This is a genomic window from Komagataeibacter rhaeticus (assembly GCF_011611525.1).
Classification (GTDB): domain Bacteria; phylum Pseudomonadota; class Alphaproteobacteria; order Acetobacterales; family Acetobacteraceae; genus Komagataeibacter; species Komagataeibacter rhaeticus.
Genome location: NZ_CP050139.1, coordinates 1,774,109 through 2,004,794, shown reverse-complemented (window position 1 = coordinate 2,004,794; position 230,686 = coordinate 1,774,109). Strand labels below are relative to the sequence as shown.

The window sequence follows — 230,686 nt, the reverse complement described above, 5'->3', positions numbered from 1 at the left end:
GGTTCGGGCGATTTTGCGCGCAACGCCTATATTTCGGTGTTCATGACGCCGTCCACCGCCAAGGGTGGCAAGATTTCCGCCATCGTGCCCATGGCGTCCCATGTCGATCACATCACACAGGATTCGCAGGTGCTGGTGACCGAGCAGGGCCTGGCCGACCTGCGGGGCCTCTCGCCCAAGCAGCGTGCGGAAGTGATCATCGCCAACTGCGCCCATCCCGACTATCGACCCATGCTGCAGGATTACTACAGGCGCGCCCGTGCGGGTTCGTTTGGCCAGCAGTCCCCGCATCTGCTGACCGAAGCCCTGTCATGGCACCAGCGCTTCATCGAGACCGGCAGCATGATGCCGTAAAGGCAGGGGTATTCCTGTCCCAAAAGGCCCGTGGGCGCGCTGTGCCCACAGGGCCTGGATTATTGAAAAAGTCTCCGGGTGCCGCCTTTTTCCAAAAAGGCGGCAGTCCGTGAAGCATTCCGGACAAGCTTTACCAGAACGTCCCCCGCCTATCGGGCGGGTTCGCTGTCCACCATTTCGGTGGCGCGTTCCAGGTCAACCGACAGCACGCGGCTTACACCGCGTTCCTGCATGGTCACGCCATACAGCCGGTCCATATGCGCCATGGTCAGCTGATGGTGGGTGACAACAAGGAAACGCGTGCCCGCTTCGGCCACCATGTCACCCAGCAGCGCACAGAACCGGCCCACATTGGCATCATCCAGCGGGGCATCCACCTCGTCCAGCACGCAGACGGGGGCGGGATTGCAACGGAACACCGCAAAGATGAGCGATAGCGCCGTCAGTGCCTGCTCCCCACCCGAAAGCAGCGACAGCGTAGCCAGCTTCTTGCCCGGCGGCTGGGCATAGATTTCCAGCCCGGCCTGAAGCGGGTCGTCACTGCCCACCATGCCCAGATGCGCGCGGCCGCCATTGAACATGCGCGCGAACAGGGCCTGGAAATGCTGGTCAATGCGCGAGAACACGGCCATGAGCCGCTCCCGGCCCTCGCGGTTGAGCTGGCCAATCATGCCGCGCAGGCGGCTTATGGCGGATTGCAGTTCATCGCGTTCGTGCAGGATGGTGTCGATCTTGCCCGATGCGTCCTGTGCCTCGATCTCGGCACGCAGGTTGACTGGGCCAAGCTCTTCGCGCTGGCGCTCAAGGCGGCTGACCTTGCGGCGCAGGCTGGTTTCCGCCCCCACGCTCAGGTCGGTGGGTACCACGCCCGGCGGCGGTTCGGATTCCGCCACAAGCTGGGCCAGCAGGACCTGTGCCTGTTCGCGCCTGCCTTCGGCGCGCAGCAGGGCCTCGCGCGCCGCCGCCAGCGTTTCCTGTGCGGTGCCGCGGGCCTGCTGCAGTTCGGCCAGACGGTCCTGCGCCGCCTGTAGCGCCCGGGCCGCCGCATCATGCTGGCTGGCATGCTGTTCCAGCTCGGTGGCAATGGCATCGCGCCGCGCGCCCACCGCCACGGGCAGGGGGGCCGCCCGGTCATGTTCGGCCTGCGCATTGGCCAGCCGGGCCTGTGCGGCTTCGGCTTCCAGCCCTGCGGCTTCCACCCGGGCGGTCCACTGGGTCATGTCCTGGGCCGAGGCTTCAAAACGCTGGCGCAGGGCTGCCTCTTCGGCCTGAAGCTGGCTCAGGGCTTCGCGCTGTTCTTCTTTGCGGGCCTGCATGTCCTGCGCCTGCGCACGCAGGGCGGCCAGCGCATTTTCCAGTGCCGCGATGTCGGGCAGGGCGGCCAGATGGGTCCGTGCCTGCTCCTCCTCCGCCGCGGCGTGTTCAAGTGCCACGGTCAGGTCGGCCATGCGGGCGCGGCGTGTTTCAAGCTGCGTGCCGGTCTCGCGCATTTTCTGTTCAAGGGCCGCGCGGGTGGCGCGCGCCTGTTCCAGCCGGGTTGTGGTGGTTTCCACCGCTTCGCGCGCCTGCCGCAGGGCCTGCTCCGCCGCCGTGGCCAGACCTGCGGCCTGCGTAGCGGCTTCCTGCGCAAGGGCGGGGGCGGGCAGGCTGGCCAGATGGGCCTGCCGGGTGGCCAGTTCCGCGCCCAACGCATCGCGGTCGGTTTCCAGCCGGGCCAGTTCGGGCTGCATGGCGTGCAGGCGGGTTTCGGCCTCGTTATGGCTACCCTGGGTGGCGTGCAGCGCCTGGCGGGCCCGTTCCACTGCCGCTTCGGCCTGCTGGCGGGCGGTACGCAGGCGGCTTTCCCCGGCCACGGCCCGGGCCGCGTGCTGCTGTGCATCCTGCTGGGCCTGCGCCAGTCCGGCGGCGTCCGGCAGGGCGGCTTCGTGCGCGCGGGCGCGCTCCAGTGCCGATTCGGCCTCGGTTTGCGCGGCCAGTGCCGTCTCATGCCGTACGGACAGGGTATGGATCTGGGCCGCGATGGTGGCATGCTGGCGTGACAGCTCTGCTTCTTCCGTGCGGGCGGCCTGAAGCGCGTTTTCGGCGCTGACGCGGGTCTCGCGCGCCGTGTCCAGCCTGCTGGCCGCCTGCTGGCGGGTGGCGGTGGCGGCCCTTGCCGCCTCTTCCAGCGCCGGGATAGCGGCGCGGACCTGTTCCAGCTCCGCCCGCAGCTCACGCAGGCGGCCCAGCTGCTTCAGCCGCAGCGCGGCCCGTCCCGGCAGATTGGGGGCCTGCACATAGCCATCCCACCGCCACAACGCCCCTTCGCGCGTGACAAGGCACTGCCCCGGCGCAAGGGCGGCCTGAAGGCTGACCCCGTCCATGCCTTCGGGCAGCAGTCCCGCCGCCGCCAGCGCGCGTGACAGGGCGGGGGGCGCATCCATCAGGGTGGAAAGCGGGCTGATCCCCGCTGCCGGGAAGGGGGCGTGGGGAGCGGGCGGCAGGTCGTGCCATTCACGCGGGGCGGGGCCTTTTACCGCGGCTTCCAGCCCGTCGGACAGCACGACGGCCAGCGCGGTTTCAAGCCCTGTGGGCACATGCAGGCTTTCCGCCAGCGTTACGCCACCGGGGGTGGCCTGTTCCGTATCGCTATGCAGTGCGCGAGCCAGCCCGTCGGCTTCCGCCTCAAGGCCGGACAGGTGGGCGCGGGCCTGCGCCAGCTGGGCGGCGTGGGCTTCGTCCGCGCGTGTTGCGGCCATCAGGGCGGATTCGGCGCTTTCCATATCGGCGCGCGCGGTTTCCAGGGCCTCTTCCGCGGCAGTGCGCCGGGCTGTCAGGGCCTGCAATGCGGAATCGGGCACGGCCTGCGCGCGCAGCGTTTCCATGCCGGTGGCAAGGGTTTCCACTTCGTTTGCCGCGCGCGTCCGTGCGGCGCTGGCCGCCCGCAGGGCGTCCTCGGCCGCCAGCCGGGTGGCGCGGGCTTCCTTCAGGCGGGCATTGGCCTGTATTTCGGCCTGCGTGGCCTGTGCGCGGGTTTCCTCCGCAGTGGCCAGTTCGGTACGGATCGTGGCAAGGGCCGCATCCGCATCGTGCAGTACCTGTGCCAGACGTGCCCGCTCGGCCTCGGGCACAAGGGCGGCGCGGGCCTGTTCCACCCGTGCGGCCAGGCCGGTCACGTCGCGTTCCAGTGCGTCCAGCCGGGTCCGGATGGCGCCGGTATCCTGCGTGGCCTGTGCGTGTACCCGCGCACTTTCGGTGGCGGCATTGCGGGCCAGCCCGGCCTGGAGCACCGCGTCGGAATGGGCGCGGGTGGCGTCCTCACGCGCGGCCAGCGCGGCGGTCGCGGCGGCCCGGGCGGCGGTTATGCGGGTATCAAGGTCCGTGATCGCGGCCCCGGTCGGCATGTCGGCCTCAAGGGCTGCGATCTCGGCCGCCAGTTCGCCATGCCGGGCGGCAAGGCGGGCATGGGTGGCCGTGGCGGCTTCCAGCACCGTGCGGGCCTGCGTGGTCTGGAGCTGGGCCTCGCGCAATGTGGTGGTGGCCTGCTCCACGCGCGCGGCCAGATCGGCCATATCCGCCGCAAGCGTCGTGCGCTGTGTGTGCAGGCTGTCGCGCAGGGCGGGCAGGGCGGCCAGCCGTTCTGCCATCTGCGTGCGCTCGGCCTCAAGCTGCGTGAGCATGCGGGCGGCGTCCTCACGCCGGGCCAGGGCGGCCTGCTGCACGCCTTCGCATTCGGTCAGGCGGGTGCGGGCCACGGCCAGTGCGGATTCGGCGCTGGCCAGTTCATCGGCAATGGTTTCGGCACGGACCTTGAAGCGTTCAAGTGCCGTGCGGCGGGTATCGAGAACCTCACGCAGGCCCGGCAGGGTCTGGCTGATCTCGAAATCGGCGATGACCGCGCTCTCCGCCAGTTCCTCCGTTGCCTTCAGTTCGGTGCGCGCATGCTCAAGGGCGGCCTGGCTTTCGGCCACGCCCTTGTGCGCGCGGGCGTGCAGCAGGGCGAGGAGTGCGGTTTCCGCCTCCCGCAGTCCCTGTGAGAGTTCACGGTAGCGCCCCGCCTGCTCGGCCTGTTCGCGCAGGTCGCCCAGCCGGGCTTCCAGTTGCAGGCGCAGGTCTTCCGCCCGGGCCAGGTTGGCCTCGGTCGCGCGCAGTTTCAGTTCCGCCTCGTGCCTGCGGCCATGCAGGCCGGTAATGCCGGCGGCTTCCTCCAGAATCGTGCGGCGCTCTTCTGGCCGGGCATTGACCAGCGCGGATACACGCCCCTGGCTGACCATGGCGGACGAGCGCGCGCCCGATGCCAGGTCGGCAAACAGGGTCTGCACGTCGCGCCCGCGCGTGGTGCGTCCGTTGATGCGGTAGCCACTGCCGGCCCCCCGCTCCGCGCGCCTGCAGACCTGAAGCTCGTCCTGCCCCTGAAACGGGGCGGGGGCGACTTCGGCGGCCCCCTCCAGTGTCAGGGTTACGTCCGCCATGTTGCGGGCCGCGCGCGTGGTGGTGCCCGCGAAGATCAGGTCATCCATCTCACCGCCACGCAGGGAGCGGGCATTGGTCTCCCCCATCACCCAGCGCAGGGCTTCGACCACATTGGACTTGCCGCAGCCATTCGGCCCGACAATGCCGGTCAGGCCGGGCAGGATGTCAACGGATACCGGGTCGGCGAAGCTCTTGAAGCCTGCGATGCGCAGCCGGACGAAACGGGCGGTCATGTCGGGCGGGTTCCGGTCAGTTGCTGGCGGCCTCGACCTTCTTGGCGAATTCCGCGTAGGTCAGTTCCTGCGCCACCTGTTCCTTGTCATTGAAGCGGAAGGTGGGGGTGCCATCGATCTTGTACTGCGCCTGCGCGCGGTCTTCCTCGTCCATTATGGCGTGGCGCAGCGTATCGTCATGGATGGTCTGCTGGAACACGTCCGACGACATGCCGGCCAGCGCCGCCATCTTGCGGATTTCTTCCTGTGATTCCTCCGGCGTCTTGCCAAAGGCCCAGTGGTCCTGGCTGGACAGCAGGGCCAGCACGAACGGCTCATAGCGCTCGGGCGGCAGGCTGCGGGCCACCATGGAGGCGGTCAGCGCCACCTGGTCCAGCGGGAAGTCACGGAAGATGTAATAGACCTTGCCGGTATCGATCAGCCTGCTGCGCACTTCGGGAAAGATCTCGGCGGCAAAGCGCGCGCAATGCGTGCAGGTGAGCGAGAACCATTCCTCCACCCGCACCCTGGCCTGCGGGTTGCCGACCGCGCGGATGGACAGGCGCGGATCGGCGGCCTCCGCCATGGCCCTGCCGGAAAGCAGGCTGCCGCCGGTAATCAGTGCCGGGGCAAGGGCAAGCAGGGTGCGGCGTTTGATGGGCATCACGGTCACTCTCCGGTAAGGGCTGGGGCGGGGCCATGCGCCCCGGTCATGGCATGAGTTTAGAGAGGCGGAGGGCGGGCGTAAATCCACCCCCCGCATTGTGGTGGCAAACCCCGTGCTACGGACGGCCGGCCTGTACCGCGGGCGGCGGCTGCGGCCCCTCGCGCGGGGGCAGGCGCACGCGCACGCGGCGGATGTGGCGGGCATCCGAATCAAGGATGCGGAAGACCATGCCGCCTTCATGCGTCACGACCTCGCCGCGCGTGGGCACGTGGCCCGCCAGGCGGAAGACAAGCCCGCCCACGGTCTCGATCTCGGCCTCGCGCTCTTCGCGTGTCAGCACGGGGCCGACCTTTTCCTCAAACGCCGCGACGGGGGTGCGGGCGTCCACATCCAGCGTGCCGTCGGGGCGGTCGCGCATCATGTTCACAGTCGGCTCGTCATGCTCGTCCGAGATGTCGCCCACGATCGTCTCGATCAGGTCCTCGATGGTGACAAGCCCGTCAATGCCGCCATATTCGTCAATCACCAGGGCAAGATGGACATGGCGCTGGCGCATCTGCAGCAGCAGGTCCAGCACCGGCAGCTGCGGCGCGACCATAAGCGGCTGGCGCAGCAGCGGCTCCATGCGGAAGGCCTCCGACGTGCCGACATAGGCGATCAGGTCCTTTACGTGGATCATGCCGACGATATCATCCAGCTGCGCGCGGTAGACGGGCATGCGGGAATGGTTTTCCCGCCGCATCATGTCCAGTGCCTCGTCCAGGCTGATGTCGACCGGCATCGCCACGATATCGGCGCGCGGGATCATCACGTCATCGGCGGTGATGCCGCGCAGGCGCAGCACGTTGGCCAGCAGGGCGCGTTCCTGCCGGTCCAGTTCGGAAGAACCGGGTTCCCCCTCGCTCCCCGCCGCATCATCGGCTTCCTTGACCAGCGCGGCAATGGAATGGCGCAGTCCCTGTTCGGCGCGCCTGCGGCTGAACAGTGACAGGAAACCCTTGCCGCGCGACCCGGACGGAGGCTCGCCCCCCCCCGCGCCATCATTGACCGGCCGGCTCATGACCGTGTCCCCCGCGTGGTGGCCATGCGGCCCGCCTTCCACGGGTTGGCAAACCCGAGGGTCGACAGGATGCGGGCCTCCTCCATCTCCATCTCCCGCGCCTCGCCGGGGTGGTGGTGGTCGTACTGCGCCAGATGCAGCACGCCGTGTACCACCAGATGCGCCAGGTGGGCCGCCATGGAGCGGCCCGCCGCACGGGCCTCGCGCGCGAGCGTTTCAAACGCGATGATGATGTCACCACCCCACAGGCCACCCGGGGCGTGCGGGGCCGCGTATTCGAATGTCAGGACATTGGTGGGCCTGTTGCGCCCGCGATGCCGCCAGTTCATGTGCCGGACCGTGCGGTCATCGGCCAGCACGACCGTGACCGGCCCGTAACGGCCCGTGGCCGCCAGCGCGGCATCGACCGCGCGGGTGACAAGGTGGCGTGGCTGGCGGACGGCGCGGTTCCAGCGCCTGTCCGCCACGGTGATGTCGGGTCCGGCCGGCATGGCCGTGGGGGCGGGCATGCCGGCCCGGCCCGGTGCATCCGCGACCCCGCCCGTACGGGCGGGGCCAGTGCTACTTCGAGGTTTCATTGTTCTCCTGCTGCGACCGGGCGCGATGGGGGCGGTTCTGTGCCCCGGCGCGCTGGTCGTATGCCTCCACTATACGCGCCACCAGCGGGTGGCGCACCACGTCACGCGATTCAAATCGCATCATGCCGATCCCGGGCAGGCCGTCGAGTGTCTCGACCGCCTCCCGCAGGCCGGATGTCACGCCACGCGGCAGGTCGACCTGGCTCAGGTCGCCGGTAATGACCATGCGCGTGCCTTCCCCCATGCGGGTCAGGAACATCTTCATCTGGGCGGGGGTGGTGTTCTGCGCCTCGTCCAGAATGACAAAACAGTGCGCCAGCGTCCGCCCGCGCATGAAGGCCAGGGGTGCGACCTCGATCTCGCCCGTGCCCATGCGGCGGATCACCTGGTCACCCGGCATCATGTCATGCAGCGCATCATAAAGCGGGCGCAGGTAGGGATCGATCTTTTCCTTCATGTCACCGGGCAGGAAGCCCAGCCGCTCGCCTGCCTCCACCGCAGGGCGCGAGAGCACGATGCGGTCCACCTGTCCCGCCTGCAGCATGGCCACCGCCTGGGCCACGGCCAGATAGGTCTTGCCCGTGCCCGCGGGGCCAAGGCCGAACACCATTTCCTGCCGGGCCAGCATGTCCATGTACTGGCCCTGGCCGACCGAGCGCGGGGCAATGGGGCCACGCCGGGTCATGATGGTGGGCAGGTCCGCAAGCGACGGGCGCGGCGGGGCGACAGGTGTGCGGATGTCCTGCATTGTGGCCATGTCCCTTGCGGCTGCGGCGGGGGGGGCGGAGAAGGCATGTGCCGCCATGCGGATGGCGGTATCGACGGCGGCGGTATCCACCGCCTGGCCCGCGCGGGCGCGGCGGTAGAGTTCGGTCAGCGTGCCCTGTGTCAGGGCCACGCGCTGGGCGGCACCCGTAATGGCGATGCGGTTGCCACGGCATGCCAGCCGGACATCAAATCCACGTTCAAGATGCAGGAGATGACGGTCGTGATCCCCCACAAGCTGCGCCAGCAGCGCATTGTCCTCGAACTGCAGGGTCACGGTGCGGTCATTTGCCGCGGCCGTGCCATGGGGGGGAAGGCGCCTGCCGCCGCCACGGCGGGGGGCGTGGAGCGTGGATTGTGTCTGTTCTCTCAAGCCCTGTCTGTCTCCTCTGTCAGGACACCACCAAGGGAATTGGTGTATCTGTGGCGGATATCCACACTGGCGATACGGCCGATCAGGCTTTCCGGGCCTTCCACGTTCACGGCCTGCAACCATGGGCTCTTGCCGGAAATCTGTCCCGGCTTGCGCCCCCGCCCGGTAAACAGCACGGGGGTGCTGCGGCCTATGGTGGCATCGTTGAATTCATCCTGCTGCACGCGCAGCAGGGCCTGGAGTTCCTGCAGGCGGGCGTCCTTCGTGCTTTCCGCCACCTGCTGGCCCGCACCGGCCGCCGGTGTGCCGGGGCGGGGGGAATACTTGAAGGAATAGGCCTGCGCAAAGCCGATATCGCGGATCAGGCGCATGGTATCGGCAAAGTCGCCGTCCGTCTCACCGGGGTGGCCCACGATGAAATCCGATGAAAGGGCAAGGTCGGGCCGGGCCGTGCGCAGGCGGTCCACCAGCACGCGGTATTCATCGGCGGTATGCCCCCGGTTCATGGCCGCCAGCACCCGGTCGGAGCCGGACTGCACCGGCAGGTGCAAAAACGGCATGAGCTGCGGCAGGTCACGATGGGCCGCGATCAGGTCATCTTCCATGTCGCGCGGGTGGGATGTGGTGTAGCGGATGCGCGCGACCCCCACTTCATCGGCCAGCACGCGCGCAAGGCGTGCAAGGCCCCATGTGGCGCCGTCCGGCCCTTCACCGTGATAGGCGTTGACGTTCTGGCCCAGCAGCGTGATCTCGCGCGCGCCGGCGGCCACAAGCCGGCGGGCCTCGGCCAGCACGGCCACTGCCGGCCGGCTGCTTTCCGCCCCGCGCGTATAGGGCACGACACAGAAGGAACAGAACTTGTCACACCCTTCCTGTATGGTCAGGAAAGCGGCGCCACCAGCCGGGGCCGCGCGGTCGGCGGGCAGGAAGTCGAATTTCTGCTCAATGGGGAAATCGGTCTCGATCACCGCGCCGGCGGCACGCGCCGCGCGCGCCACCATCTCGGGCAGGCGGTGATAGGTCTGGGGGCCAAGCACGATATCGACATAGGGCGCGCGCGCCAGGATCTCGTGCCCTTCGGCCTGCGCCACGCATCCGGCCACCGCCAGCACCGTGCCCGCGCCGCGTTCGGCGCGCGCTTCCTTGACCTTGCGCAGGCGGCCCAGTTCGGAAAACACCTTTTCCGCCGCACGGTCGCGGATATGGCAGGTATTGAGGATGATCATGTCCGCGTCATCGGGCGTGCCGACCGCCCTGTAGCCCAGCGGGCGCAGCACGTCGGTCATCCGCTCGCTGTCATAAACGTTCATCTGGCAGCCCCACGTTATGACATGCAGCCCGCGCGTGGAAACGGTGCGGGTATGTGGCTGCGCCACGCCGGTGGGGGGAGGCAGGCTGTTCACGGGTCAGGTATCCTCAGGCAGCAGGGCGGGCCGATGCCCGCATGACGGGCGCAACACATCGTGGTTCGACTGCGCGCGGTCAAGTACCTTGCGACCGATATGCCTGGGAACACAGGGTCCGGCCATCAACGCTCCCGGTAGGTCACGGTGGGCTGCCGGGCGCGGCAACCCTTCCTGTCTGCCCCGATCATGCCCGGCGGAATCGGGGTGCTGTCAAGAAAAGAACGTCACGCTCGCGGCGGTTTGCAACACGGCCGGGCTGATTCCGGGCATCGATCCGCCATATTCGAAACTTATTAAGACCCGGACGTTAATATCGGTTTGATCGTGCATGCCGGGAATGGCAGATATCACACAGTGGGACAATAACCGCACGCGAGACAGGAACAGGGGCGGCACCGTTTGACACGATTGCGTCATCCACGCCGGGCAGGCGCCACCAGCGCGCGGGCCGGGCGCAGTGCCGGTTATGCAAGCCTGTGCGTGATCCTGACGGCCTTCGTGCCATGGGCGGCGGCACGGGCGGCCGACCCGCAGGAATATGTCACCACCCTGCGGCCCACCGGCAATGCCGATCTGGATGCGGCGCTGCGGGCTTCGTCCGACCTGCTTTCGCTGCAGAAGACCCAGGCCGTCAGCCCGTTTGCCCTGACCGGGCGCATCCATAACGACTATTCCCGCCTGATCAGCGCGCTGGAAAGCTATGGCTACTATGCGGGCGGCATAACCATCACCGTCACCGATGTGGACCCGAAGGCCGGCGCGGCAAAAGGTGCGGATACGGGCCATGACGGCCGCGACCCCGACCTGCCGGAATGGTTGCAGTCCATCCCCGCGGGCCGCAGGGCGCAGATTACCATCAGTGCCGCGCCGGGCAGCGTGTTCCGCATTGGCGTCGTGACCCTGCAACCCGATAAGGGCGACCCGCCGGTCCGGCTCAATGCCGATGAGGCCAAGGCCTTCGCGCTGGGCCATGGCGCGCCCGCGCAGGCCGATAACGTGCTGGCGGCCGGGGCCGCCCTGCAGGTGGCCCTGACGGAGGAAGGCTACGCCCTGGCCCATGTCGGTACGCCGCAGGCCTGGCTGCGGCCCGATACCCATACGCTGGATCTGGCCTATACTGTGCATCGTGGCCCGGTGGTCAATCTTGGCGCGTTTGACTTTGCCGGGCTGCAGCGCACGCACCCGGCCTATGTGGCGCGGCGCATGACCATTGCGCCGGGTGAGCTGTACCAGCCTTCGCGCATTGAACGCGCGCGTCAGGACATTGCCGCCACGGGCCTGTTTTCCGACGTGCAGGTCACCCATGGCGATACGCTGGCCAGTGACGGCACCATGCCGCTGGCCTTTGGCTTCCGTGAAGGCAAGCGCCACAGCGTGGGGGCGGAAGGCGGCTATTCCACTGACCTGGGCGGCCGCGCGGGCGTGACATGGACCCATAACAACCTGTTCGGCAATGCCGAGCGGCTGCGGCTTACCGCGCTGATTACCGGGCTGGGCGGCTCGGCGGAGCAGGGGCTGGGCTATGATTTCTATGCCGACCTGATGAAGCCCGATTTCGGCTCCCGCGAACAGAACCTGAGCGCGCGGCTGGAAGGCATCAAGCAGGAACTCTATTCCTACCGGCAGACGGCCCTTCTGGCGCGCATTGGCGTGGTGCGCCATGTCAACCGGCTGTGGAACGTGTCCTTTGGCGGCGAGATCGAGCAGGAACAGATCCAGCAGATGCGCGCCACCAACAGCTATTTCATCGTCTCCCTGCCACTGACCGCCAATTACGAGGGCACCGGGGTGGACAACCCCATCACCCCCGCGACCCACGGGGTGCGCGTGGGGGCCAGCATCACGCCATCGGCCTCACTGACCGACGGGACATCGTTCTTCGCCATCATGCAGGCCACCGTCTCGACCTATTTCGACCTGACCCATCTCGGCCTGTCGCGCCCCGGGCGCAGCGTGCTGGCATGGCGCGGGACCATCGGCAATGTGGAAGGGGCCTCGACCTTCGCCATCCCGCCCGACCAGCGGCTTTACGCCGGTGGGTCGGCCACGGTGCGTGGCTTCCGCTACCAGGGCGTTGGCCCCCAGTTCGCCAATACGCGCTATGCGGTGGGGGGCACGTCCATGGATGCGGGGTCATTTGAATACCGCCAGCGAATCCTGCAGAAATTCGGGGCCGTGGGGTTCATCGATGCAGGCCAGGTCACGGGGAACCATACACCCTTCCAGGGCACGGTACGCGTGGGTGCCGGGGCCGGGGCACGCTACTATACCCCCATCGGGCCGGTGCGGCTGGATGTGGCCGTGCCGATCAACCGCCCGGCAAAGGGCGACAAGTGGGAACTGTACGTGGGGCTGGGGGAGACATTCTGATGCCTGAACACACCCCCGCCACACCCGCGCGCGGGCGGCGCATCCTGCGGGGCGTGGCCCTGGCACTGGGCATTCCGGCCGGACTGGTGGCCGTGGCACTGGGCATGGTGCTGGTGGTGGCCAATACCGGGGCGGGCCAGCGCGCGATCGAACGCCGCCTGCCGGGGCTGACGGGCGGCAGCGTGCACCTGTCGGGGCTGGGGGGGCGCTTTCCCGATGCGCTGCGTGTCGCGCATCTGGAACTGGATGACTACAGGGGGGCCTGGCTGTCGATTGACGGGCTGCAGCTGGACTGGTCGCCGCTGCGGCTGCTGGGGCGGCGCGCGGTCATTGGCAACCTGTCCATGACGCGGCTGGCCATCCCGCGCCTGAGCGAGGAGGACCCGGCCCATCCCGCAAAAAAGACGCAGGACCAGGCAACGGGCAGCATCCACATGGGCATCGACATCCGCGCGGTGCATGTCGCAAGGATCGAGGTGGGGGCGGCCCTTGCCCGCGTGCCCGCCGTCTTCCGGCTGGAGGGGCATGCCAGCCTGGCCGACATCGCGCCGGTGCTGGACCATTTTTCCGTCGCCACCCTGCCGCCCGCCAATATCGCGCTGGACCTGACGCGGCTTGACCGCCCCGGCACGCTGGCGCTGGGTACCCGGCTGGAGCGGGGTCGCGTGGCGCTGGACCTGCGGGCGCATGAAGGGGCGGACGGGTTTGTTTCCACACTGAGCCGGATGCCGGCGCTGGCCCCGCTGGACCTGTCACTCAGCCTTGCTGGCCCGCGTGATGATACGCAGCTGGTCCTTGCGCTGGTCACGGGCGCGGTGCGGGCCAGCGCGAAGGGGCGGGTAGGTCTTGTCAGTCACCACATGGCGCTGGACGTGGCGGCCAGCAGCCCGGCCATGGTACTGGATGACACGACCGGCTGGCAGGGCGCGCGGCTTGCGGCCCATGTGGGTGGCACGATGGAACGCCCCACCGGCAATGGCACGCTGGATGTGGACCGCCTGACCAGCAATGGCGCGGGCTTTGGCGCGCTGCATCTGGTGGCCGAAGGGCTGAGCGGGCAGGGGGCGGGCCAGCCGGAACATGCATCCATTCACGCCACCCTTGGCGGCCTGCGCATTCCGGGCAGCCAGCCCGCGCTGTTCGCGGCCGATCCCGTCAGTCTTGACGTGCTGTGGCATCCCGATGACCGGGGCGGGCCGGTCGATCTCTCGCTTGCCCACCCGCTGGCGCGGCTGACGGGGCAGGTCCTGACCGCAGGCCCCGTGGCCGCCACCTTCCATGCCGACCTGCCCGCCCTGGCCCCGCTTGCGGCGGCCGGGGGCACGGACCTGCATGGCCATGCGGCGCTGGATGGGAGCGCCACGCTGCCCACGGCGGGGCAGGACGGGCGATTCGGTCTGGACGGCCACATCGCGCTGGATGGCGGCCTGCCCATTGCCGTGGGGCTGATAGGGGATACGGGCCACCTGAATGTTGCGGGCACCATCACGCCGGCGGCGGCCCATGGCGCGCGCACGCTGACCTTCACCACCCTGCTGGCGGAGGGAAAGACCCTGCACCTGGAGGCCGTGCCCACCCGGGTCGTGACCGGCGCACCGCTTGTGGTGGACGCCACCGCGCATCTGGCCCTGTCGGACCTGCATGTGCTGGCCCCCACGCTGAAGGGGCACCTGCAGGCCGACCTGCATGCGGCTGGCCCGGTAAATGACCTTGCCGCCAGCCTGGTTACGCAGGCCAGCCTTGCCGCCAGCAACACGGCGGCGGGTGACGTGCAGGCCAGCCTGACCATGGCGCACCTGCCGCAGGTCAGGCAGGGCGCGCTGGCCATTTCCGGCACGGTGGACCGCGCGCCCGTTCAGGTTGCCCTCCATCTGGACAGTAACGCCGATGGCAGCCGCCATCTCACCCTTGAACACCTGAACTGGAAAACCCTCGCCGGTCAGGCGGACATGACGCTGCCCGCGGGCCATCTCGTTCCCTCGGGCACGCTGGACCTGCACATGACCCGGCTGGCCGACCTGCGTGACCTGACCGGGCAGGACATGGCGGGCCACCTGTCCGCCACCCTGCACAGCACCAGCGCAACAGCGGATTCCCCCGCGGCACTTGCGGTGAACGTGGACAGCGCGCTGGCCGCCCCCATCGCACGCATCGACCGGCTGGTGCTCAGGGGCAGGGTGCTGGACCCGGTGGGAACGACCCCCACCAGTGATCTGGACCTGGTGGTGGACAACGCCCGTTTCCGTGACATGAGCGCGCATGCCCATGTCACGGCAAAGGGGCCGACCTCGGCGCTGAACGTGGGCGCACAGGCCGGGCTTGATACGCCATGGACCGGTGCCGCCACCCTTGATACCGCGCTGCAGGCCAACATTCCCGCAGGCAGCATTGCCGTGCACCGGCTGGTGGCCGAGGCCCGGCGTGAACAGATCCGGCTGGATGCGCCGGTCAGCGTGACCTATGGCAAGGAGATCGCCCTTGACCACCTGCGCCTGAGCGTGACCCCGCCCAGCGGGCAGGCGGGCAGCGTGGAGGCGGGCGGGAAGATCCGGCCCGCGCTGGACCTGCATGCAACGCTGGCCCATCTTTCGCCCGATCTGGTGGCGCCGTTCATGCCATCGCTGCACGCGCAGGGCCAGCTTTCGGCGGAGGCCCGGCTGACCGGCACGCTTGACCGCCCTTCGGGCCGGATCAGCGTGAATGGCACGGGCCTGAAATACCATACGGATTATACGGCGGCCCTGGCCCCCGCATCGCTGGACGCAACCGCCACCCTGAATTCGGGTGTGGCGCGGGTGGATGCAAGGCTGGAGGCCGGCACGCAGATCAACCTTGGGTTGCATGGCACGGCGCCAGTCAGCAGGGCCGGGCAGATCACGCTGCAGGCGGATGGCAATGTGGACCTTGCCGTGGCCAATGCCTATCTGGGCGCGCAGGGCATGCAGGCGGGCGGCATGCTGCAGATGAACGTGGGCGTGCGGGGCACCCCCGCCCAGCCCCGGCTTGGTGGCACGCTGACGCTGGCCAACGGGTTGTTCCATGATTTTGGGGAGGGGATACAGCTTTCCGCCGTGCATGGCACGGTCAACGCGGTGGGGGACCGGCTGGTCATTGCCGACCTTGTGGCGCAGGCGGGCAAGGGCAGCATCAATGCCTCGGGCAGCTATGGCGTGCTGGAGCCGGGCCAGCCGATTGACCTGCATGTCCATGCCGACAGTGCCCGCCCGCTGGCCAGCGACCTGATCACCACCACCCTGAATGGCGATCTGGACATAAAGGGCCAGCTTGCCAGCCGCATTGACGCCACGGGGACCATCACGCTCAAGCGGGTGGACATCAACATTCCCGACTCCCTGCCCACTTCGGTCGCCCACCTGGACGTGATCCGCCCCGGTGATGAGGCCGCCATGGAAAAGGCCGCCCATGTCTCGCCGCTGGTGGTGGGGCTGGGGCTGGACGTTACCTCGCCGGGGCAGTTCTATGTGCGTGGCCATGGGCTGAATACCGAAATGCATGGCCATATCCACGCCGGCGGCACCGCCACGGCCCCCGTGGTGACGGGCGGCTTCTCGCTGGTCAAGGGCGGGTTTTCACTGGGCGGCATCTCGCTGGACTTCAGCAAGGGGCAGGTCGGCTTCAACGGCGTGGGTGTTACCCACAAGATCGACCCGACGCTGGATTTCGTGGCCGAGCGCAGCACGAATGACGGCACGGCGCGGCTGAACGTGGGCGGTTACGCCAGCGCGCCCAAGATCACCTTTTCCTCCACCCCGCCGCTGTCACAGGACCAGATCCTGGCGATCCTTCTGTTCGGCACGGATACGCAGTCGCTTTCCCCCACGCAGATGGCATCCATCGCGGCGGCGGTCGCGACATTGAGCGGCGGCTCCGCCTTCGATCCGCTGGGCATGGTGCGCAAGACGCTGCATCTGGACCGGTTGCAGATGAGCAGTTCCTCCAACGGGTCGGGGGGGAACGACACGGGTGCGATCGAGGCGGGGAAATACGTCATGCGCCGTGTGTATGTAGGCGCCAAGCAGGCTACATCCGGCTCCGGCACGCAGGCACAGGTGCAGGTGGACCTGACCAGGCGGCTCAAGCTCAACACCACCGTTGGTACAGGCGGCAACGTGACGGGCTTTACCACGCCGGAAAACGATCCGGGGAGCAGTATTGGCCTACTCTACCAGTTCAGATACTGATAGGCCCCGATTCCCGTCCTCCACTGGCCAGAGGCCCCAGGTTTCCATCATGACCGTTCATTCTACGGTGCGCACGACTCGCCTTGTCCCCATCATGCTGGCCATTGCCAGCGGCATGCTTGCCATGGGGCTGGCGCTGCCCGCGCTGCCGCTGGAACTGCAGGCGCGATTCGGCTGCGGGACCACTGTTATCGGCCTGGTGATGGGCCTGCAGTCGGCGGCCACGCTGCTTTCACGCCCCTGGGCGGGGCGGATGGCGGACAGGCGCAGCGGGCGCGATACCCTGCTGGCGGGGCTGGGATGGACCGCGTGTTCGGGGCTGGCCTATGTGGTGGCGCTCCTGCCCGTGCTGCCGCCGCCCGCGCAGCAGGCCATGATCATGCTGGGGCGTGTTGCCATGGGGCTGGGCGAAGGGCTGATGGTGACGGGGGGCGGCATATGGGCGGTTGCCATCGCGGGCCGGGAGCGGGCCGGGGCCGCCATGTCATGGGTCGGGCTTGCCATCTTTGCCGGGCTGGGCGTGGGTACGGCGGTTGGCGGCATGATCCAGGCACAGGCCGGATTCATGGTGCTCTGCCTGGTGGCCATTGCCCTGCCCGTATCGGGCATGGTGCTGACGGTGTGTCAGTCCGCGCCGCCCCGCCTGCATGATGGCAGCCATGCGGGCGTACGGTGGAAGGACCTGATCGGCCATACCTGGGCATGGGGCCTGACGCTGGGCCTGTCCGCCGTGGGGTTTGCCGCCATCTCGTCCTTCCTGGTCATCTGCTACGCCGCGCGGGGGTGGCAGGGCAGTGGCTGGGCGCTGGCCGCCTTCGGCCTTGGCCATGTGGTGGCCCGGCTGGCAGGCAGCCGCCATGTCGACCGCCATGACGTGCGGCCCATGGTGGGCGCGATCATGCTGACGGAAGCGGCGGGGCTGGCCCTGATCTGGCTGGCGCCGGGGCCGGCATGGAGCACGCTGGGCAGTTTCCTGAGCGGGCTGGGGTTCTCGCTCACCTATCCGCTGCTGGCCATGCCGGTGCTGCGGCAGGTGCCGCCTGCGGCGGCGGGTTCGGCCATCGGGCTGTTCGATGTGTTCTTTGATATCGCGGCCGGTTCCGGCGCGGTGCTGTCGGGGCTGCTGGCCGGGGTGGCGGGGCCGGGCAGTCCCTTTGCCATGGCCATGCTGGCGGCGCTGGCGGGCAGTGTGATGATGCTGGTGCTGCGCAATCCGCAGGCGGAGGGGACGACAGCACCCGGACCATAGCAGAACCGCCGGCACGGGGGCCGGCGGCGGGTATGGGGTGGGAGAAAACCGCGAAAAGGCGCCGTGTCAGGCCGCCTTCATGACTTCGGTCAGCTTTTCCAGCACTTCGGTGGGGTCCTTGCCTTCCAGCACGGCCACCTCGGCCACGAAACGTTCCTGTGCCGCCTCGAACAGCTTGCGCTCGCTGAAGCTGCCGTCAAGGCTGTCCACATTGCGGCGCAGGTCGCGCAGCACCTCGGCAATCTGCACCAGGTCGCCCGAATTGATCTTTTCCTGATAGGCCACGGCGCGGCGCGCCCACATGCCACGGCTGACATGGGGCTTGCCCTTGATGATGGCCATGGCCTTATCCACGATCTCGCGTGAGACGATCTTGCGCAGGCCCGACTTGCGCGCCTTCGACAGCGGGATGCGCAGGGTCATCTGGTTGCCGGGGAAGGAGATCTGGATCATCTCCAGCTTCGTCCCGGCGATTTCGTCAACCCCGATCCGGTCGACACGCCCGACGCCATGCGCCGCATACACGATGGCGTCGCCCTCGCGGAAGGGGTCCTCGTCCTTTACAGCCTTGCTGGACTTTGCCTCGGCTGCCGTGGTCGCTGCGGCCGTGCGCGCCATTGCATCGGTCACAGTGCCTTTCTGGGTGGTTCTGAACATGCTCATGCCACCCGTATAGCACGGATTCCCGCTGCTGTCTTGGCCCCTTGCGGCGCTGGCGGGTTCAGCCCTGTATGCCTTTTACCGGGGCCAGCGGCGGCGGGGCGGGCAGCCCGCAGGACTGGAGCAGGTCGATCTCGATCGTGCGCGAGATGGTGAGCATGGGCATGCCATGCGGCGTTGCGCCAAAGGGGTCCTGCAGGTCGCTGCCGATCTTGTCCAGCGCCACGAACAGAAGCCCCACCAGCGATGATCCCAGCGGGGTGATCCACCCCAGCGTCTGCACCATGGAAAGCGGCAGGATGATGCAGAACACGGCCGCCACCACCTTTGGCAGGACCGAGAACTGGATGGCAAGCGGCGTGTTGCGGATGCGCTCAAGCCCGCCCTGTGCGTTGCTCATGTCCGACAGGATGCGGTCGATCTGGCCCTGCAGCGCGCCGTCTATGCCCAGCCTGCGGGCTTCCGCGTCCACCCGCAGCCCGATCTGGAACAGGATGGCGGCGGGAATGTTGGCCTTGCCTGCCACGCCCGGCTTCATGGAATCGGGCAGCAGGCGGTTGATGTCGGCACTGGCGTCCAGCCGCCCCAGCGCGCCGCGCAGGGCATAAGGATAGGCCGCCATGGCACGCGCAAGGTCGGGGCAGCCACGCAGGATCGTGCCCGCCTGCCGGGCGAAGGAGCGGCTGTTGTTGGTCACCGCCCCCCACAGGGTGCGGCCTTCCCACCAGCGGTTATAGGCGGTGTTGTTGCGGAAACTCATGAACAGGACCAGCGCCGAGCCGATGAGCGAGACGGGCAGGGTGGGCTGTTCCATCCATTCCTGATGGAAGACCTGGAACATGACCACCACCACGATGTCCCACGCGCACAGCAGCACCAGCGACAGCAGGCTCTCGCGCATCAGGATCCACAAACCAATTCTGCGATTGATGACCATATGGGCTTCCCGGCATGGTTGAAGACTGCGGGGTGCTCCAGGCATCCCCACTGCCCGCGCTTAACACATACGGGGGTGCCTGCGGCACCACGGTGTGGCGCGTGGCATCTTTTGTCACTGAAATGTTCCCGAAGGGTAAAGCCGCACGCAACATTGACGCCGTGGCCGATGATGCCCTTAATCGTTTCAGATTGGATACGGGCTTCATGCCCGCAACCGGATGCAAGGAAAAGAACTGGTCATGGATGTAAGGGCAGCCGTTGCCTTCGAGGCAGGCAAACCGCTGGAAATCGAAACCGTGCAGCTTGAAGGCCCGCGTGAGGGCGAGGTGCTGGTGGAAATCAAGGCAACCGGCCTGTGTCATACGGACAAATTCACCCTGTCCGGCGCCGACCCGGAGGGACTGTTTCCCGCCATTCTGGGCCATGAGGGCGCGGGTGTGGTGGTGGAAGTGGGCGCGGGTGTCAGGCATCTCAGGCCCGGTGACCACGTGATTCCGCTCTATACGCCGGAATGCCGGGAGTGTAAGTCCTGCCTGTCACGCAAGACCAACCTGTGCACGGCCATCCGCTCGACACAGGGCAGGGGGGTGATGCCCGATGGTACGTCGCGCTTTTCGTTCAGGGGGCAGCCGATCCATCACTACATGGGCTGCTCGACATTCGCCAACTACACGGTCCTGCCCGAAATCGCGCTGGCCAAGATCCGGCCCGACGCACCGTTTGACAAGGTGTTCTACATCGGCTGCGGCGTGACCACCGGCATCGGCGCCGTGCTGTTCACCGCCAAGGTCGAGGCGGGCAGCACGGTGGCCGTGTTCGGGCTGGGGGGCATCGGGCTGAATGTCATACAGGGGGCGAAGATGGTCGGCGCCGAGCGGATCATCGGCGTGGACATCAATCCCGCGCGTGAGGGCATTGCCCGCCAGTTCGGCATGACCGATTTCGTCAACCCCAGAGACCTTGGCCCCGATGGCGACCTGGTCGGCCACCTGGTGGAGATGACCGGCGGCGGCGTTGACTATTCGTTCGAATGCGTGGGCAATCCCACCCTCATGCGTCAGGCGCTGGAATGCGCGCATCGCGGCTGGGGGGTCTCCACCATCATCGGTGTGGCAGGCGCCGGGCAGGAAATCAGCACGCGCCCGTTCCAGCTGGTAACCGGGCGACGGTGGATCGGCTCGGCCTTCGGTGGCGCGCGCGGGCGCACGGATGTGCCGCGCATCGTGGACTGGTTCATGGAAAACCGCATCGACATCGACAGCCTGATCACCCACAAGCTGCCGCTTGAGCGCATCAACGAAGGCTTCGACATGATGGCGAAAGGCGAGAGCATCCGCACGGTTGTCGAGTTCTGACCATGGGCAGGATCACGACCCTTGAGGAACATGCCTGCTGTGGCGGCCGCATAGGCTTCTACAGCCATGCTTCCGACAGTCTGGGGCTGGAAGCGCGGTTTGGCGTGTTCCTGCCCCCCCGGGCGCTGGCGGGGGAGCGCGTGCCCGTCGTGCATGTGCTGGCGGGGCTGACCTGCACGCAGGAAACCTTCCTGATCAAGTCAAATGCCGTGCGTTTTGCCGCCCGCCACGGCCTTGCGCTGGTTGCGCCCGATACCTCGCCACGCGGGGCCGGTGTGGCGGGCGAGGATGATGCCTATGACCTGGGCACGGGGGCCGGTTTCTATCTGGACGCCACGACCCCCGCATGGCGCAGGCATTACCGCATGGGCACCTATGTCAGTCAGGAACTGCCGGAGCTGACACAGGCGCATTTTGCCATTGATGGCGCGCGGCGGGGCATCATGGGGCATTCCATGGGCGGGCACGGGGCGCTGGTGCATGCCCTGCGCGCGCCGCAGGCGTGGAAGTCGGTCTCGGCCTTCGCGCCCATCTGTCACCCTGCCACCGTGCCGTGGGGGGAGAAGGCCTTTGCGGCCTATCTGGGGTCCGATCGCGCCACATGGGCGCGGCATGACGCGACCCTGCTGCTGGAAGCGGGCCATACCCACCCCACCGAAATTCTGGTGGATCAGGGGGAAAGCGACAAGTTCCTGCATGACCAGCTCAAGCCCGAACTGCTGGCGGCGGCGGCACGGCAGGCGGGGCAGGAGCTGCGCCTGCGCCTGCATGCGGGCTATGACCATTCCTACTGGTTCATCCAGTCGTTCATTGCCGATCATATCGACCATCACAGCGCCGTGCTCAACGCGCTGTAAGAAAAGCAGAAGGTTTTCCTGAAGCTTTTTGCAAAGAGCTTCAGGGAATGCCGCCTTTTTGGGAAAAGGCGGCACCCAAAAACTTTTGTTATTTTTTATCAGCCTGTCATGTGCCGATCAGATGCAGCACGATCTCGCGCCGGTGGGGGCGGCTGCGGTGTTCAAACAGGTAAAGCCCCTGCCACAGGCCCAGCACCGGGCAGCCGCCCGATACCGGGATGGAGAGCTGGGTATTGGTCAGCATGGCGCGCAGGTGGGCGGGCATGTCGTCCGGGCCTTCATCGTCATGGATGTAGCGGCCGGGCTGTTCGGGCACCAGGGTTTCAAAATAGCGTTCTATGTCCACCCGCACCGTGGGGTCGGCATTTTCCTGCACGCATAGCGATGCGGAAGTGTGGCGGCACCACAGGGTCAGCAGGCCGGTTTCAATCCCGGTGCCTGCCACCCAGTCCAGTACGGCCCGGTCGATCGGGACCAGCCCCTTGCCCCGGGTACTGACATGCAGGCTGTGCAGTTCCTGGCGCATGGGGCTGTCCTTTCGTGGTTTATTTCAGGAAGCCGATCAGCGCTTCCGCTTCCGATACAATGGGTTCGGCAATGGTGCGGGCACGGCTGGCACCCGCGCGCAGCGTGTCGCACAGGAAGCCCGGCTCGCGCAGCAGGCGCTCGGTCTCGGCGGCGATCGGGGCGACCGTGCCCACCAGTACCGCTGTCAGCGCTTCCTTGAACGGGCCAAAACCCTGCCCGCCAAACTCGGACAGCACCTGGGCCACCGTGCGCCCCGACAGCGTGGCGTATATGGTCACCAGATTGCGGGCCTCGGGCCGGTTTTCAAGCCCTGCCTCTTCAGAGGGCAGCGGTTCGGAATCGGTCTTGGCACGGCGGATCTTGCTGGCGATGGCATCGGCATCATCCGTCATCTCGATCCGGCTCTGGGCGGAGGGATCGGATTTGGACATCTTCTTGCCGCCATCGCGCAGGCTCATGATGCGCGCGCCCTGCGGCGGGATCAGGGCCTCGACCTGCGGGAAGAATTCGGTCCCGTAATCATGGTTGAATTTCTGGGCGATGTCGTTGGTCAGTTCCAGATGCTGCTTCTGGTCATCGCCCACCGGAACCACCGTGGCCTTGTAGGCCAGGATATCGGCCGCCATCAGGTCGGGATAGACGTACAGGCCCGCGGAATGCTTCTCCCGGTCCTTGCCTGCCTTGTCCTTGAACTGCGTCATGCGGTTGAGCCAGCCAAGGCGGGCGACACAGTTGAAGATCCACCCCAGCCGCGCATGCGCGCTGACGGCGGACTGGTTGAACAGGATATGCCGCTCGACATCAATGCCCGATGCCAGCAGGACGGCGGTCTGCGCCAGGGTCTGCTGGCGCAGGGTGGCGGGTTCCTGCCATGTGGTGATGGCGTGCATGTCCACCAGGCAGAAAATGCATTCATGGTCACGCTGCAGCGCGACCCAGTTGCGTATCGCACCCAGGTAATTGCCAAGCTGGGGGATACCGGTCGGCTGAATGCCGGAAAACAGGCGTTGCATGGAAGTATTTTCCGTTTTTTTACCCCGGCAGGTCAAGCTGCCGGGTGGTCGGGGCAAGGTGATCAGGGCAGGGGATGGGCCGCATCAAGGTGGCGGCGTTCCTCCGCCACCATGGAGGTGGTCAGCGGATGGGCGCGTTCGGCCGCGATTTCCCCGGCTGTAAAGACCGGGACGGGACGCGTGTCCCCCCGTGTGGCGAGATAGCTCAGGATGGAGGCGATTTCCTCATCCGACAGATGGGCGCGGAAGGGCGGCATGGAGAAGTTGTAGTGCACGCCATCGATTTCCAGCGGCCCGTTCAGCCCGTTCAGCAGCACATGCATGAGGTAGCGCTTGCCCTCGGGCGTTGCGGCAATCCGGTCCACCCGGCCCGATATGGGGGGGATCTCGCCCTTCATGCCTTCGCCGCCATGATGGCAGATGCCGCAATTGGTGCGGTAGCGCGCATAGCCATGCTGCCCGTAGCGCGTGCAGGCGGCCAGCAGGACCGCGGCACTGGCCATGCAGGTCAGGCGCAGTGCGGACGCCATGCGCCCGGTCACAATTTTCATGTCCGTTTTCGCTTCCCGTGTGCCTGAATGGTAAAAAAGCCATTCACCCGGCGGATGAATGGCTTTTTTCCAGGTCCTAGTGGCCGCTGGGGGAAACACCCAGAAGCTGTATCTTGAAAATGAGCGGGCTGTCGGGCTGGATGATGCCCATGGATTTATGCCCGTAACCCAGTTCGGGCGGCACGTACAGCATCCACGTATCGCCCACATGCATCATGGGCACGGCTTCCTGCCAGCCCTTGATCACCATTTCCAGTGGCATCTGCATATACGCGCCATGGCCGTGCTGGTCGGAGCTGTCAAAGATGCCACCATCGGGCAGGCGGCCTTCATAGATCACCATCACGCTGTCGTTGATGGTAGGCTGCGCGCCATCCTTGGGGCCGGATTTCAGCACCTTGTAGGCCAGCCCGTCGGGCAGCGTCTGGACCCCGGGCTGCTTGCGCACGTTGTCCATGAACTGGGCCGGGGTCAGTTCCGGCTGGTCATCCTTGTTTCCCCCGCATGCCACAAGCGGCAGTGCCACCGCGGTTGCGGCAAGAAGGGGAATGACACGGGAAAAGCGTTTCATGACACCTCGGCAGGTTGTTGCAAAAGTATGAAGGACCACAGCTTGAAGGTCAGAGCGCACCACCGCGGCGGCCAATCTTGGCCCCCAGCCGCAGGCGCAGTGCATTCAGGTTGATGAAGCCCTGCGCATCGGCCTGGTTGTAGGCCCCTTCGTCATCCTCGAACGTCACGACGCGGGTATCATACAGGCTGTTGGGGCTTTCACGGCCAACGCAGATCACATTGCCCTTGTACAGCTTCAGCCGCACGCGGCCGGTTACCGAATGCTGGCTCTGGTCGATCAGGGCCTGCAGCATGCGGCGCTCGGGGGAGAACCACAGGCCGTTATAGATGATCTCGGCATAGCGCGGCATCAGACTGTCCTTGAGATGCATGGCCTCGCGGTCAAGCGTGATGCTCTCGATGCTGCGGTGCGCGGTCAGCAGGATCGTGCCGCCCGGCGTTTCGTAAATACCGCGCGACTTCATGCCCACAAAGCGGTTTTCCACCAGGTCCAGACGCCCGATGCCGTTGTCGCGGCCCAGTTCGTTCAGGCGGGTAAGCAGTGTTGCGGGCGACATGGCCACGCCATTGATCGCCACCGGGTCGCCCGATACGAAATCGATGGTGATTTCGGTGGCCTTGTCCGGTGCTGCTTCGGGCGAGATGGTGCGCTGGAACACGATTTCCTCCGGCCCTACCGCCGGGTCTTCCAGCAGCTTGCCTTCGGAGGAGGAGTGCAGCAGGTTCGCATCAACCGAGAACGGGGCTTCCCCGCGCTTGTCCTTCGCGATGGGGATCTGGTGTTCCTCGGCAAAGGCCAGCAGGCGGGTGCGCGATGTCAGGTCCCATTCACGCCAGGGCGCGATGACCGTGATATCGGGCTTGAGCGCGTAATAGGCCAGCTCAAAACGCACCTGGTCATTGCCCTTGCCGGTGGCGCCGTGGGCCACGGCGTCGGCGCCGACCTGTTCGGCAATCTCGATCTGGCGCTGGGCGATCAGGGGGCGCGCGATGGACGTGCCCAGCAGGTACTGCCCCTCGTACAGCGCGTTGGCGCGGAACATGGGGAAGACGAAGTCCTTGACGAAGGTCTCGCGCAGGTCCTCGACAAAGATTTCCTTTACGCCGAACATCTCGGCCTTGCGGCGGGCGGGTTCCAGTTCCTCGCCCTGACCGAGATCGGCCGTAAACGTCACGACCTCGCAATTATAGGTGGTCTGCAACCAGCGCAGAATCACTGAAGTATCAAGACCGCCCGAATATGCGAGCACGACCTTCTTGACATCCCTGGCGGCCATGGGAGAACGCTCCTGTCGATAAAACTTTTGACGCGACTTTGCCGGGTCAACCGGCGGCCTGTCCTCCTAGCATCCCACGGCGCGGGCGACCAGAAGTGATGGGCGGAATTTTAAGCTCACTCTACGGCATCGGCCGGCGCATCGGGGCGGCTGGCGCGGCGCAGGCGCTGGCTTTCGGTGCGCAGCTGCCCGCACGCGGCCAGGATGTCGCGCCCGCGCGGCATGCGGATGGGGGAGGCAAAGCCCGCATCCATCACGATATTCGCAAACCGTTCAAGCTGTTCGCGCGTGGAGGGGCGGTAGCTGCTGCCCGGCCACGGGTTGAACGGGATCAGGTTGACCTTGGCCGGTATGCCCGAAATCAGGCGCACCAGTTCACGCGCATCGGCCTCGCTGTCATTGATGCCGCGCAGCATGATGTATTCAAACGTGATGCGGCGGGCATTGCTGGCGGCAGGGTAGCGGCGGCAGGCGGCAATGACGTCCCTGATGGGATATTTGCGGTTCAGCGGCACGATCTCGTCACGCAGGTCATCGCGCACCGCGTGCAGCGACACCGCCAGGTTGATGCCAAGCTCCGCCCCGCACTGGTCCATCATCGGCACCACGCCGGAGGTGGAGAGCGTGATGCGCCGGCGTGAAAGCCCGATGCCCTCGCCATCCATGATGATGCGCATGGCCTTGGCCACGTTGTCGTAATTGTACAGCGGCTCCCCCATGCCCATCAGCACGATGGTGGACAGAAGGCGCGGCGTGTCGCCCTTGGGGCTGGGCCATTCGCCATAGCTGTCGCGCGCGGCCATGAACTGGCCCACGATCTCGGCCGCCCCCAGATTGCGCACCAGCGCCTGCGTACCGGTATGGCAGAAGGTGCAGGACAGCGTGCACCCCACCTGCGAGGATATGCACACCGCCCCCCGGTCTTCCTGCCGGTCGGGGATGTAGACGGTCTCCGCCTCCTGCCCGTCACGGAAGCGGAAGAGGAATTTGCGCGTGGAATCCTGTGATGTCTGTTCGGTCACCACGCCGGGTCGCCCCACCACGAAACGCTCGGCCAGCTTTTCCTGCAACGGGCGCGCGATCGAACTCATGCGTGAGAAGTCGGTGGCGCCCTGATGGTAGATCCAGTGCCACAACTGCTTGGTGCGGAATGGCTTTTCGCCAATCTCGACCATGATGTCCGTCAGTTCCTCACGCGACAGGCCAACCAGGTCACGCCTGCCATCGGGCATGGCGGCCGTGGGGGGCGCGAACTGGGCCGACTTGGCCCGGATGCGCGCGCGTTCCTCATCATTAAGGAGGGTGGCCGCCGTCCCGTCACGTGAGCGGGAAGGGGAGGGGGCTGCGGAGGACATACCGGTGCTGCCTATGTTCTTCATGTCGTTCAAAGGGGGAAGGGGCGTTGCCAGCCGCTCCGTCCTGCCTGTGTATCACAGCGCGGGCAGGGGATGCGACTGCCGATCACCCGTCCCTGCGGGCGGCGATCAGGAATTCCCGGTTGCCTTCCGGCCCGGTGATGGGACTGGGGTCTATGCCCAGCACGGTCCAGCCGGGCAGCTCCGCCCACCATTGGCGGATCATCTCGCACACGGCCTCATGCACCGCCGGGTCGCGTACCACGCCCTTCGCCCCCACGGCGTCACGCCCGGCCTCGAACTGCGGCTTGATCAGCGCGATGGCCCACGCGCCCGGTACGCACAGGTCCAGCCCTGCGGGCAGGACGGTACGCAGGCCGATGAAGCTTGCGTCACAGACCAGCGCGCCGATCGGGTCGGGGATGAGGGTGGTGTCCAGCGCGCGCGCATTGCACTTTTCCAGCACTACGACCTGTTCGGTATTGCTGCGCAGCTTCCAGGCAAGCTGGCCGTGGCCCACATCCACCGCATAGACCTTCGCGGCGCCTTCATGCAGCAGCACATCGGTAAAGCCGCCGGTCGAGGCCCCGACATCAAGACAGGTCAGGCCCGCTGGCGAGAGGCCGAAATGCTCCAGCCCATGCGCCAGCTTGATCCCCCCGCGTGAGACCCACGGATGGTCCTGCCCCTTGAGCGTAAGCGGCGTGTCCTCGGCAATCTGTTCGCCCGCCTTGGCAATGCGCCGGTCCGGTGTGTGGACCAGCCCCGCCATGATAAGCGCCTGTGCCCGGGTGCGGGTTTCCACCAGCCCCCGGTCCACCAGCATCTGGTCAACGCGACGTTTTGCCATGAGCGCTACCGGCCCCGGATGTGCTCAGGCCATCTGCCGCGACTGCGGCAGGCCAAGGGCGGACAGGGCCGTCTTTACGATCGATGCCGCATCCAGCCCTGCCTCGATATACTGGGCATCCTGCGTGTTATGATCGATGAAGCGGTCGGGCAGGGTCATGGGGCGGAAGCGCACGCGGTCGAGCAGTCCGGTCCTGGCCAGATGGGTCATGACAAAGCTTGCGAACCCGCCGACCGAGCCTTCCTCGATGGTGATCAGCACCGCATGGTTGCGTGCCAGCTGCTCGACCAGCGCGGTGTCGATCGGCTTGGCGAAGCGGGCATCGGCCACGGTGGGGGACAGGCCGTGGGCGGCCAGCATGTCGGCGGCCTTCAGCGCGTGTTCCAGCCTTGGCCCGAGCGAGAGGATGGCAATGCCGCCCTGTTCCGGCCCGGACTGGCGCGCCATCTCGCGCACGATTCGCCCGCGCCCGATTTCCAGCACCTCGCCCGCCGCCGGAAGCGCCAGCCCCAGCCCCGCGCCACGCGGGTAGCGCAGGCCGATCGGGCCTTCGTCAAACGCGATGGCGGTGGCTGTCATGTGCATCAGTTCCACCTCGGTGCTGGGCGCCATCAGCGTGATGCCCGGCAGGCAGCCCAGGTAGGCGATGTCGAACGACCCGGCATGCGTCGCGCCATCGGCGCCCACCAGCCCCGCGCGGTCGATGGCGAAGCGCACCGGCAGCTTCTGCAGCACCACGTCATGCATCACCTGGTCATAGGCGCGCTGCAGGAAGGAGGAATAGATGGCGCAGAACGGGCGCAGCCCCTCGGTCGCCATGCCGGCGGCAAAGGTCACGGCATGCTGTTCGGCAATGCCTACGTCAAAGAAGCGGTCGGGATAGGCCTTGGCAAACTTGTCCAGCCCGGTGCCCGACGGCATGGCGGCGGTAATCGTGACGATCTTGTCATCCGTCGCGGCCTGGCGCACCAGTTCCTTCGCAAAGACCGAGGTGTAGCTGGGCGGGCCGGACGGGCCTTTCTTCTGCTCACCGGTCACGACATTGAACTTGGAAACGGCGTGATACTTGTCCCCCGCCGATTCGGCAGGCTTGTAGCCGTGGCCCTTCTCGGTAATCACGTGCAGCAGCACGGGGCCGACATCCTCGGCATCGCGCAGGTTGCGCAGGATGTGGACCAGCTGGTTCATGTCGTGGCCATCCACGGGGCCGACATAATAGAAGCCCAGTTCCTCGAACAGCGTGCCGCCGGTCATGATGCCGCGCGCGTATTCATCCGCCTTCTTGGCCGTGCGCTCCAGCCGGCCGGGCAGGCGCTTGGCCATCTTGGCGGCGAGTTCACGCAACGACAGGAACTTGCGCGAGGACATCAGCCGCGAGAGATAGCTCGACATCGCGCCCACCGGGGGAGCGATCGACATCTCGTTATCGTTGAGCACCACGATCAGGCGTTCCGCACCCGGCCCGCAATGGGAGGCATTGTTCATCGCCTCATACGCCATGCCGGCCGAGATCGAGCCATCGCCGATCACGGCAATCACGTTGCGCTCGCGGTAGGAGGGGTCTTCCTCCGCGCGCAGGTGATGGGCCACGGCCATGCCAAGGCCCGCCGAGATGGAGGTGGAGGAATGCGCCGCCCCAAACGGGTCGTATTCGCTCTCGCTGCGCCGGGTGAAGCCCGACAGCCCGCCCGGCTGGCGCAGGGTGCGGATGCGCTCGCGCCGCCCGGTCAGGATCTTGTGCGGGTAGGCCTGGTGGCCCACATCCCAGATCACGCGGTCATCGGGGGTGTCGAACACGGCATGCAGCGCCACGGTCAGTTCCACCACGCCCAGCGAGGCCCCGAGATGGCCGCCGGTGGTGGAGACGGCATCAATCGTCTCGGAGCGCAGTTCATCCGCCAGCTGCCTGAGCTGCTCCACCGAAAGGTTGCGCAGGTCATGGGGGGCCCGCACACGGTCAAGCTGCGGGTAGCGACCAAGGGTGGGAATCGCGTTGGGCGTGTTGCTCTCGCTCATGTCACTCAGTTCCTGCGCTCGACCACGTAGTGGACCAGATCGCGCAGGCGATCAGCCTCGGGGCCAAAGATGTCGATATGGGATAGGGCCTGTTCCGCAACACGGCGGGCTTCCTTGGCGGCACCCTCCACGCCCAGCAGGGCGACATAGGTGGACTTGCCGGCGGCTTCATCCTTGCCCGCGGTCTTGCCCAGTTCCTCGGCGCTCGCGGTGGCGTCCAGCACGTCATCGGCAATCTGGAAGGCGGCACCCAGGTCACGGCCATAGGCGGAAATACGTAGGCGGGCGTCCTCACCGGCCTGGCCCAGGATGGCCCCGGCTTCGGCCGAATAGCGGATCAGGCAGCCGGTCTTGAGCGCATGCAGGCGCGCGACCTCTTCCAGCGACAGGGCGCGGCCCTCGCCTTCCATGTCGATCATCTGGCCACCGACCATGCCGGCAGCGCCCGAGGCATCGGCCAGGGCGCGCACAAGGTTGATGCGCACCTCCGCGCCGGCATGCGTGAGCGGGTTGGCAAGGATATCGAACGCCATGGTCTGCAGCGCGTCACCGGCCAGGATGGCGGTGGCTTCATCGAACTTGCGGTGGGTGGAGGGCTGGCCACGGCGCAGGTCGTCGTCATCCATGGCGGGCAGGTCATCATGCACCAGCGAATAGGCGTGCAGCATCTCGACCGATGCCGCGACGCGGTCCGCGCCTTCGGCCGCCACATTGAACAGGCTGGCCACCTCCGCCACCAGATAGCCGCGCAGGCGCTTGCCCCCGCCCAGCGTGGCATAGCGCATGGCATCGATCAGGCGGGCCTCGCCCCCTTCAACGCGGGGCAGCAGGCGGTCGATCATGCTCTCGATCGCGGTCGCGCGCGCGGACATGGATGCACGCAGACGGACCATGCGGTCCGCACTGTCGGTTCGGGACGAGGGGGCTGTTGTTTGGCTCATCTGGCGCATCAATCCATTGGTTTTACATCCAGCGCCCCATCGGCACGCTGGACAATCGCCTGGACGCGGGCCTCGGCCTCGTCCAGTTTCTTCTGGCAGTACTGTCGCAGGACGGCGCCACGCTCATAGGACGTGATCGCGTCCTCCAGCCGGAGCTGGCCGACCTCGAGCTGGCGCACGATGGTCTCAAGCTCGGCCAGTGCGTCCTCGAACGAAAGGTTGGTCAGGTCCTGGGTCATGGGTGCGTGGCATTTCCTGAAAATGACTTGGCTGGCGCAGGGCTTACATCCATGTGGGGCATCCTGCCAAGGGTACAACTGCGTTTGCGGCGTTCTGGCACTTATGCGGGCATCGGGGTGGTGGCGGTGTCCGCCGCCACATCCGGCCTGCGCCGGATGACGAAGGACAGCGTGCCGCCTTCTTCCCCGAACGCGATCAGCGCGTGGCCGGTCTCGCGGCAGAAGGCCTGGAAGTCGGCCACCGATGCCCGGTCGGTCGCAATCACGCGCAGCCGCGCGCCGGGCGGCAGGCCACGCAGCATGCGATTGGCCCTGAGCACGGGCAGGGGGCAGTTCAGTCCGCGGGCGTCCAGCAGTATCTCGCTCATGGGAGCCATGTCTCCGTGATGGGGGCAACCATGCCCGTGCATAGTAGGGTTTGATGTTCCATACGGGTACGACCATAAAAGAAAACGTGCCGTTGATAAAACATGATGAAAGAAAGACTCTGCATGGGCTCCTATCGTATCGGAATTGATTTTGGTGGCACCAAGATCGAAATAGCCGCTCTTGCCAGGGACGGGGCAGAGCGCGTGCGTCGGCGGATTACCAATCCCGGCAACTATCCGGCCGCAATCCAGGCCATGTGTGAGCTGATTCATGGGGTGGACAGGGAACTGGGTGGAACAGGTACGGTGGGAATCGGCATTCCCGGTTCGATCAGTCCCGATACGGGCGTGATCAAGAACGCCAATGCCACATGGCTCAACAACCAGCCGCTGATCAAGGACATGACGGCAGCCCTGGGCCGGGAAGTGCGCATCGAGAACGATGCCAACTGCTTTGCCCTGTCCGAGGCGATTGACGGGGCAGGTGCCGCGCATCACAGCGTGTTTGGCGTGATCATCGGCACGGGCATGGGGGCTGGCATTGTCATCGATAGGAAACTGCTGATCGGCCATAACCACATTGCCGGTGAGTGGGGGCATGTCCCGCTGCCATGGCCGCGGATCGAGGAATTCCCCATGCCCAAATGCTTTTGTGGCAATGAGGGCTGCATGGAGCGGTTCCTCAGCGGGTCAGCTCTGGCGCAGGACTGGAAGGGGCCGGGCCACCGCAGTGCCGCCCATATCGAACAGGAAGCTGCGAACGGTGACCTGACCGCGATCGGCGCGCTGGACCGTTACATGGACCGCATGGCCCGTGCCTGCGCCATGGCCATCAACTTCATGGACCCCGATGTGATCGTGCTGGGCGGTGGCGTGTCCAACCTGGACTCGATTTACGAACGGGTGCCCCGTCTCATGCGTCGTTACGTGATCACCCCCAACTGCAGCACGCCCATCGTGCGCAACCGCCACGGTGACAGTTCGGGCGTGCGCGGGGCGGCGTGGCTGTGGAACGAACACCACATTGCGTGACCATTACAGGCCGCGCTGACCGTGCGGCCTGGATCAGCCTTCCGCTGTATCCAGCCCACGGAAGCCGGTCGCCACCACGTACAGTTCGCTTGATTCCTTGCGGCTGGCCGGTGGCTTGGCGTGGCGGACCTGCGTGAACAGGCGCTTGAGATCCGCCAGCATCTGTTTTTCCGATCCGCCCTGGAACACCTTCGCCACGAACGCGCCATCGGGGGCCAGGATACGGGTGGCGAAATGCAATGCCAGTTCCGCCAGCCCGATAATGCGCAGGTGGTCGGTTGGTGCGTGGCCGGTCGTGTTGGGTGCCATGTCCGACATGACCAGATCTGCCCGGCCGCCCAGCAGGCCGGTCAGGCGGTCGGGCATGTCGGGGTCATTGAAGTCGCCTTCTATCACCGTCGCACCCGGCACCGGGTCGACCGGCAGCAGGTCGACCCCCACCACTTCCGCGGCCCCGCGCTTGACCGCGACCTGTGTCCACCCGCCGGGGGCGGCCCCCAGGTCAACCACGCGCGTACCGGGCCGGATCAGGTGAAAGCGGTCGTCCAGTTCGATCAGCTTGAAGGCCGCGCGGGAACGCCAGCCCTGTTTCTGGGCCGCCTGCACGTAAGGGTCATTAAGCTGGCGCTGCAGCCAGCGGTGCTGGGCGGTGGTGCGCCCGCGCGCCTTCTTTACGGTTACGGTCTTGGTCCGGTTGGTCCGGGCGGCCTGTCCGTCGGTGCTGCTGTCGCCCGTGCCGGGGGTCAGACTGCTGGTACGGGCCTTGCCCGGTATGCGGGTGGGGGAACGCTGTTTCATGACTGGACGCGGTCAGGGGCTGACCCGGTGCTCCATATGGCGATGCAGGGGAAAGGAAAGGGGCGTCGGGGCCGGGCCACCGTGCCGCCCGCGGTCGCCGATCATGCGTAAAAGCAGGCCATCACGCAATCCCCTGTCCGCCACCGTCACATTCATCATGGGCCATGTGGTGACGATTGCCTCGAATATCGCGCAGCCGGGCAGCAGGTAGCGCGCGCGGTCCGGGCCGATGACCGGGTTGCGTACCAGTCCTGCCATGCCCGCGCCACGCAGGCTGTCGATCATGGCCAGCGCCTGCGGTACGGACAGGCGGCTGCCATCAATGCCCGCGCGTTCATAGCGCCCCTGTCCCTGCGCCAGGCTGGCCAGCGTGGTGACCGTGCCGCTGGTGCCCAGCAGCATGACGTTGCCGCGCGCGATTTCGCGGGTAATGCAGTGTATGTCATCAAAGCCGCGCAGGATGCTGACAATCCCGTCCACGATCCCGCGGTAGCCGGCATCGGTAAAGATGTCATTCCCGTGGCGTTCGGCCAGCGTCATGATGCCCATCGGCAGGCTGACATAGCCCGACAGGTCGTGGCGGCGGGCATCGCGGTCGATTCGTGCCCAGGCAATTTCGGTCGAGCCACCGCCAATGTCGAACAGCAGGCCGCGCCCGGTGGCGCTGCCACGGTCGTGCAGCAGGGAGGTGCAGGCCGCAAGCGCCAGTTCGGCTTCCTCCCGCGCGGAAATGACGGATATGTCCAGCCCTGTCTCATGCATGACGCGGGCAATGAAGTCCATGCCGTTGGCTGCCCTGCGGCAGGCTTCGGTCGCGATCGCGCGATGGCTGTGCAGTTCGTACAGCCCCATGCGCGCGACACAGGCGCGCAGGGCGGTGATGGTGCGTTCCATGGCGGCCTCGGCCAGCTGGCCGGAATGGTGCAGCCCTTCGCCCAGGCGCACGGCGCGGCTGAAGCTGTCGATCACGCGCAGCCCGCGCTCCCCCGCGCGGGCCACCAGCAGGCGGCAGTTATGGGTGCCCAGATCAATGGCGGCATAAAGTGGCGCGCGCGCCATGCGGCGGTTCGTGGCAGACGCAGGCGGTAGGGGCGTTGCCTGCGGGTGTGTTGCGGCACGGAGCCTGTGCTGGACCATTGTTCATCCAATACCCGTTAACGGCCAAGGTATTACCTATTGTGTTGAGTGTTCTGCATAAAACGCAAGCCAAAAGAGAAAGTTTGCAAAAAAGCCATTGTGGGGGTTGCGCCCCTTGGGGCAGGCGGCTATATGCCTGTTCACCGCAGCGCACCGCGCCGCTTTCTCCTTGCTGGGGGATAGTTTAGCGGTAGAACTACCGGCTCTGACCCGGTCAGCCCTGGTTCGAATCCAGGTCCCCCAGCCATAGAGACCTTCCCTAAAAATATCTGGTCAGCAGGCACAGGCAAATCAATATTTGTCGGTCTCTGTGTGAAGTCATGGTCATGATTTCCGGCATCACCAGCCGGGATCATATAAAGATCCTAAATTATCGGTCTGTTTCCATGTAATTCTCTGGCCGGGCGGGAAATGGCGGGTGATTCATCCTATGATCATCTTCTATAAAAGTCCGTGTCTGGTTATTTTTTATTATAGTAGTAATGAATACAATAATATTCTACCATATTATTGTAATATATATTTTAAAATTTTCCATGATAATATAAAATATCATTGTATTATTTAGCAATAATCGATCTGTTGTCATAACCAGTTTGCTGTCCCTGCGGTTTTCGTTCAAGATGGTGCATCAATATTCGGAAGGTTATGGTTTCATGCCGGTTTCCGGGTCATGACAACATGGTTTACGGCCGACCTGCATTTCGGTCACGAGAGTATAATCCGGCATTGCCACCGGCCCTTTGCCGGGGTGGCGGAAATGGATGCCGTGCTGGCTGCCAACTGGAATGCTCGCATCCAGCCTGATGATGACGTGTGGTGCCTGGGGGATTTCTGCTGGCGGGATGTGGCGCGGTATGGCGCGCGCCTCAGTGGGCGCAAGCATCTGGTCACGGGCAATCATGATGGAGACGGGGTGCGGGACTGGCTGGGCTGGGCCAGTGTGCAGCCCTACCGGGAACTGAAGCTGGCGGGCAGGCGCGTGGTCCTGTTCCATTATCCCATTGCCGAGTGGAACGGTTTTTTCCGGGGCGCGGTCCATCTGTACGGTCATGTCCATGGCAGCCGGCCCGCGACGTCCACGTCATGCGATGTGGGGGTGGACTGCTGGCATTACGCACCCGTGTCATGGCAGGAGATCGAGGGCTTCCTGGCCTGTCAGCCAGCAGCCTGAAAAAACGGGCAGGGAATGCCCGCCCTGCCGGCTATGGCGCGGGGGTTCAGCGCCGGCGCATGGACATGGGACCCGTCCGGGCAATGTGCATGGAACATCCGGCAAGGGGACGGGGGCGGCATTCATGTTCGGGCGGGGACCGGACCTGACGCCTTCCCGATGCGGCCCATGTCCCCGCAATCAGCAATGTCATCGGGTGTTGAGACACGGGCGGGCGGCAGGCCGCCCGCCCGTGGTGATGTCAGGCGGCAAGCCCCCCGTCGGTGGTCAGTGCCGAGCCGGTGATGAAGCTGGCCTGCGGGCTGGCCAGGAATGACACCACGGATGCAATGTCGCCAACCTGTCCATATTCCTTGTGGCACATGAAGCTGCGCAGCAGGTCGGCACCGGGGCCGGTGGCGGGGTTCATGTCGGTATCGATCGGGCCGGGCTGGACCACGTTGATGGTGATGCCGCGCGGGCCAAGATCGCGCGCCGCCCCGCGCGCGAAGCCGTTCAACGCCGATTTGGAAGCGGAATAGAGCGAAATGCCGGGGAAGGGCGAGCGGTCGGCAAAGGTGGACCCGATCAGGATGATCCGCCCGCCCTGCGTCATGTGGCGCGCGGCCTCGATGGTCTCGATCATCACGGCGCGCACGTTCAGCCCCAGCACCGCATCGACCTGCGCATCGGTCATCTCGGTCACGTCGCCATGGGGGTAGACGCCGGCATTGCACACCAGCGCGTCAATCCGGCCCATTTCGCTTACCACGCGCCGGATGGCGGCGCGGTTGCCGCTGCCTTCGCCATCGCAGCGGATGGCCAGGCCCCGGCGGCCCAGCGCGCGGACCGCCTCCAGCGTCTGTTCGGCCGCCTTTTCATTGCGGGCATAGGAAATGGCAATGTCAAAACCGTCTTTTGCCAGTGTCTTGGCAATCGCGGCGCCAATGCCCCGGCTGCCACCGGTTATGTAGGCCACGCGTTGGGTCATGGTCTTTTCCTCCATTCTGATTATTCCCTTTCCCCTACAGCACCTCGGGGGCAGGGGAAAGGACGCGGATGTGTACCTTGGGGGTTGATCGCGCCCGCAGGGTTGTCTATAGCCTGCCTGTTCGCGCGTCCGGGCCTGTAGGGCATGCCCGGCCGCAATGGAGTGTCCCGGCTTTACCCGCAAGGGGGGCGGGGGACACACGCACCAGACAGACAGGAGAAGCAAATGCCCAAGATGAAGACCAAGTCATCGGTCAAGAAGCGGTTCAAGATCACCGCCACCGGCAAGGTGCTGGCGGGTCCGGGCAACAAGCGCCACGGGCTGATCAACCGCTCGCAGAAGATGAAGCGCACGAACCGTGGTTCGCAGGTGCTGACGGAAATGGACGGCCGCACTGTAAAGCAGTGGGCCCCCTACGGTCTGGCATAAGGAGCACCTGAGACATGGCACGTGTGAAACGCGGCGTAACCACCCACGCCCGCCACAAGAAGGTTCTCGAACTCTCCAAGGGGTTCCGGGGCCGTTCCTCCACCAATTACCGTATTGCGCTGGAACGTCTGGAAAAGTCGCTTCAGTATGCGTACCGTGACCGCCGGAACAAGAAGCGCGAATTCCGCGCCCTGTGGATCCAGCGCATCAACGCGGCAGTGCGTGAGCATGGCCTGACCTACAGCCGTTTCATCAACGGTCTGGACAAGGCTGGCATCGAGATCGACCGCAAGGTCCTTGCCGCCATTGCCTATGACGATGCGGCGACCTTCGCTGAAATCGTGAAGAAGGCCCAGGCCGCCCTGGCCTGATCCCTGTCCCACGCCCGCGTGGCGACAGGTCCACGAAACGGGTCGTCCCATCGGGCGGCCCGTTTTGTTTTTTATGCAAGGCCCGTGCCGTATCCGCCAGCGGCCACGGGCACAATTCCATGCGCCGGGTCTGGCCCGCCGGTAGATACCCCTTTGCCAGCCCGCCCGACGTGAGCCTGTGCGAGGTGCTATGAGTGACGATCTCGAAACCCTGAGGGAACAGACAGTTCAGGCACTCGCTGCCGCGACCGACCAGCGCGCGTGGGACGCGGTGCGCGTGGCCACGCTGGGCAAATCGGGCACGCTGACCGCACTTCTCAAGCAGCTTGGCCGCATGACACCGGATGAGCGGCGCACGCGTGGCGCCGCGCTCAACCGGCTGCGTGATGAACTTTCCCGTATGATCGATGCGCGCGGGCAGGAACTGGAAGCCGCCGCCCTGAACGCCCGCCTGGCGGCCGAGCGGGTGGACGTGACACTGCCCTGCGCCCCGGCCCCCGAGGGGCTGCTGCATCCCATTACCCGCACGATCGAGGAAATGGCCGCCATTTTCGGTTCCATGGGCTTCACCATAGCCGAAGGCCCGGATATCGAGAGCGACTGGCACAACTTCTCGGCGCTGAACACGCCCGCCCACCATCCCGCCCGCACGGACCAGGATACCTTCTACCTGCCAGCCGTGGCCGAGGGCCAGCCCGAGCGCGTGCTGCGTACCCAGACATCGGGCGTGCAGATCCGCACCATGCTGGGCCATGAACCCCCCATCCGCATCATCGCCCCCGGCCGCACCTACCGCGCGGACCATGATGCCACCCATTCCCCCATGTTCCATCAGTGCGAGGGGCTGGTGATTGATCGTGGCATCACGCTGGGCCATCTCAAGGGCTGCCTGTCGGACTTCCTGCGCGCGTTCTTCCAGATGCCGGACCTGCCGGTGCGGTTCCGGGCGTCGTATTTCCCGTTTACCGAACCCTCGATGGAAATCGATATCGGCTGGTCACGCAAAACGGGGCAGATCGGCACCGGCGGTGACTGGCTGGAAGTGCTGGGGGCGGGCATGGTCCACCCCCGCGTGCTGGCCAATTGCGGGCTGGATGCCCGGCAGTGGCAGGGCTTTGCCTTCGGCATGGGCATCGAGCGGCTGACCATGCTGCGCCACGGCATTCCCGACCTGCGCTCGTTCTATGAAAGCGATGTCCGCTGGCTGCGCCATTACGGCACCAGCCCCCTGTCTCCCGCCCTGCTGCACGAAGGTCTGTGATCGATGAAGTTCTCCCTGTCCTGGCTGCGCGAACATCTTGAGACCACGGCAACGCTGGACGAGATTACCGCTACCCTGAACACCATCGGGCTTGAGGTGGAAGGGGTGGAAAACCCGGCGGCAGCACTTGCCGCCTTCCGCACCGCACGCATCATCGAAGCCGCCCAGCACCCCAATGCCGACCGGCTGCGCGTCTGCCAGGTTGATGCGGGGGAGGGGTTCGAGCGTGTGCAGGTCGTGTGCGGTGCGCCCAATGCGCGCACCGGGCTGCATGTGATCTTTGCCCCGCCCGGCACCTTCATCCCGGCCAGCGGCATCACCATCAAGGCGGGCAAGCTGCGGGGCGAGACCAGCGGCGGCATGCTGTGCTCGCTGCGTGAACTGGGCATTGGCGAGGAAGACAGCGGCATAGCCGAACTGCCCGAAGGCACCGCGACGGGGCAGTCCTACCCGCTGTTCGCCGGGCTGGATGATCCGGTCATCGACATTGCCATCACCCCCAACCGGGGCGATGCGCTGGCCGTGCGCGGCATTGCGCGTGACCTTGCGGCGGCGGGACTGGGCACGCTCCGGCCCTGGCGGCCCGGGACGGTGGAAAGCCGGTTCGAGACGCCCATCACATGGCGTATTACCTACCCCGAAGCCTGCCCATGGGTGCTGGGGCGCGCCATAAGGGGTGTCCGGAACGGTCCCAGCCCGGACTGGCTGAAGCGCCGGCTGGAATCCATCGGCCTGCGCCCGGTCTCGGCACTGGTGGATATCACCAATTTCTTCACCTTCGACCTGGGGCGTCCGCTGCATGTGTTCGATGCGGACAGGATCATGGGTGGAGAACTGACCATCTGCCGTGGCGCGGGCGAGACCTTCACGGCGCTGGATGGCAGCGAGCATGTCATGACCCCCGATGACTGCGTGATTGCCGACGGGCGCGGTGTGCAGTCGCTGGCCGGGATCATGGGCGGGGCCGGAAGCGGTGTGAGCGATACGACAACCACCGTATTCGTGGAATGCGCGCTGTTCGACCCGGTGGCGATTGCGCTGGCGGGGCGACGGCACAACCTGCATTCCGATGCCCGCCAGCGCTTCGAGCGCGGGGTGGATCAGGCCCTGCCGCCCGCGGCACTTGAGGCCGTGACGCGTATGATCCTTGACCTGTGCGGCGGTGAGGCGGGCAGCGTGGTCTCGGCCGGGGCCGAGCCTGCGTGGCAGCGCCAGGCGCATCTGGACTTTGCCCGTCTGGAGACGATTGGCGGCCTGGTGGAAGAACCCGACCATGCCGTGCATCTGCTGCAGGGGCTGGGCTTCACGGTGCGTGAATGTGATGCCCGCCATGTGGTGGTGGACGTGCCGCCGTGGCGCAATGACATCGCAACCCCCATGCTGCTGGACCAGCAGGCCGACCTGCCGCCCGCGCGCGCCCAGACTGCGGCGGAAGGGGCCATGGCCCTTGACCCGGAAGTGGACCTGATCGAGGAAGTGCTGCGCCTGCGCGGGCTGGACAGCGTACCCGCCGTGTCGCTGCCGGTGGGCAATGCCGTGCCACTGCCCGCCTTCACGCCGCGCCAGAGCCGGATTGCCAGCCTGCGCCGCCAGCTTGCGGCGGGTGGCCTGCTGGAGACGGTGGGCTTCTCGTTCGTGGCCATGGAGCAGGCCGCCGAATTTGGCGAGACCCCGCCGGAACTGCACCTGCTCAACCCGATTGCGGCCGATCTGGACCAGATGCGCCCGACACCGCTGGTCAACCTGCTGGCGGCGGTGCGGGGCAATGTCGCGCGCGGTTATCCCGATCTGGGCCTGTTCGAGGTCGGGCCGGCCTTTGGCCCGGAGGGTCAGGTGCTGGTGGCCGCGGGCATCCGCAGTGGCCATTCGCCGCGCCTTCCGGGCCAGGCGGCACGGCCGGTGGACCTGTGGCAGGTCAAGGCCGATGCGCTGTCGGCCCTTGCCGCCGCAGGTGCGGCCATGGAGGGGTTAAGCATGACCCCCGATGCGCCCGCCTTCTACCATCCGGGCCGTTCCGGCGTGATCCGGCAGGGGCCGAAGCTGGTGCTGGGGCATTTTGGCCAGCTGCATCCGGCCCTGCTGGCCACGCGCGGCATTGACGTGCCGGTCTGCGCGTTCATGCTGTATCCCGATGCGGTGCCCGAGCCCAAGCGCAAGCGCAAAGCCCCCCCGGCACTGTCCGCCTTCCAGCCGCTCCGGCGTGATTTCGCCTTTGTGGTGGCGGCGGACGTTCCGGCGGAAAAACTGCTGCGGGCCGTCAGGGGGGCGGAACGCAACCTGATTGTCGCGGCAAACCTGTTTGACGTTTATGAAGGTGACAAGATCCCGGCGGGGCACAGGTCGCTGGGTGTGGAGATAACCCTTCAGCCGATGGACGGGACCCTGACCGATGCGGAAATCGAAGCCGTTTGTGAACGGGTGCTGGCCGCCGCGCAGAAAAGCTGCAATGCGGTCCTGCGGGGCTGAACCCGCCATGCGTGCGCCATCTTCGCGGCAGGTGCGCCATGGTTTGGGGGCGGGGCTTGCGGTCTTGCTGGGGCTGCTGGGCGCGCGGGCCCATGCCACGGAAATCACGGGGGCGGGGTCCAGCTTTGGCGCGCCGATCTATGGGGCGTGGGGGGCTGCTGTCGCGCGCGCGACCGACATCCGCCTGAATTACCAGACCATTGGCTCTGGCGCCGGGCAGAACCAGGTCAAGGCCCGCACGGTCGATTTTGGCGCGTCCGATGCCCCGATGAGTGCGGCCCAGCTGGCGCAGAACGGGCTGATCCAGTTTCCCACCGTGCTGGGGGCGATTGTCGCGGTGGTGAACCTGCCCGGTGTGGATGCGGGCCATCTGCATCTGACCGGCGAATTGCTGGCGCGGCTCTATGCCGGTGACATCACGATGTGGAACGACCCTGCCATCGTGGCCGAAAATCCCGGCATGGCCCTGCCCGCCATTCCGGTGGCCCCCGTACGCCGGGCGGATGGATCGGGCACCACGTTCGTGTTCACCTCCTACCTTGCCCGTGTCTCGCCCCGCTGGGCGAAGGAGCAGGGGAGCGGCACTTCCATCGAATGGCCGGTGGGTGAGGGCGCGCGTGGCAATGACGGGATTGCCGCCGCCGTGCGCAATACCGAGGGCAGCATAGGCTATGTGGAATATGCCTATGCCGCCGGCAACCACATGCCGATTGTCGAACTGCGCAACCGGCATGGGGATATGGTCGCGGCCGATCCGGAAAGCTTCCGCCACGCCGTGGCCACCGCGCACTGGGCACAGGACGCAACCCATGCGGGGGACGTGCTGGATGGCGATGGTGTGGGCGCATGGCCGATCATGGCCGCGACCTACGCGCTGCTGCCGCAGGATAAGGCCGATACGCCCCGGGGCCGTGCCGTGCGGGCCTTCTTTGACTGGAGCATGCAAAATGGGGGCGAGGCGGCACTTGCCCTGCATTATGTGCCGCTGCCCGATGACATCCGTGCCGCCATACGCGGCCTGCTCAGATAGGAAACGGTAAAGGTTTCCGGATGCCGCCTTTTTTGCAAGAAGGCGACGTTCCTGAAGCGTTCTGAAAAAAGCGCCACCAGAAATTTTTCATGTATTTGCGCTGCCGGGGCCGACGCGATAAGCCGGTCAGGCATGACCGGACCTTCATCTTCCCCTCCGCCCGCCGCAACGGATGCGTCCCCCTCCGGCCCGACCATATGGATCATGGCGGGCGAGGCCAGTGGCGATGTGCTGGGCAGCCGCCTCATGGCGGCCCTGCGCGCGCGCTGTCCGGGCGTGCGCTTTGCCGGTATTGGCGGTGAGCGCATGCAGGGGCAGGGGCTGCACTCGCTCTTCCCGCTGCGTGATCTTGCGGTCATGGGACTGATGGAGGTACTGCCCCGCCTGCGCCACCTGTCGCGCAGGCTGGACCAGGCGGTGGCGGATGTTACGGCGCGCCGGCCCGATCTGGTCATTACCATCGACAGTCCGGGCTTTACCCTGCGCCTGCTGCGGCGGATCGCGCCGCTGTCCATCCCGCGCCTGCATTATGTAGCCCCGCAGGTCTGGGCATGGCGCGAGCACAGGGTGCGCGAATTTCCCGGCCTGTGGGAGCGCATGCTATGCCTGCTGCCGTTTGAGCCGGAATTCTTTGCCCGCCATGGGCTGGAGGCGCGTTTTGTCGGTCACCCCGTGCTCCAGTCCGGTGCGGATGCGGGGTCGGGTGAAGCCTTCCGCGCACGGTACGGCATTGCGGCGGACGCGCCGGTGCTGGTGCTCATGCCCGGTAGCCGCCGGTCCGAAGCGCCCCGCCTGCTGCCGGTCCTTGGCCGGATGCTGGCCCTCCTGCGGCGGCGCGTACCGGGTATCGTGCCGGTGGTGCCCGTCTCGCCCGTCATTGCCGGTATCGTGCACGCGGGTGTGGCGAAATGGCCGGTCCGGCCCATTATCGTGACGGACGTGGATGACAAGCACGATGCCTTTGCCGCAGCCGATGCGGCGCTGACCAAATCGGGCACGTCCACGCTGGAACTGGCCATGGCGGGCGTGCCCATGGCGGTGACCTACCGTGTCAACCCGCTTACGGCCGCCATGGCGCGGCGGCTGATCCGGGTGCCGTATGTGGCCATGGTCAACCTGCTGTGCGGGCACAGGCTGGTGCCCGAACTGCTGCAGGAGCGCTGCACGCCCGAACTGCTGGCGGCCACCGTGGAACGCCTGCTGCGCGACCCGGCCAGCCGTGCCCTGCAGCGCGCCGGGTTCGGCCATATCCGCACGATCCTGCGCGGGCCGGGGGGGGACCCTGCCGGCGCGGCGGCGGACGAAATCATGGACCTGCTGGGGGTGGTTACTGTGCGCGCCCGTTCGGTGTAGCCCGCACGGCGGGGGAAACGGGCGTGCTCTGGTCATCGCCTGGTGTGGCGGGTGCGGATGCGCCCGGCGGCAGCGGCTCGTTTTCCGATATCAGGGCATGGAGTTCCGTGCGCAGCATGAAAATGCCCATGATGACGGTGCCCAGCACGGTAATCCCGATCCAGACCAGCTTGCCGATCTGCTCATCGCGTTCTTCCCGGCTACCGGGAGCGGGTTTGTCAGGCTTTGCCATAAAGGGCCTCCGCTGAAACCAGGGGTTGCGTGATTTCCACGATTCCTTCGGGGCGCAGGGCATTGTAGAAGCAGCTGCGCCGGCCGGTGTGGCAGGCCACGCCCTTCTGGTCCACCAGCAGCAGCACAGCATCACGGTCGCAGTCCAGCCGCGCGTCGACCAGGGTCTGCACCTGCCCCGATGTCTCGCCCTTGCGCCACAGGCCGTTGCGGCTGCGGGAATAGTAGCACACGCGGCCCGTGCGCAGGGTTTCGTCCAATGCCTCGGCGTTCATCCATGCCAGCATCAGCACCTCTCCGGTGTCATGCTGCTGGGCGATGGCGGTGATCAGGCCATCGGCGTTGAAGCGGACCCTGTCCAGCATGCTGGCGCGGACGGCCGGGTCGGGCGGTGTATAGGGCATCTGTCTTGACCTTGCATAAAAACCGGGCTGGCCCATGGGCAGGCGCCTGCCTGCCGCGTTGACGAAGGGCCGGCCGTCAGTGAAGTCCCGTGCCGGAAATCATTTCTTATCCGGCAGGGTGAACCATTGCGGCACCCTTACGTGCAGCGCGTGCCCTCCCGCCACCAGATCCGTATCATGGATATGCTCGTTACGGATCATCGCCATGCCGGCGCTATCGCGTGAGGACCGCATCTCGCCCACTGCCGTATCGCCCGACATGACCGGCGTGCCCGGCGTGGGCAGTTCCCGTCCGGCCATGACGGGCAGCAGGTGACGGCGCACCAGCCCACGATAGCGGGTGCGCGCGGTCAGTTCCTGACCCATGTAGCAGCCCTTGGTCCACGATATGCCGTTCAGCTGGTCGAAATTGGCTTCCAGCAGCAGGGTCCTGTCACTTTCGCAGTCACGCGCGCCGTCCGGCAGGCCCAGGGCCAGGCGGTGGCGGTCATAATCCACGTCATCGGCCGATGCATCGGGGGCAGGGTGGCCTAGCAGGACCCGCCATCCCGCATCCGGCAGGCGCGGGTCGGGGGCGGCAGGGTAGCCTGCGGGTGGCGTGAAGCCACTGCCCCATGCGGCATGCACGGCGTAGCCGGTCTCGCCAATCTCGACCTGCGCGCGTAGGCGGTAGCGCGACAGGCGCTGGCGCAGCATGTCGGCCTGCGCGCGGTCGCAGTCCACCAGCAGGCGCACGCCTTCGGGGTCGGCAAGGACGAAGAAATCGGCCAGCCACTTGCCCTGGGCCGACAGGAAGGCGGTCCATACGGCGTGGCCGGGGGCAACGGTGGTCATGTCATTCGACACCAGCCCCTGCAGGAAGGAGACACGGTCCGCCCCCGAAACAGCGAGCACGGCGCGATCAGGAAGATGAGCAATTCTGGCCATATGCGCAATCTGGCCATGCCCGCGCCCGCAGGCAAGGGCAAAGAGAGGTTGGCACGCAGGCAAAATCTGACTAGCACCCGTGCATGCACATCCTGTTCATCACTTCCACCCGGCTGGGGGATGCCATCCTGTCCACAGGGCTGCTGGATACGCTGCTGCACCGCTACCCGCAGGCCGATTTCACCATTGCCTGCGGGCCGGTGGCCGCCGGCCTGTTCGCGCACATGCCGCGCCGCGTGCGTACCATAGAAATGGTCAAGCGCCCGCGTGACATGCACTGGGTGGACCTGTGGCGGCAGTGCCGGGGAACCAGATGGGACCTGTGCGTGGACCTGCGCGGTTCGATCGTAAGTTACTTCCTGCGCGTGGGCAGGCGTCACATCATGCGCGGTGGCCGCAGGGAAGGGCGGCGCATCACCCATATCGGCAACCTGCTGGACCTTGATCCCGCCCCCATGCCGGTGACGTGGACCAGTGCAGGGGAACGCGCCCGCGCCGCCGCCATGCTGCCCGATGACGGGTCACGCTGGATTGCCCTTGGCCCCACGGCCAACTGGGATGGCAAGATCTGGCCGGCAGACCGTTTTGTCACGGTTTTCAACACCCTGCGCGCAGCAGACCCGGCCATGCGTCCCGTCATCCTGTACGGACCCGGCGAGGCCGAGCGTGCCCGCGCGCGGACGGTGCTGGCGCAACTGCCCGATGCGCTGGATACGGGGGGGGCGCTTTCCGTCACGCAGGTGGCGGCCCTGCTGGCGCGGTGCACGCTGTTCATTGGCAATGATTCCGGGCTCATGCACCTGGCCGCCGCCACGGGCATTCCCACCGTGGGGCTGTTCGGGCGCAGCAAGGCTTCGGAATACGCGCCCGCAGGCCCGTGGGCGCGCGTGGTCATGGCGCCCGGCCCGGTGGGCAATGCCCCGATGGAGGGGCTGGATGTGGCCAATGTCGTGACCACCGCGCGCTGTCTGCTGGCGGACCGGGAAAGAGCGAAGCGGTGAAAGACCCGAACTTTTTGCATTTCCGTCCCGCTTGTGGCTGGCGGTGGAAAACGGGCCGGTCTATGTGAACGGACTGGTCCGGGTGCACAAAGGTCATGGCCACCCCAATATGGCGGTTTGCCGTGCCGGTCCGGGCCGGATATGCTGGGGCCGACAATCACGACGCGCGGGGTGTGACGCACCGCGCAAGCGAGCAGGGAACGACAGGAACGTGGCTGACGACATCTTCACGGAAGTCGATGAGGAAATCCGTGCCGAACGCATAAGGGCACTGGCGCGGCGCTATCTTGTTGTCGCCGGTGTCGTGGTGGCGGGTATCTGTATCGGGGCCGGGGGATGGCAGTATTCCCTCTCCCGCGCGCACAGGGCGGATGCGGCGGTCTCGGCGGCGTATTTCACCGCCATGGCCGATGCCGCGCGTGCGCCGGACGCGCCGGCTACCGGCGTAACCCCGCTGACCACAAGGCAGAAAACCGGCCTGGCGGAGCTGCAGGCGCTGGATGCGAAGGCCCGCCCCCCGCTGCGCATCCTGGCGCGGATGGAGCGTGCTGCCCTGCTGGCGGGCAGTGGCGACCTGCCCGGTGCCCTTGCGCTATGGGATGGCGTGGCGCAGGAAAAGGCGGTTGACCCGACCATTGCGGCCCTGGCCAGCCTGCTGTGGGTCCAGCACCAGATTGACAGCGGTGATCCCGCCACCCTGCGTTCCCGCCTTGCGGTGCTGGATGGCACGGGCCAGCCCTGGCGCGGCCAGGCGATCGAGGCCGAGGCCCTGCTTGACCTGCGCGCCGGGAAGGACGCCGATGCGCGCGCACGCTTCACGCGCCTGGCCATGGACATGGGCGTGGGTGACGGCGTGCGCAGCCGCGCCGAAGCCATGCTCCAGACGATGGGGGGCGACGCAGGTGGCTGACCCGACCCCCGGCACCCCCATGCCCACAGACAGGAAAACCATGAAACCAGTCCTGAGCCGCCGTCACGCGCTTCTTGGTGCGGGGGCGGCGCTGCTGCCGGCCCTGGCCGCCTGTTCCAGTGGCCCGAAGAAGAAGCCGCTGCTGATCGGCCACCGTTCCGACGTGCTGCATACCGTGGCCGGCCTGACGGTGGACCCGGACGAGACGCAGGCCGTAAGCGTGCCCGCGCCCACGGCGGTGAACGCATGGCCGCAATCGGGCATCACGCCCGACCACAGGGCGGTGGACATTGCCTGGCGTGGCAGCATGAACCATCTGTGGACGCATGATATTGGCGCAGGCAATTCGGAGCCGGAATTCCTGTTCTATGTTGCCTTGGGCGATAGCGGGCGTGGCGTGATCCAGGCGACACCGGTGGTGCAGAACGGCCGCATTTTCGTGGCGGATGCGCAGGGTGTGATCCGGGCCTATCGCTGGCCCGCCATGCACAAGCTGTGGGAATACAACCCCAAGCCGCGCAAGATGCTGTCCAGCAATCTTGGCGGTGGCCTGAGCGTGGACGGGGACACGCTTTACGTCGTGGACGGGATCGGGCAGGCGCTGGCGCTTGATGCCGCGACCGGCAAGCTGAAATGGCGCGTCAACATCCAGACACCCGGCCGTTCCGCCCCCACCATTGCCAATGGCCGCCTGTTCTTCGGCACGATCAACGAGCACCTGTACTGCCTGGATGCCGGGAACGGCAACATATTGTGGACCTATGCCGCGACCAGCGCCGATACGGTGATATACGGCCAGCCCGCCCCGGCCGTGGCCGATGGCGTGGTACTGGCGGGATTCGGGTCGGGTGACTTGGTGGCGCTGCGTGCCGAAGGTGGCGAGGTGGTCTGGGCCGATACGCTGGGCAGCACCAATGGCCAGCAGGCACTGATCGATTTTTCCTGTGTGCATGGCATGCCGGTCATTGTTGACGGCACGGCCTATGCCATAAGCACCGGCTCGGTCCTGGTCGCGATTGACATGCGTTCGGGCCGCAGGCTGTGGGAGCGCGGCATTTCGGGCCAGAACACGCCGCTGGTGAGCGGGGACTGGATATTCCTGCTGTCCATGGATGAACAGCTGGCCTGCATTGACCGGCTTTCGGGCCATGTGCGCTGGATCACGCAGTTGCGCCAGTACGAGAATTCCGACAAGCAGAAGCGGGGCATCGTATGGAACGGCCCCATCCTGGCGGGTGGCAAGCTGGTGTGCATCTCCAGCTTCAAGGACAACGGCGTGGTGATTGTCGATCCGGCCCAGGGGCACATAGAATCGCTGCACACATTGCCATCGGAAGTGACGACAGCACCGATCGTGGTCGATAATACGCTGTTGCTCATGGATAATAAGGGCTATCTTCTGGCCTATAGCTAAAAAGAAAGTTGCCGCAGTGAGTTCATCTTTTCCATCCGCGCCAGTGGATGCGCTGCCGGTTGTCGTGATCGCGGGCAGGCCGAATGTCGGCAAGTCGACCATTTTCAACCGGCTTGTCGGGCGCAGGCAGGCGCTTGTGGCCGATACGCCGGGTGTCACCCGCGACCGCAAGGAAGGCCAGGCCACGGTGCGTGGCCGCAATATCCGCATCATCGACACGGCGGGGCTGGAGGAAGCGGCACCCGATACGCTGTACGGGCGGATGCGGGCATCTTCCGAATCGGCGGTGGCGCATGCGGACCTTGTGCTGTTCTGCATTGACGCGCGCAGCGGCATTACGCCCGCTGACCAGCATTTCGCCAACTGGCTGCGCCGGCAGGGCCGCCCGGTCCTGCTGATCGCCAACAAGGCGGAGGGCAGGCAGGGGGCTGCGGCTGCGATGGAGGCATTCTCGCTCGGGCTGGGCGCGCCGCTGGCCATCTCCGCCGAGCATGGGGAAGGGGTGGCCGACCTGATGGCGGAAATCGTGGATCGCCTGCCGCCCACCGATGCGCCGCCGGTCCAGAAGAATACCCGCCGCCTGCGCCGTGAGCAGGCCGAGGCGGCGGAAGGCGAGGAAGAGGATGTCCGCCCCCCCGGCCCGCTGCGCCTGGCCATTGTGGGGCGGCCCAACGCGGGCAAGTCCACGCTGCTCAACCGCCTGCTGGGCGAGGAGCGGATGATTACCGGCCCCGAGCCGGGGCTTACGCGCGATTCCATTGCCGTCATGCTCAGTGATGACGAAGGCCCGATCCAGCTGGTCGATACGGCGGGGCTGCGTCGCAAGGCCCGTATTGACGAGACACTGGAGAAGATGTCCGTCTCTGCCTCCATTGAGGCGCTGAAGATGGCGGAAGTCGTCATTCTGGTGCTGGATGCAACATTGGGCGTGCATGAGCAGGACCTGCAGATCGCCCGCCTGATCGAGCGTGAGGGCCGGTGCTGCGTGCTGGCGCTGAACAAGTGGGATGCGGTGGAGGACCGGGCGGATACCCGCCAGGCCATCCGTGACCGGATCGAGATGTCACTGGCCCAGATGCGTGGCATTCCGGTCGTGGCGTTCTCGGCGCTGACGGGGGCGGGCATCAACAAGCTGCTGCCGACCGTGCGGCGGGCGTATGAGGTCTGGAACCGCCGCGTGGCCACCGGCGCGCTCAACCGCTGGTTCGAGATGATGATCGAGCGCCATCCGCCACCGCTGGTTGATGGACGCCGGCTCAAGCTGCGCTACATCACGCAGGCCAAGTCCCGGCCGCCCACCTTCATCGTGTTCGGCACCCGTACCGACCAGTTGCCCGAGGATTACCAGCGTTATCTGGTCAATGGCCTGCGCGAGACGTTCGACCTGCCCGGCACGCCCATCCGCTTGCTGCTGCGCGCGTCCAGCAACCCTTACGCAAAAAGCTGAGGCATAGCGGCCACCATGCACGATGCGCGCCCTGACCGGAATCGACCCGCCGCCCATGGCCCCGCCATGGGCAGGGATGATGCCGGCAGGGCGAAGGATGCAGGATGGCCATAACCCGCACCGATGCCCTGCTGATTATTGACATGCAGGTTGACTTCCTGCCCGGTGGCGCGCTGGCCGTGCCGGGGGCGGACGCGCTTGTGTCGCTGATAAACCGGCTAGGCCGGCTGCCGTTTGGCGCAGTGGTGGCAAGCCAGGACTGGCACCCGGCGGATCATGTTTCCTTTGCCACACGGGGCGGCCCGTGGCCCGTGCACTGCGTGGCGGGCAGCCGGGGGGCCGATCTTGCGCCCGGCCTTGAGCAGGATAAGATCGGTGTGCTGCTGCGCAAGGGGCTGGACCCCGCCATCGACAGCTATTCCGCCTTTGCCGATAATGCCGGGCAGCATCGTACCGGACTGGCGGCCCTGCTGAAGGAGCGGGGGATCACGCGCGTTTTCGTGGCAGGTGTCGCGCTGGATTACTGTGTGACCCATACCGCGCGCGATGCACGGCAGGCCGGGTTTGACACCATTGTGCTGCACGATGCCTGCCGTGCCGTGGCACAGGCCCCCCACGCCATACTGGCGGCACTGGACGCGGAGGGGATCGGCCATGTCGCCGGTGCGGAACTGCTGGCGCAGCATACGGCCTGAAAGACCGGAAAGAAGCTTTTGGTGAAGCTTCTTTCAGGAAGCCTCAGAAGGACACCTCTTTTTTGAAAAAAGGCAGCACCCGGAAACGTTCATTCCCTTTGCCTACCCGACAAACAGCGACAGCAGCAGCGCAAAACCCAGACCCAGCACGGCAATCAGCGTCTCGATAACCGACCATGTCTTGATGGTCTGGCCAACGGACAGGCCAAGATATTCCTTGATCTGCCAGAAGCCCGCATCATTGAGCGGCCCGAGTGCCACCGACCCGGCCCCCGTCACGATCACCATGAGTTCGGGCGATGCGCCATGCGTGCGCAGCAGGATCGGGCCCACAATGCCCGCCGCCGTGCTCATGGCCACCGTGGCAGACCCGGTGGCCACCCGCACTACCACCGCCAGCAGCCATGCCAGCACCAGCAGCGGCACATGCGCGCCCACCGCCAGGTCGGTAATGGCGGATGACACGCCACTATCCACCAGTTCCTGCCCAAAGCCGCCGCCCGCGCCCACCAGCAGCATGATCAGCGCGGTCGGGGCCAGGCAGTCATTGGTGAATTTGAGGATCGTCTCCCGGCTGAACCCGCGTGACAGGCCAAAGACTTGGAAGGACAGCAGGGTAGCCAGCGCGAGCGCGATATCGGTATTGCCAATGAAATGCAGCGCGTTGCTGAGCGGTGTACGGGGTGCGGCCACCATATCCGCAACCGATCCCACCAGCATCAGCACGACGGGGGAGAGGATGGTCAGCACCGTAATGACAAAACCCGGCATGTTCTGCGGCGGCTCGTGCTGGACGAACTGCGCTTCCAGCGCCGATGGCTGGACCGGCCCGATCCGGCCCGCGATGAAGCGTGCGTAAACCGGCCCGGCCAGGGCGGCCACCGGCGTGCCGATCACGATGCCCCACAGGATCGTCCGCCCGATATCGGCATGATAGGCCGACAGGGCAAGCAGGGTGGCCGGATGCGGCGGGATCATGGCATGGGTGACTGACAGCGCCGCCCCCATGGGCAGCGCCAGCAGCAAAAGCGGGGTATTGGTCCGCCGCGCCAGCGTGAAGGCCAGCGGTATGAGCAGCACGAACCCGACTTCAAAGAAAACCGGCAGCCCCACCAGCAGCCCGATCACCATCATGGCCCAGCTTACGCGCTTCCTGCCGGTCAGGTTGGTGATGGTCAGCGCGATCCGGTCGGCCCCGCCCGATTCCGCCAGCATCTTGCCCAGCATGGTGCCCAGCGCGATGACGGTCGCCACATGCCCCAGTACCCGTCCCGCCCCGGCCTCGAACGAGGCGATGGCCTTCTGCGGCGGCATGCCCGCCCCCAGCGCAAGCGCCAGCGACACCGCGAACAGCACGATGAACGGGTTGATCCGGAAGCGGGCGATCAGCACCACGACAGAGACAATGGCCAGCGTGGCAAGGGAGAGGGCAAACAGGGATGACATCACGGTTTCTGTAATAAATTCATAGCCCATACAGGCCGGTGGCAGTGGGAGATGTCAACGCATGAAGCTATTTTTTGCGTAATATCCGAACAAAATTACTTCATTTCCGGTCATGATATTACAAAAAAGCCCGGACCATCCCCTCTCGCCGGGTTCTACCCAACGCTGCTATCATGGCTTTTTTGCGCATGGGCAGGAGCCGCTTCGTGATCATCCACACGCATGAGACCGCCGATATCCCCACACCATCTGGCATGATGCGGATGCATGTTTTCCGCCCGGCGGTGGCGGGGCGTTTTCCCGGTATCGTACTCTTTTCCGAGATCTATCAGGTCACGGCCCCCATCCGCCGGCTGGCGGCCATGATGGCGGGGCAGGGCCATGTGGTGTGCGTGCCCGAGGTCTATCATGAATACGAACCGGCGGGCACGGTGCTGGCCTATGACAAGCCGGGCACGGACCGGGGCAATTTCCTGAAATTCGAGAAGCCGCTGGGGGGGTATGATGGCGATGCCCGCGCGGCGCTGGACTGGCTGGCGGCAAGCCCCCACTGCACCGGCGCGCTGGCCACGATGGGGGTGTGCCTGGGCGGGCATCTGGCATTCCGCGCGGCGCTGGACCCACGGGTGAAAGGGACGGTGTGCTTCTACGCCACCGATATCCATTCCCGCACGCTGGGGCAGGGCAGGCAGGATGACACGCTGGCCCGCGTGGGGGAATTGCAGGCCGAGGCGCTGATGGTCTGGGGCAGGCAGGACCCGCATGTGCCCTTTGCCGGGCGGCAGATGATCCGTGAGGCGCTGGAGACGGCGCAGTGCACTTATGAGTGGCACGAATTCAATGCCCAGCACGCCTTCCTGCGCGATGAAGGGCATCGGTTCGACGCGGCCCTGTTCCTTCAGTGCATGGACCTGACCCGTAATTTTCTGGGCCGGGTCCTGCACATCAGCGCGTAAGGAGACCCGCCAGCAGGGTGAGCGCTATGGCAAGCCCGGTTTCGCGGTTGAAGCGGAACAGGCGCAGGCAGCCTGCCGGGTCGCGTTCATCCAGCCTGCTGACCTGCCAGCCCAGCAGCGCGGCGGGCAGGGGCAGCAGGTACCAGAAGCCCGCGCCCGTACGGGCCAGCAGGCCCGCCACCCCCAGCCCGAGCAGGGTCAGTGCGTAGCACGCCCCCACGAACAGCCGCGCATGGCCTGCCATGAGGCGGGAGGTGGAGCGCACGCCAATGCGGGCGTCATCCTCCATGTCCTGAAAGCCGTAGATCGTATCGAACCCCAGCTGCCAGACAATGGTGGCCGCATACAGCGCGCACAGCGCCGCATCGACCCGGTCCGCCGCCGCCGCGTAACCCAGTGGGGCGCCAAAGCCGAAGGTGAACCCCATGACCAGCTGCGGCCACCACGTCACCCGCTTGGCCAGCGGATACAGCCCCACCAGGATCAGCGAGGACGCCCCCAGTATCTGCGACAGGGGATTGAGGTTCATCAGGATATTGAACCCGACCAGCAGCAGGGCGGCCAGGAACAGCGCCGCCTCCCGCATCGACAGCGCACCCGAGGCCAGCGGGCGGCCTGCCGTGCGGGCAACTTGGCGGTCGATGTCACGGTCCCACATGTCATTGACCACGCAGCCCGCGCCCCGCATCACCACGCTGCCGATGCCGAACAGCACGATCAGGAACAGGCGCTGGCGCACCGGCACATGGTCAGGCAGCAGGATGCCCCATATACCGGGCAGGAACAGCAGCCACGTGCCAATGGGCCGGTCCAGCCGCGCCAGCAGCGCATAGGGCCGCAGGCGGGGGGGCAGGCGGCCGATCCAGCCATCGGCCCGGATGTCCGTATGGGGTACAGGCTGGTCCATGCCGCAACTCCTTGGCGTGAATGCATGCCGCCCGCAGGGCCGCCTTTGCCGGTGACGGCGCGCCCCGTGGCTGCTAATGGCGAACAGATGGGCCGGAAGGCCCCGCCGGGTCAAGACCGGCCACGGCCATGCAAGACAGCGAAAGGTTACCACCAGGCATGAGGGACTGCCCGCGACTGTTCATCCCGCCCGACACCACCGCGCCCATGGTTGCGGGGGGCATGCTCGAACTGGAACCGGGGCAGGCCCATTACCTGGGCGCGGTGCTGCGCCAGCAGGCCGGGGGGGAAGTGGCGGTTTTCAATGCGCGTGACGGGCAGTGGCAGGGCGTGATCGACCACCTGCGCCGTGAGCGCTGCCAGATCCGGCTGGTGGAGCGGACTCGCGCGCCCGAGGCAACGGTGGGACTGGGCCTGCTGTTTGCTCCCCTCAAGCGCGATGCGACGGAAACGGTCATCCGCATGGGTACCGAACTGGGGGTGACGCGTTTCTGTCCCGTGGTGACCGAGCGTACGAACACCCACCGCCTTAACGCCGCCCGGCTGGAAAGCATTGCCCGTGAAGCCGCCGAACAGTGCGAACGGCTGGACGTACCCGGCATCGACCCGCTGGTGCCGCTGGTCAACCTGCTGGCGCAGTGGCCCGAAGGGATCAGCCTGTTCGCGGCCCTTGAGCGCAGCGCGCCCCGGCCCATGGCCGCTCCGGCACAGGCGGGGGACTGTGTCCTGATCGGGCCGGAAGGCGGCTTTTCCGCGCGCGAGCAGGACATGCTGCGCGCGCGCGCGTTCGTGCGCCCCGTCTCGCTGGGAAGCCTGGTGCTGCGGGCAGATACCGCCGCCGCCGCCGCCCTGGCTCTTGTCGGGGCTGGCCTCAAGGCCGTATGTGATGCAGGTTCGTAAATCATTCCGTTTTCATCCGGCATGCGCGCTCCGCCTGTCGCCGGCATCAATCTGAATTCTGACTGTCATGAGGATACTGCCCCCGCCATGTCGAATCCCGGCGCGCATAATTCAAACGTAATCGAATCTTTCGACCAGATGGTCGGCATACTGGCCGCGGGCGCACGCCCCCGGTCGGAATGGCGGATCGGCACGGAACATGAAAAATTCGGCTTCGTGAAGCCCGATGCCGCAGGCCCCGGGCGCAGGGCATGGTCATCGCCCCCCTATGCCCCGCGCGGGATCGAGGCGCTGCTGCGTGACCTGGCGGCCGAGCACGGTGGCACGCGGTGGGAGGAGATCATTGACCGTGGCGCCCTGATCGGCCTGAAGGGCCGGGCGGATGCAAAAGGCAGTTCCATATCGCTGGAACCGGGCGGGCAGTTCGAGCTTTCCGGCGCGCCGCTGGCCAGCCTGCACCAGACCGAGGCGGAAATGGCGCAGCATTTCAGCGCCATCCGCCCCGGCTGTGCCGAACTGGGGCTGGGCTTCGCCCCGCTGGGCTTCCACCCCACCGCCACGCGCGCCGATATTCCGTGGATGCCCAAAAGCCGCTACGCCATCATGCGCAACTACATGCCCAGGGTGGGCGCGCTGGGGCTGGACATGATGCTGCGCACCTGCACTGTGCAGGTGAACCTGGATTTCGGGTCGGAAGCGGACATGGCGCGCAAGATGCGCGTCTCCCTTGCGCTGCAGCCGGTGGCGACGGCGCTGTTCGCGTCCTCGCCGTTCTATGAGGGCAGGCCCAACGGCTTCCTGTCCAACCGCGCGCGTGTCTGGACCGATACCGACAATGCGCGCGCAGGCATGCCGCTGTTTTTCATGCGCGATGGCTTCAGCTTCGCCCGCTATGTGGACTGGCTGCTGGACGTGCCGATGTATTTCATCATGCACAACGGCGAGATGGTGGACGTGGCGGGCTGTTCCTTCCGCGCCTGGCTGGACGGGACGGACCTGCCCGGCCTGCCGGGCGTGCGCCCCACCATAGGGGATTTCGAGGACCATCTGACCACGGCCTTCCCTGATGTGCGTCTCAAGCAGTTCCTTGAAATGCGCGGCGCCGATGCGGGTTCACCCGCCATGATGCTGGCCCAGTCCGCACTCTGGACCGGAATCCTGTATGACGACGCGACGCTGCATGCCGCCGAGGCCCTGGTGCAGGAGCACGCATGGGAGGAATATGTCGCCCTGCGCGCCGCCGTTCCCCGCACCGGGCTGGAGACGCCATGGGCGGGCGGAACGTTGCGCGGGCTTGCCGCGCGCATGATCGAACTGGCGACCGATGGCCTGCGTGCCCGTGCCCTGCGTGACGGCGCCGGACATGACGAGACCCGTTACCTTGCCCCGCTGCATGAAATCGCCACAGGCGGCCCGACCCAGGCCGAAGCGTGGCTTGCCGCCTATCATGGCCGCTGGCAGGGTGATGTGACCCGTATCTTTGCCGAAGCTGCCGTATAACCAGCTGTTTTAAAGGAACAGAAATTTTTGGATGTCGTCTTTTTGCAAAAAGGCGACATTTTCCGGAGCTGTTTGAAAAAAGCTTGACCACGAACGTCCTGATAAATGCCCGAATGTTTTTTGGGCTGACTTTTCAGGCAGCGTTCAGGGACCAGCATGGGGCAGGGGTCATGGTTGCCGCCTGTCCTGCCCGCGGGAATGTGCGACAGGACATGTAATCGAGAAGCATAATCATTTTCGATGGAATACTTTACGAATACAATTGAGAATTATTTGTAGTTATACAATATTCTTGAGGTCATGAAAGAATTTATGCATAGACTGCGCAATGCGTAAATTCTCTTCCCTGTCCGATCAGGAAATACTCGCGCTCGCCATCTCCAACGAGGAGGAAGACGGCCGCATCTATTCCGATTTTGCCTATGCGCTGCGGGAAAACTACCCCGATACATCAAAAATATTCACGGACATGTCGGTGGAGGAAGATGGCCATCGCCGCGACCTGATTGACCTGTATGCACAGCGTTTCGGCCCGCATATCCCGCTTATCCGCAGGCAGGACATTGCCGATTTCATTGTGCGCAAACCGGCGTGGCAGGTACAGACGCTGGGGATAGAAGCCGTGCGCCAGCATGCCCGGCAGATGGAGATGGACGCCGCCCGCTTCTATCGCCAGGCCGCCCTGCGCACGACAGACGCCACGACCCGCAAACTGCTGGGCGACCTGGCCCATGCCGAGGACCAGCACGAACAGGCCGCCAACGCCATACAGGATAACCGCCTGCCCGCCAGCAAGCGCGAGGGGGAGGACGAGGACGCCCGCCGCCGCTTCGTGCTGCAGGTGATCCAGCCCGGGCTGGTGGGGCTTATGGACGGATCGGTTTCCACGCTGGCGCCGGTCTTCGCGGCCGCCTTTGCCACCCATCTGCCGTGGAACGCCTTCCTGGTGGGCATGGCGGCATCGGTCGGGGCCGGGATTTCCATGGGCTTTGCCGAGGCATTGTCCGATGATGGCAAGCTGTCGGGCCGTGGGGCGCCGCTGCTGCGCGGGGTGATATGCGGGCTCATGACCACGGCGGGGGGTATCGGGCATACGCTGCCGTTCCTGATCGATGATTTTACCGCCGCGATGGTGGCCGCCATGGTGGTGGTGGTGATCGAACTGTTCGTGATTTCATGGATACGGTGGCGGTATCAGGATACGCCGTTCGGCTCTGCCGTGGTGCAGATCGTGCTTGGCGGGCTGCTGGTGTTTGCCGCGGGCGTGCTGATTGGCAGTTCCTGAACCGCCTGCCTTGATATTGGCGGCATGATGGGGCACCAGTGGGGGCGGTACTGTCAGCAGGAAACGCCCCGTATCATGAGATTTCCCTCCCTTCTTGCCCTCTGTGGCCTGTCCTGCCTGCTGGCTGGTGGCATGATGCCGCCTGTGGCCCATGCGCAGGAGCAGATGGCTGTTGGCGCTTCCGATCAGGACCATGCGCTGCTGGAACAGGTGGAGCACCATCTTGATGCGATCAGCCAGCTCAAGGCCCGCTTCCGCCAGACCGCGCCGGATGGCAAGCAAAGCACCGGCACCGCCTGGATCGACCGGGCGAATCGTCGCATGCGCTTCCAGTATGATCCGCCCAGCCCGCTTCTGCTGGTGGCCAATCATGACCAGGTCGTGTTCAATGACAGCCAGCTTGACCAGACCACCACCATGCCCATGGAAAAGACGCCGCTTGGCCTGCTGCTGCGCCCGCATCTCCAGCTATCGGGGGATGTGACGGTAACCGGCCTGTCGCATGATGGCCATACGCTCAACATCACGCTTGTGCGCACCGATTCCCCCGGTGATGGCAGCATGACGCTGGTCTTCCATGACAGTCCGCTGCGGCTGCGCGGCTGGATCATTCAGGATGCCCAGCAGGAAACCACCCGTGTTGACCTGCTCGACATCACCACCAGCGGTGGTGTGCCGCCGGATTCGCTGTTCAATACCGACCTGCCCGAACACTAGGCGCCGGCTCTGGCGGCCTGTTCAGGATTCATCGCGCGCCAGTTCCAGTGCGCGGGCATAGACGGTGCGGCGCGGCAGGCTGGTAATGCCCGCCACCAGGGCCGCCGCGTCCTTGACCGACAGGGTGCGCAACGCTGTGCGGAGCTGGCTGTCCAGATCGGTGGCCGTGCTGTCATCTTCCAGCGGTGGGCCGACCACCACGGTAATCTCGCCGCGTGCCGGGTGTTCGCCGTAATGGGCGGCAAGGTCGGCCAGCGTGCCGCGCCGCACTTCCTCAAAGCGTTTGGTCAGTTCCCGCGCCACGGCGGCCGGGCGTGCAGGCCCCAGTACAGCAGCCAGCGTTGCCAGCATCTCGGCCAGCCGGTGCGGGGCTTCATGCCAGATCAGGGTGGCGGCAAGGCCCGCGCATTCGGCCGCGTGCAACCGCGCCAGTACTTCGCGCCGTGCTGCCTCACGCGGCGGCAGGAAGCCCGAGAACAGGAACGGATGCGGCGGCAGGCCCGACAGTGTCAGCGCCATGATGGCGGCATTCGGCCCCGGTACGGCACTGACCCGCGCCCCTTCGGCCACGACCGCGCGCACCAGCCGGTAACCGGGATCGGACATGAGTGGCGTGCCCGCATCCGATATCACGGCAATGCGCTGTCCCGCCGCCAGGGCGTGGAGCAGGGCGGGGATCTGGCGGTCCTCGTTATGGTCATGCAGCGGGCGGGTTTTCGTGTGGATGCCGTATTCACGCAGCAGGCGCGCGCTGGTGCGTGTGTCCTCGCACAGGATCAGGTCGCTTGCCTGTAGCGTTTCAATCGCGCGGCGGCTGATATCGGCCAGATTGCCGATGGGGGTTGCGACAAGGACCAGTTCCCCATCCTGATGCACAACCGCGGCGGCATCCGGCGCGTTCCCTGCATGACGGAGGGGCAATTCTCCGCTATGAACCGTATCATGGGAACTATCCGCCGGATATTCCGTGGCATGTTGAGACTTTGAAGGCGAGGAAGATGAGGCGTCAGACATTCGGAACCCAGATGCAAGGACAGGATGCTGATTCTGCCTCTCCACGCGCCGCATGCAAGCGCTTATTGCTGGCCGGGCTGGCGGTATCGGCATTGACCGCCTGCGCCAGCGGCGGCGGCCACCATGCGCCACATGCCGGGCGTAACGTGGGCGTGCTGCTGCCACTGAGCGGGAACAATGCGCGTCTGGGGCAGGAAATGCTGACCGCCACCCGCATGGCCATGAATACCCCGACCGCCCCGACGCTGGACGTACATGATACCGCGGCCCCGGGCAGCAGTGCCGGGGCTGCGGCCCAGGCCGCCATTGCGGCGGGTGACGGGCTGATCCTTGGCCCCCTGACTACCGATGACACCGCGCAGGCGGCAAAGGTCAGCGTACCCGCCAATATTCCCATGCTGGCCTTTACCAGTGATATTTCGGTAGCACAGCCCGGTGTATGGGCGCTGGGCATCGCGCCCGAACAGCAGGTGCGGCGCATGGTGCTGGCGGCGCACCAGCAGGGGCGGCAGCATTTCGCGGCCTTCCTGCCCAATAACCGGCTGGGGCAGGCGCTGGGGCAGGCCCTTCAGCGGGTGTGTGAGGAAAATGGCCTCCAGTCCCCGCAGGTCATGTTCCATGACAACACGCAGGAAGCCGTTACGGCCAGCCTGAAAACCCTGTCCGCCTATGACAGCCGCGCGGCCTCCGTGCCGCCGCCGGACCCGGCGGCGGCAACCGGGGCCGCTCCGGCCCCCGCCGCCCCGGCCCAGCCTGATGCGGCTGCGGTCGACCCCACCAATCCCGACGGTGCCGCCCCGGCGCAGCCCACGGCGCAGGAAGCGGCCACGCCTGCGGCTGCCGCCACGCCGGTCGCTTTTCCGCCACCGCCCTTTGATGCGCTGCTGCTGGGGGATACGGGGCTGCAACTGGGCCAGGTCATCAACGCACTGGCGCAGGCGCATGTTGACAGCACGCAGGTACAGATCATGGGGCCCGGCCTGTGGGGCGCGTTCGCCAGCAAGCTCGGTACGCTGTCGGGTGCATGGTACGCAGCGCCCGATCCGGCCAGCAGGCAGGCCTTCGTGCAGCAGTTCATGGCGCGCTACCACCACATGCCAACCCCGCTTGCAGACCTGACCTATGATTCGGCGGCACTGGTCAAGGCGCTGGACCAGGCGCGCCCGGCGGGCAGCCCCAATGGCTATTCCGTGCAGGCGCTGACGCGGCCGGACGGGTTTGGCGGGGTGGATGGTGCGTTCGGTTTTCTGGAAAATGGCCGGACACGGCGTGATCTGGCCGTGTTCCAGATATTGCCGGGTGGCGGCAGCAGGATTGTCATTCCCCCGGCGGGCAGGCTGCGCCGCAGCGCCAATTAGGCGATGGCCTGAAATAATTTACCGACAGGAAATAAAAAGACGTTCCGGGGTCGCCTTTTCAGATAAAGGCGACGCTCCCTGTAGCCAGCCCGGTAAAGCTTTACCGGACGTTTTCTTATGGCCGCGGGCATGGTCCATGCAGCCTTCGGGCGCGGGCGGGAAGCCGCGATCAATTGCGGGGGATTAACCGCCGCCGTTCAGGCGGCGACCGTGGCCCCGTTCGACAGCACCGGGCGGATTGCGTGCAGTGCTGCTTCAAACGTGCGATAGGTGGCGATGGGGCGCTCGCGGATCTGGTCGATCAGCACCCAGCCCATGCCTTCCGGACGGACCATGTAGGCGGGGTTGGCGTTTTCACGCACCCAGACCAGAACATGCTCGATATCGGCCTCGTCATACTCGTTGCGGTCCAGCACATCCGCGTCACACAGGCCCATGCAGGCACCCGCCTGCAGCCAGCGCATCAGGTATTCACGGTGGCGCGGCAGCAGGCCCTGCCGCAGGGAAACCACATTGGTGGAAGAAACGTAACCGGCCGTTTGAGGCCGCCTTATGATTGAGGATTGTGACTGGTAACTTACCGTCGTTAACGACGTCGTTATTGACGTCATTTGAGAGGTAAGAATGACCCAGGAAATCCTGATTGGCGTTGAACGCCGCCGCCGCTGGTCGGATGAACGGAAGCTGGCGATACTGGCTGAAGTTGGTGTGGATGGAGCAAGTGTATCGGATGTGGCACGTCGACATGACCTGACCCGCCAACATCTTTACCAATGGCGGACGTCATTCCGTCAAAGACTATCTTCCCCAGATCAGTCTGTGGCGTTTGTTCCTGTTGCTTCAGTGACGACACCTGCTGTGGCATCTGGCGGTGATCCTGACGAACTGGCCATAGTGCTGCGCAATGGCCGTAGTATCAGGGTGACGGGACATCCTGCCGAAGATCTTCTGGCCCGGGTCATCCGGATTGCGGAGACGGCATGATTGGCGTGGGCAACGGCGTGCGTGTCTATCTGGCCTGCGGGGTGACCGATATGCGCAAGGGCATATCGGGTCTGGCAGCACTGGCACAGGACGTGCTGCGTCAGAACCCGACATCAGGGGCGCTCTTTGCCTTTCGTGGTCGCCGTGGGGACAGGATCAAGCTTCTGATGTGGGACGGTCAGGGGTTCTGTCTTTATTACAAGGTGCTTGAGAAGGGACGTTTTCCATGGCCGTCTCCGGCAGAGGGCGTTGCACGCCTGACGACAGCACAGATGGCCATGCTGTGGGAAGGCATGGAGTGGAGACGCCCTTCCTGGTCTGCACCACCGTCTCGCGTGGCCTGATTTTTATGGCGTGAGAGTGCAGAACATTTTGAATTTTCTTAGGTTTTCTGCTATTTTTTCATAATGACGTCTGCACCTGCGGTCCTGCCTGATGATCCGGATACCCTGAGGGAAATGATTGTTTCCCTGCAGACCGAAGTGGCTCGGCTTTCTGCGTCAGCCCGTGCGTATGAAGCTCTTGTCCAGTCTCTCAAAATCCGGATCGCACGTCTTCAGAAACAGAAATTCGGGGCCAGTTCAGAAAAGATAGACCGTGAGATTGAACAACTCGAACTGCTCCTTGAAGATGTAAAAATCGCCATCGCGGCAGCCGATCCTTCTCCTGATATCAGGGAGCATGATGTCAGCGATGATGCACTCTCTCCCCCACGGCAGCGTGGCAAACCAAAGGTTTCTGACACGACACCACGGGAGCGTATTGTTCTCGACCCAGGTGAGGCCTGTCCTGCCTGTGGCGGTCCCCTGCGTCTTGTAGGCGAAGATGTCACCGAAATACTGGACTTTATTGCGGCAAAACTGAAAGTTGTCGAAACGGCACGGCTGAAGAAATCCTGCCGTCACTGCGAAACACTGGTGCAGCCTGAAGCACCGTCGCGCCCTGTCCCACGGGGGATGGCTGGCACCGGGCTTTTAGCCCATATCCTGGTCTCGAAATTCGATGACCACATTCCGCTTTATCGTCAGAATGAGATCTTTGCCCGTCAGGGTGTGGACATTCCCCGTTCAACCCTGATCGACTGGTGTGGTCAGGCCGTTGCCGTTCTGCGTCCTCTGACAGATCTGATCCGTCAGGATGTCGTAAAGGCAGACCTGCTACATGCTGATGATACACCCATCCAGGTTCTTGACCCCCGTCTGCGTCAGGCTGGCAAACCCCGGGGCGTGAAGGAAGGGCGGATCTGGAGCTATCTGCGCGATCCCCGCCCATGGGGAGGGAGTGATCCGCCCGCCGTGGCCTACTGGTTCTCTCCCGATCGCAAGGGGATCAATCCCCAGACCCATCTGGCACAGTTCCGGGGCATTCTGCAGGCTGACGCCTACGCCGGGTTCAGGGATCTGTATAAACCAGACGCAACAGGAACCGTGCACGTGCGCGAAGCGGCCTGCTGGGCTCATCTCCGCCGGGCCTTCCATGATGTCTGGAAGGGCAGTGATTCGACAATCGCAAGGGAAGCACTTGAACAGATCGGAGAGCTCTACGATATCGAGCGCCAGATCACCGGACACCCGGCCCCGTATCGTCTGGCTGTCCGACAGGAACAAAGCCGCCCCCGTGTCACAGCATTCCACGCATGGTGCGAAACACAGCTTGCCCGTATCCCTGGAAAGGGGGAACTGGCAAAAGCGATCCGTTATGCGCTCAACCGGTGGAAGGCCTTTACCCTGTTCCTCGAAGATGGTCGTGTCGCCATCGACAACAATCCTGCCGAACGCGCCATACGGCCCGTATGCGTGGGGCGAAAAAATTATCTCTTTGCCGGATCCGACACCGGGGGCGACAACATCGCTGATGCCATGACGCTTATCGAAAGCGCAAAACTCTCCCGGCTTAATCCGCACGATTACCTCGCCGACGTCCTGGCCCGTATCAACGAGCACAAGATCAACCGGCTCCACGAACTGTTGCCATGGAACTGGAAACCCGTGAATACACTGCACAGACAGGCCGCATAATCAAGGCGGCCCAGAGCGGCCGGTTACGAAGAAACCTGCTGATCCATCATGTGCATTTCGGTGGCCCCTCTGACTGTCTTGCTGTCGTGGCGTGACAACGTATGAACACGCTATTCATGCATGGCTGCTTTGCCAAACTGAATTTAGGCAAAAAAGCCGCAGAAACAGGCAGAAGGTTAATCCTGTGATAAAAAAGCAATAATTCGATATATAACTGACTATTTTTTAGGCTTCTTTACGTGCATTTGCATATTCCAGCGGCGATGAAGCCAGAGCCAGCAGCCCGGATGCTGCCGGATGATGCCTTCCATCCAGTCATTGACATGTTGTGTCAGATCCATCTGGTCCTGAATCCGGTCGCCACCATCGGGCAGGTCCAGCGGGGGGTGGACATGGATGCGCAGCCGCGCGGGGCCAAGGCGTTCCACATAACCGGGAATGACCGGGCAGCGCAGCCTTAGGGCCATGGCCGCCATGGCGCCTGCTGTCATGGCGGGCTGGCCGAAGAACCGGGCTTCCACGCCGTCATTCATCTTCTGGTCCACCAGCATGCCCAGATGTCCCCCTTTCAGGATATGCCCCAGCGCGCCGCGTGCGCCGCGCGCGCCCTTGGCAAACAGTGGCACGGGCTGGCCCATTGCCTCGTCACGCAGGTCGCACAGAATCCGGTCCACCAGCGGATTGTTGGGCGCGCGGTAGAAGGAGGAAAACGGCAGCCCGTAACGCGCCACCGCAGGCGGCAGCATTTCCCAGTTGCCGATATGGCCGGATACGAAAATGACCGGACCGCCGCGTGCCGCCTGCGCCACAAGGTGCTCTGCCCCCACCACGTCCCAGCCGGGGCCGGGGCCACCGTTGCGGGGCAGGGTGGCCAGATGCGGGAATTCCCCCGCGTTGCGGCCGATATTGTCCCACATGTCGCGTATGACCGCCCGGCGTGCGGGACCATCCAGTTCGGGCATGGCCATGCGCAGGTTGGTGTCGGCAATGCGGGAGACCGGCAGGCGTGGTCCCACCGTGCGGCACAGCCATCCCCCCAGGTTGGAGGCCCGGACCGGTCCGATTCGGCGGAACAGCGCCAGCAGCCCGCGTACGAACAGGGCTTCAAGGCGCATCTGCCGGGTGATGGGGCGGGTGGGGTCTGTCTGGGTCATCCGTCTTTCCTGTCCAGCCACAGGTCCAGTATCCGTTCGGGCATGGCGGCGTCGTTCCATGCCAGTGCCAGCCCGACGGTGTGGACCTGCCGCCGCCAGGAAGCGGGCAGGCGCACGGCGTCCTTCAGGGTGGTGACAAGGCAGGCATCCTGCCGCGTGGCCAGTGTGCGCAGGTGCTGCCAGTCCGCCGGGGTATAGGGATGGTGATCGGCAAAGCCCACGCAGCGTACGGGGGGAATGCCCGCGCGGGCCAGTCCGTCAAAGAACCGGGCGGGATGTGCGATTCCGGCAAAGGCAATGACCGGTCGCCCGCGTGGCACGTCGCTCACGTCCTGGCGCAGTGTTGCCGTAAAACAGGGCAGGCCGGGTTCCAGCCAGCGGGTCACGCCGTATTCATCCGGCCCGATCACCACAACGCCCTGTGCCCGTGCCAGCCCGGCGGGCACGGGTTCGCGCAGTGGCCCGGCAGGCAGTACGCGGCCATTGCCGAATCCCGTCCGCCCGTTCACCACCACCAGGGCGATATCGGGGCACAGGGTCGGGTTCTGCAATCCGTCATCCATGATCAGGCAGTCCGCCCCTTCGGCTATGGCCTGACGGGCGGCGCGCGCACGGTTGGCGCCCACATGGCAGGGGGCGATCCGGGCCAGCAGGAGCGGTTCATCACCCACATCGCGCGCGGTGTGCCGTGCGGGGTCCACCCGTATGCCCTGCGTCATCCGGCCGCCATAACCGCGTGACAGGAAAGCCGGCCTGCGCCCGCGTGCAATGGCGCGTTGTGCAAGGTCAAGTGCCAGTGGCGTCTTGCCCGCGCCACCCGCACCAATATTGCCGCAGCACAGGACCGGCACGGGTGCGGACCAGCCCGCGCCGCGCATCCGGTACGCCGTGGCCGCGCCATACAGCCACCCCAGCGGGGCAAGGAGGCGCGCGCGCGCCCCCGGCTGCGAGGGGGGACGCCACCAGAAGGCCGGGGCGCGCATTACCCGCCCCCCGGTGCCAGCAGGGCGTGGGCCACGCGGCGGGCGACTTCCGGATCGGGTGCGGCAAGGCGACTGGTCCTGGCCCCCAGTGCCCGGGCGCTGGCAGGCTGCTGGAGCAGCGGGATGACCCATGCCGCGATATCCTGTGCCGTATGGACCCTGCGCGCGCAATCGCCCAGCCGCGCATAGGCGGCGCGGAAATTGCCTGTCTGTGGCCCGGTTGCGATGGGGCAGCCCATATGGGCGGGCTCGGCCGGGTTATGGCCGCCGCCCGTGCAGCCGGGCAGGCTGTTGCCCAGCAGTACGGGTGCGCCAAGACCGTAGAACAGCCCGGTCTCGCCCAATGTATCGCCTATCCATACGCCATCATGAATGCTGGGCCACTGCTCCAGCGCGCGGCGGGGTGGCGCGGGGGTGGCCATGGTTGCGATTTCGGTCCCGCGATCGGGGTGGCGGGGAATGATGATGGCCAGTGCGTCCGGCACGGCCTGCCGCACCAATTCCGCCGCCGCGATCAGGGCTGGTTCTTCCCCCCGATGGGTCGAGGCCGCGATCCAGACCGGGCGGCCGGCAAGCCCGTGGCGCAATGCGGCCAGTTCTGCCGGGTTGCACGGCAGGGGGGGCGCTGCATCCTTCAGGTCGGCCACAAGATCAATCTGGGATGCGCCGCCCTGTTCCAAGCGGCCGGCATCTTCCATGCTGCGGGCCATCACCCAGCCGAAAGCGGACAGCATGCGGCGCAGCAGGCAGTGTGCCCGGCGCCACCCGGCCAGCGAGCGGTCGGACAGTCGCCCATTGACCAGTGCCAGTGCAATCTGCCGGTGCTGGCAGGCGGCAATCAGGTTGGGCCACAGTTCGCTTTCCACCAGCGCGGCCACATCAGGCCGCCAGGAATCCAGAAAGCGCGCGACCCAGTGCGGTACGTCAAGCGGGGCGAACTGGTGGATCACGCGCCCATGTCCTGCCATGTCGGCCACACGCGCCACCAGTACCTCGGCTCCCGTTACGGTACCGGTGGTCACAAGCACATGCACGGATGGGTCATTGATCAGTAGCTGGCCGATCACCGGTATGATCGCCACGTTTTCCCCCACGCTGGAAGCATGGAGCCATATCAGCCGGCCTGCGGGCCGCGACCGGCTGGCGATGCCCCGCCGCTGGGGCAGGCAGGCTGCGATTTCCCGGCCCCGGCGCGCCCGCCTGCGCAGGTTTGCACGCAGCACGGGGGCAAGCAGTGAGGCCACGCCCCACCAGCCAGCACCCAGTAGGGCCGCGCACAGGTCCCGCCCCGTTATGTGCATACGGGTCATGGCGTGGGCAGCGGTAAAACACGGTTGCGCATGATGGTGCGGTAACACGCCGCGCGCCGGGGGGAAAGCAGGCGGGCTTTCCCACCCCACCGGTCAGCCCAGGAAGCGGCGCAGCCCCAGCCCCTGCGGGCGCTCATGCAGGGTGGAAGGCTGGTAGGCGATGGTGATGATCTCGTGCGCCTGCCGCCACACGCTTATGTCTTCCGCGCGTTCGGTCTGCACGGTAGTCACGCCGCAGCGCAGCAGGAATTCGTACTGGTCGGGCAGCGGCTTGCCGGTGGCGCGGATCTCACCCTTAAAGCCCAGATGCTCACGCAGGGCGCGGGCCTGCGTAAACGCCCGCCCGTCACGGAATATGGGGAAGGTGACCGCCACCAGTTCCAGCCGGGGCAGGGCCGTGCGCAGCACCGCCACATCCACATCCGGTGCAATGGCCACACCCAGCGGGGCGTCACCCGTGCGGGCAAGCCCTTCCTCAAGCCGTTCGAGGGGAACGATCACCGCGCCTTCCGGCAGGGGTTCACCGTCCATCGCCACATGCCAGCGGTCCGGCGTGATCTGGCCGTTCTCAAGCAGGGGCATAGACGGCATCCTTGAAGCTGGCGGCGCCAAGGCGCCGGTAGGTGTCGAGAAACTGCTCATTGTCATGGCGCAGCACAAGATAGGTGTCGATCAGCCGGGCAATGGCGTCCACCGTTTCATCTTCCGGCAGGGCCGGGCCGATGATCTGGCCGATGGCCACATCCCCGCCTGCCGAACCGCCAAGGGTAAGCTGGAAGAATTCCTGCCCGCGCTTGTCCACGCCCAGAATGCCGATATGCCCCGCATGATGGTGCCCGCAGGCATTGATGCAGCCCGAGATGTTGATGTTGAGCGGCCCGATGCGCTCCTGCAGTTCGGGGTTGGCGAAGCGTGCGCTCAGTTTCTGTGCGATGGGGATGGAGCGCGCATTGGCCAGCGCGCAGTAATCCAGCCCCGGGCAGGCGATGATGTCGCCCACCAGCCCGATATTGGGCGTGGCCAGGTTCGCGGCCGCCAGCTTGCGCCACAGGTCGTGCAGCTGGTCCTTGCGCACATGGCCCAGCACCACGTTCTGCATGTGGGTCACGCGGATTTCGCCAAAGGAATGGCTGTCCGCCAGATCGGCCACCAGATCCATCTGGTCGGCGGTGATGTCGCCGGGAATGCCGCCATCGGGCTTGACCGAGATAACCGCGCAGATGAAGCCCTCGTGCCGGTGGGGATGGGTGTTGGTGCGCACCCAGCGGTCAAAGGCCGGGTCCGCTTTACGGCTGGCCGCCAGTGTCTGTTCCGCATCGGCCGGGGCGTTCAGCGGGGGAATGCCGAAGCGCGCGCGGATGCCATCCACAATGGCGGGGTCAAGCCGGTAGTCCGCGCGGTTCATCAGCGCGAATTCCGCGTCCACCTTTTCCCGGAATGCCTCGACACCAAGGGCCTGCACCAGAATCTTGATGCGCGCCTTGTACATGTTGTCGCGTCGGCCATAGGCATTGTACACGCGCACGATCGCCTCGAGATAGGCGACCAAGTCCTCTTCGGGCAGGGTGTCACGCAGCTTGACGCCAATGATCGGCGTACGGCCAAGCCCGCCGCCCACGAACACGTCAAATACCGGCCGCCCCTGCGGGCCGGGACGTGCCACCAGCCCGATATCATGGAAGCGGGCGGCCACCCGGTCATGCGGGCTGCCACTGATGGCAATCTTGAACTTGCGCGGCAGGAAGGTGAATTCGGGGTGCAGCGTGGACCACTGGCGCAGGATCTCGGCATGGATGCGCGGATCAAGCAGTTCGTCGGCAGCCGCCCCCGCAAACTCGTCGCATGTCACGTTGCGGATGCAGTTGCCGCTGGTCTGGATGGCATGCATGTCCACACCGGCAAGGTGCTCGAGGATATCGGGCGTATCTTCCAGCCGGATCCAGTTGAACTGCACGTTCTGGCGTGTGGTGAAATGCCCGTAATCGCGGTCATACGTACGTGCGATATGGGCCAGTGCGCGCATCTGGTCAGAGCCCATCATGCCATAGGGCACGGCCACGCGCAGCATGTAGGCGTGAAGCTGCAGGTACAGCCCGTTCATCAGGCGCAGCGGCTTGAACTCGTCCTCGCTCAGGTCGCCGGCCACGCGGCGGGCCACCTGCTCGCGGAACTGGGCCACGCGCTGCGACAGGAAGGTACGGTCCACCTGGTCATAGGCATATCGCCCGACCGGCAGGGTCGTGGTGTCAGTGGACATCGGATGTCTCCACGGGCGCGAAATCAGGATGGACACTCGGCCCGAACGCCCGGATGCGTTCACGGACCGTAAGGGGGGTGAGACCGGCGACGTCAGGATCAAGCTGCACGCCATAGATGCCGACAACCGTGCGGGCTTCCGGCATGGCCCTGGCCTGTTTTATGGCGTCCTCGATTTCCGCATTGTCGAACACGCGGGCATGGGTGATCAGTTCCGACCAGCCCTGTGCGGCAAGCCAGACAATCCGGCCATCAAGCAGGCGGTTGGCGGTAATGACGCTTGCGCCGGTGCTGTCCCGGCGATTGTTCCTGACATCCACTTGTAAACCGATCCCCTTCAGGCAACAGGTTTCATTTCTATCGACACTGGTAGGAAAAGGCGCACGCATTTACAAGCGCACGCCCTGCCTTAATTTCAGCCCGCACCTGTCTTCATGGCCCACCCGGTGCGGTACGGGTGGGCCGGTACGTTCAGGACTGCTGGCGCCGCGCGCTATCGTCCAGCCGGATCGCGTCACCGATATAGGTGGCAAGGCGGGCGGCCGTCTCGTCGCTTGTGGCGCCTGCCGTCTCCAGCCGCAGGGCCGGGTTGGCGGGGGCCTCATAAGGCGCGTCGATACCGGTGAAGCCTTCGATCCTGCCTGCGCGGGCGGCAGCATACAGCCCCTTGGGGTCACGCTGCTCACAGGTGGCCTGTGGCGTATCGATGAAGATTTCATGGAAACCCTCGCCCACGATCTGGCGGGCCAGCTCGCGGTCCGCCACGGTGGGGGAGATCAGCGCCACGATCACCACCTGACCGCTCTCGGCCAGGATGCGGGCCACGGCGGCGGCACGGCGCACGTTCTCGCGCCGGTCGGCATCCGAGAAGCCCAGGTCCGAGCACAGCCCCGCGCGCAGCGTGTCACCATCCAGCACCGATACGTCGATGCCACGGGCGAACAGGCGGTTTTCCGCCCCGCGCGCCAGCGTGCTCTTGCCCGCGCCCGGCAGCCCGGTCATCCAGAATACACCGCCACGATGCCCCTTGGCGCGTGCCCGGTCCCATGGCGAGACGGCGCTGCCCGTGGGGTGGATGGCATTGCGGCCGGCAACGCTCTCGGCCACGCCAATCAGCGGCGCGCCGCCCACGATCTGCTGGTTACGGTCCACCAGCACCCCGCGCCCATCCGCCGTGCCGGGCAGGAAGGGGTCGAACAGCATGGTTTCGGATACGGCCAGCGTAATCTCGGCAAAGCCTTCGGGCGGGACTTCGGCGGCGGGGTGTTCGGTCAGGTCTTCCAGCCGCACCACGGAATCAATGGCGGCAACGGTCACCTGATGCTCGGCGGTGGCAAGGCGCAGCCTGAAGCTTTCCCCCACGCGCAGCGGTTCCTGGCGCAGCCAGAACAGGCGGGTGCGGATGCGTGCGGCGCGTAGCGGCGCATGGTCGGCCGGGAACAGGAAGTCACCCCGGTCGGGGATCACGTCCGGCTCCAGTGTAACCGCAACCGACTGCCCTGCAATGGCCGCGACCTGCGGGGCGGTGTGCCAGCTTTCGATGGTGGCGATGCGCGCGCGTGCGCCATGCGTGCCGATCACTACTTCATCGCCCACGCGGATGCGCCCGCGTTCGATCCGGCCCACGACCACGCGCTTGGTATCAAAACGGTAGACATCCTGCACCGGCAGGCGCAGCGGCAGGTCGGCGCGTGAGGAAGGAGCAGGCACGGCGGCCAGCGCTTCGGTCAGCGTGGGGCCTTTGTACCACGGCATTTTGTCGGAGCGTGAGGCCATGTTGTCGCCTTCACGCGCGGAGGCGGGGACGAACACGGTCGGCTCGATTTCAAGCTGGTGCAGCAGGGTGGTGATGTCGCGCTCGGCGGCCTCGATCTTCTTCTGGTCGTAATCCAGGATATCGACCTTGTTCATCAGCACGATGACATGGCGGATCCCGATCAGGCGCAGCAGCATGGCGTGGCGGCGGGTCTGTTCCTGCGCGCCTTCATTTGCGTCCACCACCAGCACGGCGGCTTCGGCATCGGCGGCACCGGTAATCATGTTGCGCAGGAACTGGCGGTGGCCCGGCGCATCCACGATCACGAACTGGCGCTTGCCCAGGCGGAAGGGTATGCGGGTGGAATCCACCGTAACACCCTGGTCACGCTCGATCTGCAGGCTGTCGAGCAGGAAGCTCCATTCCACCGCGAGTCCGCGCTTCTTGCTGGATTCAATGATCTGGGCCACGCGCCCGTCGGGCAGGCTGTCGGTATCATACAGCAGGCGGCCGATCAGGGTGGACTTGCCATGGTCGACATGGCCCACGATCACGATGGGGGTTGCGGCTTCCTGCGGGGCAGGGGTCGGGACTGTATTCATTGTCATATAACTCCGTCCTGTCCGCTCAGAGATAACCGGCCACGCGCAGGCGTTCGAACGCGTCTTCGGATTCATGGTCCATGGCGCGCCCCGCACGTTCGGAAGTGCGCGAGGTTTCGAGTTCGGCAATCACCTCGGCCACGGTCGTGGCATTGCTTTCCACCGGGCTGGTGATGTCCTGATCCCCCAGGGAGCGGTAGCGCTTGCCGTCCCTGGCAAAATACAGGTCAACCAGCGGGATGCCCTCGCGCTCGATGTAGCGCCAGATGTCGATCTCACGCCATGCCAGCAGGGGGTGGACGCGCACATGCATGCCGGCCTCGTGCGGGGTGGCGTACTGGTCCCAGAATTCGGGGGGCTGGTTGCGCACATCCCATTTGTGGCCCGAGCCACGGGGGCTGAACACGCGTTCCTTGGCACGGGTGGCCTGTTCGTCACGGCGGATGCCCGCGATCACGCCCGCCAGCTTGTACTTGTCGATCATGGCGGCAAGCCCTGCTGTCTTGCGCGCGGCGGAACGGGCGGCGGGCGGCAGGGTGGGGTCGATTTCCTCTACCGGCGGGCAGTCGCCCAGCAGCAGGTCCAGGTTCCACTTCTTGGTATATTCATCGCGGAACTGGTACATCTCGGGGAATTTCTTGCCCGTGTCGACATGCATCACGGGAAAGGGCACGCGACCGAGGAAGGCCTTGCGCGCCAGCCAGACCATGACATTGGAATCCTTGCCCAGCGACCACAGCATCGCCAGCGGCTTCAGCTTCCGGTAGGCTTCACGCAGGATGAAGATGCTCTGCGCCTCGAGTTGGTCGAGATCGTCCATGGAATTAAGACCTTCCGTTACAGGAAAGAAAACAGGCGGCCGGTATGGCCGGTTAAGGGGAAACCCCCGCCATTCAGCTGGCGGTGGGAAGGTGAATGCCGCATTCGGTCTTGGCCTGACCGGCCCAGCGGCCCTGACGCGGGTCTTCGCCTTCCGCCACGGGCCGGGTGCACGGCGCGCACCCGATCGAAGGGTAGCCGCGCAGGGTAAGCGGGTGGCGCGGCAGGTTGCGGCGCGTGATTTCGGCATCAAGTTCGCGCGGGGTCCAGGCGATCAGCGGGTTGATCTTGATCCTGCCGCCCGCGGCCTCTTCCACCACCGGCAGCCCCTGCCGGGTTGCGGCCTGACTGCGCTTGCGCCCGGTAATCCACGCATCGAACGGGATCATGGCCTCATCCAGCGGCTCGACCTTGCGCAGCGCGCAGCAGGCATCGGGGTCGAACGCCCAGAGCTGGCCCTGAGGGTCACGTTTCTCGATCTGTTTTTCAGCCGGGTGGAGGTCACGCACGTCACGCAGGCCCAGCACGCGGGCCAGTTCCTGCCGGTATTCCAGCGTTTCGGGAAAATGCTGGCCGGTCTGCAGGAACAGGACCGGCACGTCGGGGTCAATTTCAGCGGCAAGGGCCAGCATGACCGCCGATTCCGCCCCGAAGGAGGAAACTAGGGCAATTCGCCCGCGCAGTCGCGTCAGGGCGGCCCGAAGGACCGCTGGCGCATCTTCGCCCGCCGCCTTCAGGGTCGCCATAATCTCCGCATTGATGCGCATAATGTCCTCCACGCCAGATTTTACACTAGGTCAGGGCGTTCTTTTCACGCCACACCTAACCCTCACGGAGCGTAAAATCAAGAGAAGCGCGACATTTATACATATTTTTTTGCAAAATTGTCCATCTCCCGCCCGGCCCTGTCGGTCGGGCGGGTTCCATCCCCGGTTCAGCGGCTCATCAGCACGGTAATGTCGCTGTTTTCCAGCATATGCCGCGTCACACCGCCCAGAATCATCTGACGCAGGCGGGAGTGGGAATAGGCCCCCATGACAAGCATGTCGGCGTTGAAGGCGTGGGCGGCGGCCAGCATGTCCTCGCCCACCGGGTGGGAATCACTACCAAATTCGTGAATATGCGCGGTTACACCGTGAAGCGAGAGAAAGGAGCTGACATGACGTGCCTCCGGTCCCGGCCGCTGGTAGGCGGGACTGTACAGGATGCACACCGCCTGCGCGCGGCGCAGCAGGGGAAGGGCATGGTGGATGGCCGATGCCGCCTCCGACGTGCCGTTCCAGCCAATGCAGATGCGCTTTCCCACCGTGGGCGGGGCGACGGGGGGGACGATGATCACGCCCTGCCCACTTTCAAACAACACGGCGTGCAGTGTGTCGGAGGAGGAGACATCCCCCTCCGGGTTGGGCTGGCGCAGCACGACAAGGTCCGACAGCCGCGCCTGGAAGGCCACGACACTGCGGGTATGGCCGCTATGGGCAATGAAACTGGCCGACAGGGCATGCATGCCCGCGGGCGAGAAAGGCGAATCAACCGCCACGACCGGGATCTTCTCGTGCACGATGAATGCATCGAACAGCGCGCGTACGCCGTGCAGGCGGGCGGCACTTTCCTTGAGCGCGGCGGTAATCATGTCCTGTACCATCGCACCCGACAGGCCTTCACCCACCAGGGGGCCGACTTCCTGCATGTCGGTGCCGACATGCAGTACGGCGAGATGGGCGTCAAACATGCGTGCGATGGCGCCGCCGACCTGCAGCGCGCTTTCCGCGTGACTCATTCCACCCAGGGGCAGCAATATCCTGCGCACACACATCCGGTTTCTCTCCTGATCCGCCGGCACCACGCCGTGGCGGCGCCTTTCAGGGGAGAGAACGGACCAGCCGCCCCTAAGTTCAGGAATCAGGGGTAAAGGCGTTCGCTGCTCCATGTCCCGTCCGTGCCCTCGCGGTCCCACACCACCCGGTCGTGCAGGCGGTAGGGGCGGTCCTGCCAGAACTCGAAATGCCGGGGCACCAGGCGAAATCCGCTCCAGTTGGCGGGGCGGGGAATGACCGCGTCCGGTTCGGGGTAGCGGGCTTCCAGTTCCGCCACGGCTGTCTCGAACACCGCGCGGTCGGCCAGCGGGTGCGACTGGTTCGATGCAATTGCCCCCAGGCGCGAGATGCGGCTGCGGCTGGCGAAATAGGCGTCGGCCTCGGCCGGCGTGACCGGCTCTACCGGGCCTTCGATGCGGATCTGGCGGCGGATGCTCTTCCAGTGGAACAGCAGGGCCGCCTGCGGGTTGGCCGCAAGCTCGCCGGCCTTGCGGCTGTTGAGGTTGGTGTAGAACACAAAGCCGCGCCGGTCGGCCCCCTTGAGCAGGATCATGCGCACCGACGGTCGCCCGTCCGGCGTTGCGGTGGCCAGCGCCATGGCATTGGGGTCGTTCGGTTCATGGGCGGTGGCATCCGCCATCCAGGTTTCGAAAAGGGTGAACGGGTCGGCATCAAGGGCAATGAGGGGAAGGGTCATGAAAGGGCTGTTCCGCGGTGCTGGCTGTCCCGCATTCCCGGTTCCGCGCGGGGCGGAACGGGTCATGCGGAAACATATGGAAACATAAGGTAAGTTACCGTGCGAGGAATATTAGCTACAATTACGCCATTCGGCATCTTGTCCGAAACGGCAGCTTGTGCAACCACGAGGCCGAAATTTCATCCGTCATTCACCATTAAGGATATACGAGCATGTCAGACGGCGCGCCCAAAATCTCCATCAAGGGAACATTGATGAAAGGGAAGCGGGGGCTTGTCATGGGGGTGGCGAATGACCGCTCCATCGCTTGGGGCATTGCGCGCGCCGTGGCGGAGCAGGGCGGGGAACTGGCCTTTACCTATCAGGGGGAAGCACTGGGCAAGCGCGTGCGCCCGCTGGCCGAAAGTGTCGGCTCGACGCTGGTGCTGCCGTGTGACGTGAGCGATGACGCGGCCATTGACGCGACCTTTGACGCGATCGAAAAGGAATGGGGCAAGATCGACTTCCTGGTCCATGCCATCGGCTGGGCGGACAAGCAGTTCCTGCGCGGGCGCTATGTCGATACCCCGCGTGACGCCTTTCTCAAGGCGCTGGACATCTCATGCTATTCCTTCACCGCAGTGGCCCGCCGTGCGGCCGCGATCATGAACCCCGGCGGCTCGCTGCTCACGCTTACCTACCTTGGTGCCGAGCGCGTCATGCCACATTACAACGTGATGGGCGTGGCCAAGGCGGCCCTTGAGGCTTCGGTGCGCTACATGGCGGTGGATCTGGGCAGCGAGGGCATTCGCGTCAACGGCATTTCGGCGGGGCCGGTCATGACGCTGGCGGCCAACGGGATCGGTGATTTCCGCTATATCCTGAAATGGAACCAGTACAATTCCCCGCTGGAGCGCAACGTGTCGCTTGAGGAAGTGGGCGGGGCGGGGCTGTACATGCTCTCCGACCTGTCGGGTGGCGTGACCGGTGAGATCCACCACGTTGATTCCGGCTACCATATTGTCGGTATGAAGAACCCTACCGCGCCGGACATCACGGTCGCGGGTAACTGATCGCGGGAAGCCTGCCTGTATGTCCTATAATACCTTCGGCCATCTGTTCCGTGTCACGACATGGGGGGAAAGCCACGGCCCCGCCATTGGCTGCGTGATCGATGGCTGCCCGCCTGGTCTGGCGCTTGACGTGGCGGATATCCAGCCCTGGCTGGACCGCCGCAGGCCCGGCCAGTCGAAATTCACCACCCAGCGGCAGGAGGCCGATCAGGTCGAGATCCTGTCCGGCGTGTTCGAAGGCAGGACGACAGGCACCCCCATTTCACTGCTGATCCGCAATACCGACCAGCGCTCGCGTGATTATGGTGATATCGCCACCCGTTACCGCCCCGGCCATGCCGATGTGGCCTATGACATGAAATACGGCATCCGCGATTATCGTGGCGGCGGCCGGTCTTCCGCGCGGGAGACGGCCATGCGCGTGGCCGCCGGTGCCGTGGCGCGCAAGGTGCTGGGGGCGGAGGTGCGCATTCGTGCAGCCCTGGTCCAGATCGGGCCGCATGCGGTTGACCGCGCGCACATGGACTGGGATCTGGTGAACGCCAATCCGCTGTTCTGCCCGGATGCGGGCATGCTGCCGGTGTGGGAAGACTATCTGGCGGATATCCGCAGGAACGGTTCCTCCATCGGCGCCGTGATCGAGGTGGTGGCCGAAGGCGTGCCGCCGGGGCTGGGCGCGCCGATCTATGGCAAGCTGGATTCCGACCTTGCCATGGCGTTGATGAGCATCAACGCCGTCAAGGGGGTCGAGATCGGGGAAGGGTTTGCATCCGCCTGCCTGACGGGGGAGGAAAATGCCGATCCGATGCGCATGGAAAACGGCAGGGTCCGGTTCGCTTCCAACCACGCGGGCGGCGTGCTGGGTGGTATTTCCACCGGCCAGCCGGTCATTGCGCGTTTTGCGGTCAAACCGACCAGTTCAATCCTGACGCCCGTTCCCTCCGTCACGCGCGAAGGGGAGAACGTGGATGTCATGACCAGGGGGCGTCATGACCCCTGTGTCGGTATCCGCGCCGTGCCGGTGGGTGAAGCGATGATGGCCTGCGTTCTGGCTGATCACCTGCTGCGCCACCGGGGGCAGGTGGGCAATCTGGAACCGGTGATCCTGTAACCTGACGGCTGGCAGATGCCCTTCACCGGGGTGCGGCAGGTCTGGCGCGGAACGCCTGTGCGTCCCGCGCCATCCGGCAGCTCAGCCCTTCAGCTTTGCATCCAGCGTGATGGTGGCGTTGAACAGCTTGGAAACGGGGCAGCCAGCCTTGGCCTTTTCCGCCAGTTCCCGGAACTGTTCCTCCGTCGCATTCGGGATTGCGGCTTCCAGGGTCAGCTTCGCGGCCGTGATGGCAAAGCCTTCGCCCTGTTTTTCCAGGACGATCTCGGATTTCGCGTCAAGCGACGTGGCCGTAAGCCCCGCGCCACCCAGAATGCCCGACAGCGCCATGGCAAAGCATGCGGCGTGGGCCGCCCCCAGCAGTTCCTCGGGGTTGGTGCCGGGGCTGCCCTCGAAACGGGTGTTGAAACCATAGGGCTGGTTCCGCAGTGAGCCACTCTGGGTCGAGATCTCGCCTCTGCCGTCCTTCAGTCCGCCTGACCAGTGTGCTGTCGCGTATTTGGTGATCGCCATGGGGGATCGGTCCTTTGTCCGTGATCGGGATATCGGGCGCGCGCGCCGATGGATGGCATGGCATCCGTGCGCAGGCTAACCCGATGATGGTAAAAAAGTTGCATCACGATTGCCCGGACGGCCCCGCGGGTCTTGCAATATGCGTCGGGAACGGCCATATCCCGCCACGGCCCCATGTGGGGGCCAATTCACACGTGAAGCCAAAACCTCTGGTGTCCTGCAAAGGGCGTGCTTCACGGAGGATAAACCAGACACAAGGATTTAGCCGACATGGCGATGCCTGAATTCACGATGCGCCAGCTGCTTGAGGCCGGTGTTCACTTCGGTCACCACACCCGCCGCTGGAACCCGCGCATGGCGCCGTACCTGTTCGGTGTGCGCAACCAGGTCCACATCATCGACCTGCAGCAGACCGTTCCCATGCTGGACCGCGCGCTCAAGGCGATCCGTGACACCGTGGCCGGTGGCGGCCGCGTGCTGTTCGTGGGCACCAAGCGCGCCGCAGCCGACCAGATTGCCGAAGCCGCCAAGCGCTGCGGCCAGTATTACGTCAACCACCGCTGGCTGGGCGGCATGCTGACGAACTGGAAGACCATCACCGGTTCGATCAAGCGCCTGCGCAGCATTGACGAAATGCTGGAAAACGGCACCCAGGGCCTGACCAAGAAGGAAGTCCTGGACATCACCCGCGACCGTGAGAAGCTGGAGCGTTCGCTCGGCGGCATCAAGGAAATGGGCGGCCTGCCGGACATCCTGTTCGTGATCGACACGAACAAGGAAAAGCTGGCGGTCGAGGAGGCCAACAAGCTGGGTATCCCGGTTGTGGCCGTGCTGGACAGCAACTCCGACCCGCGTGGCGTGACCTTCCCGATCCCGGGCAACGACGACGCCATCCGCGCCATCGCGCTGTATTGCGAACTCGTGTCTTCCGCCGTGCTGGATGGCATCTCCGCCGAGCTGGGTGCGTCGGGCGAGGATTTCGGCGCGTCCGAGGAACTGCCGGTTGACCCGGCGGTGGAAACGGCCGTGACCGAAGCCGCAGCGAGCGCCGAATAAGAAAACCGGCACCAGCGCGGCATGATGGCCGCAAGGTGCAACTGAACGGGCAGGCGCACGCTCCGCAGACAGTGCGGGGCGTGCGCCTGTCGTAAGGAGTATCAGGATAATGGCGGAAATTACTGCAGCACTCGTAAAGGAACTTCGTGAGAAGACCGGCGCGGGCATGATGGACTGCAAGAAGGCCCTCAAGGAAGCCGAAGGCGACATCGAAGGCGCGATCGACTGGCTGCGCAAGAAGGGCCTTTCGGCCGCGGCCAAGAAGTCCGGCCGTGTCACGGCGGAAGGTCTGGTGGGTGTTGCCCAGACGGACCTGAAGGCCGCCATGGTCGAGATCAATGCCGAGACCGACTTCGTGGCGCGTAACGAGCATTTCCAGAACTTCGTCTCGGAAGTGGCGCATGCCGCCCTGAGCGTTGGCGACGATCTGGAAAAGCTGAAGGCCGCCGTGCTGAAAAGCGGCCGCACCGTTGCCGATGAACTGACCCACCTGATCGCCACCATTGGCGAGAACATGTCCATCCGCCGCGCCCGCGTGCTGAGCGTGCCGTCTGGCGTGGTCGCGACCTACGTGCATGGCGCGGTCAGCCCCGGGCTTGGCAAGATTGGCGTTCTGGCCGCCGTCGAGGCCCCTTCCGCCAGCGAGGCGCTGGAAGACCTGGGCCGCCGCATCGGCATGCATGTCGCCGCCACCCGTCCGGCGGCGCTGGATGTGGACAGCGTTGACCCGCAGGCGCTGGAGCGTGAGCGCGCGGTGCTGGTGGAGCAGGCCAAGGCGTCGGGCAAGCCCGATGCGATCATCGAGAAGATGGTCGATGGCCGTATCCGCAAGTTCTACGAGGAAGTGGTGCTGCTGGAGCAGATCTGGGTGCATGATGGCGAGAGCCGCGTGCGCAAGATCGTGGAGAAGGCGGGTGCGAAGCTGACCGGTTTCGATCGCTTCCAGCTTGGTGAAGGCATCGAGAAGGAAGAAAACGACTTTGCCGCTGAAGTGGCAAAGGCCGCAGGTCAGTAAAAACTTGCCGGTTTCCGGTTCCTTACGTGCAAGGGCGGGTGTCTCCTGATGGAATGGGAGGCACCCGCCCTTGTGCTTTCGGCCACCCCCTATGGGGAAGGCAGCGCCATCGTGCATGTGCTGACCGGCGAGTACGGCCTGTATCATGGTCTGGCCCGTGGCGGCTCCGCCAGCCGGGGCCGGGCGACATGGCAGACCGGCAACCTGGTGCGTGCGCGCTGGACCGCGCGCCTGCCCGAGCAGTTGGGCAGCATTACCGCCGAGACGGTCCATGCCTCGGCCGCGCGCCTCCTTGATTATCCGCTGCCGCTGGCCATGCTGGCCTCACTGTGCGCGCTGGCCGATGACTGCCTGCCCGAGCGTGAGCCGCATCCGGCCATATTCCAGGGACTGACCAGCCTGCTGGCGCGCATCAGCCTTGACCCGCAATGGGCGGAGACCGAAGCCATGCCCGAGATCGTGCGGTGGGAGCTTATGCTGCTGTCGGATCTGGGGTTCGGGCTGGACCTGGGCGGCTGTGCCCTTGGTGGCAGCCGTGAGGATCTGCGCTGGGTCTCGCCCCGCACCGGGCGGGCGGTATCGGATGAAAAGGCGGGGGCGTGGCGCGACCGCCTGCTGCCACTGCCCGGTTTCATCCTGCATCCGCAGCAGGTTGCTACGCCACGGGACTGGCATGACGGGCTGCGGCTTTCAGGCCATTTCCTGCGGCGCGACGCCTTTGGCCAGCGCCACCGCCCGGTGCCCGAGGCCCGGGGCAGGCTTGCGGACATGATCGCCCGCAGGGCCGACATTCCCGCTGATGGTGAGCGGGAAGAAGACCCGGCCAACCCGCCGGGCTGACAGAACCATTGGACAAACCCCAAAGTTTCGCTATCTGTTCACCTGCGGGAGGAAGATCGCATGCCTGTGGATACAACAGCCGGCCATATTGAAGATACCAAGCTGGCCGATGCGCTGAGCGAGCGCTATCTGGCCTATGCCATGTCAACCATCATGTCGCGCTCGCTGCCTGATGTGCGCGACGGGCTGAAGCCGGTGCACCGGCGCATGGTCTATGCCATGCAGCAGCTCAAGCTGGACCCCACCGCAGGGTTCAAGAAATGCGCCCGCGTGGTGGGTGACGTAATCGGTAAATACCACCCGCATGGTGATGCCTCGGTCTATGAGGCGCTGGTGCGGCTGGCCCAGGATTTTGCCGTGCGCTACCCGCTGGTGGAAGGCCAGGGCAATTTCGGTTCCATCGATGGTGATAACGCCGCCGCCATGCGGTACACCGAATCCCGCCTGACAGCGGTGGCCAAGGCCCTGCTGGAAGGGATTGACGAGGACAGCGTCGATTTCCGTCCCACCTATGATGGGGAGGAACATGAGCCCGTTGTCCTGCCGGCGGCTTTTCCCAACCTGCTGGCCAATGGGGCGGCGGGTATTGCCGTGGGCATGGCGACATCGATCCCGCCCCACAACGTGGGTGAAATCTGCGCGGCCGCGCTGGCCCTGATCCGCAAGCCCGCCACCACCACGGCGGAACTGCTGGCCCATATGCCCGGTCCCGATTTTCCTACCGGCGGCAGCATTGTCGAGGACCGGGATGCCATACTCCGTGCTTACGAGACGGGGCGTGGTTCCTTCCGCATCCGCTCGAAATGGGATGTGGAGCAGGGACGTTTCGGCACATGGCAGATCGTGGTGACCGAAATCCCGTATCAGGTGCAGAAATCCCGCCTGATCGAGCAGGTAGCGGATCTTATGGAGCAGAAGAAGCTCCCGCTGCTGGCCGATATCCGTGATGAAAGCACGACCGACATAAGGCTGGTGCTGGAGCCGAAATCCCGTGGCATCGAGCCTGCGGTGCTGATGGAAACACTGTTCCGCGCGACCCAGCTTGAAAGCCGCTTCGGACTGAACATGAACGTGCTGGGGGCCGACCAGGTGCCCGGCGTGCGGAGCCTGAAGGAGGTACTGCAGGCATGGCTGGACCATCGCCATGACGTGCTGCTGCGGCGCAGCGCCAACCGCCTGCAGGCGGTTGACCGGCGGCTGGAAATCCTGAACGGCTTCCTTGCGGTCTACCTCAATCTGGATGAGGTGATCCGCATCGTGCGCGAGGAAGATGATGCGAAATCGGCCCTGATCGCGGCGTTTGATCTGACCGAACTGCAGGCGGATTCGGTGCTCAACATGCGCCTGCGCAGCCTGCGGCGGCTGGAGGAAATGGAGATCCGCAACGAGCACGCTAGGCTTAGTGCCGAGAAACAGGCGCTGCACGACCTGCTGGAGAACGAAGGCCAGCGGTGGAAGCATATCGCGGGCGAGATCAAGGATATCCAGAAGACCTTTGGCGGCGGCACATTGGGCAAGCGGCGGAGCCTGCTGGCCGATGCCCCCGTTGAAATCGATGTGGAAGCCGCCCTGCCGGTCGAACGCGACCCGCTTACGGTCATCCTGTCACAGAAGGGCTGGATCCGTACCGTGCGCGGCCATGGGCAGGACCCGCAGGCGCTCAAATTCAAGGAAGGGGACGATCTTGGCATGGCGGTCGAATGCCACAGCAATGACCGGCTGTGCGTGTTCGCAACCGACGGGCGTGCCTTTACCCTGCGGGTGGCCGACCTGCCGCGCGGGCGCGGTGATGGCCAGCCGCTGCGGCTGCTGATCGACCTGTCCAATGATGAGGACATCATCACCATGTTCCCGCTGGATGACGCGCGCAGGCGGCTGCTCGCGTCCAGCACGGGGCGCGGCATGATCGTGGCGGAATCGGCCATGACGGCGGAAAAACGCACCGGCAGGCAGGTGCTCAACCTGAAGGACCGGGAAAGTGCCCTGATCTGCGTCCCGGCGGAAGGGGATCATGTGCTGGTGCTGGGCCAGAACCGGCGCATGCTGGTCTTCCCGCTGGACCAGTTGCCTGAAATGGCGCGCGGCCTTGGTGTCATCTTGCAGAAATACAAGGATGGCGGCCTGAAGGATGCGGTGGTGTTCACGGCCGATGCGGGTGTGGCGTGGCCCGATCCCGCGCGCGTGCGCGCCTTTGCCGATCTGAAGGATTATGTAGGCAAGCGCGCGGAAATGGGCAAACCCGCGCCCGCATGGGCCACCCGCAGGCCGCGTGGCTGAATACTGACAAAAAGGAACAGAAATTGCCGGGGCGCGTGCCCCTTTTCAAAAAAGGCGGCACCCGGAAATTTTTATTGTTTTTTGTCAATAAGTTATTTTCAAGCGGTTTCTAATACAGCCTGTTATGCCGGGCGGAACATTCCGTCCGGCAGGAAGGCGCTTTCATGCGCCTGCTGGCTGGCGTAGTCAGCCAGGTCCAGATCGTGCCATACGCCGCGCGTCATGATCTGGGCCGGGCGGAAGCGGGCCTTGTAGGCCATCTTGCGGCTCTCGCTTATCCAGTAGCCAAGATACAGGTAGGGCAGGTCGAGCATGCGGGCATGGTCAATCAGGTGAAGCACCGCGAAGGTGCCCAGTGATCTGTGCTGCTGGCCGGGATCATAGAAATCATAAACGGCGGATAGCCCGTCATCCAACTGGTCCACCAGCGCCACGCAGGCCAGCGTGCCTTCCGTGTCACGGAATTCGATCATGAAGGTCTCGACCGTGGTATCCTCGATCATCGCCCGATAGTCGGGAAAGGTCATGGAGGCCATGTCCCCCCCCACATGCCGGATGGACTGGTAGGCGCTGAACAGGGTGTACTGCTCCGGCGTTGCGCGCGGGGGGACGCGGGTTGCACGCAGTCCGGCATTGCGGCGCCTTATGCGCAGCTGCGTACGGCTGGGGGCAAAGCGCGCCACCGGCACGCGTATGGGCGTGCATGCCGTGCAGCTTGCGCAGACCGGGGCATAGGCAATGGTGTGGCTGCGGCGGAAGCCCGCGCGTGACAGGCGGTTATGGAAGGCGACCGCCTCCGTCCCGCCAATTTCGGTCACGACCTTGCGCTCCATGCGCCCCGGCAGGTAGGGGCAGGGCATGGGGGCCGTGGTGTAGAACAGCTGCGGATGCCGTGGCGATGTATAGGTCATGCGCTCTCACCAGCCGGAAAACAGGAACAGGCAGTCCGGCCAACAGGAAAAATGGACTGCCGCTGTCCTATACGGTTATCATATTCTTCTGGTTGCAGGCATCAACTATCCGGTCACGGGCCTATGCTTTCACGCAGGGGGGCTAGCCCCGGAGCAGACGGGCGGCATCCAGCGCGAAATAGGTCAGCACGCCATTCGCCCCCGCGCGGCGGAAGGACATCAGGCTTTCCAGGATCACGCGGTCACGGTCCAGCCAGCCATTCTGGATCGCGGCCATGAGCATCGCGTATTCGCCCGAGACCTGATAGGCGAAGGTCGGCACGGCGAATTCCTGCCGTACGCGCTGGATTACATCCAGATACGGCATGCCGGGCTTGACCATCACCATGTCGGCGCCTTCCAGCAGGTCCTGGCCGACTTCTCGCAGGGCCTCGTCGCTGTTGGCGGGGTCCATCTGGTAGGTTTTCTTGTCGCCCGTCAGCAGCCCGCCCGAACCCAGCGCATCGCGGAACGGGCCGTAGAAGGCGCTGGCGTATTTCGCGGCGTAGGACATGATGCGGGTATTGACCAGCCCGCCTGCGTCCAGTGCGGTGCGGATGGCGCCAATGCGCCCGTCCATCATGTCCGACGGGGCAATGATGTCGATTCCGGCGGCCGCCTGGTTGACCGCCTGGGTTGTCAGGATTCTGACGGACGGATCATTGACCACGTAACCGCCTTCGATCAGGCCGTCATGGCCGTGGCTGGTATAGGGGTCCAGCGCCACGTCGCCCACAAGGCCGATTTCGGGAAATTCCTGCTTGAGCAGCCGGGCGGCACGGCACATCAGGTTATCGGGGTTGGTGGCTTCCGTCCCGGCTTCGTCACGCAGTTCGGTGGGGGTGATGGGGAACAGGGCAATGGCGGGGATATCCAGCTTCGCCGCCGGTTCCACATGGGCCGCAAGCCGGTCGAGGCTGACACGCTGCACGCCGGGCATGGACGCGACATCGGTGATCGAGCCGCTCCCCTCCGTCACGAAAATCGGCCAGATCAGGTTATCGGTCGAAAGCGTGTTTTCGGTTACCAGCCGCCGTGTGAACCGGTCGTGCCGGTTGCGCCGCAGCCTTACTTGGGGAAACTGACCGATACTCATCCAATCCAACTCCATTCAGGGAAGGGATGACTATGATCGCGCAGCCACCCCGCGCCAAATTATGATCCGGTAATCCTGCCGCCATCAGGGCGTGTGCCGCATGGCAGGCATGTCCTTGCCCCGTGTCGTCGCCAGCCGGCTGTGACGCATGCCGTATGTCCCGTACACCACCATGCCGATGGCAAGCCAGCCCACCAGCCGCAGCCAGGTCAGCCCGTCCAGCGAGACCATCATGACCAGGCAGCTTGCAATGCCGGCCAGCGGAATCACGGCCCCGCCGGGCACGCGGAATACCCGTGGCCGGTCGGGTTCACGCCTGCGCAGCACGATAACCCCCACGCATACGATGACAAAGGCCAGCAGGGTGCCGATCGATGTCATGTGCGCCAGCTGCTCGATGGGCAGGAAGGCGGCAAGCCCGCCCGTCACCACCATGAAGAACAGGTGGCAGCCCACGGGTGTGCCCCATCCGGCATGGGTGCGGCCGAACAGGGGCGGCAGCAGCCCGTCACGCGCCATGGCGAAGAACACCCGGCTCTGCCCCAGCAGCATGACCAGTATGACCGACAGGAAGCCGCATATGATGCCCAGCTTGACCGCAGCCTTCAGCCAGCCGAACGGTGTCTGGTCAATGGCGGTGGCAACGGGGGCGGCGTCGCCTGCCATGGCATGGTAATTGACCAGGCCCGTCAGCACGAAGGAAAACGCGATATAGACCGCCGTGCAGATGGCCAGGCTGGCCATGAGGCCGATGGGCATGTCCCGCCCGGGATTGCGGGTTTCCTGTGCCACGGTGGAGATCGCGTCAAACCCCAGATAGGCAAAGAACACGGTACCCGCCGCGCGCAGGATGCCCGAAAGCCCGTATTCCCCGAACGTACCCGTGTTGGGTGGGATGAAGGGGGTGTAGTTCGCCATTTTTATGTAGGGCAGGCCAAAGCCGATGACGGCGGCGATGACCGTAAGCTTGATGATGACGACAAGCATGTTCATCCGTGCCGAACCCGCGATGCCGCGCATGAGCAGCACCGATATCGCCACGATGATGAACACGGCCGGCAGGTTGGCAATGCCGTGCACGGGCTGGCCATCGGCCATGCCCACCACCTCGAAGGGCGAGGCCATGAGCCGGGGGGCAAGGTGAATGCCCCACCCATCCAGCAGGGAGCGCATGTAGCGCGCCCAGCTGACCGATACGGCCGATGCGCCCACGGTGTATTCCAGCACCAGGTCCCACCCGATCACCCAGCCAGCCAGTTCCCCCAGTGCGGCATAGGCATAGACATAGGCGCTGCCCGCCGCCGGGATCATGCCCGCCAGTTCGCCATAGCACAGCCCGGCAAAGGCGCAGGCCACCGCCGCCAGCGCGAAGGATATGACGACCGCGGGCCCCGCGTTGCTGCCCGCGGCAATGCCGGTCAGCGAAAACAGGCCCGCCCCGATCGTGCCCCCCACGCCCAGGGCGATCAGGCTACCCAGGCCCAGCACGCGTTTCAGCCCCGCACTGTCCGCCGGGGGGGCTACGGGTAGCCTGCGCAGCAGCGCCTGCGCCAGACCGGACTTCAGGCGTGTGTTCATGGCATGTCCTGGCGGGCGGCCCGGGTGGGGGTGGGAAATGCTACAACAGTCAAATCAGCCCGTCTCCATCATTTTGGCGTTGTCTAACCGCCATGATATGGCGCACATAGCAGGCCTGTTCCCCTATGTGTCATATCCGTCTCCTACCCGGAAATGACAGCCGATCCAATGAATGGAGAAACATGACGGTGCCGGATCCTATCAGCCAGACTGAACTCAAGCAGTTTTTCCGCGCCCCTCTGGCCGAAGTCGACCCCGATGTGGCCGCCATTATCGATGCGGAAAAGGTCCGCCAGCGCGACGGTATCGAACTGATCGCCAGCGAGAACATGGTGTCCGCCGCCGTTATGGCCGCCCAGGGCAGCGTGCTGACCAACAAATACGCCGAAGGCTATCCCGGTCGCCGTTATTATGGTGGCTGCGTGGAAGTGGACAAGGTCGAGACCCTGGCCATCGAACGCGTGAAGCAGATGTTTGGCGCCGAATTCGCCAATGTGCAGCCCCATTCGGGCGCCAATGCCAACCAGGCCGCCTTCATGGCCATGGTGAAGCCGGGCGATACCGTGATGGGCATGAGCCTGGCCGCCGGTGGCCACCTGACCCATGGCGCCGCCCCCAACTATTCCGGCAAGTGGTTCAACGCGGTGCAGTACGGCGTGCGCGCGCAGGACGGACTGCTTGACTATGAGGAAATGGAGCGCCTGGCCCGCGCCGAGAAGCCGAAGCTGATCGTGGCCGGTGGCTCCGCCTATCCGCGCATCATCGATTTCGCGCGCTTCCGCGCCATTGCCGATGAGGTCGGTGCCTACCTGATGGTGGACATGGCGCATTTTGCCGGACTGGTGGCGGCCGGGCTGTACCCGTCGCCGGTGCCGCATGCGCATGTCGTGACCTCCACCACCCACAAGACCCTGCGCGGGCCGCGTGGCGGGCTGATCCTGACCAATGACGCGGATCTGGCCAAGAAGATCAACTCCGCCGTGTTCCCCGGCCTGCAGGGTGGTCCGCTCATGCATGTCATCGCCGCCAAGGCCGTGGCATTTGGCGAGGCGCTGCGCCCCGATTTCCGCACCTATCAGGAAGCGGTGGCGAATAATGCCCGCGTGCTGGCCGAAACACTGGTCAAGAGCGGCTTTGACATCGTAACCGGCGGCACCGACTGCCACCTGCTGCTGGTGGACCTGCGCCCCAAGGGTGTGACGGGCCGTGCGGCCGAGCGCGCGCTGGAACGCGCGGGCATCACCGCCAACAAGAACGCCATTCCCTTTGATCCCGAAAAGCCTGCCGTGACCTCGGGCATCCGTCTGGGCAGCCCGGCGGCGACGGCGCGTGGCTTTGGTGAGGCGGAGTTCCATGAAGTGGGGCTGATGATTGACGAGGTGCTGACCGCCCTGGCCAAAAGCGAGGGGCAGGAAGGCTGTGCAAGGACGGAGCAGGCCGTGCACGCGCGCGTCAAGGCGCTGTGCGCGCGCTTCCCCATCTATGCCTGAAAGACGGCTTTAAAATAACGCTTTGACAAAAAAGACAAAAGTTTCCGGGTGCCGCCTTTTTTCAAAAAGGCGGCATTCTTTTTTGTAACGCGCGGGCGCGCCGTGGTCAGGATGCCGGGCCGTTACCATTCATGCCGGCATCCACGCGGGCCAGGCGCACGGCGGTATGGCCGCGTGCCGGGCGCAGGTTGGGCATGACCAGCATGCAGTGCGGGTAAGGGGTGCGGATGTCGTCCCCCCCGTCATGCGCTACCACCGTTCCGGCATGGGGCAGGATTTCCCCCCCATGGAAGGGGCGGACAAAACGGAACATGCCGGTCCGTGCGGTCACGACATGGGTCACCACCCTGTCATGCCGGGGCAAGGGGCCTTCATCTCCCCCCGGCAGGCCGCAGCATGGGCCGATTACGGACAGTACGGCCTGCATGGCCCGGTCCACCGTCGCCTGCTGCCAGTGCTGTCCCGCTTCCAGCAGGCAGGCCGCTGCCTTTCCCCCGGTAAAGCGGGGATGGTCGATCAGCCTGCACCCACCCCTGTGCCCCCGGTCGGCCACGCATATATCCACCCCGCGAATGCGCCGCGCCATGCGCCGCCCGGCGGTCGAGATGCCCGACAGCAGCAGCGGGTCGCCCGGCCACAGCATGGAATGCAGGTCCAGCAGCCTGTCCGCCGTCAGGATGATTGGCAGCAGTTCACGCGCGCGATCGAGTTCATGCGACGTGTGGCTGCTTTCCAGCATGTCGGGCGACCAGACGCGGTTCATGTCCTCGTCCACGCAGCGTGCCCGGACCGGCGCTTCGGGGTCGAACAGGGCCATGGCCGCGGGGTTGGCAAAAACCAGCGACAGGCGTCCCGCGCGGGGGCGGACGCGGGCACGCAGCAGGCGGTCAAGCACGATGGCGCCGGAAAACTCGTTGCCGTGGATCAGGCTGACACACACCACGTGCGGCCCCGGCCTGCGCCCTTCGTAATGCATGACACCCGGTATGCCGCAGTTCCCCCCAAGCCAGGGTGACAGGTCGGGCGGGGTGATCCCGACCGTCCATCGGGGCAGGCGGGAAGGCGGAGGGGGCAGGCGGTCAAGAAACGGGGTGGGCCGCGCAACGCGCACCGGCAGCGGCGTATCCTCCGGCCCGTATGTCATGTCATGTGCGCCCCGGCGTGGGGCATGCCGCGTCTGTCATGCCGGGGGCATGGGGGTGCAGGGCGTGGCGCGTGATCATGCGATGCAGTTTAGCCAGCCTTCACCCGACGGCAAGGCCACCTGCGGCGATGGCGCATGACAAATCCATGAACCGTGTCCCAGCGGCATCTATTCCGGCAGGCTGGCAATGCGGATGCGCTGTCCCGTCAGGCGCTCGATCTCGCGCAGCGCCTGACGTTCCTCCGGCGCGCACAGCGCCACGGCAACCCCCCTGCGCCCCGCGCGCGCGGTGCGGCCAATGCGGTGCACATAGGATTCGGGCTGGGGGGGAATGTCGTGGTTGATCACCAGGGCCACATCGTCAATATCGATTCCGCGCGCCATGACATCGGTGGCCACCAGCACGCCTACGCGGCCCTGCCGGAAGTCGCGCAGCATGCGCTCGCGCCTTGCCTGTGAATGGTCGCCATGGATGGCAATGGCGGGAACCAGCGCCGATATGGCACGCGCCACGCCATCGGCTTCCTGCCGGGTGCGCACGAACACCATCACGCGCTGCGTGCCGTATTGCCGCAGGCAGGCAAGCGTGGCCTGTGTCTTGTGCCGCATGGGCACGAAAATGGCGTATTGCGCGATGCGGGGTGCCGGCGCGTCTTCCACCGCCATGCTGACGCGCGTGGGGCGGTGCAGCAGGCGGGCGGCCAGTTCGGCCATGGCGGGTGGCAGGGTGGCGGAAAACAGCAGGGTCTGGTGCCGTGGTGGCAGGGCGGCGGCAAGGGCCAGCATTTCCTCGGCAAAGCCGGGGTCGAGCATGCGGTCCGCCTCATCAAGCACAAAGATACCGACGGCCGACAGATCCAGTTCCCCCCCGTGTACAAGATCGGTCACCCGTCCGGGCGTGCCCACCACGATGGCGGTCCCGTCCGCCAGTGTCCTGGCCTGTGCCACGCGCGCGGTGCCCCCGGTGGCCTGCATCACCCGCAATCCGCCACCGCGCGCGAGCCCCCGCAGCACGCCCGCGATCTGCCCCGCCAGTTCCCGCGTGGGGGCAAGGACAAGGCAGCGGACACGGCTGTTATCGGTCTCCCGCGCCATGAGCATGGACACGATGGGGGCGGCGAAGGCCACGGTCTTGCCACTGCCCGTGCCCGCGCGTGCCTCCACATCCCGTCCGGCCATGACGGGGGGGATGACCGCGCCCTGAATGGCGGAAGGCGCCTGCAGCCCCATCCGTGCCAGGGCGGCCACCACGCGGCCATCCAGCCCCATGCCGGAAAATGTCGGTTCTGTCTCGTTCATTGCTGTCCCTTAGCGCGGCTGGGCGCCGGACAAAAGGGGCCGGGCATTGACGCGCTCCGTCTCATCCCGCCACATGGCGCGATGACAGCAGTACCGCATCTTGCATCCGTTATCGCGGCAGACCTGGCCGGCATGCGTTCGCAGACATTCGGGCTGGCGCAGCGTGCAGGCCTGGAGCCACGCCTGCATGCGCTGGTGCCACGTGGCGTGTGGCGGCATGTACCGGCGGCGTGGTGGCCCGCCCCCCTGCGCGCCGTGCAGCCGCTGGGGCTGGCGGCGGATGACCTGGCGCATCCCGTCATCAGCATTGGCGGCAGTGGCGGTGCGGTGGGCGCTGCGCTGCGCAGGCAGGGCGCGCGGGTGATCCAGGTGCAGAACCCCCGCCTGCCGCCCGACCGCTTTGACCTGGTCATCGCCAACCGGCACGACAGGATTGCGGGGCCGAACGTGGTCCTGACCCGCACGGCGCTGCATGGCGTGACCCCGGAACGGCTGGCGCAGGCATGTGTGGAATGGGCGCCACGCCTTGCCCATCTGCCACGCCCGCTGGTTGCGGTGCTGGTGGGGGGGGGCAACGGGCGCTTCCGGCTGGGCAGGGCGGAGGGGGCGTCGCTGGCGGCGGGGCTTGCCGCCATGATGCGGCGCGACCATGTGGGGATTGCCCTGACCCCCTCACGCCGCACCGCGCCGGAGGTCTGCCTTGAACTGCGCCACGCGCTGGCGGGGCCGGATGCGTGGATCTGGGACCAGTCCGGCCCCAACCCCTATCTGGGGCTGCTGGCCTGCGCGGATGCCATTGTAGTGACGATGGACAGTGTCTCCATGATTTCGGAGGCCGTGGCAACCACGGCCCCGGTCATGGTGGCGGCCCTGCCGGGGCGCTCGCGCCGGATCGGGCACTTCCTGCAGGAACTGATGCAGGCGGGGCGTATCCGCCCCTTTGCCGGGCGGCTGGAAACATGGCCTGCCAGCCCGCTTGATGATACGGTGATGGCGGCCGAGGCGGTGCGTCATTACCTTGGCCTGCGGTTGCCTGAATAATAATCCTCCCGCTTGCGTCCAGAGTGGAATAAGAACAGGTCCATGCTCGGCATTCGTACTTTTGACCCGCATTCGGGTGGCAATATCGCCTACAAGGCCCTTACACACCCGCTGGCCGCGGAAAGGCTGGACGTGCTGGCACGCCAGCTTGCCAGTGCGGGCCCCGTGGCGCTGTATGACCCGCACGGCTTGGCCGGCACGCTGCTGGCCCTGCTGCCCCGCCCGATTACCGTGGCCGGGATCTACACACATGATTCGCTAAAGGTGGGGCAGGACCGCGCGGGCCATGCGCTGCGGCCGGTCGTGGACCTGCGCCAGACGACGGCGCGCGCGATATGGGCGCTTGATTTCAGTCAGGCGGCCATGTGCGCCCGTCTGTCCACCTCGCTGCCACCGGGCGTCGTGCTGCACACGCTGGAGCCGGTGCGCCTGCCCGTTGCCATGCTTTCGGTCGCGCATGTCTATCTGGACCGGCTGAATTTTGCCACCAACCTTGCCTTTTTCCGTGACGACGCCGAATTCTCCACCCGTCTGGTCACCGCCAATTACTGGGCACGCTATGGCGCGCGCGGCGTCAGGCTGTGGCTGCGGCTGTTCGATGGCGACGGGCAGGTACTCCATACATGGGAGCAGGACGTGCCGGGGGCAGGGCAGGCCATTGTCATTGACAGTGCCGAGATTCGCCAGCGCTTCAGTCTGCCGGCGTTTACCGGCCAGCTCTTCATCCATGCGCAGGGCATTGCGGGGCATGACGTGGTCAAATACGCGCTGGAGACGCGGGGCCGCAACGCGAATGTCAGCCTGTCCGTCACGCATGACGCCAATGCCTGGCCCGCCAGCCGTTACGCCAACCTGCCCGCCCCGGCGGCGGGGGAGGACGTGGTGCTGTGGGTCCAGAACAGCCACGCGCTGCCCATACCGGCGGGCAGCATGCACCTCAACCGCATGGGGCAGGACGCGCTGGTGCCCATTGACCGCGAACTGGCTCCTTACCAGACCATGGCCGTGCACATGGGCGATGTCCTGCCCGGACTGGCCTGGCCCGAGCAGATCGAATTCCGTGCCGGAGGGTACGTGGTGCGCCCGCGCTACGAGGTGACGCGGGGGGGGCGCACCCGCATCGCACATCTGAACGTGCAGCGCGCCGACCTGAAGCCTGACCCGCATATTGAAAAACTGGACCCGCGTTTTTTCGGGCGTGGCTACCTGCTGCCGTTCCCGGTGCCGGACCCGGCACGTTACCGCACGCTGCTGCTGCCCGCCCCCATGGCGGAAAGCCTGTCCACCCTGCCGGTCAGGGTGGACTGTTTTGATGCGGAGGGCAGGGGCACCGGGTCGCATTTTCCGGGCTGCCTCGCGCGTGATCATGCCACGATGGTGGATGTGGGCGCCCTTGCGCGGCAGGCCGGGCATGCGGAACTGCTTTATGACTTCCGCGAGGGGGGCACCGCCGATGGCTGGCTGCATGCCCTGATCCGTTATGAGGACCGGGAGAGCGGCCATGTGGCCGAAAGCAGTTTTGGCTCGCACATCTTCAACACCGTCATGACCTATCGGGGGGAGCCGCAGTCCTATGCCGGCTCCCCCCCCGGGCTGAGCACGCGGCTGTTCCTGACGGCGGCATGCGAGGAACCATACAGCTTCTGCTGGCTGATCTATCCCGCCTCGGGCATATGGCATGCGGTGTCGGACACGTCGCTGCACCTGCATGCCGCCAGTGGCGAGGTGATCGCGTGCGAGAAGATCGCCATTCCCATGTCCGGCTCCCGCCTGGTGCGGCCCGACCATATTTTTGGCGCGCAGGCCCTGCGCCGTGCGGGTGTGGGGGGGTATGTGATCATACGCGACACCACATGCCGCCTGTTTGGCTATCACGGGCGGCATGATGATGGGGCTGGCCGTTTTTCGCTCGATCACATGTTCGGTTTCTGATCCCCCTGCAAGACAGGCACCGGATGCCCATATGAAAGCTCATCCATGATGGGAAAGCTTCGGCGTGCGATCCGTGCGCGCCGGATCTGAAACGGCGCCACGGGGAAGGGGCAGAAGCCTAGAATGATTGTACAGGACACCAATTTCTTCTGTGACATGCCCGAGGACATGCAATACCTGCGTGATCGTAACCCGCCGCAGAATTTTCTTGAACAGAACATGATCTTCATCCTGCCCGAGCGCCTGCGCAGGTTTCATCGCAACCTGTTCCATGTCCGCCGCACGGATTCGGATGCCACGGTCTATGCGCCGCTGTTCCGTGTGCGCTGCATCAGCGCGCGCGACCCGCTGCCGGAGGGGTATGACGGGCCGTTCGATGTCTTTCCGTTCTATACAAACCCCACCCGCAGGCGGCGGCGGACGCTGGATTACTATGTGCTGTTCCTGTTTCGGGACAAACTGTCTTACGTGAAGTGCCGCGATGCCATTGCACGGGTGCCGTAGGGCGCATTTGAAAACTGATCACTGATAAAAACGGGAATTTCCTGGATGTTGCCTGTTTTTAAAAAGACGGCCTTCTTCAGGAGCTTTTTGGAAAAGGACCCACCAGAAACGTCCTTATGTTTCAAAGGTGGTCTTTTGGGCGCCAGAAGTGCTGGACAGCACGGCGCAGGCACTACGGCACCACACAAAAATATCTGATTTTCAGGGGGGGAGAGACCGGATGGTGGGTGCGACAGGGATTGAACCTGTGACCCCCGCCGTGTGAAGGCGATGCTCTACCGCTGAGCTACGCACCCATCCGCTTCGGTGGGGTCTTATTAATCCAGCAGCGGCAGGGGCGCAAGGGGGAAAAACAGGCCCATCATGCTATTTTCTGCCCGGGCGGCGGATACGGTAGATCAGGGCCTCGGCAATATGGGCGCGCTCCACATCCGGGCTTGCCGCAAGGTCGGCTATGGTGCGGCTGACGCGCAGCAGGCGGGTAAAGCCACGGGCGGAAAGCGGAATTTTCTCGGCGGCCTGAACCGCGAAATCACGCGCGGCCACGGTAATGCGGAAATCATCGATCGGGGCTTCGGCATTGCGGGCGTCACCCTGTCGCGCGCGCTGGCGCAGCACGGCTTCCATCACGCGGGCGGCCACGATGGCGCTGGATTCACCGCCACGGGGTGCGGCAATGCGGGCAAGGGGCATGGGTTCGACATGCACGGCCATGTCCAATCGGTCCAGCAGCGGGCCGGACAGACGGGCCTGATAGTCCTCGCCACAGCGCGGGGCCTTGCGGCATTCCTGTGCCGCATCGCCCAGATAGCCGCATTTGCACGGGTTCATGGCGGCGACAAGCTGGAAGCGGGCAGGGTAGGTGACATGGGCCGCGGCCCGGGCAATGGAGATGGACCCCGTTTCCATCGGCTGGCGCAGGATTTCCAGCGCGGAACGGGCAAATTCCGGCAGTTCATCCAGAAACAGCACGCCACGGTGGGCCAGGCTGACCTCACCGGGGCGGGCACGGGCGCCGCCACCGCTCAACGAAGCCGGGCTTGCGGAATGATGCGGGTCGCGAAAGGGCGGGCGGCAGACGGGCTGTCCGTCCTTCAGCAGCCCGCCAATGCTGTGGATACGGCTGATTTCCAGCATTTCCGCCGTGGTCAGGTCGGGCAGGATACCGGGTAGACGGGCGGCCAGCATGGATTTGCCCGCACCCGGCGGCCCGACCATAAGCAGCGAATGACGGCCGGCGGCCGCGATTTCCAGCGCGCGGCGGCCGGTTTCCATGCCGCGTATGTCCGCAAGGTCGGGCAGGGCGGTCAGGTCCGTATCCGGCCGTGCGGGAAGTTCCACCGGTTCGATCACCTGCTGGCCGCGGAAATGGTTGAGCAGTTCGGGCAGGGAGCGGATGGCCAGGATATCCATCGCGTCACTGGCCCAGCGTGCTTCTACGCCCTGGGCTGCGGGGCAGATCAGCCCCAGCGACAGGCCACATGCCGCCATGGCGGCCGGCAGCACGCCACAGACCGGGTTGACGCCGCCATCAAGCGAAAGCTCGCCCAGTGCTGCATGGCGCTGCGCCATGTCGCCCGGCAGCAGCCCCATGACCACCAGTAGCGCAAGGGCTATGGGCAGGTCGAAATGCGAGCCTTCCTTCATCAGGTTGGCTGGCACCAGATTCACCACGATGCGCTTGGCAGGCAGCGCAAGCCCCATGGCGGAGAGCGTCGCCCGTACGCGTTCGCGCGATTCATTGACGGCCTTGTCAGGCAGCCCGACGATCAGGAAGGATGGCAGGCCCACGGAAAGCTGGACCTCGACCTTGACCGGAACGGCCTCGATACCGGAAAAAGCAAAACCGCAGATGGATGCGAGCGCCGTGTCAGTCATGATGGTGATGATGCCGGATATGGACGGGATTGACCATTGGAGAACATGACGGACCAGGCCGGATTACGGGCATGGCCACCCGTCCACGGCATTTTGTTGGCATAATACTTCTTATAAAACTTATGGCGGTGCGGGGAAGAGGGCCTGATGATCCGTTCATCCGGCTGCCCTTCGCACCGCTGGCCCATTCTTTTGTGCAGGTTTGTGCACTATGCCTGTCCCATATGGGACAGGCGGCCTCTGGCACAGGCTGTGGCCGCAATGCCACAGCACGGCGCAACACCCGGTGGCCGCGCCGTGCTTACAGCTTATCCTTAAACGTCATGCACCATGTCCAGATCGGCAAAGCGTGTGAACTCGCCTTCAAAGAACAGGTGCACCGTCCCTGTCGGGCCATGACGCTGCTTTTCCAGGATCAGTTCGGCGCGGTTATGGGCCAGATCCATCTTGCGCTGCCATTCCTCCATCGCGGTCTGGTACTTGTCCTGTGAATCGTAGGAGGTTTCCTTGGGCTGGCGCTGCTGGAGGTAATACTGGTCACGATAGACGAACATCACCGCATCGGCGTCCTGCTCGATCGACCCGGATTCACGCAGGTCCGACAGCATGGGGCGCTTGTCCTCCCGGCTCTCCACCTGGCGCGACAGCTGTGAGAGTGCGATGACCGGCACCGACAGTTCCTTGGCCAGCGCCTTGAGCCCCTGTGTGATCATGGAGATTTCCAGCACGCGGTTTTCCGCCCTGCTCCCCACCGATGGCCGCATGAGCTGCAGGTAATCGACCACCACCAGGCTGAGTCCCTTGGTGCGCGCCAGCCGGCGGCAGCGCGTGCGCATGGCGGACAGCGTGATGGCGGGCGTGTCGTCAATATGCAGCGGCAGCTGGGCCAGTTCGCGGCTGACCTGCACGAAGCGGTCGAATTCCTTCTGCCCCAGGTCGCCACGGCGGATCTTCTCGCCTGACACGCTGGCCTGTTCGGACAGGATACGGGTTGCCAGCTGTTCGGCCGACATTTCAAGCGAGAAGATGGCGACCGACCCCTTGGGCCTGGCATCGGGCGGGGCATCGCGCGCTTCTTCCATGATGGCACGCGCGGCGGAAAAGGCGATCTTGGTGGCCAGCGCCGTCTTGCCCATGGCCGGACGCCCCGCCAGGATCAGCAGGTCGGAGGGATGGAGGCCGCCGGTTTTCTTGTCCAGGTCACGCAGGCCGGTGGTCAGGCCCACCACGTCACCGCTGCGGCTGAAGGCCTGCTGGGCAATGTCCAGCGCCTCGGTCAGTGCGCGGTCGAATGACATGAAGCCGCCATCCTGCCCCTTTTCGGTGGCAAGGCGGAACAGGGCTTCCTCGCTGGCGGCGATCTGGTCGGGGCCATCCAGGTCCGGGCGGGCGCCAAAGGCGTTGTTGACCACGTCCTGACCGATATCGATCAGCTGGCGGCGGATCCACGCATCATGGATCACCCGGCCATAATCGGCCGCATTGATGATGCCGACCATGGAGGTCAGCAGCTTGGCCAGATAGGCCGGGCCGCCCACGGAATCCAGCACGCCCGTATTTTCGAATTCGGCGCGCAGGGTGACGGGGTCGGCCAGTTGCCCCGCCTCGATCCGGCGCGAGATGGCGTCATAGATGCGGCCATTGACCTCCTCGGCAAAATGCGCGCCGGTCAGGAAGTCCGAAACCCGGTCATAGGCCCGGTTATTGGTCAGCAACGCGCCCAGTAGTGCCTGTTCGGCCTGCACGTTGGCCGGGGGCAGGCGTTGCGAGACGCCAAGAAGCGAGTCCTTTTGCCGGGACTCTGCGGAGGAGGGATTCTGGATCGTATTCACGCAGCCCTTCTACCCGATCTTCCATTGCCACCGGAAGGGCGATGATGGGTCATGCCCCCCCCGCCGGGCGGGGCCAGTCCCGCACCAGCCGTTCCGCACGGTGGATGACGGCACGCGCCATTGTCTCCACCCTTTCGCGGGCGTAGCGGTGAAGGATGTCGGCGCGGGCCTGCCGGCCGATGCGCGCGCACAGTTCGGGGCGGGTGTAGAGATGGAGGATCCGCTCGGCCAGGGCTTCCGGCGTGGGGGGAGCCAGCAGGAAACCGTTCTGCCCGTCGCGGATGACATCGGGAATGGCGCCTACCGGCGTTGCGATGACCGGCAGCCCGGCCAGCATGGCTTCATGCACGGCAATGCACAGCCCCTCGAAGCGGGAGGGCTGGACATAGACATGCAGCCTGCGGCAGAAGGCCAGCGGGTCGGGCTGGAAGCCCTCGAAACTTACGTTTTCCCCGCCCTGCCCGGCCGCCAGCGCCCTGAGGGCGTCCATCTGCGAACCGCTGCCGCATAGTGAAAAATGGATGCGTGCCCCCGGCATCCGCGCGCGGATGACCGCCATGGCGCGAATGGGCAGTTCCATGTTCTTTTCCGGTTCCAGCCGCCCCAGCGCACCGACATGGAAGACCGTGTTCCCGTCCTCTCCCCGCCATGGCGTGGCGGGAATGGCCGTGGCATCCGCCTCGAACAGGGGCCATGTGCAGATACGCCGTGGCGGGATGCCAAGCTGCCTGTGGGTGACGCGGGCCACGAAATCGGAATCGGCAATCCAGAACGCGCTCATGTTGCGCGTGCGGCGCAGCAGGAAGCGGTTGGCGGGCTTGAGATAGGCACTGTGCTGCCAGCTGGCCACCGGGATGCCCAGTGTCCTGCCGATCAGCTGGCCGAACAGCGTGGCGCGGGTAAGCGATGTCCACAGCATGTCGGGCCGGTTGGCGCGGACATAGGCCATGACCTGCCGCAGCGAGGCAAAGTGCCGCGGGTCACGGTCATCCACGATGTGGTAATCGATGCCCGCTTCCTCCAGCCATGCAATCGCGTTGCCCGCCTTGCGCGCCAGCGCCACCACCCGCACGCTGTGGCCGCAGGCCCGCATGAGCCCGATCACGGCGGGCAGCGGCCGTTCCGCCCCGCCGCCATTGAGGCTGTTAATGAGATAGAGGATACGCATTCACTACCAACAGCAGGTCCGGCCCGGAACCGGCCCTGCGCCCTGATTTTTCGAACCGGCGCACCGGATATGCAACGGTGGGATGGGTTAATAGGCCAGTTTTGTCCATTGGAAAACACACGGGCCATGCCGCGCGCGCCGCAACCGTGACGGGGGGCTGCCGTTTGGCGCACGCAGGGGGGTGCTGCATCCGTGCGGGTTGTCTCATCGTGCGTTTCTTATTAGGCGTCGACAATACTTTCCATGGAAAATGGTAATGACCATACTCAATACAGCGTCCCTGCCCCATCTGCCGCCCGCGATCGTGGTGCCCGCCTATGATCGTGGCAGGGTCACGCCCGGTATCGCGCATATCAGCGTGGGCAACTTCCACCGTGCCCACCAGGCGGTCTACATGGACCGTGTGCTGGCCCGCCCCGGGCAGTCCGGCTGGGGGATACTGGGCATCGGTCTCATGGAAAACCCGCATGAGGCGGCCAAGGCCCAGGACATGGCGGCGCAGGACTGCCTGTATTCCCTGACCGAATGCGCGCCTGACGCGCCCAACGTGGTCCGGGTGATCGGCTCCATCACGCAGTACATGTACGCCCCGGCCGACCGTGCCGCCACCATCGCGCGCCTGGCCGACCCGGCGATCCGCATCGTCAGCATGACCGTGACGGAAGGCGGATATTACGTGGATGAGAACGGGGTCTTCCCCATCGATCATCCCGTGATTGCCGAGGACCTGAAGCGCGATGTGCCCCATACCGTGTTCGGCCTGCTGACCGAGGCCCTGCGCCAGCGGCGCGAGAGCGGTGCCGGTCCCTTCACCATCCTTTCATGCGACAACCTGCCGCAGAACGGCCATGTGGCCCGCACTGCCTTCCTGGGCTGGGCGCGTGCGAAGGATGCGGGGCTTGCGCAGTGGATCGAGGCGAACGTCACCTTCCCCTGCACCATGGTCGACCGCATCACCCCTGCCGTCCATGCCGAGGACGTCCGCCGCCTGGATGCCGAAAGCGGGCTGGATGACCGCATTCCCGTGTTCTGCGAGGATTTCATCCAGTGGGTGGTGGAAGACCGTTTCTGTGCCGGACGCCCGGAACTGGAGGCGGTGGGCGTGCAGTTTACCGACAATGTCCAGCCTTATGAGGAGGTGAAGCTGCACATGCTCAATGCCTCCCATTCCCTGCTGGGGCTGTCGGGCGTGCTGTCGGGCTACCGGGTGGTCAGCGAGATCATGGCGGACCTGAACGAGGTCACGCTGGTCGAGCAGTATCTGGGTTATGATGCGGAACCCCTGCTCAGCGCGCCGCCGGGCATGGCGCTGAGCGAATATGGCCGCCGCCTGCTGCACCGCTTCCGCAACCGTGCCATAAGCGACCAGCTGCTGCGCATCGCGTCCGACAGTACGTCCAAGCTGCCCATGTTCATCAGGAGCACCGCAATGGGCGTGATCGCGCATCACCGGCCCGTGGCGCGCATCGCGTTTGTCGTGGCCTGTTATGCCGAATACCTGCGCGGGCATGATGACAGGGGTGAAACCTATGTCATCGTGGAGCCGCACCTGACGGAGGAGGACCGCATCCTGGCCGCGTCTTCCCGGCTGGAGGACGCGCTGGGCATGAGCGCCCTGGCCGGATGGGGCCTGGCGGAGCATCCCGCTTTCGTGCAGGCCTATGTTGCCCTGCGCCAGTCCATCCGCGCGCACGGCACGCGGGCCACGCTGGCAACGGTTATATCCGCCGGGAAATAGATCATTCCGCTCCTGGCGCACGAACCCGAAGGGCTTTCCACACGTTTTATTCATAAGTTTGGCCTTGACCTGGCTCCTGCACCTCATGCTTTTCATGGGAGAATGTTCGTGCTGCTGCATCACGGTAATCAGGAAAACTTATGAATACCCCCTTACGTTCGGCTCCCCTTCTCGCTGCGGCCATAGGTGTCTGCGCCCTGGCGGGTCTCTACCTGCTGGGTGGCGGCTTATGGCTCTGCGCCATTGGCGGCTCCTTCTATTATGTGGTGGCAGGTGCCCTGCTGCTGGTGACGGCGTTCCTGCTGTTCCGGCGGCAGGCCGTGGCGCTCACGGTCTATGCGGCCCTGCTGCTGGGCACCATGGCGTGGGCCGTCAATGAAGCGGGGCTGGATTTCTGGGCGCTGGCGCCACGTGGGGACATTCTGGTGCCCATCGGCATCGTGCTGCTGCTGCCGTGGGTGACACGGCACCTGCAGCCCGCAACCCCTGGTGCCCGACTTCCCCTGCTGGGCGCGATCGGGGCGGCGGTGGTGGTGATTGGCGCGGCCCTGATGGGCGACCCGCAGGATATTGCGGGCAGCCTGCCCCCCGTGGCGCAGAACGCGCCGGAACCCGGTGATGCCCACCAGATGCCCGACGAGGACTGGCAGGCCTATGGCCGCACCCAGTTCGGGGACCGTTTCTCCCCCCTCAGGCAGATCAATACCGGCAATGTCAGCAGGCTGAAGGTGGCCTGGACCTTCCGCACCGGTGACATGCGCGGCCCGAATGACCCGGGCGAGATTACCGATGAGGTCACGCCCATCAAGGTGCGCGACACGCTCTATCTCTGCACCCCGCACCAGATCCTGTTCGCGCTGGATGCAAGGACGGGCAAGCAGCGGTGGAAGTTCGACCCCCAGTTGCAGTACAATCCCACCTTCCAGCACCTGACCTGCCGTGGCGTGTCCTATCATGAGGACAGGGTGGAAGCGCAGGCTGATGGCGCCCCTGCCCCGGCCCCTGCCGAATGCGCGCGCCGTATTTTCCTGCCGACCAATGATGGCCAGCTTTTCGCGCTGGATGCCGAAAGCGGGGCGCGCTGCGCCTCCTTTGGCAATAATGGCGTGGTGGACCTGCGTGATGGCATGCCGGTCAGGACGCTGGGTTTCTACGAACCCACATCCCCGCCAGTGGTGACCGATACGACCGTGATCGTGTCCGGCGCGGTGACGGACAATTATTCCACGCATGAACCCTCGGGCGTGACGCGCGGGTTCGACGTGCATACCGGCGCGCTGCGGTGGGCGTTCGACCCCGGCAACCCCGATCCGAACGAGATGCCGTCCGAACACCATACCTTCGTGCCCAACTCCCCCAATTCATGGATCACGTCGTCCTATGATGCGAAGCTGGACCTGATCTACATTCCCATGGGCGTGCAGACGCCCGATATCTGGGGTGGCAACCGCGGGGCCGATGCCGAGCGCTATGCCAGTGCCATCGTGGCGCTGAACGCCACCACCGGCAGGCTGGTCTGGAGCTACCAGACCGTGCACCATGACCTGTGGGACATGGACATTCCCGCCCAGCCCAGCCTGGTCGATATCCGCAACGAACACGGTGAGGTCATTCCCACCCTGTATGCCCCGGCCAAGACCGGCAATATCTTCGTGCTGGACCGCCGTAACGGCCAGCTCGTGGTCCCCGCCCCTGAACAGCCGGTGCCGCAGGGCGCCGCCCCAGGCGATCACCTTTCGCCCACGCAGCCGTTCTCCAGGCTTACGTTCCGTCCCAGCCAGAAGCTGACGGATGCCGACATGTGGGGCGGCACGATGTTTGACCAGCTGGTCTGCCGCATCATGTTCCACCGCCTGCGCTACGAAGGCACGTTCACGCCGCCTTCACTGCAGGGTACGCTGGTCTTCCCCGGCAATCTGGGCATGTTTGAATGGGGTGGCCTGGCCGTTGATCCCGAACGCCAGATCGCCATAGCCAACCCCATTGCCATTCCGTTCGTATCGAAGCTGATCCCGCGCGGGCCGAACAACCCGGCAACGCCGGACAGGTCCCTGCCCTCGGGTAGTGAAAGTGGCGTGCAGCCGCAGTTTGGCGTGCCGTACGGCGTGGACCTGCATCCCTTCCTGTCGCCCCTTGGCCTGCCGTGCAAGCAGCCGGCATGGGGCTACATGTCGGGCATCGACCTGCGCACCAACAAGATCGTGTGGAAGCACCGCAACGGCACGATCCGTGACAGCGCCCCCCTGCCGCTGCCCATCTGGATGGGCGTGCCCAGCCTGGGTGGGCCGCTGACCACCGCGGGCGGGGTTGCGTTCCTGACCTCCACGCTGGACTACTACATCCGTGCCTATGACGTGACGACCGGCCGCGTGCTGTGGCAGGACCGCCTGCCTGCCGGTGGCCAGTCCACCCCCATGACCTATGCGGTGGATGGCAGGCAGTACATCGTGACCGCCGATGGCGGCCATGGCTCCTTTGGCACCAAGCTGGGCGATTACATCGTCGCCTACACCCTGGCTGACCAGAACTGAACCGGACGACCGGGGAAGGATTTTTCCTTCCCCGGATTGACATTCCCCATTTTGGTCTATATCCATTCAGATATAGATAGTGATCTGACAGGCCCCCACAGCCCGGTTATCCAGGGTTTTGTGGTGGTTATGCTTATTTAGTCCATAACTAAATAAGTCTTATCATCGCTTTGACCTTACGCGCGCCCGGACCGCTTGATTAGGAAACGGTAATACAAAAGTTTCCGCCGTGGCGCCGATGTTCCCGCACATCCGGCAGTTCCGGTGCTTCGGGGGTGGCGCAACGCTGCGCCATCTCATGTGTTTCGCGCCATACCGGCACTGGAACCGGGCGGATGATACGGGGTGATATGATGACTTTCACAACCGCGAGAACATCGTGATTAAACGTATTGCAGCAGCGATTGTGGGGATCGGTGTCGCCGGCGGCGTCGGGTTCCTGGCTTATGCGTGGTATCCGGCCATTGCGCCGGTTGCACCGCCTCCTCCTTCCTCCTTCACGGCCGCGCAGATCGAGCGTGGGCGCGTGCTGGCCGCCGGTGGCTACTGTGCGGAATGCCATACCCGCACCGACGGCGTGCGCGGCGTGGAACTGGCGGGCGATTACAAGATGGATACGCCCTTTGGCGCCATCTTCTCCTCCAACATCACGCCCGACCCGGAAACGGGCATCGGGCGCTGGTCGGAAGCCGCCTTCCACCGCGCCATGCGCAAGGGCATCTCGCGCGATGGCACGCAGCTTTTTCCCGCCTTCCCGTTCGACCATTTCACACACATGACGGATCAGGACATCGCCGATGTCTATGCCTTCCTCATGACGCGCCAGCCGGTGCATTCGGTCAAGCGTGACAATACGGTGGGCTTCCCCTTCAACATCCGTCTGGAACAGGCGGGCTGGAAGCTCCTGTTCCTGCACGAAGGCCCGCTCAGGAACGATCCCGCGCATGATGCCGAATGGAACCGTGGCGCCTATCTGGCCGAAGGGCTGAGCCACTGCTCGGCCTGCCATACGCCGCGTAACCTGATGGGTGCGGAAAAGAGCAGCGCGCCGTATGACGGTGCCCCGGTGGACAACTGGATCGCGCCGCCGCTCAACGAACATAACCCGACCCCGGTCGTCTGGACCGAGGACGAGTATTTCAAATACCTGCGCTTCGGTTCCGCCCCGCTGCACGGCAGTGCGGCCGGTCCCATGTCGCCCGTGGTCCATGGTGGCCTGAGCGAGATGCCGGAATCGGATGTGCATGCCATCGCGCATTACCTGGCCGATATCGACCATGCCGCCACCCGCGTCAGCCAGGACCCCAAGGCCATTGCGTGGGCCATGCAGGCTTCCATGAAGGATCTGGTCGGCCCGCAGGTGAACCCGAACGCCAAGCTCTATGCCGGTGCCTGTGCCGCGTGCCATGCCAATGCCGGCCCGCAGCCGGTTGAAGGCCGCCCCGACCTTGCGCTGAACAACGCGCTGTGGCTGGACGAGCCGACCAACCTGTTCCAGGTCATCCTGCGCGGGATTGGCACGACGGAAGGGATTTCCACCGTTTCCATGCCCAGTTTCTACCATTCCTTCTCCGATGCGGATCTGGCCCGTCTGGCGGCTTACCTGCGTGCAACCCGCACGACCCTGCCGCCATGGACCGATCTGGAAAAGAAGGCGGCCGAGGTACGCAAGACCCTGCCCGCCCCCCCTGTCGCGTCGTCCCATTGAGCTGAAAGACGGAGCTAGAACATGACGACCTTTCGCCTCAATGGACGGGATGTAACCGTTGACGTGCCGGGTGATACCCCCCTGCTGTGGGTCATCCGTGACGAAGTTGGCCTGACCGGAACGAAATTCGGTTGCGGCATCGGCATGTGCGGTGCGTGCACCGTCCATATCGGTGGCCGGGCCACCCGTTCCTGCGTGACCCCCGTCAGCGCCGCCGAAGGGGCTGACATCACCACGATCGAAGGCATCGACCCCGAGGGCAACCACCCGGTCCAGCAGGCCTGGCGTGAAATTCAGGTGCCGCAATGCGGCTACTGCCAGTCCGGGCAGATCATGCAGGCGATCAGCCTGCTCAGGGATTACCCCTCTCCCACGGATGAGGAAATCGATGCCGTCATGGCTGGCAGCCTGTGCCGGTGCATGACCTATGTTCGCATTCGTGAGGCCATCAAGAAGGCCGCGGCCAACGCACGCGGAGATGCATCAAATGGGTAGATTAGACCGCTTCCGCCTGGGCAGGGACGGCCGTCGTGAACAGGCTTCCCTGTCGCGCCGTGGCTTCCTTGTCACCTCGCTTGGCGCCGGGGTCATGTTCGGCTTCGCGCGTCAGGCCACCGCCAACCAGATTTTCCCGCTTGATAATGCCGGACCCGGCGATGGTGCGTTCGAACCCACCATCTGGTGCGCCATCGCACCCGACGGGATCATCACGGTCAACATCATCCGCGCGGAAATGGGCCAGCATATCGGCACCGCCCTTGCCCGTATCATCGCGGACGAGATGGAAGCCGACTGGAGCAAGGTCCGCATCAATTATGTGGACACCGACCCCAAATGGGGCCTGATGGTCACGGGTGGCAGCTGGTCGGTGTGGATGACATGGGATGTCTTCCGTCAGGCCGGTGCCGCAACCCGCACCGCACTGGTGGAGGAAGCGGCCCGCCTGCTGGGCACCACGCCGGACAGGTGCACGGTTGCCAACGGTATTGTCAGTGCCGGTGGCAAGCAGATCAGCTTTGGCGATATCGTGGCCAAGGGCCATCCGTCCCATTCCTTCACGCCCGAGGAAATGGCCAGGCTGCCGCTCAAGCCCGCCAGCGAGCGCAGGCTGATCGGCAATGCCGAGCTCAAGGCGCTGGATATCCCGGCCAAGACCAACGGCACTGCAATCTATGGCATCGACGCCAAGGTGGAGGGCATGCTGTATGCCCGCCCCAAGATGCCGCCCACGCGCTATGGCTCCAAGGTCCGTTCGGTTGACGATACCGATGCGAAGAAGATCAAGGGCTATGTGCGCTACCTGCTGATCGAGGACCCTTCGGAAGTTGTGCAGGGCTGGGTTGTGGTGCTGGCTGAAAGCTACAGCGCCGCCATCCGCGCGACCGATGCCCTGAAGGTGGAATGGACACCGGGCGAGACGGCCCACACGTCCGAACGCGATATTCAGGACCGTGGCCGCCAGCTGATCAGCAACAAGGAAGGTGGCGTCTACATCTTCAACGATGATGGTGTGGATCAGGCGTTCTCAGGCGCGCATCTGGTCATGGACCAGGAATATACCTGCGCATCCGTGCTGCACTACCAGCTTGAGCCGACCAATGCGCTGGCCTTCGAGAAGGACGGTGTCTACGAGATCCATGCCGGCAACCAGTGGCAGAGCCTGATCCTGCCGACGCTGGCCAAGTCGCTGCAGGTGCCGGAAAGCAAGGTCATCCTGCGCAGCTATCTGCTGGGTGGCGGGTTCGGCCGCCGCCTGAATGGTGACTACATGATCCCCGCCGCCCTTGCGTCCAAGGCGCTGGGCGGCAAGCCGGTCAAGCTGATCCTGACCCGCTCGGACGACATGCAGTTCGACTCCTTCCGCTCGCCGTCCGTCCAGCGCGTGCGCATGGCGTTTGATGGCAGTGACAAGATCACCGCCATGGACTATCAGGCCGCCGCCGGCTGGCCCACGGGTGTCATGGCCGAAGCGTTCATGGAAAAGGGCGTGGATGGCAAGCCCTATGACCAGTTCGCCATTGCCGGTGGTGACCACTGGTACGAGGTCGGGGCCTTCCGGGTGCGCGCGCTGCGTAATGACCTGGCGGAAAAGACCTTCCGCCCCGGCTGGCTGCGTTCGGTCAGCCCCGGCTGGACCAGCTGGGGGATCGAGTGCTTCCTGGATGAGGTCGCGCACCGCCAGAAGAAGGACCCTGCCCAGTTCCGCCTTGACCTGCTGACCGCGCAGGGCCGCAACAAGGGCCAGGCACCGGATTCCGTGGGGGGCGCGCTGCGTCAGGCCGCCGTCGTGCGCAGGCTTATGGAAAAGGTGAACTGGGGCAAGACCACCCTGCCCAAGGACACTGCCCTGGGCCTGGCCACCACGGCCGGGCAGGAACGCGGCATGCCGACATGGATCGGCTGTGTGGCACAGGTGCATGTTGACCGCAGCACCGGCGTGGTGACATGCCAGAAGCTGACTATCGTGGTGGATGCGGGTACCGTGGTTGATCCCGATGGCGCCAAGGCCCAGACCGAAGGTGCTGCGCTGTGGGGGCTGAGCATGGTCCTGTTCGAGAACACGGAAATCGTGAACGGCCTGCCGGTTGACCGCAACCTGAACACCTATACCCCGCTGCGCATTGCCGATACGCCGGAAATGGACATCGAGTTCCTGCCCAGCACGGAAAAGCCAATGGGTCTGGGTGAACCGGGCACGACGGTGGTGGGGCCGGCCATTGGCAACGCCATCTTCAATGCCGTGGGTGTGCGCCTGCGCCATATGCCGGTGCGCCCGGCGGATGTCCTGCGTGCCCTGCAGAACACCTGATTGCGGATAGCCTGACTACGAAAAGACCCCGGTACGTTCTGCGTGCCGGGGTTTTTTTATTATGCCGTGGAGTGGGACCGCCCGTAAAAACAGCCTGATGCGAAAACGACAGTTTTCGGGTACCGCCCTTTTTCAGAAAGGCAGCATTCCCTGAAGCTTTTTGAAAAAAGCTTCGCCAAAAGCGTTTATCCGTTTTTCAACAGTGCATTCTGCCAGATTGTCTACCTACTGCGCCGGGCGCATGCCCAGGCAGGCCGCCAGTATGGCCAGGAAGCACAGTTCCGCCAGGCAGATGACAAACCACTGCAACGTCATGTAACCGCGCGGCATGGCCCCGCGCTGCCACGCCATGCGCTGCCCGATGGCCGCCATCACGAATCCCGCGATCAGGATGAACAGCCCGGCCAGTTCCCGCACGGTTGCGGCGCACAGTCCCACCCAGCCAATGATCGCGGGCACGCCCCCCAGCGCCAGGCGCAGGTTGGTCAGCCGCTGCGTGCCGCCCGCGGGGATGATGTCGGGCCGTTCCAGCGCCAGCCCCCAGTGCACGGCACCAAGGAAGGACAGCATGACCGCGCCATAGCCCACGGCTGCCGTAAGCAGGCGTGGCGTGTGGTCCGGTGTAAGGAACAGGATCGCACAGGTGCAGCCGATCAGCGGCAGCAGGCTGGCCAGGGCAGTGACAATGGCAAGCAGGGGCAGGCGTTTCACGGCGGGGACTCTCCTGAAATACTGGTCATGATATGTATAGCCCGCTCTGGCATGATGCGTGGCATCTGTTATCGTATGGGCAGGATATGCATGCCGGCGGCATGGCATGTCCCCATAATGTCAAATCTGAGGAAACAGATACCATGAGCGCCATTATCGATATCATCGCCCGCGAAATACTCGACAGTCGCGGTAATCCTACCATCGAGGTGGATGTGGAACTGGCGTCCGGCGCCAAAGGCCGTGCCGCCGTGCCGTCCGGCGCATCCACCGGCGCGCATGAGGCGGTGGAACTGCGCGATGGCGACCCCAAGCGCTTTGGTGGCAAGGGCGTGCTCAAGGCCGCGGGCCATGTCGAGCACGAGATCCTTGAGGCCCTGCAGGGCGTGGAATCAACCGATCAGGTCGCCATTGACGAGGCGATGATCGATCTTGATGGCACTCCCAACAAGTCCCGGCTGGGGGCGAATGCAATTCTTGGCGTGTCGCTGGCCGTGGCGAAGGCCTCGGCGCAGGAACTGCAGGTGCCGCTGTACCGCTATGTGGGCGGCGTGTATGCCCGCACCCTGCCGGTGCCGATGATGAACATCATCAACGGTGGTGAACATGCCGACAATCCGATCGACATCCAGGAATTCATGATCCAGCCCGTGGGCGCACCGACGGTGACCGATGCGATCCGCATGGGGTCCGAGATTTTTACCCAGCTCAAGAAAAGCCTGTCAGGTGCGGGTTACAATACCAACGTGGGTGACGAGGGCGGGTTTGCCCCCGCGCTCAGATCCGCTGATGAAGCACTGGGCTTCATGATGCGTGCGGTGGAGGCGGCGGGCTACAGGCCGGGTGATGACGTGACCTTCGCACTGGATTGCGCCGCGACCGAGTTCTACAAGAATGGCCGTTATGAGCTGAAGGGCGAGGACAAGAGCCTTGATGCCGCCGGCATGATTGCCTACCTGGCCGACCTGTCCGCCCGCTACCCCATCATCTCGATCGAGGATGGCCTGGCCGAAGATGACTGGGAAGGCTGGGCCGAACTGACCGCCAATCTGGGCCACAAGCTGCAGCTGGTGGGTGATGACCTGTTCGTGACCAATCCTGACCGCCTGCGCCGGGGCATCAGGGATGGCGTGGCGAATTCGCTGCTGGTCAAGGTCAACCAGATCGGCACGCTGAGCGAGACGCTGGAAGCCGTGCAGATGGCCCAGCACGCCGGTTACACGGCGGTGATGAGCCACCGTTCGGGCGAGACGGAGGACAGCACGATCGCTGACCTGGCGGTCGCGACCAATTGCGGACAGATCAAGACCGGCTCGCTTTCACGCTCGGACCGGACGGCGAAATACAACCAGCTGATCCGCATCGAGAACGAACTGGCCACTGCCGCCCGCTATGCCGGGCGCACGATCCTGAAGAACGGGTGACACGCCACGCCGGACGGGCTAAGTCCGTCCGGCATATATCAAGGCAGGGGGAAGAACATCATGCAACTGGGCAAGATCATGCGGCGCGTGCTGCACGCAACCATTCCCCCTGCCCTGTTCATTGGCCTGACCGCCTATTTCGGCTGGAATGCCATGCGTGGGGAGCACGGGCTGCACAGCTATGCCACCCAGCTGCACCTGCTGGATGAAGCCCGTTCCGCCCAGAAGGACGCCACGGCGGAACAGGAAGTCTGGCTACGCCGCGTGCGGGGGCTGAAGGAAGGCGCGCTGGATACCGACCTGCTGGATGAACGCGCGCGTTCCATGCAGAACCTTGCCCGTCAGGATGAGATTGTCGTGCCCTACGGGGACCATGACCACCTGTACTGACCAACGGGGCCGGAATGCAGGCGCAAAAAAACCCCGGTCGTCTCCGCCGGGGTTTTTCTGTATCCGCCGGGGCGGAAGATTATTTGATCTTCGCTTCGCGGAAGGCCACGTGCTTGCGTGCCACGGGGTCATATTTCCGCAGTTCCATCTTGCCGGTCTGGGCGCGGGCGTTCTTCTTGGTCACGTAGAAGTAGCCGGTGTCCGCCGTGGAAACGAGTTTGATCTGAATGGTGTTGCTCTTGGCCATGATATCCTCAGCACTGCTCCGCCGCTGCTGGAACACTCGGGTGCAGCAGTGGTTCAAGTTGGCGGAAAATGCGCATACACAAGGCTGAGGTCAAGCACCCAGACCGATATTTCTGCTTAAATTTGTCGATAACGGGTAAAAAAAGGAGTGCGGTGCACGATGTTGAGTGTTTCCGAAGCGCGCAAACGGATTCTGGACGGGGTTTTTCCCCTGCCCGCCGAGGTCGTGCCCCTGACCGAAGCCTGTGGGCGCGTCAGTGCGGCACCCGTGGCTGCCCTGCTGTCCAACCCGCCTGCTGATGTTTCGTCAATGGATGGTTATGCGGTACGGGCGGCCGACCTTTCGGGGGGTGGCGTGTCGCTGGCGTGCATTGGCAACGCCCCGGCGGGGCATCCCTTTCCTGGTCGGGTCGGGGCGGGGCAGTGCGTGCGTCTCTTTACCGGAAGCCTCATGCCCGCAGGCACGGATGCGGTGCTGATACAGGAAAACGCGCAGGCCGATGGCACGGCCGTCACCACAACCCATACCCTGCGCCCCGGTACCTACGTGCGCAGCCAGGGCCAGGATTTTGCGGCGGGTCAGGTCATCATCCCGGCGGGCAAAAGGCTGTCGGCGCGGGACGTGGGGGTTGCGGCCGCCGCCAACCATGCGTGGCTTGCGGTCACGCGTCGCCCACGCGTGGCCATTGCCGCGACCGGCGATGAACTGCTGCTGCCCGGCAGCCCGGTCGGAACCGGGCAGATCGCCAATTCCAACACCCCCATGCTGGCGGCCCTGCTGCGGGGGGCGGGGGCCGAGCCGGTCATGCTGCCCGCCCTGCGTGATGACATGGCCGACCTTGCCACACTCGAGCGCATGGTCGATGGCGTGGACATGCTGGTCACGGCCGGGGGGGCCAGTGTCGGCAGTCATGACCTGGTGCGGCGGGGACTGGAACAGGTGGGCCTGAAGACCGATTTCTGGAAGATCGCCATGCGGCCGGGCAAGCCGCTGATGTCGGGCCATCTGGGCCGCCTGCCCTTTATCGGCCTGCCGGGCAACCCGGTGGCGGCCTTTGTGTGTTCCATCGTGTTCGTGCTGCCTGCCCTGCGCCGTATGGCGGGCATGGCGCAGCCGGCCGAACCCGTGATGCGTGCCGTCCTTGGCGCGGATGTGCCCGCCAACGACCAGCGCATGGACCATCTGCGTGCCACCCTTGCGCATGACGCGCAGGGCCAGCTTGTGGCCACGCCCTTTCCCGTACAGGATTCGGCCATGCTGCACATCCTGGCGCAAAGCCAGGCGCTGGTGCTGCGCGCGCCCCATGCCCCCGCCGCGTGGCGTGGGGAGATGTGCGACATCATCCGCATCGATCAGGCTCCGGCCTGAACGCGGGCGCTAAAGCCGGTTGACGCGACGGGTGGAACCAATATAGAACATGGAAACAGGTTTTTGGTTTGTTCCACCGCACGCGTGTTGCGGTGTCATCGCCCCGGCAAAAGGACATGTGGTATGCTTACAAAAAAACAGCATGAGCTTTTGCTATTCATAGACGGCCATCTGCGCAGGACCGGATTTTCCCCTTCCTTCGATGAAATGAAGGATGCGCTTGGCCTGCGCTCCAAATCCGGCATCCACCGGCTGATTTCCGCACTGGAGGAACGGGGGTTCCTGCACCGCAGGCATCACCGCGCCCGCGCGCTGGAAATCCTGCGCCTGCCAGATATCGAGATCCCGCCGCCCCCGCCGGTCAAGGCACCCGGGCCTTCCCGCCCCGAGGGCGCGGACGCGGCCTTTCTGGTGCCGGTGGTGGAGGTACCCTTCGTGGGCCGTGTAGCCGCCGGCAATCCGATCGAGGCGATCACGACCGACACCACCCGCATTGCCGTTCCGGCGGACATGCTGGGCAAGGCCAGCCATTACGCGCTGGAAGTGATGGGGGATTCGATGCAGGACGCGGGCATACTGGACGGCGACATGGTCATCATCCGCGAGGGGACGCAGGCGACCGATGGCCAGATTGTCGTGGCGCTGGTCGATGGGGATGAAGTGACCCTCAAGCGCATCCGTCACGAAGGTGGCGAAATCGCGCTCATTCCCGCCAATACCCGGTACGAAACCCGCCTGCTGCCCGCGTCGCGCGTCAGCGTGCAGGGGACGCTGGCGGGGCTGATCCGCCGTTACTGACCCCCCTCGCCGGTAACCTGTGCCCATGGCGGCAGGCGACCGGCCAGTTCGGCCACCGCCTCTGGCCCCATGGGGATGACGGGTGGGAAATCAGCCAGTATCCGCACCTGCCCATGCCGTTCTATGGCGCTGCGGGCCAGCGGTTCAGGCGGACCGTTCAGGATCACGCCCACCACATGCAGCCCGCGTGCGCGCAGGGCGGCCAGGCTGAGCAGCGTGTGGTTGATCGTGCCAAGCGCGCTGCGTGCAACCAGCACCACGGGCAGCGCAAGCCGGACCATGAGGTCGATCATCAGGTAATGTTCGGCAATGGGCACCAGCACGCCTCCTGCCCCTTCCACTACCAGCGGGCCGCGTGCGGCCGGATGGGGCGGCAGGGCGATAGCAGCGGGATCGATGCGGGTGTGGGCACGGGCTGCGGCGTCCTCGGGGGAGAGGGATGCGCCAAAAGTGGCGGCAGGCGGATAGAGCCGTGTGTCATCCAGCCGTGCGAGCTGCCGCACGCTTGTACTGTCCGATTGCGCGTCGTCCGTGCCACTTTGCAGCGGTTTCCAGTAGGCGGCATGCCATGCCAGCACCAGTGCCGCCGATGCGACGGTCTTGCCCACATCCGTATCGGTGCCGGTTACGAATACACCGGGCCACGCAGCCCTGCGGAACTGCCCGTAGGCCACATTATAGGACATGGTGAAGGGATTCGCCCCGGCCGCCGCCAGTACGCGGCGCATCTGGCCTGCGGTCGCGGGCGGGTGGTCGGTATGGGTGGCGCCTATGGCCCTGAGTTCGCGGGCGAAGGCCAGCGGTGTGGCAGGCATGTCCACAATCTGCGATACCTCCCACAGCCCCGTGCCCATGACGGGCCATTCCGCCTGCAGCCGGGCCTGCGTCGGGTAGTCCGGAACGGGACAGGCCACGCCCGCACGGTCATAGGCGGCACGCCACTGTGCAAGGCTGCCGGCGGCCAGCGTGGCCAGGGCCATGTGTCCCCCCGGTGCCAGTAGCCCGGCGAGGGCATGCAGCGCCTGTGCACGGTTATGGAACCATTGCATGGCAAGGCTTGAGCAGATCAGGTCGAACGGTCCCTGCGCGTCCGGTGCCTGCCCATCCATGACATGCAGGCGCAGATGCGTGTCACCGGGCATCTGTCGCGCCATGCGGTCCAGCATGCGCGGGGCAATGTCGGTTGCTGTGATATGGGCGCGGGGGAAAAGCCTGCGCAGTTCGCGGGTCAGCAGGCCGGTGCCGCAGCCGATTTCCAGAATACGCGCGGGTGCTTCCTGCCCATACTGGCGGCCGATGCGGCGGGCCAGTTCCATCGCGGCCAGGCGCTGCACGCGGGCGGCCTGTTCATAATCATCGGCTGCGTCAAATCGGGCGGCAATGCGCGCGGTGCGGGTCATGGCGGGGGTATCCGTCGGGTCAGGTCGGTAATGGCGCGGGCACAGTCGGCCGCATGGGTCAGGGGAAGCAGGTGCCCTGCGTCCAGCCACCGGGTGGGAACCGGGCCATGGGGCGGAAAGCAGGCCCGTGTCAGGCCGGGGGGGGCGATGGCATCATGTGTTCCGGCCATGACGTTCACGGGGCATGGGGCATGGCGCAGGTCGGGCCTGCAATCCATGTCCATCAGGGCGGCCAGCCCCTGTTCCAGCCTGTCGCATGCGATATGGGGGGGGACGGGCGTGTCGATGCCCGCACGCTGGCGGAAGGTCCGCAGCATGCCCTCGGGCGCATGGCGCAGGCCTGTACGCATGCGGGCGATTATGCGCGGGGAAATGCCATCGGCAAAGTCGGGGCCGGCGCCGAAGCGGCTGAAACCGTTGATCAGCAGCAGCCCCCGGCAGTGCGGGCCGTGATGGCGTAGCAGCCATAATGCCCCCAGTGAATGTCCCACCCCGACATAGGGCCGGGCCGGCAGGTCAAGATCGGCCCGGGGGGAAAAGAAGCCGAAATCGAGGCACCGTGTCTCCATCGGGCCAAGGGCCGCACGGGTCTGCTCCCACACGGTCGGATCAAACGCCCAGCCATGCATGAAGATGATGGGAAGTGCCGGTGCCATTCAGGCGCTCCCGTGCAGGGCGGCGGGGATGGCCGTGGCCAGCTGGTGGATCATGTCATCCGTATGGGCGGCGCTGAGTGCAAGCCGGATGCGGCTGCCACCCGGCGGCACGGTGGGTGGCCTGATGGCGGTGGCCAGGATGCCACGGGCCTCCAGTGCCGCAGCAAAACCCAGCGCGCGCGGGGCATCGCCCAGCAAGACGGGAATGATCTGGGTGCTGGACGGCCCGCATGACAGGCCGCAGTCACGGATTACGCCGCGTATATGCGCCGCGTTACGGGCCAGGCGCGCGCGCGCTTCGTCCAGCATGGGAAGCAGTTCAAGGGCTGCATCCATCGCCCCCAGGACCGCAGGTGGCGGGGCAGTGGTGAACACGAAGCCCGAACAGGCATTGACCAGCCAGTCACACAGGGCCTGCGTGCCGGCAACATAGGCCCCGAACCCGCCCAGCGCCTTGCTGAACGTGCCCATTACCAGATCCACGTCATGCCCGGCGCACAGTCCGCGCCCCTGCGGGCCGAGTACGCCGGTGGCATGGGCTTCATCCACATAGGTAAAGGCGTTGTACCGGCGTGCGATCGCACAGAGCCGCGCGATATCGGTCTGGTCACCATCCATGCTGAACACGCTTTCCGTCACGATCACGCGCTGGCCCGGCGTATCCGCGTGGCGCACGAGCAGGCTTTCCAGATGGTCAAGATCGTTATGGCGGAAGCGGATCTGGCGTATGCCTGCCGCCAGGCAGCCCTGGTGCAGGCTGGCATGGTTCAGCCTGTCGGCAAGGACCAGTGGCGGCGCGCCCTGCCCGGCCGCCAGCCGCAGCAGGGCCGCCAGCACCGAGGCATTGGCCTGCCACCCGCTGGCCAGCAGCAGGGCCGCCTGCGTGCCCTTGAAGGCCGCAAGCCGGGCTTCGACCGCCATGTGCCGTTCGCTGGTACCGGTTACAAGGCGCGATGCCCCTGCCCCCGTGCCCTCTTCCGCCACCCACTGTGCCGCGCGCGCGCCAAGGGCGGGATGATGGGCCAGGCCCAGATAATCATTGGCGGAGAAATTGACCAGCCTGCGGCCGTCGCGCATGACGGTGGCCGCGCCCACATGGCGCACGGGGCGCAGCACGCGGCGGGTATGCTGGTCCGCCATATGGTCAAGTGCTGTCTGGAAAAGTGAGTCAAAACCGGCCATGAAGCGCATTCTCCTGCCGGAGCAGGCTGCTCCGGTCAATCCCGCCAACGCAATATCATATGGAGGCAGTCCATGCGCGGACCACAATGGCTGGAACGGGGCATGCATCATGTCTGGCTACCCTACGCCCAGATGCGTACCGCACCGCCCCCCCTGCCCGCCGTGGCAACGCGGGGCCGGACCATAACGCTGGCGGACGGGTCGGAACTGATTGATGGCATCGCCTCATGGTGGACCGCCTGCCATGGCTATAACCATCCCCATATCCGTCAGGCCGTGCAGGCCCAGCTTGAATGCATGCCGCATGTCATGTTTGGCGGCCTGGTCAATGAACCGGCGCTGACGCTGGCCACACGGCTGGCGGATATGCTGCCCGGTGATCTGGAGCGGGTGTTCTTTACCGATTCAGGTTCCGTCGCCGTCGAGGTGGCGATGAAAATGGCCATCCAGTACTGGCTCAACCAGGGTGAGAGCGGCCGCACCCGGCTGCTTGCCTTCCGGGGTGGCTACCATGGGGATACGATGGCCACCATGGCGGTGTGCGACCCGGAGGAAGGGATGCACAGCCTGTATGCCGGTGCCCTGCCCGAGCATTTCATGACCGACCTGCCAACGGATGACATGCGTACGCAGGCGCTGGACAGCCTGCTGGCGCAGTCGGCGGGCCGGATTGCCGCGATCATTGTCGAACCCCTAGTGCAGGGCGCGGGCGGCATGCTGTTCCATTCACCCGAGGTCCTGCGCACCCTGCGCACCCTTGCCGACCGGCATGGCGTATTGCTGATCCTTGATGAAATCTTTACCGGTTTTGGCCGTACCGGCACCCTGTTCGCCTGTGAGCAGGCCGGCATCGTGCCCGATATCATCACCCTGTCCAAGGCATTGACCGGCGGCACCATGGCGCTGGCGGCCACCGTCGCGCGTCGGCATGTGTTCGAGGCGTTCCTGTCCGACAACCCGATGCATGCACTCATGCACGGGCCGACCTTCATGGCCAATGCCATGGCCTGTGCCTGCGCGAATGCGTCCCTCGACCTGTTCGAGCGTGAACCCCGCCTGGCGCAGGTCGCCCGCATCGGTGCGCAGATGCGCGCCGAACTGGAAGCCTGCCGGCACCTGCCCCATGTGGTGGACGTACGTGTGATGGGCGCGATTGGCGTGGTGGAACTGGACCACATACACGATATGAATGCGCTCAAGGCGGCGCTGGTGGCACAGGGCGTGTGGGTCCGCCCATTTCGCAATATTATTTACGTGACCCCGGCCTTTACCATCACGGCTGCCGAGCTGCGCGTGCTGACGACCGCCATCCACACGGTCCTGTCCGGTTCGGTGCAGGTTTGACAGATGGATGGCTAGGCCATTGGGGATGAATCTGGTATGGATGCGGCATGACTTTTTTCCAGCACCGATCCTGGCGCATGACAAATCATGACAGCAAGCGACAGATCGTGCTGAAGATCCTGTCTGACGGCAAAGCGCGTTCGGTCAAGGAAATCGGTGACCTGTTCCCCGAACTGGGTACCTATCATGCCCGGCTGGCGTTGCAGGCGCTGCGCAATCAGGGTCTGGTCACGGTAGAGGATGCGCCTCAAGCCAATGACGGCCGCAAGCGCAAGGTCTGGCGGCTGGTCAATTCATGTAGCTGAACGCGGTTAACCACACGGTACCCCCACCCGCAGGGCGGATGGGGGCTTTCCGGGTCAGGAGGAACTGGATTCCAGTTCTTCCTTCTTTTCCACCGGCGGCTTGGCGCGGCGTGGCGCGCGCGGGGCACGGGGCGCGCGCGGTGCCGCGGGTGGTTCTGCCGCGGCAATGGCGGGCTGGGGCGCGGTTTCTTCGGGCTGTGCCGCAGGTGGTGCCGCTATGGCAGGCTGCTCGCCTGTTTCCTCCCCACCGGCCTCTGCCGGCTGGCGGTTATCGGCTACAGGGCGCGGTTGCGGCTGCTGGCGGCCGTTGTTCATGCGTTCCTGCCGCTCCTGCTGGCTCTGCTGCGCGGCCTGCGTCATGGCATTGAGAATGCGGAAATAATGCTCGGCATGCTGGAAATAGGCTTCCGCCATGACCCGGTCGCCGGTGCTGCTGGCATCACGGCCCAGCTGAAGGTATTTTTCAAATAGCTGCTGTGCCGTGCCGCGCACGCGCAGGTCAGGTCCATTGCTGTCAAAGACGTGGTTGCGGTTCAACGGGATCTGGCCATTGTTATGGCGTACGCTTCCGCCATTGCTGCCGCCCGAACGATTGTGACGGCCTCGCATGCGTTTCATGTTCATAAGCTGTCGCAGCACTTTCCTGTTGCCGGTCGCTGGCGCTGCCCTGGACCGTGGGGCGGTCTGCCCGTCCCGTCTGTTGCCATATTGCTTGTCCGGTCCAGACCGGACATGGATCCCTGCGCCGGGCGGAACCCGGGGGTTCGCATCGCCAGCTTTTCTGTTCTGCAATCGGGATCGCCCGCGGGGGAGTGGAAGAGCAGATCTATGTGCTGTTCGTGTTCCCTGCGCCTTTGGAATATACCGTGCGTATTACTTTCTGCCAAATTATTTTTTCACTACCAGCGCGCGCCCTATTCCCCCCAGGTCGGGGCGGATTTCCGCCACTTCCAGCCCGCGCTCACGCATCAGCGCGGGCACGCTGCGATCCTGGCCAATACCCAGTTCCAGCACTGCGGTCCCACCGGGTGCCAGCAGTGCGGGCATGATGGCCGCCAGTGCGCGGTAGGCCACCAGTCCGTCCGGGCCGCCGTCCAGCGCGCGCGCGGGTTCATGCGCCACGACATCGGGCATCAGGCCCGCCAGGTCGGCATGCGGGATGTAGGGTGGATTGCTCAGCACAAGGTCAAAGGGGCCGCGTACCGCATCGGCCCAGTTGCAGCACAGCGTGACGCAGCGTGATGCCAGTGCGTTGCGCGCGGCATTGTGCGCGGCAAGGCGTGCCGCATGCGGGTTGATGTCGGTGCCGATACCGGTGGCCTGCCCATATTCCGCCAGAACGGCCAGCAGCAGGCAGCCCGTGCCCGTGCCGATATCCAGCACGCGCAGCGCCCGCGTGCGGTCGGGCAGGTGGTGCAGCACGGCTTCGACCAGCGTCTCGCTGTCGGCACGCGGGATAAGGGTTGCGGGCGAGACGGCAAGATCAAGCGACCAGAACCCGGCCTGCCCGGTAATATAGGCCATGGGTTCATGGTTCAGGCGGCGGCCCAGCATGTGGATGAAAGTGGCATGGGCCGCATCCGTCAGCCCGTCAATACGCAGCAGGCCCGCAAGGTCGGTGCCCGCCGCATGGGCGGCAAGCAGACGGGCCTCGCGCTGCGGGGCCTCGATGCCCGCCCTGTGCAGCCGCTCCGTGGCGGCCGACAGCAGGGCGCGCAAATTTGCGGGGGAAGGCGCCATGGTCTCTTTCATCCCGGCTGCTTTCCGTCATATCTAGGTATCATGCAAATTCCGCCTCCCTCATCGCGCCCTGTCCGTGTCCTGCTGGCCACCCCTGCCCTTGCCGGGTCGTTTGACGTGGAGGACGGGTACGGCGAGGGCGAGGTTTCCGAAGTCTCGCGTCTGTATGTGGATGAACAGCTTGTTGCGACCTTCCACCTTGACCATGACCACACCACCCAGACCGCCCATGTCGAGACCCCCGTCAGCCGCGTGAATCACAGCTATGCCCTGTGCGGAGAGATTACCATCCGCCGCCCTGCCGGGAAGATCGAGATCCATCAGGTCAGTGGCGAAGGCGTGCTGCATGAGCCCGATGGCCATCATCTGGTTGCCCTGGGCGCGCGTAACTTTACCGAATTCTACCTGGCCGATCCCGATGACCCCAATGTGGTCGAACGCCACCCGGGCCGTAGTTCGCTGTGTGCCGCCCCGACTTCATGAAAGCCGTGGCCTGGTTCAGCCATCATCGGCCGCAAGCAGGGCGGCCTGTTCTTCCTGTGTCAGCGCATCGACAAACTCGTCCAGTTCACCGGCCATGACGCGGTCGATTTTATAGAGGGTCAGGCCAATGCGGTGGTCAGTCACGCGCCCCTGCGGGAAGTTGTAGGTGCGGATGCGCTCCGAACGGTCGCCCGTGCCCACCTGTGCGCGGCGGTCGGCGGCGCGGGTTTCGTGGGCGGCGGCACGGTTGCGCTCATACAGGCGCGCGCGCAGGATCTTCATCGCCTTGGCGCGGTTCTTGTGCTGGCTTTTCTCTTCCTGCATCGCCACCACGATATTGGTGGGCAGATGGGTAATGCGTACGGCACTTTCGGTCTTGTTGACGTGCTGCCCCCCTGCCCCGGATGCACGGTAGACATCAATGCGCAGGTCGCCTTCATTGACCTCCACATCCACTTCTTCCGCTTCGGGCAGCACCGCCACGGTCACGGTGGAGGTATGGATGCGGCCCTGGCTTTCGGTGGCGGGTACGCGCTGGACCCGGTGCACGCCGGATTCGTATTTCAGCCGCGCAAACACACCGCGCCCGGTTATGCTGGCAATGCCTTCCCGCAGGCCGCCCAGTTCGGACTGGTCATATTCCAGCACTTCAAAGCGCCAGCCACGCAGGTCGGCATAGCGCTGGTAGGCACCAAACAGCTCGGCGGCGAACAGACCTGCCTCGTCCCCACCAGCGGCGGGGCGGATTTCCAGGATGGCGCTGCGCTCATCCGCCTCGTCACGCGGCAGCATGGCCAGGCGGATATCGTGGCGCAGCGTGGGGATCTGCGTGCGCAGCGCGTCCAGCTCAGCCTGGGCCAGTTCGCGCATTTCGGGATCGGCCAGCATCTGGCTGGCGTCGCGTTCCGCCTCTTCCGCCGCACGCAGGGCGTTGACGCGGGCCACGATCGGCTCAAGCTCGGCATATTCGCGTGAGGCCTGGCTGAAATCAGCCCCCGACAGCCCTTCGGCCAGCAGGGCCTGCAGTTCATCGCAACGCGCGACGATGCGGTCCAGACGGTGGTCAAACTGTGCCACGATCAGGCTTTCGGGGCTGAACCGGCGCGCAGGAAGTCAGCCACCCCATCCATTGCCACCTCGGCCTGCTGCCCGCTGTCCAGATCCTTGACCTGCACCACGCCGCGCGCGATCTCGTCACTGCCGACCACGATGGCATGGGTCGCGTTCATGCGGTTGGCGCGCTCCATGCGGCGTTTCATGTTGCCGCGATAGGATGTCTCGGCCCGGATGCCCGCGGCCCGGATGGCCTGCAGCACGGTCAATCCGGCCGCCTGTGCGTCCGCCCCCATGGGGATGACGGCCACGGGGCGCGGGTCCGCCGGGCTTTCGGCCAGCAGCATGGACAGGCGTTCGATCCCGCCGGCCCAGCCAATGGCGGGTGTTGCCGGACCGCCCATTTCCGCCACCAGCCCGTCATACCGGCCACCGGCCAGCACGGTGCCCTGCGCGCCCAGGCGCTCGGTCACGAATTCGAACGCGGTATGGCCGTAATAGTCCAGACCGCGCACGATGCGCGGATTGTGCCGGAAGGGCACGCCCATCACGTCCAGCGTGCGGCGCAGCCCGTCCCAGAATTCCTGTGCCTCGGGGGTCAGGAACTGGTCGATGGTGGGGGCGTCAGCCACAAGGGCGCGGTCCTGCTGGGCCTTGCTGTCCAGTATGCGCAGGGGATTGCGTTCCAGACGGGTCTGGCTGTCGGCCGAGAGGTCATCGCGCCGGTCACTGAAATAGGTGATCAGCGCCGTGCGCCAGGCATCCCGGCTGGCGGTATCGCCCAGCGTGTTGAGTTCCAGCACGACCTCATCGCCAATGCCCAGCGCGCCCAGTACGTCGCGGCCCATGGCAATGATTTCGGCATCGGCCAGCGGCTCGGCAGCGCCCAGCAGCTCCGCGCCAATCTGGTGGAACTGGCGGTAGCGCCCCTTCTGCGGGCGTTCGTAGCGGAACATGGGACCGGCGTAGAACACCTTCTGCGGCAGGGACTGCGTCAGGCCATTGGTGACCAGGGCGCGGCAGATGGCGGCCGTGCCCTCGGGCCGCAGGGTCAGGGATTCACCGCCACGGTCCTCGAAGGTGTACATTTCCTTCGAGACGACATCGGACGTATCGCCCAGCGAGCGTGAAAAGACCCGCGTATCCTCGAATATCGGGGTCGACCATTCATCAAACCCGTACAGGCTGACAATACGGCGCGCGGTCTCCACGACATGATTGAAACGCCTGCGCTCTTCACCGATCAGGTCATGGGTGCCACGGACGGGCTGCAAACTGCTCACTACGCACTCTTCCTGCATTGAACCCGGCCTGCCCGCAGGCGGGCCGGTGGGCCACGCGCCGGATCAGGGCGCGCGGCATGTACTTCAGTCCGCGGGGGACATGCTGGCCTCGCGGGCCATTTCCTCGGCGGTGGTGTTGCCGGCATCGGCGACCTGAAGCTGCTCCACCTTCTTTTCCACCAGTTCCACAATATGTTCGATCATGTCGCCGGCGGGCATGGTGTGGTCCTGCTTGCCGGCGGAATACACCATGTGGCGGCCCGAACCGCCGCCGGTCACACCGATATCGGTCATCAGTGCCTCACCGGGGCCATTGACCACGCAGCCGATGATGGACAGCGTCATCGGCGTCTTGATATGGGCCAGCCGGTCTTCCAGCGTCTGCACGGTCTCGATCACGTTGAAGCCTTGGCGTGCGCAGGACGGGCAGGAGATGATCTTCACGCCACGGTGGCGCAGGCCAAGCGACTTCAGGATGTCCCAGCCAACCAGCACTTCCTCTTCCGGTTCGGCCGAGAGCGAGACACGCATCGTGTCACCCACGCCCGCCCACAACAGGTTGCCCAGCCCGATGGAGGACTTGACCGTGCCCGCGCGCTTGCTGCCCGCCTCGGTAATGCCGATATGCAGCGGGTGGTCACAGACATCGGCCAGCTGCTGGTAGGCCGCGACCGCCATGAACACGTCCGATGCCTTCACGCTGATCTTGAATTCGTGGAAGTCGTGGTCTTCCAGGATCTTCGCGTGTTCCAGCGCACTTTCCACCAGCGCGTCGGGGTTGGGTTCGCCATATTTTTCCAGCAGGTGCTTTTCCAGCGAACCGGCGTTCACGCCGATGCGGATCGAGCAGTTGTGGTCCTTGGCCGCGTTCACGACTTCACGCACACGCTCGGCACTGCCGATGTTGCCGGGATTGATGCGCAGGCACGCGGCCCCCGCCTTCGCCGCCTCGATGGCGCGCTTGTAGTGGAAGTGGATGTCGGCCACGACGGGTACGTTCACTTCGCGCACGATTTCGGCCAGCGCCTTCGTGCTTTCCTCATCCGGGCATGAGACGCGCACGATATCCACGCCCGCCATTTCGGCGCGGCGGATCTGGGCGATCGTGGCCTCGGCATCGGTGGTCAGCGTGTTGGTCATGGTCTGGACGGAAACCGGGGCGTCTCCCCCGACCGGGACCTTGCCGACATGGATCTGCCGTGACTTGCGGCGTTCGATATGCTGATAAGGACGATAGCTGCTCATTGTGTGCCCTCCAGATAAGGCGGCGGTTTGCGCTCCGGCCCGCCGTGGCGGGGCGCGGCACGACCCGAAAATCTGTTACATGCCGGTTTGCGGCATGGGAACCACAAAGGGGCCATGCCGTGAAAGGCCATCCTACTCCGCATTGAAGTGCTGCGGGAGGGGCGGCGAGAGATTATTGCCACTTCCCGTAGCCGCCGTGCCGGCAGGCTGTGCCATGGCGGCGGAAGAGGGCATGGGCGGGTGGATATTCTGCTGCTGCGGCGCGGGTGCAGCCGCCTGCATGACGGACCCGTCGGCCACGGCCGCAGGCGTAAGCGGGATATTGCGCCTGACTTCCCCGTTGCGGCCCAGCGGCTGCGTTGTCACGCCGCCACTGCTCAGCGTCAGGCCCCCGGCATTGCCAACCGTCAGGACAAGGCCCGTCTGGTCGGCAGGTGCCTGCCATGTTTCACCGGGCTGGAGCACATGGTCATACAGCACCGGCCCACCGGGCTTGCGGACCTGCACCCAGGTGGCTGCCGATGCATTCAGGGTGACCGTGTCGCCCGCGACGGGGGCGGCCGGAGCCGACTGGGCCGCGGCCTGCTGCTGGGCCAGCATGTTGCGGTCCTCTCCCATCTTTTCCAGTGGCTGGGTGGGTGCTGCCGGCGCGGGCATGGGCGGATCGGATGGCGGCGGTGCCGCCGGGGTGGCGGGTGTGGCCGGCATGCCTGTCAGTGCCTCGCGCTCCTGCGGGGGGAGCGGCTGCGGCGTGGGCCGTTCATCCGCCGGTGGCAGCATGGAGGCGACCTGCGGCGATGCGGTCGTGGGGGGGGAGGACAGGCCCGGCAGGGTCAGCCGGGCGGGCGTGTCATTGCCGGTGCCCTCGGAACTGCTGAGCTTGTACCAGCCGACATAGGCCCCCACCAGAATTACGATACCGCAGAGCAGCAGCACGCCCGTGGGCAGCCCCCGGTCGGGCAGTGGCATGGGAAAGGTCAGTTCGGAGCGGCGGGTGAACGCGCCCCGGCTTTCCACCTTGAAGCGTTCGGCCAGCTGTTCGCTTTCCAGCCCCAGCGCCTTGGCATAGGTTCGCAGGAAGCCGATGGCATAGGCGCTGCCCGGCAGCTCGGCGGCGCGGCCTGCTTCCAGTGCTTCCAGGTAAGGCAGGCGGATGCGCAGCCAGGCCGCGACATCGGGCAGTTTCCAGCCCAGTTCCTCGCGCCGCGTGCGCAGTATGTCCCCCACCGATGCGATGGACGTGGTGCCCGGCGCGGGCGCCGTGGCATCGGGTGCGGATTTGGGGCGAAAAACGCGCTTGCCATCAGTCATCCGTAGCGGGCCCTCTCCTCCTGCCGGATCAGGGCATCAATCGCCTGATCGACCAGTTCGCCGATGATTTCACCAACCGGCTGCACGTCCGTGATCATGCCGACGGACTGACCGGCCATGACGGAACCGTTCTCCACGTCTCCATCAACCACAGCACGGCGCAGTGAACCAGCCCAGAAATGCTCGATATCAAGCTGGGCCGCTTCCTTTGTCAGTTCACCGGACTGGAAACGGCGCAGTGTTTCGGCCTGGTGCTGCAGGAAGGCGCGCGTGCCCGCGTTGTTCAGCCCGCGCACGGGAATGACCGGGAAGCGTTCGTCAAGCTGCACGGACGTTACGGCGTCGCGTGCATTGGCGCGGATGAACGCCTTCTTGAAGCGCTCATGCGCGATGCTTTCGCGTGATGCGGCAAAGCGCGTGCCAAGCTGCGCGCCCGCCGCCCCCAGTTCCAGATAGGACAGGATTGCATCCCCCCGCCCCAGCCCGCCTGCCACAAAGACCGGCACGTCATGCACATGTGGCAGGATTTCCTGCGCCAGCACGGTCAGCGACACGGGGCCGACATGCCCGCCCGCTTCCGATCCCTCGATCACCAGCGCGTCAATGCCCGAACGGATCAGCCTTCTGGCCAGCACCAGTGCGGGGGCAAAGCCGATGGCCTTTGCCCCGCCATCCTTGATGGCACGGATCACGGGGCCGGCGGGGATGCCCCCGGCCAGCACGATATGGGTCACGCCCGCTTCCAGGCAGACCCGCACCAGATCATCCAGCCGTGGGTGCATGGTGATCAGGTTGACGCCAAAGGGGCGGCTGGTCAGGGCCTGGGTGGCCGCGATTTCCCCGGCCAGGCGTTCGGGTTCCATCGCGCCGCAGGCCAGCACGCCAAACCCGCCCGCGTTGGAAATGGCGGAAACAAGGTTGCGCTCGCTCACCCATGACATCGCGCCCCCCAGCAGCGCGTATTCGCTGCCCAGGAATCGCGTGCCGCGCCCGCACAGGTGGTCAAGCCGGGCACGGGCTTCCGCCCGGCGGGCGGGATCGGCCAGCATGGCTGCCGTGGTGTCGGTCATGCCCGCCGTGCTCACGCCGCGTCCAGCCCGTAGGCGGTGTGCAGCGCGCGCACCGCAAGTTCGGTGTATTCCGCGGCAATCAGCACGGAAACCTTGATTTCACTGGTGGAAATGACCTGCACGTTGATGTTGCGCTCGGCCAGGGTGCGGAACATGGTGCTGGCCACGCCGGCATGCGAGCGCATGCCCACACCCACCACGCTGATCTTGACCACGCTGTCATCGGTCTGCAGCTCGGCGTAACGGGTGGTGTCGCGGTGGGCCTCCAGCACGGAAATGGCGCGGGCCAGGTCGCTCTTGCCGACCGTGAAGGTCATGTTGGTCATGCCGTCATCGCCCGTGCTCTGGACAATCATGTCCACGTTCACGTTGGCATCGGCCAGCGGTCCGAACACGCCTGCCGCGATGCCGGGGCGGTCAGGCAGCTGGCGCACGGAAATCTTGGCCTCGTCCCGGGAGTAGGCGATTCCGGCGACCTGTTCCTGTTCCACGATTTCGTCCTCATCCACAACTATTGAACCGGGCAGATGCCCCTCGGATGGCGCCGGGCCATCGGCAAAACTGGAAAGTACCTGTACCCGCACGCGCTCCTTCATGGCCAGTTCCACGCTGCGCGTCTGGAGTACCTTGGCCCCGACCGATGCGAGTTCAAGCATTTCCTCGTATGTGATCCGGTCGAGCTTACGGGCCTTGGTAACAATACGGGGGTCGGTTGTATATATGCCGTCCACGTCGGTGTAGATGTCGCAGCGATCCGCCTTCAGCGCCGCCGCCAGCGCCACGGCCGATGTATCGGACCCCCCACGCCCCAGCGTGGTGATGCGTCCGTCCGGCCCGATCCCCTGGAAACCGGCCACGACGGGCACCTGCCCCGCCTGCATGCTGCTGATCAGGTCCCCGCCGTCAATCGACACGATCCGCGCCTTGCCGTGGGCATCATCCGTGCGCAGCGGAATCTGCCAGCCCAGCCACGAGCGCGCGTTCACGCCCAGATTCTGCAGGGCTATGGCCAGCAGGCCGCTTGTCACCTGTTCGCCCGTTGCAACGACCGTATCGTATTCGCGTTCATCATGCGTGGGCGAGAGGTCGCGGCAGTAGCCGACAAGGCGGTTGGTCACGCCCGACATGGCGGAGACGACCACAGCCACCTCGCACCCGGCGTCGACCTGTTTCTTGACTTTTTCCGCCACGGCGCGAATCCGGTCCAGGTCGGCGACGGAGGTGCCACCGAATTTCATCACGATCCGTGGTACGGTAGGGGACATCGGAATAATGGCTCCATAAAGGCTACGGGGCCGCAACGCGTCCCGGCCGGGGGCCTGTTGGCCAAAGCGGGGCATTGCGGTTATGTGCAAGCCGCGTCACATACATCTCCCCAGCTTCCGCGTCCAGCGGGAGAAAGCCAAATGAAAGGCGGTGCACCCATGCAGAATCACGATTCGCCCGTTGTGTCGGCAGATTCGGTCGCCCCGGAAGAGATCGCCCATTTCAGTAGCCTTGCCGCCCGCTGGTGGGACCCGGCAGGCCCCATGCGCCCGCTCCATGCCATGAACGACCTGCGCACGGGCTGGAGCCTGCGCCACCTGCCCGCCCCCGTGGCCGCTGACGGCACGCGGCGCAGGCTGCTGGATATGGGCTGTGGCGCGGGCCTTGCGAGCGAGGCCTTCGCGCGCGCGGGCTATGATGTGACGGGGCTGGATGCCGCACAGGCCGCGATTACGGCAGGCCGCCTGCACCTGCGCCAGCATCCCCTGCCCGCATCCGCAGGCCCCCTTGCCTATCGCTGCGCCAGTGCGGAGGCCCTGGTGGCGGAAGGGGGGCGCTTCGATGCGATTTCCGCGCTGGAAGTGATCGAGCATGTTACCGATCCCGCCGCCTTCCTGCGCATGCTGGCGTCCCTGCTGCGGCCGGGCGGCGCGATGGTCGTGTCTACCATGAACCGCACATGGCGCTCCATGGCCATGGCCAAGATCGGGGCGGAATACGTGCTGCGCCTGCTGCCGGTTGGCACGCATGACTGGCGCAAGTTCATTACCCCGGCCGAACTGGGGCAGTACGCGGCCCAGGCGGGGCTGCGCATTACCGACATCGCGGGCATGGTGCCGACACTTGGTGGCTGGCGCGAGAGCCGGGACCTTGCGGTAAACTATCTTGCCGCACTGGTGCGCGACTAGAGGCCGCGCACCAGTGCCTGCGCGCCTTCAGATCGTGTTCATGAACGCGAAGGTGGTCGGGCTGCCCACGGGGGTGAAGTTCCATGTGAAGTCCAGCACCCCGGTCTGGGCATTGACCTTGAAGGAGGTCACGGAATCGCTGCGCTGGTTGGCGCAGAACAGGAAGTTGCCACTGGGGTCGAACATCATCGCGCGCCCGTAATCGGCATGCATCCAGATTTCTTCCACCAGGTTCAGCGTGCCATCGTCATTCACATGGAAGCTGGCCAGCGAATCACCCAGCCGGTTCGAGACATACAGATACTTGCCATTGGGCGAGAGCAGGATGCCCGCGGCCAGCGTGCTGCCCCGGAAATGCGGCGTGACCGTACTCACGGTCTGCTGGGGTACGATCTCGCCGGTCTGCGGGTTGAAGCTGGCGGCCACCACCTTTGAATCCTGCTCGCCCAGGATATAGATCATCGTTCCCTTCTCGTTGAACGAGAAATGACGGGGTGCCGAGCCCGGCGTCATGGGAATGAACGGGATCTTGGCGGGTACGAGCCGTCCGGTATGCAGGTCGAGCGTCCAGACATACACCCGGTCCAGCCCCGCATCGCACGCCAGCACGAACCGCCCGGACGGGTCGGACGCCACCATGTGCACATGCGAACTGGAATGGTCGCTTATGGCGAAGTTGCCCGGCGGGTTGTCCGCCGCGCGGTCCGGCATGCGGGGGCCTGTGTTGTGCACCACGTCGGTCGGGTCACCCAGACTGCCGTCGGGGTGGATGGGCAGCACGCCAACCGTGCCACCCATGTAGTTGGCCACCAGCACGTATCTGCCCGAGGCATGCACGCTCAGATGCGCGGGCACCGCCCCGCCGGAGCGCACGACGTTGAGCTTGGTCAGCTCCCCGCTGGAGCGGTTGACGGAGAACGCGGTCACGCAGCCTTCCCCGCTGGCGTTGAAATCATTGATCTCGCTCAGGGCGTACAGGTGCCTGAAATCGGCCGACATGGCCATGAACGAGGGACTGGCGATGTCCACATAGGTCATGAGCGGCGAAAGGCTGCTTGTATCGGGGTTCATTTCAAACACGGAAATCCCCTGTCCGTTGCCGGCCCCGCCCGGTGGCCCGTGCTGGGTGTAGCCACCGATGTAACAGATGATGCGCGGCTTGGCCGCGATCTGGGCCACCGCGCGGCGCGACAGGACGGGCACGCCGGCTGCGGCCAGGGTTGCGGCAAAGGCGCGGCGGGAGATGGTGCTGCTCATGGAATCAGGGGTATCCTCATTGGTCGGGGATTGTCTTTTTGGGCCTTCAGGGCAGTTTGCAGGCCGGGCCGATGGTTCCGGTATAGCGGCTCCAGGTTTCCGTTTCACCAAATAAGGGTACGGCCACGAAGCCGCGCAGCTTCAGGTCACCAGACTGTGAAACCCAGAGCTTGGCATGATAGACATGCCCCGTATCAGGGTCGGTCACGCGCCCGTTCCAGTGGCCGGGCGTATCGGCATCGGGCGTAAAGCCGTTCAGCATGGGCAGGTTGCATTCCACCTCTCCGCGTTTGTCGCGCGGCATTTCGGTCTCGTAGCGCAGGCCCACCAGATGACCGCAGATTTCCTGCCCGCAATGGGAAATCTCGAACACCCCGTCATGGTCCTTTGTCATCCACCGGCCGATGATGTCCGGCTCGGCGGCCCGGGCGTGGCTGGCGGCGGGCATGGCCAGGGGGGCAAGCATCATCGCCATCGCGCACAGCGCGGCCCCCGCACGCCGTACCTGGCGCGGCACCGGGCGGATGCCGGTGTGGCCTGGGGGGTTGTCCCTTTTGCTGTCCTGCATATCAAATCATTCCCCGACATGGCGCGGGACCGGGCGGGGTGGGCCCGGGCCGCGCGCTTGCGTGTTCGTCTAGCTATCAGCCCGCCGGACCCAGGGTATGGCGTGCACTTCCACGCCCTCTTCATCCAGTTCGGCCTGTTCCTCTGCGGTCATGCTGCCGTATATGCCACGGGCTTCGCGCGTGCCCCGGTGCATGTCCAGCGCTTCCTGGGCAAAGCGGTCGCCCACGTCGTCACAATGTGTTTCCACCGTCTGGCGCATTTTCTGTAACAGAGCGATCACGGCGTCAGGCACCGCCCCCGGCGCATGGCCGGGTGGCGTGGCGGCGGGTGGTGGTACGGCTTCCGCCCGCGCGGGGGCCGGGGCGGTATGGACCGCAGGGGCCATCAGGGCACGGGTCACGTCATGCGTTCCGCATTGCGGGCAGCACAGCAGGCCATCGGCCGCCTGCCGCTCGAACGCGCTGCTGCCGGGGAACCATCCCTCGAATTCATGTCCTGCGCCGCAGCGCAGCTGATACCGGATCATGCGCCCTCCACCCCTGTGCCGGTCAGCCCGCGGCCAGCAGGCTGTCCAGCTTGCCCGCGCGTTCCAGCGCCATCAGGTCATCACAGCCCCCAACGGGCGTGCCGTCGACGAAGATCTGCGGCACGGTGGTGCGGCCACCGGAGCGGCGGATGGACTCCGCGCGTTCGGGCGTGCCGTGCGGGGCGTTGATCTCGTTGAAAGGGACGCCCTTTTGTGCCAGCAGGCGAACCGCGCGGATGCAGTAGGGGCAGCCGGGCTGGGTATAGATGTCGATAGCGGGCATTGAACCTTCACTTCGTTGTTGTCGTATCCGCGCGTTGCCGGGCGGGTGGCCGGTGTGCAGCTTATCCTATTGTTGTTCGTGCTGGCCACAGGCACGCGCCGCGGCAAGCACATCGACCCGCCCGGCCCCGGCCGCCAGCAGGGCGCGGGTGCAGGCGGCAAGGGTGGCGCCGGTCGTCATGACATCGTCGACGACAATCATGTGCCGCCCCTGTATGGCGGCCTGACGGTGGGCCCGCACGCCAACCGCGCCGTGCATGCGGGCGTGGCGGGCCGCCCGGCCAAGCCCTTCAAGCGGGCGCGTGGCACGCGGGCGCTCCAGCCCGTCGATGATGACCGCCGCGCCGGTCAGGCGGCCCAGCGCGCGTGCCAGCAGGGCCGCCTGGTTGTAGCGGCGGCTGAACAGCCGCAAACGGTGCAGCGGAACCGGTACCAGCACGCAGTCCGGGCCGATCAGGCCCAAGGCCGCCCCTGCCATGTAACGGGCAAGCAGCGCCGCGTTTTCAGTGCGGTCGGCATATTTGAGCGGCAGGATCAGGGTGCGTGGCGTATCGTCATACACCATGGCGGCCCGTGCTTCGCGCCATGGTGGCGGGTTCTCGCGGCATGCGACGCAGGTCAGATCCGGCCCTCCTGCCGCGCGTGAGGTGAAAGGCATCACGCAGCAATGGCAGAACGGGGCGGTGATCAGATGAATCCGGCCGACACAGGTGGCGCACAGATGGGCCGTCTGCGCCACGTCATCCCCGCAGCCCGCGCAACGGGGCGGGAAAAGCACGTCAAGCACCTGTCTCGCGGCCCGCCGCCATGGCGGGAAGGAAGGACGGAGGGTCATGCGTTCACACGATCGTAGGCTTGGCAGCACCGGGCGGGTGGCGCACATGGAGAACATGACCCCCGAGGTGCCGCAGATATTCGACCGCCATGCCGTGCGCCTGCACCGCGATCGTGCCGCGACCCACATGGCTGATGTGCGCCCCGTCTTGGCGGAAGCGGCCGCGCGGCTGCTGGACCGGCTGGATGACGTGACCCGTGGCTTCGGCACGGCGCTGGATATCGGTGGGCGGGGCGTGGTGGCGCCTGCGCTGCGGGCGCGGGGCATCGCTACCGTGGCGGGTGATCTTTCCCCGGATCTGTGCGGACGGGATGATGGTCCCGCCGTGTGCATGGATGGGGAATGGCTGCCCTTTGCCCCCCACAGTTTCGATCTGGTGGTGGCCTGTCTCTCGCTGCACTGGGTCAATGACCTGCCCGGGCTGCTGGCGCAGGTGCGGCGCATACTGGTGCCCGATGGTCTGTTCCTGGCCTGCATGCCGGTGCTGCCCACGCTGGGCGGCCTGCGCCATGCGCTGCTGGAAGCCGAGATGGCGCGGCGGGGCGGGGTTTCTCCCCGTGTCTCGCCCTTTCCGGGACTGCGTGACTGTGCGGGCCTGCTCCAGCGCGCGGGATTTGCGCTGCCGGTGGCGGATTCGGATGTGATCCATCTGTCGTACCGCACCCCCATGGGCCTGCTGGCCGACCTGCGCCATGGGGGAGAGACCAATGCCCTGTGCCAGCGCGCCCGTGGCCTGACCCACCCCGCCCTGCTGGCCGATGCGCTGGCCCGCCTGCCGCTGGAACCCGATGGCAGCCTGATGCAGGACCTGCATGTGGCGATGATGACCGGCTGGTCCCCTGCCCCCACCCAGCCGCAACCCCTGCGGCCGGGACAGTTCACGACCAGTCTGGAGGATGCGCTGCGTGGGGAAGCATGGCATGATGCCGCCTTCAGCCGCCGGTAACGCTCATGTGGCGCGTCACGCGGGCCGGATCATCCGCGCTGCGGCCGATCAGGAAGTCATGTCCGCGCGGCTTGCGCAGGATGGCGGCGCGGACATGATCCATCATGCCCGCATCATCCGTACCCGCCCGTAATGGCGCGCGAAGGTCGGTCGAGCCCTCGTGGCCCAGGCAGGTATACAGCCTGCCGGTGCATGACAGCCGTACGCGGTTGCAGCTTTCACAGAAATTATGCGTCATGGGCGTGATGAAACCGATCCGCCGCCCGGTCTGGGCAATGCGGGCATAGCGCGCGGGGCCGCCGGTGCGGTAGGGGACCGGTTCCAGCGTCCAGCGCCGTTCAAGCCCGCGACGCACGCCGGACAGGGGCAGGTAGTAATCCGTCCGGTCCTCTCCCGTCTCGCCCATGGGCATGGTTTCGATCAGGCACAGATCCGCGCCAATTTCACCGCACCAGGCAATCAGGCTGTCGAATTCATCATCGTTCACGCCTGCCATGGCTACGGTGTTGATGCGCAGGGCCAGTCCGGCTTCGCGTGCCGCACGGATGCCATCAAGCGTGCGGGACAGGTTGCCGCGCCGGGTTATGCGGGCGAAACGGGCGGGATCAAGTGAATCAAGGCTGACATTGATGCGCCGCACGCCACAGGCACGAAGGTCCTCGGCAAACGCCGCCAGCCTGCTTGCATTGGTGGTCAGGGTCAGTTCATCCAGTCCCGGCTGGCCCCCGGGGCGGCCAAGCCACTGTCCCATCTCACGGAAGAAGGCCATCACATCGCGCCGCACCAGCGGCTCCCCCCCCGTGATCCGCAGTCTGCGCACGCCGTGGCGGATGAAGGCGGCGCACAGCCGCTCCAGTTCCGTAAGGGACAGGATTTCGGCCTTTGGCAGGAAGGTCATGTCTTCCGCCATGCAGTAGATACAGCGCATGTCGCACCGGTCCGTGACCGATACGCGCAGATAGGTCAGCAGCCGGCCGTAGGAATCGGGTAGCGGGGTATTGTCCATCCGGCGCCCCTATGACAGTTCGGTCAGGTGCACGACCGTGGCGTTCACCACCACCTTGCCCGCATGGGGGAACATGACCGTAACCCGGTGCCCGACGGCGGACTGTACCACGCCCTCGCCCCATTCCGGGTGGTCGGGATGGCTGACAGGCTGCCCCGGCACAAGAAAGGAACGGAAAGGAGGTTGGGCCATTATGCTGCACGGTTCCTGCATGGGGTTCATGACCGGCATATCGGACCGGCCAGGGTCTTATTAAACCCCCTTGGCCGCCACACAACAAAAAAACCGCATGCGGCCCCCTGTGCCCATGCTTCCGGGTCGGTCCATGAAGCACGCTGCAAATTCAACAGATGTTTCTGGCGGGGCTTTTTTTAAGGATTCAGGACGTCCTGCCTTCCCGAATACAGACAGTGCCCGGAACCTTTTACTGCTTATCAGTTGTTTCCCGCCTCGGTAAAATCGGGCGCGGCAATGCCGGATTGCGCAAGCTGGGCGCATAGTTCCGCCTGCAGGCGTGCCAGCGCCGTCCCCGTTGTCCCTTCCGCCCGGGCTGTCAGCGCCGCCTGCGTGTTGGAGGCACGCAGCAGCCACCACCCATCCGGCGTCGAGACACGCACGCCATCAATGGCGCAGACCGTGGCCCCGGTTTTTTCCAGCCGGGCCGCCACTTCCGCAATCACGGCGAATTTGCGTGATTCCGGGCAGTCAAACCGCAGTTCGGGCGTGGAAACGCGGGCAGGCAGCGCCGTGCGCAGGGCCGAAAGCGGGGTTTTGAGATGGCTGACCATCTCCAGCACGCGGACGGCCGCATACAGCGCGTCATCAAATCCATACCAGTGATCTGCAAAAAAGAAATGGCCCGACATCTCGCCCGCCAGCAGGGCATCCGTTTCCGCCATCCTGGTCTTTATGGGGGAATGGCCGGATTTCCACATGAGCGGCGTGCCACCGGCGCGGGCAATCTCGTCAAACAGGATCTGGCTTGCCTTGACATCGGCAATGATCGTGGCCCCTGGCCGTGTACGCAGCACGTCGCGCGCCAGAAGCACCAGCAACTGGTCGGCCCAGATGATGGTGCCGGTCTCATCCACCACGCCAAGCCGGTCGGCATCGCCATCAAAGGCCAGGCCGATATCCGCCTTCTCCGCCCGTACCGCAGCGGCAAGCTGGCGCATGTTGGCGGGTATGGTGGGGTCGGGGTGATGGGCGGGGAAATGACCGTCAATATCACCATTAAGGATATGGTGCGTGCCGGGCAGTCGTGCCACCAGCATGGACAGGACATCCCCTGCCGCACTGCTGGCATTGTCCCACACCACCTTCAGCGGGCGCGGACCACTGCCCTGGTCGCGCAGCAGGCGCGTGACATAAGCGGGCCTTATGTCCACGTCCCGCACGGTGCCGGAGCGATGGGGAATAACATCGCCCGCAGCGGACAGCCGCCCCAGTTCCCTGATCTGCGCGCCAAAGAATGGCCTGTTGGCGCGCACCATCTTGAAGCCGTTGTAGTCCGGCGGGTTATGGCTGCCCGTAACCATGACCGCCGCGTCCGCCCCCAGAGCAATCGCGGCAAAATACAGCATCGGCGTCGGCCCGCAGCCAATGCGCTGCACCGCCATGCCGGACGCCATCGCGCCCTCCACAAGCGCGTGCTCGAGGGACGGAGACGAAAGCCGACCGTCATGGCCAATGACAAGGCGCCTGCCCCCTGCCCGTGCCACCAGGCTTGCGAACGTGCGGCCGATGGCATGGGCATCTTCCGGGCCAAGGGTCTTTCCCACAATCCCGCGGATATCGTATTCCCGCAGGGTTGTGGGGTCGAACCGATGCCGGAAGGTCATTTATACTTTTTCAGGAATTCCCGCACGTCGCCAGCCAGTTCCTCGCGCTCCAGCGCAAAGGCGATCTGGGCTTCCAGGAAGCCGACCTTGCTGCCGCAGTCGAAGCGCTTGCCTTCGTAGCGGTAACCATGGAACGGCACATGCCCGATGGTCTTGGCCATGGCATCCGTCAGCTGGACTTCACCACCGGCACCCTTTTCCAGCTTGGCAAGGTGCTTGAGCACATCCGCCGTCAGCACGTAGCGGCCGATCACGGACAGGGTGGAGGGCGCGTCCTTCGGATCGGGCTTCTCGACCAGGCCCTTGACCTCGACGGTCTTGCCGTCATCCTTGCCGATATCCAGGATGCCGTAGCTGCCGGTCTGCTCACGCGGCACTTCGGTCACGGCCAGCACGTTGCCGCCGGTCTTGTTATACACCTCGACCAGCTGGCCGATGCACGACTTCTTGCTCTGCACCACGTCATCGGGCAGCAGGATGGCAAACGGGTCGTTGCCGATGAACTCACGCGCACACCAGATGGCATGGCCCAGGCCCAGCGGCTCCTGCTGGCGGACGGACAGCATGGAACCCGGGGTAACGCGGGTCGCTTCCAGTGCCTTCAGCGCCGATGCCTTCTTGCGGGCCTTCAGCGTGTCTTCCAGTTCGTAGGAAATATCGAAATAATCGATCAGGGAATCCTTGCCCCGGCTGGAAACGAGGCAGAATTCCTCGATCCCGGCTTCGCGTGCCTCATCAATCGCATACTGGATGAGCGGACGGTCAACGACGGTCAGCATTTCCTTGGGCACGCACTTCGTGGCGGGCAGGAAGCGTGTTCCAAGACCGGCAACCGGCAATACGGCTTTTTTAAGGGGCTTAATCACTAATATTTACCTCAAGATGCATGACAGGAACAGGCAACCGCCCCAATCGTCTGGTTTTCAATACGAAAACAGGCAGCGGGCTGTTGCCAGAGGGCAAGGATGTAGCGTGCTTCATCAGGACCAGATATGACTTAAATCACGATTCTTCCCCGACGACAGCTTCCGTTGTCGTGGTTTCAACTTTTTGTAACAATTCCATGCATGGAATGTCATGTGCGATTTTTCACGCGCCTTGGGGCAAGACAGGCATTTTGTGGGAAAGGATCATGGCTTTTTTGTGACGCCGGTTCCGCCCCGTCCGTGAATTGCGTGTCCTGGCAGGCAGATATGCGCGCGTCGGGCCTGTTTTCCGTGTATCCGGCCAGCCAGACGGCATGACGCGCGGCAACGCCATCGGGCTTCCCCATCCGGGGAAGAGGCGTTGTCATCATATTTTCAGGAAATCAGGTTGGTGCGGCCAAGAAGACTCGAACTTCCACGGGGTTGCCCCCACAAGCACCTCAAGCTTGCGCGTCTACCATTCCGCCATGGCCGCAACGTGACAACGATGATCGACTGGGCGATACCGTCATGACGATGAAGGGGCGTATAACCGATGGAAGGCGCGCGGGCAATGACTGAAAACGAGTTTTTATGGCATAAGGCGCCAGATCTGGTTCCCTATCCCGCCGCACTGGCGGAAATGGAGGCACAGGCCCGCGGAATCCGTGAAGGAACGCTGCCCGAGCGCGTCTGGCTGCTGGAACATCCCCCCACCTATACCGCTGGCACGTCGGCAAAGGAATCGGACCTGTTCAATCCGCGTGGCTATCCCACCTATCCCGCCGGGCGGGGTGGGCAGTGGACCTATCACGGTCCCGGCCAGCGGGTGGCCTATGCCATGCTGGACCTGGCGAAGCCCCATGGCATGGTGCCGGCGCGCGACCTGCGGGCCTATGTGCACGGGCTGGAGGAATGGCTGATCCGCACGCTTGCGCGCTTTGACGTGGCGGGGGAGCGCCGGGCCGACCGTATTGGCGTATGGGTGGTCGATCCCGCCACGGGGCGGGAGGAAAAGGTGGCGGCCATTGGCGTGCGCGTGTCGCGCTGGGTCAGCTGGCATGGGGTGGCGCTCAACGTGGCGCCGGACCTGACCGATTTTGGCGGCATCGTGCCCTGTGGCATCAGCGATTACGGCGTGACCAGCCTGGCGAAGCTGGGCAGGCACCCCACGATGGCGGAGGTGGATGTGGCGCTGGCCGCGACCTGGCCGGAGTGCTTCGGCCCGATTCCCGGTGCGCGGGAATGACCCCGCGCACCGGCCTCACGCCTAATTGCTGGCGGAGAGGGTAAACATCGCGTCAGGCCAGGGCTGGCCCGTGGCGGTTGCGTCCGTCAGGTCCAGGCGGATGTGCTGGCGTTCCACATCCGTCATCTCGATGACCAGAAGCGACAGCGTGCCCCCGATATCGGAAAAGCCGAGTGTGAGAATCCCCTGCGAGGGACTGTCGGACCGGGCAAGCGAGACCTGCAGGCTGTTCGTGCCATGCTGTACCGCCGTCACCACGATCTGGCCCGACAGATGGACCGGCTGCTCCAGGATCAGCCCCAGCGGCTGATGGCCCAGTGACATGCGGGTCACCGATTCGCGCCGGTGGTCCACAAACAGCAGGTGACCATTCGCCGCGACCAGCTTCATGGCCCCCGGCGTGGTATAGTCCAGCCGCAGGCGGCCGGGATCATAGTGCAGCACCCCCTCCCCCTTGCCGCCATCGGGCCAGGTCTGGACAAAACCGGCCTGCAGCCCGCGGGATGTGTTCAGATAGGTCTCGACGCGCGCGATGTCGCCGCGCTGGTCGGGTGTCTGTCCGGGCACGCCGGCACAGGCGGCCAGCAGGGTCAGCAGCCCGCCCATCATCAGCCGCCGCGTGGCGAAGGGGAAAGCGGGCTTCATGCCACCGCCATCCGTGCCTGTTCGTCCGGCGTGCGCAGCACGAGGGAGAGCGCATGCATCCCCCCCGCGAACTCCGCCGCCAGCAGGTCATGTACCATGCGCGAGCGCTGGACGCGGCCCACGCCTTCGAATGCGGGGCTGACCACAAGCACATTGTAGTGACTTTCGCCCGCCTGCACGCCATTGTCGCGCATGTGGACGTGATGGGCGTGGCGGGCGCTGTCATCCTTGATCTGCAGTTCCACGGGGGAGAGGTGTTCGCGCAGGATGCGATCGATCCGTCCGGCCCGTCCGGTTGCTTGCTGTTCCATTGGCGGCTCCATGATAGCGGGATCATTCATTGCACAGCTTCGCTCTTGCACGAAGCATGGACAGGCGCACATAACGACAATGATGAAGAGAAGGAACACCCGGCATCGCGCCTTTGACCCCGACCCGGATGCGCCGGAGCGCTGCTGCGACATGCATGGCTGCGACCAGCCCGCAGGCTACCGCGCCCCGCGTTCGCGTGATGCGCTGAACAGTTATTTCTGGTTCTGCCTGGAACATGTGCGCGAATACAACGCGCGCTGGGACTATTATCGTGGCATGAGTCCCGGCCAGATCGAGGCCCATATCCGGGCCGATACATCATGGAACCGCCCCTCGTGGAAGCTGGGCCAGGGCAAGGCCGCCCATACGTTCAGCGAGGAAGACCTGCTTGACCCCCTCGACCTGCTCAGGGGGGCCGCAAAGGCGCGGGCACGCGCCGCGCGCCGCAGGCACGAGGAAGACCGCCGGATGGACGCCCCGCAGGCGCTCAAATATCCGCTGGGCGTGCTTGATCTGGGCTGGCCCGTGTCGATGGAGGAACTCAAGGCCCGGTACAAGGACCTTGCCCGCCGCCATCACCCCGACGCCAATGGCGGAGACCGCAGGGCGGAGGAACGTTTCAAGGGCATAAACATTGCCTATGCGACGGTGCGCGCCCATCTTGCAGCCAATCCCGGGCGCGAGGACATGGCCCGCACCGCCTGATGGCGCGTGGGGCGGGCCGCACTGGCAGGCCGGTTGCATACATGCCTATAATCAGCGCCCGGCATGCTGGCCCCGTGCTGGCCTGACGGGCCAAAACAGACGAAGTGACGGACGAGAACAAAGCAGATGAACGAACCCGCAGACCTGACAACTGCCGCAGTGGATGCCAACGGCACGCCGCTTCCCGCCATTTCGGCCGTCTCCGCCCCGGATCTGCAGGTCTCGGCGCGTGAAGTGTTCGGCATTGACAGCGACATGAAGGTTCCGGCTTTTTCCGTGCGCACGGAACATGTGCCCGAAATCGATCCTTCCTATAAATTCGACCATGACACCACGCTGGCCATCCTGGCCGGGTTTGCCTACAACCGCCGCGTCATGGTCCAGGGCTATCACGGCACGGGCAAGTCATCGCATATCGAGCAGGTGGCCGCGCGCCTGAACTGGCCCAGCGTGCGCATCAACCTTGACAGCCATATCTCGCGCATCGACCTGATCGGTAAGGATGCGATCGTGCTGAAGGATGGCAAGCAGATCACCGAATTCCGCGAAGGGCTGCTGCCCTGGGGCCTGCAGCATCCCTGCGCGCTGGTATTCGATGAATACGATGCCGGCCGCCCGGACGTCATGTTCGTCATCCAGCGCGTGCTGGAAGTGGAGGGCCACCTGACGCTGCTGGACCAGAACCGTGTCATCCGCCCCCATCCCTTCTTCCGCCTGTTCGCCACCGCCAATACCGTGGGCCTGGGCGATACGACCGGGCTGTATCACGGCACCCAGCAGATCAATCAGGGCCAGATGGACCGCTGGAACATCGTGACCACGCTGAACTACCTGCCCCACGCGCAGGAAACCGCCATCGTGCTGGCCAAGATGGGAATCGACCCCAAAAAGGACGAGGCCGGGCGCAGGCGGGTGGAAAGCATGGTGGCGCTGGCGGACCTGACGCGCTCGGGCTTCATCGCGGGGGACATCTCCACCGTCATGTCACCGCGCACGGTGATCAGCTGGGCGCAGAATTTCGAGATTTTCAAAGATCTTGCCTTCGCCTTCCGCGTTACCTTCCTCAACAAGTGCGACGAGGCCGAACGCCCCACGGTGGCGGAATATTACCAGCGCTGCTTCAACGCCAGCCCGCTGGCACCCCGGGGTTGATGGCAGGGCAGGCAGTTCATGCGTGAGAACCGGAAAAACGTTCCCGACCCCCAGGCCGAGCGTGAGGCCCGGCAGGCCGAAAGCTTCAAGCGCGCAACCGTAGGGGCGGTGCGCGCCATGGGCGGGCAGGCGCAGGCCGAGGTCTCGTTCCTCAACGGTCCCGTGCCCTCGGGGGTATCCGTTACCGGCACGCATGTGCGCCTGCCCCACCCCGCGCGCAAGATGACGGATGCGGAAATGACCCGCATGCGGGGGGCGGCTGATGCCGCCGCCCTGCGCCTGCGCCATCATGACACGGGCCTGCATGACCGTGCCCGCCCGCCCGCGGGTGAGGCGCGTGAGGTATATGACGTGCTGGAACAGGCGCGGGTGGAAAGCCTGGGCGCACGGCACATGGCGGGGGTTGCCGCCAATCTTGATGCGCGCTTAGCACAGGAATGTGCCGATCTGGGGCTGGACCGCCTGCCCAGCCATACAAGGCTGCCCACCCCCCTCGCCCTGGGGCTGCTGGCGCGTGCGCGCATGTCCGGCCAGCCGGTGGTCGAACCCATGCGGGAGATCATGGCGCGCTGGCAGGATGACCTGCCGCCCGCCGCCCGCCGCGCGCTGGACGAGATGGCGCGCCGTCAGGACAGCCAGAGTGAATTCGCGCAGGCCGCCCGCAGGTTGCTGATGGCCTGTTCGCTGCTGGAGCAGGAAACCACGCCCGATGAGGCCGCCGACGACGGCACGACCGAGGCCGAGGCCGCCAGCAGCGAGGATGAGGAACAGGCCGAGGATACAACCCCCGAGCCCCAGGACGAAGGCCCGGAAGAGGACGACAGTGCCCAGCCCATGCAGATGTCACAGGGCACGGGCGCTGGCGATGATGAGCCGGAGGATGGTGAACAGGGCGGCACGGCCAGCGGTTCGGAAGAAGCTGGTGGCCCCGGTGAGGAAGACGCGGCGCAGGAGGACATGCCCGTCGGTTATCGTGCCTTTACCACCGTGTATGATGAGGAAATTGCCGCCGAGGACCTGTGCGACGCGGAGGAACTGTCCCGCCTGCGCCAGACGCTGGACCAGCAGCTGGTCAGCATGCAGGGTGTCGTGTCCAAGCTGGCCAACCGGCTGCAGCGCAAGCTCATGGCGCAGCAGACACGGGCGTGGGAGTTCGATCTGGAGGAAGGCATGCTTGATGCCGGCCGCCTGTCGCGCATCGTGGTCAATCCCATGCTGTCGCTGTCCTACAAGCGTGAACGGGATACGGATTTCCGGGATACGGTCGTGACTCTGCTGATCGACAATTCGGGGTCCATGCGCGGGCGGCCGATCTCGGTTGCCGCCATGTGCGGCGATATCCTGGCCCGCACGCTGGAGCGCTGCGCGGTAAAGGTGGAAGTACTGGGCTTTACCACGCGCGCGTGGAAGGGCGGCCGCAGCCGGGAGGCATGGATACAGGCGGGCAAACCCGAAAATCCCGGCCGGCTCAATGACCTGCGCCATATCGTGTACAAGGCCGCCTACATGCCGTGGCGGCGCGCGCGGCGCAACCTTGGCCTTATGCTGCGCGAGGGACTGCTCAAGGAAAACATTGATGGCGAGGCCCTGCTCTGGGCGCAGCGCAGGCTGGCCACGCGGGCCGAGGCACGGCGGATCCTGATGGTCATTTCCGATGGCGCGCCGGTGGATGACAGCACGCTGTCCGCCAATCCCGGTTCCTATCTGGAAAACCACCTGCGTGAAGTGATCGCCCATATCGAGACGCGCACCAGCACCGAACTGCTGGCCATCGGCATTGGTCATGACGTGACACGCTATTACCGCTGCGCGGTCACCATTACCGACCCCGAGGAACTGGGCGGTACGATGATGAAGAAGCTGTCCGAACTGTTTGCCGAGGAAGCAGCGCGCGGGAAGCCCCGCTGCGGCGGCTGAACCGCGCGCCCCTGTGCCCCGCTCCGGTCATGGAGCGGGGTTTTTTCATGTTCAGGCCGCGACAAGCCTGCGGTCGGCCAGTTCCAGCAGGGCATCGAGCATGCGGTCGACATCGGCCGTGGTGGTGCGGTGGTTGACAATGGCGGCCCGCACCGCCTTGTGGCCGTTGATGATGGTGGTGGACGGTGCCGCGATCCCGCTTTCATGCAGGTCCTTCACCACCTCGCCATTGAAATGGTCCAGATCCGCTACGGGTGCGATGATGCGGAAGCACACGATATTCAGTGTGACCGGCGCCAGCAGTTCCAGCCGCGGGTTGGCTTCGACCATGCGGGCAAGATGGCGGGCTATGGCGCAGCAGTTGGCAATCATGTCCCCCATGCCATCCGCGCCATAGGTGCCCAGCGTCATCCAGACCTTGAGCGCCCGGAACCCGCGTGACAGGTCCGGCCCCAGGTCGCAGTACCATGGCGCATTGGTGGCAAGGCCACGGTCCTCACGCGCAAGATAGGCGCGTGACTGGGCAAAGGCCGCTGCCTGCGCGCCGGGCCTGCGTACCAGGATACAGCCCGCGTCGTACTGCACCTGTGCCCATTTATGGAAGTCGAAGGCAACACTGTCGGCGCGTTCCAGCCCGCGCAGCATCGGCCGCAGCGTGTCGGACAGCATGGCCAGCGCGCCGAATGCGCCATCGACATGAAACCAGATATTCTCCCGCGCCGCGATATCGGCCAGGCCATCCAGGTCATCAATCGCGCCGGTATCCACCGTGCCTGCCGTGCCAATCACCATGAACGGCTCCAGCCCCGCCGCGCGGTCACGGGCAATGGCCTGTTCCAGTTCGGGCAGGATCATGCGGTTATCCGCATCGATCCCGATCACGCGCAGGCTGTCGGTACCCAGCCCCGTCAGGTCGAAAGCACGGGATATGCAGCCATGGGCGGTGGCGGCGGCATAGCCTACCAGCGGGCGCGTGCCAACGCCCTGCGCGCGCAGGGCCAGCCCGTCCGGCACGGCGCGGCTGGCGGTGATCACGGCAATCATGTTGGCCATGGATGACCCGGTGACCAGCAGGCCCGTGGTTTCGGCCGGGAAGCCGCACATCTCGGCCGCCCAGCGGATGACCTCGCGCTCGACCTCGATCGGGGCATGGTCGCGGCCGCCGCAATTGGCGTTCAGCCCGCCCGCCAGCAGTTCGGCCAGCATGCCCACTGCGGTGCCCCCGCCATGCACCCAGCCCATGAAGCCGGGGTGGATGTTGCCGGTGGAATAGGGTTCCACCAGTTCACGGAAGCGGGCGTAGAGTTCCTGTGGCGGGGTGGGTTCGTGCGGCAGGCCGGTGCGCAGCTGTTCACGCAGGGCGGTGGGCATGGGCTGCCAGACCGGGCGCGCGCGCAGGGTGGACAGGCGGTTGAACATGTCATCCACCATCTGGTGGCCCAGTGCACGCAGCGCGTCCCAGTTATCCGGGTCCAGTCCTGTCATCTTTCCTACCCATCCATGCGGTTGTCTATGGCGTGCCTACATAGGGGGGATTGGGGCCTGCGTGCAATGCGGTGTCATTCCGTTCCTTCCGCCTGCGCGCCCAGGCGGCGGGCAAGGGTGGCGCAGACAAAAAGCTGGATCTGGTGGTAGATCATGACCGGCAGCACGATCAGCCCCACATCGGCATGCGCGAACAGCACGCTGGCAATCGGCACGCCCGATGCCAGCGATTTCTTGGACCCGCAGAACAGGATCGCCACCCTGTCCGCCCGCCCGAAGCCCCCCATGCGCCCCACCAGCCGCGTCAGCCCCAGCACGATGGCCAGGATGAGCATGTCCACCAGCGCCACGCGGGCCAGTTGCATGGGTGGCAGGCGGTGCCACAGCCCCTGCACCACCGCCTCGCTGAAGGCGGTATAGACCACAACGAGGATCGAACCCCGGTCGGAAAAGGACAGCAGCTTCCTGTGCCGGTGCGCCCATGCCCCGATCCATGGCTGCGCCACCTGCCCCGCGATGAAGGGGACGAGCAGTTGCAGCACGATCGGCCCGATGCCCCCGCCCCCTGCCGCCGCATGCCGCGCCAGTACAAGGCCGACCAGCAGCGGTGTCAGGAAAATGCCCAGTATGTTGGACAGCGTGGCCGAACAGATGGCCGCCGCCACGCTGCCGCGCGCAATCGAGGTAAAGGCGATGGAGGACTGCACGGTGGAGGGCAGGCAGCACAGGAAGAGCACCCCCGTCCACATCGGGCCGTCCAGCAGGCCGGGCACGAGGGCATGCAGCCCCATGCCCAGCAGGGGGAAAAGGGCAAACGTGCACAGCCCGATGGCCAGGTGGATTCGCCAGTCCATCATCCCCTCCACCACCGCGCGGCGCGACAGGCGCGCGCCCTGGAGGAAGAACATGTTCGCAATCATGATGAGGGCAAGCATGTTGAACACGCCCACCCCCGCGCCACGACAGGGCATGACGCTGGCCAGTATCACGGTGGCAAGCAGGCACAGGAGAAAAGAGTCGAGCTTGCGGAACATGATTGATGCCTGCGGTAGGAAACTGTGATGGCCGCCCATATCATATCGCATTGCATCTGGCCTGTAATCACGCCAACTTGTGCCGCAAATGAAGACATTCCTCCTTACCACCGCCATCGCCGCCCTGTCCTGCATCGGGGTGGCGCGGGCAACCGCCCTGCCCGCAACCTGTGGCCATGTTAGCATGGCCGCCAGCCAGCCCCATGGGGCCGGTTCCCTGTCCGGACATGGCTATGACCTGTCGCTTGCGGGTGACGAGGACCGGAAGTTCCACGCGACCGACATCGCGGCCACGGGCACGGGCCTTGACCCCCAGGCCCTGCGGGACATGGAGGACGTGGCCTCCCTCGTCATGCTTGCCACCCTGACCGGGCACCATTCGGAGGGATGCGCGCAGGCGTATTTCACCGCCGCCGCCACCCCCATCATGGAGGGCCTGCGCGCGGGGCGCAGCTATGACCTGACATGGCAGGACGGCCTGCTGACCAGCGGGCAGACAAAACTGTCCTTCCATCGCGCGCACCTGCATCTGGTTGGTGCCAGAAGCGACACTACGCCCGCCACGCTGACGCTGGATACGCAGGGCATTGGCATAACCGGCACCCACAATATCCTGCTGGCCAGCGCCCTGCCCCAGCAGGCCACGGCCAATGCCTCGGTCCCCGGTTCGGCGCTGGTACCGCTGGCCGCCGCCATTACCGGCCATCCGGGGCAGAATGTCATGGTGCCGCTGCATGTCTCCGCGCTGAACGCGCAGCGCGGCAGCATGCAGATCACGGGCAATGGCGATGCCAACCTGACCGGCAATACCGATGCCTCTTCCGCCACCGGGCACATACAGGTGCAGAACCTTGACGCAGTGATCGACACCCTGCGCAACGCGGGCCAGACACGCGCCAGTGCCGCACTGGTGCTGGCCAAGCTGTTCGGGCACAAGGCGGCATCGGGCGGTACGTCATGGGATGTAAGCTGGGAGGGCGGGGTCATGACCGTCAACCACATTCCCCTGCCCATTCATTAGGTCCGCGTTCACCGCCCTGCGGGAAACAGTGCCCGCGGCCCTGCCCTTTCAGCCATGCGGGGCCAGGAAAGGCTCGACTGCCTGCAGGAACTGCTGCGGCTGTTCTATGGCGGGCCCGTGACCGCATGCGGGGATCACGACCAGTCTGGCGCCCTTTATCCGGTTTGCGAAATCCTGGCCATCGGCAAGGGGTATGATCTGGTCATCGTGCCCCCAGACTACAAGCGTGGGAACCGTGATGCGCGCAATCTGCTCATCAAGGAAAGTCGCCGGATCATTGACATTGCGCAGGAAGCTGTCCTGCGTGTACTGGCTGCCTTCAGCAAGGCGGGTCTCGAAGGAGTCTTTCACCATCGCGTCGGTAATCAGGGCGTGATCATGGAACAGCACGCCCAGGCCAGTGCGCGTGCCCTCAATGGACAGGGCATGGCTGAAAGGCAGTGGTCCCTTGCTGAACAGGCTCTGGTGGCCCGCGGCATCGGTCAGCACCAGTTTTTCAGGTCGGGCCATGGCAGGATTGTTTTCCGCCTCTACCGTGTAAAGCCCTGCGATCCAGCCCCCCAGCGATTCACCGGCCAGCATGAAATGGGTGACATGGCGGGCCTTGAGGAAGCCATCAAGCATATCCACCCAGGTCTGCACGCCATAGGCGACCAGAGGCTTGTCCGACTGCCCGAAGCCGAGTTGGTCCATGGCCAGGACATGGTAATGTCGGGCCAGTTCGGGAATAACGTTGCCCCAGTCAAACCGCGCATTGCTGCCCAGACCATGCACAAGAACCAGATCGGGTCCGTGACCTGCCTCTATGAAGCGGATCGTCTGGCCATGTACGCGCACGCTCTGCATGCCGTCGGCCGCATGGGCGCAGGACAGGCCGCCCATCACGCCCGATACCAGCGCCAGTGCGCCTGCAAGGCGGCGTATCCCTTTATGAATCATGGCATCTCCATCCCTTTTTCCGCCCCGTTCCGAACAGCAGGAACGACGGGCCATGCAACGAAAGGGAGCGGCGCCAGCCGGGGCCGTTCGCTCCCGGCACAGAAATAGGATATCGGGCGGCGGCAGGCCATCAGAATCATTCTGAAATCGAAATAACGCCCTCGGGGCTTTCGATCCTGCGTATGCGGACCGGTCCCGGCCTAGGCCGGAACGGTCGTCCCCTCCTGCGCCAGCCTGACCAGTGCCGCAAGCACCTTGCGCGCCTGCGTGATGCGCTGGGCATTGGTCATTTCACGTATGACCGCAAGCTTGTGGTCGGGGCGCAGGCGGACATTGGCTTCCTTCTGCCGGGCAATCCACGCCACCAGTCCCGCCGGGTTGGCAAAGCTGTTGCCACGGAACTGGATGACCATGCCCTTTGGCCCGGCTTCCAGTCGCTCCACCCCTGCCTCGCGGCACATGCGCTTGAGTGTGACCACATCCAGCAGGTTGCGTACCTCATCAGGTAGCGTGCCGAAGCGGTCCACCAGTTCGGCCTCCATCGCTTCCACCTCCGCATCATTGGCCAGGCCCGCGATGCGGCGGTACAGCCCAAGGCGCACCGGCAGGTCGGTCACATAGCTGTCGGGTATGAGTACCGGCAGGCCAAGGATGATGTTGGGTGTCCAGTCGCGGTCCTGCAGCCTGCGCCGTCCCTTTTCGGTGCGCAGGTCGGCCACGGCGTCTTCCAGCATCTGCTGGTACAGTTCAATGCCCACTTCACGGATATGGCCCGACTGTTCATCCCCCAGCAGGTTGCCTGCCCCGCGCAGGTCAAGGTCGTGGGAGGCCAGCGTGAAGCCCGCCCCCAGTGTGTCCAGCGTCTGCATGACTTCCAGCCGCTTCTGGGCGGCGGCTGAGAGCACATGCGTCTGTGGCCATGTCAGGTAGGCATAGCCGCGCTGCTTGCCACGCCCCACGCGCCCGCGCAGCTGGTAGAGCTGGCCCAGGCCGAACATGTCGGCGCGGTGGATGATGAGCGTGTTGACCGCCGGCATGTCCAGCCCGCTTTCCACAATGTTGGTGGACAGCAGGATGTCGTATTTGCCGTCACTGAACTCGGTCATCACCCGTTCCAGTTCGGTCGGCGTCAGGCGGCCATGGGCCTGCACCAGCCGTGCATCGGGCACGATCTCGCTCAGGCGCGTGGCCATGCGGTCCAGATCCTCGATGCGTGGCACCACGCAGAAGACCTGCCCGCCACGGAAGCGTTCGCGCTGGATCGCCTCGCGGATCACCACGCTGTCAAAGGGCATGATGAAGGTACGCACGGCCAGCCGGTCGGTGGGGGGCGTTGCGATCAGGCTCATTTCCCGCACGCCGGTCAGGGCAAGCTGGAGCGTGCGCGGCAGCGGCGTTGCGGAAAGGGTAAGCACATGCACGTCCTCGCGCAGCGCCTTCAGCTTTTCCTTGTGGGCCACGCCAAAATGCTGCTCTTCATCCACGATCAGCAGGCCAAGGTCGGCGAATTTGACGGTCTTGGCCAGCAGGGCATGGGTGCCGATCACGATATTGACCGTGCCATCGGCCAGGCCCTTGCGCACGGCTGTCGCCTCCTTTGGCGTGACCATGCGCGACAGTTGCGCCACATTGACCGGCAACCCGGCAAAGCGGGCGGAGAAGGTGCGGTAATGCTGGCGCGCGAGCAGCGTGGTCGGCACCACAACCGCCACCTGCGCGCCCGACATGGCGGCAACGAACGCGGCCCGCAGCGCCACCTCCGTCTTGCCAAAGCCCACATCACCACAGACCAGCCGGTCCATGGGTTTGCCCGATGCCATGTCGTCCAGCACGTCGGCTATGGCGCGGGACTGGTCCTCGGTCTCGACAAAGGGGAAGCGGGCGCAGAATTCATCCCACATCCCGTCCTCCGGTGTCAGCGCGGGCGCTTCACGCAGGGCACGGGCGGCGGCGGTGCGGATCAGTTCGCCCGCCATGTCGCGGATGCGCTGCTTCATCTTCGCCTTGCGCGACTGCCACGACACGCCACCCAGCCTGTCCAGCGCCACATGCGCCTGGTCCGAGCCGAAGCGGCTGAGCAGCTCGATGTTCTCGACCGGCAGGAACAGCTTTTCGTTGCCATCATAGATCAGGCGCAGGCAGTCATGCGGTGCGGTACCCACGCCGATGGTCTCCAGCCCGTCATAGCGGCCGATGCCATAATCCTGATGGACGACCAGATCGCCTTCCGCAATTTCGGAGGCTTCGGCTATGAACTGGTCGGCTTTCTTGCGGCGGCGGGGCGGGCGCGAGATCCGCTCGCCCAGCAGGTCCTGTTCGGAAACAAAGGCAAGATTGTCAGCGACAAAGCCACGTTCCAGCCCCAGCGTAAGCAGCCCCACGGTGCCGGGCCTGAGCTTCTGCGCCTCTTTCCATGTGGCGAAGCCCTGGACCGGCAGGCGGTATTCACGCAACAGCACGCCAATACGCTCGCACGAGCCACGGCTCCATGCGGTCACATACGCGCGGCGGCCGGTCTGCGCCCATTCCTCCACCTTCGCATGCAGCATGGGGAAGACGTTCTCGCGCCCGTCGGTCACGCTTTTGGCGAACATCTGCCCCGGCCTGCCGCCCGCATCCATGCCCGGCGCGCCATCGGGCTGGGCAAAGGGCATGAACACCACGGCCTTTTTGCCCACCAGCAGGGCGTCCCACCCCTTGCGGTCAAGATACATCAGGTGCGGCGGCAGGGCGCGGTAGGGCACTTCCCCTTCCCGCGTGGGCTGCCTGCGGGCATCGTAATGGTCGGCAATCATTTCCAGCCGCGTGGCGAGCACTTCCTCGGCCTGGTTGGCCAGCGAGATGGAGACACCGGGCATGTAATCCACCAGCGTTTCCATCTGTTCATGGAACAGGGGCAGCCAGTGCTCCATGCCCGCGTGGCGCCTGCCATCGGATATATGCTGGTACAGCGGGTCACTGGCCGCCGCCGGGCCAAACAGGTCGCGCCAGCCGGTGCGAAAGCGCGAAATGGCCGCGGGGTCGAGACTGAAATCGGCCACCGGGCGCATGGTCAGGCTGGTGATCTTCGCGGTCGAGCGCTGGGTGCCGGGATCAAACCGGCGGATGTTCTCCACCTCGTCGCCGAACAGGTCAAGGCGTACGGGTTCGCTCTCGCCCGCGGGGAAAATGTCGAATATGCCACCGCGCGTTGCGAACTCACCCTGTTCCATCACCGTGTCGGTGCGGTTGTAGCCATGGGCGATGAGCAGTTCCATCAGGAACGGGGCATCAAGGCTTTCCCCGGCCGTAATCGTGATGGACTGCCCGGCAAAGGCGGCACGCGGGGCCACGCGCTGCACCAGCCCCATCACCGTGGTCAGCACGATGCGGGGCCGGTCCGCCTTTTCCAGCAGTCGGGTCAGCGTTGCCACCCGCTCCGCCACGATGGCGGGATTGGGGGAGACGCGGTCATACGGCAGGCAGTCCCATCCGGGAAAACGCAGGATTTCCGCATCGGGTGCTACAAAGGCCAGCTGGTCGGCAACGCGGGCCAGGCCCGCATCATCGCGGCAGACATGCAGCACGGGGCCAGGCCCCTCGCGCAGCCTTCGTGCAAGCAGGAACGCGTCATATCCATCCGGCACGCCCCATACGGGCAGGGGCGCGTCGGGTGCCAGGGAGAAGCCTGCCGTCGTGTTCATTTTCCGCCCCGGATCGCGGCAAGACGGGCGGGATCGGTGGCGTCGGCCATGATTTCCTTCATCATGGGGGTGTTCAGTTCCTCCGGCACGGGGCGGCGGCCGCTCAGCCAGTCCGCCAGATCGGCGTCCGGCAGGTCCATCACCGCTTCCAGCGCGTCCAGCTGGGCTTCGGTCATGCCTTCCAGCCGGGGGGCGACAAAGCCGCCAATCAGCACATCGGTCTCATGCGTGCCACGATGCGTGGCGCGGTAATAGATCTTCCGGCGTCGTGTATCGAGACGGGAGAGGTCTGGCGTTCTGGCTTCCATTGCGTTCCACCCCTGTATGGTTGTGTTTTGTTCCGTAACGCAGGTGTCCTATAGCCCTCATGCGGGCATCTGTCAGCCCGCAAGACCAGCATGCCACCCCGCAGGATGAACCGCCGCGTGTCCGATCCCACTGCCCCGTTCCCCAATCCCCTTCTTGCCCCGTTACTTGCGGGCGTGGACAGCCTGAAGGGCGTGCGGCCCGCCACCGCCCGGCTGCTGGCGCGGGTTGCGGGTGGCGCGCGGGTGATCGACCTTCTGTTCCACCTGCCGGAATCGGTGGTGGACCGGCGCTACCGCCCCAACCTGCGCACTGCCGAGACGGGGCGCGTGTGCACGCTGCATGTCACGGTCAGCCGCGTGGTGCCCCCCGCGCCCGGCGGCGGCCGGGGCAGGCGGCCATGGCGTGTGCTGGTCAGTGACGGCACGGGGGATGCGGAGCTGGTGTTCTTCTCCCCCCATCTGGTGCGCAGGCTGGAGGCGGGTCAGGACATATGCGTATCGGGCACGCTGGAGCGGTTTGGGGAGCGGTTGAACATGGCGCACCCGGATTATCTTGTCCCGGCCGCCCGCATGGGCGAGATCCCGCTGCTTGATCCGGTCTGGCCGCTTACGGCGGGGCTGTTTTCCAGTCAGGTGCGCTCTGCGGTCAGGGCTGCGTTCGATATTTTCCCCCCCCTGCCCGAATGGCAGGATGCCACCGTGCTCAGGCAGCGCAGGTGGCCGGGATTCGAGGACGCGCTGCGCACGCTTCACCGCCCCTGTGACCTGCCCGAACTGATGGAAGGTGACGCGCTGGTCGCCGCATCCGAACGCGCCCGCGCCCGCCTTGCCTGTGATGACCTGCTGGCCCAGCAGGTGGCCATGGCGCAGGCGCGCAGGCTCAACCGCCTGCGGCCGGGGCGCGCCGTTGCGGGCGATGGCAGCCTGCGCCGGGTGGCGCTGTCGCGCTTCGGGCATGAACCGACCACGGCACAGGTCCGCGCCCTTGCGGAAATCGATGCGGATCTGGCCGCGCCGCGCCAGATGACGCGGCTGTTGCAGGGGGATGTCGGTGCGGGCAAGACGCTGGTTGCCCTGCAGGCCATGCTGGGCGCGGTTGAAGCCGGGCATCAGGCCGCGCTTATGGCGCCGACCGAGATCCTGGCCCGCCAGCATCTGGCGACGTTTACAAAACTCTCACCCGTGCCCGTGGCCTTCCTGAGCGGGAGCGTGAAAGGCAAGGCCCGGCGGGAAGCACTGGCCCGCATTGCCGATGGCACGGCGCGGCTGGTCATCGGCACGCATGCCCTGTTTCAGGAAAGCGTGGTGTTCCAGGACCTTGCCCTTGCCGTGATTGACGAACAGCACCGCTTTGGCGTGGAACAGCGCGCCATGCTGGGCGAAAAAGGCCCCCAGACCGATGTGCTGGTCATGACCGCCACCCCCATCCCGCGCAGCCTGCTGCTGACGCAGTGGGGGGACATGCAGGTCAGCCGGCTGGATGTGAAACCGGCCGGCCGCAAGCCGGTGCGCACGTCGCTGCATGCGCTGTCGGCCATGGATGACCTGCTGGCGGGGATGGAACGCGCACTGGCGCGTGGCGCGCGCATATTCTGGGTCTGCCCGCTGGTGAGCGAGAGCGAGACGACTGACATCGCCGCCGCCGAAGCCCGCCATGCGGCACTGGCCGCGCATTTCGGGGCGGAATCGGTGGGTCTTGCCCACGGCCAGCAGGACATTGCCCTGCGTGAGCAGGCCATTGCCGATTTTGCGGCGGGACGGACGCGCATCCTTGTGGCCACGACGGTGATCGAGGTGGGGGTGGACATACCCGACGCTACGGTCATGATCATCGAGCATGCCGAGCGTTTCGGCCTGGCCCAGCTGCACCAGCTGCGCGGCCGCGTGGGGCGCGGGCGGGCTGAATCCTACTGCCTGCTGCTGCATGACAGCGCGCTGGGCCAGACCGCGCGGCGCAGGCTGGCGCTATTGCGTGAGACGGAAGACGGGTTCCTGATCGCTGACGAGGATTTCCGCCTGCGCGGCGGTGGCGACGTGGCGGGACGGCGGCAGTCGGGCCTGCCGGACATGCGGCTGGCCAGCCCCCTGCATGTGGACATGCTGCTGACCCTTGCCGCACAGGACGCAAGGCGCCTGGTCGACACCCCGCCCGACCAGCGCCCCCCTGCCCTGCGGGCGCGTGAGCCTGCCGTCAGTTTGCTGCTTGAACTGTTTTCTCGGGCGCGGGCCGTGCGGGCGATACGCGCGGGCTAGGCCGGGCCGCGACAGGCAGGCTGACACCCAGCTGCTGCGCCGTCTGCGCCAGGTAGAAGCTGGCGAACAGTTCCAGCGGGGCGGCATCATGCGTCATGCGGGCATGCAGCACCGCCCCTTCCCATCCGATCCAGAAATAACGCGCAAGCGCCGTGCACAGCCGCTTCTGCCCGGCGGTGGGATGGGGGGCGAATGAATCGAGCAGGCAGGTGGCCACGCGCTGTTCCCATTCGCGCATGATGGCCAGTAGCTGGCCGTTGAACGAATCGGGCAGGGTGTCGATTTCCTGGCTCAGGTTGCCGATCAGGCACCCACGGCGGAAGCCGTGACGCTGCATGCCCGCTTTCGCGTCATGCATGAAATTGAGCAGGCGCTGCAGCGGCGGTTCCGTGCGGTCGGTCAGCCACAGATCCAGCTTTTCATTGAAATAGGCGGCATAATACTCGATCAGCGCCTGACCGAACTCTTCCTTGCTGCTGAAGCAGTAATAGAACGACCCCTTGGATATGCCGGTGGCGTTCAGCACGTCATCGACACAGGTGGAGGAAAATCCCTTTTCTGTCAGCAGCCCGACGCCCGCGCGTACCAGCATGGCGCGCGTGCCCTCGGGTGCACGGGCGGTCTTTGGCGGTCGGCCCCGACCGCGCCGGGGGGGGATGGTATTGGACATGAACGGTTTTCTTACCAGAGGAGAAAATACGACAGGGCGATGTCTTTCCACGATAATGTGCGAGTGAGAATGGAATGCAAGGAGAATTGCTGAATTTTATCTGCAACTTTGTGATTACATCTTTTTGCATTCCTGCCCCTCACAAACCGTTCAGAATGAAAATTCGTGTGGCAACCATCATGCGGAATATGCTTTGGTGTTGTTGATGCCGATGCGATTTATGCTAGGGTCACCGCAGGAGTAGAGAATGTTTTCCTGATCCGGTCCGCCCGCATCCGCGGTAACGCCAGACAGGCCAGACTCTATCCCGCAAACGTGCTTTCATTCGGTGGTGTTCCGAAAGGGAACATCCGCCACCTAGACCTCGGGATTACGACCGTTGAGAAGTAACAGGACCGACCGCAGCTCCCGCTCCCCGCGCCGCGGCGGGTTTGACGACGATTTCATGTCGTCGCCTTCATTTGGTGACCGCGGCAGCGCCCCGCCGCCGCGCCGCTCCTTTGGTGGTGGAGGTGGTGGTCCGCAGATCGTCGCATCCGGGCCGGAAATCAGCGCCACTGTAAAGTGGTTCAACAGCGAAAAAGGCTTCGGCTTTGTCGAGCTGTCCGACGGGTCGGGTGACGTGTTCCTGCACGCCAATGCCCTGAACCCCACCGGCCATGCCACGGTCGCCCCCGGAACCACGCTGGTGGTGCAGATCGGTCAGGGCCCCAAGGGCCGCCAGGTCGCCGCCGTCCTTTCCGTTGACGAAAGCACGGCCCAGCCCGAGCGCCCGCGCGGTCCGGCAGGCTTCGGTGCGGCAGGTGGCGCGCGTGGCGGGTTCTCCCGTTCCGGTCGTCCCGCCCCCGACCTGTCCCATGCGCAGGACATGCGTGGCACGGTCAAGTGGTACAATGCCACCAAGGGTTTTGGTTTCATCACGCCGGAAAATGGCGGCAAGGACATTTTCGTCCATGCGTCCGCCCTGGAACGTTCGGGCCTGTCCGGGCTGACAGAAGGCCAGACGGCGAACGTGCAGGTTGTCGAAGGCCAGAAAGGCCCGGAAGCAGCAGCACTGTCGGTTGACTGATTGCCGCTTTCATTCCCTTCCGCCATGGCGGAAGGGAATGGGTGGATAAAGAAAACAGGGCCATCCCGGCTGGGGTGGCCCTGTTTTTTATTGCCCGGTAATGGTCTGCCGCATTGCGATGTAGCTTCCTGCACGCCGCAGCGGCGCTGCGGAACCGGTCATGGGCCGTAAATGCAACGGGTGGTGCAGGTGTTTCCAGAGGGGTGCGGTTCCCCATGGTGCACGCGTTTAATCGTCGCGCCCCTTGTTGCGGATCAGGCGGGCCTTGTCGCGTGCCCAGTCACGGTCGGCTATGGCCTGGCGCTTGTCGGCCTTCTTGCGCCCCTCACCCACGCCCAGCGTCAGCTTGGCCAGGCCACGGCTGTTGAAATGGATGTCCAGCGGCACAAGGGTCACGCCATTGCGCGCCGTCTCGCCCAGCAGCTTGTCCACCTGCTTTTTGTGCAAAAGCAGCTTGCGCGGTGCGCGCGGTTCAAAGCGGGACAGCACCCCGCCCTGATATTCGGGGATGTAGCTGTTGATCAGCCACAGCTCGCCGTTGCGCTCACCGGCATAGGCTTCGTTTATGGTGGCCCGGCCCATGCGCAGGCTCTTGACCTCCGGCCCTTTCAGCACCAGCCCGGCTTCCACCGTCTCGACAATGGTGTAGTTGAAGCGGCCCTTGCGGTTCTGGGCGGCGATCCCGGTGGAGATCATGCCGCTGCCCCTGTTTTTTGCTGCCATGTGCCTAGCCCAGCAGTCCGACCGCATCGAGGGCAGCCTTGACCTGCGTGCGGCCCGCATCGCTCAGGGGGGCAAGCGGCAGGCGGCAGGTCTCGCCCATAAGCCCCAGCACGCTGGCCGCGAATTTCGCGGGTACGGGGTTGCTTTCACAGAACAGCGCATCGTGCAGGGGCAGCAGGCGGTCCTGCAGTTCCATGGCATTCATCACGTTGCCGTCCGCCCAGCTCTGCTGCACCTGCGCGCACAGGGCGGGGGCGACGTTGGCGGTCACACTGATGCAGCCATCGCCCCCTGCGGCCAGGAAGGAAACCGCTGTTCCGTCCTCGCCCGAGATCTGGTTGAACGGCTTCTTCACCGCCCGGCGCACCAGCAGCGGGCGCAGGAGATTGGCGGTGGAATCCTTGACCCCGATGATGTTGGGGTGCTGGGCCAGGCGGGCCATTGTCTCGACCGATATGTCGATGACCGAACGGCCGGGAATGTTGTACAGGATGATGGGAATGCCAATGGCATCCGCAATGGTCATGAAATGGCGGTACACCCCTTCCTGTGTGGGCTTGTTGTAGTAGGGCGTGACCACCAGAACGGCTGCCGCCCCCGCGCGCTGGGCCTGCTGGGCCATGCCCACGGCTTCCGCCGTGCTGTTGGAACCGGCCCCCGCGATGACCGGAACCCGCCCGGCAACCGACTTGATGGTGAATTCCACTACCTGCGCATGTTCATCATGCGTAAGCGTCGGGCTTTCCCCTGTTGTGCCGACCGGGACCACGGCACTGGTGCCCTGCTGGACCTGCCAGTCGATGAAGCGGCCCATGGAGGGCAGATCCAGCGATCCATCCTTATTCATGGGGGTAAGAAGGGCGGTAATGGAACCCTTGAACATGGCTGTTTCCACCTGGATCCTGTATCTTTTTTCTATGCGGGCGCCACCGGGCTGGCATTCCCGCGGTATCGTCTGGCTGCCCCGTCTCGCGCATTACTATACAGGTAATACGCCACCGGGGGCAAAACATGGTGGCATGCTCCCCTGCCGCCCGCTCATGTCTGGCGACGGAAGGCGGAGGCTGGATAGACGCCCAGGATCTCCTGCTGTTCCGCAAAGAAGGAGAGTTCCCGCAGGGCTTCCGCCAGGGGGGGTGTGTCAGGGTGGCCTTCCACGTCCAGCAGGAACTGGGTGGCGGAAAAGGAACCTTCCAGCATGTAGCTCTCCAACCGGGTCATGTTCACCCCCGTCGTGGCGAAACCGCCCAGGGCCTTGTACAGCGCACCCGCATGGTTGTTGATGCGGAAGAGCAGCGTGGTCATGTAATCCGACCCCGCCGGGGGCAGGGCCACGGGCCTGCGTGAGGCGATATAGAAGCGCGTGGTGTTGTGCGCGGCGTCTTCCACATTGCGGCGCAGGATTTCCAGCCCGTTCAGCTCCGCCGCCAGGGCGGAGGCCACGGCCACGTCTTCCCTGCGGCCCCACTCACGCACCATTTCGGCCGCACCGGCGGTATCGAACTCCACCACCGGCTCCAGTCCCAGTTCGGCAATCACGCCGCGTATCTGCGCCATGGCCACGGGATGGGTATGCACCCGTTTTGCCGCACCCAGCGTGCTGCCCGGCACGCCCATCAGGCAGTGCTCCACACGCTGGAAATGTTCACCCACAATGAACAGCCCCGCCTGCGGCAGAAGGGCATGGATGTCGGGGACCCGTCCCGCCAGGCTGTTCTCGCACGCCAGCATGGCCTGATCTGCCAGCCCGTCATGCACGGCGCCGATGGCCTGGGCAAAGGTCTGGCATGGCAGGGTGGCCCAGCCGGGCCGCGCGGTGCGGCAGGCCAGATCCGAATAGGCGCCCGGACGGCCCTGGAAGGCGATGATGCCCGGCCTGCTCATGCCGCGACCCCCAGTGTCCGGCGCGCCCGCTCCAGGTCGGCCGGGGTATCCACGCCAAAGGGGGCGGTGCCGATGCGTGCGCAGCCTATGGTCATGCCCGCTTCCAGCGCGCGGAGCTGTTCCAGCTTCTCACGTTGTTCCAGCCCGCTTTCGGGCAGGCTGACAAAGCGGGCCAGCGCCGCGCGGCGATAGGCGTAAATGCCGACATGATGCCATAGCGGCCCCTGCCCCCACGGGATGGGCAGGCGGGAGAAATACAGCGCGCGCGCCACGTCCGCCCCGCCATGGGGGTCAAGGCTGCACGCGACCTTGACCACTGACGGGGCTTCCGCTTCCGCCCTGTCACGCACCGGGGCGACAAGGGTTGCGATATCGGTCGTGGCATCGTCCAGCGGGCGCAGGACGGCGCGCAGGCATTCCGGCGCCACACCCGGCAGGTCGCCCTGCAGGTTGATGATGGTGTCATGCGCCCCGGCCGGGTCCAGCCTGCACAGCGCCTGCCAGATCCGGTCGGAACCCGATGGCAGGCTGGCATCGGTCAGGATGGCGGTGCCGCCCGCCCGTTCCACGACTTCCGCGATCTCACGCTCCGCCGTGGCAACGGCCACGGGGCCAATCCCTGCCGCCTGCGCGCGCCTGAGCACATGCACGATCATGGGATGGCCGGCAATGTCGGCAAGGGGCTTGCCCGGCAGGCGGGTCGAGGCCATGCGGGCGGGTATCAGGACAATGGGGTTCATGGGATCTGGGTCTGGGCCATCCGTAATCTGTAGCGATGGCAGGGGGCCCGCCGCCGCGCGCCCCGCGTGCTTCACACAGGGCGCGCGGCAGTCTAGGTAAGGAGCGGTTTTCATGCAACCACAGTGGAAGGGTGCGGCATTTCATGGATAGCGTAAGGCTCAACCAGCTTGGGGCGGCCTGTCTCATTGCCGTGCTGGCGGTGGGCGCAAGCTGGGGGATTGCCCATACGGCGGTGCCTGAACCCCTGCCCGCCCGGCCCGGCGTGGCCATACCCCGCCCCCCCGCCGCACGGCAGGGGCCATCCATTGATGAACTGGTGGCCAGGGCCAGTGTGGACAGGGGCCACGGCATTGCCGAACGGCAATGCGCGATGTGCCACAGCATGGCCCCCGGCGGCCCCGCCATAATCGGGCCGGACCTGTACGGCGTGGTGGGCACGCATGTGGGGGACATACCGGGCTATGAATTCTCGGACGCGCTGAAGGCGCACAGGGACGAGACATGGACCAGCACCACCTTGTCCGCCTGGTTGAAGGGACCGGCGGAATACGCACCGGGCACCAAGATGTCCTTTCCCGGCATTGAGTCCGATACCGACCGGGCGGATGTCATCGCCTATCTGCGCAGCCTGCACCCGGAGAAGCCGGAATGACCGCCCTCCCCCCCGACTTCCCGCATGATGCCGTAATGGAAGCCGCCACCGCCGCCGCCGATGTGGCGCGCAGTGTGGTGCTGCCCTTCTTCCGCCGTGGCGTGCGTGCGGATGACAAGGCCGATGCCAGCCCCGTCACCGTGGCCGACCGCACGGCGGAGCGCGCGATTCGCGCTGTACTGTCCGAACGCCTGCCCGGTTTTGGCCTGATGGGGGAGGAATTCGGGCTGGAGGCGGCCGCAAGCCCCTATCGCTGGGTCATTGACCCGATTGACGGCACGCGGGCCTTCATTACCGGAAGGCCCACCTTCGGCACGCTGATCGCCCTGCTGCATAACGATGTGCCGGTGCTGGGCCTGATCGACCAGCCGGTCACGGGCGAGCGGTGGATCGGCCTGCGTGGCGCGCCCACGCGCTACCTGTCCGCCCTGCCCGGTCATCCTGCCACGCGCGCCTGCGCGCAGGTGGCGGCAGCCGAACTGTCCTGCACCGCGCCGGAAATACTCGATGCCCCCCACCGCCCCGGCTTTGACGCCCTGGCCGCCGCCGTCCGGCGCACAAGCTGGGGGGGGGACTGTTATGCCTACGGCCTGCTCGCGCTGGGGCAGATCGACATCATTGCCGAATGCACCATGAAGATATGGGACTGGGCCGCCCTTGTACCGATCGTGGAAGGGGCCGGCGGCCGCATGACCGACTGGTCGGGCCAGCCCCTGCGCGCCGATGGTGACGGCACGGTCCTGGCGGTGGGTGACGGGCGCCTGCTGCCCCGCGTCACGGCCCTGCTGGACACGCCTGCGGCGTAACCCGCCGCATAAGGCCCATGGGCCAATTTGCATCTTTCCCCTAGCGGGCGGGCGGCCAATCGGATAGGGACGACCCACCCTGACGAGTGTACCAAAAGCGGGAGCACGTGACATGACCAGCCAACCCAACGGCCACCTTTCCCTTCCCAAGGACAAGATCCGCATCCTGCTGCTTGAGGGCATACATGACAGTGCCGTCAACCTGCTGAAGGATAACGGGTACGAAAACGTAACCCGCCTCAAGACCGCCCTGGAAGGCGAAGCGCTGGAGAAGGCGCTGGAAGGCGTGCATATTGTCGGTATCCGCTCGCGCACGCAGCTGACGCGCGAAGTGATCGAGAAGGCGGATCGCCTGATCGCCATCGGCTGCTTCTGCATCGGCACCAACCAGGTTGACCTGGGTGCGGCGCGTGAGGCGGGCATTCCGGTCTTCAATGCCCCCTACAGCAACACCCGCTCGGTGGCCGAACTGGTGATGGGCGAGATCGTGATGCTGATGCGTCGCATCTTCCCCAAGTCGGAAGAATGCAACGCCGGCATCTGGAAGAAATCCGCCACCAACAGCTGGGAAGTGCGCGGCAAGACGCTGGGTATCGTGGGCTATGGTTCCATTGGCTCGCAGCTTTCCGTTCTGGCCGAAGCCTTTGGCATGCGCGTGTTCTATTACGATGTGATCGACAAGCTGGTGCATGGCAACGCCACCCCGGTCGACACGCTGGAGCACCTGCTGGGCGTCAGTGACGTAGTCAGCCTGCATGTGCCCCAGACGCCCGAGACCGCCGGCATGATCGGCGAAGCCCAGATCCGTGCGATGAAGAAGGGGTCCTTCCTGATCAACAACGCGCGCGGCAATGTGGTCGACCTTGATGCGCTGGCCGCGGCCCTGAAGGACGGACACCTGCTGGGTGCGGCCATTGATGTATTCCCCAAGGAGCCCAAGCAGGCGGGCGAGGCGCTGGAAACCCCGCTGCGTGGCCTGGACAACGTGATCCTGACCCCGCATATCGGTGGCTCCACGGCGGAAGCGCAGGAGCGCATTGGCGTGGAAGTGGCGCGCAAGCTGGTGGAATATTCCGATATCGGCTCCACGCTGGGCGCGGTCAATTTCCCGACCGTGCAGCTGCCCGAAAACCCGCATGGCACGCGCTTCATGCATGTGCACCGCAACGTGCCGGGCATCATGCTGCAGATCAACGAGATCTTCTCCTCTGAATCCTGCAACGTGACCGCGCAGTACCTGCAGACGGCGGGTGAACTGGGCTACGTGGTGGTCGAGGCCGATACCGGCCGCGATGTGGAAAAGGACAACCGTATCCTTGACCGCCTGCGGGCACTCAAGGGCACGCTGCGGGCACGGCTGCTGTACAAGCAGCAGTAAGCCGTTTTTTCCGTTAAAGACCAAAAAAAGGGGGCGTGCCGCAGGGCGCGTCCCCTTTTTCATGTGGGGTTGCGCGGGGCGGGTCGTGGCATATCTGCGGGGCCTTGTCAGGGGCGGGCATGCTGGCCAATAGTAACGATACCGAAATGGACTGAGGAAGAAATGCCCGAAATTTCCCGGCGTTCCGTCATTGGCGGTCTTGGCATGCTTTCCTGCACAGTCGGGTGGAAGGTGCAGGCACGGCCGTCACGCCTGCCCCCGGCGCAGGCCCTGGCCAGCGACCCGCTGCGCCCGCAATACCATCTGCTCGCCCCCTATGGCTGGATGAACGACCCTTGTGGGCCTGTCTGGGCGGCAGGGCGCTATCACATGTTCTACCAGTGGGGGCCTGACAAGGCGGCTTTTGGCGATATCCACTGGGGGCATGCGACCAGCACGGACCTTGTGCACTGGCGCAACCTGCCTGCCGCGCTGGCTCCCGTGCCCGGTGGCCCGGATGCACAGGGCGTATTCAGTGGCAGCGTGGTAATCGATGGCAACCGGGCGGTGGCGTTCTATACCGGCATCGAGCCGTCAGTGCAGTGCATGGCCACATCTGACCTGGACATGATGCACTGGACGCGCCACCCGGTGCCCGTTATCGCCACCCCGCCCGATGGATTGCAGGTGGAGGGATTTCGTGACCCGATGGTGTGGAAGCAGGCAACCCGGTGGTGCATGGTACTGGGTGCCAACGTGCATGCTTCCCCCACGGGGCCGGGTGGCGTCGTGCTGTTTTACGACAGCCCCGACCTGCTGACATGGACATACCGCAAGGTTCTGTACGGGCCGACCCATATCCCTGGCGGGTATGACGATGCAATCGAATGTCCGGACTTTTTTGCGCTCGATAACAGTCAGGTCCTTGTCTATTCACTGGCCGATGCGGTTTATGCCGCCGTGGGCACGTTCGTCCGGGATGATTTTCGCCCCCGTCATGTCGTGCAACTGGGTTATGGCCGGTTCTATGCCGCGCGCAGCATGCTGGATGCCACGGGCAGGCGCGTGCTGTGGGGCTGGATTCAGGAAAAGCCGGAACGGGCCAAGGCCGCCATGCAGGCGGGGTGGAGTGGCGTGATGTCCCTGCCGCGCGTCATGAGCATCGGGGCGGATGGCCATGTAAGGGTTGACCCGCACCCCGCCATCGCCATGCTTGAGGGCGCGATGTTCATGCAGGGCGATGGCCGGGTGCCGGGCCATGCCGAGGGGCCGAATGCCCGTATCCGCGTCTCCTTTTCCGCCATGGCGGCGGGGCGGATCACCTTTGGCAACCGCGATGCGTTCCTTGACCTTGATTATGATCCTTACCGGCCCGGGCGCGAACTGATTGCCAATGGGGAAGCCGCCCCACTACCCCTGGCTGAACAGGGCATGCTCGACATTCTGGTCGATGCGTCGGTCATTGAGATCTTTACGTCCAGTGGCATCTCCCTCAGCGCGCGCGCCTATGGTGACCCAGCGGGACCGTTCGTACTGAAGATGGAAGGTACATTCGCACGCGCATCCGTACAGGCACGGCACATGAACCCCATTTCACCGGACCGGCTTACGACGGAGCCCTGAAGGCCGCCCGGCCCGCAAAGGGGGCAGCCTGATGCTATGGCGTGCCAAGGAAGGTCTGCCCATTGTGGCGCAGGCGGGCATGGCGGGCGGCATCCGTCTCCAGCATGCAGGCCATCAGCAGGGCAATGACCCAGCCAATGCCGGTCATGCCCAGCGTGCAGTTCACCACGGCGACCACCGCCGCATTGTGCACCCTGCGCCGGCAGGCGATAAAGGTGGGCAGCAGGAATGCAAGAATGCCAAGCATGCATGCCATGCCCAGACCCAGCACAAGCGTCGTGCCGATTTCAAGTCCCGTGCCCTGCACGGACTGCCAGCCGCGGTAAATCTCGTAAGTGGTGGGAACATGGATATTCATGGCGGTTCGTGCTAGTCCTGAACGCAGGCGTGCTGGCGGGGCGTATGGTGCGCCGGGGTCCGGCATGCAGCCCGCATGGGCGGGAAAAGGCCAATCTATCAGGATTTTCTACAGTGCGCAGTCTTATCGGCCCTTGTTGGGGGGCAACCTGTGATCTGGGGTGATTTCCAGGCGGTCATCCAGCTTTCGGCGGGATTGAATGTCGCCATTCTCAGCTTTGTCGATATCAGCCTGCCCGCCATAAAGGAACGCAGGCGCGTCTTTTCCAAGGCCCGGCAGGAGCTTGAACTGCACCGGGGCGGCACGGATCACCAGCATCCCGATGATGCCGAGGACTACGCGGCAGCGGTGCAGGAAATGGACCGCAAGCTGTTCGTGCTATGGCAGGAATCCTCCACCTTCATCCGCGAGGAGGAATCGCTCATCCGTTCCACCGGCGTGCTGGGCGTGTTCGGCGCCGTCATCAGCCTGGGGCTGCTGTGGTATTCGGCCGAGCATTACAGCGGCACCATATCGCTTATGGGCCGGGTGCTGATCATCCTGTCCTTCTGTTCGCTGCTGGGGGCGTTCCTGATCAATTTCATGACCGCCTCGCAGGCCGCCGTATTTACCAAGAAGTGCAACAGCATCCGTGAGGAAATGCACAAGCGCCTGTAGCCGGCATGGCGTGCGCTACCCTGCCCGCCGCGCCCGCAGGCGCCACAGGATGCGCGCGCCCAGCAGCAGGGATACGCATACAAGCCCGATCCCGTTGCCACACCACAGCCCCCACGCCCCCAGGCCACGGTGGAACGCAAGGTACAGCCCCCCCGGGAAGCCGATGCCCCAGTACCCGGCAATGGCCACCAGCATGGGAATGGTGGTATCTCCCTGCCCGCGCAGCACGCCGGTGGCAATGGCCTGCAGGGCGTCGGGCAGCTGGAACACCGCCCCGATCAGCAGCACGTCCAGTGCAATCCGCACCGCCTGCGCATTGGCGGGTCGCGCCGTATCCAGATAGAAGCCGATAATGTCATGCCGCCCCAGCGCCAGCAGCAGGGTCGCGGCGCCAGCCAGCGCTATGCCCAGTACCATGCCCGCCCCGGTCGCGCTGCGTACCATGGCGGGGTCGCCCCGTCCGGTCCAGTAGCCCACGCGGATGTTGCACGCCTGTCCCAGTGCGATGTACAGCGTGAAGGACTGCAGGCCGATGCCCAGCATGATCTGGAACGCCGCCAGCGCGTTGCTGCCCAGGGTTGCGGCCTCCAGGCTGTTGGTCTGGAACAGTGTGACCTCCGCCATGGCGCTTGCCAGCATGGGCAGCCCGGTGCGCAGCAGGGCCAGCGTGTGCCCCCAGTCATGTGCGCGCGGGCACAGGCCCTGGCGTAGCGCGGGCATGCGCACCGCAAGGCAGAGCAGGACGACCGGCATGCACCACAGCGTGATGACGGTGGCCATGGCCGAGCCATGCAGCCCCAGCGCGGGCAGTCCGAACCAGCCATGGATCAGGGTCGCGTTCAGCACGCCGTTGAGCACCATGATGCCGGGCATGACGCGCATCAGGATACCCTGCGCGCCCATGACCGGCAGGGCGGTGGCCAGAATGCCCTGTCCCATCAGCGCGGGTGGCACCGCCCACATCAGGATATGCACGAAATCCGTGACCGGCGCGCGGATGCCCGCAGGCTCGCCCAGCCATGCCAGCAGCCGGTCAACATGGTACAGGCAGAACAGTTCAGGCAGGCACAGCACGCAGGCGACCGCCAGCATGGAGGTGATGATGGCGCCCAGGCTGGCATGGTCTCCGCGTCCGCGCGCCTGGGCCAGCAGGATGCCGCCCGCCTCGATCATGGCGGCAAGGATGGCGTTGAGCGTGAAGAACGTGCCGGTGGCCAGGCCCCCTATCGCCAGCGCCTGTGCCCCGATCCCGCCCAGCAGCACGTCATCGGTCAGCCCCATGAGCATCTGTGTGAACTGCGAAAGGCCCATCGGCCCGGCTATGGCAAGGATGGCGCCTAATTCCGCCCTGAATGGTCTGGCTGGACGTGTCATGAAACCCTGTCATCATCCATGGCGCGGTACGGCCATGTCCTGCGCCCGCAGGCCGCGCGGGCCCGCCCATGGTTATACTACTTGGCCACGGCCTGCCAGTACGCACCGGATATGCTTGACATTGAACCCCTTTTATCTTCACCACCGCCCCATGCAGGGACATGACGGCAGGCGGAACGCGCGGGAAGGGCGATGGCCATGCGTGCCGCTGGGCGCGCTGGTGGAATGCCTGGATGCCCGTCGCATCCCGCTCAGCCGCGCGCAGCGCGCGCGCTGTCCCGGCCATGTGCCCTATCATGGTGCCAGCGGTGTGATCGGCCATGTGGACCGTGCCCTGTTTGATGGTCCGCTCGTGTTGCTGGGGGAGGATGGCGCCCCCTTTCTCGACCCCGCGCGGGATGTGGCGTTTTTCCATGAAGGACCGCTGTGGGCGGGCAATCATGTGCATGTGCTGCGTCCGCGCGCGGGTGTGGACGGGCGCTTTGTGGCCCATGCGCTCAATACCGTGGCCTATGATGCGTATGTGGAAGGCGCGACACGCCCCAAGCTGACGCGTGCGCGCATGAACAGCCTGCCCGTCCCCTGTCCCCCGCCTGCCTGCCAGCGCCGCATTGCGCGGGAACTGGATGGCGCGCTGGCACGTATCGCGCGCCAGCTGCATGAACTGTCGGTGCAGGCGGCACTGGCGCGCGAACAGGCCGATGCCGCATTGTGGCATGCCGTGCAGCCTGATGGGGGCCATCCGGTCCGGCTGCTGGGCAGTGTGTTTGATATCGTGGGCGGGGGCACGCCCCCTACCGCGCGGGCCGACTGCTGGGGCGGGGACGTGCCATGGCTCACCCCCGCCGACCTGCCGGCCGGGGCACCCGTCAGGCTGCGCCATGGCGCGCGCGGCCTGAGTATTGCGGGGCTGGCCGCCTGCCGGGCAACGCTCGTGCCGCCTGGCGCGCTGGTCGTGTCCACCCGTGCGCCGGTGGGGCGGGTTGGCATGACGGAGGTGGCGGTATCGGTCAGCCAGGGCTGCAAGGCGCTGGTGCCCCGTGGGGGGGATGTGGCACTGGATTATGCGGCCTTCCTTCTGCGCGCCCATGCCCCCGTGCTGCGCCAGCGTGCGGGGGGTAGCGTGTTTGCCGAGGTGGATACCGCCACCCTTGCCTCGCTTGAACTGCCCCTGCCCCCCCTGCCCGTCCAGCGCGCGGTGGCCCGGACGGCATGGGCGACCATGGCGCGACTGGCGGCGCAGGATGCGGCGCACGCGGCCATGGTGGCCGCACTGCACGAGTACCGCCCGGCCCTGCGCCATGCCCGGGTGGCCGGTCTGGCCGAGGACTGAACGCATGCCAGGGCCACCGGCGCCGTCAGGCCGGCGGGCGCGCCGTGGTCATGCATCTGATGGCACGGTGCGCGGGCCGGTTATCAGGGCCTGCTGCCCGTCGCGCGCTCCATTATCACCCTTAGCGGGCGCCGCGTTTGTGTTACATTGCAGGTTCGGGACGCTGCACGGGCATGTGGCGGCCCTTCATCCCAACATAACAGGACAGATCCAGCCCCATGGATGAAAACCGAAGCCGGACCCAGTATATCGGCACCTTCATGTTCGTATGCGTGGTGCTGCTGTTTTCCGCATGGATCGAACAGTCCTTCCTGTTCGCCTTCGCGTGGGGGGGAATCCTCAGCATCACCACCTATCCGCTCTATCGCAGGCTGGTCCAGCGGGGCATGGGCAATGGACTGGCGGCGGGGCTGATCGCGGCGGCCATCTTCGCGCTGCTGGCGGTGCCCATGATTGCCATGGCGGTCCGGGCGGGGATGGAACTGCCATCGCTCATGGCATGGGGGCGTGGCGCGCTGCATGATGGCATTCCGCTCTCGCCGCAGGTGGCCGCGATTCCGCACATCGGGCCGCGCCTTGCCGGGCTGTGGCGGCATTACCTGTCCGACCCCGAGGAACTGCGCCACTGGACGGCCGTCGCCTCACGCATGTTCGCGACCGGCGACGGCCGTGAACTGCCGCATCGCGTGATGGACATGACCGAGACTTTCGTCATCGCCACCCTGTCGGTCTATTTCTACCTTGCGGCGTCACGCACGCTGCAGGCCGATATCCGCGCCGTGGGCAGCCGCTTTCTGGGCGCGCGCGCGCGGGATGTGATCCGCAACACCGTGGGCGCCGTGCGGGGCACGGTGGCAGGGCTGGTGCTGGTGGGGCTGGGTCAGGGCGTGCTGGTGGGGATCGGCTATTTCATCGCGGGCACGCCGCACCCGGCACTGCTGACGCTGCTGACGGCGGTGGTCAGCATCATCCCCTTCTGCGGGCCGGTCCTGCTGTGTGCCACCATGCTCATGACGTTTGCCGCCAATGGCGTGACCCAGGCGGTGATCGTGGGCGTGATCGGCGCCATCGCCTATGGCGCGGGCGACCATTTTGTCCGGCCCAGGCTGATCAGCGGCAGCACCAGCATCCCCTTCCTTGCGGTGCTGACCGCTATCCTGGGGGGCCTGCACATGTTTGGCCTGCTGGGGCTGTTCATCGGGCCTACGGTCATTGCGGTCGCCCTTTCGCTGTGGCGCACGGCGGCGGCGGAAGAACAGGCGCGCTAGGGCGAAGTCCCCATGCCGGCGGCCCTGCTGTCCGCGCCAGCCATCTGGCGTATTGCCGAACTGCTGCGCGGGGTGGTGCCACCGGGCGAATACGGGCCGGTCATACTGGCCTTTACCGTGCTGCGCAGGCTGGAGCTTGCGCGCGGGCGCCCGGTCTCGGCGCTGGCGGCGGTCGCATCTGTGGCGGACCCGCTGGCCCGGCTGGAAACGCTGCTTGGCCGCCTGCCCGCCCCGGTGCGCGGCATGATGGCGCAGATGGAAATGGGGCCGCTGGCCACGCGGCTTGCGCGGGCGGGTGTGCTGGGTCGGGTTGCGGCGCATTTCGCGGCGCTGGATCTTTCCCCCGCGCTTTATGGTACCCAGGCCATGGCCCGGCTGTTCGAGGAACTGGTCCGTCATTTTGACGCGGGCCAGGCAACGGGCGCGCATTACACCCCGCCGGAGATTGGCGATCTCATGACCGATCTCGTCTTTGCCCCGGATGCGGCAGGCACGCGGCACGCGCTGTATGATCCGGCCGCAGGCACGGGCGTGCTGCTGGGCCGGGCGGCGGACCGGTTGGCCGGGCGCGGCGTGGCGGTGGACCTGTTCGGTCAGGAAATCAGCGCACGTGCCTGCGCCATATGTCAGGCGGACATGCTGCTGCGGGGGCGCAACCCCGCGCATATCCTGCCCGGCAATACACTGGCGGTGGACCATCATGCCAGCCGCCGCTTTGCCCGCATGCTGGCCAATCCCCCTTTCGGGGTGGACTGGCGCGCCATCCGGCCCCTGGTCCAGGCTGAACATGCGGCGGGCAGCGCCGGCCGTTTTGCCGCCGGCCTGCCGCGCGTGGCGGATGGGTCCATGCTGTTCATGCTGCACCTGCTGGCCCGGATGCGCGCCCCCGCCCGGGGTGGCGCGCGTGTGGGAATGGTCACGCATGGCGCGGCGCTGGCCGGTGGCGGCGCGGATTCCGGTGAATCGGCCATTCGCCGCCATCTGGTGGATCATGACCTGATCGATACCGTCATTGCCCTGCCGGGGGACATGTTCGTCAATACCGGAATTGCCACCTATGTGTGGATACTGGACAACCGCAAGCCCGCCGGGCGGCAGGGCATGGTGCGGCTGGTGGATGCCACCGGCCTGTGGCGGCGCTGCCCGCGCAGCAGCGGCGAGAAGCGGCGCGAGATGACGCAGGCGCATATCGCCACCGTGGTACAGGCCGCCCTGGCAGGTACGGACATGGACCTGATTGTCCAGCCCGGTGCGGATGGCGCGCCCGCCCGCTGGCAGGCCGTGGCCTGTGACGGGCCGGAGGGGCAGGACGGGACGGGATGCGTGCCCCTGTCCCGCATTGTGCCGGGGCGGGATTTCCTCTATCGCAGCGTAAGCGTGGAACGGAGGGTGCGGGAGGCCGGCGCGGCGGCGCGCACCACATTCACCATGGACATGGCGGACGACCCGGATTCATGGTTCGCGCGCATGATCCTGCCGTTCGACCCCACGGCAAAGCTGGACATGGCGCGCTGCGCCACGGGCTGCGCCATATCGTTCGCGCGGTATTTCAGCCGGCCTGCCCCCCCCCGTCCACTGGCCGCCATCAGGGCGGAGCTGCGCCGTTCCATGGCGCGGCTTGCGGCCCTCATGCCCGGGGATGACGGGGACTAGCGGGGCTCGTGCAGCCCTGCCCTGCCCTGTTCGGCCAGATGGCGGAGGAAATCGGCCATCGTGCGGATCTCGTCCAGATGTTCGAGCACATGATAGGCAAAGCCCAGCGCGCCCGCGCGGCAGGCCGCGCGCTGGCGGGGATCGGCAATGATGTCGAAATCCGCCGTATGGGCGTAGCCGATGATGCGGCGGATGATTTCCACCCCCGCGAAGCCGATGGTATCGGCCATGATCTCGTTCATGAATCGCTGGCGGGCCACACGGGCGGCCGGGCCATAGGCCAGCGGGCGCAGCGTGCCCGGTGGCGGGGTTTCATGGCTGGTCCATAAGGTAAGGAATTCTTCATGGAAGCTGTGCCAGAACGCGGCGATATCATGCAGTGTGGCCTGGCGCCCGGCGTTGTCCGGCGTTGCGAAATAGTGCAGTACCAAGTTGCCCACAAACATGCCGCAATCAAACCCGATGGGGCCATAGACCGCGAATTCGCCATCAATCACCCGGGTATCATCCGCCGTGCTCATGATCGAGCCGGTATGCAGGTCCCCATGCAGCAGCGCCTGTGGCTGTGACAGGAAGCGGCGGCGCAGGTTTTCCACCGCCAGCAGGGTCGCGGCACTGGAGCGGATGTCCAGCACGATGGGCGTAAGCGCCGGATCGTGCCAGTGATTGCGCGGATGGTCGCGGTAAGGATCATCCAGCACCAGGTCCAGCGTGATGCGGGTCAGGGCCAGATTGGCGGAAAACAGGCGGCGGGCGGTGAACACATCCTCGAACGGACGGGCCAGAAGCGAGGTACCGAATGAGGCATGGGCCACGAACGTGCCGATACGCAGCGCCACGCCCGGCCACCGTGCCCCCTGCATCAGGGCCGTGCGCAGCACGGTATGTCCGGACAGGCTTTCGACAATCAGGACATACAGCTCCGGGTCATAATGCAGGAATTCCGTGGTCAGGCCGGGTGCAAGCGGCTGGACGGCACGTAGCCATTCGGATTCGAAAAACGTGCGGTCAAGCGGCATTTTCCATGTCGGGTCCACCCGCACATGTGGGAGTGCCTGCTTGAGGCACACCTCCCCCTTCACGCCCCCCACCAGAAAGACATTGTTCAGGTTGCCGTCACTGACCTCGCGCACCCGCCACTGCGCGGGCGGCCCCCCCAGGCGGCTTGCAATGGCGGGCAGGCCCGCCACCAGCGCGCGGATGGCCGCGGCATCAAGCGTGCGGTAGGTGGTGGGGTTCATGCGGCTCTTCTCCTGTCCTGCGCCGCGACCGGCGGATGTGGCAGGTTTGCGCGCAAATGGCTGGCATGCAACGCTTTTATGCCCCATCACGCCGGTCATGCGGCCCGGCGGGCCGGAAAACCCGCCACCGGCTTACCGCCGTATGGCGGCCCGGCGTGGCCCGGCCCCGTCCGCGGGGCGTTCCGCGCCCGGATGACGGGTCAGGGTGGCCGCCCCCGGGGTCGTTCCTTCCTGCCAGGCCAGGATGTCAAGCAGGTCAAGGAAAGCATTTTCCATGAACAGGCGCGCATGGCGCAGCGACAGGCGGGGTGTGGCCATGTCCGTTCTCCGGGCCGGGCGGGGTTACAGTCCGCCCGCCTGCGGCAGCGCATGGCCGGGCCACATGACATGTGCGCTCCCCATATCCGCATCATGCCAGCGCATGGCGGCAAGGCATCCCGCGCCAACGGGCTGGGACATGGTGGTGGATGGGGATTGCGGCCGGGCCGCCGCATCCCGGGATGGGCGGCGCAACTGTGTGACGGGGGGCCGGTTCGGCAATGCGGGCGTGGTGGCCCGGCGTGGCAGCCAGTAGCCAGCACCCGCCATGCAGGCCCCAAGCTGGGTAATGGCGGCGGCAAAGGGCGAGAGGACATGATGATGGGCAAAGATGGGCCGCAGGGTGCGCCGCACTTCCGCCTCGCGGCCTTCCTGTGCCGCCGCGGCGGCAAGGAGGAAGCGGCTTTCCGTGCCGGTCAGGTGGGTTGCGTTGCAGATTCCCACGTCCACCGGCTCGCGCTGGTAGGCCCGCAGGCGGCCCAGCGCCATGTGGAAGGCCTCGACCACGGCGGCGAAATCCGCCCTGAAGCATGGCAGCGCCAGACCCGGCATGCCGCCCCCTGTCCTGCCTTCCCCGCTCAGGCGGCGCACGCACCAGACCAGCAGGCGTTCGCTGCACGAGAGATCATTCATGAAAATGGTCGTGTCGGTCATCATCCGCTCGGGCCGTGGCATGGCCCGCTCCTGTTGTGTCGGTAGACTCCCAATAATGAGAAAGATTATCATTTGCAATTAAAATCGGTCGATGTCCCGTTGCATCCCTACTGGACCGGGGCGGTCTGTCTGGCTTACGTTACATAACGATGAAAGAGCCGAATTCCCCCGATTCCCCCCTCGCGGAGCTATGCCGCCAGAGGGGCCTGAAACTGACCGGCCAGCGCCGGACGATTGCCTTTGTCCTGTCCGACAGTGATGACCACCCGGATGTGGAGGAACTCTACCGCCGCGCGGTGGAGGTGGACCCCCGTATTTCCATAGCCACCGTGTACCGCACCGTGCGCCTGTTCGAGGAGAATGGCATCCTCCAGCGCCGTGACTTTGGTGGTGGCCGCGCCCGTTACGAAGTGGCCGATGGCGATCAGGGCGATCACTATCATCTGATCGATGCCGATAGCGGCAGGGTGATCGAGTTCGAGAACACCGAACTGGACTCCCTGCTGGCGGGAATCGTGCGCCAGATGGGCTATGACCTGGTTACCACCCGGCTTTCGGTAGTGGGGCGTCCGAAGGCAAAGGGCGGGACGCGCGACTGAACGCCGACGGGCATTCAGGATGAATGCGGGGGCCCGGTTTCCGGCGCCATCCAGTTCGGATGGCGGCGTTCGATCCATTCCAGCATGCGCGCGCTGAGGCGGCGGAAAAACGGCACGTCCTCCGCCAGCAGGATCAGGCCCAGTGGCAGCATCCACAGTCCCAGTACGGGAAGGAAGCTGAATACGCCCCCCACCGCCAGCAGGCAGCCCAGTACCAGGCGCAGTCCCGCCCTGCCAGGCTGGAGCAGCCAGCGCATGGCCTGTTCGCCCCGTGCGGGCAACCGCCTGAGCAGCCGCTCAAGCCGCCTGCGGCGCATGTGTTCGGCCGTGCCGGCGGGGGATGGGGAAGGTGCCGTGGGTATGTCCATTCCCGTACGATAGGTACTGTGTCGGCCCACGGCAACCGGGGTGCTGGAACGTGATGGGACCGTGGTCACGAAAAAGACACCGAACTTGATATAGTTCAATGTCACAGGCCCGATCGGCGCGCCACTGTCCGGGGATGATGCTTTTTCCTGCCTGCCCCCTTTCCGGCCCGCATGGGCCGTTGCCGCCGTTTGCGGCTGGACGGTCGATTTTCCGGCCTGTAAGGGAATTTGTCGGAATACGCGCTTTTTCATTATTACATTTCGGGAGCAGTCAATGCCCAGCATAAGCCCGTTTGCCGGCAAGCCGGTCGATCCGGACCGTCTTGTCAATATCGACGCCCTGCTTGACGCGTATTATACCCGCAAGCCCGATCCCGCCATTGCCACGCAGCGTGTGGCCTTTGGCACGTCGGGGCACCGGGGCTCCTCGCTGAGCACCAGCTTCAATGAAAACCATATCCTGGCCATCAGCCAGGCGATTGTCGATTATCGCAGGAACGCGGGCATCACCGGCCCGCTGTTCATTGGCATCGACACGCATGCCCTCTCGCGCCCCGCGCTCAGATCCGCTCTGGAAGTGTTTGCCGCGGCAGGGCTGGAAGTGCGCATTGACGAGAAGGACGGCTATACCCCCACCCCCGTCATTTCGCATGCGATCCTGACCTATAACCGGGGCCGCAGCACGGAACTGGCCGATGGCGTGGTGATCACGCCATCGCACAACCCGCCCGAGGACGGGGGGTTCAAGTACAACCCCCCCCATGGCGGTCCGGCCGATACCGACATCACCAAGGTGGTCGAGGCGGCGGCGAACGCCTATATCGGCAGGAAGATGGAAGGTGTGAACCGCATCTCCTTCGAGGATGCGCTCAAGGCCCCGACCACGAAGCGCCATGACTACATCACCCCCTATGTGAATGACCTGGGGGCCGTGGTGGACATGGAAATCATCCGCCAGTCGGGCATTTCCATCGGCATCGACCCGCTGGGCGGGGCGGCGGTGGATTACTGGCAGCCGATCATTGACAGATACGGCATCAACGCCACCATCGTCAGCAAGGAAGTGGACCCTACCTTCCGCTTCATGACCGCCGACTGGGACGGGCAGATCCGCATGGACTGTTCATCGCCCTACGCCATGGCGCGGCTGGTGAAGATGAAGGACCGTTTCGACATTGCCTTCGCCAATGATACCGATGCCGACCGCCATGGCATCGTATCGGGCAAATTCGGGCTGATGAACCCCAACCACTACCTGGCCACCGCCATCGAGTACCTGTTCAACAACCGCGATGCCTGGAACCCGGCCGCGGGCGTGGGCAAGACGGTGGTCAGCAGCAGCATGATCGACCGCGTGGCAAAGGAAATCGGCCGCAAGCTGGTGGAAGTGCCGGTTGGGTTCAAATGGTTCGTGGACGGGCTGTACAACGGCACGCTGGGCTTTGGTGGTGAGGAAAGTGCCGGTGCGTCCTTCCTGCGCCGTGACGGCACGGTGTGGAGCACGGACAAGGACGGCATCATCCTGGGCCTGCTGGCCGCCGAGATCACGGCCCGTACCGGCAAGACCCCCGGTGCCGCGTACGAAGCCATGACGCAGCGCCTGGGCACGCCGTACTATGCGCGTATCGATGCCCCGGCCGACCCGGAACAGAAGGCGCTGCTCAAGGCGCTCTCGCCCGAGCAGATCGGCATGACCGAGCTTGCGGGCGAGCCGATCGAGAGCACGCTGACCAACGCACCGGGCAACGGGGCGGCGATTGGCGGGCTCAAGGTCACGGCAAAGGACGGCTGGTTTGCCGCCCGGCCCTCCGGCACGGAAAATGTCTATAAGATCTATGCCGAGAGCTTCAAGAGCGCCGAGCACCTCAAGGCCATCCAGACCGAGGCTCAGGACGCGATTTCCGCCCTGTTCGCCAGGGCAAAGGCGGCTGAGACGGTGGGCTGACCGGACCCTCTGCCCGCCTGACCGGATTGCGCCGCCCGTCCCGCACCCTGCGGGGCGGGCGGCGTTTTTTGTGGCCTGTTTCCGGCAGGTCGCGGAAAAAAGAAGGAGGGCGCCCTTATGGGTCAGGCGGAATGAAGGGCAGCCTGCGGCCCTTCCCCGCCGCCTGTCTGCGCGCGCGTACCACGGCCGTATCCAGTGCGGAGAGGAAGGTGGAGCGATCCGCGCGGGTAAAGCTGCGATTGCCCTGGGTTATGGCCCCCGTATCGCGCAGGTCGGTCATGAGATTACGAACCGCCAGGGCCATGCCGATGGCGTTCTCATCCAGGATGCGCCCGCGTGGGTCCAGCACGCAGGCCCCGCGCGCGACACAGCGCGCGGCCAGCGGGATGTCGGCGGAAATCACGATGTCATGCGCGGCCGTGTTTTCGGCAATCCAGTCATCGGCCACGTCCATGCCCTGTGTCACCACCACGCGTTCGATCAGCGGCGTATCGGGCACGGCCATCATGCTGTTGGAGACGACAAAGGTGTGCAGCCCGTAGCGCAGGGCGACACGATAGGTTTCGTCCCGCACGGGGCAGGCATCGGCATCGATGAAAATACGGGTCAAGGAAGCGGCCTTTCCCGCCGGATGGGACATGAGGGGCATGCTGGCATGCCCTGTCCTATGCCGACACGGGGCCCGGTGGCAAGTTTGTGACAGGAAGGGCGGGTATCGTATATGTTCCTTTTGCGGAACAATACCATCAGGATCACTGCAGGAAGGACCGTCATATGCCATCATATCCCGTACCGCGTTCCTGGATGGGAATGCTCACGGCCCTCGTGGTCGGGGCCGCTCCCTTGCCGGCCATTGCGGCCGGCTTTGACATTACGGTGCTGGGTGCGCGTGGCGGTCTGGAAGATGGCAATCTGAGCGCCTATATGGTCCACCCCATCGGTGATCCGCGCGCGGTCCTGTGCGATGCGGGCAGCGTGCTGCATGGCCTGCAGGTGGCGGACCGGCATGGCGCGCTGGATGATGTCCCCATGCCGACGGAGGCGCCGGAAACCCGGCCGGGCTATGTGTTGCACCACGTCATCAGGGGCTATCTGGTCAGTCACGCGCATCTGGACCATGTGGCGGGACTGGTGCTGGTTTCACCCGATGACAGCGCCAAGCCCATCTATGCCCTGCCCTCGGTCAACATGGTTCTTTCGCGTGATCTGTTCAACGGCGCCGTATGGCCCAATAACGGCGACCGGGGGGCACCGCCACAACTGGGGCTGTACCATTATCAGGATATCGTGGCGGGCAGGCCGGTCGGGCTGGCGGGCACGGGGATGCGGGTTACCGCCTTTCCGCTCAGTCACGGAAGCGTGGAATCAACGGCATTCCTGCTGCGCTCCGGCGGTGACGCCATGCTCTATCTTGGGGACACGGGGGCTGACGCGGTCGAGCACAGCACGCGGCTGCGTGCCCTGTGGCAGGCGGTGGCGCCCCTGGTACGCGCGCACCGGCTGCGGGGTATCGTGATTGAATGTTCCTATGACGACACCCATCCCGACACGCAGCTATGGGGTCATCTCTCGCCGCGCTGGCTCCTGCGCGAACTGGCGGCGCTGCAGGATATCGCGCATACACCGCTGCGCGGCATGCCGGTGCTTGTGGCCCATATGAAGCCATCGCTGCGCAGGGGGCCCGATCCGGTTGCGGTCATTCCCGCGGAACTGCGCAGTGGCAACGACATGGGCGTGGACTTTATCGTGCCCGAACAGGGCATGCGGCTGCGGTGGGGCCGGTAGGCGCCGGACCTGACAGCCCCGTCCCCTGCCCGGGAACCATGGTCTGACCCGCCGCGTTCATTACAGGGATAAAGGCCCGCACCGTGTGATTGTGAAGAGCGCATGATGCGTTTTTACTTCCGGTTACTGGCATGATGCGTCACCATGGCCCGGATCATCATGAAGAGGAGGTTGGCATGCGTTACCTCATCGGTCATATGCGTGAAGGGTTCGGGGTGGCACTTCTGCTTTTCATGCTGGGGATCGAGCGCTTTTTCCGGAAGCAGGCGGTCCGTTAGCACCGGGCGCAGGACAGGGATACCGGCCGCATGGAATACCTTTCCTTTCAGCACCGTCATCGCTTCTGCGGGCATATGCGTGACATGACATGTGTCAGCCTGCTCCTGCGGCGCTGCCCCGTTTCCGCGCGTAACCATGGCGCGGTCCGGCGGTTTAACCCCCTGCAGGGCCAGAATGCCTGGCGGGGGGAAAACCGATGCGCAACATTACGCGGATAATGCCTGCGGCGACCGTTCCGGGCTGTCGTGCCGGATGTGTTAGACCCGGACCCGGCGGTGGCGGGGTGGATGGTGGGGACGGTCGCGGTGGCGGCACCCATGGCGGTACTGCACCCCGGCGGTAAGGCAGGGCGGCGGGCAGGCTGTGCCCGGTATGGCACGGCCTGTGCCAGCCCGGTATGATCCATGTCCTTTGCAGCCTGTGGCGCGTGCTTTAAGAGCATCGGCCCACAACCCTGTGAGGATGATAATGAGCACCGACCCCCAATGCCCCGTATGCGGATGCGCCCATGCCTACCCCGATGGCAGCCTGTGGATCTGCCCTGAATGCGGGCATGAATGGAACCCCGAGACCAGCGGGGCGGATGATACGGCCGGTCCGGCTGAAATCCGTGATGCCAACGGCAATGTGCTGGCTGATGGGGATAGCGTGACCGTCATCAAGGATCTCAGGATCAAGGGGGCTTCATCCGTGATCAAGGGCGGCACCAAGGTCAGGGGCATCCGGCTGGTTGACGGCACGGATGGCCACAACATCGCCTGCAAGATCGCGGGCGTGGGCGCGATCAACCTCAAATCCGAATTCGTCAGGAAAGCCTGACCCGCCCCGTTGCCCACCCGTGCCGCAGCCGCAGCACAGGTGGGCCGGGTCTTTCAGCCCCTGGCCAGACCTTCAAGCAGGCGGGCCACGGCTTCGGCTCCCGGATCGGGCACGTTCCGTACATGCGCGCTCGGTACATAGGCCGCACGCCCGGCGCGCGCGGTTTCCATGGTGGTGGTGGCGTCCGCCCCCTTTCGCGCGGCAAGGGCGGCATCGGTCAGGCTGCCGGTTCTGGCCAGTGCCTCCAGCGCGGGATACAGGGCGTCGATCATGGTGCGGTCACCGGGCTTTGCCCCGCCGCAGGCCATCATGTGTTCCAGCCCTTCGCGCAGCGCTTCCCGCCATGGTGCCCTGCTGCGGCCCGCTGCCGAGAACATGATGGCGAACAGCACGCCGCTTGATCCGCCCGCATGCTGGGTCAGGATATTGCTGACCGTGGTCATGAGCTGATGCGGGTCCGCCATGGGCAGGCGGTCCAGTGCCGCCGTGATTTCACGCGCCGCCCCGGCAAAGGTCGAACCGGCATCACCATCGCCAATTTTGCCATCCAGTTCATTCAACGGGGCTTCATTCGCAATCAGCACCTTTGCCCCATGCTCCAGCATGGCCCGGACGGTGGGGTCCGTGCTGGCGGGGTATGGAAAGGCATCGGGCATGACGGGCATGGGAGCCACGGCGGGACTGCCCAGCGGCACCATGCCGGGCCATGCAGGCGGCTGGGCAGGCGCCTGCAGCGCATGGGTTATGCTCTCATCCAGTTCGATCAGGGTGAGCGAGAAGCCGTTCATGTCCAGCGCGGTCATGAGCGGTGCCGGGCCGATGACATGCGAGACGCGGCGGGCAAGCCGTGTATGGCTGAAGGCTTCAAGCAGCAGCGCCATCTCCACTTCCGGCACGCAGCCAAGGTTGTTGAGCACCACGGCAAAGCGGGTATTGCGCACGGTGGCGGGCAGGCTGGCTTCCAGCGTTTCGGTTACCCTGCGCATGAGGTCACTGGCCGATGCCAGCGCGATGCGCTGCGCCCCCGGTTCCCCATGGATGCCAAGGCCAAGCTCGGCCTCGTCCGCCGCCAGCCGGCTGGCGCGGCCTGGCTCGTAAGGGTTGCAGTCCTCCAGCGCCATGCCGATGGTGCGCATGCGCCCTGCCCCGTCGCGCACGAACTGGGCCACGCGTGTCAGCGGCCAGCCCTGTGCCGCCCCGTATCCCGCAAGCTTGTGCGCCAGGACCGTGCCCGCAACCCCGCGCGGGGTTGCGGAATCCGGCAGGGCGATGTCGTCGCCCACAATCACCATTTCCACCTGTTTGCCCAAGGCACGCGCCCGTTCTGCCGCAAGGCCGAAGTTCAGCCGGTCGCCGGTATAGTTCTTGACCACCAGCAGGCAGCCCGCCTCCCCCGTCGTGGCCAGGATCGCGGCCACGATCGCATCCACGCAGGGTGATGCGAACAGCGCCCCGCATACGGCGGCCGTCAGCATGCCGCGCCCCACAAACCCCGCATGGGCGGGCTCATGCCCCGACCCGCCACCGGAAATGACCGAGACCAGTCCCCGCTCCGGCTCGCGCTGCATGATCACGCAGGTATCGGGATAGCCATCAAGCCGGCATAGGTGCTGGCCCGCCGCCGAGCGCAGGAACCCGTCCAGCGCTTCGGTTACGATCGTCTCCCGCGTGTTGAAAAAACGCTTCATTATCGTGCTGTCTCCCTTGCCGGCCCATGGCTGGCCATGATGCCAGCGTGACTATTGCCGCTTATATCCGTCATGCAGAACAACGGAATATGGCAGGCGAGGGTTGCGCCAGATGCGGGGCACGGGCGGGCGGCGGCGCTTATGCCGGGCCGGTTCCGGGGGGAACATGGTCAGGGTCATCGGGGTGGTTAAGCTTGCGATGCGGGTCATCCAGCCCCGGCACGCGGCCATGATGGCCGAAATTGACCAGCCGTGCCTCCAGCAGGTGCAGCCTGCCCATCAGGTTCATGCGGATGGCCATGACGGCAAGCGATGCCCCGGCAAAGGGTCCGACAACGTAAACCCACAGCCCCGTCCACTGTCCTGAAAAGAGCGCCGGGGCCAGCGTGCGCGCAAAATTGACGCTGTTGCCCGACAGCCACGCCGTGAACGGGTTCATGATCAGGAAGAACAGTCCGCCTGACCACGGGGTGATGAACTTCCATCGCGGATGGGCCGCCAGCCAGTACAGCATGGCGATCAGCGCCGCGGTTACGAACATTTCCGACCACATGGCCCACCAGATCGAGATCCGGCCATAAGGTACGGTGGCCCCGTAGCGTACGGCCACGGCCATGCTGCCCCACCAGGTGACCAGCCTGCCCAGCCCGTATACCACCGCCGTGCCCAGGAAGGCGCCGATCACCTGTGCGATCATGTAGTTGAGCGCATCCACCCCCCCGATGCGTTTTGCCAGTGAAAAGGCCAGCGTGACCGAAGGATTGATATGCGCCCCGCTGACCTTGCCAAACGGTGTCATGGCCGCCGCCGTGCCCGACAGGCCGAATACCAGCCCGCACAGCGCGGTCTGTACATAGGGATGATGCAGCAGCGGCGGCGACAGCGGACTGCCCGGCGCGGTCAGCAGGATGACCCCGCTCAGCCCAAGGACCATGAGTATGGCGGTGGCCACCGTCTCGCAGAAATACAGTTTCCAGTGGAACGGATTATGCGGATGCGGGTCGCCCGCCAGTGGCCGGTCATGCACATGGACATGCAGGTAGGGCAGATGCAGGTGCGGCAGGCGCATGGCCGGTATCCTCGTTTTTGTGTACGGGTCCGGCGGAATGGTGCATGGGGGGAAAGTGCCTCCCGGTGCGGGCCGGTGGTTGGCGGACCATAGCAGTCCGCGCACCGGCCGGGTCCGGTTTTAGAACAATCCAGTCATGCCATCACGAATTCGCAATTCCCCCTTGGTTCGACGTGATCGAGGCATCAAGGGCGGCCTGCAGGATGTAGGCCGCCGCCATCTGGTCCACCACCGCGCCCCGGCGCTGGCGGGTCATGTCGGCTTCGGCAATCAGGAAGCGGTTCACGGCAGAAGAAGACAGCCGTTCATCCCACATGGCAGCCGGCAGGCCGGTCAGCTCCGACAGGTTCAGCGTCCAGTCACGCGCCGCCTGCGCGGCCGGCCCAAAGCTGCCATCCAGCGACAGCGGCAGCCCCACCACCAGCCCGCCCACGTCCTGCGCGCGGGCGATCGTGCTGATCTGGGCGGCATTGACCGACAGTTTCGCGCGCTTCAGTCCCGTATGGGGGGAAGCCAGCATCAGCCCCACATCGGACAGGGCCACGCCGATTGTCTTCCTGCCGGGGTCAAGCCCCAGCAGGCGCTGGTCGCGGCGCAGGAGCGTGCGGAGATGGGATATGTTGAACAGGGGCATGGTCGGGGGTATGTTCCTTGGCGGTCGTCCTGCGCCGCAGGATATTCTTCCCCTGTTATGATGGAAAGTTATTGCTTCATGTCGCTTGATCCCGCGACCGTCCGCCGCATTGCCAGACTGGCACGGATTGGTATTGACGAGTCTGATGTCCCTGCCCTGCAAGGGGAGCTTAACGGGATCCTCGGCTGGGTCGAGCAGCTGAACGAGGTCGATGTCGAAGGCGTGACCCCCATGGTCGGCACGGGCCATGCCGCCCTTCGCACCCGGCCTGACGTGGTGACCGACGGCAACTGCCGCGAGGCCGTGCTGTCCAACGCGCCCGATGCCGTTGGTCCCTTTTATACCGTGCCCAAGGTTGTTGAATAAGATGAGCCTGACCGAACTGACAATCGCCGATGCGGCAGCGGGCCTGCGGGCGCGCAAATTCAGCGCAGCCGAACTGGTGGGCGCGCATAACGCTGCCATTGCCGCGCTCAACCCGCGCCTGAACGCCTATATCACCACCACATCGGATGCGGCGCTGCAGGCGGCGGCCCAGGCGGATGCGGCCCTGGGTAAGGGCGAGGCAAAGCCCCTGACCGGCATTCCGCTGGGGATCAAGGACCTGTTCTGCACCAAGGGCGTGCGGACCACGGCGGCCAGCAACATCCTGAAGAATTTCGTGCCCCCCTATGAAAGCACGGTCACGGCCAACCTGCTGCGCGATGGCGCGGTGTTCGTGGGCAAGACCAACCTGGACGAATTCGCCATGGGGTCGGCCAACATCACCTCCGCCTTCGGCCCGGTGGAAAACCCCTGGAAGCGCAGGGGGGATGATGCGGCCCTCGTGCCCGGCGGCTCATCGGGCGGGTCGGCCGCCGCCGTTGCGGCCGGGCTTGCCATGGGGGCGACCGGCACCGATACCGGCGGCTCCATCCGCCAGCCTGCCGCTTATTGCGGCATTGTGGGGCTGAAGCCGACCTATGGGCGGTGCAGCCGGTTTGGCACCATTGCCTATGCCTCCTCGCTGGATCAGGCCGGCCCCATGGCGCGCACCGTGCGTGACTGCGCCATCCTGCTGCAGTCCATGGCCGGGTTTGACGCGCGTGACAGCACCAGCGTGAATTGTGATGTGCCGGATTATTCCGCCGCCATCGGTCGCAGCCTGAAGGGGCTGAAGGTGGGCATTCCCGCCGAATATCGTGCCGAGGGCCTGTCCGCCGAGATCGAGGCCGCGTGGCAGCAGGGCATCAACTGGCTGAAGGACGCGGGCTGCGAGATTGTGGATGTCTCCCTGCCCCATACGAAATACGGTCTTGCCACCTATTATATCGTAGCCCCCGCCGAGTGCTCATCCAATCTGGCCCGCTATGACGGTCTGCGTTTTGGCGAGCGCGTGCCTGGCGATACGCTGGATGCCATGTACGAGGCCACCCGCCGCGCGGGCTTTGGCCCGGAAGTGCGCCGCCGTATCATGATGGGGACGTATGTGCTTTCAGCCGGGTATTACGATGCCTATTACCTGAAGGCCCAGAAGGTTCGCAGCCTGATCCGCCGCGACTTTACCGAAAGCTTCCAGCAGGTTGACGTGCTGCTGACCCCAACGGCCCCCACACCCGCCTTCGCGCAGGGTGAACAGAGCGATGATCCGGTCCAGATGTACCTGAACGATATTTTCACCGTGCCGGCCTCCATGGCGGGCATGCCCGCCATGTCCGTGCCCGTGGGGCTGGGGACCACCGGCCTGCCGCTGGGCCTGCAGCTGATCGGTCGCCCGTTTGACGAGGAAACGCTTCTGGCCGCGGGCAGCGCGCTGGAAGCCGCGGCAGGTTTCACCCATCGCCCTGCCCTGCGTGCGGAGGTGGTGAAATGAGCTACACACTCGAAGGCCGGACCGGCACATGGGAAATCGTGGTGGGTCTGGAAGTGCATGCCCAGGTCATCAGCCATTCCAAGCTGTTTTCCGGTGCCTCCGCTTCCTATGGCGGTGAACCGAATACCCATGTCAGCCTGGTCGACGCCGGTTTTCCGGGCATGCTGCCGGTGCTCAACCAGGAATGCGTGGCCCAGGCCATCCGCACGGGTCTTGGCCTGCGCGCGCGCATCAATCTGGAAAGCCGGTTTGACCGCAAGAACTACTTCTATGCCGACCTGCCGACCGGCTACCAGATCAGCCAGTTTACCCATCCCATCGTGGGGGAAGGCACGGTCGAGATTGAACTGGCGGACGGCACGGTGCGCCATATCGGCATAACAAGGCTGCATATGGAGCAGGATGCGGGCAAGTCCATGCATGACCAGGATCCGGCGCGCTCCTTCATCGACCTGAACCGTGCCGGTGTGGCGCTGATGGAGATCGTGAGCGAACCGGACATCCGCAGCCCGGAAGAAGCCGGTGCCTACCTGCGCAAGCTGCGCCAGATCCTGCGCTATCTGGGCACCTGTGATGGCAACATGGAAGAAGGCTCCATGCGTGCCGACGTAAACGTGTCGGTGCGCAAGGCGGGTGAGCCGTTCCGCACGCGCTGCGAGATCAAGAACGTCAACTCGATCCGCTACGTCATGCATGCGATCGAGGTCGAGGCCACGCGCCAGATCGAGGTGTGGGAAGAAGGCGGCGAAGTCGATCAGGAAACCCGCCTGTTCGATCCGGCCCGCAACGAGACCCGTTCGCTGCGCAGCAAGGAAGACGCACACGATTACCGCTACTTCCCTGATCCTGACCTGCTGCCGCTGGTGGTGGAACAGGCATGGGTGGACGAGCTGGAGCGTGGCCTGCCCGAACTGCCTGATGACAAGCGTGACCGCTTCGTCAGGCAGTATGGCATCCCCCGTTACGACGCCAGCGTGCTGGTGGCCGAGCAGGCCATTGCCGATTATTACGAGGAAGTGGCCAAGGGCCGCGATGCCCGCCTTGCCGCCAACTGGGTGACGGGCGACCTGTTCGGTGCGCTCAACCGTACGGGCCGCACCATTACCGACAGCCCGATTTCGGCCCAGGCGCTGGGTGGCATGCTGGATCTGGTGTCCGACAAGACCATCAATGGCAAGATCGCCAAGGAAGTGTTCGAGGACATGCTGGAAACCGGTGACAGTGCCGCCGCGATTGTGGAGCGTAAGGGCCTGAAGCAGGTAACCGACACCGGTGCGATTGATGCGGCAGTGGCTGACGTGCTGGCGCGCAATGCGGACAAGGTGGAAGAATACCGTGGCGGCAAGGACCGGCTGTTCGGCTTTTTTGTCGGTCAGGTGATGAAGGCCATGGCAGGCAAGGCCAATCCGGCCATGGTGAACGAGGCTTTGAAAAAAGTTTTGTAAAAACGGGCGCTAGCGCATTTTAGGGCTTTGCAGGGGTGCGGCTACACGCTAAAAGCAGCCCTGCAAACGCCGTGTTACTTGATAATGCGCGCTCTTCGGCGGAGGGGTGGCCGAGTGGCTGAAGGCGGCGGTTTGCTAAACCGTTATACGATGTCAAGTCGTATCGAGAGTTCGAATCTCTTCCCCTCCGCCAATCACTTTTTCCAAACAATCTAAAATTGCATCACAAATGGCGGAATACCTAGGTTTTGGGTCTATTTTGTGTTGCATGGCGTTCCATTGAATTGCACCCTATCCCGCATCAGATGTGGGAAAAAATGTGGGATAAAAATGGGACGTCTTTCCGCGACAGCCGTAAAGGCCGCGAAAGAGCCCGGACGCTACGGCGATGGGGATGGGCTCTATCTCGTCATTAGTTCGAAAGGCGGCAAATCATGGGTGTGCCGCATTCAGAAAAATGGTCGGCGACGCGACATTGGTCTAGGCAGTGCAAAGACCGTGTCCCTAGTTCTGGCACGTCAGCGGGCAGGCAAGGCCCGAATGCAGGTTGAAGCCGGGCTTGATCCTATAGCCGAACGTCGTAAGGAAGCGGGCATTCCTACCTTCCGTGAAGCTGCCCTGAAAGTATATGCAGAGAATGAAGCGACATGGAAAAACAGGAAGCATCGCGGGCAATGGCTGGCTACCCTTGAAAGCTACGCCTTTCCTGTCATCGGAGATATTTCCATAGCTGATCTCGATGGTCACCACGTCAGGGAGGTAATTGCGCCCATCTGGTTGCCAAAGCAGGAAACTGCACGTCGTGTTCGACAACGAATCAGTGCGGTCGTGGATTGGTCGATCGGCAAAGGTTACCGTAATCTGCCTCTGCCCGTGGCAGCTATGGACAAGTCTCTTCCCAAGGTGAAAAGTAAGTCCGTCCATCATGCGGCGCTACCTTATGTCGAGGTTCCTGCTTTTGTAGCTTATCTCCGTTCTGGTAATTCTCTAGGGCGCCTTGCATTTGTCGGACTTATCCTGACAGCTGCACGCTCCGGCGAGATCAGGTGCGCGACGTGGGACGAAGTTGATCTGGACAACGCTTTATGGACGATACCTGCGACGCGCATGAAAGCAGGACGTGAACATGTTGTTCCTCTATCCCAGCCAGCGTTGGATATATTTATCCGTGCCCATAAGTATCGCGAATTACGTAGCAACCTTGTATTTCCGGGTTTGCGAACGGGCAAACCTCTTTCTGATATGACGTTGACGAAGATCTGTCGTGATGCCGGTATCGCGGCGGTTCCTCATGGATTTCGTTCGTCTTTTCGGGACTGGGTTGCTGAAGAAACAGAATTCGACGGTGATATTGCCGAAATGGCGCTAGCTCACGCTATCGCAAGCAAGGTCGAAGCTGCTTATCGACGTGGGAATCTTCTGGAAAAGCGACGCGTCCTGATGGATGCTTGGGGAACTTATTGCATTCCGAAGAAACAAACAGATGAAATGCGACCAGATAGCCTATGAAGACGGGTCCGGCTTTACAGTAGTTGGTATGCGCTGCTGATGCTGGCCTGACCGGGTTCGTGACCATGGTGGAGCCGAGTGGCCAGGCCAGGGCAGCCTCGGAGAACTGATTGCAACAAGAAACCGGTCAGTTTCCTAGCGTACCGGCTGTATTGATCCAGTTCTCTATAATGCCGGAGTACCAGCGGATCGTGCCACTGGATAGTTTACGTGGTTTTGGGAAAGTCCCCTTATTAATGTGTCGGTAAATGGTCGCCCGGCTCAGTCCGGTTCTTTCAGTAACCTCCCGTAGACGTAAAAGTCTGTTGTCGGGTCTGTATTCCGTTGCGTCCATGTTCAGATCCTCCATGTCTTGTCTGTTGGGATCAATCTGTTTCGTGTTCCTGATGTCTGCAGGACTTTCCGGTATGAATGGCGATGCCATGCTGCTTCCGGGGCATGCCGGAGTGTTCCCGACTGCCTGTGAAGCAGTTACGGAACGGAACTGATTAAGACGGCACGAAGCTACGCGGCCGCAACCGATCTAGCCGGTGATAGGGGAACCGGATAGAAAGACTTGCAGGCGGCAGCCTGCTTGGACTGCAGGATCTCCATGGGAATCCTGTCCGGTTTCGGTCTGAAAAACGGTCGTGCCGGATGTCCTGCCCCGAGTTTTCGGGTTGCAGGCCGATTGCCTGACTGATGAGGCAGAAGTCGGATATCGCACATCGGCTTTAACGGATCAGACAAGGGCCTGGCTGATCCAGGCATTCGGATCGTCATGACGGTGAACTCCATGACGGGCGTAGGCGAGCCTCTCTCCCCTCTTCTCATCCCGTCACGAACTCCCGCGCAGCCCTCTGACTCTATGTCGCGACTGTACTGTATATGCGACATGAGAACTGATCATTTCCATTCAGAATGGATATAAGACATGGATCAGTTCACGGACCGATGCGGATGCCGGATACGTCTACCGTATCGGGAACCTGCTGGACCGCAGGCTGGGTTGGCGGGGTGGTCGTCTGGTGGGCGGAACTTTGTGCGCGCATGGGGAAATCAGGCGGCATGCAGTCTTTTGGCAGGCTGTTCCTGGCGGTCTGTTCTTCCGTGAAGGGACTGCTCTGCTCCATGCCGGGCCCCATACCCGTCGGCATCGGGCCGGGCATACCGCCTGCGCCTGTCATGCCGCCCATGGGAAAACCACCCATCATGCCGCGCCCGCTGCCGACGCCAAAGCCCGTGGTTATGCTGCCATGCACGCTACTATTGTGCGACGATGGCGCGCGCCAGCATTTATCGGTATGGTCGGGCAGTTGGTGACAGCCTGATATAGCCATCACGAGGACAGGTACGAAGAACGTGACGGCACGTCCTGTATTATGGTTGGACATGGAGAGTAGCGGCATCTCACCTGTTGGAACCCCAACCTTAATCCGCTAACCGGCTGTGTTCCCGTCACGAAATGTAAACCCGCAGCTTACCCGTCTTCGACGCTTTCCCTGTCTTTCTCATTGGGTGCAAACGGATCAAGCGGGTCATCTGTGGGCGGATCAAGCGGTTCGTCATCACTGCCCCAGTCCGGTATATCCGGTCGAGGATCATCCAGCGGATCGTCATCCGGGTCAGGCCCGGGATCCGGAATGGGTGTGGGTGATGGCACCGTGGTCGGCGGTTCAGACGGCACGGGAATATCCGGATTATTTCTGACCTGCATCCTGAACATGCCGTTCCTCCTCCGACAGGTCCACGTGCAACGGAAAGGACCGGTGACAGGTTGCATGTACGTCCCTGCCTGTCAGCGTGCTTTTCTGCCGGTTATGTTCAGAACGACTGGATGGCATAGTGCGGGCCTGGTCTTTTCAACAAAAAGGCCCGGCAATATGCCGGGCCTTCCGCTGTAGGGACGGGATCAGTTGGAACTGCTGCTGTTCTGGTTCCAGCCGCCATTGTGGTCGCCACCACGATCACCGTCGTGCTCACTCCGGTTGCCATTCTGGCTGTCGCTGCCACGGTTGCCACGCTCGCCGGGGCCATGGTTCTGGTCGCCGCGGTTGTCACCACCGCGATCACCCCGTTCGTCACCGGGACCGCCGTTTTGGTCACCTCCATTCTGGTGACCGCCGCTTTGGCTCCCATGGTTGCCGTGGCCACCATGCCTGCCACCGTGATGGCCATGACCGCCATGGCCACGATGTTCGCCCTGCCCGCTGCCCTGGTTCTGGTCAGGTGACTGGGCCTGGGCTGCCAGCGGAAGGGAGATGCCAAGGGCAAGAGCAAACAGAATTGAACACTTCATGATATATCCTTTGATTCGGCCTCTGATCCATCGTCCCGCATCAGCGGACATGTGAGGTCGAACGATGTGAAAAATAGTATCGAGAATATCTGGTCCAGAGTTTATACTTCTTCATGGACCGGTAATATTCCGGTTAATGTTCCAGATAGCCGAACGCGTATTCTGGAACGTGAGGAACCTTTATCCGGTCACTCACAAACCACGCCATGACAGTCCGTAAACAACAGCTCCTCCATACATGGCGGGATTATGGGGTCTTTCCTGCCCGGACGACCCGTTGGCCAACCGGATGTGGAAATTGCGCTTTCAGACCTGCCCGATCGCCCGGGCGGCATCGTCCAGCAGGGCTGCGATCTTTTCCTCGGCGTCTTTATCAAGGCCGCCATTGCGCAGCCTCAGGCGAAGTGCCGTGCGCAGGTTTTCCATGCCGCGCATGACCGGCATCGGGACATCCCTGCGCCCGCCCCTGCCCTCTGCTGCCCCCGTCGCCGCACGGGACAGGATTTCATCAAGGGCCGCACGACTGGCGTTCAGGAAGGCCTCGCCCTCTGGCGTGATGTGATAGTTCTTGCGGCCATCGGCCTCGGCAACCCGGGCATAGCCCGCTTCATCCAGCCATGTCAGCGTGGGGTAGATCACGCCGGGGCTGGGGGCGTAGCTGCCACCGAACTTTTCCTCGATCATGCGGATCAGTTCATAGCCATAGGTCGGCTTCTGGGCGATCAGCGAGAGGACCAGAAGCCGCATCTCACCATAATCGAACAGCCGGTGACGGCCGCCCCGGCGGCCACCGCCGTGGTGTCCACCGCGACCGTGAGGACGGCGGGGTTCGCCGGAACCTGCCATGCCTTCGGGGGAGAAAGTCTGGCGGTTACGACCGCCTGCGTGTCTGTTTCTGTGTTTCATGCTTACCGATATACGTCCCGATATATCGCACGTCAAGATATATCGGAATATATTTTTATCATTTCCGATAAACCCGTCCTTTCAGCCTCCGCAGGCAGTCTACCCGTCAGTCCCCTGCCCTGATTACATGACCGGAGAATCTCATGGTGCTTCCGCTTTCCTGGATAAAGAGGCGCATCGCGCAACCAGCAGATAGAGCGCGGGCGTGGTGAACATGGTCTGGGCCTGACTGACCAGCAGACCACCGACCAACGCGATCCCGAGCGGCTGGCGCAACTCCATCCCGTAGCCGCCCATCAGCACCAGCGGCAGCGCCCCAAGGGCTGCGGCAAAGGTGGTCATGACAATCGGCCGCAGCCGCAGCAGACAGGCCTCGCGGATGGCGTCCCGTGACGTCAGGCCGCGTTCGCGTTCGGCGTGGATGGCAAAATCCACCAGCAGAATGGCGTTCTTCAGCGAAATGCCAGTCAGCAGCAGCATGGCGATGACCGCCATGCCCGAGAACGGCAGCCCGAACAGGTCCAGCGCGATCACCGCCCCGATCCCGGCAGAGGGGATGGTAGAAAGGATGGTCAGCGGGTGCCACACGCTTTCATAGAGCATGCCCAGCGTAATCCAGACAGCCAGGATGGCCGCGATGATCAGGATCTCGCTGTCATGCGTGCTTTTGCCAACATCCCCTTCATCGCTCTGCAATTCCCCGGTGATGGTCTCCGGCAGATGCAGGCTCCGCCACTCCTGATCGATAACAGATTGTGCCTGTGACAGGCTGACACCCGGCGCCAGTTCCAGCGCCAGCGAGGCGGAACTGGCGTAACCGATATGGGTGACGGCCACCGGGTCGAGACTGGGGGTCATTCGCGCCACCACCGACAGCGGCACCAGCGTCTCCGCCCCGGTCGCCACGGCCGATCCGGTTGAGGCATTCGCTCCACCCGCCAGCGAATTGGCGATCTGGTTCCGAAATGCCATGGCACCGGTCGAGGCTGTGGTGCTGGCTGTGGCCGATGTCACCACCCGGATGGTGTTGGACGCCGAACTGCCCGAGGCTGATCCCCCGGACGGGCTGATCCAGAACTGTTTCAGGATCTCGGGATCGCGCTGGAAGCGGTTTTCCACCGTCAGCACCACGTTGTACTGCCCGTGTGTTGTGTAGACGACCGAGGCCGTGGTCTGACCAAGCGCGTCGGACAGGGTGTTGCCGATCACCTGCGGCGTGACCCCGACACGGGCGGCGGTATCGCGGTCGATCGCCAGCGTGATACCCTGTCCCGGCGGATCGACATCCGGGTCCACATCCGCGAACTCCGGGTGGTGGCGCAGGGCTTGGGCCAGTTTCCGTGTCGCCGGTCCGAGCAGCCGGTCATCCTCGCTGCGCAGGATGTAACTGACCCCGCTGCTGTTCGAGCCGACCCGCATCATGATATTGCCCGGTGCCTGAGCATGGTATTCCGCGTGGATATCTTTCCCCATCCGAGCCACGACGCGGGTGGCCACATCGGTCCCCGATGCCCGCCCGGTGGACCGGTCGCGCAGCGTGGCGAACACCATGCCGTGGCTGGAACCCTCGCCGGTATCCAGATAGGCGATCACATGCGTCACGGCGGGATCCTCCAGCAGTATCTTGCTGAACCGTTCCAGCCGGGCCTTGGTCTGCGCCAGCGAGCTGCCGCTGCCACGCGATCCGCCCGAGACAATGCCGATATCCTGACGCGGGAACACGACCCTGGGCATGCGGGTGAACAGAAAGACGCCCACCAGCAGGGTCAATGGCAGAAGCAGCGCGGTCTTGCCGGGATGGGTCAGGCAGATTTCCAGAATTCGGCGATACAGGCTGCCGCTGTGTTTTTCATGATCCAGAAAATCTAGCGCAGCCACTTCCGGATGAATGGCGGCGCTGTTTTCGGCAAACCGCATGCACAGCGCCGTCAGGCACGGCGTCACCACACAGGACAGGATCAGCGACACCGTGACGGCAATGCCAACGGTGCCCGCAAACTCCCGGAACAGCCGTCCTGTCAGACCAGCAGCCAGCCCGATCGGCAGAAACACCGCCAGCACGGAGACCGTAATCGACAGCAGCGTAAAGGCCACCTCGCTCGCCCCGGCAATGGCGGCCTCGTCGATGGGAAGACCCCGCCCACGCATGCGGATTATGTTCTCGATCACCACAATGGCGTCATCCACCACCAGCCCTGTCACCACCGTCAGCGCCATGAGCGAGAGATTGTCCAGCCCGAACCCCGCCAGATGCATCGGCCCGAGGCTGGCGATCAGGCAGCACGGCACAATGATCGCGGCCGCGATGGATGCCGTCCACGAGCGCAGGAATACCCAGACCACGGCCAAGGCCAGAACACAGGAGGCCAGCAGCGTCACCAGCGTATGATGCAGGGAGGACCGGATCACCGCCGAGCCATCCCGCGCTACCGCAATATCAGCCCCTAACGGCATCAATGTCCGCAGTTGCGGCAGTCGCGCCTTCACCGCATCGACAATGCCGACCAGATTGGCCCCCGGCTGGGCACGGACCATCAGGGTCAGGGCCGGTCTGCCATCAAAGAACGCGGCCGCATTCACGTCCTGCATGCTGTCGGTGACAGTGGCGACATCCCGCAGCCGGATCGGACGCCCGCTCTTGTAGGCGATGACCAGATCCCTATACGCATCGGCATGTTCAGCCTGATCGTTGACGGCAAGCTGGTAGCGCCGGTCGCCCATGTCGATCACCCCTTTGGGGGTATGCGCATTGGCCGAGGCCAGGGCCGCACGCAGGTCTTCAAAACCGATCCCGTATTTGAAGAACAGCAGCGGGTTCATCTCCACCCGCACGGCGGGGGCTGAACTGCCCATAAGGGTAACGTCCCCCACACCCTGCACCTGCAGCAGCATGGGGCGCAGCGTCGTGTTCACCAGATCATACAGCTTCGCCATGGACTGCATGCCCGGCGTGACCGCAAGGATCAGCACCGGCGTCGCAGTGGGATTAGCACGGTGATATTGCGGGTCCGATCCCGGCGTGGTCGGCAGATCGCGCCGCGCGGCCCTGATCGCCGCTTCCACGTCACGGGCGGCGCCATTGAGATCACGGCCCAGTTCAAACCCCAGAGAGATGGAGGTCTCCCCCCGCGTAGAGGTGGACTCCATCTGTGTGACGCCCGCGATATTGCCCAGATGCCGTTCCAGCGGGGCGGCCACCGTGCGAGCCATGACCTCGGGCGAACCGCCGGCATTCGACGCCGAGACTGAAATCACCGGCAGGTCGACATCGGGCAGATCCGAGACCGGCAGGAGGGGCAGCGCCATCAGGCCCGACAGCACGGCGGAGAGCAGCAGCAGGAGGGTCGCTACCGGGCGACGGACGAACCAGGCGATGAATTTCAAGGAAGATGTCCCGTCCCTGCGGGAGGGCTCACTCTATAAGACGATCGATGCGGGCATTTTTTCAGCGGCTGGATGAAAAAATGCTTCAGCGCTCAGCGAATGTCCGCATCACCGGTGGCCGGTACCGGTGTCACGGTAATGGCGGCGGCCTGCACGGCGAGCCCGTGTTCAGCCGCTGCCCGGCGCAGCAGGGCCGCCACTTCCGGCATCCGGCACGGAATCTTCCGTCCCGTGCCCGCCTCGACAAAGGTGACGGCCAGCCTGCCTTTGCGTTCGGGCGCGATGCTGTAATGCCACAGCCGGTCGGGCGAGACGTCGCGACGCAGGATGTCCCGGGCGACCAGCAGGTTCAGGTTGCGCTGGATCGAGCCCTGGCTGGGTGGATGGCCGTCGGTCATGGTGCGCAGGGTCTTCCAGATCTCGATGGCCGTAGCCCCCGCACCGGCCTCAAGGATGCCATGCAGCAGCACCCGGCGCAGGTCGGTCATCTTCACGCCCGCCTCCCGGCAGCGGTCCTCAAGCTTGCGCACCGCATTGCGACTGGCGCCCATACCGGGACGGATCTGGTTCAGGGCGGGCGGAGAACGACGGTGTTCGGAAAAGGCGAGCATGGTGATGATCCTGTCACGATCAGAATAAGGGAATGGCCAGAAACCTCAGTTCCTGTCCGGGTGGATGTAGAATTCGACCGGCACGGTCAGCGTGATCGGATCCCCCGCGACACTGTCCGGCGGGATGGGGAGTGGCTGGGCGCGTTTGGGCAGCGCTATGGCTTCCTGGTCCAGCAGCGCATGGCCCGAACTGCTCGCCAGCGTCACCGAGAGCACATGGCCCTTGCGGTCCATGGAGAACGTCACGGTCGGCACGCCTTCCTGATGATCGGCCATGGCGTCGGACGGATAGCGCTTGAATTTTTCTAGTTGCGCCAGCAATGCGCCCTGCCAGGTGACCGGGTCGTGTGACGCCTTTGAGGACGAGGCGCCTGGAGCCGGAGCTGCCTGGGTGGGCGCGGGCGGCGCTTCCGAGGAGGGTGGTGCGGTCGTGGCTTCAGCCGGGGGCGTCTTGTCCGGTATGGGCTTTTTGAGCATTGGCACCGGCTTGCTCTTCTTCACGATCTTGCGCGGTTTCTCGGGCCTGGGCACCGGGACTGGCGGATTGGGGGCGGGGGACGGTGGCGCTGTGATCTTGGGTGGTTCGACCGGGGCCGGATCGGGAATGGACTGGGTCTGCTTCGGGCCGATCGGCGCATCCGTTGGCGGCGTCGGTGTCGAGACAGGTTCCGGGGCCATATCGATGGCGATGGCCGCAGGCGGTGGTTCGGGCACGGCCATGACCGGTGGCGGCAGGCGCATGATCCACCAGACCGCCCCACCACTGACCGCCAGCACGGCGAGGAAGGACAGGCCCCAGCGGAGCGCATCGTGGCGCCGGACCAGACGGGCCTGCCTTTTCTGCCATTCGGCAAAGGATGGCGGGACCGTCTCCTGTGTCATGCCAGCAGGATACGTTGTACCCGCTATGTCAGCCGTGCCGCTCACGGCGTGCCTCCTGCAACGGTAGCCGTGGCAGGAGCACTACCGGAGGTTGTGGAACTGGTCGGCACCGTTGTCGTGCCAGCCTCGCTACCTTCTTCCTGTCCCTGCAGATTGACCAGGGCAACCTTGAGGTAGCCGGCGGAACGCAGTCTATCCATCACGCCCATCAGCGTGCCATAATCCACGGTCTTGTCGGCGCGTAGGAAAATGCGCTGGTCCTTGTTGCCCTTCGTCGCGGTCTCCAGTGCCCCCGCCAGACCGTCCATCGTGATGTCATCCTCTCCCAGCGCCAGACCATGATCGGCCTTCACTGTCAGGAACACCGGGTCGTCCGGGCGCGGCGTCGGCTTTTCGGTCGAGGACGGCAGATCCACCGGCACGTTCACCGTGGTCAGCGGGGCCGTGACCATGAAGATCACGAGAAGAACCAGCATCACGTCGATAAACGGGGTGACGTTGATCTCGCTGGCTTCGTTCAGGCTTTCATCGGTATGGCGCATGCGGATCATGACGGCTCACTCCCCGGCCACCGTGCGGACATCACGCGCCTGCGGGCCAATGCGCACGATATTGCCCTGCGCCATGAGCATCTGCGTACGGCCCAGATCGCGCGACACCAGACGCATCACCAGCGCAGTGAGGTCGGCAACCTGCGCGCGGCAGGACGCGGTCTGACGGGCGAGATGGTTATAGATCACCACAGCCGGGATCGCGGCCACCAGACCGAGCGCGGTGGCCAGCAGCGCCTCGGCAATGCCGGGAGCCACGACCGCAAGGCTGGTCGCCTTGCTGGCCGCAATGCCAGTGAACGAGGTCATGATGCCCCAGACCGTGCCGAACAGGCCGATGAAAGGCGAGGTCGCGCCAATGGTGGCCAGAACGCCGGTGCCGCGTAGGAGCCTGCGCCCTTCGGCCGCTTCCAGCCGTTCAAGGTGCAGGACGATACGCTCCTTCAGCCCCTCGCTGTCATCGGGGATGTCGGCAGAGCGTTTGCGCTCGGTCTCGGCGGCCATGACCAGGGTATGGGCGATGGAGGAATTGCCCCGTGTCCATTCCTCGCTGAGGTCCAGCGTATTGGCCTCTTCCAGCGCTTTTTCGGCCTTCTGGAGTTTCAGGCGCACGCGCAGCAGTTCGACCGACTTGGCGATGAAGATGGTCCAGGTCAGCAGCGAAGCTGCGGCCAGCAGGATCATGACGCAGCGGACGACGGGGCCGGCGTTGAGGAACATGTCCCACGGGGAGAACGAGATCGGGGTCATGACTGACCTCCTTTGACAGACGGTGTGCGGCACCATGCCCGGAGGACGTAGGCAACCGTCACGATGAGGGGAATGGAGAGGGCAGCCCAGGACAGGGCCAGCCAGGTGCCATGCTGGCCCAGCAGGGCGGACAGCAGGCCAAACGCGGTGAGCAGCCCCAGCGCGATCGGCCATGGCCAGACGGCAACGGATGGGCGCGGGGTCACATCTGGCGAGGGCGGCATAGACATGTCGGAAGAAACGGCGTTCATCGGACCGTCTCCGCAAAGGCTGGCGCGCTGTCTATGTCATCCAGTTCGTAACCCAGTGCCCGCAGACGGGCGTCCGTGGCGATCTTTCGTTTGGCCGCCCACAGCACCAGACCGCTGACCAGCACGCCGATAACCATCACATCGAGCAGTGCCCAGAGGATGCGTAGCGGCATGCCGCCATAATCGCCGAAGTGCAGCGGGCGGGACATTTCGAGGAAGCGCAGATACCACGGCATGGGATACGCCCCGGTCAGCTCGCCCGTACGGGCATCGACCAGCACCGGGGTGAACAGTCGCGCCCGCAGCGGGGTCGCGCCTCGCGTCCACAGCACGTAATGCACGGGGCTGCCAAAGGAGGCGCCGGGGAAAGACAGGCCAGTCACCTCATTGCCGGGAACGGCTTTGGCCGCCGTATCGAACGCGGCCTGCACCGAGGAAAGATGGTCCTGCGACGGCACTGGCAGGCCCGCATAGGGCCGCAAAATCTGCCGTACATCGGTGACGCGCCACAGGCCGAACAGCGGGGTCTGGAGTTCGTTGATCAGTCCGGTGAAGCCCACCACCATCGCCCAGACCAGTGTCGCAGCCCCCAGCAGGTTGTGCAAATCGAGCCACGTCAGGCGCGAGGCCCGATCCGTTCGGACCGAGCCGAATGGCAGTCTCTTCATGAAGCGGCCATACAGCACCGTACCGGATACCAGCGAGGCGACAAAAACACCGCCCATCGCCCCCATGAACAGCGCGCCGGGAAGACCCGCGAACAGGTTCATGTGCAGGCGCGTGCAGGTGCTAAGGATGATTCCGGTCCAGGTGCGCGGCTCTTTCGGGGTATTGGCGGGGCGGGACTGTTTCAGCACCCTGGCCGTTCGGGCGTCGAACTTGATCCAGTGACCGGAATGGCGGTCGGGATGGTTCTCGTCGTCCTTCAGCGCCTGCCAGCTCGGCGCCATGGAGACAAGCACCGCTGGTTCATCGTCATCCGGATTGATGCTGGTGATGATCTGGCTCGGGTAGAGCGCCCTCGCCTTCTCCACAATGATATCCAGACTGACATCGGGTGTGCCTGGCGGCAGAACCTCATAAGGCGGATCATCATCACCAACGAACACCTCCCAGATCTGCTCGGAAAACAGCATTGGCAGACCGGTCACACACACGATCAGCAGGACCAGCATGCAGACCAGGCTTGTCCATTTATGGACAACAAACCAGCGGCGGAGCGCGCAGGTGGTCATGAAAGCCGCACACTCACAAATGCGTGTAAGAGTGAGTCGCAAGTGATAAAATGACAAATGGCCACGTCCACTCCTTCCATGGGAAACCAATTCCCGTTGCAGCTCTGATAGTATCGCGAGCGGCCGAACGGTTAAGCGAACGCCGCCTTCTATGTGTAAGACGAGCGAACCTGATGTTTTCAGTAACAGAAATCAAAAAAAGATCGTGAGACGATAATCCGTCGAAACTCTCATGTGTGTAACGGCGCCGTGCAGCCCCGCGCATCGTGCCATGGTCTCATCATAAGCTCGGCAGGATTGCCTCACATTTTTTGCGTCGCCACCCACGCTTCTTGCTGCAAGTAAGCCCCTCGCATTTGGCACGGAAACGAGGGACAAAATGTCGAATTTAATGGGTAAAAGGCGCTGTAATTTGAGTTAAAAAATTTCACCAGTTATATGTCAGATTTCCATATACTCGCCGACCTTGCCCGAGATTGCACACACCATGAGTACAGCGTGTTACATAATAAGTATTGGCAAGATTTGACATGGAAAGCTGCGCTTTCAGTCCCTTCAAGATCGAAAATTTCTCGCCAAAATCGTAATGCAAACCTGCATCAAATAGAATGTATGGATTGGTTTTAAATGATTCTACACTATCCGCATATGTATAACCTGTGTATCTCGCCCCAAAATTAATTCCAAAACCTTTTATAATGTTTTTTGGCATTGTATAATCAGCGAAGAACGAAAACATATTTCTTGGGACGTAGGGAACAGACATACCACTTTGAGAAATGGCGTCACCGTATGATAATGAGGTGACTGGATTATATCTTTTAGCAGTAAGATTTGATTTCGCATATCGAATGTCAGTGTAGCTATAAGAAGCAACTAACCTTAAATCGTGTGTAATGTTAGCGTTTGCAGAAACCTCAAATCCCTGAGATCTTACTCGACCAGCATTTGTACTGAATCCAGTATGAACCAAGTCACTTATAAGATAATTATCTTCATCAATATGAAAAGCTGCCGCTGTCAAAAGGATATCCTTCTGCGGCACTTTATATTTCAAGCCTGCCTCCATTTGTTTTCCTGTCAATGGAGAGAAAGGGTGCCCTTGATAGTCCGTAGACCCAATTTGTGGTATGAATGATGTAGAATAACTAAAATAAGGAGAAAGACCAAATTTAAATTGATACACAACTCCCGCACGCCACGTAAATGCCGATTGCGGTTGCTTGGGATCTGATTTCGTATCATCATAAGATAGAGTTTTTACATTATCTGAGTTTTGATTTGTATAGCCTCTATCCCCTGTATATTTCATATTTACCCAGTCCTGACGACCGCCAATAATAATAGACAATCCTTTCCATTTTATTTGATCCTGAAAATAGATACCTTCTTGAAAATATGATGCATTATATACATAACCGTTTAATTGACATCCAGATTTATTCCATGAGAAGCAAGGTGAATAACTATATTCTGGATTATACACACTAAGAGTCGGCTCGTTACTGTCTATCTCCCAATTTGAATTATAATTATACTGTCGGAAATCTGAACCCAAGACCCATGTGTGTTTTACTTTCCCCGTATAGAAATTACCAAAGATTCGAGTATCAAGTCCAATTGTATTTGTATTCGTATTATATAAATTGGGCTGCAATGCCACTTGTGACGAACTTACATTGCCATCCCAATACGTTGTTTCCTGATTGCGATCACTATTTTCCCATCGAAATGTCTGGCTAAAATTTATATATTTGTTGAATTTATGCTGGAACTGGTATTCAAACATAGCGTCCTTATCGCCCATAGTATTCCAATTTGGCTCACCTAAAAAAGTATTCCTAGAAATTACATGTCCATATGGGCCAGATGACAGGGTCCCTACACGCGGATACTGACTAGCAACGCCCTCCCCCGGTGTATACATATACATTCCAAGTAGCGTTAGCGATGTTTTAGGGTCAATATCCCATGTCAATGACGGAAGAACACCGACACGATGGTAATCGACATAGTTTGTTTGCGTTCCTTGTGTGACACCGATACCGGCGATTCTGTAGCGAACATTTCCAGATTTAGTGATTTTGTCACTGACATCAAATGTTGCTTCGTAACGACCCCAGTTTCCAAAACCTACCGATACTTGGTGTAAGGGAGTATCAGTCGGCTTCTTTAAACTCATAGCAAGCATGCCACCTGGTGTAGTCTGACCGTACATGACCGAAGCAGGCCCGTTCACGACCTCAATGCGCTCCAAAAAAGCTGTCTCTCCTGCACTGACGGAATTCGTCATCAAACCATCGACAAATTGCGATGTGCTGAAGCCGCGCTGTATAATGCCTGTATCAGCTCCATGTGCAGAACCGTTTCCATATGTCCCTTCACTCTCGGCCATTATTCCTGGTGAATAGCGGAGTGCCTGAGCCACATTTTGCGGCTGCTGATCTTGCATCAGTTGCTTCGTCACCACATAGATAGAATTAGGGATTTCTGTGATGGGTGTATCTGTTTTAGTCGCCGACATGGTTGTTGTAGCCACGTAGCCGACACCCGGTCCGGTCGGATTTTGGTGCGCAACGGTGCCACCCACACGGATTGGGCCAAGGTTAATGGCAGACGACGAAACCTTGATGAGGGAGACGCGGTTCCCCGCTGACCGCGCAAAAGTATAGCCACTCCCGGCGAGAATGCTGGAAAGCGCCTGATCCTCCGTCATATTACCTGAAACTGCGTTTCCCTTCAGTCCTTTCACCTGGCTCGTTTCATAGAAAATCTGAAGATGCGCCTGCTGACTAAAGGCCAGGAGCGAATGATTCAAATCACCGGCCGGAATGTTCACGGACAATGTGCGCGCGGGGACAATCGCGGCGACTTCCTGTGCCAGACCAGTTTCCGGAGATAAGCCAACGACACCCCAGCCCAGGGCACTTCCTGACATGAGCAGGCGCAGCAGCGCGCTGCATCCGCGTCCGCGCTCCATATCGTTCCGCGCTTTACTAACCGCCCTCATTTTCTTACCTCATCACCGACAGCATCCTCAGAAGACGAGAATGCATTGCATTTGCGTTAATGAGTAAGACGGCCGGGACACCCGGACTCAGTAAAGGTTTTTGAGAAAAGATCGCATTTTTTTAGTTTTCTTCGCGATATCAGTCTGTTGTGCATGCACGCTGCAGCAGACTGTTCGGTCGATAGGACTGGTTTCAGTAGATGACCGTGGCCAGACCGCCGACGGAAACTGAACGCAACGCCAGTTGGCGGGTAATGGCCATCACAGCACCATCCGTATCGGTACAAGAGAAGACACCGCTAACCCGTCGTGCGCCAAGACCGCTGCTCATCAGCATGATACGCCCGCCTCTGTAATGGTTGAGGCGGCCGATGACGTCAGACAGAGTGGCGTTGTCAAAAACAAGCTGGCCGTTGCGCCAGGCTGTCATCGAGGCAGCCGGAACGGAGACGGGCGTTCCCAACGTCCCGTCACGGCCGTAATGAACACTCTGCCCTTCTTCAACGATGACGGAACGGTGTAGTGTGCCCACATCGCGGGTGGCGACACGCACGCTATGCTCGGTCACGGTCGTGTCGACGCCAGTGCCTTCGCGGGCAACCATGAATTCAGTGCCCAGCGCCGTTGACGTGCCTCCGGCCGATTCCACGACAAAGGGCCTGCGTTCGTCTACCGTTACAGGAGCAACCGTGAAATAAGCCTCTCCGCCGATCAGCACAATCCGGCGTTCACTGGCGGTATAGCGAACGCTCAGGGCCGTATGGCTGTCCATAACGGCCATGCTGCCGTCGGCAAGATGGACTGTACGAATCTCGCCAACGGGTGTGGTGTAATCCGCCAGCCAGCGTCCCGGTTCGACCCATCCCGTGCCAATGCCAAGCCCCAGGACAAACAGGCCCGCGATACCGGCGCTCGTGACATGCGTTGCGGTTCGACGATGACGGGCCTTCTTTTCCCGGCTGCCGACGTCCAGATCAGACCACAGGCTGGAAGCACGCTGGAACGCGGCTTCATGCAGGGATGACGCCGATCGCCATGTCGCGAAAGCCCGTTTTTCTTCGGGCGTCAGTTTTCCGCCGCCCAGGCGGATGACCCACTCCGCGGCTTCCGCATCAATCCTGTCCTGCTGATCGTCCGTACTGTCTGTCATTTGCCCTGCTTGCCGGGTGCGACGGGGCGGTTACAGATAAGACGTCCGGACATCACGAAACCAGTAAAAGAAAACACGTGGATCAGCGCGGCAGACGCGACAGAAGATGGCGTAGGGCGGTGGCAAGATGCTTCTGCACAGTGCTTTCCGATACGTCCAGCCGGGTTGCAACGGTGCAGTAACTCAGCCCGGTTACCCGATTGAGTACGAAGATGCGCCGCGTCAGTTGGGGCAGTTCATCAAGTAGGGCTGCGATCTGCCTGATCTTTTCCCTTGCGGCGGCCACCTCGTCGGCCCGGGGCCGATCATCGGCTATATGGGCAAGATCATCGACAGGGACACTGGACGTCTTGCGGCGCTGCCGTGACCGGACGTGGTCGATCACCAGATTGCGCACCGTACTGTAAAGAAAGGCACGGCAGGCTCCGGCCGGGAGCGCATCGCCATGCTCCATAAACCGGACAAAGGTTTCCTGTACGAAGTCAGCGGCGAGGTCGCGGTCGTTCAGTTGCCTGCCGACATAGTCGGCCAGTTCACGCTGGTGGCTCGAAAACAGCCGACTGATTCGTATTCTGTCCACCCTGCGGGTCGCCTGATTGCCGTGATACAGACTTCCCCTAACACAACTAAGAACCGTTCGCAAATAATACATTCCTTTGCGTTACTGAAATGACAGTCGTCAGACGTCTTTATCTCAGTGTCTGACCGAAAATGAGTTGAGTGATTTCAGTGGATTATGATTCATGGGTTTGCGATAACCTGATGAGATCAAGATGGCCTGGACTGAAATCACCCGCGCGCAGTATCGCCGGGACGACCTGGAGTATGCAAGCGACCTTCGCGATGCGGAGTGGGCGCTGATTGCGCCTTTGATGCCCGAGAAGAAACGACTGGGGAGACCACGACGTACGGATTTGCGCCGGGTCATGACGGCGGGTATGCCGGCGAGAAGTTGCGTGGTGCGCTGGCTGAACTCGGCCGATGGACGATCGAGATCGTCAAGCGTAGCGATCGGGCCGAAGGCTTCGTCGTCCTGCCCAAACGCTGGATCGTGGAGCGCAGCTTTGCATGGCTCGGACGCTGCCGTCGCCTCACGAAGGATGTCGAGGCAACAATCTCTTCATCCCACGCGTGGTTGATGATTGCCCATATCCGCAGAGTTCTGCGAAAAATCAATCAAACCGCTTTCTGATTCAGGCTCTCAGAAAACTGAATGAAAGCCGGGTCTGGCATGAAGCGGATGCTGCCATGTACCTGCTCTGGAACAATGACTGGTTCCAGGATGGCAACGAGACGCCATATCTGTGCCTATATGAGAAGAACAACAGCATCCTGTGCCATATCATGGCGGCCCTGCTTGATTATAATACGGGACGGGCCACGGAAGACAGGCTTTCATGCCTTGATGACATGCGACTGACCGTGTCCCTCGTGTCGCGTCCGGATCCATATAAGGTCAATTACATGGACTGGGTCATGTTGATGGAACGCTTTGCCCTTGCCATGTTCCGTAGCATCTCCGTCCCTGAAAAGAAAAAGATCGGATCCGACGAATACCTGCAGGCTGTCAGGCACCACGTTTATGAAAAGATTTGCATGCTGGTATTCTATACCTGCTATGGCCGGGATCATGGGCGTGCGCAGGATGTCTATATGTCATTCATTACTGGCGGGCGCATGCCTGTTGACGGATTGCCGGACTATGCAAGAAAGCAGCAATATCTATCGTTTATCCGGGCATTCTTCAGGAAGATCAAGGAATTTGAGGATATTGCGCTTGGTACATCCAGTGTGATTGCGGGGGATTCCAATTTTACATATAAAAATATCATCAAAAAAACGGTGCAGGAGATGCTGTATATCAACTCTCCTGATATTTTCCAGTATATTGTAATTCAGGAAGAGGATATCCCGCCCGCAGCCTTCTCCATGGTAATGTGCGATGTGACAGCACGGCTAATATCGATCAATGGCGGCAGTTATGATGATTATTCAAATATCCTGTACGACAGGTTCATGGATGACGGCACCCGGTCATTATGTATCAATAAAGCGAAAGAACTGTATGACAATATAAGCAGGTTCCTGTCGGGTTCGGATGAACGTAAACGGGAAACGTCAGTCAGACGGAAATTTTCCCCCTTCTACCAGTCTGCGGAGGAAATCATGCAGGACAGGGACGGCAGGGAATTGCTTGACCGTCAATCCATGTCCCTCGTCATCGATGTCATATCCGGAAAAAAGGGCGATTCCGACGGACATATGAATGCGGAGATGATCATGCTGACTGATGACGACGATCTGCCGGCGCCGTTCGGTGCAGGTGAAGAGGGTGGTGATGACGACATGCTCTCTGGCACTGGGGGTGTGTGTGACAATCCGGTTACGGGTGATGACGGGACGGATATCGCAACGGGGAATGCAGGACCGGACGTGAACAGGAAAGATACTGTTTTTGCCCATGAAGTTGTCGTATTCAGGGATGGCATTCCCGATGCCAAGCTGAAAAGGCATGCGCGCAATTCCGGTGCCCCCTCCAGTCTGGAGAATCTGTGTGCTCCCCTGCCCCTGAAGATTCCAGCGGTCGTCGATACCAGCGCGCTGGAACGGAAATTTCCCCATGCCCGTCATGCCATCCGGGAAATGCGCAGGACCTATGATACGCGGGCCAGGTTTGGAAAGTTCATCCGTCCCCGGCCCATCCTGCTGGTTGGCCCTTCGGGTACCGGCAAGTCCACGCTTGCGCGGGAGTTTTTCAGATGCATGGATATCCCGACATCCACGCGGAATGTATCCTCCATGCCGGACTCATTCTATCTGACCGGAAACCATAAGGGCTTTTCGGAATCCGGTCCTTCGGAGGTCCTGGAGGAGATGGCAAGGACAAAATGTCCGAACATGGCGTTCATCCTGGATGAAATCGACAAGGCGCCGCGTCATCGGGATTATGGATGTTTCCAGGATGCCCTGCTGATGGTGCTGGACAGGAAGGAGGCTGAAACCTTCAAGGATTTCTGGCTGAACCTTACTGCCGACCTTTCCTGGCTTTCCTGGGTGCTGACGGCAAATGATGTGGACAGGCTGACGGCACCGCTCAGGTCACGCTGCACGGTCATTCAGGTCAATGCACCGACCGCCAGCGACGTTCCTGTCCTTGCCCGGAACCTGATAAGGGAAATCGAGGAAGAGCGCGGGCTGTATCCGGGATGGTACCAGCTGGACAATATGGACATGACCGCGCTGAAGAAGGTGTTCAGGGGCGATCTGCGAACATTCAGGAAGTATGTGGAGGTGGTTGCCGACAGCAAGGATGACCATATGGTCAGGGCATGAGGAACGGGACAGCCCATCGGGAAGGGCTGGTCCCGGCCGCTCAGCGCGGATTGTACTCCGGCCGGGCGGTATCGGCCCGGCGCTGGAGACGCATGGCATCCTCCAGGTCGGAAAGTCCGGGGTGGCCATGCGGACGTGCGCCCTCAGGCCAGTGAAACAGCCGGTCCTGCGGTGTGATGGGCTGGTCATTGATTGATGCGAACCGTGCGCGCATCAGCCCTGTGGCATCGAATTCCCACATTTCGTTGCCATAGGACCGGAACCACCGTCCCGTATCGTCATGCCATTCATAGGCAAAGCGGACGGCCATGCGATTGTTGCGGAAGCCCCAGAGTTCCTTGATCAGGCGGTATTCATGTTCCGCGTGCCACTTGCGCGTCAGGAAGGCCACGATCTCGTCACGGCCATGGATGAATTCCGTCCGGTTGCGCCACTGGCTGTCCACTGTATAGGCCAGTGCCACCTGTTCCGGGTCCTGGCTGTTCCAGGCATCTTCGGCAAGGCGGACCTTGCGGGTTGCGCTTTCAATATCGAATGGCGGAAACGGTGGTCGAGACATGGGAAGGCTCCTCGCCTGGTTACAGTCATCAGGGGTGCCGCATTATTGTGTTTCCTTCAAGACATTGATGGATACGTTCGTGCCGGGATTTTCCGGTCCGATGCAGGCGCGGCCCGGCGGACGGCGCTGTCGTGATCCATGGGGCCGGGACCAGATCCGAAAAAGCGGGTTTTACTGTGTTGAACGGAATTTGTTCATAAGATAGGTGCCGGACCTGACAGGCGAGAAGACAGGCGGATGCCCGGTGGAAACGCAGTTGGGCAGCGCTTCGATCATACTGTCCCAGTCCGGCTGCTGGAAAAAGGCCAGTGACTGGCGCCGGTCCTGCCCCTTGCGGCTGGAGGGCGGGTTGACGACACGGTGCACCGTGGAAACCCAGCGGTTATTTGTCCATAATGCCATCAGATCCCCGATATTGATGACAAATGCATCCGGTATGGCGGGTACGGCCTGCCATTGCCCATCCGGCCCCAGAATTTCCAGCCCGCCAGAACCCTGTTGCGGAAGGAGTAGCGTGAGCGTACCGTAATCGGAATGGGCCCCTGCCCGTATCTGTCCCGGCTGTGGCGCGGTGTCCTGTTCCGGATAGTTCAGGCCACGCAGGGAACTGATCGGTGCCCTGAAATAGGGGTTGAAATAGGCTTCAGGCAGGCCCAGCGCGCAGGCAAACAGGCGCATGATCCGTTCCGCCAGCTTCTCCATCGCGTCGTAATAGGCGATCCACGTGGCATGAAAAGCAGGAGAGACGGCGGACCATGGCGTGGGGGCGTAGCAGAACGCCAGTTCATCCGCGCCTTCACGCCCGGTCAGGGGATGGATCGGGCCGCAGCTGAAGCTTTCCTTCAGGTCTGGCAGCAGGGGGCCGCGATCCATGCCGGCGCGGGATCGTGCCAGTGCCTCGCTTTTGACTGTAAAATAACCATAGGGGTCGCCCGGCTGCCGGGGGCAGGCCTTCAGCTTCTGCTCCAGGGGCAGGTCAAAGAATTTTCTGGTCTCGTCCCACATGGTTTCAATCAGGTCTGCCGGAACGCCATGTCCGGTGATGGCCAGGAATCCCGATCGCCTGCATATCGTGTCAACCCTGCTGCCATATTCCAGCCGTCCGGTGCTGGAAGTGGTTTCAAACTCATGTAAATTGACAAGTGGAAAGTCATGCTGTGCGGTCATGTCCATTCTCCCGTTGATATGGTGGAGGGAATACGTGTTCCAATACTGTTCAGTGTCCGGATACGGGTTATTTGGTGAAGCGGTTTCCAAATATTGTTTTTGTCATGATGACGATCAGGAACGTAACGATGATGCTGAATGTCGAGACCGCTGCGGCCTCGGGGGTGAAATTCAGTCTCAGATAATCGAACAGCTGTATGGGAAGCGTGGCTGTCCCGACATCCTTGAGCAGGAAAGATGTTGAAAACGCATCGAAGGAAACAATGAACCCGAACAGGCAGCCACTTGTCAGGCCGGATTTCATCAGCGGCATGGTGACACGATAGAACGTGACGAAGGGTGAGGCCCCCAGACTCCGTGCCGCCAGTTCCCATGAGGGGTCGAAGCTCCTTAATGACGTGGAGACGTTGATATAGATGAAGGGCAATGTCAGCAGTACATGGCCCACCAGCAGCGCCACGGAATAATGCACCCCGATGCCCATCGCATAAAAGAAGAACAGCAGGCCGATTGCCGTCAGGACTTCAGGCAGGACCAGTGGCAGGGTCATGCCCAGTCGGACAATATTGGCAAGGGCCGGTGTGGTGCGCATGCTAAACAGCGCGGCCATCGTGCCGATAACGGCGGAAATGGAGGTGGCCGCAACCGCTATTTCCATTGATTCGATAAAGGCCCGCAGGAATACGGCATTATGGAAGAATGTCCGGTACCATCGCAGCGACAGTCCCTGTGGCGGAAATGTCAGGAACGCGCCAGCATTGAACGAGGCAAGCACGACAACAAGTATGGGTGCCAGAAGAAAAAAATAGACGGCGCAGCACAGGACCGGCAGCAATCGCGGCATATTCATCAACGGCTCCAGCGCAGGGGGGTCAGACGGAAAAACACCAGCACGATCAGGGCGCCAATGGCACTGAGCACAAGCGCCTGCGCGGCACCGAAAGGCCACTGGAACGCATCGATCAGGGTATTGACCACAGTCATGGGCATGGTCTTGACCCGCATGCCGCCAATCAGCATGGGCGTTACATAAGCACTGACGGACAGGATGAAAACAAGGACACAGCCGGACTGGATGCCGGGCATTGTCAGCGGCAGGATGATCCGCCGCATCGTTATGGCGGGCGATGCCCCCAGACTGCGGCCCGCCAGGAAAAGCGCGGGATCAAGACTTCGGATCGTGCCAAAAATCGGCAGGATCATGAAGGGCAGGAAAACATGGGTCAGCGCGATTACGATGCCCAGGCTGTTATACATGAGTGGCAGCACCGAGCGGGTCAGCCCGATATCGCGCGCCAGACGGTTCAGGATGCCGTTATTGCCCAGAATGACGGTCCAGCCATAGGAACGGACCACGATACCAACCAGCAGGGGCATCAGCACAATGCCCTGCTGGATGGCTCTGGCCCGGGCGGAAGAATGCGCCATGAACCAGGCAACGGGAAAGCCCAGCACCAGTGTCGCGCAGGTCGTAACCAGCCCGATCCATAGTGTCATGGCGGTCTGGTGGACAAGATAGCCGTCCGTCAGGACCTGGACATAGTTCCGCAGTGTAAATCCGCTGCCATAGGGCCTGTCATCAGCGGCAGGGTGCAGGCTGATGAAGATGATGTCGATATACGGAATGACCAGGAAAACCAGCAGGACCACAACGGCCGGCAGGATCAGCAGATATTTCCTCATGGCCTGCAATCCGGGATAACCCACAGGGGGGCATCGGCCAATCGCACCCCTACCCTGTCACCGCCCGCATGGGATGGGGGCGTGGCGGTCTGGACATGGAGCTGCTGCCCGTCTGCCAGCGCCAGTACGTAATTTGTCAGGTTCCCACCGTACTGGACTGAAATGACGGTTGCTGGCACCGCGTCGGATGCCGCCGGTGGCGTAATGCATATGGATTCCGGGCGGATCAGGATATTCCTGGCCGGGGCGGGCGCCGTGATCGCGCTGCGTCCGTCAAGCGGGCGGGTGCCCAGGGGCGTCACGACAGCCAGTCGGCCATTATCATGCGCAACATGGCCGACAAGATAATTTGCCTGCCCGACAAAACTGGCGACCTGAAGGCTACCGGGGCATTCATACAGGTCACGCGGCGGGGCAACCTGCGCCACGCGGCCACCAAACATCACCACGATCATGTCCGACATCGCCATGGCTTCGGCCTGGTCATGGGTGACATAAATGGTTGTTATACCGATGCGTTGCTGCAGTTCCCGTATGAACACCCGCATCTCCTCGCGCAGGATCGCATCCAGGTTGGCCAGCGGTTCATCCAGCAGCAGTATCCGCGGTTCGATCACCAGCGCGCGGGCCAGGGCTACACGCTGCTGCTGGCCGCCGCTCAACTGGCGGGGATGGCGGTCTGAATGGTCTGCCAGATGCACAAGATCCAGCACGGCGCGTACCCGCTGGCGGATGGCATCGCGCGGCAGCCTGCGCATCTCCAGGCCAAAGGCGACATTCTGCCCCACCGTCATGTGGGGAAACAGGGCATAGGACTGGAAAACCATGCCGATGTCACGCTGTTCTGGCGGCAGTGCCGCGACATCCTGCCCGTCAAAAAGGATGCGCCCCCTGTCGCAGGCATCGAAACCCGCCAGCACGCGCAGGGTGGTTGATTTGCCACATCCCGAAGGACCCAGAAAGGATACGAAATGCCCGTCATCTATCGATAGGGAAATATCATCAAGCGCACGTGTCCTGCCGAAGTGGCGCGTCAGATTTTCAATTGCAACGGTGGTCATTCAACCTCTTTCCCAAATATGTGCGCGTGCAGGGCATTATCCGAAAGTGCGGGACCAGCGCTTATCAAGCTCGACGGCGTTCTGGTTGATCCAGTGCCAGTCCATGGGCAGGATCTCTTTCATCCTGTCGCCGGTAACGGGCACGGCGTCAGCAAGGTCCGGCGGGATGACGACCGTGCTGTTGACGGGGGAGACAAAGAACTTCTGGGCCAGCATAAGCTGTGTCTCGGGTTCCAGTATGAAATCAAGATAGCGGTACGCCATGTCCCGTGCGCCGGCGTTGACACAGATGGTAAAGGTCTGGTCCCACATCAGCATGCCTTCGCGTGGCATGATGCACGCGACCGGCAGCCCCTGCCGGCGCAGGCGCGCGATTTCACCAAAATCGAACGGAGAGACGACAATCTCGCCCGTGCCCATCATGGTGGACATGTTGAAGTCGGTCTGCAGCACGGGGCCAAGCCGCCCCAGGGCGGCGAATGCCGCGTCCATGTCGGTCGGCCCGCTGCCGAACATCTGTCCGGCCAAGCATAACATGGCTTTTCCAACACTGTTCTGTACATTGTACAGGCCGATCCGTCCCCTGAATTCCGGGTTGGTCCACAGGTCACGCCAGCATGTGGGCGGGTTTTTCACAAGGTCCGTGCGGTAGCCGATGCCAATGGGTGAGATCATGCCAATGACGGCCCATCCGTTCTCGATCAATGCCGTGGGATAAAGTTGCCGGGCATGCGGCAGGCGCGAGAAATCCAGTTTTTCAAACTGGCCCGCGCGCAGCAGGGGTTCCACAAAGACGTCATTCATCATCAGGATGGAGTAGTCCGAATGTCCGGGGCCGGACGCCCGTAATGTCGCACTGAATGTCCGGCCAAATCCTACATCCAGTTTTACATCCGCGCCGGTGCGGGCAATAAAACGCGGCATCAGGTCGTCACGCCAGAACGTTTCCCAGCTGCCACCATAGGTTGTGACAACAAGCGGTGGCGGAGCCGCCCGGGTGGCCCTTCCCACCAGTGCGCCCGTCAGGCCCACGGCCCCGCCAGCAATCAGGTGACGGCGCGACAGACCGCTCATTTCCCGTCAGCCTGACGGTAGGTATAGTTCCGGTTCAGCCGCTCCATGAGGTAATCCCCCCAGCAGACAGGGGGATGAAGCGGCGTATCGCCTGCATGCAGCAGGGACGAAGGGCATTCGATGACGCTCTGCATCGACGGATCAAAGAAGAATGGCTGTGAGAAACGGCGCCTCCCCGAACGGTTGATGACCCGGTGCGGGGTGGATGCAAACCGGCCGTTGGACCAGCGGGAAAGGATGTCACCCACATTCATGACGAATGTATCGGGAATGGGCGGTGCGGCAATCCATGTGCCATCCTTGCTGCGCACTTCCAGTCCTCCGCTATCGTCCTGGGCCAGGATGGTGATGAAACCATAATCGGTATGGGGCGCGGCACCGATGCCGTGCTGGCTGTCCCGTTCCTGTTCCGGGTAATGCAGCAGACGCAGGAAAAGGGTGGGGCAGTCGAAATGCGGCAGGAACCATGTGGGCAGCAGCCCCAGCGCTTCTGCCAGCGCGATCGTGATGTCCCGGCCCAGGCGGGACAGTTCTGTCATGTAGCGCAGGGCCATTTCCCTGAGTTCCGGCACGTCCGCCGGCCACTGGTTCCGGCCCTGTAACGGTTGTCCGGCACGCTCCCGCAGTTCCATTTCGCTGAGTTCATGCATGATCATGAGCGAATCGCTCAGATTGGGCTTGGACACATTGTCGACTGTCGACGTTTTAAGTGTCGAGCTGCTGTACGGAATGAAACCACGATGGGCCGTGTTTATCCGGATCCCGTTCTTTGTAATTTCAGGCAGGTCATGGAACCGGATGGCCGTCTCGCGCAGTCCGTCCACCAGTTCGGCAGGAATGCCATGGCCGGAAAGATAAGCAAAACCAACCGTTTCCAGTGTTTGACCCAGTTGTGAAACGGCTGCGGCACGGGTGTCGGACGGCGTATGGTCGCGCAGGGGGCCAACATCTATGACGGGTATTTCCTGCGGGTGTGTTTTCTGTTGCACAATTACCCTCAACCGATGATTATTGGTAACGATAAAAAGATTATTTCGAAAGAATGACATCGCCATGAATCAAATTCAACCGGTATTAATGCCCTGTTCCTTGATAATTGACACGGACCCCGGACATGATGACGCGTTCGCCATTCTTCTGGCACTGGCATCTTCCAATGTAACGGTTCTGGGGCTTACGGCCGTTGCCGGCAACATTCCGGCCCGCATGGCGGCCGAAAATGCCCGGCGTATTGTCGAACTGGCGGGGCGCGCGGAAGTCGAGGTCAGGACAGGGGCGGACCTGCCCCTTTTCCGCCCGGCCCGTCACGCGCATGACATTCACGGCAAGACCGGCATTGATGGCTATGACTGGGCCGATCCGGAGGTGCCCCCGTGTGGGGGGTATGGACCCGAGTGGATCATTTCCACAATCCGCCAGCATCCTCCAGGCACCATCACCCTGCTGGCGCTTGGACCTTTGACGAATATCGCACAGGCATTCCGGCGCGCGCCCGATATCGTTGCCCGTCTGGCTGGCATGGTGATGATGGGCGGTGGTTTTTTTGAGGGCGGCAATGTCACCCCCAGCGCGGAGTTCAACATTGTAGTGGACCCGGAAGCGGCATCCATCGTCTTCCGTTCCGGCGTCAGGCTGACGGTGCTGCCGATTGACTGTTCCAACAGGGCGCTGATGCCCGGGGGATGGGCGGATTGCTGTGCCGCACTGGGCACCCGGACCGGTGATGCCTGTGCGGGAATGATCCGGTTCTTTGAACGGCACGGCAACGCCAAGTATGGCACCCGGACACGGCCCCTGCATGATGTACTGGCCATGGCATGGATTCTGTGGCCGGAGCTGTTTTCAGGCCGCGCCTGTCATGTCGGGATTGAAACCAGCTCCCCCCTCACGCTGGGCATGACGGTCGTGGACTGGTGGCATGTACTCGGGAAGGCGCCCAACTGCCTGTGGTTGCGTGACTGCGACCATGAAACCATATATGCCCGCATCCTTGAATGTCTGTCGCGCCTGCCATGACCCTACGCCCTGAACGGTTGGTTATCTGCAATCACCTGGGGCCAGCACTCCAGGCTGTCTGTGCCAACCTGCCATATCCCGGCATCCGGGTTGTGGATGGAAACCCCGGAAAGCCGTGGCAAATCCCCGAGGAGACCGATATTCTCGTCACCGGGCCGATAGAAGGCTGGCAGGACGCACCGTCACGCCCCCCTTCTTCCTGGCCTGGAAAACTGCGGTGGATCCAGCTTTCATCCGCTGGGGTGGATTTCTATCCGGAATGGCTTCTCGACGGGCCGCCTGTCGCGCTGGCGCGCGGGGTCAGCGCAGCTGACATTGCGGAATATGTGATGCTGGCCATCCTGCGTGTCGAAAAACATCTGGACCAGATCACGCTCAGAAGTCGAGCGGCCTGGATGCGGCATGATATTGGTTCCGCGGCAGGCAGGGTTCTTGGCATCATCGGCTTCGGAGCGGTTGGACATCAGGTTGCCCGGCGGGCCAGGGTGTTTGACATGCAGATTCTGGCCTGTCGACAGTCGGCATGGATTGAACCACCCCCATCGGGTGTGCGGGCCGTAGCCGATGTGCGGGACATCCTGGCGCGGTCGGATCACCTGCTGCTGTCCTTGCCCCTGACGTCCCGCACCCGCCATATGATGGATGCGGACATGCTGGCCCATGCCAGGTCCGGGCTGCATATCATCAACGTTTCACGGGGCGGGGTCATGGATCATGCAGCATTGCTGGCGGGACTGCGGAGCGGGCGCATCGGCCACGCCACCCTGGATGTAACGGACCCCGAACCCCTGCCCGCCGGCTCCCCCCTGTATGGCCGGGAGGACGTGCTGCTGACGCCCCATGTCGCGGCAAACGGACGGGATACGCAGCACAGGTTCATCAGGAAATTTATCGAGAACATTGACCTGTTCTGTAAAGGGCATCCCCTGCTGGACGTATATGACAGGCATCGTGGATATTGATCCGGGTCAGTAACGAATCACCTGTGGTGACAAAATCTGGCCATGCACGTTTGATTCCCGTCCCGACAATTGTTTGGATGTTATTTTTTTTGCCGCCTGACACATATGATATGATGGAAGTTCCGGCATTGGAATCTGCCCGGCCCTCATGACCACGAATGCATGCTTTCATAAAAATACAATGAAATGAGTATCTTTCGTTCCGGAATGAAAACCATATTTACTGACAGTTTTTACTATGTGTGTGTATGGAGAAATAAGTGCCCAGCTCAACTTTTGTCCTTGTTAAAATACTTATTGACAGAAAGTAGGTGTTTCGGCTGTCTTGATACGAACAAGTCGGGCGAGATTCCATGAATATACGAGATTTGCTCCCTTCGTTTGGGTCGACTGTCGACAATATAGACATGCGTACCCTTTCAGTGTCTGAACGCGCTGAACTGAAAAAAGCCCTGAATGAGCGCGGCGTTCTGGTCATAAGGGAACAGTCACTGTCAGCAGCGGAACTGCTGGAAGTGGGCCGGAAGTTTGGTCTTGTTGAATACACGGTCCGCGGGGATTTCCAGCATCCCGATGTACCGGATGTCTATGTTATTTCCAATATTGTTGAAGATGGAAAGCCGCTGGGCAATCCTAATGACGGATTTGCATGGCATACCGATCTCAGCTTTCTGGAAAACCCCACGGCATTCACGTTCCTGTACGCAATCGAGACCCCACCCGTCGGGGCAAATACGGAGTTTGCCAGCACTCAGGTTGCCTATGACCGTCTTCCGCCTGCGCAGCAGGACGAATTTGATCATATCAGGGTAAGGCATAGTTATGAAATGCTGCATGCCACACGCAGGAACGCCGCCCCTCTCTCGGCTGAGGAACTGCAGAGAATGCCCGATGTGATCCATCCCCTGGTGCGTACCCATCCCGATACAGCCAGAAAAGCATTGTATCTGGGGCTTAATACCTCCCTGCCGGTTGGTATGGACCCCGAGGAAGGCCAGAAACTGATTGAAGATCTCATGGCGCGTACCACTATTAACGGACCCGTCTATTCACACGAATGGCAGCCGGGGGATCTGGTCATATGGGACAATCGTCTCATGCTGCATCGGGCAACTGACTATGACAAAAAGGCTTACCGGCGGCTGATGTATCGGGTCACGGTTAAGGGAGAGCGGCCTTTTTAAAGAAGGCCACGACCGTGGACCCGCCTTTAATTAATTTCGATACCGTTATGATTGAAAACAAGACAGTAGGAACGTCTGGAACTTTCCCCCATAGATAAGGAAATGACTGATGAAAACTTATACATTCACAGGTTTTCTTGCTGCCTCGACAATTCTTTCTTATTCTGCCCTGGCGCAGTCAACGGTTGCACACGGAAATCACCCTGCCACGCAGCAGGCTTCAGCGCCGCAGAAGTCCGGTACGGCCTCCCCTCCCCCTTCAAAGGTGGAAATTCTCAAGGTTCTGGGCCATGTGCTGCCCAACGGGGTGAACCGTCAGGCCGTGGGCGGCGGGCTTATGGTCAATGTCACCGACCCCAAGGCCCGACAGGTTGTAACGCAGGACTACATTGCAAAGCAGGTCCCTTCCGCCAATCCGGAACAGTTGCTGCAGTTGCAGCCCGGTGCCAACGTGACCAAGGGGGACCCCTTCGGCCTGTCTGTCGGACACATGACGGTGCGCGGCCTTGATATCAGCGAAATTGGCTGGATGTTCAATGGTATGCCATTCAATAACGGCGCGGTCTATCCGAATGAAATCGTGGATAGCGCCAATCTCTCCTCGATTGCCCTGACGCCAGGCTCTGTCGATTTTGATGTTCCCACATTTGGCGCGGCGGCTGGCGTGGTTGACATGACATTCAGGGAACCCGCGCACAAGGCGGGTGGTTATATCAATCTTGGTTACGGATCCTATAATTACAACAACGAATTCATCCGCCTTGATTCAGGCGATATCGGCCGTTCCGGCGTGCGGGCCTTTTTCTCTTTCTCCCATACCTTTGCTGATGCATGGCACGGGCCGGGCTATAGCCAGAGGCGCCATATCGACTTCAAGATGGTGAAGGATTTCAAGAACGGCAGCAGTTCATCCCTTTCCGTAGCCTGGAATCATCAGGAGTTCATTCTTGATCGCTGGCCGACCATGTCGCAGTGGAATCAGGCAGGCACGAAGTGGACATACGCCTCAACCTTTACCCCGGGCACCAACACATTCTGGGGTATGCATATGAGCGCGTTTGATAACGTTGCTGTCAGTGCACCCAACCATATCAAGCTTACCCCCGCGGCAGAAATTGTCTTTACCCCGTATTTCTTTCATGGCCATGGTGCCGGTCCCGGTGGTGCCAACGTGACCGAAACGGGCCTTTATTCGGGCGCGGAAAAGGTTCCGTTCATTTCGCTGCCGCTTTCAAATGGAACAGGGGCGAATGCGAATTCCACCGAAGTCTTTACGCCGACAATATATGACCAGTTCCGAAGTGGCGCGAACCTGGCCTTCAATTACAAACTGAAGCATCATACGCTGACATTGGGCTACTGGTATGAATACCAGAATGCCTCCACCGTCGGGTTGATGGAAAATATCAAAAGCAATGGCATGCCGGTCAGTCTGTGGGGGAGTTCCGGCATCATCAATCTGCCGAACGGAACACCTTATAAATCATCCCAGACACTTACGCTTGGGCAGGTCAATGGGCATTATATCGGTGACCGGGCTCATTTCTTCCATGACAGGCTTGAAATTGACGGTGGCTTCAAGGAAGTCATGTATACGGAACGCGGCTATAACGGCATTAGCGGGGCGACGCCAACAACCCTGGTTGCCGGGGCAGAATATAACCGGAATGTTCATTATGCCGTACCCCTGCCAACCCTGGCCGCCCGGTACACGTTTAACGAAAACCATATGATATTCCTCAACGGTGGCACCAACTTCCTTGCCCCGGCCTCTTCCCAGCTTTTTGATGTTTTCAGCATGACATCCGGTGCCCAGACCCAGCAAGGCGGCACAAGCCTCAAGCCGGAATATTCCATTGTTGAAGAAATCGGGTATCGGTACCATGACAGGCTTCTGAGCGGGTCTGTCACGTTCTTTAACTATAATTTCACCAACAGGCAGATCAGCACGACGCTTGAACAGAACAATGTTCTTGTTACCCAGTACATGAATGCCGGTGGACAGACGTCACGCGGCGTTGATGTGGAGATTGGTTTCCGGCCATGGCACCACCTGCGTCCATTCCTGTCTGGCGAATATCTGAACGCGACAACGGATAGCAACATGATTACGTCCAGCGGAGCCTACCTTCCCACCGCCGGCAAGACAGCCGTACGGTCGCCCCACTGGATGGGTTCGGCCAGCCTGGATTATGATGACGGGCATTTCTTTGGTAATGTCAGTGCCCATTATACCAGTTCACAATATTCGACCTTTATGGATGATGAAAAAATGCCTGCCTATGTCACGGCGGACATGACGCTGGGCTATCGCCTTCAGCAGCTGGGTTTTGCCAAGTCCCCTACCGTGCAGATGAATTTCGTCAATATTGCCAATAACCATTATCTTGGTGGTGTTTACACGGTACAGAACAATGCCCATGCCGCGCGTGCCATGAATGGCAGCACGGTTCAGGCTTCCGGATCGCCCACATATCTGCCGGGTGCCGGTTTCGCCGCGGTTGCAAGTATATCAACGGCTTTCTGAGTTGCAAGTATATCAACGGCTTTCTGAGCGGCGGAAATTAAATTGTCGACAATCGATTTTGTTTCTGTTAATCCGCTCCAGACTCGGAGCATGCGATGTATCATTTATAATGGAATTCGGTTTCACCCTGCTGTTCGTAAACATGTATTCAACAATGGCAGGGCTTGATCCCTGAAATAACCGCTTTTTACTGTTATCACCTGATAATATGTAATGATTGCCCGGATCGGGGAATATACAAAACAGACAGGGGAGGAGACCCATAGAATGGCAGCAGGGTTGTGTAATCTGTTAAAGATATCACCAGAGGAACGCATGGTGCGGCAGGAACTGGCCGCATTATATCGGCTGGTGGCTTATTTCGGGATGTCCGATATCATCTATACCCATATCAGTGCCCGTATCCCCGGAAAGCCCGGCCGGTTTCTGATCAACCAGTATGGCATGCTGTTTCATGAAATCTGTGCGTCCAGCCTGGTGGAGGTAAATGAAGAGGGTATCGCGTTATCCGAAAATCGCGAAGTGGATGTTCAGGTCAATCCGGCCGGTTTCAATATTCATGCGGCCGTACATGCGGGACGGCCTGACATAAACTTTGTACTGCATACGCATACGCGCGCCGGTGCTGCCGTATCATGTCAGAAACAGGGGCTGTTACCGATCAGCCAGCAGGCTTTGATGTTTTATAATCGCCTTGGCTATCATGATTACGAAGGCTTTGCGCTTGATGTTGCCGAACGTCAGCGCCTGATTGCCGATCTGGGTGAAAACAAGGGTCTTGTCCTGCGCAACCACGGGCTGCTTGTTGTCGGCCGTAATGCGGCCGAAGCCTTCAATCGTATATATATACTTGAAAAAGCATGTGACATTCAGATTGCCGCCCTGTCAGGGGGGGCGGAACTGGCCATGCCGGCCCATGAAGTCATGGAACTGACCGGCGATCTTGCATCACCAGAGGGGGTGGCCGATTGGGAATGCCTGGCCTGGCAGGCCGTACTGCGCCTGCTTGATAACCAGCCAACCGATTATCGTTCCTGAGATGCCCGGAACTGCTGGCATATGTAAATGGATGGAAGGGTCAGGGTTCAGCAGTTCGATATCGACGTATGTTTTTTTTCACATCATTATGTCCCCGCCTGTCATTTCATATAGGTCTGTAGGGTTCGGGGAGAATGGGTGTGTTGCCGAAAGATAACGAAGCTCTGCCACGTCTTATTGGTGAGAGCCTGATAGACATTATCGCAGAGTCGATCATCTGTCTTGAATTTGAACCGGGCACCCAGCTGATTGAGGAAGAATTCTGCAACCGTTTCAATATCAGCAGGGCACCCGTGCGTGAGGCCCTGCATGTGCTGTGTTCTGAAGGACTGCTTGAACGCAAACCGCGGCGTGGCGTTTTTGTCCCGTTCCTGTCAATAGAACGGCTGGATGAAATATGCGCCTGCCGTGTACCGCTGGAAGGGCTGGCCGCCGCCAGCGTTGCCCGCACCGCCACCAGTGCCATCATTGCCCAGCTGGAAGCCTGCCTGAATGATATGAAACGTGGCATCAGACGCGGGAATACGGAAGATGCCTTCGTTGCCAATGTCCGTCTTACGACCAGTATTCACATGAACTGTCAGAATTCGACATTGCAGAAAATCCTGACAACACTGGACCGTCAGGCATTGCGGTACCGTTTTTTCTGTTACAATAAACGTTCGGATTTCATCAAGAAAAGCCTGAACAGTAATGCACTCATCGTACAGGCCATACGGGAGAAAAATGAAACGGATGCCAGTATGCTGACGCAGGAACTGGTGCAGGATAGCTGGAAAATGATCAGGAATATTATCAAGGATTGAAAATCCCGTCAGCCATGGATGCTGCCCGATTGCGACGTTACCGGCCATGGGGGCACGGATAACAGCAAAGTCGGCAGCGCCCCCCTGCCCCTACCCCAGCCCCTGCAATCTGCCCCTGCGTTCCCTATCCGGCACCCGGCACGGTCTCGATAACATGCCGGAAACGGTCCAGTAAAATACGGGCCAGCGTATTGCGCCCTGCATGCGGGGTGATGATGGAAAGGGACTGGCGCCGGATATCAATATTCCGTAATGGAACATAGATCAGATCGCCACTCCTGACTTCCGCGGCAATGTCCAGCGCGGTCAGAAATGTCATGGCATGGCCGGTCGAGACGATCCGGCGCATTGTTTCCACCGAATTCGTTTCGATAACGGGATCAAGTTTCGTACCGATGCGTGCGGCCAGCAGGTCCAGATGCGGCCGGATCGACATGGCGCAGTCACCAATGATCATGGGATACTGGATACAGTCCATGAAAGTGACCGATTTCCTGCGCGCCAGTTCATGCTGGGGCGCGACAACAGCCCCAAGCGGGCATTCCCATGCATGAAAGACATCAATGCCGGGACTGGGCGGAAAGTCAAACCCGATACCGACATCGATTTCACCGGCCAGGACATCGCGGATGATGTCATTTTGGGAAATGATCCGGACATGCAGGCGGATGTCGCTGCGGTTTTCACGCAGATCCGAGATGACGGCGGGAAGGATGGTCGTGGCCGGCCCGTTCATGATCCCGATCATGACATCGCCACGCCGCAATCCCTTTATGTCATCAATAAGCCTTTGCGTCTGTTCCATATCTTTCAGCGTGCGGCGCACATGCCGCATCAGCACCTCGCCCGCGGGTGTCAGGACCAGCCTGCGTGGCGTGCGGTGAAAGATCGGTGTTCCCAATTCGGCCTCAAGTGCGAGCACCTGCCGGTTGATGGCGGTAGAGGACGTATGCAGCTTCTCCCCTGCCCTGCGCATGGACCCGTGCTGCACGATGGCATCAAGGTAGCGAAGCAGTCTTGCATGCAGCATCCACACACTCCTTCATACCGGTTCTTCCGGCCCGCACACCCTGCCGGACATTGGCATGACCTGCCGCATGCTAGCCTACCGCACGCAAAAAGGCAGCGCTTGGCGCGAAAATATATGCTTCTTACGCATCCATGCCTGGTTCTACACTGATATCAGGCGATAACGGAGAGAGCATGCCGATGACACAGGGTATCAGCCGCAGGACGGCCCTGCTGGGCCTTGCCGGTGGCGTAACGGGGCTTTCCATGCCATCAATCCGCCGGGCGCGGGCGGCCACCCCCATAAGGTTTGTCATGTCGTGGTACGCGCAGGCCGAATTCGGTGGTTTTTATGAAGCGCTGGCCAAGGGCTATTATGCATCCGAAGGACTGGACGTTCAGATCGAGGCGGCAAGCCCGCAGATGAACGTGCCCCAGCTCCTGCTTGCCGGGCGGGCCGATTTCATTACCGGCTATGACTTTCAGGTCCTGTCGGCCGTGGCGTCCGGTATTCCACTGGTTGCCGTTGCCAGCACGTTCCAGCATGACCAGCAGGGTCTCATGACGCATGATGGCATTACGTCACCTGAACAGCTGCGTGGGCATCCCATCCTGATCGCCAGCAGTTCGCACGCGACATTCTGGCCATGGCTGAAGGAAAAATACGGTTTTGATGATTCCCAGGCCGCCCGCTATACATTCAATCTCCAGCCTTTTTTCGCAGATCCGTCAGCCGCTGTTCAGGCCTATGCCTCCTCTGAAATCTGGGATGCGCGGCAGCGCGGCGTCCCGGTACGGTTTTTCCAGTTTGCCGGGCTGGGATACCCGCCCTATGGCGCACCCATCGTGACAACACGGCAGAAGATCGCGCAACAGGGTGATACCGTCGGGCGTTTTGTAAAGGCATCGCTCATGGGCTGGCGCGATTACATGAATGACCCCGCCATGGGCAATGCGCTGATCCAGCAGGCCAATAACCGCATGACACCGGAACATCTCGCCTTTGGCCTGAGTGCCCTGCGTGATGCGGGTGCCCTGCTTTCCGCAGATACGGCCGTGCGGGGGCTTGGCACCATGACGGCCGAACGCTGGAAGGCCACGCGCGACTTCATGGTGGCACACAAGCTGCTGGCGGAAAGTGCCGACTGGCAGGCCGCGTTTACCACAACCTATGTCGATGCGCTTCGGATCATGCCGTCATGAACACTCTGATCTACAATACGGCCGGTATCCTGACGGGCCTGCGGGGTGCTGCCGCGCGGGCGCAGGGCAGCATCCGCATCCGCAATGGACGGATTGCGGAGATTGGGGACCTGTCCCCCCTGCCCGGTGAAATTGCGCTGGATGCCAAAGGTGGCGTTGTAACCCCGGGGCTGGTCAGCACACACCACCATCTTTTCCAGACAATGCTGAAAGGCATTCCCGCTGCAATCAACAAGCCGCTTGAGCCGTGGCTGCGCCTGGTACCCAATACCTACTGGAGCCGGATAGACGAACGGGCGCTCAGCGTGGCGGCCCGGGTGGGCATGGTGGAACTCCTCCTGTCAGGCTGCACCACTGTTGCTGACCATCATTACCTGTTTTCCGGCCTGTACGCCTACAATCCGGCGGATGTCCTGTTCGAGACGGCACGGCAGTTGGGCCTGCGTTACGTCCTGGCGCGTGGGGGTACAACGCAGGCAAGAAAATTCGATACTGATGAGATCATCCCCGCGCCCACCGAACCGCTGGATGTCATGCTCAGGCGCGTGGGGGACCTGGTGGGGCGTTATCATGACCCCTCCCCCACATCCCGGTGCCGGGTGGCCTTTGCCCCCAACACGCCTACATGGGGTGTGACGCCGACGGAACTGCGCGAATCAGCATCGGCAGTGCGCAGCATGGGTATCCGCCTGCATTCACACCTGTCCGAGACGACAAACTATGTGAAATTCTGCCTGGAAACCTACGGCATGCGGCCCCTGCAGTTTGTTGCCGAACACGACTGGGTTGGCCCGGATGTCTGGTTCGCCCATCTGGTGCATCTGGATGAAAGCGAGATTGCACTTATGGTGGAAACCGGCACGGGCATGGCCCACTGCCCCCAGAGCAACTGCCGCCTGGGTTCCGGCATTGCCCCGGCCGCCGCGCTGGATGCACGGGGGGGGCGTGTGTCGCTGGCCGTTGATGGCGCCGCATCGAACGAAGCCTGCGACATGGGGGCCGAGATGCACTGCGCGTGGATGATCCATCGTGCCGTTCACGGTGCCGATGCGGTCACGGCTGAAGATGTCATGCGCTGGTCCACGTCTTCGGGGGCGTCGGTTCTGGGGTATTCCGAACTGGGCAGCGTGGCCATCGGGCAGATTGCCGATCTGGTCGTCCATCGGCTTGATTCTCCCCGTCATGCCGGTCTGCATGACCCGCTGATCGCGCCAGTCGTGTCAGGCGCTGCCAGTGTCCGCCATGTGCTGGTGGGGGGGGAACCTGTTGTGGTGGATGGAACGGTTCCCGGCCTGGATCTTGAACGCCTGCTGGATGAAGCCAGGAGTGTTGTGGGGTGCCTGGACCGGAAAACCCCCTGATCCCGTCCGGATCAGGACGGCTCAGCCCGGCCCGTCTTCTTTCTTGCGAACGTACAGGCACATGAGCATCATCATGCTGATGAACTGGAAGGCCGGCTGCTGTCCGTTCCATGAATGCGATTGCCACATGGCAAACCATTCACCCCCCACGACGGTAAAGCCGAAGAACCAGACCAGAAACCCCATCATCGTGCCCCACGGGACCAGGCGGGTGGCGTGACGGAACGTGGCCGGATTGCTGCGCAAGGCGCGAAGCATGGCGCAGGCGGCCAGTATGAACAGGATGCCGGTCGCGCCCTCGCACGCAATAATCAGGTCATAGCCCGCCTGCCACACGACCGGTGAGGTCATGGCGCGCCACATGAGCCGGTTATGGGGGAAAGTCGTGTCCATGCTGAGGACATGACGCACGAACTGGTAATTGGAATCATAGTCCGTAATATTATTGAACATCACGATCAGGCCAAAGCAGCCGAAGGCTGCGACCATGACGGTCTTGGACAGACGTTCACCATCAATGCCGGTCATGTTTCTTTTATTCTCCCTGCCCGCATGGAATGACGGGTTCTGGCATACGTCCAGCCGCCGCCAGTGGCCCTGGCCGGATCAGCATCGCATATCGTAACGATGTGGCAATATAGGGAAAATCGGTTTACGGACGCATTTCCATGCCGGTTCCACGGCTGTCATGCCCATGCGGGTGGTTTATCGGTCTGCCAATGCGTTTTTTAATGGCCACGCAGCGTCTGGGCAAACAGGGCGCGCACCCCGTCTGAATCCACATCGGTGCAGATGCTCTGCTCGGGCCGGTTGTCCCACGCATTGGGGGGGAAGTTCTTGCCCGCGGGTTTCTGGATTGATTCCCCATCCGCCACGCCGCCACAGACAACACGGACCGCCCCCCTGCGTGTCCTGAACAACTCCGGCCTGAGCAGATAGGCGCTGGCCGAGGCATCATTCACATACATGGCATCCAGCCCCAGCCGCTGTTTGTGGAACGCCATGTAGAAACGTGTCACATCCCATATCAGCGCGCTGGCCGCGCCACCCTGATCGCGTATGCGCTGCAGATAGGCATCGGTCATGGTGGTCTGGAATGTTACATCCACGCCCACGATCGTCATGGGCCATGCTGCCCCACACACCAGGTCGGCCGCCAGAGGGTCGCCCCTGAAGTTGGCTTCGGCCGCAGGCGTGACATTCCCCAGGTCACCATGCAGCCCAAAGCCGCCGCCCATCACGATAACCTCCCTTGTCAGGCCCGCAATGGCGGGATCGTGCCGCAGGGCCAGCGCAAGATTGGTCAGCCTGCCCAGTCCCAGGATCGTGACTTCGTGCGGGTGGGCACGGACCATGTCCACAATCATCTGCCAGGCGGGGCGCCCGTCCACCGTCCGGGTCAGATGGGTGGGCAGCGTGATGTTGCCCATCGCATTATCGCCATGGATGAAGGTTGGCGCCGTATCGGTGCGGTTGTCGAGCGAAATGCCGGCCCCTCTGGCCACGGGGGCCTGTATGCCGAATTTTTCCGCCAGGAACAGGGCATTGCGCGTGGTATTGGCCAGCGTGCCATTCCCGTTGACGGTGGTGATGCCAATGATTTCCACTTCCGGGGCGAAATGTACCAAAAGCAGGGCCATGGTGTCGTCCACGCCAATATCGGCATCGACAATCACCTTGCGTGGTGTGGGTGACGGGGCGGCCGCCGCAAGTGGCGCGGGCCGGGCAAGCCCCCCAGCCAGCAGGCCACCCGTGGCCGCAAGGAAATACCGGCGTGAAAACAGATCCGTCATGATGTCTTCCTGTCTGGCTGCGATTTTTTACGGGCGTGGGCATCGGGCGGCCATACCGCCCCGTTACCCGTATCCATGCATGAAGGGCCGCGGGCCGCAGCCTGCGTCAGGGCCGGGTGTGGAAACGGGAAATGACTGGTTGGGAAATCATGATGGTTTCATTTTTTCCTGAACAGATCGTTTTTGTTTGTACTGTTTTCAAAGGCCGCGAATTTTTCCTCCAGTATCCATTGGGCCTGCGCTTTTTCATTCTGCTGCAGGAAAGTAGCGCAGGCTGCCGGAACGCGTTCGGGCCGCATGCCGGCATGGGCACAGGCGGCCACCGGACGGAACGGCGCGGTCCGTGCCCACAGGCTGCTGCCGGGCAGGAAGGAATATTCCAGACCGGTACGGGAAAGATCCTTGAATTCATGATAGGTGAGCGGCCATGTTTCTGCCGCGCGCACGTATTCATGCGTCAGGTTGATCCGTTCCACCCCTTCATCGTCGGTGGAAAACGCAACCGGAACACCAGCGGCCCGATAAAGCTGGAATGGATGCGCATTGCCCCGCACGCCCAGTATCTGGTCGTTACTGGTCTGGTTTATCTCCACCATCACATGCCGCCGGGCCATTTCGGCCAGCGTGGCGCTGGCATCCTGTTCGTAAGCCATGTCCACGCCATGGCCGATCCGGCGCGCACCGGCAATCCGGACGGCCTGCGCGATATGATTCCACAGCCCTTCCGGCGGGACCAGACCCTCGGCCAGTTCACCCGCATGCAGGCTCAGATTGACCTGCGGATCAAGCCCGGACATGAACTGGAACATGCGCATATGCAGGTCATAGTCACGCATGGCAACCAGATTGTCTTCCGGTGCGACAATATTCACGCCTACAAAGCGCGGATCAGCCCGGACAAGGGCATAGGCACCCGAAATCTGGGAAAAGACGACAGATGGGCTCAGCGTGCGGAGCGTGGCATACAGGTAACGCACCCTTACCCCGCACCCCGGAGCGGCCTGCGGCGTGCCGCAGTGCAGCAGGGTGTGCATGCCGGCTTCCATGCGGTCGGTTTCCTGGCGGGCCTGCGTCAGGAACTGCTGTGTCTCCGCTGGGGAATAGCTGGTTTGCGCCGCCGCGAAATCCTCTCCCCGTAGCGGATTCTTCTGCCCGCGCTGGATCAGTGCCCCGATATCGGGCGAGATCATGAGTTCGAGATAGGTCGTGTGGTCATCCGCCGCGCGTGTGACGGCTTCGGCCAGCATGGCCCCCTCATGCGTTATTCCCATGCCGGGGGCGAACCGGGGGAAGGTACCAAAAAACTGGTCATGGCCCGATGCGACATCCGCCGAAGGATGGAAATTACGCATGGACAGGGAATTGACCATGCTGTCTTCCGTACGACTGTCTGCTTCCACGGTGGCGGCATTGACCATCTGCCCCCTGCCCTGTGCGCAGTGTTCGGACTTTATGGCCTTGTGGTCCAGATCCACGCACAGACCATCCTGGGCCGCCCAGCGCAGCGTGTTTTCCGCATATATCGCACCGACAAGATGGTTGTGAAGATCAGCCCCCTTGGGGAAGTCATGCATGAAGACCTCAAGCATGGAATGATCATGCCGCAGCCGTGCAAACAGCTGCGCCGTCGTCTCTTCGGAAGAAGACGCCGCGGCCGGGTTGCATGCGACAAGTAACGAAGAGACCGCCAGGATGGACGAGGCTGTCGCCAGCTTTACCATGATTTCATTCTCCAGCTATCGGCAATACGGACACAGTATAATATGGACCGGGTTCGTATAAAAAATACGGCCCTCTTTGTAGGAGGGCCGTACTCATACGTGATGCAATGACCTGTTGATCAGAAAGAGGTGGAGATCGTTCCCGTCATGCTGAAGCGGGGTTCCACATAGAAGCTTGCGCCGCTTCCGGCAGCGGACATGTTTCCGTTCATCAGGCGGACCGAACCATTGCTGGTCCCGATACCCCTCACACCCGTCCGGACAATGGCGCCCGTAAGGTTGGTGAAGTTCAGGCGGAACGTGGGCGACTTCGCATACAGGAACGGCTTGAAGTGATAGCCAAGCGACAGCGTATCCGTGACATAGCCCGGGATCCGCTCGTCACCAGCCAGCGTTACGGACTGCGGGCCGGTATAGTGCAGTGTCGCGTTACCGAAGAAGCCGTATTTCTGGTAGGTCAGGCCGAAATTGGCCATGACATGCGGCGCCTGCGGTGCCTCGTGCCCTTTCGTGGCAAAGTAGGATGCGTTGCCATAAATGTCTTCGGCACGGATGTTGGAGTCCATGCGGGCATTCAGGTATTCAACCGACGCATAGGGGCTGAAACCGTGGAACGGGCGGGTCGAGATCATGGCATCCACGCCGCGTGCCGTCTGGTTGCCGGCATTGACCACGCCGGACTGGCCGCCACCGATATAGGTGCTCAGCAGACGGTTGGTGATGTTGTAGTTGAACAGTGACAGGTCAACGATAATGTACTTGTCATGGTAACGATAGCCCAGTTCTTCCTTGATGGAATACTGGTTCTTGGGCAGGCCGCCGGCCGCACCGCTATTGGCGATGGCGCTGGGCGAAGGCTGGCGGAAGTCGCCTTCGGCGTTCACATAGATCTGGTTGTGATCGTTGAAGGTGTAACCGATGGACAGGTGCGGCAGCGGGGTCGTGTTGTTTTCACCATAACGGCCGCTGACGGCCCCGGTGCTGGCAAATGACTTGTACCAGTAATTGGTCATGACATACTTGAAGCCGGCATCGACGGTCAGCTTGTCATGCAGGTATTTCGCGCTGTCGCCAATGAAGATGGAATGCACTTCAAACCCGGCATCATTGCCCGAGAAGGAACGCAGGCCCGTCGTGGCGCTGGAAAGCTGGAAGTCGATGTTGTTCGGGCTCGGGTTCCGGCCGTTTGCCATCTGCGCGCTGACCGGGAAATGCGTCAGGTAATCTTCGTTCTGGTACCAGTAGCCGATATAGGCATGGTTATGCCGGTCGATATCGTAGCCAAGCTTGGTGGTGACACCAACCTGCATGGCGTAATCTTCCAGGAAGTAGCTGGTCAGGTTGGTGCCGGCGGGAACGGCCGTGCCCGTGGCGTATGTGTACTGACCCGCCTTGGCCGTGCCATCGGGTTCACCATCCCAGCCCTGGCCAAAGTTGAAATACGGGGTGATGTCGAACTTGAATTTCGCCGGCAGGACAATATGGACCGGAGCCGTCAGGAAGATCTGGTTCCAGTGGTCAATGTTGTTGCCCCAGTAGTCATTGCTGGAGGAATCGGCACTGCGGCCGTAGCCCTGACCGGTGTGCTTGTATTTATAGAATTCGGCGGCGTTGGAATAATTGTCGATCGTGAAGTCTTCATAGTTCCACGAGATGAAGAACTTCGCAAACGAACCGTTCTGCCAGTCCTTCTGCACGCCAAAGTCGATATGCTTGCGGCTGTTGATGCCCGAACCCATCCACGAACGCGCATGCGTGTTGGAGAACGAGAAATACGAACGGATGCCGGTCTTGCCGATGTCACCGGATTCCAGCCGGATGAACTCACGCGACAGGTTGTTCGTGCCGTAGGAAAAATCCATCAGGCCACCGAATTTGTGGCCCGGCGTGTGGGTCCGTTCATCCATCACGCCCGCTGCGGCGGACGTGGTCGGAATGTCGATTGCGGAACTGCCGGGCGTGACGTTGACGGATTCCAGATCTTCTGAATCCACGTCTTCCGCCATGTAACTGGCGCTGGCCGCCGGGGCACCGTCAACCAGCAGGCCCATGTCGGCATCGGTCAGGCTTCGGCTGATGATGCTGCCACCCTGCATGCCGGACGTATCGGGCGTGGAAACGCTGACGCTGGGCAGTGTCTTGATCAGGTCAAGCGCCGTGCTGGTCGGGCTTTTCATGTCGATGAACTGCTTGCCGATGCTCTGCACGGTATGCGGCGCGGTTTCAAGGCGCATCATGCCACCGCCGCCATCACGCGCCGTGCGGTCGACACCGACATGAATGACTTCCGGCGTGGCGGAGGCCGCGACCGCCTGCGGCTTTGCCACCGTGGCGGCCTTGCCCGCCACATGGCTGCCGGTGTGCCGCACGGCGACATGGCCCTTGACCGGCTGCGCGCCGCTGGCCGTTGCCGCCACGGACCGCGACACGGGCCCGACCGTTGTCAGAAATGTCGTGACCAGACACGACATGGCAAACAATGTTCTGTTACGATACATGTAACGTTTCATATAACTTCCCTCCCCCCCAGGAACTGGACCGGACACCCCGACTTGGTCAGGCATCAGATATTCACGCACCCATCACTCGTTAAGCGTGAACTTCATGTCTTTATTTTCAGGCAAACCTGTCCCGATGTCCAGAGACACCGATAAAGTAAACACTGAAAGTAAAAACGTAACCTCTACATTTTTTACAATAATTTATAAAAAACTAAATAAAAAACAAAAAATACGCTCAATTTTTATTGATTTTATTATTGTGGTAAATTTGCAACTAAATTTCAGGATAATGCACGGAGTGGCATTGCAATAGATTCTGGCTTTATATTCTGTAAAAATTTACGGAATGCGACGGCATTTTAAAAATTACATACATGCGAAAACATATATTTCGGATGTATTACGTATTGACGGCTCTGTCGTAATAACAGAATGGCGCAAGATCTGTGTCACACTGTGTCTGTTTTGGCACAGTTAGAAATCCTGCGCCGCTTACGGGCGGCCCAGGATCTGTTCCATCGTTGCCAGAAGGGCCGTGGGGTTGATGGTTTCCACCACCGTTTCCTTCTGTTCATCCAGATCAGGCTGATATCCGGGCGACCAGGAAAGCGTATCCCCGTATCCGGCGCCAAACTGCGTGTTGATATCAACGTAAAGCTGGTCGGACCTGGTCACGATCTGCGGGTTGAGCCAGACGGTTGCCGCAATTTCATCCCACATGGGGGAACCGGGCTGCCAGTGCGCGACAAGCCTGCTGATATCGGCATTGCGGGACGCGATGCGATGCAGGAAATCGGCGCTGAGTTCCGTTGCCGTGGCGGGGTCGGACGGTACCATGGTGATCTTATGCCACGGGGCGTGCATGACGATGCTGGCGGCCTCGGGGTCGAAGCGCAGGTTGAATTCACGGCGTGGGGAATTGACAAACTCACGCGCGTACTGCCCGGCGGCCACGGTGGAAAGCTGCTGATGCGGGTTCAGGCTGCCGCCCATGTAGACCAGTTCTTTGGCCAGGGAGGCGAATTCCGGATCAAGCCGCTGCGCCAGCGCCAGGTTGGTCATGGCCCCCGCGGCCAGGATCGTGACCTGCCCCGGATAGGCATGGACCATGCGGATCAGGAAGTTGGCCGCGATTTCCTTTGACGGCTTTGTCGTGGCATTGCCATCGGCCGGTGTCGGTACGACATCGGGCGCATGGTAATTCGGGGCTGGCTGGTTGGTGGGTTCCACCCACTGCTTCATCCATGCCCCTTTCCAGATCAGCCTGCCGTACAGGCTTTCCCACTTCTCCGTCAGTTTTTCCGAATTGATCAGCGGATAGATCGCCCCCGGCACCACGGGCACGTCGGTCCGGTGCAGGATTTCCAGCCCGCGCAGCATGCGGTTGATTTCATCATCACGCCAGCGGTTGCCACTTGCAACCGTAATGCCCAGCACATCCACCCCCGGCGCCTTCAGCAGCGTTGCTTCCGCCAGGGAAAGGCTGTCGTCATCATCAATGATGACCTTGCGGTTTTCCGCCGCAAGTCCCGAACATACCGGCATGCCACAGGCCAGGGCCAGGAACAGGCCGCACAGGCGGTATCGGGCATTGCGTGACGAAAAGAAGGACATCAGGTAACCGGTTTTCCAGGATGTTGTTGTCTGTTGATGATATGCCATGCATGTCGGCTGTTTCCAATCGGGAATGCAGACAACACGATGTTGCTTTTTCCGCAAGGGCAAATGAAGCTCAGGAGAAAACTGTCGGATCATAAATAAAAAATGCATAAAAAACATGCATTTACGTGAATGATAAATAGGCAGTCCGGTCGTTTCCCCACAGGTATGACAGGGCCGGTCCACCCTGTCAGGCAACGGCACGGGGCTGGCGCAGGGCGCGGCGGGTCAGGAAAAGCAGAAGCGTGGCCGATGACAGGGCCAGGACGGCAAACAGGACATAGTCGGTCCATGCCGCGATGGAAAAGTAAAGCGAGGGGACCACCACGGACGAGACCGATATGAACTGTCCCACAATGCCTGACACCACACCGCGTGCATTGCCGCTTCCGGCCACGGCGGGCAGCAGGGACATGGCGCTGCCGCTGAGGCTGCTATAGGCGAACATCCATAAAAACAGGCCGACCGAGGCAAGGACGATGCCCGAGGGTGGGAAGAACAGCATGAACTGCGCCCCCGCCCCCACCACGGCCATGACGGCAAAGAGCACAAGCGCGCGCTGCTGCGTGCTGGCCAGCAGGCTGATCAGCCCGCCCCCCAGCAGCATGACGACAATCTTGATCAGGGCCACTTCGGTCGATGTCGTACCAAGGCTTATGGCATGGACACGGGCCAGGTAGGCTGGCGCGACAAGACTGGTGCCGTAGGCCACGGCATTGGGCAGCGCCACGCTCAATGCCAGCGTCAGCACCCGTGAAAAGGCCGGGCGCGCTGCTGCCCCTTCCGCCGTGGTCGGGGCATTCCGGGCCGGTTCCCCGTCGTGCAGGCGCATAAGGAACGCCCCGCCCGCCATCAGGGCCGCCACCATCAGGCCGATATGGAACAGGCATGCCATGGCCCAGTTGCCATCATGCAGGAACGGTACCACCAGCAGCAGCCCTGCGGAATAGCCCGCCGGTGCGAAGGTGGACCAGAAAGCCAGCGCGCGTGAACGGATATCCGGCGGCAGGTATTTCATCAGCAGCGCGGGGGATGTGGTGGTGGCATAAGCAAACCCGCACCCCGTCAGCATCAGCCCGATGCGGAATGGCCAGACATCACGCGCGCTCATCAGCAGCGCATCGCCCGCCACGGTCAGGATAATGGACAGGACAAAACTTTTGCGCACACCAATCCGGTCCACCGTCATGCCAAACATGAAGGACAGGATCGCGGCGGGCAGCGAAAAGAAGGACAGGCCCTTGCCCACCACGGCAGGCGATACATGCTGGATGCCCGATATGGTGCCGATGAAGGGCACAACCATGCCCACCACCGCCATCGAGGCGGCGGCGTAGATGTAAATGATCAGAATCAGGCCGATCGTGAATGTCTTGCCCCGGGTCATGACCATACGCCTTCATTCAGTTGTTCCAGGGAATGCCCGGTGTCGCCTGCTGGATGGGGCCAGGGAGCGCAAGCGTGGCGCAGGTGCTGGCGATGTGCTTTCCCTTCATCAGGCGCTTTACGAATGGCAGGGAATCCCGCACCGATACATTGACCGCCCCGTTATGGGTCAGCCCGGCATATTCGTGCCAGCTTACCGTCGTGCCCGCGTCGCACATGGCGGCCACGGCGTTGTACTGTCCCGCCGTTCCGGCTTCCCCATCCGCAAGTCCGGTGCCGACAAACACGGGCACGCTGATATGGCCATCGGGGATCTGGAATGCCGCGTCATGGTCCTTTTCGTAATCGGCCAGCTTCGCGTTAAACAGGGCGGGAGAGGAAATATGCTTCTTCGCCGCGTAATCGAACAGGCCATGCAGGCATGACATGTGGGCCTGCCGCGCGTAATCCCGGCCAGTGGGGGTCAGGACGGTGCTGGCGTCGCGTGTCGGGTTCAGGCTCTGGTCGGTCCCTTCCACCCGCAGCATGGCAAAGGCGGAATCCATCTGCGTCGGGTCGGTATAAACGGCGGGAATGGGGTTGTGTGCCGCATTGGCCGGAACGTGAAAGTCCGCCACGACCCCCGTCGCCACCACGCCCAGGATATCCAGCTCCGGGGCATGGGCGGGGGCAAGCCACGCCGCTCCCAGCGCTGCCCCCGAACCCTGTGACTGCCCCACCAGCACGATCCTGTTGCGCAGCAGCGTGGGGAACTGTTTCAGCGCCGCCTGCAGGCCAGCCAGCACGCTGTACCCTTCGGGACGGTAAAGCAGGTAGGGATGCGGCCCTTTCGTCCCCAGTCCCTGATAGTCCGTGGCAACAATGGCGAAACCGGCGGCAAGCCAGTGCGCCAGATAGGCCCGGTCGCG

General features: G+C 63.8%; 209 protein-coding genes, 4 tRNA genes and 1 pseudogene (2 of these 214 cut by a window edge). 89 read left to right on the top strand and 125 right to left on the bottom strand.

What is annotated here, in order from left to right; translation table 11 throughout:
* Positions 1-354, top strand: partial view of an acetyl-CoA hydrolase/transferase family protein gene (locus GWK63_RS09090; protein WP_007400410.1) — the final stretch only. It extends 1,164 nt beyond the left edge of the window; the window shows 354 of its 1,518 coding nt (coding positions 1,165-1,518); its start codon lies off the left edge, out of view; it ends in the stop codon at positions 352-354.
* A gap of 149 nt (positions 355-503) precedes the next feature.
* Here GWK63_RS09090 and GWK63_RS09085 read toward each other — a convergent pair whose 3' ends face one another.
* The 6 genes from GWK63_RS09085 to miaB form a co-directional block, all read right to left on the bottom strand.
* Positions 504-5,039 (bottom strand): AAA family ATPase, encoded by a 4,536-nt coding sequence (locus GWK63_RS09085; RefSeq protein WP_007400411.1) that lies wholly within the window; start codon positions 5,037-5,039, stop codon positions 504-506.
* A gap of 16 nt (positions 5,040-5,055) precedes the next feature.
* On the bottom strand, positions 5,056-5,682 hold the full coding sequence (locus GWK63_RS09080) for a thioredoxin domain-containing protein (RefSeq protein WP_040000045.1): 627 nt from the start codon (positions 5,680-5,682) through the stop codon (positions 5,056-5,058).
* 118 nt (positions 5,683-5,800) lie between these two features.
* Positions 5,801-6,745 (bottom strand): hemolysin family protein, encoded by a 945-nt coding sequence (locus GWK63_RS09075; protein ID WP_007400413.1) that lies wholly within the window; start codon positions 6,743-6,745, stop codon positions 5,801-5,803.
* Positions 6,742-7,254, bottom strand: a complete 513-nt coding sequence (gene ybeY, locus GWK63_RS09070) for an rRNA maturation RNase YbeY (RefSeq protein WP_007400414.1) — start codon at positions 7,252-7,254, stop codon at positions 6,742-6,744. Before ybeY ends, GWK63_RS09075 begins: the two co-directional genes overlap by 4 nt.
* Before the next feature lie 52 nt (positions 7,255-7,306).
* On the bottom strand, positions 7,307-8,365 hold the full coding sequence (locus GWK63_RS09065; RefSeq protein ID WP_034933785.1) for a PhoH family protein: 1,059 nt from the start codon (positions 8,363-8,365) through the stop codon (positions 7,307-7,309).
* Positions 8,366-8,457: 92 nt separating this feature from the next.
* Positions 8,458-9,771 (bottom strand): tRNA (N6-isopentenyl adenosine(37)-C2)-methylthiotransferase MiaB, encoded by a 1,314-nt coding sequence (gene miaB / locus GWK63_RS09060; RefSeq protein WP_407717637.1) that lies wholly within the window; start codon positions 9,769-9,771, stop codon positions 8,458-8,460.
* Positions 9,772-10,266: 495 nt separating this feature from the next.
* Between miaB and GWK63_RS09055 the strand changes: the two genes are divergently transcribed.
* The 3 genes from GWK63_RS09055 to GWK63_RS09045 are packed head-to-tail and all read left to right on the top strand — an operon-like array spanning position 10,267 to position 17,688.
* Positions 10,267-12,237, top strand: a complete 1,971-nt coding sequence (locus GWK63_RS09055) for an autotransporter assembly complex protein TamA (protein ID WP_172459718.1) — start codon at positions 10,267-10,269, stop codon at positions 12,235-12,237.
* Positions 12,237-16,439, top strand: coding sequence for a translocation/assembly module TamB domain-containing protein (locus tag GWK63_RS09050; protein ID WP_040000046.1), 4,203 nt, complete (start codon positions 12,237-12,239; stop codon positions 16,437-16,439). The genes GWK63_RS09055 and GWK63_RS09050 overlap by 1 nt, the downstream gene beginning before the upstream one ends.
* Before the next feature lie 49 nt (positions 16,440-16,488).
* Positions 16,489-17,688, top strand: a complete 1,200-nt coding sequence (locus GWK63_RS09045; protein WP_007400422.1) for an MFS transporter — start codon at positions 16,489-16,491, stop codon at positions 17,686-17,688.
* 66 nt (positions 17,689-17,754) lie between these two features.
* Here GWK63_RS09045 and GWK63_RS09040 read toward each other — a convergent pair whose 3' ends face one another.
* A complete protein-coding gene (locus GWK63_RS09040) occupies positions 17,755-18,351 on the bottom strand; it encodes a CarD family transcriptional regulator (protein ID WP_034933682.1) in 597 nt (198 codons plus the stop codon).
* 58 nt (positions 18,352-18,409) lie between these two features.
* Positions 18,410-19,285 carry a bestrophin family protein gene (locus GWK63_RS09035; protein WP_007400424.1) on the bottom strand — a complete coding sequence of 292 codons (876 nt, stop codon included), beginning with the start codon at positions 19,283-19,285 and terminating at the stop codon, positions 18,410-18,412.
* Between the two features lie 241 nt (positions 19,286-19,526).
* On the opposite strand from GWK63_RS09035, the gene GWK63_RS09030 reads away from it, so the two are divergent.
* Positions 19,527-20,642, top strand: a complete 1,116-nt coding sequence (locus GWK63_RS09030; protein WP_034933677.1) for an S-(hydroxymethyl)glutathione dehydrogenase/class III alcohol dehydrogenase — start codon at positions 19,527-19,529, stop codon at positions 20,640-20,642.
* Positions 20,643-20,644: 2 nt separating this feature from the next.
* The gene (gene fghA / locus GWK63_RS09025; RefSeq protein WP_007400427.1) at positions 20,645-21,499 is read left to right on the top strand and encodes an S-formylglutathione hydrolase; all 855 of its coding nucleotides are present in this window, start codon (positions 20,645-20,647) and stop codon (positions 21,497-21,499) included.
* Positions 21,500-21,605: 106 nt separating this feature from the next.
* Here the strand turns inward: fghA and GWK63_RS09020 are convergent, their stop codons facing one another.
* From GWK63_RS09020 to GWK63_RS08970, 11 genes are all read right to left on the bottom strand, one after another.
* Positions 21,606-22,025 carry a secondary thiamine-phosphate synthase enzyme YjbQ gene (locus tag GWK63_RS09020; protein ID WP_007400428.1) on the bottom strand — a complete coding sequence of 140 codons (420 nt, stop codon included), beginning with the start codon at positions 22,023-22,025 and terminating at the stop codon, positions 21,606-21,608.
* Between the two features lie 19 nt (positions 22,026-22,044).
* Positions 22,045-23,040 (bottom strand): tryptophan--tRNA ligase, encoded by a 996-nt coding sequence (gene trpS, locus GWK63_RS09015; protein WP_007400429.1) that lies wholly within the window; start codon positions 23,038-23,040, stop codon positions 22,045-22,047.
* Positions 23,041-23,102: 62 nt separating this feature from the next.
* Positions 23,103-23,591, bottom strand: a complete 489-nt coding sequence (locus GWK63_RS09010) for a c-type cytochrome (protein WP_040000047.1) — start codon at positions 23,589-23,591, stop codon at positions 23,103-23,105.
* A 76-nt stretch (positions 23,592-23,667) separates the two neighbouring features.
* A complete protein-coding gene (locus tag GWK63_RS09005; protein WP_007400431.1) occupies positions 23,668-24,162 on the bottom strand; it encodes an FKBP-type peptidyl-prolyl cis-trans isomerase in 495 nt (164 codons plus the stop codon).
* 49 nt (positions 24,163-24,211) lie between these two features.
* Positions 24,212-25,441, bottom strand: a complete 1,230-nt coding sequence (locus GWK63_RS09000; protein ID WP_007400432.1) for an argininosuccinate synthase — start codon at positions 25,439-25,441, stop codon at positions 24,212-24,214.
* 116 nt (positions 25,442-25,557) lie between these two features.
* Complete coding sequence (gene rlmN / locus GWK63_RS08995) at positions 25,558-26,796, bottom strand: 23S rRNA (adenine(2503)-C(2))-methyltransferase RlmN (protein WP_007400433.1); 1,239 nt, start codon at positions 26,794-26,796, stop codon at positions 25,558-25,560.
* 106 nt (positions 26,797-26,902) lie between these two features.
* Complete coding sequence (locus GWK63_RS08990) at positions 26,903-27,646, bottom strand: TlyA family RNA methyltransferase (protein WP_007400434.1); 744 nt, start codon at positions 27,644-27,646, stop codon at positions 26,903-26,905.
* Positions 27,647-27,670: 24 nt separating this feature from the next.
* Positions 27,671-29,662, bottom strand: coding sequence for a 1-deoxy-D-xylulose-5-phosphate synthase (dxs, locus tag GWK63_RS08985; RefSeq protein ID WP_166498142.1), 1,992 nt, complete (start codon positions 29,660-29,662; stop codon positions 27,671-27,673).
* Positions 29,663-29,667: 5 nt separating this feature from the next.
* Positions 29,668-30,603, bottom strand: a complete 936-nt coding sequence (locus GWK63_RS08980) for a polyprenyl synthetase family protein (protein ID WP_007400436.1) — start codon at positions 30,601-30,603, stop codon at positions 29,668-29,670.
* A gap of 8 nt (positions 30,604-30,611) precedes the next feature.
* Entirely contained in the window at positions 30,612-30,842 is a 231-nt protein-coding gene (locus GWK63_RS08975; RefSeq protein WP_007400437.1) for an exodeoxyribonuclease VII small subunit, read from the bottom strand.
* Positions 30,843-30,943: 101 nt separating this feature from the next.
* Entirely contained in the window at positions 30,944-31,210 is a 267-nt protein-coding gene (locus GWK63_RS08970; protein ID WP_007400438.1) for a sulfurtransferase TusA family protein, read from the bottom strand.
* 123 nt (positions 31,211-31,333) lie between these two features.
* Here GWK63_RS08970 and GWK63_RS08965 point away from each other — a divergent pair, with 123 nt between their 5' ends.
* Positions 31,334-32,242, top strand: a complete 909-nt coding sequence (locus tag GWK63_RS08965; protein WP_007400440.1) for an ROK family protein — start codon at positions 31,334-31,336, stop codon at positions 32,240-32,242.
* Positions 32,243-32,275: 33 nt separating this feature from the next.
* On the opposite strand, the gene GWK63_RS08960 is transcribed toward GWK63_RS08965, so the two are convergent.
* The gene (locus tag GWK63_RS08960) at positions 32,276-33,040 is read right to left on the bottom strand and encodes an RlmE family RNA methyltransferase (protein ID WP_007400441.1); all 765 of its coding nucleotides are present in this window, start codon (positions 33,038-33,040) and stop codon (positions 32,276-32,278) included.
* A gap of 12 nt (positions 33,041-33,052) precedes the next feature.
* Positions 33,053-34,177 (bottom strand): Ppx/GppA phosphatase family protein, encoded by a 1,125-nt coding sequence (locus tag GWK63_RS08955; RefSeq protein ID WP_007400442.1) that lies wholly within the window; start codon positions 34,175-34,177, stop codon positions 33,053-33,055.
* Positions 34,178-34,350: 173 nt separating this feature from the next.
* Between GWK63_RS08955 and GWK63_RS08950 the strand changes: the two genes are divergently transcribed.
* Together GWK63_RS08950 and GWK63_RS08945 are read left to right on the top strand one after the other, a co-directional pair.
* Positions 34,351-34,424 (top strand) — tRNA-Gln (locus GWK63_RS08950).
* Positions 34,425-34,850: 426 nt separating this feature from the next.
* Positions 34,851-35,351 carry a hypothetical protein gene (locus GWK63_RS08945; RefSeq protein WP_007400444.1) on the top strand — a complete coding sequence of 167 codons (501 nt, stop codon included), beginning with the start codon at positions 34,851-34,853 and terminating at the stop codon, positions 35,349-35,351.
* Between the two features lie 241 nt (positions 35,352-35,592).
* Here GWK63_RS08945 and GWK63_RS08940 read toward each other — a convergent pair whose 3' ends face one another.
* A complete protein-coding gene (locus GWK63_RS08940; protein WP_040000057.1) occupies positions 35,593-36,321 on the bottom strand; it encodes an SDR family NAD(P)-dependent oxidoreductase in 729 nt (242 codons plus the stop codon).
* A 225-nt stretch (positions 36,322-36,546) separates the two neighbouring features.
* Between GWK63_RS08940 and rpmI the strand changes: the two genes are divergently transcribed.
* From rpmI to lpxB, 6 genes are all read left to right on the top strand, one after another.
* Positions 36,547-36,750: a 50S ribosomal protein L35 gene (gene rpmI, locus GWK63_RS08935; protein WP_007400447.1), complete on the top strand. Its 204-nt coding sequence runs from the start codon at positions 36,547-36,549 to the stop codon at positions 36,748-36,750.
* Between the two features lie 14 nt (positions 36,751-36,764).
* Positions 36,765-37,121 (top strand): 50S ribosomal protein L20, encoded by a 357-nt coding sequence (gene rplT / locus GWK63_RS08930; RefSeq protein WP_010513542.1) that lies wholly within the window; start codon positions 36,765-36,767, stop codon positions 37,119-37,121.
* A 190-nt stretch (positions 37,122-37,311) separates the two neighbouring features.
* Positions 37,312-38,382: a phenylalanine--tRNA ligase subunit alpha gene (pheS, locus tag GWK63_RS08925; protein WP_007400449.1), complete on the top strand. Its 1,071-nt coding sequence runs from the start codon at positions 37,312-37,314 to the stop codon at positions 38,380-38,382.
* A 3-nt stretch (positions 38,383-38,385) separates the two neighbouring features.
* Complete coding sequence (pheT, locus tag GWK63_RS08920) at positions 38,386-40,848, top strand: phenylalanine--tRNA ligase subunit beta (RefSeq protein ID WP_007400450.1); 2,463 nt, start codon at positions 38,386-38,388, stop codon at positions 40,846-40,848.
* A 7-nt stretch (positions 40,849-40,855) separates the two neighbouring features.
* Entirely contained in the window at positions 40,856-41,878 is a 1,023-nt protein-coding gene (pstS, locus tag GWK63_RS08915; protein ID WP_085949002.1) for a phosphate ABC transporter substrate-binding protein PstS, read from the top strand.
* A gap of 132 nt (positions 41,879-42,010) precedes the next feature.
* Positions 42,011-43,231: a lipid-A-disaccharide synthase gene (lpxB, locus tag GWK63_RS08910; RefSeq protein WP_099963205.1), complete on the top strand. Its 1,221-nt coding sequence runs from the start codon at positions 42,011-42,013 to the stop codon at positions 43,229-43,231.
* Here lpxB and GWK63_RS08905 read toward each other — a convergent pair.
* The 3 genes from GWK63_RS08905 to ygfZ all read right to left on the bottom strand — a co-directional run bounded on the left by GWK63_RS08905 (position 43,206) and on the right by ygfZ (position 44,793).
* Positions 43,206-43,463, bottom strand: a complete 258-nt coding sequence (locus GWK63_RS08905) for a hypothetical protein (protein ID WP_050800814.1) — start codon at positions 43,461-43,463, stop codon at positions 43,206-43,208. The genes lpxB and GWK63_RS08905 overlap by 26 nt on opposite strands.
* Positions 43,450-43,866, bottom strand: a complete 417-nt coding sequence (gene hisI / locus GWK63_RS08900) for a phosphoribosyl-AMP cyclohydrolase (protein WP_007400453.1) — start codon at positions 43,864-43,866, stop codon at positions 43,450-43,452. The genes GWK63_RS08905 and hisI overlap by 14 nt, the downstream gene beginning before the upstream one ends.
* 99 nt (positions 43,867-43,965) lie before the next feature.
* Entirely contained in the window at positions 43,966-44,793 is an 828-nt protein-coding gene (ygfZ, locus tag GWK63_RS08895) for a CAF17-like 4Fe-4S cluster assembly/insertion protein YgfZ (RefSeq protein WP_007400454.1), read from the bottom strand.
* 83 nt (positions 44,794-44,876) lie between these two features.
* Between ygfZ and GWK63_RS08890 the strand changes: the two genes are divergently transcribed.
* From GWK63_RS08890 to GWK63_RS08870, 5 genes are all read left to right on the top strand, one after another.
* Positions 44,877-45,794 (top strand): glycosyltransferase family 9 protein, encoded by a 918-nt coding sequence (locus GWK63_RS08890; protein WP_007400455.1) that lies wholly within the window; start codon positions 44,877-44,879, stop codon positions 45,792-45,794.
* Positions 45,795-46,005: 211 nt separating this feature from the next.
* Positions 46,006-46,704 (top strand): hypothetical protein, encoded by a 699-nt coding sequence (locus tag GWK63_RS08885; protein ID WP_007400456.1) that lies wholly within the window; start codon positions 46,006-46,008, stop codon positions 46,702-46,704.
* Positions 46,705-46,744: 40 nt separating this feature from the next.
* Entirely contained in the window at positions 46,745-48,118 is a 1,374-nt protein-coding gene (locus GWK63_RS08880; RefSeq protein ID WP_034928175.1) for an outer membrane protein assembly factor BamB family protein, read from the top strand.
* A 16-nt stretch (positions 48,119-48,134) separates the two neighbouring features.
* On the top strand, positions 48,135-49,565 hold the full coding sequence (gene der, locus GWK63_RS08875; protein WP_034928178.1) for a ribosome biogenesis GTPase Der: 1,431 nt from the start codon (positions 48,135-48,137) through the stop codon (positions 49,563-49,565).
* A 104-nt stretch (positions 49,566-49,669) separates the two neighbouring features.
* Positions 49,670-50,260: an isochorismatase family protein gene (locus GWK63_RS08870; RefSeq protein ID WP_007400460.1), complete on the top strand. Its 591-nt coding sequence runs from the start codon at positions 49,670-49,672 to the stop codon at positions 50,258-50,260.
* A gap of 102 nt (positions 50,261-50,362) precedes the next feature.
* Here the strand turns inward: GWK63_RS08870 and GWK63_RS08865 are convergent, their stop codons facing one another.
* Positions 50,363-51,706, bottom strand: coding sequence for a GntT/GntP/DsdX family permease (locus tag GWK63_RS08865; protein WP_034928407.1), 1,344 nt, complete (start codon positions 51,704-51,706; stop codon positions 50,363-50,365).
* A gap of 206 nt (positions 51,707-51,912) precedes the next feature.
* Between GWK63_RS08865 and GWK63_RS08860 the strand changes: the two genes are divergently transcribed.
* Positions 51,913-52,662, top strand: a complete 750-nt coding sequence (locus GWK63_RS08860) for a dienelactone hydrolase family protein (RefSeq protein ID WP_040000061.1) — start codon at positions 51,913-51,915, stop codon at positions 52,660-52,662.
* Here GWK63_RS08860 and ubiA read toward each other — a convergent pair.
* Positions 52,652-53,569: a 4-hydroxybenzoate octaprenyltransferase gene (ubiA, locus tag GWK63_RS08855; protein ID WP_007400464.1), complete on the bottom strand. Its 918-nt coding sequence runs from the start codon at positions 53,567-53,569 to the stop codon at positions 52,652-52,654. The genes GWK63_RS08860 and ubiA overlap by 11 nt on opposite strands.
* A 158-nt stretch (positions 53,570-53,727) precedes the next feature.
* Here ubiA and GWK63_RS08850 point away from each other — a divergent pair, with 158 nt between their 5' ends.
* From GWK63_RS08850 to GWK63_RS08835, 4 genes are all read left to right on the top strand, one after another.
* Positions 53,728-54,468: a 16S rRNA (uracil(1498)-N(3))-methyltransferase gene (locus tag GWK63_RS08850; RefSeq protein WP_007400466.1), complete on the top strand. Its 741-nt coding sequence runs from the start codon at positions 53,728-53,730 to the stop codon at positions 54,466-54,468.
* An 87-nt stretch (positions 54,469-54,555) separates the two neighbouring features.
* Positions 54,556-55,968: a glutamate--cysteine ligase gene (locus tag GWK63_RS08845; RefSeq protein ID WP_040000063.1), complete on the top strand. Its 1,413-nt coding sequence runs from the start codon at positions 54,556-54,558 to the stop codon at positions 55,966-55,968.
* Between the two features lie 328 nt (positions 55,969-56,296).
* Positions 56,297-57,253: an iron exporter MbfA gene (gene mbfA / locus GWK63_RS08840; RefSeq protein ID WP_007400469.1), complete on the top strand. Its 957-nt coding sequence runs from the start codon at positions 56,297-56,299 to the stop codon at positions 57,251-57,253.
* Between the two features lie 75 nt (positions 57,254-57,328).
* Positions 57,329-57,970 carry a LolA family protein gene (locus GWK63_RS08835; protein WP_007400470.1) on the top strand — a complete coding sequence of 214 codons (642 nt, stop codon included), beginning with the start codon at positions 57,329-57,331 and terminating at the stop codon, positions 57,968-57,970.
* Positions 57,971-57,991: 21 nt separating this feature from the next.
* Here GWK63_RS08835 and rsmI read toward each other — a convergent pair whose 3' ends face one another.
* Positions 57,992-58,984, bottom strand: coding sequence for a 16S rRNA (cytidine(1402)-2'-O)-methyltransferase (rsmI, locus tag GWK63_RS08830; RefSeq protein ID WP_007400471.1), 993 nt, complete (start codon positions 58,982-58,984; stop codon positions 57,992-57,994).
* Positions 58,985-58,995: 11 nt separating this feature from the next.
* Here rsmI and GWK63_RS08825 point away from each other — a divergent pair, with 11 nt between their 5' ends.
* Positions 58,996-60,342 (top strand): penicillin-binding protein activator, encoded by a 1,347-nt coding sequence (locus tag GWK63_RS08825; RefSeq protein ID WP_223846503.1) that lies wholly within the window; start codon positions 58,996-58,998, stop codon positions 60,340-60,342.
* Between the two features lie 197 nt (positions 60,343-60,539).
* On the opposite strand, the gene GWK63_RS08820 is transcribed toward GWK63_RS08825, so the two are convergent.
* Positions 60,540-60,896, bottom strand: coding sequence for a hypothetical protein (locus tag GWK63_RS08820; RefSeq protein ID WP_191011440.1), 357 nt, complete (start codon positions 60,894-60,896; stop codon positions 60,540-60,542).
* Between the two features lie 70 nt (positions 60,897-60,966).
* Between GWK63_RS08820 and tnpA the strand changes: the two genes are divergently transcribed.
* From tnpA to tnpC, 3 genes are all read left to right on the top strand, one after another.
* Entirely contained in the window at positions 60,967-61,326 is a 360-nt protein-coding gene (gene tnpA, locus GWK63_RS08815) for an IS66-like element accessory protein TnpA (RefSeq protein WP_007400224.1), read from the top strand.
* A complete protein-coding gene (tnpB, locus tag GWK63_RS08810) occupies positions 61,323-61,670 on the top strand; it encodes an IS66 family insertion sequence element accessory protein TnpB (protein WP_010510701.1) in 348 nt (115 codons plus the stop codon). Before tnpA ends, tnpB begins: the two co-directional genes overlap by 4 nt.
* A 63-nt stretch (positions 61,671-61,733) precedes the next feature.
* Entirely contained in the window at positions 61,734-63,344 is a 1,611-nt protein-coding gene (tnpC, locus tag GWK63_RS08805; protein WP_007397838.1) for an IS66 family transposase, read from the top strand.
* 218 nt (positions 63,345-63,562) lie between these two features.
* Here the strand turns inward: tnpC and GWK63_RS08800 are convergent, their stop codons facing one another.
* From GWK63_RS08800 to pdxH, 11 genes are all read right to left on the bottom strand, one after another.
* Positions 63,563-64,498 (bottom strand): LpxL/LpxP family acyltransferase, encoded by a 936-nt coding sequence (locus GWK63_RS08800; protein WP_007400474.1) that lies wholly within the window; start codon positions 64,496-64,498, stop codon positions 63,563-63,565.
* On the bottom strand, positions 64,495-65,481 hold the full coding sequence (gene lpxK, locus GWK63_RS08795) for a tetraacyldisaccharide 4'-kinase (RefSeq protein WP_007400475.1): 987 nt from the start codon (positions 65,479-65,481) through the stop codon (positions 64,495-64,497). The genes GWK63_RS08800 and lpxK overlap by 4 nt, the downstream gene beginning before the upstream one ends.
* A complete protein-coding gene (locus GWK63_RS08790) occupies positions 65,481-66,791 on the bottom strand; it encodes a 3-deoxy-D-manno-octulosonic acid transferase (RefSeq protein WP_040000079.1) in 1,311 nt (436 codons plus the stop codon). The genes lpxK and GWK63_RS08790 overlap by 1 nt, the downstream gene beginning before the upstream one ends.
* A 93-nt stretch (positions 66,792-66,884) precedes the next feature.
* Positions 66,885-67,373 (bottom strand): DUF934 domain-containing protein, encoded by a 489-nt coding sequence (locus GWK63_RS08785; RefSeq protein WP_007400477.1) that lies wholly within the window; start codon positions 67,371-67,373, stop codon positions 66,885-66,887.
* Positions 67,360-69,048, bottom strand: coding sequence for a nitrite/sulfite reductase (locus GWK63_RS08780; protein ID WP_007400478.1), 1,689 nt, complete (start codon positions 69,046-69,048; stop codon positions 67,360-67,362). Before GWK63_RS08780 ends, GWK63_RS08785 begins: the two co-directional genes overlap by 14 nt.
* Complete coding sequence (locus GWK63_RS08775; protein ID WP_007400479.1) at positions 69,038-69,367, bottom strand: DUF2849 domain-containing protein; 330 nt, start codon at positions 69,365-69,367, stop codon at positions 69,038-69,040. Before GWK63_RS08775 ends, GWK63_RS08780 begins: the two co-directional genes overlap by 11 nt.
* A gap of 151 nt (positions 69,368-69,518) precedes the next feature.
* Entirely contained in the window at positions 69,519-71,405 is a 1,887-nt protein-coding gene (gene cysC, locus GWK63_RS08770; RefSeq protein ID WP_172459717.1) for an adenylyl-sulfate kinase, read from the bottom strand.
* A gap of 25 nt (positions 71,406-71,430) precedes the next feature.
* Positions 71,431-72,225: a sulfate adenylyltransferase subunit CysD gene (gene cysD, locus GWK63_RS08765; RefSeq protein ID WP_007400481.1), complete on the bottom strand. Its 795-nt coding sequence runs from the start codon at positions 72,223-72,225 to the stop codon at positions 71,431-71,433.
* Positions 72,226-72,298: 73 nt separating this feature from the next.
* Positions 72,299-72,991, bottom strand: coding sequence for a phosphoadenylyl-sulfate reductase (locus GWK63_RS08760; protein WP_040000081.1), 693 nt, complete (start codon positions 72,989-72,991; stop codon positions 72,299-72,301).
* A gap of 167 nt (positions 72,992-73,158) precedes the next feature.
* Positions 73,159-74,004: a universal stress protein gene (locus tag GWK63_RS08755; protein ID WP_050800822.1), complete on the bottom strand. Its 846-nt coding sequence runs from the start codon at positions 74,002-74,004 to the stop codon at positions 73,159-73,161.
* A 122-nt stretch (positions 74,005-74,126) separates the two neighbouring features.
* Positions 74,127-74,738 carry a pyridoxamine 5'-phosphate oxidase gene (gene pdxH / locus GWK63_RS08750; RefSeq protein ID WP_007400484.1) on the bottom strand — a complete coding sequence of 204 codons (612 nt, stop codon included), beginning with the start codon at positions 74,736-74,738 and terminating at the stop codon, positions 74,127-74,129.
* Between the two features lie 212 nt (positions 74,739-74,950).
* Between pdxH and fabI the strand changes: the two genes are divergently transcribed.
* Complete coding sequence (fabI, locus tag GWK63_RS08745; protein ID WP_007400485.1) at positions 74,951-75,790, top strand: enoyl-ACP reductase FabI; 840 nt, start codon at positions 74,951-74,953, stop codon at positions 75,788-75,790.
* A 19-nt stretch (positions 75,791-75,809) separates the two neighbouring features.
* Entirely contained in the window at positions 75,810-76,901 is a 1,092-nt protein-coding gene (gene aroC, locus GWK63_RS08740; RefSeq protein ID WP_007400486.1) for a chorismate synthase, read from the top strand.
* A gap of 81 nt (positions 76,902-76,982) precedes the next feature.
* On the opposite strand, the gene GWK63_RS08735 is transcribed toward aroC, so the two are convergent.
* Positions 76,983-77,414 carry an OsmC family peroxiredoxin gene (locus GWK63_RS08735; protein WP_007400487.1) on the bottom strand — a complete coding sequence of 144 codons (432 nt, stop codon included), beginning with the start codon at positions 77,412-77,414 and terminating at the stop codon, positions 76,983-76,985.
* A 270-nt stretch (positions 77,415-77,684) separates the two neighbouring features.
* On the opposite strand from GWK63_RS08735, the gene rpsB reads away from it, so the two are divergent.
* The 4 genes from rpsB (at position 77,685) to parC (ending at position 82,602) form a co-directional block, all read left to right on the top strand.
* Entirely contained in the window at positions 77,685-78,470 is a 786-nt protein-coding gene (gene rpsB, locus GWK63_RS08730) for a 30S ribosomal protein S2 (protein WP_007400489.1), read from the top strand.
* A 109-nt stretch (positions 78,471-78,579) separates the two neighbouring features.
* Positions 78,580-79,485 (top strand): translation elongation factor Ts, encoded by a 906-nt coding sequence (gene tsf, locus GWK63_RS08725; RefSeq protein ID WP_007400490.1) that lies wholly within the window; start codon positions 78,580-78,582, stop codon positions 79,483-79,485.
* Positions 79,486-79,533: 48 nt separating this feature from the next.
* Entirely contained in the window at positions 79,534-80,325 is a 792-nt protein-coding gene (gene recO / locus GWK63_RS08720; protein ID WP_007400491.1) for a DNA repair protein RecO, read from the top strand.
* Between the two features lie 60 nt (positions 80,326-80,385).
* A complete protein-coding gene (parC, locus tag GWK63_RS08715; RefSeq protein ID WP_040000087.1) occupies positions 80,386-82,602 on the top strand; it encodes a DNA topoisomerase IV subunit A in 2,217 nt (738 codons plus the stop codon).
* Positions 82,603-82,724: 122 nt separating this feature from the next.
* Here the strand turns inward: parC and GWK63_RS08710 are convergent, their stop codons facing one another.
* The 3 genes from GWK63_RS08710 to GWK63_RS08700 form a co-directional block, all read right to left on the bottom strand.
* On the bottom strand, positions 82,725-83,513 hold the full coding sequence (locus GWK63_RS08710) for an arginyltransferase (RefSeq protein WP_007400494.1): 789 nt from the start codon (positions 83,511-83,513) through the stop codon (positions 82,725-82,727).
* Positions 83,514-83,655: 142 nt separating this feature from the next.
* On the bottom strand, positions 83,656-84,648 hold the full coding sequence (hemB, locus tag GWK63_RS08705; protein WP_040000089.1) for a porphobilinogen synthase: 993 nt from the start codon (positions 84,646-84,648) through the stop codon (positions 83,656-83,658).
* 84 nt (positions 84,649-84,732) lie between these two features.
* Positions 84,733-86,226, bottom strand: coding sequence for an amino acid permease (locus GWK63_RS08700; protein WP_007400497.1), 1,494 nt, complete (start codon positions 86,224-86,226; stop codon positions 84,733-84,735).
* Positions 86,227-86,426: 200 nt separating this feature from the next.
* Here GWK63_RS08700 and glyA point away from each other — a divergent pair, with 200 nt between their 5' ends.
* The gene (glyA, locus tag GWK63_RS08695; RefSeq protein ID WP_276202624.1) at positions 86,427-87,716 is read left to right on the top strand and encodes a serine hydroxymethyltransferase; all 1,290 of its coding nucleotides are present in this window, start codon (positions 86,427-86,429) and stop codon (positions 87,714-87,716) included.
* A 106-nt stretch (positions 87,717-87,822) separates the two neighbouring features.
* Here glyA and GWK63_RS08690 read toward each other — a convergent pair whose 3' ends face one another.
* On the bottom strand, positions 87,823-88,860 hold the full coding sequence (locus GWK63_RS08690) for a M14 family metallopeptidase (protein ID WP_040000091.1): 1,038 nt from the start codon (positions 88,858-88,860) through the stop codon (positions 87,823-87,825).
* Positions 88,861-89,028: 168 nt separating this feature from the next.
* Positions 89,029-90,159 carry a DEAD/DEAH box helicase gene (locus tag GWK63_RS08685; protein ID WP_007400502.1) on the bottom strand — a complete coding sequence of 377 codons (1,131 nt, stop codon included), beginning with the start codon at positions 90,157-90,159 and terminating at the stop codon, positions 89,029-89,031.
* A gap of 81 nt (positions 90,160-90,240) precedes the next feature.
* Here GWK63_RS08685 and GWK63_RS08680 point away from each other — a divergent pair, with 81 nt between their 5' ends.
* The 3 genes from GWK63_RS08680 (at position 90,241) to GWK63_RS08670 (ending at position 93,636) form a co-directional block, all read left to right on the top strand.
* Positions 90,241-91,200, top strand: coding sequence for a mitochondrial fission ELM1 family protein (locus GWK63_RS08680; protein ID WP_007400503.1), 960 nt, complete (start codon positions 90,241-90,243; stop codon positions 91,198-91,200).
* A gap of 42 nt (positions 91,201-91,242) precedes the next feature.
* Complete coding sequence (locus GWK63_RS08675; RefSeq protein ID WP_040000096.1) at positions 91,243-93,132, top strand: hypothetical protein; 1,890 nt, start codon at positions 91,243-91,245, stop codon at positions 93,130-93,132.
* Between the two features lie 123 nt (positions 93,133-93,255).
* Entirely contained in the window at positions 93,256-93,636 is a 381-nt protein-coding gene (locus tag GWK63_RS08670) for a hypothetical protein (RefSeq protein WP_007400506.1), read from the top strand.
* Positions 93,637-93,857: 221 nt separating this feature from the next.
* Here GWK63_RS08670 and GWK63_RS08665 read toward each other — a convergent pair.
* The 4 genes from GWK63_RS08665 to GWK63_RS08650 form a co-directional block, all read right to left on the bottom strand.
* A tRNA-Val gene (locus tag GWK63_RS08665) sits at positions 93,858-93,932 on the bottom strand.
* Between the two features lie 70 nt (positions 93,933-94,002).
* The gene (locus GWK63_RS08660) at positions 94,003-95,514 is read right to left on the bottom strand and encodes a YifB family Mg chelatase-like AAA ATPase (RefSeq protein ID WP_007400508.1); all 1,512 of its coding nucleotides are present in this window, start codon (positions 95,512-95,514) and stop codon (positions 94,003-94,005) included.
* A gap of 314 nt (positions 95,515-95,828) precedes the next feature.
* On the bottom strand, positions 95,829-97,346 hold the full coding sequence (locus GWK63_RS08655) for a replicative DNA helicase (RefSeq protein ID WP_007400510.1): 1,518 nt from the start codon (positions 97,344-97,346) through the stop codon (positions 95,829-95,831).
* 49 nt (positions 97,347-97,395) lie between these two features.
* On the bottom strand, positions 97,396-98,514 hold the full coding sequence (locus GWK63_RS08650) for a glycosyltransferase family 4 protein (protein ID WP_112210032.1): 1,119 nt from the start codon (positions 98,512-98,514) through the stop codon (positions 97,396-97,398).
* Positions 98,515-98,770: 256 nt separating this feature from the next.
* On the opposite strand from GWK63_RS08650, the gene GWK63_RS08645 reads away from it, so the two are divergent.
* From GWK63_RS08645 to GWK63_RS08625, 5 genes are all read left to right on the top strand, one after another.
* On the top strand, positions 98,771-100,252 hold the full coding sequence (locus GWK63_RS08645; protein WP_007400512.1) for a mannitol dehydrogenase family protein: 1,482 nt from the start codon (positions 98,771-98,773) through the stop codon (positions 100,250-100,252).
* 140 nt (positions 100,253-100,392) lie between these two features.
* Positions 100,393-102,783, top strand: a complete 2,391-nt coding sequence (locus tag GWK63_RS08640; protein ID WP_007400513.1) for a glucose/quinate/shikimate family membrane-bound PQQ-dependent dehydrogenase — start codon at positions 100,393-100,395, stop codon at positions 102,781-102,783.
* 379 nt (positions 102,784-103,162) lie between these two features.
* Positions 103,163-104,491 (top strand): cytochrome c, encoded by a 1,329-nt coding sequence (locus tag GWK63_RS08635; RefSeq protein ID WP_040000099.1) that lies wholly within the window; start codon positions 103,163-103,165, stop codon positions 104,489-104,491.
* A gap of 21 nt (positions 104,492-104,512) precedes the next feature.
* Complete coding sequence (locus GWK63_RS08630; RefSeq protein ID WP_007400516.1) at positions 104,513-104,986, top strand: (2Fe-2S)-binding protein; 474 nt, start codon at positions 104,513-104,515, stop codon at positions 104,984-104,986.
* Positions 104,979-107,300 (top strand): xanthine dehydrogenase family protein molybdopterin-binding subunit, encoded by a 2,322-nt coding sequence (locus tag GWK63_RS08625; protein ID WP_007400517.1) that lies wholly within the window; start codon positions 104,979-104,981, stop codon positions 107,298-107,300. Before GWK63_RS08630 ends, GWK63_RS08625 begins: the two co-directional genes overlap by 8 nt.
* A 225-nt stretch (positions 107,301-107,525) precedes the next feature.
* On the opposite strand, the gene GWK63_RS08620 is transcribed toward GWK63_RS08625, so the two are convergent.
* On the bottom strand, positions 107,526-108,011 hold the full coding sequence (locus GWK63_RS08620; protein ID WP_007400519.1) for a DUF3429 domain-containing protein: 486 nt from the start codon (positions 108,009-108,011) through the stop codon (positions 107,526-107,528).
* A gap of 143 nt (positions 108,012-108,154) precedes the next feature.
* On the opposite strand from GWK63_RS08620, the gene eno reads away from it, so the two are divergent.
* Positions 108,155-109,435: a phosphopyruvate hydratase gene (gene eno, locus GWK63_RS08615; protein WP_034928419.1), complete on the top strand. Its 1,281-nt coding sequence runs from the start codon at positions 108,155-108,157 to the stop codon at positions 109,433-109,435.
* 60 nt (positions 109,436-109,495) lie between these two features.
* Positions 109,496-109,825: an FtsB family cell division protein gene (locus GWK63_RS08610; RefSeq protein WP_034928271.1), complete on the top strand. Its 330-nt coding sequence runs from the start codon at positions 109,496-109,498 to the stop codon at positions 109,823-109,825.
* 79 nt (positions 109,826-109,904) lie between these two features.
* Here GWK63_RS08610 and rpmG read toward each other — a convergent pair whose 3' ends face one another.
* The gene (gene rpmG, locus GWK63_RS08605) at positions 109,905-110,072 is read right to left on the bottom strand and encodes a 50S ribosomal protein L33 (protein WP_007400522.1); all 168 of its coding nucleotides are present in this window, start codon (positions 110,070-110,072) and stop codon (positions 109,905-109,907) included.
* A gap of 159 nt (positions 110,073-110,231) precedes the next feature.
* Here rpmG and GWK63_RS08600 point away from each other — a divergent pair, with 159 nt between their 5' ends.
* Both GWK63_RS08600 and lexA read left to right on the top strand, forming a co-directional pair.
* Complete coding sequence (locus GWK63_RS08600; protein WP_007400523.1) at positions 110,232-111,440, top strand: molybdopterin molybdotransferase MoeA; 1,209 nt, start codon at positions 110,232-110,234, stop codon at positions 111,438-111,440.
* 123 nt (positions 111,441-111,563) lie between these two features.
* Positions 111,564-112,238 (top strand): transcriptional repressor LexA, encoded by a 675-nt coding sequence (gene lexA / locus GWK63_RS08595; protein ID WP_007400525.1) that lies wholly within the window; start codon positions 111,564-111,566, stop codon positions 112,236-112,238.
* On the opposite strand, the gene bioD is transcribed toward lexA, so the two are convergent.
* Genes bioD through GWK63_RS08580 form a run of 3 tightly spaced genes read right to left on the bottom strand, consistent with a single transcriptional unit; the run spans position 112,232 to position 115,485 of the window.
* The gene (bioD, locus tag GWK63_RS08590) at positions 112,232-113,638 is read right to left on the bottom strand and encodes a dethiobiotin synthase (protein ID WP_007400526.1); all 1,407 of its coding nucleotides are present in this window, start codon (positions 113,636-113,638) and stop codon (positions 112,232-112,234) included. The two genes, lexA and bioD, sit on opposite strands and share 7 nt — an antisense overlap.
* Positions 113,635-114,294, bottom strand: a complete 660-nt coding sequence (locus GWK63_RS08585; RefSeq protein WP_007400527.1) for an alpha/beta fold hydrolase — start codon at positions 114,292-114,294, stop codon at positions 113,635-113,637. Before GWK63_RS08585 ends, bioD begins: the two co-directional genes overlap by 4 nt.
* Entirely contained in the window at positions 114,295-115,485 is a 1,191-nt protein-coding gene (locus GWK63_RS08580; RefSeq protein WP_007400528.1) for an aminotransferase class I/II-fold pyridoxal phosphate-dependent enzyme, read from the bottom strand.
* Between the two features lie 63 nt (positions 115,486-115,548).
* On the opposite strand from GWK63_RS08580, the gene GWK63_RS08575 reads away from it, so the two are divergent.
* Positions 115,549-116,820 carry an adenosylmethionine--8-amino-7-oxononanoate transaminase gene (locus GWK63_RS08575; protein WP_040000101.1) on the top strand — a complete coding sequence of 424 codons (1,272 nt, stop codon included), beginning with the start codon at positions 115,549-115,551 and terminating at the stop codon, positions 116,818-116,820.
* A gap of 47 nt (positions 116,821-116,867) precedes the next feature.
* Complete coding sequence (locus tag GWK63_RS08570; protein WP_007400530.1) at positions 116,868-117,125, top strand: hypothetical protein; 258 nt, start codon at positions 116,868-116,870, stop codon at positions 117,123-117,125.
* Positions 117,126-117,179: 54 nt separating this feature from the next.
* Here the strand turns inward: GWK63_RS08570 and GWK63_RS08565 are convergent, their stop codons facing one another.
* The gene (locus tag GWK63_RS08565) at positions 117,180-117,749 is read right to left on the bottom strand and encodes a DUF4167 domain-containing protein (protein ID WP_040000103.1); all 570 of its coding nucleotides are present in this window, start codon (positions 117,747-117,749) and stop codon (positions 117,180-117,182) included.
* A gap of 264 nt (positions 117,750-118,013) precedes the next feature.
* Positions 118,014-118,877 (bottom strand): peptide chain release factor N(5)-glutamine methyltransferase, encoded by an 864-nt coding sequence (gene prmC / locus GWK63_RS08560; RefSeq protein ID WP_007400532.1) that lies wholly within the window; start codon positions 118,875-118,877, stop codon positions 118,014-118,016.
* A gap of 30 nt (positions 118,878-118,907) precedes the next feature.
* Here prmC and GWK63_RS08555 point away from each other — a divergent pair, with 30 nt between their 5' ends.
* Positions 118,908-119,348, top strand: a complete 441-nt coding sequence (locus tag GWK63_RS08555) for a hypothetical protein (RefSeq protein WP_040000105.1) — start codon at positions 118,908-118,910, stop codon at positions 119,346-119,348.
* Positions 119,349-119,363: 15 nt separating this feature from the next.
* Here GWK63_RS08555 and prfA read toward each other — a convergent pair whose 3' ends face one another.
* The 6 genes from prfA to GWK63_RS08525 form a co-directional block, all read right to left on the bottom strand.
* Entirely contained in the window at positions 119,364-120,425 is a 1,062-nt protein-coding gene (prfA, locus tag GWK63_RS08550; RefSeq protein WP_007400534.1) for a peptide chain release factor 1, read from the bottom strand.
* A 2-nt stretch (positions 120,426-120,427) separates the two neighbouring features.
* The gene (hisS, locus tag GWK63_RS08545) at positions 120,428-121,684 is read right to left on the bottom strand and encodes a histidine--tRNA ligase (RefSeq protein ID WP_040000107.1); all 1,257 of its coding nucleotides are present in this window, start codon (positions 121,682-121,684) and stop codon (positions 120,428-120,430) included.
* An 84-nt stretch (positions 121,685-121,768) separates the two neighbouring features.
* Positions 121,769-122,929 (bottom strand): flavodoxin-dependent (E)-4-hydroxy-3-methylbut-2-enyl-diphosphate synthase, encoded by a 1,161-nt coding sequence (ispG, locus tag GWK63_RS08540; RefSeq protein WP_007400536.1) that lies wholly within the window; start codon positions 122,927-122,929, stop codon positions 121,769-121,771.
* A gap of 132 nt (positions 122,930-123,061) precedes the next feature.
* Positions 123,062-124,240, bottom strand: coding sequence for a helix-turn-helix domain-containing protein (locus GWK63_RS08535; RefSeq protein WP_007400537.1), 1,179 nt, complete (start codon positions 124,238-124,240; stop codon positions 123,062-123,064).
* Complete coding sequence (locus tag GWK63_RS08530; protein ID WP_085949003.1) at positions 124,237-125,310, bottom strand: NAD(P)H-dependent flavin oxidoreductase; 1,074 nt, start codon at positions 125,308-125,310, stop codon at positions 124,237-124,239. Before GWK63_RS08530 ends, GWK63_RS08535 begins: the two co-directional genes overlap by 4 nt.
* Positions 125,311-125,321: 11 nt before the next feature.
* A complete protein-coding gene (locus GWK63_RS08525) occupies positions 125,322-126,575 on the bottom strand; it encodes an aspartate kinase (protein WP_007400539.1) in 1,254 nt (417 codons plus the stop codon).
* A 159-nt stretch (positions 126,576-126,734) separates the two neighbouring features.
* Between GWK63_RS08525 and ubiG the strand changes: the two genes are divergently transcribed.
* Positions 126,735-127,484, top strand: coding sequence for a bifunctional 2-polyprenyl-6-hydroxyphenol methylase/3-demethylubiquinol 3-O-methyltransferase UbiG (ubiG, locus tag GWK63_RS08520; RefSeq protein ID WP_007400541.1), 750 nt, complete (start codon positions 126,735-126,737; stop codon positions 127,482-127,484).
* Between the two features lie 27 nt (positions 127,485-127,511).
* On the opposite strand, the gene GWK63_RS08515 is transcribed toward ubiG, so the two are convergent.
* The 5 genes from GWK63_RS08515 to GWK63_RS08495 all read right to left on the bottom strand — a co-directional run bounded on the left by GWK63_RS08515 (position 127,512) and on the right by GWK63_RS08495 (position 130,954).
* Positions 127,512-128,741 carry a lactonase family protein gene (locus GWK63_RS08515; protein ID WP_007400542.1) on the bottom strand — a complete coding sequence of 410 codons (1,230 nt, stop codon included), beginning with the start codon at positions 128,739-128,741 and terminating at the stop codon, positions 127,512-127,514.
* Positions 128,742-128,787: 46 nt separating this feature from the next.
* Complete coding sequence (locus GWK63_RS08510; RefSeq protein ID WP_007400543.1) at positions 128,788-129,309, bottom strand: DUF2147 domain-containing protein; 522 nt, start codon at positions 129,307-129,309, stop codon at positions 128,788-128,790.
* A gap of 69 nt (positions 129,310-129,378) precedes the next feature.
* The gene (locus GWK63_RS08505) at positions 129,379-129,837 is read right to left on the bottom strand and encodes a DUF1178 family protein (RefSeq protein WP_007400544.1); all 459 of its coding nucleotides are present in this window, start codon (positions 129,835-129,837) and stop codon (positions 129,379-129,381) included.
* Positions 129,838-129,859: 22 nt separating this feature from the next.
* Positions 129,860-130,120, bottom strand: coding sequence for a glutaredoxin 3 (grxC, locus tag GWK63_RS08500; protein ID WP_007400545.1), 261 nt, complete (start codon positions 130,118-130,120; stop codon positions 129,860-129,862).
* 66 nt (positions 130,121-130,186) lie between these two features.
* Positions 130,187-130,954 carry a ComF family protein gene (locus GWK63_RS08495; protein WP_040000110.1) on the bottom strand — a complete coding sequence of 256 codons (768 nt, stop codon included), beginning with the start codon at positions 130,952-130,954 and terminating at the stop codon, positions 130,187-130,189.
* Between GWK63_RS08495 and GWK63_RS08490 the strand changes: the two genes are divergently transcribed.
* Entirely contained in the window at positions 130,953-131,900 is a 948-nt protein-coding gene (locus GWK63_RS08490; RefSeq protein WP_083824522.1) for a methyltransferase domain-containing protein, read from the top strand. The two genes, GWK63_RS08495 and GWK63_RS08490, sit on opposite strands and share 2 nt — an antisense overlap.
* Here GWK63_RS08490 and moaA read toward each other — a convergent pair.
* The 5 genes from moaA to GWK63_RS08465 form a co-directional block, all read right to left on the bottom strand.
* A complete protein-coding gene (gene moaA, locus GWK63_RS08485; protein ID WP_007400548.1) occupies positions 131,887-132,906 on the bottom strand; it encodes a GTP 3',8-cyclase MoaA in 1,020 nt (339 codons plus the stop codon). The two genes, GWK63_RS08490 and moaA, sit on opposite strands and share 14 nt — an antisense overlap.
* A 9-nt stretch (positions 132,907-132,915) precedes the next feature.
* Positions 132,916-133,137, bottom strand: a complete 222-nt coding sequence (locus GWK63_RS08480) for a DUF3553 domain-containing protein (protein WP_050800823.1) — start codon at positions 133,135-133,137, stop codon at positions 132,916-132,918.
* A gap of 203 nt (positions 133,138-133,340) precedes the next feature.
* Positions 133,341-134,747 carry a phosphoglucomutase/phosphomannomutase PgmG gene (pgmG, locus tag GWK63_RS08475; protein WP_007400551.1) on the bottom strand — a complete coding sequence of 469 codons (1,407 nt, stop codon included), beginning with the start codon at positions 134,745-134,747 and terminating at the stop codon, positions 133,341-133,343.
* On the bottom strand, positions 134,744-135,613 hold the full coding sequence (gene galU, locus GWK63_RS08470; protein ID WP_034928315.1) for a UTP--glucose-1-phosphate uridylyltransferase GalU: 870 nt from the start codon (positions 135,611-135,613) through the stop codon (positions 134,744-134,746). Before galU ends, pgmG begins: the two co-directional genes overlap by 4 nt.
* A gap of 449 nt (positions 135,614-136,062) precedes the next feature.
* Positions 136,063-136,148, bottom strand: a tRNA-Leu gene (locus GWK63_RS08465).
* Positions 136,149-136,208: 60 nt separating this feature from the next.
* Between GWK63_RS08465 and lipB the strand changes: the two genes are divergently transcribed.
* On the top strand, positions 136,209-136,901 hold the full coding sequence (lipB, locus tag GWK63_RS08460; RefSeq protein ID WP_034928320.1) for a lipoyl(octanoyl) transferase LipB: 693 nt from the start codon (positions 136,209-136,211) through the stop codon (positions 136,899-136,901).
* Positions 136,902-136,922: 21 nt separating this feature from the next.
* On the opposite strand, the gene GWK63_RS08455 is transcribed toward lipB, so the two are convergent.
* Both GWK63_RS08455 and GWK63_RS08450 read right to left on the bottom strand, forming a co-directional pair.
* Positions 136,923-137,546: a LolA family protein gene (locus GWK63_RS08455; protein ID WP_007400555.1), complete on the bottom strand. Its 624-nt coding sequence runs from the start codon at positions 137,544-137,546 to the stop codon at positions 136,923-136,925.
* Complete coding sequence (locus tag GWK63_RS08450) at positions 137,543-137,857, bottom strand: BolA family protein (protein ID WP_007400556.1); 315 nt, start codon at positions 137,855-137,857, stop codon at positions 137,543-137,545. The genes GWK63_RS08455 and GWK63_RS08450 overlap by 4 nt, the downstream gene beginning before the upstream one ends.
* Before the next feature lie 79 nt (positions 137,858-137,936).
* Between GWK63_RS08450 and GWK63_RS08445 the strand changes: the two genes are divergently transcribed.
* The 3 genes from GWK63_RS08445 to GWK63_RS08435 all read left to right on the top strand — a co-directional run bounded on the left by GWK63_RS08445 (position 137,937) and on the right by GWK63_RS08435 (position 141,632).
* Entirely contained in the window at positions 137,937-138,563 is a 627-nt protein-coding gene (locus GWK63_RS08445) for a J domain-containing protein (protein ID WP_007400557.1), read from the top strand.
* Between the two features lie 126 nt (positions 138,564-138,689).
* Entirely contained in the window at positions 138,690-139,715 is a 1,026-nt protein-coding gene (gene cobS, locus GWK63_RS08440) for a cobaltochelatase subunit CobS (protein ID WP_007400558.1), read from the top strand.
* An 18-nt stretch (positions 139,716-139,733) separates the two neighbouring features.
* Complete coding sequence (locus tag GWK63_RS08435) at positions 139,734-141,632, top strand: cobaltochelatase CobT-related protein (protein ID WP_007400559.1); 1,899 nt, start codon at positions 139,734-139,736, stop codon at positions 141,630-141,632.
* A 51-nt stretch (positions 141,633-141,683) separates the two neighbouring features.
* On the opposite strand, the gene GWK63_RS08430 is transcribed toward GWK63_RS08435, so the two are convergent.
* Both GWK63_RS08430 and GWK63_RS08425 read right to left on the bottom strand, forming a co-directional pair.
* Positions 141,684-143,117 (bottom strand): pyridoxal phosphate-dependent decarboxylase family protein, encoded by a 1,434-nt coding sequence (locus GWK63_RS08430; protein WP_007400560.1) that lies wholly within the window; start codon positions 143,115-143,117, stop codon positions 141,684-141,686.
* A gap of 74 nt (positions 143,118-143,191) precedes the next feature.
* Positions 143,192-144,151 carry a bile acid:sodium symporter family protein gene (locus GWK63_RS08425; RefSeq protein ID WP_040000114.1) on the bottom strand — a complete coding sequence of 320 codons (960 nt, stop codon included), beginning with the start codon at positions 144,149-144,151 and terminating at the stop codon, positions 143,192-143,194.
* A gap of 88 nt (positions 144,152-144,239) precedes the next feature.
* On the opposite strand from GWK63_RS08425, the gene GWK63_RS08420 reads away from it, so the two are divergent.
* Positions 144,240-145,172, top strand: coding sequence for a hypothetical protein (locus tag GWK63_RS08420; protein WP_034928331.1), 933 nt, complete (start codon positions 144,240-144,242; stop codon positions 145,170-145,172).
* A 48-nt stretch (positions 145,173-145,220) separates the two neighbouring features.
* Here the strand turns inward: GWK63_RS08420 and GWK63_RS08415 are convergent, their stop codons facing one another.
* The 3 genes from GWK63_RS08415 to GWK63_RS08405 form a co-directional block, all read right to left on the bottom strand.
* Complete coding sequence (locus GWK63_RS08415; RefSeq protein ID WP_007400563.1) at positions 145,221-146,111, bottom strand: alpha/beta fold hydrolase; 891 nt, start codon at positions 146,109-146,111, stop codon at positions 145,221-145,223.
* Positions 146,112-146,311: 200 nt separating this feature from the next.
* Positions 146,312-149,794, bottom strand: a complete 3,483-nt coding sequence (gene mfd, locus GWK63_RS08410) for a transcription-repair coupling factor (protein ID WP_007400565.1) — start codon at positions 149,792-149,794, stop codon at positions 146,312-146,314.
* Positions 149,791-150,102: a succinate dehydrogenase assembly factor 2 gene (locus GWK63_RS08405; protein WP_007400566.1), complete on the bottom strand. Its 312-nt coding sequence runs from the start codon at positions 150,100-150,102 to the stop codon at positions 149,791-149,793. Before GWK63_RS08405 ends, mfd begins: the two co-directional genes overlap by 4 nt.
* A 105-nt stretch (positions 150,103-150,207) precedes the next feature.
* Here GWK63_RS08405 and recG point away from each other — a divergent pair, with 105 nt between their 5' ends.
* Positions 150,208-152,355 (top strand): ATP-dependent DNA helicase RecG, encoded by a 2,148-nt coding sequence (gene recG / locus GWK63_RS08400; RefSeq protein WP_007400567.1) that lies wholly within the window; start codon positions 150,208-150,210, stop codon positions 152,353-152,355.
* On the opposite strand, the gene acuR is transcribed toward recG, so the two are convergent.
* Complete coding sequence (gene acuR / locus GWK63_RS08395) at positions 152,294-153,025, bottom strand: acrylate utilization transcriptional regulator AcuR (protein WP_223846502.1); 732 nt, start codon at positions 153,023-153,025, stop codon at positions 152,294-152,296. The genes recG and acuR overlap by 62 nt on opposite strands.
* Before the next feature lie 379 nt (positions 153,026-153,404).
* On the opposite strand from acuR, the gene GWK63_RS17405 reads away from it, so the two are divergent.
* On the top strand, positions 153,405-154,094 hold the full coding sequence (locus GWK63_RS17405; RefSeq protein WP_084149612.1) for a cold-shock protein: 690 nt from the start codon (positions 153,405-153,407) through the stop codon (positions 154,092-154,094).
* A 228-nt stretch (positions 154,095-154,322) separates the two neighbouring features.
* Here GWK63_RS17405 and smpB read toward each other — a convergent pair whose 3' ends face one another.
* The 4 genes from smpB to GWK63_RS08370 form a co-directional block, all read right to left on the bottom strand.
* Positions 154,323-154,817, bottom strand: a complete 495-nt coding sequence (gene smpB / locus GWK63_RS08385; protein ID WP_007400571.1) for an SsrA-binding protein SmpB — start codon at positions 154,815-154,817, stop codon at positions 154,323-154,325.
* A 4-nt stretch (positions 154,818-154,821) separates the two neighbouring features.
* Positions 154,822-155,700, bottom strand: a complete 879-nt coding sequence (gene dapA / locus GWK63_RS08380) for a 4-hydroxy-tetrahydrodipicolinate synthase (protein WP_034928339.1) — start codon at positions 155,698-155,700, stop codon at positions 154,822-154,824.
* Between the two features lie 155 nt (positions 155,701-155,855).
* Complete coding sequence (locus GWK63_RS08375) at positions 155,856-156,701, bottom strand: prephenate dehydratase (protein WP_007400573.1); 846 nt, start codon at positions 156,699-156,701, stop codon at positions 155,856-155,858.
* Positions 156,698-157,441, bottom strand: a complete 744-nt coding sequence (locus tag GWK63_RS08370; RefSeq protein ID WP_007400574.1) for a 3-deoxy-manno-octulosonate cytidylyltransferase — start codon at positions 157,439-157,441, stop codon at positions 156,698-156,700. Before GWK63_RS08370 ends, GWK63_RS08375 begins: the two co-directional genes overlap by 4 nt.
* A gap of 143 nt (positions 157,442-157,584) precedes the next feature.
* Here GWK63_RS08370 and GWK63_RS08365 point away from each other — a divergent pair, with 143 nt between their 5' ends.
* The 4 genes from GWK63_RS08365 to GWK63_RS08350 all read left to right on the top strand — a co-directional run bounded on the left by GWK63_RS08365 (position 157,585) and on the right by GWK63_RS08350 (position 161,880).
* Positions 157,585-158,094 carry a c-type cytochrome gene (locus tag GWK63_RS08365; RefSeq protein ID WP_007400575.1) on the top strand — a complete coding sequence of 170 codons (510 nt, stop codon included), beginning with the start codon at positions 157,585-157,587 and terminating at the stop codon, positions 158,092-158,094.
* Positions 158,091-158,900: an inositol monophosphatase family protein gene (locus GWK63_RS08360; protein ID WP_007400576.1), complete on the top strand. Its 810-nt coding sequence runs from the start codon at positions 158,091-158,093 to the stop codon at positions 158,898-158,900. Before GWK63_RS08365 ends, GWK63_RS08360 begins: the two co-directional genes overlap by 4 nt.
* A 112-nt stretch (positions 158,901-159,012) precedes the next feature.
* Entirely contained in the window at positions 159,013-160,278 is a 1,266-nt protein-coding gene (gene serA / locus GWK63_RS08355) for a phosphoglycerate dehydrogenase (protein WP_007400577.1), read from the top strand.
* A 162-nt stretch (positions 160,279-160,440) separates the two neighbouring features.
* Positions 160,441-161,880, top strand: coding sequence for a glycoside hydrolase family 32 protein (locus GWK63_RS08350; protein ID WP_007400579.1), 1,440 nt, complete (start codon positions 160,441-160,443; stop codon positions 161,878-161,880).
* A gap of 34 nt (positions 161,881-161,914) precedes the next feature.
* Here the strand turns inward: GWK63_RS08350 and GWK63_RS08345 are convergent, their stop codons facing one another.
* On the bottom strand, positions 161,915-162,238 hold the full coding sequence (locus tag GWK63_RS08345; protein WP_007400580.1) for a superinfection immunity protein: 324 nt from the start codon (positions 162,236-162,238) through the stop codon (positions 161,915-161,917).
* A 150-nt stretch (positions 162,239-162,388) separates the two neighbouring features.
* On the opposite strand from GWK63_RS08345, the gene GWK63_RS08340 reads away from it, so the two are divergent.
* Positions 162,389-162,895, top strand: coding sequence for a hypothetical protein (locus GWK63_RS08340; RefSeq protein WP_034928353.1), 507 nt, complete (start codon positions 162,389-162,391; stop codon positions 162,893-162,895).
* A 15-nt stretch (positions 162,896-162,910) separates the two neighbouring features.
* On the opposite strand, the gene GWK63_RS08335 is transcribed toward GWK63_RS08340, so the two are convergent.
* Entirely contained in the window at positions 162,911-164,269 is a 1,359-nt protein-coding gene (locus tag GWK63_RS08335) for an MATE family efflux transporter (protein WP_040000116.1), read from the bottom strand.
* Positions 164,270-164,390: 121 nt separating this feature from the next.
* On the opposite strand from GWK63_RS08335, the gene GWK63_RS08330 reads away from it, so the two are divergent.
* The 3 genes from GWK63_RS08330 (at position 164,391) to GWK63_RS08320 (ending at position 168,523) form a co-directional block, all read left to right on the top strand.
* On the top strand, positions 164,391-165,602 hold the full coding sequence (locus GWK63_RS08330) for a restriction endonuclease subunit S (protein WP_223846501.1): 1,212 nt from the start codon (positions 164,391-164,393) through the stop codon (positions 165,600-165,602).
* A 218-nt stretch (positions 165,603-165,820) separates the two neighbouring features.
* The gene (locus GWK63_RS08325; protein WP_040000118.1) at positions 165,821-166,870 is read left to right on the top strand and encodes an AI-2E family transporter; all 1,050 of its coding nucleotides are present in this window, start codon (positions 165,821-165,823) and stop codon (positions 166,868-166,870) included.
* 12 nt (positions 166,871-166,882) lie between these two features.
* A complete protein-coding gene (locus GWK63_RS08320; protein WP_112210031.1) occupies positions 166,883-168,523 on the top strand; it encodes a class I SAM-dependent DNA methyltransferase in 1,641 nt (546 codons plus the stop codon).
* On the opposite strand, the gene mtnK is transcribed toward GWK63_RS08320, so the two are convergent.
* From mtnK to GWK63_RS08305, 3 genes are all read right to left on the bottom strand, one after another.
* Positions 168,520-169,764 (bottom strand): S-methyl-5-thioribose kinase, encoded by a 1,245-nt coding sequence (mtnK, locus tag GWK63_RS08315; RefSeq protein WP_040000176.1) that lies wholly within the window; start codon positions 169,762-169,764, stop codon positions 168,520-168,522. The two genes, GWK63_RS08320 and mtnK, sit on opposite strands and share 4 nt — an antisense overlap.
* 132 nt (positions 169,765-169,896) lie before the next feature.
* Positions 169,897-170,082 carry a hypothetical protein gene (locus tag GWK63_RS08310; RefSeq protein ID WP_007400589.1) on the bottom strand — a complete coding sequence of 62 codons (186 nt, stop codon included), beginning with the start codon at positions 170,080-170,082 and terminating at the stop codon, positions 169,897-169,899.
* Between the two features lie 24 nt (positions 170,083-170,106).
* A complete protein-coding gene (locus tag GWK63_RS08305; protein WP_007400590.1) occupies positions 170,107-170,757 on the bottom strand; it encodes a hypothetical protein in 651 nt (216 codons plus the stop codon).
* 128 nt (positions 170,758-170,885) lie between these two features.
* Between GWK63_RS08305 and GWK63_RS08300 the strand changes: the two genes are divergently transcribed.
* Positions 170,886-171,335: a Fur family transcriptional regulator gene (locus tag GWK63_RS08300; protein WP_007400591.1), complete on the top strand. Its 450-nt coding sequence runs from the start codon at positions 170,886-170,888 to the stop codon at positions 171,333-171,335.
* A 14-nt stretch (positions 171,336-171,349) separates the two neighbouring features.
* Here the strand turns inward: GWK63_RS08300 and GWK63_RS08295 are convergent, their stop codons facing one another.
* Positions 171,350-171,772 carry a hypothetical protein gene (locus GWK63_RS08295; RefSeq protein WP_223846500.1) on the bottom strand — a complete coding sequence of 141 codons (423 nt, stop codon included), beginning with the start codon at positions 171,770-171,772 and terminating at the stop codon, positions 171,350-171,352.
* Between the two features lie 205 nt (positions 171,773-171,977).
* On the opposite strand from GWK63_RS08295, the gene pgm reads away from it, so the two are divergent.
* Entirely contained in the window at positions 171,978-173,648 is a 1,671-nt protein-coding gene (gene pgm / locus GWK63_RS08290) for a phosphoglucomutase (alpha-D-glucose-1,6-bisphosphate-dependent) (protein ID WP_007400593.1), read from the top strand.
* A gap of 115 nt (positions 173,649-173,763) precedes the next feature.
* Here pgm and GWK63_RS08285 read toward each other — a convergent pair whose 3' ends face one another.
* The gene (locus GWK63_RS08285) at positions 173,764-174,258 is read right to left on the bottom strand and encodes a YaiI/YqxD family protein (RefSeq protein ID WP_040000179.1); all 495 of its coding nucleotides are present in this window, start codon (positions 174,256-174,258) and stop codon (positions 173,764-173,766) included.
* A gap of 200 nt (positions 174,259-174,458) precedes the next feature.
* Here GWK63_RS08285 and GWK63_RS08280 point away from each other — a divergent pair, with 200 nt between their 5' ends.
* Positions 174,459-175,433 (top strand): MBL fold metallo-hydrolase, encoded by a 975-nt coding sequence (locus GWK63_RS08280; RefSeq protein WP_223846499.1) that lies wholly within the window; start codon positions 174,459-174,461, stop codon positions 175,431-175,433.
* 113 nt (positions 175,434-175,546) lie between these two features.
* Here GWK63_RS08280 and GWK63_RS08275 read toward each other — a convergent pair whose 3' ends face one another.
* A complete protein-coding gene (locus GWK63_RS08275) occupies positions 175,547-175,786 on the bottom strand; it encodes a hypothetical protein (protein WP_166498072.1) in 240 nt (79 codons plus the stop codon).
* A gap of 171 nt (positions 175,787-175,957) precedes the next feature.
* Between GWK63_RS08275 and GWK63_RS08270 the strand changes: the two genes are divergently transcribed.
* Positions 175,958-176,113, top strand: a complete 156-nt coding sequence (locus GWK63_RS08270) for a hypothetical protein (protein ID WP_157772002.1) — start codon at positions 175,958-175,960, stop codon at positions 176,111-176,113.
* 67 nt (positions 176,114-176,180) lie between these two features.
* Positions 176,181-176,531 (top strand): zinc ribbon domain-containing protein YjdM, encoded by a 351-nt coding sequence (locus GWK63_RS08265; protein WP_007400598.1) that lies wholly within the window; start codon positions 176,181-176,183, stop codon positions 176,529-176,531.
* 53 nt (positions 176,532-176,584) lie between these two features.
* On the opposite strand, the gene GWK63_RS08260 is transcribed toward GWK63_RS08265, so the two are convergent.
* The 3 genes from GWK63_RS08260 to ruvX form a co-directional block, all read right to left on the bottom strand.
* Positions 176,585-178,219, bottom strand: coding sequence for a dihydroxyacetone kinase subunit DhaK (locus GWK63_RS08260; protein WP_040000120.1), 1,635 nt, complete (start codon positions 178,217-178,219; stop codon positions 176,585-176,587).
* Between the two features lie 139 nt (positions 178,220-178,358).
* A complete protein-coding gene (locus GWK63_RS08255; protein WP_007400602.1) occupies positions 178,359-179,288 on the bottom strand; it encodes an MIP/aquaporin family protein in 930 nt (309 codons plus the stop codon).
* 142 nt (positions 179,289-179,430) lie between these two features.
* A complete protein-coding gene (gene ruvX / locus GWK63_RS08250) occupies positions 179,431-179,922 on the bottom strand; it encodes a Holliday junction resolvase RuvX (RefSeq protein WP_034928373.1) in 492 nt (163 codons plus the stop codon).
* A gap of 78 nt (positions 179,923-180,000) precedes the next feature.
* Here ruvX and gatC point away from each other — a divergent pair, with 78 nt between their 5' ends.
* The 5 genes from gatC (at position 180,001) to GWK63_RS08225 (ending at position 184,728) form a co-directional block, all read left to right on the top strand.
* Positions 180,001-180,288 (top strand): Asp-tRNA(Asn)/Glu-tRNA(Gln) amidotransferase subunit GatC, encoded by a 288-nt coding sequence (gene gatC, locus GWK63_RS08245; RefSeq protein WP_014104509.1) that lies wholly within the window; start codon positions 180,001-180,003, stop codon positions 180,286-180,288.
* A gap of 1 nt (position 180,289) precedes the next feature.
* Positions 180,290-181,774 (top strand): Asp-tRNA(Asn)/Glu-tRNA(Gln) amidotransferase subunit GatA, encoded by a 1,485-nt coding sequence (gene gatA, locus GWK63_RS08240; RefSeq protein ID WP_040000121.1) that lies wholly within the window; start codon positions 180,290-180,292, stop codon positions 181,772-181,774.
* A complete protein-coding gene (gatB, locus tag GWK63_RS08235; RefSeq protein ID WP_034928378.1) occupies positions 181,771-183,219 on the top strand; it encodes an Asp-tRNA(Asn)/Glu-tRNA(Gln) amidotransferase subunit GatB in 1,449 nt (482 codons plus the stop codon). The genes gatA and gatB overlap by 4 nt, the downstream gene beginning before the upstream one ends.
* Positions 183,220-183,319: 100 nt before the next feature.
* Positions 183,320-183,412, top strand: a tRNA-Ser gene (locus GWK63_RS08230).
* 137 nt (positions 183,413-183,549) lie between these two features.
* Entirely contained in the window at positions 183,550-184,728 is a 1,179-nt protein-coding gene (locus GWK63_RS08225; RefSeq protein WP_083824529.1) for a tyrosine-type recombinase/integrase, read from the top strand.
* A 127-nt stretch (positions 184,729-184,855) separates the two neighbouring features.
* Here the strand turns inward: GWK63_RS08225 and GWK63_RS08220 are convergent, their stop codons facing one another.
* The 3 genes from GWK63_RS08220 to GWK63_RS08210 form a co-directional block, all read right to left on the bottom strand.
* Positions 184,856-185,062, bottom strand: a complete 207-nt coding sequence (locus GWK63_RS08220) for a helix-turn-helix transcriptional regulator (protein ID WP_197713598.1) — start codon at positions 185,060-185,062, stop codon at positions 184,856-184,858.
* 589 nt (positions 185,063-185,651) lie between these two features.
* Positions 185,652-186,116, bottom strand: coding sequence for a hypothetical protein (locus GWK63_RS08215; RefSeq protein WP_007400682.1), 465 nt, complete (start codon positions 186,114-186,116; stop codon positions 185,652-185,654).
* A 71-nt stretch (positions 186,117-186,187) separates the two neighbouring features.
* Positions 186,188-186,394 carry a hypothetical protein gene (locus tag GWK63_RS08210; RefSeq protein WP_225063023.1) on the bottom strand — a complete coding sequence of 69 codons (207 nt, stop codon included), beginning with the start codon at positions 186,392-186,394 and terminating at the stop codon, positions 186,188-186,190.
* A gap of 264 nt (positions 186,395-186,658) precedes the next feature.
* Between GWK63_RS08210 and GWK63_RS08205 the strand changes: the two genes are divergently transcribed.
* Positions 186,659-186,940 carry a hypothetical protein gene (locus GWK63_RS08205; RefSeq protein ID WP_007400685.1) on the top strand — a complete coding sequence of 94 codons (282 nt, stop codon included), beginning with the start codon at positions 186,659-186,661 and terminating at the stop codon, positions 186,938-186,940.
* A 372-nt stretch (positions 186,941-187,312) separates the two neighbouring features.
* On the opposite strand, the gene GWK63_RS08200 is transcribed toward GWK63_RS08205, so the two are convergent.
* The 11 genes from GWK63_RS08200 to GWK63_RS08150 form a co-directional block, all read right to left on the bottom strand.
* A complete protein-coding gene (locus tag GWK63_RS08200; protein ID WP_172459715.1) occupies positions 187,313-187,912 on the bottom strand; it encodes a PadR family transcriptional regulator in 600 nt (199 codons plus the stop codon).
* 141 nt (positions 187,913-188,053) lie between these two features.
* A complete protein-coding gene (locus GWK63_RS08195) occupies positions 188,054-191,296 on the bottom strand; it encodes an efflux RND transporter permease subunit (RefSeq protein WP_112210027.1) in 3,243 nt (1,080 codons plus the stop codon).
* Positions 191,297-191,388: 92 nt separating this feature from the next.
* Positions 191,389-191,907, bottom strand: coding sequence for a Fur family transcriptional regulator (locus GWK63_RS08190; RefSeq protein ID WP_112210025.1), 519 nt, complete (start codon positions 191,905-191,907; stop codon positions 191,389-191,391).
* 45 nt (positions 191,908-191,952) lie between these two features.
* A complete protein-coding gene (locus GWK63_RS08185; protein ID WP_396415477.1) occupies positions 191,953-192,834 on the bottom strand; it encodes an energy transducer TonB family protein in 882 nt (293 codons plus the stop codon).
* On the bottom strand, positions 192,831-193,340 hold the full coding sequence (gene exbD, locus GWK63_RS08180) for a TonB system transport protein ExbD (RefSeq protein ID WP_112210021.1): 510 nt from the start codon (positions 193,338-193,340) through the stop codon (positions 192,831-192,833). Before exbD ends, GWK63_RS08185 begins: the two co-directional genes overlap by 4 nt.
* A 6-nt stretch (positions 193,341-193,346) precedes the next feature.
* On the bottom strand, positions 193,347-194,090 hold the full coding sequence (gene exbB, locus GWK63_RS08175) for a tonB-system energizer ExbB (protein WP_112210019.1): 744 nt from the start codon (positions 194,088-194,090) through the stop codon (positions 193,347-193,349).
* Positions 194,087-194,341 (bottom strand): hypothetical protein, encoded by a 255-nt coding sequence (locus tag GWK63_RS08170; RefSeq protein WP_112210017.1) that lies wholly within the window; start codon positions 194,339-194,341, stop codon positions 194,087-194,089. Before GWK63_RS08170 ends, exbB begins: the two co-directional genes overlap by 4 nt.
* Positions 194,338-195,576: a PepSY-associated TM helix domain-containing protein gene (locus GWK63_RS08165; RefSeq protein WP_112210015.1), complete on the bottom strand. Its 1,239-nt coding sequence runs from the start codon at positions 195,574-195,576 to the stop codon at positions 194,338-194,340. The genes GWK63_RS08170 and GWK63_RS08165 overlap by 4 nt, the downstream gene beginning before the upstream one ends.
* Positions 195,577-196,003: 427 nt before the next feature.
* Positions 196,004-198,556 carry a TonB-dependent siderophore receptor gene (locus GWK63_RS08160; protein ID WP_112210013.1) on the bottom strand — a complete coding sequence of 851 codons (2,553 nt, stop codon included), beginning with the start codon at positions 198,554-198,556 and terminating at the stop codon, positions 196,004-196,006.
* Between the two features lie 223 nt (positions 198,557-198,779).
* Entirely contained in the window at positions 198,780-199,736 is a 957-nt protein-coding gene (locus GWK63_RS08155; protein WP_007398783.1) for a FecR family protein, read from the bottom strand.
* A gap of 82 nt (positions 199,737-199,818) precedes the next feature.
* A complete protein-coding gene (locus GWK63_RS08150) occupies positions 199,819-200,316 on the bottom strand; it encodes an RNA polymerase sigma factor (RefSeq protein WP_007398782.1) in 498 nt (165 codons plus the stop codon).
* A 348-nt stretch (positions 200,317-200,664) separates the two neighbouring features.
* Between GWK63_RS08150 and GWK63_RS17605 the strand changes: the two are divergent.
* Together GWK63_RS17605 and GWK63_RS08140 are read left to right on the top strand one after the other, a co-directional pair.
* Positions 200,665-200,928, top strand: a pseudogene (locus tag GWK63_RS17605) (transposase); the annotation flags it as partial.
* Positions 200,929-200,984: 56 nt separating this feature from the next.
* Positions 200,985-203,069, top strand: a complete 2,085-nt coding sequence (locus GWK63_RS08140) for an AAA family ATPase (RefSeq protein ID WP_007398701.1) — start codon at positions 200,985-200,987, stop codon at positions 203,067-203,069.
* Positions 203,070-203,109: 40 nt separating this feature from the next.
* Here the strand turns inward: GWK63_RS08140 and GWK63_RS08135 are convergent, their stop codons facing one another.
* The 7 genes from GWK63_RS08135 to GWK63_RS08105 all read right to left on the bottom strand — a co-directional run bounded on the left by GWK63_RS08135 (position 203,110) and on the right by GWK63_RS08105 (position 209,602).
* The gene (locus GWK63_RS08135) at positions 203,110-203,628 is read right to left on the bottom strand and encodes a nuclear transport factor 2 family protein (RefSeq protein WP_007398700.1); all 519 of its coding nucleotides are present in this window, start codon (positions 203,626-203,628) and stop codon (positions 203,110-203,112) included.
* Between the two features lie 171 nt (positions 203,629-203,799).
* Entirely contained in the window at positions 203,800-204,795 is a 996-nt protein-coding gene (locus GWK63_RS08130; RefSeq protein WP_007398698.1) for an isopenicillin N synthase family dioxygenase, read from the bottom strand.
* Between the two features lie 67 nt (positions 204,796-204,862).
* On the bottom strand, positions 204,863-205,645 hold the full coding sequence (locus GWK63_RS08125; protein ID WP_039999051.1) for an ABC transporter permease: 783 nt from the start codon (positions 205,643-205,645) through the stop codon (positions 204,863-204,865).
* Positions 205,645-206,478: an ABC transporter permease gene (locus GWK63_RS08120; RefSeq protein ID WP_007398696.1), complete on the bottom strand. Its 834-nt coding sequence runs from the start codon at positions 206,476-206,478 to the stop codon at positions 205,645-205,647. The genes GWK63_RS08125 and GWK63_RS08120 overlap by 1 nt, the downstream gene beginning before the upstream one ends.
* Positions 206,475-207,539 carry an ABC transporter ATP-binding protein gene (locus tag GWK63_RS08115; protein WP_007398695.1) on the bottom strand — a complete coding sequence of 355 codons (1,065 nt, stop codon included), beginning with the start codon at positions 207,537-207,539 and terminating at the stop codon, positions 206,475-206,477. Before GWK63_RS08115 ends, GWK63_RS08120 begins: the two co-directional genes overlap by 4 nt.
* 36 nt (positions 207,540-207,575) lie before the next feature.
* On the bottom strand, positions 207,576-208,613 hold the full coding sequence (locus GWK63_RS08110) for an ABC transporter substrate-binding protein (RefSeq protein ID WP_007398694.1): 1,038 nt from the start codon (positions 208,611-208,613) through the stop codon (positions 207,576-207,578).
* Positions 208,610-209,602 (bottom strand): isopenicillin N synthase family dioxygenase, encoded by a 993-nt coding sequence (locus GWK63_RS08105; protein ID WP_039999047.1) that lies wholly within the window; start codon positions 209,600-209,602, stop codon positions 208,610-208,612. Before GWK63_RS08105 ends, GWK63_RS08110 begins: the two co-directional genes overlap by 4 nt.
* Before the next feature lie 100 nt (positions 209,603-209,702).
* Here GWK63_RS08105 and GWK63_RS08100 point away from each other — a divergent pair, with 100 nt between their 5' ends.
* The 6 genes from GWK63_RS08100 (at position 209,703) to GWK63_RS08075 (ending at position 217,146) form a co-directional block, all read left to right on the top strand.
* Positions 209,703-210,629, top strand: coding sequence for a nucleoside hydrolase (locus tag GWK63_RS08100; RefSeq protein WP_007398692.1), 927 nt, complete (start codon positions 209,703-209,705; stop codon positions 210,627-210,629).
* Between the two features lie 92 nt (positions 210,630-210,721).
* Positions 210,722-211,591, top strand: coding sequence for an NAD(P)-dependent oxidoreductase (locus GWK63_RS08095; protein ID WP_157772005.1), 870 nt, complete (start codon positions 210,722-210,724; stop codon positions 211,589-211,591).
* A 353-nt stretch (positions 211,592-211,944) separates the two neighbouring features.
* A complete protein-coding gene (locus GWK63_RS08090) occupies positions 211,945-212,775 on the top strand; it encodes a TauD/TfdA dioxygenase family protein (protein ID WP_166498141.1) in 831 nt (276 codons plus the stop codon).
* A gap of 109 nt (positions 212,776-212,884) precedes the next feature.
* Entirely contained in the window at positions 212,885-215,302 is a 2,418-nt protein-coding gene (locus GWK63_RS08085; RefSeq protein ID WP_007398688.1) for a TonB-dependent receptor, read from the top strand.
* 267 nt (positions 215,303-215,569) lie between these two features.
* Positions 215,570-216,340: a class II aldolase/adducin family protein gene (locus tag GWK63_RS08080; protein WP_039999117.1), complete on the top strand. Its 771-nt coding sequence runs from the start codon at positions 215,570-215,572 to the stop codon at positions 216,338-216,340.
* A gap of 134 nt (positions 216,341-216,474) precedes the next feature.
* On the top strand, positions 216,475-217,146 hold the full coding sequence (locus GWK63_RS08075) for a GntR family transcriptional regulator (protein WP_050800690.1): 672 nt from the start codon (positions 216,475-216,477) through the stop codon (positions 217,144-217,146).
* A gap of 124 nt (positions 217,147-217,270) precedes the next feature.
* Here GWK63_RS08075 and GWK63_RS08070 read toward each other — a convergent pair whose 3' ends face one another.
* Positions 217,271-218,176 (bottom strand): LysR family transcriptional regulator, encoded by a 906-nt coding sequence (locus tag GWK63_RS08070; RefSeq protein WP_007398684.1) that lies wholly within the window; start codon positions 218,174-218,176, stop codon positions 217,271-217,273.
* A 179-nt stretch (positions 218,177-218,355) separates the two neighbouring features.
* Between GWK63_RS08070 and GWK63_RS08065 the strand changes: the two genes are divergently transcribed.
* Together GWK63_RS08065 and GWK63_RS08060 are read left to right on the top strand one after the other, a co-directional pair.
* Entirely contained in the window at positions 218,356-219,357 is a 1,002-nt protein-coding gene (locus GWK63_RS08065; protein WP_039999041.1) for an ABC transporter substrate-binding protein, read from the top strand.
* Positions 219,354-220,718: an amidohydrolase family protein gene (locus tag GWK63_RS08060; RefSeq protein WP_007398681.1), complete on the top strand. Its 1,365-nt coding sequence runs from the start codon at positions 219,354-219,356 to the stop codon at positions 220,716-220,718. The genes GWK63_RS08065 and GWK63_RS08060 overlap by 4 nt, the downstream gene beginning before the upstream one ends.
* Positions 220,719-220,739: 21 nt before the next feature.
* Here the strand turns inward: GWK63_RS08060 and GWK63_RS08055 are convergent, their stop codons facing one another.
* The 7 genes from GWK63_RS08055 to GWK63_RS08025 all read right to left on the bottom strand — a co-directional run.
* Positions 220,740-221,246, bottom strand: coding sequence for a DUF2165 family protein (locus GWK63_RS08055; RefSeq protein WP_007398680.1), 507 nt, complete (start codon positions 221,244-221,246; stop codon positions 220,740-220,742).
* A 200-nt stretch (positions 221,247-221,446) separates the two neighbouring features.
* Complete coding sequence (locus tag GWK63_RS08050) at positions 221,447-222,511, bottom strand: nucleoside hydrolase (RefSeq protein ID WP_039999039.1); 1,065 nt, start codon at positions 222,509-222,511, stop codon at positions 221,447-221,449.
* A gap of 158 nt (positions 222,512-222,669) precedes the next feature.
* Positions 222,670-224,232, bottom strand: a complete 1,563-nt coding sequence (locus GWK63_RS08045) for an adenosine deaminase family protein (protein WP_007398677.1) — start codon at positions 224,230-224,232, stop codon at positions 222,670-222,672.
* Positions 224,233-224,351: 119 nt separating this feature from the next.
* Complete coding sequence (locus GWK63_RS08040) at positions 224,352-226,742, bottom strand: TonB-dependent receptor (RefSeq protein WP_223846682.1); 2,391 nt, start codon at positions 226,740-226,742, stop codon at positions 224,352-224,354.
* 483 nt (positions 226,743-227,225) lie between these two features.
* Entirely contained in the window at positions 227,226-228,347 is a 1,122-nt protein-coding gene (locus GWK63_RS08035) for a nucleoside hydrolase (protein ID WP_034931359.1), read from the bottom strand.
* A 235-nt stretch (positions 228,348-228,582) separates the two neighbouring features.
* Positions 228,583-229,779 carry an MFS transporter gene (locus GWK63_RS08030; protein WP_223846681.1) on the bottom strand — a complete coding sequence of 399 codons (1,197 nt, stop codon included), beginning with the start codon at positions 229,777-229,779 and terminating at the stop codon, positions 228,583-228,585.
* Between the two features lie 16 nt (positions 229,780-229,795).
* On the bottom strand, positions 229,796-230,686 hold the 3' portion of the coding sequence (locus GWK63_RS08025) for a lipase family protein (RefSeq protein WP_034931354.1). It continues 417 nt past the right edge of the window; the window shows 891 of its 1,308 coding nt (coding positions 418-1,308); its start codon lies off the right edge, out of view; the stop codon is at positions 229,796-229,798.

Bases quoted from the DNA above. Each gene is read 5' to 3' on its own strand.
- GWK63_RS08300 (WP_007400591.1), top strand. From the start codon at position 170,886: ATGAAAGAGCCGAATTCCCCCGATTCCCCCCTCGCGGAGCTATGCCGC.
- eno (WP_034928419.1), top strand. From the start codon at position 108,155: ATGAGCGCCATTATCGATATCATCGCCCGCGAAATACTCGACAGTCGC.
- GWK63_RS09030 (WP_034933677.1), top strand. From the start codon at position 19,527: ATGGATGTAAGGGCAGCCGTTGCCTTCGAGGCAGGCAAACCGCTGGAA.
- exbD (WP_112210021.1), bottom strand. From the start codon at position 193,340: ATGATCCGCATGCGCCATACCGATGAAAGCCTGAACGAAGCCAGCGAG.
- mtnK (WP_040000176.1), bottom strand. From the start codon at position 169,764: ATGAACCCCACCACCTACCGCACGCTTGATGCCGCGGCCATCCGCGCG.
- tnpA (WP_007400224.1), top strand. From the start codon at position 60,967: ATGACCCAGGAAATCCTGATTGGCGTTGAACGCCGCCGCCGCTGGTCG.
- GWK63_RS08480 (WP_050800823.1), bottom strand. From the start codon at position 133,137: ATGCCGGTCATGAACCCCATGCAGGAACCGTGCAGCATAATGGCCCAA.
- GWK63_RS09080 (WP_040000045.1), bottom strand. From the start codon at position 5,682: ATGCCCATCAAACGCCGCACCCTGCTTGCCCTTGCCCCGGCACTGATT.
- GWK63_RS09020 (WP_007400428.1), bottom strand. From the start codon at position 22,025: ATGCGCCAGGAACTGCACAGCCTGCATGTCAGTACCCGGGGCAAGGGG.
- gatB (WP_034928378.1), top strand. From the start codon at position 181,771: ATGAGCTACACACTCGAAGGCCGGACCGGCACATGGGAAATCGTGGTG.
- GWK63_RS08945 (WP_007400444.1), top strand. From the start codon at position 34,851: ATGACAACATGGTTTACGGCCGACCTGCATTTCGGTCACGAGAGTATA.
- GWK63_RS08780 (WP_007400478.1), bottom strand. From the start codon at position 69,048: ATGTCCACTGACACCACGACCCTGCCGGTCGGGCGATATGCCTATGAC.
- GWK63_RS08310 (WP_007400589.1), bottom strand. From the start codon at position 170,082: ATGGCCACACCCCGCCTGTCGCTGCGCCATGCGCGCCTGTTCATGGAA.
- GWK63_RS08690 (WP_040000091.1), bottom strand. From the start codon at position 88,860: ATGACATACGGGCCGGAGGATACGCCGCTGCCGGTGCGCGTTGCGCGG.
- GWK63_RS08800 (WP_007400474.1), bottom strand. From the start codon at position 64,498: ATGACCCAGACAGACCCCACCCGCCCCATCACCCGGCAGATGCGCCTT.
- GWK63_RS08265 (WP_007400598.1), top strand. From the start codon at position 176,181: ATGAGCACCGACCCCCAATGCCCCGTATGCGGATGCGCCCATGCCTAC.
- GWK63_RS08970 (WP_007400438.1), bottom strand. From the start codon at position 31,210: ATGAGCGAGATACTGCTGGACGCCCGCGGACTGAACTGCCCCCTGCCC.
- dapA (WP_034928339.1), bottom strand. From the start codon at position 155,700: ATGTTCAAGGGTTCCATTACCGCCCTTCTTACCCCCATGAATAAGGAT.
- GWK63_RS08415 (WP_007400563.1), bottom strand. From the start codon at position 146,111: ATGATTCATAAAGGGATACGCCGCCTTGCAGGCGCACTGGCGCTGGTA.
- ubiA (WP_007400464.1), bottom strand. From the start codon at position 53,569: ATGGACCAGCCTGTACCCCATACGGACATCCGGGCCGATGGCTGGATC.
- GWK63_RS08035 (WP_034931359.1), bottom strand. From the start codon at position 228,347: ATGTCCTTCTTTTCGTCACGCAATGCCCGATACCGCCTGTGCGGCCTG.
- lexA (WP_007400525.1), top strand. From the start codon at position 111,564: ATGCTTACAAAAAAACAGCATGAGCTTTTGCTATTCATAGACGGCCAT.
- GWK63_RS08535 (WP_007400537.1), bottom strand. From the start codon at position 124,240: ATGACTGATGGCAAGCGCGTTTTTCGCCCCAAATCCGCACCCGATGCC.
- GWK63_RS08980 (WP_007400436.1), bottom strand. From the start codon at position 30,603: ATGAGCCAAACAACAGCCCCCTCGTCCCGAACCGACAGTGCGGACCGC.
- ybeY (WP_007400414.1), bottom strand. From the start codon at position 7,254: ATGCCCGCCCCCACGGCCATGCCGGCCGGACCCGACATCACCGTGGCG.
- gatC (WP_014104509.1), top strand. From the start codon at position 180,001: ATGTCGCTTGATCCCGCGACCGTCCGCCGCATTGCCAGACTGGCACGG.
- GWK63_RS08990 (WP_007400434.1), bottom strand. From the start codon at position 27,646: ATGGCAAAACGTCGCGTTGACCAGATGCTGGTGGACCGGGGGCTGGTG.
- GWK63_RS08090 (WP_166498141.1), top strand. From the start codon at position 211,945: ATGAATATACGAGATTTGCTCCCTTCGTTTGGGTCGACTGTCGACAAT.
- GWK63_RS09035 (WP_007400424.1), bottom strand. From the start codon at position 19,285: ATGGTCATCAATCGCAGAATTGGTTTGTGGATCCTGATGCGCGAGAGC.
- GWK63_RS08130 (WP_007398698.1), bottom strand. From the start codon at position 204,795: ATGACCGCACAGCATGACTTTCCACTTGTCAATTTACATGAGTTTGAA.
- GWK63_RS08880 (WP_034928175.1), top strand. From the start codon at position 46,745: ATGAAACCAGTCCTGAGCCGCCGTCACGCGCTTCTTGGTGCGGGGGCG.
- GWK63_RS08600 (WP_007400523.1), top strand. From the start codon at position 110,232: ATGTTGAGTGTTTCCGAAGCGCGCAAACGGATTCTGGACGGGGTTTTT.
- rlmN (WP_007400433.1), bottom strand. From the start codon at position 26,796: ATGTCCTCCGCAGCCCCCTCCCCTTCCCGCTCACGTGACGGGACGGCG.
- GWK63_RS08645 (WP_007400512.1), top strand. From the start codon at position 98,771: ATGACCATACTCAATACAGCGTCCCTGCCCCATCTGCCGCCCGCGATC.
- pgm (WP_007400593.1), top strand. From the start codon at position 171,978: ATGCCCAGCATAAGCCCGTTTGCCGGCAAGCCGGTCGATCCGGACCGT.
- GWK63_RS08110 (WP_007398694.1), bottom strand. From the start codon at position 208,613: ATGAGCGGTCTGTCGCGCCGTCACCTGATTGCTGGCGGGGCCGTGGGC.
- rpsB (WP_007400489.1), top strand. From the start codon at position 77,685: ATGGCGATGCCTGAATTCACGATGCGCCAGCTGCTTGAGGCCGGTGTT.
- GWK63_RS08675 (WP_040000096.1), top strand. From the start codon at position 91,243: ATGCTCGGCATTCGTACTTTTGACCCGCATTCGGGTGGCAATATCGCC.
- trpS (WP_007400429.1), bottom strand. From the start codon at position 23,040: ATGCAACGCCTGTTTTCCGGCATTCAGCCGACCGGTATCCCCCAGCTT.
- GWK63_RS08865 (WP_034928407.1), bottom strand. From the start codon at position 51,706: ATGTCATCCCTGTTTGCCCTCTCCCTTGCCACGCTGGCCATTGTCTCT.
- GWK63_RS08335 (WP_040000116.1), bottom strand. From the start codon at position 164,269: ATGACACGTCCAGCCAGACCATTCAGGGCGGAATTAGGCGCCATCCTT.
- GWK63_RS08045 (WP_007398677.1), bottom strand. From the start codon at position 224,232: ATGGTAAAGCTGGCGACAGCCTCGTCCATCCTGGCGGTCTCTTCGTTA.
- GWK63_RS08125 (WP_039999051.1), bottom strand. From the start codon at position 205,645: ATGAATATGCCGCGATTGCTGCCGGTCCTGTGCTGCGCCGTCTATTTT.
- GWK63_RS08275 (WP_166498072.1), bottom strand. From the start codon at position 175,786: ATGCCCGCAGAAGCGATGACGGTGCTGAAAGGAAAGGTATTCCATGCG.
- GWK63_RS08430 (WP_007400560.1), bottom strand. From the start codon at position 143,117: ATGACAGGACTGGACCCGGATAACTGGGACGCGCTGCGTGCACTGGGC.
- cobS (WP_007400558.1), top strand. From the start codon at position 138,690: ATGAACGAACCCGCAGACCTGACAACTGCCGCAGTGGATGCCAACGGC.
- GWK63_RS08580 (WP_007400528.1), bottom strand. From the start codon at position 115,485: ATGCGCTTCATGGCCGGTTTTGACTCACTTTTCCAGACAGCACTTGAC.
- GWK63_RS08785 (WP_007400477.1), bottom strand. From the start codon at position 67,373: ATGCCCCTGCTTGAGAACGGCCAGATCACGCCGGACCGCTGGCATGTG.
- cysC (WP_172459717.1), bottom strand. From the start codon at position 71,405: ATGAATACAGTCCCGACCCCTGCCCCGCAGGAAGCCGCAACCCCCATC.
- GWK63_RS08660 (WP_007400508.1), bottom strand. From the start codon at position 95,514: ATGACTGACACGGCGCTCGCATCCATCTGCGGTTTTGCTTTTTCCGGT.
- GWK63_RS08700 (WP_007400497.1), bottom strand. From the start codon at position 86,226: ATGAACACACGCCTGAAGTCCGGTCTGGCGCAGGCGCTGCTGCGCAGG.
- GWK63_RS08670 (WP_007400506.1), top strand. From the start codon at position 93,256: ATGATTGTACAGGACACCAATTTCTTCTGTGACATGCCCGAGGACATG.
- pheS (WP_007400449.1), top strand. From the start codon at position 37,312: ATGAGTGACGATCTCGAAACCCTGAGGGAACAGACAGTTCAGGCACTC.
- mfd (WP_007400565.1), bottom strand. From the start codon at position 149,794: ATGAACACGACGGCAGGCTTCTCCCTGGCACCCGACGCGCCCCTGCCC.
- GWK63_RS08070 (WP_007398684.1), bottom strand. From the start codon at position 218,176: ATGCTGCATGCAAGACTGCTTCGCTACCTTGATGCCATCGTGCAGCAC.
- GWK63_RS08190 (WP_112210025.1), bottom strand. From the start codon at position 191,907: ATGCTCGCCTTTTCCGAACACCGTCGTTCTCCGCCCGCCCTGAACCAG.
- GWK63_RS08835 (WP_007400470.1), top strand. From the start codon at position 57,329: ATGAGATTTCCCTCCCTTCTTGCCCTCTGTGGCCTGTCCTGCCTGCTG.
- GWK63_RS08955 (WP_007400442.1), bottom strand. From the start codon at position 34,177: ATGGTCCAGCACAGGCTCCGTGCCGCAACACACCCGCAGGCAACGCCC.
- GWK63_RS08350 (WP_007400579.1), top strand. From the start codon at position 160,441: ATGCCCGAAATTTCCCGGCGTTCCGTCATTGGCGGTCTTGGCATGCTT.
- dxs (WP_166498142.1), bottom strand. From the start codon at position 29,662: ATGAGCGAGAGCAACACGCCCAACGCGATTCCCACCCTTGGTCGCTAC.
- pdxH (WP_007400484.1), bottom strand. From the start codon at position 74,738: ATGACCCTTCCCCTCATTGCCCTTGATGCCGACCCGTTCACCCTTTTC.
- GWK63_RS09075 (WP_007400413.1), bottom strand. From the start codon at position 6,745: ATGAGCCGGCCGGTCAATGATGGCGCGGGGGGGGGCGAGCCTCCGTCC.
- rpmG (WP_007400522.1), bottom strand. From the start codon at position 110,072: ATGGCCAAGAGCAACACCATTCAGATCAAACTCGTTTCCACGGCGGAC.
- GWK63_RS08135 (WP_007398700.1), bottom strand. From the start codon at position 203,628: ATGTCTCGACCACCGTTTCCGCCATTCGATATTGAAAGCGCAACCCGC.
- GWK63_RS08495 (WP_040000110.1), bottom strand. From the start codon at position 130,954: ATGACCCTCCGTCCTTCCTTCCCGCCATGGCGGCGGGCCGCGAGACAG.
- lpxB (WP_099963205.1), top strand. From the start codon at position 42,011: ATGACCGGACCTTCATCTTCCCCTCCGCCCGCCGCAACGGATGCGTCC.
- GWK63_RS08115 (WP_007398695.1), bottom strand. From the start codon at position 207,539: ATGACCACCGTTGCAATTGAAAATCTGACGCGCCACTTCGGCAGGACA.
- GWK63_RS08450 (WP_007400556.1), bottom strand. From the start codon at position 137,857: ATGGAACAGCAAGCAACCGGACGGGCCGGACGGATCGATCGCATCCTG.
- GWK63_RS08215 (WP_007400682.1), bottom strand. From the start codon at position 186,116: ATGCCGCTACTCTCCATGTCCAACCATAATACAGGACGTGCCGTCACG.
- GWK63_RS08455 (WP_007400555.1), bottom strand. From the start codon at position 137,546: ATGAAGCCCGCTTTCCCCTTCGCCACGCGGCGGCTGATGATGGGCGGG.
- GWK63_RS08305 (WP_007400590.1), bottom strand. From the start codon at position 170,757: ATGCCACGGCCCGAGCGGATGATGACCGACACGACCATTTTCATGAAT.
- GWK63_RS08420 (WP_034928331.1), top strand. From the start codon at position 144,240: ATGAAGACATTCCTCCTTACCACCGCCATCGCCGCCCTGTCCTGCATC.
- miaB (WP_407717637.1), bottom strand. From the start codon at position 9,771: ATGAACGTTTATGACAGCGAGCGGATGACCGACGTGCTGCGCCCGCTG.
- GWK63_RS08905 (WP_050800814.1), bottom strand. From the start codon at position 43,463: ATGGCAAAGCCTGACAAACCCGCTCCCGGTAGCCGGGAAGAACGCGAT.
- lpxK (WP_007400475.1), bottom strand. From the start codon at position 65,481: ATGCGCGCCCCGGCCTTCTGGTGGCGTCCCCCCTCGCAGCCGGGGGCG.
- GWK63_RS08255 (WP_007400602.1), bottom strand. From the start codon at position 179,288: ATGCGCCTGCCGCACCTGCATCTGCCCTACCTGCATGTCCATGTGCAT.
- GWK63_RS08510 (WP_007400543.1), bottom strand. From the start codon at position 129,309: ATGCAGGACAGCAAAAGGGACAACCCCCCAGGCCACACCGGCATCCGC.
- GWK63_RS08845 (WP_040000063.1), top strand. From the start codon at position 54,556: ATGTCGAATCCCGGCGCGCATAATTCAAACGTAATCGAATCTTTCGAC.
- GWK63_RS08760 (WP_040000081.1), bottom strand. From the start codon at position 72,991: ATGCGCATCAATGCGGAGATTATGGCGACCCTGAAGGCGGCGGGCGAA.
- GWK63_RS09005 (WP_007400431.1), bottom strand. From the start codon at position 24,162: ATGAAACGCTTTTCCCGTGTCATTCCCCTTCTTGCCGCAACCGCGGTG.
- GWK63_RS08060 (WP_007398681.1), top strand. From the start codon at position 219,354: ATGAACACTCTGATCTACAATACGGCCGGTATCCTGACGGGCCTGCGG.
- GWK63_RS08065 (WP_039999041.1), top strand. From the start codon at position 218,356: ATGACACAGGGTATCAGCCGCAGGACGGCCCTGCTGGGCCTTGCCGGT.
- lipB (WP_034928320.1), top strand. From the start codon at position 136,209: ATGGAAGGCGCGCGGGCAATGACTGAAAACGAGTTTTTATGGCATAAG.
- pstS (WP_085949002.1), top strand. From the start codon at position 40,856: ATGCGTGCGCCATCTTCGCGGCAGGTGCGCCATGGTTTGGGGGCGGGG.
- grxC (WP_007400545.1), bottom strand. From the start codon at position 130,120: ATGCCCGCTATCGACATCTATACCCAGCCCGGCTGCCCCTACTGCATC.
- GWK63_RS08575 (WP_040000101.1), top strand. From the start codon at position 115,549: ATGCGCGGACCACAATGGCTGGAACGGGGCATGCATCATGTCTGGCTA.
- GWK63_RS08170 (WP_112210017.1), bottom strand. From the start codon at position 194,341: ATGAACGCCGTTTCTTCCGACATGTCTATGCCGCCCTCGCCAGATGTG.
- GWK63_RS08965 (WP_007400440.1), top strand. From the start codon at position 31,334: ATGGGCTCCTATCGTATCGGAATTGATTTTGGTGGCACCAAGATCGAA.
- rpmI (WP_007400447.1), top strand. From the start codon at position 36,547: ATGCCCAAGATGAAGACCAAGTCATCGGTCAAGAAGCGGTTCAAGATC.
- GWK63_RS08225 (WP_083824529.1), top strand. From the start codon at position 183,550: ATGGGACGTCTTTCCGCGACAGCCGTAAAGGCCGCGAAAGAGCCCGGA.
- GWK63_RS08850 (WP_007400466.1), top strand. From the start codon at position 53,728: ATGAGGGACTGCCCGCGACTGTTCATCCCGCCCGACACCACCGCGCCC.
- GWK63_RS08505 (WP_007400544.1), bottom strand. From the start codon at position 129,837: ATGATCCGGTATCAGCTGCGCTGCGGCGCAGGACATGAATTCGAGGGA.
- GWK63_RS08375 (WP_007400573.1), bottom strand. From the start codon at position 156,701: ATGAGCAGGCCGGGCATCATCGCCTTCCAGGGCCGTCCGGGCGCCTAT.
- hisI (WP_007400453.1), bottom strand. From the start codon at position 43,866: ATGCCCTATACACCGCCCGACCCGGCCGTCCGCGCCAGCATGCTGGAC.
- recG (WP_007400567.1), top strand. From the start codon at position 150,208: ATGAACCGCCGCGTGTCCGATCCCACTGCCCCGTTCCCCAATCCCCTT.
- pheT (WP_007400450.1), top strand. From the start codon at position 38,386: ATGAAGTTCTCCCTGTCCTGGCTGCGCGAACATCTTGAGACCACGGCA.
- GWK63_RS09045 (WP_007400422.1), top strand. From the start codon at position 16,489: ATGACCGTTCATTCTACGGTGCGCACGACTCGCCTTGTCCCCATCATG.
- GWK63_RS08650 (WP_112210032.1), bottom strand. From the start codon at position 98,514: ATGCGTATCCTCTATCTCATTAACAGCCTCAATGGCGGCGGGGCGGAA.
- moaA (WP_007400548.1), bottom strand. From the start codon at position 132,906: ATGGACAATACCCCGCTACCCGATTCCTACGGCCGGCTGCTGACCTAT.
- prmC (WP_007400532.1), bottom strand. From the start codon at position 118,877: ATGAAAGAGACCATGGCGCCTTCCCCCGCAAATTTGCGCGCCCTGCTG.
- GWK63_RS08425 (WP_040000114.1), bottom strand. From the start codon at position 144,151: ATGTTCCGCAAGCTCGACTCTTTTCTCCTGTGCCTGCTTGCCACCGTG.
- GWK63_RS08085 (WP_007398688.1), top strand. From the start codon at position 212,885: ATGAAAACTTATACATTCACAGGTTTTCTTGCTGCCTCGACAATTCTT.
- serA (WP_007400577.1), top strand. From the start codon at position 159,013: ATGACCAGCCAACCCAACGGCCACCTTTCCCTTCCCAAGGACAAGATC.
- ispG (WP_007400536.1), bottom strand. From the start codon at position 122,929: ATGAGCAGCTATCGTCCTTATCAGCATATCGAACGCCGCAAGTCACGG.
- GWK63_RS08405 (WP_007400566.1), bottom strand. From the start codon at position 150,102: ATGGAAGCCAGAACGCCAGACCTCTCCCGTCTCGATACACGACGCCGG.
- hemB (WP_040000089.1), bottom strand. From the start codon at position 84,648: ATGAGTATCGGTCAGTTTCCCCAAGTAAGGCTGCGGCGCAACCGGCAC.
- GWK63_RS08160 (WP_112210013.1), bottom strand. From the start codon at position 198,556: ATGGAGCGCGGACGCGGATGCAGCGCGCTGCTGCGCCTGCTCATGTCA.
- GWK63_RS08280 (WP_223846499.1), top strand. From the start codon at position 174,459: ATGCTCACGGCCCTCGTGGTCGGGGCCGCTCCCTTGCCGGCCATTGCG.
- GWK63_RS08260 (WP_040000120.1), bottom strand. From the start codon at position 178,219: ATGAAGCGTTTTTTCAACACGCGGGAGACGATCGTAACCGAAGCGCTG.
- GWK63_RS08870 (WP_007400460.1), top strand. From the start codon at position 49,670: ATGGCCATAACCCGCACCGATGCCCTGCTGATTATTGACATGCAGGTT.
- GWK63_RS09085 (WP_007400411.1), bottom strand. From the start codon at position 5,039: ATGACCGCCCGTTTCGTCCGGCTGCGCATCGCAGGCTTCAAGAGCTTC.
- smpB (WP_007400571.1), bottom strand. From the start codon at position 154,817: ATGGCAGCAAAAAACAGGGGCAGCGGCATGATCTCCACCGGGATCGCC.
- mbfA (WP_007400469.1), top strand. From the start codon at position 56,297: ATGCGTAAATTCTCTTCCCTGTCCGATCAGGAAATACTCGCGCTCGCC.
- GWK63_RS08155 (WP_007398783.1), bottom strand. From the start codon at position 199,736: ATGACAGACAGTACGGACGATCAGCAGGACAGGATTGATGCGGAAGCC.
- GWK63_RS08890 (WP_007400455.1), top strand. From the start codon at position 44,877: ATGCACATCCTGTTCATCACTTCCACCCGGCTGGGGGATGCCATCCTG.
- GWK63_RS08960 (WP_007400441.1), bottom strand. From the start codon at position 33,040: ATGAAACAGCGTTCCCCCACCCGCATACCGGGCAAGGCCCGTACCAGC.
- GWK63_RS08630 (WP_007400516.1), top strand. From the start codon at position 104,513: ATGACGACCTTTCGCCTCAATGGACGGGATGTAACCGTTGACGTGCCG.
- rsmI (WP_007400471.1), bottom strand. From the start codon at position 58,984: ATGTCTGACGCCTCATCTTCCTCGCCTTCAAAGTCTCAACATGCCACG.
- GWK63_RS08140 (WP_007398701.1), top strand. From the start codon at position 200,985: ATGTACCTGCTCTGGAACAATGACTGGTTCCAGGATGGCAACGAGACG.
- GWK63_RS08735 (WP_007400487.1), bottom strand. From the start codon at position 77,414: ATGGCGATCACCAAATACGCGACAGCACACTGGTCAGGCGGACTGAAG.
- GWK63_RS08120 (WP_007398696.1), bottom strand. From the start codon at position 206,478: ATGAGGAAATATCTGCTGATCCTGCCGGCCGTTGTGGTCCTGCTGGTT.
- GWK63_RS08525 (WP_007400539.1), bottom strand. From the start codon at position 126,575: ATGTCCCCTACCGTACCACGGATCGTGATGAAATTCGGTGGCACCTCC.
- GWK63_RS08435 (WP_007400559.1), top strand. From the start codon at position 139,734: ATGCGTGAGAACCGGAAAAACGTTCCCGACCCCCAGGCCGAGCGTGAG.
- cysD (WP_007400481.1), bottom strand. From the start codon at position 72,225: ATGGACGATCTCGACCAACTCGAGGCGCAGAGCATCTTCATCCTGCGT.
- GWK63_RS09050 (WP_040000046.1), top strand. From the start codon at position 12,237: ATGCCTGAACACACCCCCGCCACACCCGCGCGCGGGCGGCGCATCCTG.
- tsf (WP_007400490.1), top strand. From the start codon at position 78,580: ATGGCGGAAATTACTGCAGCACTCGTAAAGGAACTTCGTGAGAAGACC.
- GWK63_RS08515 (WP_007400542.1), bottom strand. From the start codon at position 128,741: ATGAGCAGCACCATCTCCCGCCGCGCCTTTGCCGCAACCCTGGCCGCA.
- tnpC (WP_007397838.1), top strand. From the start codon at position 61,734: ATGACGTCTGCACCTGCGGTCCTGCCTGATGATCCGGATACCCTGAGG.
- GWK63_RS08360 (WP_007400576.1), top strand. From the start codon at position 158,091: ATGACCGCCCTCCCCCCCGACTTCCCGCATGATGCCGTAATGGAAGCC.
- GWK63_RS08040 (WP_223846682.1), bottom strand. From the start codon at position 226,742: ATGAAACGTTACATGTATCGTAACAGAACATTGTTTGCCATGTCGTGT.
- GWK63_RS09040 (WP_034933682.1), bottom strand. From the start codon at position 18,351: ATGAGCATGTTCAGAACCACCCAGAAAGGCACTGTGACCGATGCAATG.
- GWK63_RS08825 (WP_223846503.1), top strand. From the start codon at position 58,996: ATGCAAGGACAGGATGCTGATTCTGCCTCTCCACGCGCCGCATGCAAG.
- rplT (WP_010513542.1), top strand. From the start codon at position 36,765: ATGGCACGTGTGAAACGCGGCGTAACCACCCACGCCCGCCACAAGAAG.
- parC (WP_040000087.1), top strand. From the start codon at position 80,386: ATGCCTGTGGATACAACAGCCGGCCATATTGAAGATACCAAGCTGGCC.
- GWK63_RS08365 (WP_007400575.1), top strand. From the start codon at position 157,585: ATGGATAGCGTAAGGCTCAACCAGCTTGGGGCGGCCTGTCTCATTGCC.
- GWK63_RS08030 (WP_223846681.1), bottom strand. From the start codon at position 229,779: ATGACCCGGGGCAAGACATTCACGATCGGCCTGATTCTGATCATTTAC.
- GWK63_RS08370 (WP_007400574.1), bottom strand. From the start codon at position 157,441: ATGAACCCCATTGTCCTGATACCCGCCCGCATGGCCTCGACCCGCCTG.
- GWK63_RS08680 (WP_007400503.1), top strand. From the start codon at position 90,241: ATGACAGCAGTACCGCATCTTGCATCCGTTATCGCGGCAGACCTGGCC.
- GWK63_RS09000 (WP_007400432.1), bottom strand. From the start codon at position 25,441: ATGGCCGCCAGGGATGTCAAGAAGGTCGTGCTCGCATATTCGGGCGGT.
- ruvX (WP_034928373.1), bottom strand. From the start codon at position 179,922: ATGCCCCTGTTCAACATATCCCATCTCCGCACGCTCCTGCGCCGCGAC.
- GWK63_RS08055 (WP_007398680.1), bottom strand. From the start codon at position 221,246: ATGACCGGCATTGATGGTGAACGTCTGTCCAAGACCGTCATGGTCGCA.
- GWK63_RS08585 (WP_007400527.1), bottom strand. From the start codon at position 114,294: ATGGCACCGGCACTTCCCATCATCTTCATGCATGGCTGGGCGTTTGAT.
- GWK63_RS08345 (WP_007400580.1), bottom strand. From the start codon at position 162,238: ATGAATATCCATGTTCCCACCACTTACGAGATTTACCGCGGCTGGCAG.
- GWK63_RS08050 (WP_039999039.1), bottom strand. From the start codon at position 222,511: ATGACGGATCTGTTTTCACGCCGGTATTTCCTTGCGGCCACGGGTGGC.
- GWK63_RS08445 (WP_007400557.1), top strand. From the start codon at position 137,937: ATGATGAAGAGAAGGAACACCCGGCATCGCGCCTTTGACCCCGACCCG.
- GWK63_RS09010 (WP_040000047.1), bottom strand. From the start codon at position 23,591: ATGAAAATTGTGACCGGGCGCATGGCGTCCGCACTGCGCCTGACCTGC.
- GWK63_RS08220 (WP_197713598.1), bottom strand. From the start codon at position 185,062: ATGGACGCAACGGAATACAGACCCGACAACAGACTTTTACGTCTACGG.
- GWK63_RS08165 (WP_112210015.1), bottom strand. From the start codon at position 195,576: ATGACCACCTGCGCGCTCCGCCGCTGGTTTGTTGTCCATAAATGGACA.
- GWK63_RS08790 (WP_040000079.1), bottom strand. From the start codon at position 66,791: ATGACCCGTATGCACATAACGGGGCGGGACCTGTGCGCGGCCCTACTG.
- GWK63_RS08640 (WP_007400513.1), top strand. From the start codon at position 100,393: ATGAATACCCCCTTACGTTCGGCTCCCCTTCTCGCTGCGGCCATAGGT.
- bioD (WP_007400526.1), bottom strand. From the start codon at position 113,638: ATGACCCGCACCGCGCGCATTGCCGCCCGATTTGACGCAGCCGATGAT.
- GWK63_RS08755 (WP_050800822.1), bottom strand. From the start codon at position 74,004: ATGAGTCACGCGGAAAGCGCGCTGCAGGTCGGCGGCGCCATCGCACGC.
- GWK63_RS08570 (WP_007400530.1), top strand. From the start codon at position 116,868: ATGACTTTTTTCCAGCACCGATCCTGGCGCATGACAAATCATGACAGC.
- aroC (WP_007400486.1), top strand. From the start codon at position 75,810: ATGTCCTATAATACCTTCGGCCATCTGTTCCGTGTCACGACATGGGGG.
- GWK63_RS08200 (WP_172459715.1), bottom strand. From the start codon at position 187,912: ATGAAACACAGAAACAGACACGCAGGCGGTCGTAACCGCCAGACTTTC.
- fghA (WP_007400427.1), top strand. From the start codon at position 20,645: ATGGGCAGGATCACGACCCTTGAGGAACATGCCTGCTGTGGCGGCCGC.
- fabI (WP_007400485.1), top strand. From the start codon at position 74,951: ATGTCAGACGGCGCGCCCAAAATCTCCATCAAGGGAACATTGATGAAA.
- ygfZ (WP_007400454.1), bottom strand. From the start codon at position 44,793: ATGGCCAGAATTGCTCATCTTCCTGATCGCGCCGTGCTCGCTGTTTCG.
- GWK63_RS08325 (WP_040000118.1), top strand. From the start codon at position 165,821: ATGGATGAAAACCGAAGCCGGACCCAGTATATCGGCACCTTCATGTTC.
- exbB (WP_112210019.1), bottom strand. From the start codon at position 194,090: ATGACCCCGATCTCGTTCTCCCCGTGGGACATGTTCCTCAACGCCGGC.
- GWK63_RS08625 (WP_007400517.1), top strand. From the start codon at position 104,979: ATGGGTAGATTAGACCGCTTCCGCCTGGGCAGGGACGGCCGTCGTGAA.
- tnpB (WP_010510701.1), top strand. From the start codon at position 61,323: ATGATTGGCGTGGGCAACGGCGTGCGTGTCTATCTGGCCTGCGGGGTG.
- gatA (WP_040000121.1), top strand. From the start codon at position 180,290: ATGAGCCTGACCGAACTGACAATCGCCGATGCGGCAGCGGGCCTGCGG.
- GWK63_RS08940 (WP_040000057.1), bottom strand. From the start codon at position 36,321: ATGACCCAACGCGTGGCCTACATAACCGGTGGCAGCCGGGGCATTGGC.
- GWK63_RS08710 (WP_007400494.1), bottom strand. From the start codon at position 83,513: ATGACCTATACATCGCCACGGCATCCGCAGCTGTTCTACACCACGGCC.
- GWK63_RS08565 (WP_040000103.1), bottom strand. From the start codon at position 117,749: ATGAACATGAAACGCATGCGAGGCCGTCACAATCGTTCGGGCGGCAGC.
- GWK63_RS08490 (WP_083824522.1), top strand. From the start codon at position 130,953: ATGCGTTCACACGATCGTAGGCTTGGCAGCACCGGGCGGGTGGCGCAC.
- GWK63_RS08075 (WP_050800690.1), top strand. From the start codon at position 216,475: ATGGGTGTGTTGCCGAAAGATAACGAAGCTCTGCCACGTCTTATTGGT.
- acuR (WP_223846502.1), bottom strand. From the start codon at position 153,025: ATGTCCAATACCATCCCCCCCCGGCGCGGTCGGGGCCGACCGCCAAAG.
- GWK63_RS08530 (WP_085949003.1), bottom strand. From the start codon at position 125,310: ATGACCGACACCACGGCAGCCATGCTGGCCGATCCCGCCCGCCGGGCG.
- GWK63_RS08975 (WP_007400437.1), bottom strand. From the start codon at position 30,842: ATGACCCAGGACCTGACCAACCTTTCGTTCGAGGACGCACTGGCCGAG.
- pgmG (WP_007400551.1), bottom strand. From the start codon at position 134,747: ATGACCTTCCGGCATCGGTTCGACCCCACAACCCTGCGGGAATACGAT.
- GWK63_RS08080 (WP_039999117.1), top strand. From the start codon at position 215,570: ATGGCAGCAGGGTTGTGTAATCTGTTAAAGATATCACCAGAGGAACGC.
- recO (WP_007400491.1), top strand. From the start codon at position 79,534: ATGGAATGGGAGGCACCCGCCCTTGTGCTTTCGGCCACCCCCTATGGG.
- GWK63_RS08320 (WP_112210031.1), top strand. From the start codon at position 166,883: ATGCCGGCGGCCCTGCTGTCCGCGCCAGCCATCTGGCGTATTGCCGAA.
- GWK63_RS08555 (WP_040000105.1), top strand. From the start codon at position 118,908: ATGCAAATTCCGCCTCCCTCATCGCGCCCTGTCCGTGTCCTGCTGGCC.
- GWK63_RS08685 (WP_007400502.1), bottom strand. From the start codon at position 90,159: ATGAACGAGACAGAACCGACATTTTCCGGCATGGGGCTGGATGGCCGC.
- GWK63_RS08610 (WP_034928271.1), top strand. From the start codon at position 109,496: ATGCAACTGGGCAAGATCATGCGGCGCGTGCTGCACGCAACCATTCCC.
- ubiG (WP_007400541.1), top strand. From the start codon at position 126,735: ATGCAGAATCACGATTCGCCCGTTGTGTCGGCAGATTCGGTCGCCCCG.